195 protein-coding genes, 4 tRNA genes, 1 pseudogene and 2 riboswitches (2 of these 202 running past the window's edge) are annotated in these 229,664 nt (G+C 73.0%); of the genes and pseudogenes, 118 read left to right on the top strand and 82 right to left on the bottom strand.

Annotated features, from left to right (window positions below):
• Together PO879_RS13355 and PO879_RS13350 are read left to right on the top strand one after the other, a co-directional pair.
• Window positions 1-1,232 carry the 3' portion of an MFS transporter gene (locus PO879_RS13355; protein ID WP_278235366.1) on the top strand. It extends 151 nt beyond the left edge of the window, so 1,232 of the gene's 1,383 nt are visible here — the last part of the coding sequence; the start codon falls outside the window, past its left edge; its stop codon occupies window positions 1,230-1,232.
• Window positions 1,229-2,344 carry an NADH:flavin oxidoreductase/NADH oxidase gene (locus PO879_RS13350; RefSeq protein ID WP_278235365.1) on the top strand — a complete coding sequence of 372 codons (1,116 nt, stop codon included), beginning with the start codon at window positions 1,229-1,231 and terminating at the stop codon, window positions 2,342-2,344. Before PO879_RS13355 ends, PO879_RS13350 begins: the two co-directional genes overlap by 4 nt.
• Before the next feature lie 58 nt (window positions 2,345-2,402).
• Here the strand turns inward: PO879_RS13350 and PO879_RS13345 are convergent, their stop codons facing one another.
• Both PO879_RS13345 and PO879_RS13340 read right to left on the bottom strand, forming a co-directional pair.
• The gene (locus PO879_RS13345) at window positions 2,403-4,712 is read right to left on the bottom strand and encodes a helicase-associated domain-containing protein (RefSeq protein ID WP_278235364.1); all 2,310 of its coding nucleotides are present in this window, start codon (window positions 4,710-4,712) and stop codon (window positions 2,403-2,405) included.
• Between the two features lie 124 nt (window positions 4,713-4,836).
• Window positions 4,837-5,754: an NAD-dependent epimerase/dehydratase family protein gene (locus PO879_RS13340; protein WP_278235363.1), complete on the bottom strand. Its 918-nt coding sequence runs from the start codon at window positions 5,752-5,754 to the stop codon at window positions 4,837-4,839.
• 281 nt (window positions 5,755-6,035) lie between these two features.
• Here PO879_RS13340 and PO879_RS13335 point away from each other — a divergent pair, with 281 nt between their 5' ends.
• From PO879_RS13335 to PO879_RS13310, 6 genes are all read left to right on the top strand, one after another.
• Window positions 6,036-7,598 (top strand): exopolysaccharide biosynthesis polyprenyl glycosylphosphotransferase, encoded by a 1,563-nt coding sequence (locus PO879_RS13335; protein ID WP_278235362.1) that lies wholly within the window; start codon window positions 6,036-6,038, stop codon window positions 7,596-7,598.
• 102 nt (window positions 7,599-7,700) lie between these two features.
• Window positions 7,701-8,381 carry a TetR/AcrR family transcriptional regulator gene (locus PO879_RS13330; RefSeq protein ID WP_278235361.1) on the top strand — a complete coding sequence of 227 codons (681 nt, stop codon included), beginning with the start codon at window positions 7,701-7,703 and terminating at the stop codon, window positions 8,379-8,381.
• 114 nt (window positions 8,382-8,495) lie between these two features.
• Complete coding sequence (locus tag PO879_RS13325; RefSeq protein ID WP_278235360.1) at window positions 8,496-8,879, top strand: cold shock domain-containing protein; 384 nt, start codon at window positions 8,496-8,498, stop codon at window positions 8,877-8,879.
• Window positions 8,880-8,893: 14 nt separating this feature from the next.
• Window positions 8,894-9,745, top strand: coding sequence for a DUF3027 domain-containing protein (locus tag PO879_RS13320; protein WP_278235359.1), 852 nt, complete (start codon window positions 8,894-8,896; stop codon window positions 9,743-9,745).
• Entirely contained in the window at window positions 9,742-12,885 is a 3,144-nt protein-coding gene (locus PO879_RS13315; protein WP_278235358.1) for an ATP-binding protein, read from the top strand. Before PO879_RS13320 ends, PO879_RS13315 begins: the two co-directional genes overlap by 4 nt.
• 276 nt (window positions 12,886-13,161) lie before the next feature.
• Window positions 13,162-14,043, top strand: a complete 882-nt coding sequence (locus PO879_RS13310; RefSeq protein ID WP_278235357.1) for a hypothetical protein — start codon at window positions 13,162-13,164, stop codon at window positions 14,041-14,043.
• Window positions 14,044-14,840: 797 nt separating this feature from the next.
• On the opposite strand, the gene PO879_RS13305 is transcribed toward PO879_RS13310, so the two are convergent.
• A complete protein-coding gene (locus PO879_RS13305) occupies window positions 14,841-15,083 on the bottom strand; it encodes a DUF2530 domain-containing protein (RefSeq protein ID WP_278235356.1) in 243 nt (80 codons plus the stop codon).
• 134 nt (window positions 15,084-15,217) lie between these two features.
• Between PO879_RS13305 and PO879_RS13300 the strand changes: the two genes are divergently transcribed.
• From PO879_RS13300 to PO879_RS13285, 4 genes are all read left to right on the top strand, one after another.
• The gene (locus PO879_RS13300; protein WP_278235355.1) at window positions 15,218-16,672 is read left to right on the top strand and encodes an NCS2 family permease; all 1,455 of its coding nucleotides are present in this window, start codon (window positions 15,218-15,220) and stop codon (window positions 16,670-16,672) included.
• A 96-nt stretch (window positions 16,673-16,768) separates the two neighbouring features.
• Window positions 16,769-18,655 (top strand): glycosyltransferase, encoded by a 1,887-nt coding sequence (locus tag PO879_RS13295; protein ID WP_278235354.1) that lies wholly within the window; start codon window positions 16,769-16,771, stop codon window positions 18,653-18,655.
• Between the two features lie 14 nt (window positions 18,656-18,669).
• Window positions 18,670-19,920, top strand: a complete 1,251-nt coding sequence (gene wecC / locus PO879_RS13290) for a UDP-N-acetyl-D-mannosamine dehydrogenase (RefSeq protein WP_278235353.1) — start codon at window positions 18,670-18,672, stop codon at window positions 19,918-19,920.
• Window positions 19,917-22,052: a glycosyltransferase gene (locus tag PO879_RS13285; RefSeq protein ID WP_278235352.1), complete on the top strand. Its 2,136-nt coding sequence runs from the start codon at window positions 19,917-19,919 to the stop codon at window positions 22,050-22,052. The genes wecC and PO879_RS13285 overlap by 4 nt, the downstream gene beginning before the upstream one ends.
• Before the next feature lie 270 nt (window positions 22,053-22,322).
• Here the strand turns inward: PO879_RS13285 and PO879_RS13280 are convergent, their stop codons facing one another.
• The 5 genes from PO879_RS13280 to PO879_RS13260 form a co-directional block, all read right to left on the bottom strand.
• Entirely contained in the window at window positions 22,323-23,264 is a 942-nt protein-coding gene (locus PO879_RS13280) for a hypothetical protein (RefSeq protein ID WP_278235351.1), read from the bottom strand.
• Window positions 23,265-23,620: 356 nt separating this feature from the next.
• Window positions 23,621-25,144, bottom strand: coding sequence for a DUF6270 domain-containing protein (locus tag PO879_RS13275; protein WP_278235350.1), 1,524 nt, complete (start codon window positions 25,142-25,144; stop codon window positions 23,621-23,623).
• Window positions 25,141-26,283, bottom strand: a complete 1,143-nt coding sequence (gene wecB / locus PO879_RS13270) for a UDP-N-acetylglucosamine 2-epimerase (non-hydrolyzing) (protein WP_278237543.1) — start codon at window positions 26,281-26,283, stop codon at window positions 25,141-25,143. Before wecB ends, PO879_RS13275 begins: the two co-directional genes overlap by 4 nt.
• Window positions 26,284-26,309: 26 nt before the next feature.
• On the bottom strand, window positions 26,310-27,251 hold the full coding sequence (locus PO879_RS13265; RefSeq protein WP_278235349.1) for an ABC transporter ATP-binding protein: 942 nt from the start codon (window positions 27,249-27,251) through the stop codon (window positions 26,310-26,312).
• A complete protein-coding gene (locus tag PO879_RS13260) occupies window positions 27,238-28,179 on the bottom strand; it encodes an ABC transporter permease (protein WP_278235348.1) in 942 nt (313 codons plus the stop codon). Before PO879_RS13260 ends, PO879_RS13265 begins: the two co-directional genes overlap by 14 nt.
• A 131-nt stretch (window positions 28,180-28,310) precedes the next feature.
• Here PO879_RS13260 and rfbB point away from each other — a divergent pair, with 131 nt between their 5' ends.
• Window positions 28,311-29,306: a dTDP-glucose 4,6-dehydratase gene (gene rfbB, locus PO879_RS13255; protein ID WP_278235347.1), complete on the top strand. Its 996-nt coding sequence runs from the start codon at window positions 28,311-28,313 to the stop codon at window positions 29,304-29,306.
• A 47-nt stretch (window positions 29,307-29,353) separates the two neighbouring features.
• On the opposite strand, the gene PO879_RS13250 is transcribed toward rfbB, so the two are convergent.
• On the bottom strand, window positions 29,354-29,971 hold the full coding sequence (locus PO879_RS13250) for a dTDP-4-dehydrorhamnose 3,5-epimerase family protein (RefSeq protein ID WP_278237542.1): 618 nt from the start codon (window positions 29,969-29,971) through the stop codon (window positions 29,354-29,356).
• 38 nt (window positions 29,972-30,009) lie between these two features.
• Between PO879_RS13250 and rfbD the strand changes: the two genes are divergently transcribed.
• Window positions 30,010-30,894: a dTDP-4-dehydrorhamnose reductase gene (rfbD, locus tag PO879_RS13245; RefSeq protein WP_278237541.1), complete on the top strand. Its 885-nt coding sequence runs from the start codon at window positions 30,010-30,012 to the stop codon at window positions 30,892-30,894.
• A gap of 38 nt (window positions 30,895-30,932) precedes the next feature.
• On the opposite strand, the gene rfbA is transcribed toward rfbD, so the two are convergent.
• The 3 genes from rfbA to PO879_RS13230 form a co-directional block, all read right to left on the bottom strand.
• On the bottom strand, window positions 30,933-31,796 hold the full coding sequence (gene rfbA / locus PO879_RS13240; RefSeq protein ID WP_278235346.1) for a glucose-1-phosphate thymidylyltransferase RfbA: 864 nt from the start codon (window positions 31,794-31,796) through the stop codon (window positions 30,933-30,935).
• Window positions 31,797-31,909: 113 nt separating this feature from the next.
• Window positions 31,910-33,226, bottom strand: coding sequence for a glycoside hydrolase family 27 protein (locus PO879_RS13235; protein ID WP_278235345.1), 1,317 nt, complete (start codon window positions 33,224-33,226; stop codon window positions 31,910-31,912).
• A 22-nt stretch (window positions 33,227-33,248) separates the two neighbouring features.
• On the bottom strand, window positions 33,249-34,562 hold the full coding sequence (locus PO879_RS13230; protein ID WP_278235344.1) for a DUF4143 domain-containing protein: 1,314 nt from the start codon (window positions 34,560-34,562) through the stop codon (window positions 33,249-33,251).
• A gap of 106 nt (window positions 34,563-34,668) precedes the next feature.
• Between PO879_RS13230 and PO879_RS13225 the strand changes: the two genes are divergently transcribed.
• From PO879_RS13225 to PO879_RS13205, 5 genes are read left to right on the top strand one after another with little or no spacing between them, the layout of a single operon-like run.
• Window positions 34,669-36,267 carry a DUF2142 domain-containing protein gene (locus PO879_RS13225; RefSeq protein ID WP_278235343.1) on the top strand — a complete coding sequence of 533 codons (1,599 nt, stop codon included), beginning with the start codon at window positions 34,669-34,671 and terminating at the stop codon, window positions 36,265-36,267.
• 60 nt (window positions 36,268-36,327) lie between these two features.
• Window positions 36,328-37,275, top strand: coding sequence for a glycosyltransferase family 2 protein (locus PO879_RS13220; protein ID WP_278235342.1), 948 nt, complete (start codon window positions 36,328-36,330; stop codon window positions 37,273-37,275).
• Window positions 37,272-38,465, top strand: coding sequence for a glycosyltransferase (locus PO879_RS13215; RefSeq protein WP_278235341.1), 1,194 nt, complete (start codon window positions 37,272-37,274; stop codon window positions 38,463-38,465). The genes PO879_RS13220 and PO879_RS13215 overlap by 4 nt, the downstream gene beginning before the upstream one ends.
• A complete protein-coding gene (locus PO879_RS13210) occupies window positions 38,462-40,306 on the top strand; it encodes a class I SAM-dependent methyltransferase (protein ID WP_278235340.1) in 1,845 nt (614 codons plus the stop codon). The genes PO879_RS13215 and PO879_RS13210 overlap by 4 nt, the downstream gene beginning before the upstream one ends.
• Window position 40,307: 1 nt before the next feature.
• Complete coding sequence (locus tag PO879_RS13205; RefSeq protein ID WP_278235339.1) at window positions 40,308-41,051, top strand: methyltransferase domain-containing protein; 744 nt, start codon at window positions 40,308-40,310, stop codon at window positions 41,049-41,051.
• Between the two features lie 131 nt (window positions 41,052-41,182).
• On the opposite strand, the gene PO879_RS13200 is transcribed toward PO879_RS13205, so the two are convergent.
• Genes PO879_RS13200 through PO879_RS13190 form a run of 3 tightly spaced genes read right to left on the bottom strand, consistent with a single transcriptional unit; the run spans window position 41,183 to window position 45,347 of the window.
• Entirely contained in the window at window positions 41,183-42,178 is a 996-nt protein-coding gene (locus tag PO879_RS13200) for an LCP family protein (protein WP_278235338.1), read from the bottom strand.
• Window positions 42,175-43,830 (bottom strand): glycosyltransferase family 4 protein, encoded by a 1,656-nt coding sequence (locus PO879_RS13195; protein WP_278235337.1) that lies wholly within the window; start codon window positions 43,828-43,830, stop codon window positions 42,175-42,177. Before PO879_RS13195 ends, PO879_RS13200 begins: the two co-directional genes overlap by 4 nt.
• The gene (locus PO879_RS13190) at window positions 43,827-45,347 is read right to left on the bottom strand and encodes a glycosyltransferase family 4 protein (protein WP_278235336.1); all 1,521 of its coding nucleotides are present in this window, start codon (window positions 45,345-45,347) and stop codon (window positions 43,827-43,829) included. The genes PO879_RS13195 and PO879_RS13190 overlap by 4 nt, the downstream gene beginning before the upstream one ends.
• Before the next feature lie 234 nt (window positions 45,348-45,581).
• Here PO879_RS13190 and PO879_RS13185 point away from each other — a divergent pair, with 234 nt between their 5' ends.
• Complete coding sequence (locus PO879_RS13185) at window positions 45,582-46,601, top strand: LCP family protein (protein WP_278235335.1); 1,020 nt, start codon at window positions 45,582-45,584, stop codon at window positions 46,599-46,601.
• 167 nt (window positions 46,602-46,768) lie between these two features.
• Here the strand turns inward: PO879_RS13185 and PO879_RS13180 are convergent, their stop codons facing one another.
• Window positions 46,769-47,224: a hypothetical protein gene (locus tag PO879_RS13180; RefSeq protein WP_278235334.1), complete on the bottom strand. Its 456-nt coding sequence runs from the start codon at window positions 47,222-47,224 to the stop codon at window positions 46,769-46,771.
• A gap of 97 nt (window positions 47,225-47,321) precedes the next feature.
• On the opposite strand from PO879_RS13180, the gene PO879_RS13175 reads away from it, so the two are divergent.
• Window positions 47,322-48,659, top strand: coding sequence for an MFS transporter (locus PO879_RS13175; protein ID WP_278235333.1), 1,338 nt, complete (start codon window positions 47,322-47,324; stop codon window positions 48,657-48,659).
• Window positions 48,660-48,713: 54 nt separating this feature from the next.
• Here the strand turns inward: PO879_RS13175 and serC are convergent, their stop codons facing one another.
• Window positions 48,714-49,838, bottom strand: a complete 1,125-nt coding sequence (gene serC / locus PO879_RS13170; RefSeq protein ID WP_278235332.1) for a phosphoserine transaminase — start codon at window positions 49,836-49,838, stop codon at window positions 48,714-48,716.
• Window positions 49,839-49,877: 39 nt separating this feature from the next.
• Between serC and PO879_RS13165 the strand changes: the two genes are divergently transcribed.
• From PO879_RS13165 to PO879_RS13140, 6 genes are all read left to right on the top strand, one after another.
• Window positions 49,878-50,579 (top strand): metal-dependent transcriptional regulator, encoded by a 702-nt coding sequence (locus tag PO879_RS13165; protein WP_278235331.1) that lies wholly within the window; start codon window positions 49,878-49,880, stop codon window positions 50,577-50,579.
• Between the two features lie 82 nt (window positions 50,580-50,661).
• Window positions 50,662-50,853, top strand: a riboswitch (cyclic di-AMP (ydaO/yuaA leader).
• A 2-nt stretch (window positions 50,854-50,855) separates the two neighbouring features.
• Entirely contained in the window at window positions 50,856-51,668 is an 813-nt protein-coding gene (locus PO879_RS13160; protein ID WP_278235330.1) for a C40 family peptidase, read from the top strand.
• Between the two features lie 262 nt (window positions 51,669-51,930).
• A riboswitch (cyclic di-AMP (ydaO/yuaA leader) is annotated at window positions 51,931-52,092 on the top strand.
• A gap of 2 nt (window positions 52,093-52,094) precedes the next feature.
• Window positions 52,095-52,925, top strand: a complete 831-nt coding sequence (locus PO879_RS13155) for a C40 family peptidase (protein ID WP_278235329.1) — start codon at window positions 52,095-52,097, stop codon at window positions 52,923-52,925.
• Between the two features lie 206 nt (window positions 52,926-53,131).
• The gene (locus tag PO879_RS13150; protein ID WP_278235328.1) at window positions 53,132-54,082 is read left to right on the top strand and encodes a universal stress protein; all 951 of its coding nucleotides are present in this window, start codon (window positions 53,132-53,134) and stop codon (window positions 54,080-54,082) included.
• A gap of 202 nt (window positions 54,083-54,284) precedes the next feature.
• Window positions 54,285-54,734, top strand: a complete 450-nt coding sequence (locus PO879_RS13145) for a hypothetical protein (RefSeq protein ID WP_278235327.1) — start codon at window positions 54,285-54,287, stop codon at window positions 54,732-54,734.
• Entirely contained in the window at window positions 54,676-55,269 is a 594-nt protein-coding gene (locus PO879_RS13140) for a DUF559 domain-containing protein (RefSeq protein WP_278235326.1), read from the top strand. The genes PO879_RS13145 and PO879_RS13140 overlap by 59 nt, the downstream gene beginning before the upstream one ends.
• Before the next feature lie 163 nt (window positions 55,270-55,432).
• On the opposite strand, the gene PO879_RS13135 is transcribed toward PO879_RS13140, so the two are convergent.
• The gene (locus PO879_RS13135; protein ID WP_278235325.1) at window positions 55,433-56,257 is read right to left on the bottom strand and encodes an ABC transporter permease; all 825 of its coding nucleotides are present in this window, start codon (window positions 56,255-56,257) and stop codon (window positions 55,433-55,435) included.
• Window positions 56,254-57,273: an ATP-binding cassette domain-containing protein gene (locus PO879_RS13130; RefSeq protein WP_278235324.1), complete on the bottom strand. Its 1,020-nt coding sequence runs from the start codon at window positions 57,271-57,273 to the stop codon at window positions 56,254-56,256. Before PO879_RS13130 ends, PO879_RS13135 begins: the two co-directional genes overlap by 4 nt.
• A 109-nt stretch (window positions 57,274-57,382) precedes the next feature.
• Here PO879_RS13130 and PO879_RS13125 point away from each other — a divergent pair, with 109 nt between their 5' ends.
• Window positions 57,383-58,936 (top strand): serine hydrolase domain-containing protein, encoded by a 1,554-nt coding sequence (locus tag PO879_RS13125; RefSeq protein WP_278235323.1) that lies wholly within the window; start codon window positions 57,383-57,385, stop codon window positions 58,934-58,936.
• Between the two features lie 137 nt (window positions 58,937-59,073).
• On the opposite strand, the gene PO879_RS13120 is transcribed toward PO879_RS13125, so the two are convergent.
• A complete protein-coding gene (locus PO879_RS13120) occupies window positions 59,074-59,829 on the bottom strand; it encodes a GntR family transcriptional regulator (RefSeq protein WP_278235322.1) in 756 nt (251 codons plus the stop codon).
• Between the two features lie 240 nt (window positions 59,830-60,069).
• On the opposite strand from PO879_RS13120, the gene PO879_RS13115 reads away from it, so the two are divergent.
• From PO879_RS13115 to PO879_RS13100, 4 genes are read left to right on the top strand one after another with little or no spacing between them, the layout of a single operon-like run.
• Window positions 60,070-61,032: a transporter substrate-binding domain-containing protein gene (locus PO879_RS13115; RefSeq protein WP_278235321.1), complete on the top strand. Its 963-nt coding sequence runs from the start codon at window positions 60,070-60,072 to the stop codon at window positions 61,030-61,032.
• Between the two features lie 4 nt (window positions 61,033-61,036).
• Entirely contained in the window at window positions 61,037-61,798 is a 762-nt protein-coding gene (locus PO879_RS13110; RefSeq protein ID WP_278235320.1) for an amino acid ABC transporter permease, read from the top strand.
• Window positions 61,795-62,442, top strand: coding sequence for an ectoine/hydroxyectoine ABC transporter permease subunit EhuD (ehuD, locus tag PO879_RS13105; RefSeq protein ID WP_278235319.1), 648 nt, complete (start codon window positions 61,795-61,797; stop codon window positions 62,440-62,442). The genes PO879_RS13110 and ehuD overlap by 4 nt, the downstream gene beginning before the upstream one ends.
• Before the next feature lie 28 nt (window positions 62,443-62,470).
• Window positions 62,471-63,259 carry an amino acid ABC transporter ATP-binding protein gene (locus PO879_RS13100; RefSeq protein ID WP_278235318.1) on the top strand — a complete coding sequence of 263 codons (789 nt, stop codon included), beginning with the start codon at window positions 62,471-62,473 and terminating at the stop codon, window positions 63,257-63,259.
• A 128-nt stretch (window positions 63,260-63,387) separates the two neighbouring features.
• Here the strand turns inward: PO879_RS13100 and PO879_RS13095 are convergent, their stop codons facing one another.
• The 6 genes from PO879_RS13095 to PO879_RS13070 all read right to left on the bottom strand — a co-directional run bounded on the left by PO879_RS13095 (window position 63,388) and on the right by PO879_RS13070 (window position 68,239).
• On the bottom strand, window positions 63,388-64,362 hold the full coding sequence (locus PO879_RS13095; RefSeq protein WP_278235317.1) for a hypothetical protein: 975 nt from the start codon (window positions 64,360-64,362) through the stop codon (window positions 63,388-63,390).
• A gap of 156 nt (window positions 64,363-64,518) precedes the next feature.
• Window positions 64,519-65,805: an aminotransferase class I/II-fold pyridoxal phosphate-dependent enzyme gene (locus PO879_RS13090; protein ID WP_278235316.1), complete on the bottom strand. Its 1,287-nt coding sequence runs from the start codon at window positions 65,803-65,805 to the stop codon at window positions 64,519-64,521.
• A 10-nt stretch (window positions 65,806-65,815) separates the two neighbouring features.
• Window positions 65,816-66,643: a hypothetical protein gene (locus PO879_RS13085; protein ID WP_278235315.1), complete on the bottom strand. Its 828-nt coding sequence runs from the start codon at window positions 66,641-66,643 to the stop codon at window positions 65,816-65,818.
• Window positions 66,644-66,653: 10 nt separating this feature from the next.
• Window positions 66,654-67,139, bottom strand: coding sequence for an SRPBCC family protein (locus PO879_RS13080; RefSeq protein WP_278235314.1), 486 nt, complete (start codon window positions 67,137-67,139; stop codon window positions 66,654-66,656).
• Window positions 67,136-67,618 (bottom strand): osmotically inducible protein OsmC, encoded by a 483-nt coding sequence (locus PO879_RS13075; RefSeq protein ID WP_278235313.1) that lies wholly within the window; start codon window positions 67,616-67,618, stop codon window positions 67,136-67,138. Before PO879_RS13075 ends, PO879_RS13080 begins: the two co-directional genes overlap by 4 nt.
• An 18-nt stretch (window positions 67,619-67,636) precedes the next feature.
• The gene (locus PO879_RS13070; RefSeq protein WP_278235312.1) at window positions 67,637-68,239 is read right to left on the bottom strand and encodes a hypothetical protein; all 603 of its coding nucleotides are present in this window, start codon (window positions 68,237-68,239) and stop codon (window positions 67,637-67,639) included.
• 45 nt (window positions 68,240-68,284) lie between these two features.
• Between PO879_RS13070 and PO879_RS13065 the strand changes: the two genes are divergently transcribed.
• Complete coding sequence (locus tag PO879_RS13065; RefSeq protein WP_278235311.1) at window positions 68,285-69,100, top strand: thymidylate synthase; 816 nt, start codon at window positions 68,285-68,287, stop codon at window positions 69,098-69,100.
• 11 nt (window positions 69,101-69,111) lie between these two features.
• Window positions 69,112-69,663, top strand: coding sequence for a dihydrofolate reductase (locus PO879_RS13060; protein ID WP_278235310.1), 552 nt, complete (start codon window positions 69,112-69,114; stop codon window positions 69,661-69,663).
• Here the strand turns inward: PO879_RS13060 and PO879_RS13055 are convergent.
• The gene (locus tag PO879_RS13055; protein WP_278235309.1) at window positions 69,645-71,006 is read right to left on the bottom strand and encodes a serine hydrolase domain-containing protein; all 1,362 of its coding nucleotides are present in this window, start codon (window positions 71,004-71,006) and stop codon (window positions 69,645-69,647) included. The two genes, PO879_RS13060 and PO879_RS13055, sit on opposite strands and share 19 nt — an antisense overlap.
• 140 nt (window positions 71,007-71,146) lie before the next feature.
• Here PO879_RS13055 and PO879_RS13050 point away from each other — a divergent pair, with 140 nt between their 5' ends.
• A complete protein-coding gene (locus PO879_RS13050) occupies window positions 71,147-73,552 on the top strand; it encodes a family 43 glycosylhydrolase (protein ID WP_278235308.1) in 2,406 nt (801 codons plus the stop codon).
• 14 nt (window positions 73,553-73,566) lie between these two features.
• On the opposite strand, the gene PO879_RS13045 is transcribed toward PO879_RS13050, so the two are convergent.
• Both PO879_RS13045 and xylA read right to left on the bottom strand, forming a co-directional pair.
• Entirely contained in the window at window positions 73,567-75,063 is a 1,497-nt protein-coding gene (locus tag PO879_RS13045; protein ID WP_278235307.1) for an FGGY family carbohydrate kinase, read from the bottom strand.
• Between the two features lie 99 nt (window positions 75,064-75,162).
• Entirely contained in the window at window positions 75,163-76,326 is a 1,164-nt protein-coding gene (gene xylA, locus PO879_RS13040) for a xylose isomerase (protein WP_278235306.1), read from the bottom strand.
• A gap of 92 nt (window positions 76,327-76,418) precedes the next feature.
• Between xylA and PO879_RS13035 the strand changes: the two genes are divergently transcribed.
• The 3 genes from PO879_RS13035 to PO879_RS13025 all read left to right on the top strand — a co-directional run bounded on the left by PO879_RS13035 (window position 76,419) and on the right by PO879_RS13025 (window position 78,403).
• Window positions 76,419-77,675 (top strand): ROK family protein, encoded by a 1,257-nt coding sequence (locus tag PO879_RS13035; protein ID WP_278235305.1) that lies wholly within the window; start codon window positions 76,419-76,421, stop codon window positions 77,673-77,675.
• An 85-nt stretch (window positions 77,676-77,760) separates the two neighbouring features.
• Window positions 77,761-77,833 (top strand) — tRNA-Arg (locus tag PO879_RS13030).
• Window positions 77,834-77,884: 51 nt separating this feature from the next.
• Window positions 77,885-78,403 (top strand): DinB family protein, encoded by a 519-nt coding sequence (locus PO879_RS13025; protein ID WP_278235304.1) that lies wholly within the window; start codon window positions 77,885-77,887, stop codon window positions 78,401-78,403.
• Window positions 78,404-78,532: 129 nt separating this feature from the next.
• On the opposite strand, the gene PO879_RS13020 is transcribed toward PO879_RS13025, so the two are convergent.
• On the bottom strand, window positions 78,533-79,747 hold the full coding sequence (locus tag PO879_RS13020) for an MFS transporter (protein ID WP_278237540.1): 1,215 nt from the start codon (window positions 79,745-79,747) through the stop codon (window positions 78,533-78,535).
• Between the two features lie 323 nt (window positions 79,748-80,070).
• Here PO879_RS13020 and PO879_RS13015 point away from each other — a divergent pair, with 323 nt between their 5' ends.
• A complete protein-coding gene (locus tag PO879_RS13015; protein ID WP_278235303.1) occupies window positions 80,071-84,237 on the top strand; it encodes a hypothetical protein in 4,167 nt (1,388 codons plus the stop codon).
• Between the two features lie 20 nt (window positions 84,238-84,257).
• Window positions 84,258-84,479 (top strand): hypothetical protein, encoded by a 222-nt coding sequence (locus PO879_RS13010; RefSeq protein ID WP_278235302.1) that lies wholly within the window; start codon window positions 84,258-84,260, stop codon window positions 84,477-84,479.
• A 45-nt stretch (window positions 84,480-84,524) separates the two neighbouring features.
• On the opposite strand, the gene mscL is transcribed toward PO879_RS13010, so the two are convergent.
• The 3 genes from mscL to PO879_RS12995 all read right to left on the bottom strand — a co-directional run bounded on the left by mscL (window position 84,525) and on the right by PO879_RS12995 (window position 86,071).
• Window positions 84,525-84,917, bottom strand: a complete 393-nt coding sequence (mscL, locus tag PO879_RS13005) for a large conductance mechanosensitive channel protein MscL (RefSeq protein ID WP_278235301.1) — start codon at window positions 84,915-84,917, stop codon at window positions 84,525-84,527.
• An 80-nt stretch (window positions 84,918-84,997) separates the two neighbouring features.
• Window positions 84,998-85,651 carry an SAF domain-containing protein gene (locus PO879_RS13000; RefSeq protein ID WP_278235300.1) on the bottom strand — a complete coding sequence of 218 codons (654 nt, stop codon included), beginning with the start codon at window positions 85,649-85,651 and terminating at the stop codon, window positions 84,998-85,000.
• Between the two features lie 105 nt (window positions 85,652-85,756).
• Window positions 85,757-86,071, bottom strand: coding sequence for an FmdB family zinc ribbon protein (locus tag PO879_RS12995; RefSeq protein WP_278235299.1), 315 nt, complete (start codon window positions 86,069-86,071; stop codon window positions 85,757-85,759).
• A 71-nt stretch (window positions 86,072-86,142) separates the two neighbouring features.
• On the opposite strand from PO879_RS12995, the gene PO879_RS12990 reads away from it, so the two are divergent.
• Window positions 86,143-88,800, top strand: a complete 2,658-nt coding sequence (locus PO879_RS12990) for a penicillin acylase family protein (protein ID WP_347568601.1) — start codon at window positions 86,143-86,145, stop codon at window positions 88,798-88,800.
• 46 nt (window positions 88,801-88,846) lie between these two features.
• On the opposite strand, the gene PO879_RS12985 is transcribed toward PO879_RS12990, so the two are convergent.
• Window positions 88,847-89,503: a 5-formyltetrahydrofolate cyclo-ligase gene (locus tag PO879_RS12985; RefSeq protein ID WP_278235298.1), complete on the bottom strand. Its 657-nt coding sequence runs from the start codon at window positions 89,501-89,503 to the stop codon at window positions 88,847-88,849.
• Window positions 89,504-89,567: 64 nt separating this feature from the next.
• On the opposite strand from PO879_RS12985, the gene PO879_RS12980 reads away from it, so the two are divergent.
• The 11 genes from PO879_RS12980 (at window position 89,568) to PO879_RS12930 (ending at window position 100,737) form a co-directional block, all read left to right on the top strand.
• On the top strand, window positions 89,568-90,203 hold the full coding sequence (locus PO879_RS12980) for a GNAT family protein (protein ID WP_278235297.1): 636 nt from the start codon (window positions 89,568-89,570) through the stop codon (window positions 90,201-90,203).
• A 79-nt stretch (window positions 90,204-90,282) separates the two neighbouring features.
• On the top strand, window positions 90,283-91,464 hold the full coding sequence (locus tag PO879_RS12975; protein ID WP_278235296.1) for a hypothetical protein: 1,182 nt from the start codon (window positions 90,283-90,285) through the stop codon (window positions 91,462-91,464).
• Between the two features lie 109 nt (window positions 91,465-91,573).
• Window positions 91,574-91,646 (top strand) — tRNA-Ala (locus PO879_RS12970).
• A gap of 227 nt (window positions 91,647-91,873) precedes the next feature.
• Entirely contained in the window at window positions 91,874-92,728 is an 855-nt protein-coding gene (locus PO879_RS12965) for an aldo/keto reductase (RefSeq protein ID WP_278235295.1), read from the top strand.
• 256 nt (window positions 92,729-92,984) lie between these two features.
• Complete coding sequence (locus PO879_RS12960; protein WP_278235294.1) at window positions 92,985-94,394, top strand: MBL fold metallo-hydrolase; 1,410 nt, start codon at window positions 92,985-92,987, stop codon at window positions 94,392-94,394.
• A gap of 41 nt (window positions 94,395-94,435) precedes the next feature.
• Window positions 94,436-95,044: a rhodanese-like domain-containing protein gene (locus PO879_RS12955; RefSeq protein ID WP_278235293.1), complete on the top strand. Its 609-nt coding sequence runs from the start codon at window positions 94,436-94,438 to the stop codon at window positions 95,042-95,044.
• A gap of 16 nt (window positions 95,045-95,060) precedes the next feature.
• The gene (locus PO879_RS12950; RefSeq protein WP_278235292.1) at window positions 95,061-95,927 is read left to right on the top strand and encodes a sulfite exporter TauE/SafE family protein; all 867 of its coding nucleotides are present in this window, start codon (window positions 95,061-95,063) and stop codon (window positions 95,925-95,927) included.
• Between the two features lie 127 nt (window positions 95,928-96,054).
• Window positions 96,055-96,333 (top strand): metal-sensitive transcriptional regulator, encoded by a 279-nt coding sequence (locus tag PO879_RS12945; RefSeq protein ID WP_278235291.1) that lies wholly within the window; start codon window positions 96,055-96,057, stop codon window positions 96,331-96,333.
• A 152-nt stretch (window positions 96,334-96,485) separates the two neighbouring features.
• Window positions 96,486-97,607: a GGDEF domain-containing protein gene (locus tag PO879_RS12940; RefSeq protein ID WP_278235290.1), complete on the top strand. Its 1,122-nt coding sequence runs from the start codon at window positions 96,486-96,488 to the stop codon at window positions 97,605-97,607.
• Between the two features lie 160 nt (window positions 97,608-97,767).
• Window positions 97,768-99,261, top strand: a complete 1,494-nt coding sequence (locus PO879_RS12935) for a hypothetical protein (RefSeq protein WP_278235289.1) — start codon at window positions 97,768-97,770, stop codon at window positions 99,259-99,261.
• A 24-nt stretch (window positions 99,262-99,285) separates the two neighbouring features.
• Window positions 99,286-100,737: a family 20 glycosylhydrolase gene (locus tag PO879_RS12930; RefSeq protein ID WP_278235288.1), complete on the top strand. Its 1,452-nt coding sequence runs from the start codon at window positions 99,286-99,288 to the stop codon at window positions 100,735-100,737.
• Between the two features lie 124 nt (window positions 100,738-100,861).
• Here PO879_RS12930 and PO879_RS12925 read toward each other — a convergent pair whose 3' ends face one another.
• Window positions 100,862-102,886 carry a phospholipid carrier-dependent glycosyltransferase gene (locus PO879_RS12925; RefSeq protein WP_278235287.1) on the bottom strand — a complete coding sequence of 675 codons (2,025 nt, stop codon included), beginning with the start codon at window positions 102,884-102,886 and terminating at the stop codon, window positions 100,862-100,864.
• A 48-nt stretch (window positions 102,887-102,934) separates the two neighbouring features.
• On the opposite strand from PO879_RS12925, the gene rsmI reads away from it, so the two are divergent.
• Complete coding sequence (rsmI, locus tag PO879_RS12920) at window positions 102,935-103,816, top strand: 16S rRNA (cytidine(1402)-2'-O)-methyltransferase (RefSeq protein WP_278235286.1); 882 nt, start codon at window positions 102,935-102,937, stop codon at window positions 103,814-103,816.
• An 87-nt stretch (window positions 103,817-103,903) separates the two neighbouring features.
• On the opposite strand, the gene PO879_RS12915 is transcribed toward rsmI, so the two are convergent.
• Both PO879_RS12915 and PO879_RS12910 read right to left on the bottom strand, forming a co-directional pair.
• The gene (locus tag PO879_RS12915; RefSeq protein ID WP_278235285.1) at window positions 103,904-104,413 is read right to left on the bottom strand and encodes an LURP-one-related family protein; all 510 of its coding nucleotides are present in this window, start codon (window positions 104,411-104,413) and stop codon (window positions 103,904-103,906) included.
• 171 nt (window positions 104,414-104,584) lie between these two features.
• A complete protein-coding gene (locus PO879_RS12910) occupies window positions 104,585-105,157 on the bottom strand; it encodes an isochorismatase family protein (RefSeq protein WP_278235284.1) in 573 nt (190 codons plus the stop codon).
• A gap of 112 nt (window positions 105,158-105,269) precedes the next feature.
• Here PO879_RS12910 and metG point away from each other — a divergent pair, with 112 nt between their 5' ends.
• From metG to PO879_RS12875, 7 genes are all read left to right on the top strand, one after another.
• On the top strand, window positions 105,270-107,066 hold the full coding sequence (gene metG / locus PO879_RS12905) for a methionine--tRNA ligase (protein WP_278235283.1): 1,797 nt from the start codon (window positions 105,270-105,272) through the stop codon (window positions 107,064-107,066).
• On the top strand, window positions 107,066-108,001 hold the full coding sequence (locus PO879_RS12900) for a TatD family hydrolase (protein ID WP_278235282.1): 936 nt from the start codon (window positions 107,066-107,068) through the stop codon (window positions 107,999-108,001). The genes metG and PO879_RS12900 overlap by 1 nt, the downstream gene beginning before the upstream one ends.
• Window positions 108,002-108,146: 145 nt before the next feature.
• The gene (locus tag PO879_RS12895; RefSeq protein WP_278235281.1) at window positions 108,147-109,271 is read left to right on the top strand and encodes a ubiquitin-like domain-containing protein; all 1,125 of its coding nucleotides are present in this window, start codon (window positions 108,147-108,149) and stop codon (window positions 109,269-109,271) included.
• 196 nt (window positions 109,272-109,467) lie between these two features.
• Window positions 109,468-110,820, top strand: coding sequence for a resuscitation-promoting factor (locus PO879_RS12890; protein WP_278235280.1), 1,353 nt, complete (start codon window positions 109,468-109,470; stop codon window positions 110,818-110,820).
• A gap of 359 nt (window positions 110,821-111,179) precedes the next feature.
• A complete protein-coding gene (locus PO879_RS12885; protein ID WP_278235279.1) occupies window positions 111,180-112,520 on the top strand; it encodes a ubiquitin-like domain-containing protein in 1,341 nt (446 codons plus the stop codon).
• Between the two features lie 43 nt (window positions 112,521-112,563).
• Complete coding sequence (gene rsmA, locus PO879_RS12880; protein WP_278235278.1) at window positions 112,564-113,436, top strand: 16S rRNA (adenine(1518)-N(6)/adenine(1519)-N(6))-dimethyltransferase RsmA; 873 nt, start codon at window positions 112,564-112,566, stop codon at window positions 113,434-113,436.
• Window positions 113,433-114,365 carry a 4-(cytidine 5'-diphospho)-2-C-methyl-D-erythritol kinase gene (locus PO879_RS12875; RefSeq protein WP_278235277.1) on the top strand — a complete coding sequence of 311 codons (933 nt, stop codon included), beginning with the start codon at window positions 113,433-113,435 and terminating at the stop codon, window positions 114,363-114,365. The genes rsmA and PO879_RS12875 overlap by 4 nt, the downstream gene beginning before the upstream one ends.
• A 61-nt stretch (window positions 114,366-114,426) precedes the next feature.
• Here the strand turns inward: PO879_RS12875 and PO879_RS12870 are convergent, their stop codons facing one another.
• Complete coding sequence (locus tag PO879_RS12870) at window positions 114,427-115,398, bottom strand: acetylxylan esterase (RefSeq protein ID WP_278235276.1); 972 nt, start codon at window positions 115,396-115,398, stop codon at window positions 114,427-114,429.
• Window positions 115,399-115,562: 164 nt separating this feature from the next.
• Between PO879_RS12870 and PO879_RS12865 the strand changes: the two genes are divergently transcribed.
• The gene (locus PO879_RS12865; RefSeq protein ID WP_278235275.1) at window positions 115,563-117,401 is read left to right on the top strand and encodes an ABC-F family ATP-binding cassette domain-containing protein; all 1,839 of its coding nucleotides are present in this window, start codon (window positions 115,563-115,565) and stop codon (window positions 117,399-117,401) included.
• A 95-nt stretch (window positions 117,402-117,496) separates the two neighbouring features.
• On the opposite strand, the gene PO879_RS12860 is transcribed toward PO879_RS12865, so the two are convergent.
• Together PO879_RS12860 and PO879_RS12855 are read right to left on the bottom strand one after the other, a co-directional pair.
• Window positions 117,497-118,429 carry an aldo/keto reductase gene (locus tag PO879_RS12860; RefSeq protein ID WP_278235274.1) on the bottom strand — a complete coding sequence of 311 codons (933 nt, stop codon included), beginning with the start codon at window positions 118,427-118,429 and terminating at the stop codon, window positions 117,497-117,499.
• A 19-nt stretch (window positions 118,430-118,448) separates the two neighbouring features.
• Window positions 118,449-119,309 (bottom strand): aldo/keto reductase, encoded by an 861-nt coding sequence (locus PO879_RS12855; RefSeq protein ID WP_278235273.1) that lies wholly within the window; start codon window positions 119,307-119,309, stop codon window positions 118,449-118,451.
• A gap of 96 nt (window positions 119,310-119,405) precedes the next feature.
• Between PO879_RS12855 and PO879_RS12850 the strand changes: the two genes are divergently transcribed.
• Window positions 119,406-120,302: a LysR family transcriptional regulator gene (locus PO879_RS12850; protein ID WP_278235272.1), complete on the top strand. Its 897-nt coding sequence runs from the start codon at window positions 119,406-119,408 to the stop codon at window positions 120,300-120,302.
• Here the strand turns inward: PO879_RS12850 and PO879_RS12845 are convergent, their stop codons facing one another.
• The 4 genes from PO879_RS12845 to PO879_RS12830 form a co-directional block, all read right to left on the bottom strand.
• Window positions 120,303-121,580 (bottom strand): MFS transporter, encoded by a 1,278-nt coding sequence (locus tag PO879_RS12845; protein WP_278235271.1) that lies wholly within the window; start codon window positions 121,578-121,580, stop codon window positions 120,303-120,305.
• Window positions 121,573-122,076, bottom strand: coding sequence for a MarR family transcriptional regulator (locus tag PO879_RS12840; protein WP_278235270.1), 504 nt, complete (start codon window positions 122,074-122,076; stop codon window positions 121,573-121,575). Before PO879_RS12840 ends, PO879_RS12845 begins: the two co-directional genes overlap by 8 nt.
• Window positions 122,077-122,132: 56 nt before the next feature.
• A complete protein-coding gene (locus PO879_RS12835) occupies window positions 122,133-123,656 on the bottom strand; it encodes a M6 family metalloprotease domain-containing protein (RefSeq protein WP_278235269.1) in 1,524 nt (507 codons plus the stop codon).
• A gap of 169 nt (window positions 123,657-123,825) precedes the next feature.
• On the bottom strand, window positions 123,826-124,422 hold the full coding sequence (locus PO879_RS12830; RefSeq protein ID WP_278237538.1) for a TetR/AcrR family transcriptional regulator: 597 nt from the start codon (window positions 124,420-124,422) through the stop codon (window positions 123,826-123,828).
• 285 nt (window positions 124,423-124,707) lie between these two features.
• Here PO879_RS12830 and PO879_RS12825 point away from each other — a divergent pair.
• From PO879_RS12825 to PO879_RS12790, 8 genes are all read left to right on the top strand, one after another.
• Window positions 124,708-124,779 (top strand) — tRNA-Gln (locus tag PO879_RS12825).
• Window positions 124,780-124,900: 121 nt separating this feature from the next.
• Window positions 124,901-126,523: a bifunctional UDP-N-acetylglucosamine diphosphorylase/glucosamine-1-phosphate N-acetyltransferase GlmU gene (gene glmU / locus PO879_RS12820; RefSeq protein WP_278237537.1), complete on the top strand. Its 1,623-nt coding sequence runs from the start codon at window positions 124,901-124,903 to the stop codon at window positions 126,521-126,523.
• Between the two features lie 35 nt (window positions 126,524-126,558).
• Window positions 126,559-127,542 (top strand): ribose-phosphate diphosphokinase, encoded by a 984-nt coding sequence (locus PO879_RS12815; RefSeq protein ID WP_278235268.1) that lies wholly within the window; start codon window positions 126,559-126,561, stop codon window positions 127,540-127,542.
• A gap of 345 nt (window positions 127,543-127,887) precedes the next feature.
• Complete coding sequence (locus PO879_RS12810) at window positions 127,888-128,502, top strand: 50S ribosomal protein L25/general stress protein Ctc (protein WP_278235267.1); 615 nt, start codon at window positions 127,888-127,890, stop codon at window positions 128,500-128,502.
• A gap of 127 nt (window positions 128,503-128,629) precedes the next feature.
• Window positions 128,630-129,232, top strand: a complete 603-nt coding sequence (gene pth / locus PO879_RS12805; protein ID WP_278235266.1) for an aminoacyl-tRNA hydrolase — start codon at window positions 128,630-128,632, stop codon at window positions 129,230-129,232.
• Window positions 129,233-129,346: 114 nt separating this feature from the next.
• On the top strand, window positions 129,347-130,495 hold the full coding sequence (locus PO879_RS12800; protein ID WP_278235265.1) for a glycosyltransferase: 1,149 nt from the start codon (window positions 129,347-129,349) through the stop codon (window positions 130,493-130,495).
• Window positions 130,492-132,132, top strand: a complete 1,641-nt coding sequence (locus tag PO879_RS12795) for a Wzz/FepE/Etk N-terminal domain-containing protein (RefSeq protein WP_278235264.1) — start codon at window positions 130,492-130,494, stop codon at window positions 132,130-132,132. Before PO879_RS12800 ends, PO879_RS12795 begins: the two co-directional genes overlap by 4 nt.
• On the top strand, window positions 132,129-133,322 hold the full coding sequence (locus PO879_RS12790; protein WP_278235263.1) for a glycosyltransferase family 4 protein: 1,194 nt from the start codon (window positions 132,129-132,131) through the stop codon (window positions 133,320-133,322). Before PO879_RS12795 ends, PO879_RS12790 begins: the two co-directional genes overlap by 4 nt.
• Here the strand turns inward: PO879_RS12790 and PO879_RS12785 are convergent.
• Genes PO879_RS12785 through PO879_RS12770 form a run of 4 tightly spaced genes read right to left on the bottom strand, consistent with a single transcriptional unit; the run spans window position 133,258 to window position 138,897 of the window.
• Window positions 133,258-134,481, bottom strand: coding sequence for a glycosyltransferase (locus PO879_RS12785; RefSeq protein ID WP_278235262.1), 1,224 nt, complete (start codon window positions 134,479-134,481; stop codon window positions 133,258-133,260). The genes PO879_RS12790 and PO879_RS12785 overlap by 65 nt on opposite strands.
• Window positions 134,472-135,536 carry a glycosyltransferase family 4 protein gene (locus PO879_RS12780; RefSeq protein WP_278235261.1) on the bottom strand — a complete coding sequence of 355 codons (1,065 nt, stop codon included), beginning with the start codon at window positions 135,534-135,536 and terminating at the stop codon, window positions 134,472-134,474. The genes PO879_RS12785 and PO879_RS12780 overlap by 10 nt, the downstream gene beginning before the upstream one ends.
• Window positions 135,533-136,876: an O-antigen ligase family protein gene (locus PO879_RS12775; protein ID WP_278235260.1), complete on the bottom strand. Its 1,344-nt coding sequence runs from the start codon at window positions 136,874-136,876 to the stop codon at window positions 135,533-135,535. The genes PO879_RS12780 and PO879_RS12775 overlap by 4 nt, the downstream gene beginning before the upstream one ends.
• Window positions 136,873-138,897: a glycosyltransferase gene (locus tag PO879_RS12770; protein ID WP_278235259.1), complete on the bottom strand. Its 2,025-nt coding sequence runs from the start codon at window positions 138,895-138,897 to the stop codon at window positions 136,873-136,875. The genes PO879_RS12775 and PO879_RS12770 overlap by 4 nt, the downstream gene beginning before the upstream one ends.
• A 199-nt stretch (window positions 138,898-139,096) precedes the next feature.
• Between PO879_RS12770 and PO879_RS12765 the strand changes: the two genes are divergently transcribed.
• The gene (locus PO879_RS12765; RefSeq protein ID WP_278235258.1) at window positions 139,097-140,119 is read left to right on the top strand and encodes an SDR family oxidoreductase; all 1,023 of its coding nucleotides are present in this window, start codon (window positions 139,097-139,099) and stop codon (window positions 140,117-140,119) included.
• A gap of 49 nt (window positions 140,120-140,168) precedes the next feature.
• Entirely contained in the window at window positions 140,169-141,353 is a 1,185-nt protein-coding gene (locus PO879_RS12760) for a class I SAM-dependent methyltransferase (protein WP_278235257.1), read from the top strand.
• 73 nt (window positions 141,354-141,426) lie between these two features.
• On the opposite strand, the gene rfbC is transcribed toward PO879_RS12760, so the two are convergent.
• The gene (rfbC, locus tag PO879_RS12755) at window positions 141,427-141,975 is read right to left on the bottom strand and encodes a dTDP-4-dehydrorhamnose 3,5-epimerase (RefSeq protein WP_278235256.1); all 549 of its coding nucleotides are present in this window, start codon (window positions 141,973-141,975) and stop codon (window positions 141,427-141,429) included.
• 167 nt (window positions 141,976-142,142) lie between these two features.
• Here rfbC and PO879_RS12750 point away from each other — a divergent pair, with 167 nt between their 5' ends.
• The 7 genes from PO879_RS12750 to PO879_RS12720 are packed head-to-tail and all read left to right on the top strand — an operon-like array spanning window position 142,143 to window position 149,816.
• Entirely contained in the window at window positions 142,143-143,579 is a 1,437-nt protein-coding gene (locus PO879_RS12750) for a glutamate-1-semialdehyde 2,1-aminomutase (protein WP_278235255.1), read from the top strand.
• The gene (locus PO879_RS12745) at window positions 143,576-144,454 is read left to right on the top strand and encodes a glucose-1-phosphate cytidylyltransferase (protein WP_278235254.1); all 879 of its coding nucleotides are present in this window, start codon (window positions 143,576-143,578) and stop codon (window positions 144,452-144,454) included. Before PO879_RS12750 ends, PO879_RS12745 begins: the two co-directional genes overlap by 4 nt.
• Before the next feature lie 41 nt (window positions 144,455-144,495).
• Window positions 144,496-145,107, top strand: a complete 612-nt coding sequence (locus PO879_RS12740) for a PIG-L family deacetylase (protein ID WP_278235253.1) — start codon at window positions 144,496-144,498, stop codon at window positions 145,105-145,107.
• On the top strand, window positions 145,104-146,303 hold the full coding sequence (locus tag PO879_RS12735) for a polysaccharide pyruvyl transferase family protein (RefSeq protein ID WP_278235252.1): 1,200 nt from the start codon (window positions 145,104-145,106) through the stop codon (window positions 146,301-146,303). The genes PO879_RS12740 and PO879_RS12735 overlap by 4 nt, the downstream gene beginning before the upstream one ends.
• The gene (locus PO879_RS12730) at window positions 146,300-147,217 is read left to right on the top strand and encodes a glycosyltransferase family A protein (RefSeq protein ID WP_278235251.1); all 918 of its coding nucleotides are present in this window, start codon (window positions 146,300-146,302) and stop codon (window positions 147,215-147,217) included. The genes PO879_RS12735 and PO879_RS12730 overlap by 4 nt, the downstream gene beginning before the upstream one ends.
• On the top strand, window positions 147,214-148,395 hold the full coding sequence (locus PO879_RS12725) for a polysaccharide pyruvyl transferase family protein (RefSeq protein ID WP_278235250.1): 1,182 nt from the start codon (window positions 147,214-147,216) through the stop codon (window positions 148,393-148,395). The genes PO879_RS12730 and PO879_RS12725 overlap by 4 nt, the downstream gene beginning before the upstream one ends.
• On the top strand, window positions 148,392-149,816 hold the full coding sequence (locus tag PO879_RS12720) for a DUF4038 domain-containing protein (protein ID WP_278235249.1): 1,425 nt from the start codon (window positions 148,392-148,394) through the stop codon (window positions 149,814-149,816). Before PO879_RS12725 ends, PO879_RS12720 begins: the two co-directional genes overlap by 4 nt.
• A gap of 23 nt (window positions 149,817-149,839) precedes the next feature.
• Here PO879_RS12720 and PO879_RS12715 read toward each other — a convergent pair whose 3' ends face one another.
• From PO879_RS12715 to PO879_RS12695, 5 genes are read right to left on the bottom strand one after another with little or no spacing between them, the layout of a single operon-like run.
• The gene (locus PO879_RS12715) at window positions 149,840-150,763 is read right to left on the bottom strand and encodes a glycosyltransferase (RefSeq protein WP_278235248.1); all 924 of its coding nucleotides are present in this window, start codon (window positions 150,761-150,763) and stop codon (window positions 149,840-149,842) included.
• The gene (locus tag PO879_RS12710) at window positions 150,763-151,569 is read right to left on the bottom strand and encodes an ABC transporter permease (protein WP_278235247.1); all 807 of its coding nucleotides are present in this window, start codon (window positions 151,567-151,569) and stop codon (window positions 150,763-150,765) included. The genes PO879_RS12715 and PO879_RS12710 overlap by 1 nt, the downstream gene beginning before the upstream one ends.
• Before the next feature lie 25 nt (window positions 151,570-151,594).
• The gene (locus PO879_RS12705) at window positions 151,595-152,806 is read right to left on the bottom strand and encodes an ABC transporter ATP-binding protein (RefSeq protein WP_278235246.1); all 1,212 of its coding nucleotides are present in this window, start codon (window positions 152,804-152,806) and stop codon (window positions 151,595-151,597) included.
• A gap of 60 nt (window positions 152,807-152,866) precedes the next feature.
• Window positions 152,867-153,883: a glycosyltransferase family 2 protein gene (locus tag PO879_RS12700; RefSeq protein ID WP_278235245.1), complete on the bottom strand. Its 1,017-nt coding sequence runs from the start codon at window positions 153,881-153,883 to the stop codon at window positions 152,867-152,869.
• Window positions 153,870-154,691, bottom strand: coding sequence for a hypothetical protein (locus PO879_RS12695; RefSeq protein ID WP_278235244.1), 822 nt, complete (start codon window positions 154,689-154,691; stop codon window positions 153,870-153,872). The genes PO879_RS12700 and PO879_RS12695 overlap by 14 nt, the downstream gene beginning before the upstream one ends.
• Before the next feature lie 239 nt (window positions 154,692-154,930).
• Here PO879_RS12695 and PO879_RS12690 point away from each other — a divergent pair, with 239 nt between their 5' ends.
• From PO879_RS12690 to PO879_RS12680, 3 genes are all read left to right on the top strand, one after another.
• Window positions 154,931-158,179, top strand: a complete 3,249-nt coding sequence (locus PO879_RS12690; protein ID WP_278235243.1) for a hypothetical protein — start codon at window positions 154,931-154,933, stop codon at window positions 158,177-158,179.
• Between the two features lie 148 nt (window positions 158,180-158,327).
• Window positions 158,328-159,398, top strand: a complete 1,071-nt coding sequence (locus PO879_RS12685) for a glycoside hydrolase family 99-like domain-containing protein (protein WP_278235242.1) — start codon at window positions 158,328-158,330, stop codon at window positions 159,396-159,398.
• Window positions 159,395-160,516, top strand: coding sequence for a glycosyltransferase family 4 protein (locus PO879_RS12680; RefSeq protein WP_278235241.1), 1,122 nt, complete (start codon window positions 159,395-159,397; stop codon window positions 160,514-160,516). Before PO879_RS12685 ends, PO879_RS12680 begins: the two co-directional genes overlap by 4 nt.
• On the opposite strand, the gene PO879_RS12675 is transcribed toward PO879_RS12680, so the two are convergent.
• Window positions 160,484-161,173 (bottom strand): phosphatase PAP2 family protein, encoded by a 690-nt coding sequence (locus PO879_RS12675; protein ID WP_278235240.1) that lies wholly within the window; start codon window positions 161,171-161,173, stop codon window positions 160,484-160,486. The two genes, PO879_RS12680 and PO879_RS12675, sit on opposite strands and share 33 nt — an antisense overlap.
• A 175-nt stretch (window positions 161,174-161,348) precedes the next feature.
• Here PO879_RS12675 and mfd point away from each other — a divergent pair, with 175 nt between their 5' ends.
• From mfd to PO879_RS12660, 3 genes are all read left to right on the top strand, one after another.
• Window positions 161,349-164,954, top strand: a complete 3,606-nt coding sequence (gene mfd / locus PO879_RS12670) for a transcription-repair coupling factor (protein ID WP_278235239.1) — start codon at window positions 161,349-161,351, stop codon at window positions 164,952-164,954.
• Window positions 164,955-165,045: 91 nt separating this feature from the next.
• Entirely contained in the window at window positions 165,046-166,221 is a 1,176-nt protein-coding gene (locus PO879_RS12665; RefSeq protein ID WP_278235238.1) for a nucleotidyltransferase family protein, read from the top strand.
• The gene (locus PO879_RS12660; protein ID WP_278235237.1) at window positions 166,218-168,074 is read left to right on the top strand and encodes an ABC transporter ATP-binding protein; all 1,857 of its coding nucleotides are present in this window, start codon (window positions 166,218-166,220) and stop codon (window positions 168,072-168,074) included. The genes PO879_RS12665 and PO879_RS12660 overlap by 4 nt, the downstream gene beginning before the upstream one ends.
• Here PO879_RS12660 and PO879_RS12655 read toward each other — a convergent pair.
• From PO879_RS12655 to PO879_RS12640, 4 genes are all read right to left on the bottom strand, one after another.
• Window positions 168,026-169,006: a hypothetical protein gene (locus tag PO879_RS12655; RefSeq protein WP_278235236.1), complete on the bottom strand. Its 981-nt coding sequence runs from the start codon at window positions 169,004-169,006 to the stop codon at window positions 168,026-168,028. The genes PO879_RS12660 and PO879_RS12655 overlap by 49 nt on opposite strands.
• Window positions 169,003-169,443, bottom strand: a complete 441-nt coding sequence (locus tag PO879_RS12650; protein ID WP_278235235.1) for a lasso peptide biosynthesis B2 protein — start codon at window positions 169,441-169,443, stop codon at window positions 169,003-169,005. Before PO879_RS12650 ends, PO879_RS12655 begins: the two co-directional genes overlap by 4 nt.
• Window positions 169,440-170,591 (bottom strand): asparagine synthase-related protein, encoded by a 1,152-nt coding sequence (locus tag PO879_RS12645; protein WP_278235234.1) that lies wholly within the window; start codon window positions 170,589-170,591, stop codon window positions 169,440-169,442. Before PO879_RS12645 ends, PO879_RS12650 begins: the two co-directional genes overlap by 4 nt.
• A 67-nt stretch (window positions 170,592-170,658) precedes the next feature.
• A complete protein-coding gene (locus PO879_RS12640; RefSeq protein ID WP_278235233.1) occupies window positions 170,659-170,784 on the bottom strand; it encodes a lasso RiPP family leader peptide-containing protein in 126 nt (41 codons plus the stop codon).
• A 194-nt stretch (window positions 170,785-170,978) separates the two neighbouring features.
• Here PO879_RS12640 and PO879_RS12635 point away from each other — a divergent pair, with 194 nt between their 5' ends.
• Genes PO879_RS12635 through ppdK form a run of 3 tightly spaced genes read left to right on the top strand, consistent with a single transcriptional unit; the run spans window position 170,979 to window position 174,887 of the window.
• Window positions 170,979-171,233, top strand: coding sequence for a PqqD family protein (locus PO879_RS12635; RefSeq protein WP_278235232.1), 255 nt, complete (start codon window positions 170,979-170,981; stop codon window positions 171,231-171,233).
• Window positions 171,234-171,285: 52 nt separating this feature from the next.
• A complete protein-coding gene (locus PO879_RS12630) occupies window positions 171,286-172,206 on the top strand; it encodes a pyruvate, water dikinase regulatory protein (protein ID WP_278235231.1) in 921 nt (306 codons plus the stop codon).
• Window positions 172,203-174,887, top strand: a complete 2,685-nt coding sequence (ppdK, locus tag PO879_RS12625) for a pyruvate, phosphate dikinase (RefSeq protein WP_278235230.1) — start codon at window positions 172,203-172,205, stop codon at window positions 174,885-174,887. Before PO879_RS12630 ends, ppdK begins: the two co-directional genes overlap by 4 nt.
• A 261-nt stretch (window positions 174,888-175,148) precedes the next feature.
• On the opposite strand, the gene PO879_RS12620 is transcribed toward ppdK, so the two are convergent.
• Window positions 175,149-175,850, bottom strand: a complete 702-nt coding sequence (locus PO879_RS12620; protein WP_278235229.1) for a hypothetical protein — start codon at window positions 175,848-175,850, stop codon at window positions 175,149-175,151.
• A 209-nt stretch (window positions 175,851-176,059) separates the two neighbouring features.
• Between PO879_RS12620 and eno the strand changes: the two genes are divergently transcribed.
• The 6 genes from eno to PO879_RS12590 all read left to right on the top strand — a co-directional run bounded on the left by eno (window position 176,060) and on the right by PO879_RS12590 (window position 181,580).
• Window positions 176,060-177,340 (top strand): phosphopyruvate hydratase, encoded by a 1,281-nt coding sequence (gene eno, locus PO879_RS12615; protein WP_278235228.1) that lies wholly within the window; start codon window positions 176,060-176,062, stop codon window positions 177,338-177,340.
• 196 nt (window positions 177,341-177,536) lie between these two features.
• On the top strand, window positions 177,537-178,211 hold the full coding sequence (locus tag PO879_RS12610; RefSeq protein ID WP_278235227.1) for a septum formation initiator family protein: 675 nt from the start codon (window positions 177,537-177,539) through the stop codon (window positions 178,209-178,211).
• Between the two features lie 91 nt (window positions 178,212-178,302).
• Complete coding sequence (locus PO879_RS12605) at window positions 178,303-178,758, top strand: DUF501 domain-containing protein (protein ID WP_278237536.1); 456 nt, start codon at window positions 178,303-178,305, stop codon at window positions 178,756-178,758.
• Window positions 178,759-178,807: 49 nt separating this feature from the next.
• Window positions 178,808-179,758 (top strand): exopolyphosphatase, encoded by a 951-nt coding sequence (locus PO879_RS12600; protein ID WP_278235226.1) that lies wholly within the window; start codon window positions 178,808-178,810, stop codon window positions 179,756-179,758.
• A 161-nt stretch (window positions 179,759-179,919) separates the two neighbouring features.
• Window positions 179,920-181,386: an NAD(P)/FAD-dependent oxidoreductase gene (locus PO879_RS12595; protein ID WP_278235225.1), complete on the top strand. Its 1,467-nt coding sequence runs from the start codon at window positions 179,920-179,922 to the stop codon at window positions 181,384-181,386.
• A gap of 120 nt (window positions 181,387-181,506) precedes the next feature.
• A tRNA-Leu gene (locus tag PO879_RS12590) sits at window positions 181,507-181,580 on the top strand.
• 16 nt (window positions 181,581-181,596) lie between these two features.
• Here the strand turns inward: PO879_RS12590 and PO879_RS12585 are convergent.
• Together PO879_RS12585 and PO879_RS12580 are read right to left on the bottom strand one after the other, a co-directional pair.
• Entirely contained in the window at window positions 181,597-181,977 is a 381-nt protein-coding gene (locus PO879_RS12585) for a DUF6221 family protein (RefSeq protein WP_278235224.1), read from the bottom strand.
• Window positions 181,978-182,069: 92 nt separating this feature from the next.
• Complete coding sequence (locus tag PO879_RS12580; protein WP_278235223.1) at window positions 182,070-182,984, bottom strand: LysR family transcriptional regulator; 915 nt, start codon at window positions 182,982-182,984, stop codon at window positions 182,070-182,072.
• A 72-nt stretch (window positions 182,985-183,056) separates the two neighbouring features.
• On the opposite strand from PO879_RS12580, the gene PO879_RS12575 reads away from it, so the two are divergent.
• On the top strand, window positions 183,057-184,010 hold the full coding sequence (locus PO879_RS12575; RefSeq protein ID WP_278235222.1) for an EamA family transporter: 954 nt from the start codon (window positions 183,057-183,059) through the stop codon (window positions 184,008-184,010).
• Here the strand turns inward: PO879_RS12575 and PO879_RS12570 are convergent.
• Together PO879_RS12570 and PO879_RS12565 are read right to left on the bottom strand one after the other, a co-directional pair.
• Window positions 184,003-184,677, bottom strand: a complete 675-nt coding sequence (locus PO879_RS12570) for a helix-turn-helix domain-containing protein (protein WP_278235221.1) — start codon at window positions 184,675-184,677, stop codon at window positions 184,003-184,005. The genes PO879_RS12575 and PO879_RS12570 overlap by 8 nt on opposite strands.
• 25 nt (window positions 184,678-184,702) lie before the next feature.
• Window positions 184,703-184,936 carry a hypothetical protein gene (locus tag PO879_RS12565; protein WP_278235220.1) on the bottom strand — a complete coding sequence of 78 codons (234 nt, stop codon included), beginning with the start codon at window positions 184,934-184,936 and terminating at the stop codon, window positions 184,703-184,705.
• Window positions 184,937-185,179: 243 nt separating this feature from the next.
• Here PO879_RS12565 and PO879_RS12560 point away from each other — a divergent pair, with 243 nt between their 5' ends.
• Entirely contained in the window at window positions 185,180-188,533 is a 3,354-nt protein-coding gene (locus tag PO879_RS12560; protein WP_278235219.1) for an efflux RND transporter permease subunit, read from the top strand.
• 205 nt (window positions 188,534-188,738) lie between these two features.
• On the top strand, window positions 188,739-189,572 hold the full coding sequence (locus PO879_RS12555) for a Bax inhibitor-1/YccA family protein (protein WP_278235218.1): 834 nt from the start codon (window positions 188,739-188,741) through the stop codon (window positions 189,570-189,572).
• Between the two features lie 329 nt (window positions 189,573-189,901).
• On the opposite strand, the gene PO879_RS12550 is transcribed toward PO879_RS12555, so the two are convergent.
• Complete coding sequence (locus PO879_RS12550; RefSeq protein ID WP_278235217.1) at window positions 189,902-191,818, bottom strand: glycoside hydrolase family 15 protein; 1,917 nt, start codon at window positions 191,816-191,818, stop codon at window positions 189,902-189,904.
• 272 nt (window positions 191,819-192,090) lie between these two features.
• Here PO879_RS12550 and PO879_RS12545 point away from each other — a divergent pair, with 272 nt between their 5' ends.
• The 3 genes from PO879_RS12545 to PO879_RS12535 all read left to right on the top strand — a co-directional run bounded on the left by PO879_RS12545 (window position 192,091) and on the right by PO879_RS12535 (window position 194,333).
• A complete protein-coding gene (locus tag PO879_RS12545; RefSeq protein WP_278235216.1) occupies window positions 192,091-192,513 on the top strand; it encodes a YciI family protein in 423 nt (140 codons plus the stop codon).
• An 89-nt stretch (window positions 192,514-192,602) separates the two neighbouring features.
• Window positions 192,603-193,865, top strand: a complete 1,263-nt coding sequence (locus PO879_RS12540; RefSeq protein ID WP_278237535.1) for a sigma-70 family RNA polymerase sigma factor — start codon at window positions 192,603-192,605, stop codon at window positions 193,863-193,865.
• 66 nt (window positions 193,866-193,931) lie between these two features.
• A complete protein-coding gene (locus PO879_RS12535; protein WP_278235215.1) occupies window positions 193,932-194,333 on the top strand; it encodes an FKBP-type peptidyl-prolyl cis-trans isomerase in 402 nt (133 codons plus the stop codon).
• A gap of 130 nt (window positions 194,334-194,463) precedes the next feature.
• Here the strand turns inward: PO879_RS12535 and PO879_RS12530 are convergent, their stop codons facing one another.
• Window positions 194,464-195,684, bottom strand: coding sequence for a methyltransferase (locus PO879_RS12530; protein ID WP_278235214.1), 1,221 nt, complete (start codon window positions 195,682-195,684; stop codon window positions 194,464-194,466).
• A gap of 22 nt (window positions 195,685-195,706) precedes the next feature.
• Here PO879_RS12530 and PO879_RS12525 point away from each other — a divergent pair, with 22 nt between their 5' ends.
• Window positions 195,707-196,030, top strand: coding sequence for a SelT/SelW/SelH family protein (locus PO879_RS12525; protein WP_278235213.1), 324 nt, complete (start codon window positions 195,707-195,709; stop codon window positions 196,028-196,030).
• Between the two features lie 68 nt (window positions 196,031-196,098).
• Here the strand turns inward: PO879_RS12525 and PO879_RS12520 are convergent, their stop codons facing one another.
• On the bottom strand, window positions 196,099-196,482 hold the full coding sequence (locus PO879_RS12520) for a DUF5997 family protein (protein WP_278235212.1): 384 nt from the start codon (window positions 196,480-196,482) through the stop codon (window positions 196,099-196,101).
• Between the two features lie 52 nt (window positions 196,483-196,534).
• On the opposite strand from PO879_RS12520, the gene PO879_RS12515 reads away from it, so the two are divergent.
• A complete protein-coding gene (locus tag PO879_RS12515) occupies window positions 196,535-197,425 on the top strand; it encodes a LysR substrate-binding domain-containing protein (RefSeq protein WP_278235211.1) in 891 nt (296 codons plus the stop codon).
• Window positions 197,426-197,428: 3 nt separating this feature from the next.
• Here the strand turns inward: PO879_RS12515 and PO879_RS12510 are convergent, their stop codons facing one another.
• Window positions 197,429-199,006 carry an ATP-dependent DNA ligase gene (locus tag PO879_RS12510; RefSeq protein WP_278235210.1) on the bottom strand — a complete coding sequence of 526 codons (1,578 nt, stop codon included), beginning with the start codon at window positions 199,004-199,006 and terminating at the stop codon, window positions 197,429-197,431.
• Between the two features lie 38 nt (window positions 199,007-199,044).
• Entirely contained in the window at window positions 199,045-199,422 is a 378-nt protein-coding gene (locus tag PO879_RS12505) for a helix-turn-helix domain-containing protein (protein ID WP_278235209.1), read from the bottom strand.
• Between the two features lie 100 nt (window positions 199,423-199,522).
• Here PO879_RS12505 and PO879_RS12500 point away from each other — a divergent pair, with 100 nt between their 5' ends.
• Window positions 199,523-200,167 carry an NAD(P)H-binding protein gene (locus PO879_RS12500; RefSeq protein ID WP_278235208.1) on the top strand — a complete coding sequence of 215 codons (645 nt, stop codon included), beginning with the start codon at window positions 199,523-199,525 and terminating at the stop codon, window positions 200,165-200,167.
• 94 nt (window positions 200,168-200,261) lie between these two features.
• On the opposite strand, the gene msrA is transcribed toward PO879_RS12500, so the two are convergent.
• Together msrA and PO879_RS12490 are read right to left on the bottom strand one after the other, a co-directional pair.
• On the bottom strand, window positions 200,262-200,933 hold the full coding sequence (gene msrA / locus PO879_RS12495; protein ID WP_278235207.1) for a peptide-methionine (S)-S-oxide reductase MsrA: 672 nt from the start codon (window positions 200,931-200,933) through the stop codon (window positions 200,262-200,264).
• Window positions 200,934-201,023: 90 nt separating this feature from the next.
• Window positions 201,024-202,613, bottom strand: coding sequence for a Na+/H+ antiporter (locus PO879_RS12490; RefSeq protein WP_278235206.1), 1,590 nt, complete (start codon window positions 202,611-202,613; stop codon window positions 201,024-201,026).
• Window positions 202,614-202,724: 111 nt separating this feature from the next.
• Between PO879_RS12490 and PO879_RS12485 the strand changes: the two genes are divergently transcribed.
• The 3 genes from PO879_RS12485 to ilvA are packed head-to-tail and all read left to right on the top strand — an operon-like array spanning window position 202,725 to window position 205,911.
• The gene (locus PO879_RS12485) at window positions 202,725-203,336 is read left to right on the top strand and encodes a YdeI/OmpD-associated family protein (RefSeq protein WP_278235205.1); all 612 of its coding nucleotides are present in this window, start codon (window positions 202,725-202,727) and stop codon (window positions 203,334-203,336) included.
• A 57-nt stretch (window positions 203,337-203,393) separates the two neighbouring features.
• Window positions 203,394-204,644 carry an AI-2E family transporter gene (locus PO879_RS12480; RefSeq protein ID WP_278235204.1) on the top strand — a complete coding sequence of 417 codons (1,251 nt, stop codon included), beginning with the start codon at window positions 203,394-203,396 and terminating at the stop codon, window positions 204,642-204,644.
• Window positions 204,645-204,690: 46 nt separating this feature from the next.
• Window positions 204,691-205,911, top strand: coding sequence for a threonine ammonia-lyase (gene ilvA, locus PO879_RS12475; RefSeq protein WP_278235203.1), 1,221 nt, complete (start codon window positions 204,691-204,693; stop codon window positions 205,909-205,911).
• A gap of 210 nt (window positions 205,912-206,121) precedes the next feature.
• On the opposite strand, the gene PO879_RS12470 is transcribed toward ilvA, so the two are convergent.
• The 5 genes from PO879_RS12470 to PO879_RS12450 all read right to left on the bottom strand — a co-directional run bounded on the left by PO879_RS12470 (window position 206,122) and on the right by PO879_RS12450 (window position 209,813).
• Window positions 206,122-206,532: an ectoine synthase gene (locus PO879_RS12470; RefSeq protein WP_278235202.1), complete on the bottom strand. Its 411-nt coding sequence runs from the start codon at window positions 206,530-206,532 to the stop codon at window positions 206,122-206,124.
• A gap of 53 nt (window positions 206,533-206,585) precedes the next feature.
• On the bottom strand, window positions 206,586-207,878 hold the full coding sequence (ectB, locus tag PO879_RS12465) for a diaminobutyrate--2-oxoglutarate transaminase (protein ID WP_278237534.1): 1,293 nt from the start codon (window positions 207,876-207,878) through the stop codon (window positions 206,586-206,588).
• Between the two features lie 110 nt (window positions 207,879-207,988).
• The gene (gene ectA, locus PO879_RS12460; RefSeq protein ID WP_278235201.1) at window positions 207,989-208,528 is read right to left on the bottom strand and encodes a diaminobutyrate acetyltransferase; all 540 of its coding nucleotides are present in this window, start codon (window positions 208,526-208,528) and stop codon (window positions 207,989-207,991) included.
• A gap of 199 nt (window positions 208,529-208,727) precedes the next feature.
• Window positions 208,728-209,210 (bottom strand): transcription elongation factor GreA, encoded by a 483-nt coding sequence (gene greA, locus PO879_RS12455; protein ID WP_278235200.1) that lies wholly within the window; start codon window positions 209,208-209,210, stop codon window positions 208,728-208,730.
• Window positions 209,211-209,375: 165 nt separating this feature from the next.
• Complete coding sequence (locus tag PO879_RS12450) at window positions 209,376-209,813, bottom strand: DUF4307 domain-containing protein (protein WP_278235199.1); 438 nt, start codon at window positions 209,811-209,813, stop codon at window positions 209,376-209,378.
• A 77-nt stretch (window positions 209,814-209,890) separates the two neighbouring features.
• On the opposite strand from PO879_RS12450, the gene mca reads away from it, so the two are divergent.
• From mca to PO879_RS12435, 3 genes and pseudogenes are all read left to right on the top strand, one after another.
• On the top strand, window positions 209,891-210,763 hold the full coding sequence (mca, locus tag PO879_RS12445; RefSeq protein WP_278235198.1) for a mycothiol conjugate amidase Mca: 873 nt from the start codon (window positions 209,891-209,893) through the stop codon (window positions 210,761-210,763).
• Window positions 210,763-211,164 carry a hypothetical protein gene (locus tag PO879_RS12440; protein WP_278235197.1) on the top strand — a complete coding sequence of 134 codons (402 nt, stop codon included), beginning with the start codon at window positions 210,763-210,765 and terminating at the stop codon, window positions 211,162-211,164. The genes mca and PO879_RS12440 overlap by 1 nt, the downstream gene beginning before the upstream one ends.
• Window positions 211,164-211,982, top strand: a pseudogene (locus PO879_RS12435) (carbon-nitrogen hydrolase family protein); the annotation flags it as partial. The gene PO879_RS12440 and the pseudogene PO879_RS12435, both read left to right, overlap by 1 nt.
• A gap of 162 nt (window positions 211,983-212,144) precedes the next feature.
• On the opposite strand, the gene PO879_RS12430 reads toward PO879_RS12435, so the two are convergent.
• Window positions 212,145-212,816 carry a hemolysin III family protein gene (locus PO879_RS12430; RefSeq protein ID WP_278237533.1) on the bottom strand — a complete coding sequence of 224 codons (672 nt, stop codon included), beginning with the start codon at window positions 212,814-212,816 and terminating at the stop codon, window positions 212,145-212,147.
• A gap of 332 nt (window positions 212,817-213,148) precedes the next feature.
• On the opposite strand from PO879_RS12430, the gene PO879_RS12425 reads away from it, so the two are divergent.
• From PO879_RS12425 to PO879_RS12415, 3 genes are read left to right on the top strand one after another with little or no spacing between them, the layout of a single operon-like run.
• Window positions 213,149-213,910: an isoprenyl transferase gene (locus tag PO879_RS12425; RefSeq protein ID WP_278235196.1), complete on the top strand. Its 762-nt coding sequence runs from the start codon at window positions 213,149-213,151 to the stop codon at window positions 213,908-213,910.
• Between the two features lie 43 nt (window positions 213,911-213,953).
• A complete protein-coding gene (locus PO879_RS12420) occupies window positions 213,954-214,436 on the top strand; it encodes a MarR family winged helix-turn-helix transcriptional regulator (protein ID WP_278235195.1) in 483 nt (160 codons plus the stop codon).
• A gap of 22 nt (window positions 214,437-214,458) precedes the next feature.
• On the top strand, window positions 214,459-215,652 hold the full coding sequence (locus PO879_RS12415) for a glycerate kinase (protein WP_278235194.1): 1,194 nt from the start codon (window positions 214,459-214,461) through the stop codon (window positions 215,650-215,652).
• Between the two features lie 81 nt (window positions 215,653-215,733).
• Here the strand turns inward: PO879_RS12415 and PO879_RS12410 are convergent, their stop codons facing one another.
• Both PO879_RS12410 and PO879_RS12405 read right to left on the bottom strand, forming a co-directional pair.
• Window positions 215,734-216,159, bottom strand: coding sequence for an Hsp20/alpha crystallin family protein (locus PO879_RS12410; protein ID WP_278235193.1), 426 nt, complete (start codon window positions 216,157-216,159; stop codon window positions 215,734-215,736).
• 153 nt (window positions 216,160-216,312) lie between these two features.
• Window positions 216,313-218,265, bottom strand: coding sequence for a hypothetical protein (locus PO879_RS12405; RefSeq protein ID WP_278235192.1), 1,953 nt, complete (start codon window positions 218,263-218,265; stop codon window positions 216,313-216,315).
• Window positions 218,266-218,424: 159 nt separating this feature from the next.
• Between PO879_RS12405 and PO879_RS12400 the strand changes: the two genes are divergently transcribed.
• The 3 genes from PO879_RS12400 to PO879_RS12390 all read left to right on the top strand — a co-directional run bounded on the left by PO879_RS12400 (window position 218,425) and on the right by PO879_RS12390 (window position 221,266).
• A complete protein-coding gene (locus PO879_RS12400) occupies window positions 218,425-219,573 on the top strand; it encodes a ferrochelatase (protein WP_278235191.1) in 1,149 nt (382 codons plus the stop codon).
• A gap of 28 nt (window positions 219,574-219,601) precedes the next feature.
• Window positions 219,602-220,369, top strand: a complete 768-nt coding sequence (gene hemQ, locus PO879_RS12395) for a hydrogen peroxide-dependent heme synthase (RefSeq protein ID WP_278235190.1) — start codon at window positions 219,602-219,604, stop codon at window positions 220,367-220,369.
• A gap of 69 nt (window positions 220,370-220,438) precedes the next feature.
• A complete protein-coding gene (locus tag PO879_RS12390; RefSeq protein WP_278235189.1) occupies window positions 220,439-221,266 on the top strand; it encodes a tryptophan-rich sensory protein in 828 nt (275 codons plus the stop codon).
• Here the strand turns inward: PO879_RS12390 and PO879_RS12385 are convergent.
• Together PO879_RS12385 and PO879_RS12380 are read right to left on the bottom strand one after the other, a co-directional pair.
• Window positions 221,263-222,021 (bottom strand): putative protein N(5)-glutamine methyltransferase, encoded by a 759-nt coding sequence (locus tag PO879_RS12385; protein WP_347568627.1) that lies wholly within the window; start codon window positions 222,019-222,021, stop codon window positions 221,263-221,265. The genes PO879_RS12390 and PO879_RS12385 overlap by 4 nt on opposite strands.
• 41 nt (window positions 222,022-222,062) lie before the next feature.
• On the bottom strand, window positions 222,063-223,331 hold the full coding sequence (locus PO879_RS12380; protein ID WP_278237531.1) for a Glu/Leu/Phe/Val dehydrogenase: 1,269 nt from the start codon (window positions 223,329-223,331) through the stop codon (window positions 222,063-222,065).
• A gap of 220 nt (window positions 223,332-223,551) precedes the next feature.
• Between PO879_RS12380 and PO879_RS12375 the strand changes: the two genes are divergently transcribed.
• From PO879_RS12375 to PO879_RS12365, 3 genes are read left to right on the top strand one after another with little or no spacing between them, the layout of a single operon-like run.
• Window positions 223,552-227,097 carry a bifunctional proline dehydrogenase/L-glutamate gamma-semialdehyde dehydrogenase gene (locus PO879_RS12375; RefSeq protein WP_278235188.1) on the top strand — a complete coding sequence of 1,182 codons (3,546 nt, stop codon included), beginning with the start codon at window positions 223,552-223,554 and terminating at the stop codon, window positions 227,095-227,097.
• Between the two features lie 51 nt (window positions 227,098-227,148).
• Complete coding sequence (locus tag PO879_RS12370) at window positions 227,149-227,970, top strand: patatin-like phospholipase family protein (protein ID WP_278235187.1); 822 nt, start codon at window positions 227,149-227,151, stop codon at window positions 227,968-227,970.
• A 1-nt stretch (window position 227,971) separates the two neighbouring features.
• Window positions 227,972-228,991, top strand: a complete 1,020-nt coding sequence (locus PO879_RS12365; RefSeq protein ID WP_278235186.1) for a 1-acyl-sn-glycerol-3-phosphate acyltransferase — start codon at window positions 227,972-227,974, stop codon at window positions 228,989-228,991.
• Between the two features lie 254 nt (window positions 228,992-229,245).
• Here the strand turns inward: PO879_RS12365 and PO879_RS12360 are convergent, their stop codons facing one another.
• Window positions 229,246-229,664: the 3' end of a LacI family DNA-binding transcriptional regulator gene (locus PO879_RS12360; RefSeq protein ID WP_278235185.1), read on the bottom strand. The gene runs 592 nt beyond the window's last position; only the last 419 of its 1,011 coding nucleotides appear in the window; its start codon lies beyond the right edge, outside the window — the gene reads right to left on this strand; it ends in the stop codon at window positions 229,246-229,248.

Raw genomic sequence — 229,664 nt, 5'->3', positions numbered from 1 at the left:
TCGTGTCGGCGCTGTACCTGTCCGCGGCGGTCTGCTCGCCGACCGGCGGCCGGCTCGCCGACCTGTTCGGCCCGCGCCGCGTCTACCTCGTCGGCCTGGCGATCACGCTGGTGGCCTCGGTGGCGGGGCCGTTCGTGCCCAGCCTGGAGTGGCTGGTCGCCGACCGGTTCCTGCTCGGGGTGGGCACGGCGCTGCAGTTCCCGACGGCGATGGCGATCATCCGCCGCGAGGCGCAGCGTCGACGCACCTCCCCGGCGTCGGCGCTGGGCGTCATAGCCCTGTGCGGCCAGACCACCGCGGCCCTGGGCCCCGCCGTCGGCGGGCCGATCGTGGCGGTCTGGGGCTGGGAGGGCATCTTCTGGGTCAACGTCCCGATGGTGGCCAACGCGGCCTTCTGGGTGCTGCGCACGGTGCCCGCCGACCCGCCCCGCGCCTCCGTCGGTTTCGTCGGGACGCTGCGCGCCATCGACCCGGTCGGGCTGGTCGCGTTCGTGGCGACGCTGGCCACGCTCATGCTCGGCCTGCTGTCCCTGGAGACCGGTGCCCGGTGGTGGTGGTTCGTCGCGGCCGCCGTCGGCGTGGTCGTCCTGGTCCTGTGGTCCGCACGGTCGCCCCAGCCGTTCCTGGACGTGCGGCTGCTCACCCGGAACCCGGCGCTGTGGCGCACCTGCGTGCGCGCCATGGTCACCTTCGTCTCCTTCTACACGATCTTCTACGGCCTGCCGCAGTGGCTCGAGGCCTCGCGCGGGCTCGGGCCCGTCGGTGCCGGGCTGCTCATGGTCCCGGTGTTCGGCGTCGGCGTCGTGTCGACCGTGGTCGCCACCCGGCTCGGCTCCCGCGTCCCGGCCCACCTGCTGCTGGTGGTCGGCGGGGCGGCGATGGTGGCGGCCGGGGCGCTCGCCGTCTGGGCCGTGACCGTCGACTCGCCGGTGTGGCTGTTCGTCCTGCTGGGCGGGCTGCTCGGGCTGCCCAACGGTTTCAACAACATCGGCAACCAGCTCCAGCTGCACTCCGCGGTGGAGCAGCAGCAGGCCGGCGTGGCCAGCGGGCTGTACCGCACGTCCCAGTACGTCGGCGCCGCGCTGGCCGCCGTCGTCGTCGCCGCCGGCGTCACCCCCGCCGGCGCCGACGGCATCCACGCCCTCGGCGCCTGGGTCGGCGGGATCGGGCTCCTGCTCCTCCTGCTCTCCCTCGCCGCGCTCCTCGTCTCCCGGAGGTCCACCGCACGATGACTGCCCTGTTCACCCCCCTCACGCTGCGCGGCACCACGTTCGCCAACCGCGCCTGGACGTCGCCGATGTGCATGTACGCCTGCGAGGACCGCACGGGCCGCGTCACGGCCTGGCACCGCGCGCACTACGCCCAGTTCGCCCTCGGCGGGGCCGGTCTCGTCGTCACCGAGGCCACGGCCGTGCTGCCCGAGGGTCGCGTGACCCCGCAGGACGCCGGGCTGTGGAACGACAGCCAGACGGCGGCGTGGGCCACCGTCACCGAGGCCGTGCACGCCGTGGGCGGGAAGATCGCGGTCCAGCTCGCCCACGCCGGCCGCAAGGGCGGCAAGTACCGCGGTCTGCCCGGCGACGCCCACCGCAACCGGTCCGTGCCGGTCGAGGAGGGCGGCTGGTCGACGCTCGGCGCCTCGGACGAGCCGTTCGGCGACTACGCGCCGCCGCGGCCGGCGACCGGCGACGAGCTCGACCAGGTCGTCCAGGCGTTCGCCGTCTCGGCTCGCCGCGCCGTGGAGGCCGGGTTCGACGCGGTCGAGCTCCACGGCGCGCACGGTTACCTGCTGCACGAGCTCCTGTCACCCGTGACCAACCGCCGCGACGACGACTGGGGCGGCGGCGGGCGGGAGCGGCTGCTCGTGGCCGCCGCCGCGGCCGTGCGCGTCGCGATCGGCGACGAGGTGCCCCTGCTCGTGCGGGTCAGCGCCGAGGACGTGGCCCCGGGCGGGCTGGACGCGTACGACACCGCCCGCCTCGCCCGTCGGCTGCGCGAGGTGGGGGTCGACCTCGTGGACTGCTCCTCGGGCGGGCTCGTGGCGGGCGCCGACTACTTCGAGGAGCCCGGCTACCAGGTGCCCGGCGCCGCGGTCGTCCGGACGGAGGGCGGTGTGCCGACGGCCGCCGTCGGACGCATCACCGACGCGTGGCAGGCCGAGCAGGTCCTGCGCGACGGCAGCGCCGACGCGGTGATGATCGGGCGCGCCATGCTGCGCGACCCGCACTGGGCCCGGCACGCCGCCGCGGAGCTCGACGCGCCGGGTGCGCCGGTCGAGCCGCGCTACTACCGGGCGTGGCGCGGGACCGTCCTCGACGGGCTCACCGTGCCGACCCCGGTCTGAGGTCCGGCGCGGCCCCGGGTGCTGAGGTCCGGGGCCGGCGCCGGCGCGGTCCGCCCGCTCAGTCGGTCGGCTGCACCGAGGCGATGCGGTGCACGGCGATCGTCAGCTCGGCCTCCCGCACGGCGTCCAGCGCCCGCAGCCGGCCGCCCTCGAGCCGCATCGGCCGCAGCTCGCGCCGCTCCAGCCCGCCGGACGCCCCGACCAGCTCGACCCACACGGAGCGCCCGTCGCGCAGCGCCTCGCTCAGCTCGGCCTGCACGTCCCCGGGCTCGCGCACGGGCTCCCCGACGACCGCACCCGGTCCGACGGCGGCACCCGGGCCGGGCGAGGCGCCGTCGACGGCCGGCGGCAGCTCCTGGCCGACGCCGTCCGGCGGTGTCCCGGTGCCACGGCTCGTGCCGGTGCCGCGCATCCGGTCGACCAGCTCGCGCCGTGCGGCGTCGGTGACGCCGCGGACCGCCCCGGTCCCGCGGCGCCGGGACCAGACGTCGCGGTCCAGCCGGTCGGGACGGCGGACCCGGCCGAGCGGCCGGCCGTCCGGACCCTCGAGCGCCGAGAGCAGGCCCCGGTCGCGCAGCACCTCGTGCAGCTCGGCGGCCGGGACCGACGCCGCGAGCACCGTCGGGGCGAGCCGGACCAGTCCGAGGGCGGACAGCCGCGGATCGTCGGCCAGGCCGGCGAGCATCGCGGGGTCGGCGGCCCGCACGTAGGACTGCGCCGAACCGACCCGCAGCGCCTCGTGGCGGCGTGCGGTGTCCTTGACCAGGTACTCCAGCGGCTGCGGCACCGGGACGGCGGACCGCTGGGCGATCTCGGCCAGCAGGTCCTCCCCGCTGCGGCCGTGGTCCAGCGCCCGGGTCACGGACCCGGTCGTGAACCGCACCGTGGTGGCGGCGCCCCGGGACTCGACCTCGGCGGACTGGTCGATGAGCCGCGCGAGGTCGGGCGAGGGACGCCCGGGCACGATCCCGGTCAGGTCGCCCTGCAGGAGGAACTCGTGCACCTCCTCGGGGAACACCGAGCGCATGACCGTGCCCAGGTCCGTGGCCGGGGCGTCCTCCCCGGGCTCGCGCACCGCGCGCCCGGGGGTGGACAGCACCCCGGCGCCGGTGACGCCCAGCATCGCGGCCTCGCGCAGCAGCCCCGCCACCGCGGCCTCCGGGGGCACCGCCCGCGGCGACCGCCACCGCAGCACGGCGAGCACGTCGTCGACCCCGAGCGCCACGCCCGGCTGGGCGTCGAGCACCTCGAGCACCTGCTGGCGCAGCCGCGGCACCCAGGGCCGCTGCAGGTCCGCGGACAACGGCGCGCGCACCGTGCCCTTCTCGTCGCGGGTACCGACCTGCCACGCTGTGCGGCGGGAGCGTCGCCAGGCCTCGGCCAGCGTGGCCCACCGGTCGGCGTCGTCGGCCTCCTCCCAGCCGTCGGCGCGCGTGGTCGGCCGGAACGACGCGGGAGCGTCGCCGTCGTCCGCGACCAGCCCGGCGCTCGCGGCCAGCTCGACGACGGTCGCGGCGGTGGCCTCGTCGGTCTCGAGCAGCCGCGCCGTGCGGCGCAGGTCGCGGACGCCGAGCCCGCCGGCGCGCAGCACGACGGGTGGGGTGTCGTCCCAGGCGACGAGGACGTGCGCGACCTGACGCACGATCTCCAGCGCGGCGCCGGCGGCCTCGGCGTCCACGGTCGGATCCGGGACGGTGCGTCCGTCCGGACGGGGCGGGTCGAGGTCGGGTGCCCGGTGGGTGCGACCGCCCCGCAGGGCCAGACCGACGTCGCGGGGCAGCACCACGTGCCGGGCGTCGGAGCGTTGCAGCAGCCCGTCGCCGACGAGCTGGTCGACGGCGGCGCGGGGCGCGGAGCCGGCGGGCGGGACGACGCCGACGGGCGGCCCCCAGGCGAGCGCGTCGAGGACCTGCCGGGCGGCGGGGGACAGGGCCCCGACGTCGACGGTCGGGGCGTCGTCCTCCCGGACGGGGCCGAGGCCGGCGGGGTAGGGGCCGAGCACCTCGTCGAGGCCGGGTGCGGGCCGCACCCCGCCGTCGTCGTCCCACACCAGGGCCGCGTCGCGGGCGGCGGCCAGGACGCGACCGACGGCGTCGGCGGACCCCGGTGCGCCGAGCGCGTCGGTGACCGCTCCCGCCCCGACGGGGGTGTCGCCGTCGGACAGCGCGAGCAGCGACTCCAGGACCTGCAGCGTGCCGGCGTCCAGGTGGGCGACGGCCCGCTCGGTGCTGGTGCGGCTGGCGGCGCGCGCGGCGAGGGAGCGCAGCGTGGAGGGGGAGGGTGTGCCGAGGTCGGGGCGCACGCGGAGCAACGTCACGAGCTCGTCGTCCGTGCGCGAGCGCACCCACTCGGTGAACGTACCGGCCATCTGATCGATGTTACGCCCGCTCCCCCCGAAGTTGTGGGCATGAAATCTGCAGGCCGACAGCGGTGGGTCCTGCAGATTTCATGCCCACAGCGGGGACGCCACGGGGAACGGGGGCCGACGGGGATCAGTCCGCCGCGGTCGCCCGGCACACCTCGGGCCACGGGGTCGGGGCGATCCCGAACCGCTCCCGGGCGGCGGTGGAGTCCAGCACGTACGGCCGCTCCCACTGGTACATCAGCTGGCGCAGCTCTCGTACCAGCGGGGAGAACCACGAGACGACGGCGACGGTGGCGCCGCGCAGCTCACGCACCTTCACGGGCGGCTTGCCGACGGCGGCGAGCGCGTCCGTGACCGCCTGGCGCTGGGTGACCGGCGGGTTGGACGGCACGTGCCAGACGCGGCCGTGCGCGTCGTGGTCCGCGGCGGCGGCCACCAGGGTGCGGGCGACGTCGCGGACGTCGGTGAAGGTGTGCGGCTGGTCGGTGCGGCCGAGCATGCTGACGGCGCGGCCCTGCCGGGCGGCGGGCAGCACGCGCGTGACGTGGCCGTTCCCGCCGACGCCCGGCCCGACGTAGTCGGAGCCGCGGACCTCGACGGCCCGCAGGCGCCCGGCCCGGTGGGCGGCGAGCGCGTCGGCCCACATTCGTGCCCGCAGCCGGCCCTTGTGGTCGGTGGCGGCGTCGGGGAGCCCCTCGGACATCGGGCCGTCGACGGGGCCGTAGGGGTAGAGGTTCCCGGTGATCGCGTAGACGGCGCCGAGCCGCTCGGCGCTGGTCAGCAGCGAGGCGGCCAGCGGCGGCCAGAGCTCCTCCCAGCGGGTGTAGTCGGCCGGGTTGGCGCAGTTGTAGAGCACGTCGGCGTCCGGGTCGACGGCGCAGAGCGCGTCCGGGTCGGCCGCGTCGACGGCGACGTGGCGCACGCCCTCCAGGCCGGTGTCCCGGCCCGAGCGGGTGGCGACGGTGACCTCCTCGCCGGTGGCGGCGAGGAGGGTGGCGACCTGTCGGCCGACGGGGCCGGCGCCCACGACGAGATGACGAGACATGACCCGTGCTCCAATCCGAGAGCGGTGCTCTCACTCTGTGTCGTCAGCGTGGCACGGCGGCGGGCCGGGCGCAAGAGCGCTGCTCTCGCACCGATGACCTGGGGCGCTGTCGACCGATCACAGACCGCTCCCGGTAGCAACCGCTGGGAGCCCTTTCCTCGGATGAAACCCAGCGTTTTCACCTGGGTGAAAGAGCGGGTGAAAGGCGCGACGAACCGCAGAAATCCGCGGGGTGCGCCTCCTAGCATCAGGAAGGACCAGCGCATGTCGGGAGCGAGACGATGACGATCGCGGAGTCGCAGAAGAGACTGCCCCGCACCTGGGCGTGGGTGCGGCGCAGCAGGAGCCCGTCGTGGCGCGCCCGCGCTCGGGTCGACGTCTGGCAGACCGGCTACCGACGCCGACTGATGGCCACGGACGTGCTGCTGGTGTCCGCCGCCTGCGTCGTGGCGCTGGTGGTGCGGGACGCCGTGGTCGCCGCGCCGCCCTCCGGTGCCGCGACGGCCGTGCTGCTCGCGCTGGTGGCCGTGGGCGTCGTCGGGTGGCCCGTCGCGATCGCGTTGAGCGGTGGCTACGACCCTCGCGTCCTCGGCGAGGGAGGCCAGGAGCTCCACCGCATCGCCGATGCCGCCCTGCGGACGTTCGTCGCGGCCGCGGTGCTGGCACTCCTGGTCCCCGCTCCCGGTGTCCAGGCCTTCGCCCTCACCGCGTTCCCCCTCGGGCTGGCCTTGCTGATCGCGGGACGGTCGGCGTGGCGAGCGCGCCTTCTGCGTGCCCGCGCTCGCGGCGCGTGCACGACGGAGGTCGTGGCCGTGGGATCCCGCCGACAGGTCGAGCGGCTCGTCGACGAGCTGCACGACCGGCCGTCCGGGTACCGGGTCGTGGCCGCCTGCGTGCCGGACGGCGCGGCCGCGGGGCCGTACGGCGATGTCGACAGGCCCCGTCCCGCGGCCGACGGGCCGGGAGAGGGAGCCTCCGCGCCACCCGAGGTGGCCGGCGTCCCCGTGCTCGGCGGGCTGTCCGACGTGCCGGCGGTGGCCGCCGGCACCGCTGCGCGGGCGGTCGTGGTGTGCGGCTCCGAGGCGGTCGACGCCGACGAGGTGCACCGTCTGGGGTGGGAGCTGGAGCCGCTGGGCGTGAGCCTGATGCTGACCGCCGCGCTGGAGGGTGTCACCCGGCCCCGGATCACGGTGGTCCCCGAGCGTTCGGTGTCTCTGCTGCACGTGACCGCTCCGCGGTTCGCCGGCCCGAAGTACGTCGCGAAGTCGCTCATCGACAGGGTCGGCGCGATCCTGCTGATCCTGCTGGTCCTGCCGGTGCTCGTGGTGGTCGCGGTCGTCGTCGCGACCACGAGCAAGGGCCCGATCCTGTACCCGCAGGAGCGGGTGGGGCGCGACGGCACGATGTTCCGGATGCTGAAGTTCCGCACCATGCGGGTGGGGGCCGATGCCGAGGACTACCTGCAGGGCCGCAACGACGCCGACGGTCTGCTCTTCAAGCAGCGCGACGACCCGCGGGTCACCCGGCCGGGTCGCATGCTGCGCCGGTACTCGCTCGACGAGCTGCCTCAGCTGTTCAACGTACTGCGGGGCCAGATGTCCCTGGTCGGCCCCCGGCCGCCGCTGCCGCACGAGGCGGCGAAGTACGAGGCGCACGTCCGCCGCCGTCTCCTGGTCAAGCCGGGCATGACCGGGCTCTGGCAGGTCAGCGGGCGGTGCGACCTGCCGTGGGACGAGGCGGTGCGGCTGGACATCTTCTACGCGGAGAACTGGACCCCGCTGGACGACCTGCTGGTCCTCGCGCGCACGGTGCGGGCGGTGCTCTCGGGCCGGGGCGCGTACTGATCGTCGCGCGCTGCGTCGTGAGCCCCGTCGCAAGCTCTGGCGCGCGTTCCGGAGCGGTGCTCTGCTTCGCGAACGCTGCTCCGCCGTGGCAGGGTGTCCGACATGTCCGCCCGCGAGATCGCCCGCACCGAGATCACCCGGCGGATCCACGCTGCGGCCCGGGAACGCCTCGGCGCCGAGGGACCCGCCGCGCTGTCCCTGCGCGCCGTCGCCCGCGACGTGGGGATGGTGTCCTCGGCGGTGTACCGGTACGTCGAGTCCCGCGACGCCCTGCTGACCGCGCTGCTGGTGGAGTGCTACGACGAGCTCGGTGCCGCCGTCGAGCAGGCGGAGAGCGACGCGCCCCGCACCGACCACGCGGCCCGTTGGCTGGCCGCCTGCCGTGCGGCGCGCACCTGGTGCGTCGAGCACCCGGGGGAGTTCGCCCTGCTCTACGGCACCCCCGTGCCCGGGTACGCGGCACCGCAGGACACCGTGGAGCCCGCGATCCGGGTGGTCCTCGTGCTGGCCGGCATCGCCGCGGAGGCGGGCGGGGACCCGGGGCCGCCGGTGTCCGACGTCGCCGCCGTCGTCGCGCCGGCGCGTGCCGCCGTCGTGCAGCGCGGCTTCCCCGCGCCGGCCCCGGAGGTCGTGGCCCGCACCCTGATGGCCTGGTCGGGGCTGTTCGGCTCGATCTCCTTCGAGCTGTTCGGCCACCTGCACAACGCGGTGTCCGACCCGGCGGACTGGTTCGACGCCGTCGCCGCCCGGCTCGGCGCCGACGCCGGCATCGTGCCCGCCTGACGTCCCGGCGGACAGCCGTGGCCGGATGCGACGCGTCCGCCCCCGCCCCGGTACCCTGGGACACTGCCCGGCACCCGCCGGGTCCAGAGCAACGACGAGCACGAAGAGGTTCAGGTGCCCACCGGCAAGGTCAAGTGGTACGACGCGGATCGCGGTTTCGGTTTCATCGCCCACGCCGACGGCGGCGAAGTGTTCCTGCACGCCTCCGCGCTGCCGGCCGACGTGCCGAACCCGAAGCCGGGCACCCGCGTGGAGTTCGGCGTCGCGGACGGGCGCCGTGGCCCGTCGGCGCTCGCCGTGCGGGTCGTCGACCCCCAGCCGTCGGTGGCGAAGGCGAAGCGCAAGCCGCCGTCGGAGATGGCCGGCATCGTCGAGGACCTCATCCGCGTGCTCGACCGCACGGGCGACCAGCTCAAGCGTGGCAAGTACCCCGAGGGCGAGGCGGGCAAGCGCGTCGCCACCATGCTGCGCGCCGTCGCCGACAACCTCGATTCCTGAGAGCGAGACGAATCATGGCATCCGCCGAGGCGCCCGCGAAGGCACGCCGCGTGAGCTCGCGCGCCCGCAACGACGCCGTCCTGCTCGGCGCCGCCGAGCTGGCGCGCGCCGCGGCGCTGGAGGTCGCGTCCGGCCCGGACGACGTCGGCGAGCACCTCGGGACCGTCGCCGAGGGCGAACGCCTGATGTCGCACCGGTTCGCGGCCGGGATGCGCGGCTACCACGGCTGGCACTGGACCGTGACGGTGGCGCGCGTGCCGCGCGGCCGCACGGCCACGGTCTGCGAGGTCGAGCTGCTGCCGGGCGACGAGGCGATCCTGGCCCCGGCCTGGGTGCCGTGGTCGGAGCGGCTGCGTCCGGGGGACGTCCGCCCGGGCGACAAGCTGCCCTTCCGCGCGGACGACCCGCGCCTCGAGCCCGGCTGGACGCCGACCGGCGACGAGGAGCAGGACGAGGTCGCCATCGAGGAGCTGGCGCTGGCCCGCCAGCGGGTGCTCTCCCCGCACGGTCGCGACGAGGCCGCCGAGCGCTGGTACCGCGGGTCGCAGGGGCCGACGTCGCGAGGCGCGGTCGCCTCGGACGCCGAGTGCACGACCTGCGGCTTCCTCGTGCCGCTGCAGGGCCCGCTGGGCCAGCTGTTCGGCGTGTGCGCCAACGCGTGGTCGCCCGACGACGGCAAGGTGGTCTCCCTCGACCACGGCTGCGGGGCGCACTCCGAGACGGACGTGAGCCGCCGCCGCAGCGACTGGCCGGACCCGGACCCGATCATCGACGAGTCCACGGTCGAGCAGGTGGACCTGGGCCCCCGGGAGCCGGAGCAGCCGGCAGCCCCGTCCGACGAGCCGGAAGGTGACGAGAACGCGTGACGACCGACGTCTTCGGGACCGCCGCGCTGCGGCACGCGGTCACGGAGGCGTGGCTCGGGTCCGCCACACGCTTCCGTGAGGACGCGAACTCGGAGGAGGACCACGCGCGCGGGCACTACCGCGACCGCGTCGTGGTCGAGCTCCTGCAGAACGCCGCCGACGCCGCGGCCCGCGCGGGTGCCGCCGGCCGGGTCGAGGTCGTCCTCGACCCCGAGCGCCGCGTGCTGCGTGTGGCGAACACCGGTCACGCCCTGGACGCCGACGGGGTCGCCTCGCTGGCGTCGCTGCGCGCCTCCGCGAAGGACGACGCGGCCGGGCAGGTGGGCCGGTTCGGCGTCGGGTTCGCGGCGGTGCGGGCGGTGTCCGACGACGTCTCGGTCGCCTCGCGCGACGGCGGCGTGCGCTTCGCCCTGGACGAGACCCGCGCGGCGCTCGCGTCGCTGACCAGCGAGGGCACGGCCGACGCGGCGGCGCAGCGGCTGGCGGCCGACATCGCGGGCCGCGGTGACGACCTGCCGGTGCTCCGCCTGCCCTTCCCGGCGCCGGGCCTGGACGCCGACGCGGCGTTCGACACCGTCGTGGAGGTGCGGCTGCGCGACGCCGCCGCCGCGGAGGCGGTGCGCGACCAGCTCGACGCGATCGACGACGTGCTGCTGCTCGCGTTCCCCGGGATCGCCACCCTGCACGTCGTGGTGACCACGGACGCCGGTGCGCGGCGCCAGGTCACCTGGGACGGCTCGGCCCAGAAGGCCGCCCCGCAGGTGCACCGCAGCGGGCGGTTCACCGAGGTGGACGTCGCCGAGCTGCCGCGCGAGCATCGCCGGACGGACTGGTCGCTGGTCTGGACGGTGCCGGACGGCGGCACCGTGCACAGCGGCACGGCGGACGACGGCGGCACCCCGGAGCAGCCGGCCGCCCGCCGCCGCGTGCTGCACGCCCCGACGCCCACCGACGTCGTCGTCGACCTGCCCGCCGTTCTGCTGGCGACGTTCCCGGTGGACGCCGGCCGCCGCCGCGTGCTGCCCGGGGCGGCCACCGACCACCTGGCCGCCGAGGCGGGCGTCGCCTACGCCGAGCTGCTCGGCACCCTGGCCGCGGACCGCGCGCGGTCCGCCGACCCGACCGCCGGGCCGGACCCCCTGGACCTGGTGCCGACAGGTCTGCCCGGCTCGGACCTGGACGCCGCGGTCCGCGAGGCCGCCACCGCGGCGCTGACCCGCACGCCGCTGCTCGCGGCGCCCGGCGGCGAGGACGGCGACCACCCGGGCGACAGCGACCCGGGCCAAGCTGGCCGCTCCGCGCTCGAGACCCCGCAGGACGCGCTCGTCGTCGCGGGCGACCCGGGCGGCGACGCGGACCTCGTCGCGGCGCTCGCGCCGGTGCTGCCGGGTCTGGTGCTCGTCCCGGCCCGCCACCAGGCCACCGTGCGCAGCCTGGGGGCGACGGTCGCGTCGCTGGCGGACCTGGTCGACGACCTGCCCGGCGGGTTGCCGGCCGAGCGCTGGCACGCCCTGCTGGACGCCCTGGCCCCGTACGCGAACGAGCCGGGGGTGCTGGAGTCGCTGGCCGGTGCTCGCGTCCCGCTGGCCGACGGCCGGGTGGCCGGCGTGCGCAGCGCCGTCGTGCTGCCCGAGGGGTCGGTGGACGACGGCGACGAGGCCTCCCTGGCGGCCACGGCGCGGGTGCTCGGGCTGCGGGTGGTGCACCCGGACGTCGCCCACCCGCTGCTCGTCCGTGCTGGGGCCGTGGCCACGGACGCCTACCGGATGCTGCAGGACCCGGAGGTCCGCCGCGCCGCCCTGGACGCCGCCGAGACGGTCCTGGACGGCGACGAGGACGACGGCGCCCGGGAGATCGTCGCCTCGGCGCTGGCCCTGGTGCGACTCACCGGGGGAGCGGACGCCCCGTTCTGGACGGGTGAGCTGCCCGTGCCGACGGCGGACGGCGACCTGGTGGCGCTGCGCGAGGCGACGCTACCCGGCACGTGGGCGGCGGAGGTGCTGGACGGGCTGGCCCCGGTCAGCGCCGAGTACGTGGCCCGCTACGGCGCCCCGGTGCTGACGGCGGCCGGTGCGCGCACCGACCCGGACGTCTACATCGTGCCGGACGTCGTCACCCCGGAGGCGGACGACGAGGACGACGACGGCGGCCCGGACGACGCCGCGGGCTGGCTCGGCGGGTGGTCGGACTACCTGCGCCTGCTCGGCGCGCGGTTCGGACCCGGCGTCGCGGTCGGCGACCTGGTGGCCGTGGCGGACCTCGACGCCGTGGCGGACGACGCCTGGCCGCGGGTGCTGGCCCGTCTGGCCGGCGAGCCGGACACCCGCCGCGCCCTGCTGACGCCGGTGCGGCGCGGGCGGGTCTCGGCGCCGTCGTACTCGGCGTGGTGGCTGCGCGAGCGCTTCGGCGCGCCCTTCGCCCTGCACGACGGCGTCCCGCTGCTGCCCGCCGAGCCGCGGGCGGTGGCCGGGCTCGACGTCGCGGTGCGGCGCGCCCTGGGCGGTGCCGACGCGCTCGGCGACCTGGACGCGACGGACTGGCCGGCCGCGCTCGAGCGGCTCCCCACCGTCGGCTCGGCGCTGCCGCTGCGCGACGCGCTGGTGGTGTGGCGGGGGCTGGCGAGCCTGGCCGCGCGCCTGGACGCCGACGACCGGTCGACGGCCCTGGACCCCCTGCCGGACCGGCTGCCCGTGCTGGACGCGAGCGACGTCGTCGTGCACCGCGCCGAGGACGTCGTGGTGGCCGGGACGGCCCGCTGGGCGGCGCTCGGTGCCGTGGTCCCCGCCCCGGCGGCGGAGGCCGAGGGGCTGGCCGAGCTGCTCGACCTGCCGCTGGCCGGGCAGGACGGGCTGCCGTCGCCCGACTCGCTGGGCACCGAGCGCGAGCTGGACCCGCGGGTGACCGCGCTGGACCACCGGATGCCGGCGGTGTGGTTCCACCACGAGCGGCTGTCCGTGGCCGGAGGGCCGGTGCCCTGGTGGGTGGACGCCCGGTCCCGCGTGCACGCGACCTCCGAGGCCGGGCTGGCCGCGGGGCTGGCGGACGTGCTGGGCCGGCCGGACCGCGTCGCGCTGCTCACCGCGGTGCTGCGGGAGCCGGAGCGTGCGGTGGCGCTCTGGGCGACGACCGCCTGGGGCTGATCCGCCGCATGGCGAGGATGTTCGGTTAATTCATGTGTTCCGTTGGTGACGGAACCGAGGTATTGTCTGAACGTGCAGCGTGGACAAGAGGCACGGCGACCTGGCGGCGACGAGGTAGCCCGCCGTGCACGAGAACTCCTTCGCGCTCGACTGCCGTCGAGGTGGGCGCTCACCGAGGCTCCCCTCGAGGGCCTCTCGGCCGACACCTCATGGGATATTGAATCCCCTGATGGTCGCCGGGCCGGGATCGGTGTCGTCCTGAAACCTGCTCTCGGTGTGCGCGACCTGGTCGACGTCGCAAACCGCGCCACCAGGATCAGGGACCGCTACGACGTCGATGCGGTCGTGGTCGCGGCACGCTATGTCGCGACGCAAGTCGGCGAGGGGCTCGAACGTCAAGGCATCGGATATGTCGACGCGACGGGCAATATGCGTGTCAGTCTGACGCTGCCCGGCTTGTTCGTCTCTGACAAGGGGGCGACCGCCGACCCGTGGCGCGGTCCAGGGCGTCGGCGCGACACCCTCAAGGGAGAGCCGGCAGCACGAGTCGTCCGAACACTTGCTGATCGCGTTGGGCCGTGGCGCATCAGTCGGCTCATCAAGGAGTCGGGAGCCTCAACCGGGTCCGTCTATCGAGTCGTCGAGCTCCTCGAGGCCGAGGAGCTCGTCCAGCGCACTTCGGATGGCGAGATCGCGGTCGAAGACTGGCCGACCATGCTTCGGCGCTGGGCCTCCGACTACCAGTTTCTTGAGACCAATGCGATCACGCGGTGGATTGCTCCGCGCGGAGTGGAAAGTGTGCTCCAGAAGCTCAGCCAAGGGACAACGGGCGACTACGCCGTGACGGGTTCCTTTGCTGCGTCTGCGTGGGAGAGCTATGCGCCGGCGCGTTCGTTGTGGGTCTATGCAGAGGATCCCGACGGACTGGCCAGAAGCGTAGGTCTTCGGGAGTCGGAGACGGGTGTCAACGTGCTCGTCGCCAGGCCCGCCTATCCGGTCGTCATGGCTGCGGGTTCCCGAACACTCGACGGGGTGCGTTTGTCGTGTCCGACGCAGGTCGCCGTCGACCTCATGAACGGACCGGGTCGAGCGCCGTCAGAAGCAGAGGCACTCATGACGTGGTTGGAGAGGAACGTAGATGAATGGCGAGTCCCCTGATCTCTTGATCCGTTCGAGGTCGGCGTTGCTCGACGCCGCGGAGGCGTTGGGAACCCAGCGCAAATCTGTCATCGTCATCGGGGCTCAGGCGGTCTACCTGCACACAGGGTCTCTCCGCGTGGCGCTGGCTGAGGCGACGAAGGACAGCGATGTCGTTCTCGATCCTCGGCTCCTTCACGACAACCCGCTGATCGACGACGCCATGGAGGCGGCGGGGTTCATGCCGGCCGATCAGCCTGGCTCGTGGGTCACGCCGGACGGGGTCCTTGTCGACCTCATGGTTCCCGAAGCGCTGGCCGGAAGCGGAGGTCGGCGCGGCGCACGGATTCCACCCCACGGGAACCGGGCAGCTCGTCGGGCAGTCGGCCTCGAGGCAGCGCTCGTCGACAATCACCTCATGTCCGTGAGCGCGCTTGCGGCCGATGACCCGCGTGAGGTCACCTTGAAGGTGGCTGGTCCCGCGGCGCTGATTGTCGCGAAGATGCACAAGATCGCGGAGCGTCTCGGAGGCCCACGGTCGAACGACAAGGACGCCCACGACGTCTACCGACTCTTCCGTCAGTTCGAGACGGACGAACTCACGGACCCGTTCACACGGCTCTTGAGGGACGCCGTCAGCGCCGACGTGACAGAACTGGCACTGCAGCACGTGGGGAACCTTCTGGCCACAGGGCCAGAAGCTGAGGTATCCGTGATGGCGGGGACGGGCGGAGGCCGGTGTCGGCAACCCGGAGGAGGTGTCGGCCTCCGTCGCCTTCCTCGCTGCCGATCTCATCGAGGCGCTAGGGCGCTGACGGTCAGTCGCCGCGGTGGCGGCGCGCCCAGGGCAGACCGAGCAGCCCGAGCAGGATGCCGGCCCCGCAGATGGCCACGGCCTCGACGGGCACGACGCCGGTGGCCGCGAGGACGCCCACGACGACCAGCGCGACGGTCCAGACGGCGACGCCGACGAGTACCACGCGTACCAGGTCGGTGGACGGCGGCGCGGGCGTGGGACGGCGGCGCTCGGGGTGGAGCAGCAGCGTCATCACGGAGGGCACGGGCCGATCGTACGTCGCGGGCCACGCGCCGGCCCCGGGACGCGGCGGTACCGGGCCGGAAGAGGTCCGTGTCACGTCCGATCTGTCCCGAAGGTCTGCCGTGAGCGGTCACACCTCTGGCACCATGGTTGCCCATGGCGAACCAGACCAGCGCGCCCTCGGAGGGGCTCAGCGCGATCGACCGCTTCTTCCAGATCACCCAGCGGGGGTCGACCGTCGGCGCCGAGATCCGCGGTGGCCTGGTCACGTTCTTCGCGATGAGCTACATCATCGTGCTGAACCCGCTGATCATCGGCACGGTCCCGGACGGCACCGGGGAGTTCCTCGGCGGCGGTGACGCCCCGAACCTCGGCATGGTGGCGGCGGCGACGGCGCTGATCGCCGGCATCGTCACGATCGCGATGGGCGTGTTCGCCAACTTCCCGATCGGTCTGGCCGCGGGGCTGGGGCTCAACGCGGTGGTCGCCTACTCGATCGCGGGCCTGCCCGACATGACCTGGGCGGACGCCATGGGTCTGGTGGTCATCGAGGGCCTGATCATCCTCGTGCTGGTGCTGACCGGGTTCCGGGAGGCCGTGTTCAACGCGGTCCCCGTCGAGCTGAAGACGGCGATCAGCGTCGGCATCGGCCTGTTCATCGCGTTGATCGGCCTGGTCAACGCCGGGTTCGTCGTGCCGGGCGACGGCACGATCGTGGCGTTGGGCAACCTGGCCACCTGGCCGATGCTCGTGTTCGTGGTCGGGCTGATCCTGACCATCGTGCTGTGGGTCCGCCGCATCCGCGGTGCGCTGCTCATCGCGATCCTCACGGCGACCGCGCTGGCCGTCGTCCTGGAGAACACGCTGAACATCGGCGCGAAGGCGCCGGACGGCTCGAACCCCACGGGCTTCAACCTGAACGCCCCGACGTTCTCCGGCGTCGTCGAGGTGCCGGACTTCGGGCTGCTCGGCCAGTTCTCGCTGCTGGGCTCGTTCGAGAACATCGCCGTGGTCTCGGTCCTGCTGCTGATCTTCTCGCTGCTGCTCGCGGACTTCTTCGACACGATGGGCACGATGGTCGCCGTCGGCGCCGAGGCGAAGCTGCTCGACGAGAAGGGCAACCCGCCGCGCACCCGCGCGATCCTGGTCGTCGACTCGTTCGGCGCGATCGCCGGTGGTGCCGGCTCGGTGTCGTCCAACACCGCGTACGTCGAGTCGACGACGGGTGTCGGCGAGGGCGCCAAGACCGGGTTCGCCTCGGTGGTGACCGGCGTGGCCTTCCTGCTCGCGACGTTCCTGTCCCCGCTGGTGGCGCTGGTGCCCTACGAGGCGGCCGCGCCGGCGCTGGTGCTGGTCGGGTTCCTCATGATGGCGCAGGTGGCAGGCATCAACTGGCGCAACATGGAGATCGCCATCCCGGCGTTCCTGACGATGATCATCATGCCGTTCACGTACTCCATCGCGGACGGCATCGGCGCGGGCTTCATCGCGTTCGTGGTGATCAAGCTGGCGCTGGGCAAGATCCGCCAGATCCACCCGCTGATGTGGGTGTCCTCGTTGCTGTTCGTCGTGTACTTCCTGCTCGAACCGTTGCAGGCCGCCATCGGCTGACCCACCCCTGACCAAGATCCGGTCGAGGTGGTTTCCCGGACTCGTGTGTCCGGCTACGATTTGCCCCGGCCAACCATCGGAGAACTGGAGAACATCGTGCGCACGCGACGGGCCGGGTGGCTCCAGACCACCCGCAAAGGCCTGTGGCACCTGCGTCACGGTGGTCTCGGGCAGGTCCGGGTCTTCCTGCGCCGCCGGCGGCTGCTGGGCGACCACGCCCCCCGCGGAGCGCGCCTGACGAAGCAGGGTCTCGTCTACGAGCCGTGGACGACGGCGGAGCGAGCACCCGCGCGTCGGCTGCGGGTCGGGGTGGTCCTGGACGACTTCTCCCGGATGGCGTTCGGCGACGAGTGGGAGCAGGTGCTGCTCAAGCCGTCCACGTGGGCCGAGCAGCTCGAGGGCCTGGACCTCGTCTTCCTCGAGTCGGCCTGGGCCGGCAACGGCGGTGCGTGGAAGTACCACCTCACGGGTCCGACGGCGCCGCGCCCGGCGGTGACCGCGATGCTCGCCGCCGCGCGGGACCGGGGCATTCCGACCGTCTTCTGGAACAAGGAGGACCCGGTCCACTTCGAGGACTTCCTCGACACCGCCCGGCTCGTCGACCGCGTCTACACCACCGACGTCAACCGGCTGCCGGCGTATCGCGAGGCCCTCGGGCACGACCGCGTCGGAGTGCTGGCGTTCGGCGCGCAGCCGGCGATCCACAACCCGGTCCGCACGCACGGTGCCGGTCCGGAACGGGACGTCGCCTTCGCGGGGACCTGGTTCGCGCACAAGTACCCCGAGCGCCGCGAGCAGATGCACACGCTGCTCGGCGGCGCTCTCGACGTCTCGCCGACGATGGACCTCGGGCTGGAGATCTACTCCCGGTTCACCGGCCAGGACGAGCGGTACGAGTTCCCCGCGCCGTACGCCGCCCGGGTGGTGGGATCGCTGCCGTACGAGCAGATGCTCACCGCCTACCGGGACTACAAGGTCTTCCTCAACGTGAACTCGGTGGTGGACTCGCCGAGCATGTGCGCGCGGCGGATCTTCGAGATCACCGCCTGCGGCACGCCGGTGGTGACGACGCCGAGCGCCGCGACGGGGGAGTTCTTCCCCGGCGACGAGGTCTTCGACGTCGCCACGCGGGACGAGGCCGCCGCGACCGTGCGGGCGCTGGTTCGGTCGCCGGAGCTGCGGGACCGCGCCGTGCACCTCGGGCAGCGGCGCATCTGGCGCGAGCACACCTACGGGGCGCGGGCTCAGCGCGTGCTGCACGACGTCGGTCTGGCGGACTCCGCCGTCGTGCCCCGGTCGCGGGTGACCGCGCTGGTCTCCACGAACCGGCCGCACCAGCTCGACCACGTGCTGCGCTCGGTCGGTTCGCAGGAGGGCGTCGACGTCCAGCTCGCGCTGCTCACGCACGGATTCACCGAGCCGGAGGCCGACCTGCGGCTGCGGGCCAAGGAGGCGGGCATCCAGGACCTGGTGCTGCTGCAGGCCGAGCAGGAGGTGCCGCTGGGCGCCTGCCTGAACCGGCTGGCCGGCGTCGCGGACGGGGACGTGGTCGCCAAGATGGACGACGACGACCTCTACGGCCCGCAGTACCTGTCGGACCAGCTCTACGCGCTCGACTACTCCGCCGCGGACGTGGTCGGCAAGCAGGCCCACTACATGTACCTGGAGTCCCAGGACGCGACGCTGCTGCGGTTCGCGGACCGGGAGCACCGGTACACGGACTTCGTCATGGGGCCGACGATCGTGGCGCGCCGCGACCTGGCGGACTCCGTGCGGTTCGCGGAGACCTCCACCGGGGAGGACACCGGGTTCCTGCGTGGCGTCGCGGACGCCGGCGCGCGGATCTACTCCGCCGACCGATTCAACTTCGTCCAGATGCGGTCCGGGGCGGGACAGCACACGTGGACGGTGACCGATGCCGAGCTGCTCGCGAGCGGTGACGTGGCGTTCTACGGGCGTGCCGAGCAGCACGCGATGATCTGAGAAGGAATCTGGGAATGGAAATCAACACTGTCGGTGTGATCGGGCTCGGCTACATCGGCCTGCCGACTGCCGCGATCCTGGCGTCCAAGGACGTGAAGGTCGTCGGCGTGGACGTGAACCCGTCCACCGTCGAGGCCATCAATCGCGGAGACGTCCCGTTCGTCGAGCCGGACCTGGCGACCTTCGTAGGTGGTGCGGTTCAGCACGGCACCTTGCGCGCCACGGACCGGCCCGAGCCGGCGGACGCCTTCATCATCGCGGTGCCGACACCGTTCCAAGGCGACCATGAGCCGGACCTGTCCTACATCCAGGCGGCGGCTGAGGCCGTGGCCCCGGTCCTCGACGGCGGTGAGCTGCTCATTCTCGAGTCCACCTCGCCTCCCGGAGCGACGCAGAAGATGGCGGACTGGATCATCGCCGCGCGGCCAGACCTCTCGCTGGACGGCACGGACAGCCGCCCTGCGATTCATGTGGCGCACTGCCCGGAGCGGGTACTCCCGGGTCGCGTCATGATCGAACTCGTCACGAACGACCGCATCGTGGGTGGTCTGACGCCTGCGGCGGCCCAGTTCGCGAAGGACCTCTACGCGGTGTTCTGCCAGGGCGAGATCCTGCTGACCGACGCGGTGACGGCCGAGATGGCCAAGCTGGTCGAGAACTCGTTCCGTGACGTCAACATCGCTTTCGCCAACGAGCTCTCCCTGATCGCGGACAAGCTCGACATCGACGTGTGGGAACTGATCCAACTCGCAAACCACCACCCGCGGGTCAACATCCTGCAGCCGGGTCCTGGCGTGGGTGGTCACTGCATCGCCGTCGACCCTTGGTTCATCGTCAACGCGGACCCCGAGCAGGCGAACCTGATCCGCACGGCGCGCGAGGTGAACGACAGCAAGCCGCAGTGGGTGATTGAGCAGATCGAAAGCGCCGTCGAAGCCCACGATGCACCGACGATTGCTGCCCTTGGTCTCGCGTTCAAGGCGGACATCGACGACCTCCGCGAGTCGCCGGCACGCAAGATCGTCGCCGAACTCGCTGACCAGAACCCGACGGCTCGGATTCGTGTGGTCGAGCCCCACGTCGACGCCTTGCCGCCGGAGCTTGCCAACCGCCGCAACATCGAGCTGACCTCACTGGTTGAGGCGACGGATTCTGCGGACGCCACCGTCGTCCTGGTCGATCACGCAGCGTTCAAGGATGTTGAGCCGGACGACCTCGGTCTCGACCCCTCCCGCGTCGTGGACACGCGGGGAGTCTGGCGGTGACGACCCGATTCCAGCGCATCGCGCGGCACAAGACACAGCTGACCGTGATCGTTGCGGTCACTCTTGGCGTAGCAGCCATCCTGGTGCGCGCGGTCTACCCGCCGATCGCTATCGTCCTCGGACTGTCCGCGGTCGTACTTGGCCTCATCGCCATGCGGCGTGTCGCCAGGCTGGCCGCCCACCGTCTCCGCGCCTTCGAGCGAAAGCTCGACCTCATCGTGCGGAATCAGCGCGATATTGCCGGTACCGTCGGCCGCAGCGCGCCGATCATTCGGTCGATCGCAACCCGCGGGCCGCAGCTGGCGACGTCGTCAGGTGACAAGTCCGCGACCAAAACGAGCACTCCGACCAAGTTCGCTTCCATTCTCGAGGAGGCGACGGCCCTGGCGCCGGTGACGCGTGAGCGTCCTCGGTGGAAGGAGCTTCGCGTCGCGACGATCCTCGATGAGTTCTCGTCCTCGGCCTTCGCGGCGGAATGGACTCAGCGAGCGATCGGCAGGGAAAGCTGGAGCCAGGACTTGGACGAGTTCGGGCCTGATCTGCTGTTCGTCGAATCCGCCTGGCACGGCAACGGACGCGACTGGTCCTTTCAGCTCGTCGGTCCCACGGCGCCGCGACGGGAGATCGTGGACCTGGTTGCCGAGTGTCGCCGGCGCGGAATCCCGACGGTGTTCTGGAACAAGGAAGACCCGGTCCACTTCGAGGAGTTCCTCGACGCGGCCCGCCTGTTCGACGTCGTTCTGACCTCCGACGGCAACATGGTCGATGCGTACCGGAGGGAGCTCGGGCATGACCGAGTCCACCTGCTCCAGTTCGCAGCGCAGACCGCGATTCACAACCCGTTCCGTGATCCCAAGTTGCGGCACAAGCGAGACATCGCTTTTGGCGGCATGTACTTCGCGCACACGCACGAAGCGCGCCGAGAGCAGCTCGATCTACTTCTTCGGGCAGCCGAAAAGGCCAGCGCGAAGGTGGCGGCGGGGGGCCTCGACATCTTCTCCCGGCAGCACGGCGGAAACGAGCGCTATCAGTTCCCGAAGCCGTTCGACGCGAGAGTCGTCGGTGGGCTCCCGTACGAGAAGATGCTCGGCGCCTACCGGCTCTACAAGGTGTTCCTGAACGTGAACACCATCGTCAACTCACCGACCATGTGTGCACGTCGGGTCTTCGAGATTACCGCGAGCGGCACGCCGGTAGTGAGCACACCCAGCCCCGCTCTCGAAGCGACCTTTGCCGACGACGAGATCGCTCAGGTTCACACGGAGGAGGAAGCGACGTGGACCTTGCGCCACCTGGTGCGCAACAAGACGGAGCGGGACCGGATGGTCCACCGGGGTCAGCGGCGCATCTGGGCCCACCACACCTACTCTCACAGGGCTTCAGAGATCGCAGATCACGCCGGCGTCTATAACGTGCCCGGTCGACCTGCGCTGCCGCGCGAACGCGCGGTCTCCGTGCTGGCACCCACGATTCGACAGACCCAGCTTGACCACATCCTGTCGACGTTTGCTCGCCAGAAGAACGTCGATGCTGAACTGCTCGTCATGACGCACGGTTTCGAGGTGGGTGAGCGCGAATTCAAGGAGGCCTGCAACCGGCACGGTGTCGACAACGCCAGGCTCTTCTCGGCAGCTGCCTCCAAGACGCTCGGGTCGTGCCTCAACACTCTGATCGATGGTGCCGAGGGCCAGGTTCTCGCCAAGATGGACGACGACGACTTCTACGGTGATCACTACCTCGCCGATCAAGTCGCGGCGATGTTCTACTCAGGTGCCGAACTGGTCGGCAAGGAGGCCGTATACCTCTATCTAGAGGCGCAGAACGTCACGCTGCTCCGATCCCCGGAGCGTGAGCATCGGTTCACCGAGTTCGTCGCTGGTCCGACCCTTGTGGCGGACGCCGACCTCTTGCGGCGCTATCGGTTCGCCGACGTGACGCGGGGCGAGGACTCCAGCCTGCTCCGCGCACTGAAGGCCGACGGCGTCCAGGTCTACTCGTCTGATCGGTTCAACTTCGCCCAGATCCGAAGCATGAACGGCGACGGACACACGTGGAATGTCGGAGACCTTGAACTATTGGCTGGTTCGAACATCGCCGGACATGGCTGGCTCGTCGACGAGGTGAGTTGTTAGCCGCCACGCTCCACGCGCGGAATGCGGCAGGCAAGGAAATCGCTGCTCTCACTGATTTGCTGCCGTAAGTGCGGACCATGCGGTTCTGCTGTTCGTCGGCGCGTGTGCGACGACACCAACGACCATAGCCGGGGTTCCGCACCAATCTGCAGAACGGCGAGCCCCTAGGGCGACCCCTGTCGGCGCGACACATCGGATGGCAAGCGCACTCAGACGAAGATGCTATTGCTCCCGGGGTGCGCAAGGAGGTCGGTCATGTGTCCCATCGATTCATCGCCCGGGGAGCATCACCTCGTCGGTCAAGTGGCCGACACCAGGTCGCGGGTAAGCGCCGTTGTACTCAGCCACCGTGATGAACCCTTCCGTATCCAGCATCAGTTGCCAATCGCCTTCGACCTCAGCAGCGCGGCGCATCAGGTGACGCACCAGATCACGGGGAGGTGGCTGATGCCGCTCACCCCATGGCCGCCTCAAGAGGCCGACCATGGCGTCGGGCGGCAAGGAGTCGATGAATGGATTCAGGTGGTTTCGGATATGAAACTCGTCATCATCGTTCTGCAGGTAGGCAACCGTGTTTGGAGTGCCCTGCGCATATAGAGCGGGAAGACTCGTCACGATATTGCGAGGTAGATCCACGAATGCCGCACCATTCCAGCAGTGCTGTGCATATTTGCCGAGCGTCGTAGGGTGATGCCGCTCCAGCAGAGTTTGCGGATTCATTGGTACGGCCAGGGAACCCGGAAATGCGTGACTGAGCTTCAGTGCTGCAAATCCGCCGCCGGAACCACCGAGAAACACGAGGTAATCGGCGCCAGCAGCCTGCGCGACACGGGATACAATTTGCACCAGTTTGTGCTGCAGATCCGGCTGGGCGTGGTTGCCGGCGAACCAAGAAAGCTTGACCTCGGGCGTCAGGTACAGGCTGGGGTCCGAGATGAATAGTCTACTGACGCCGATGTCCTTGGTGACACCCTGGCCGATGAGCCAGGGGAGACGTACGTTCTCCGCAGCAGCGCCGTGGAAGACGACGACCAACGTCCTGGAACTGGCGGACGTGTAGTGCATATCGATCGGAAGGCCGCCGTCGTTGATGCACTGAATGCCTGTGGAGATCTTCTCGGCTGATAGGAAGGAGTCGAGGCTCGGGAAGTCGTAGACAGCGAACTTCGAGCGGTCGATGAACCTATCAGTCTTCACAAGCTCTAGAGACATGTGTCATAGACTACCTGACCCGCCACTGTGCGTACGGCGTCATCCCAATTCGAGATGTAGTTGTGACGTCACAATCGTAGGTGGCATCCAAGCTGGTGTCTACCGCCAGGTCGAACGGCGCTCTGCACTGAGATCGAACTCAGGAGCGAGGGCCGCGTGGGCTTTTTCGTGACGCCGAGATGAATCCATTCTTGGCCCCTTGTACGATCGAGGTGCCGGTCAAGGTCTCGGCGCCAGGCATGATGAACGAACCGCGCCTTGCCCGCCTCGACTGGGATGCGTTCGCTCCCCTGTGCGGAGGTGTCATGCCGCGCAATCGGACCCTACATCGATCGAGACAGGTCTCGAGCGGCGATCTAGTCCATCATGACAGCGCGAATCTGCTCGGCGAGGAAGTCTGCCTCCCACGGCGCGTAGGGCTTGTCGGGGTCACTGAATATTCTCGCGGCCGAGTCCTTCGACGCGATTCGTCGCTGATCATTGAGTAGGGTCAGCAGACCAGGGATGACGCGAGTGCCAGCGGTCGAACCTGATGCGTTGGCGGAGGCCAGGAGTCTGACAGGATTGCTCGGAACGGGAAGCTGGTCGAGCGACGGGTGCTCGTCAGCCAGTCCGTGCTTCTCAGCAAGGGCGAGGAGGACGTTGACTGGCTCGCTGCCGTTCCTGGTGTTCCAGAGCAGGTCCGGGTTGTGTACCAGAATCGGGCTGCCTGTCTCGAGGCCGCACCTTATCGCGGCGTACCCCATGGGGCCGGTTCCCGCGAAGATCAAGGGTGTGTTGCCGACGACTTCTCGAACCGTGTCGACGATACGTTGAACTCCGGCGCCCCGATATCCGCCTACGCCCCAGCCGAACGACAGATCGTCGTGGTCGGTCAATGTGGGATCAGCAATTCGGACATGGTTTGCCACAACTGTGTTGATTGCTCTCCTAAGGGGCCACCCCCTATTTAGTTGGCGTGAGTTCTCAAGATAGACCAGAGTCGGCTCGCCAGCGGTAGCTACATGCGCTTCATATAGCGTGTTCGTCGAGCTCAGCGTAGGTTGTGGCGGCGGGGGGTCGGCCGTGCGTGCGGCGACTGCAGTATCGCCCTGCGGCGCATCGTCAGTGAAGTCCCGGGCCAGTTCGTCTTGCTGTGGCCAGGGATCGCGTCCGTGCTGGCCCGTGAGGCTTCTTACCGCGTCGAGATATACGTTCTTCGAGAAATGGAACGGCGCCTCGCCCCAGGGGTGTCGCGGATTAGACCGGACTATGCTGGTGTCGACGTCGATGATGCGAGCTCCGAGTGTTCGTGCTGCAAAGTCCACGTAAGCGCGAAGGAGGGGATTGATCTGCTGAGCAGAGATTCCGAAGCTGGACGGGGTTTGGCTACCGTCTTCTGAGCGGCTTGCCCAAGGTATTCCTAGGAGGGCGATTGCACTGCGTGGCATGTGCTCCTGGAACAACTTGGACATCTCCATGATTCCTGTGGACCAGTACTGGAGATGCAAATCGGAGCCAAAGGCGATGTGGTGTGATCCCTCGGGTAACTCCTCCTCAGCACCCGACTCGATAAGTTCGATCGAGCGTGTGACAACGGATCCGTCGGGCAGAATGTAGACACCGAGCCGCTCGTCCGTGAGATCCATGAGCACAAGGTCGATGTCGTCAAGCGTTGGGATGGTCGTCCGGAGAGTGGATGCAAAATCTCCGGATATTGCACGCTGTTTGAATGATGATTCGAGGGTGGGCGGCTCGATCAGGTCGACTGGCTTCGTGTACGCGCTGATAGCGGAATGCCTAGCGACGTACTGCACCAATTCAAATTCGTCGGGGTTGAGGAACTCAAATGTATCACGTGCGACACAAGACCCGTAGATGAAGACGCGGGTTTTCCTCATGCTACGTCTCCGGTCGCCCAGTCCGCGTGTCTTGTCCCTGTGCCGGTCAGTTGGGCGATGGCGGCGACGGATCGTTCTGCGGCCCTACCATCGCCGTAAGGGTTCATTGCCCGTGACATGGTGTCGTAGGCCGTTTGATCGGTGAAGAGCTCGAGGGTCTCGTTGACGATTCTTTCTTCGTCGGTTCCGATGAGCTTGACCGTGCCCGCGCCGACTGCTTCAGGACGTTCGGTGTTGTCGCGCATGACGAGGACCGGCTTGGCGAGGCCGGGCGCTTCCTCCTGAACTCCACCCGAGTCGGTGAGTACGACGGTGGAGATGGAGAGAAGGCGGGTGAACTCTCCATAGGGCAACGGCTCCGTCACGGTGACGTTGCTTAGGCCCGCCAAGTGTGGGAGGACGGCTTCGCGAACGATGGGGTTGCGGTGTGCTGGTAGGACGATTCGTACGTGCGGAAGTGCACGTGCGAGGCGTGATAGAGCGCGCCCGACTCCTTCCATCGCACCACCCCAGTTCTCCCGACGATGCGTCGTCACCAGAAGTACGTCCTCCCCTGACTCGGCCAGTTCTTCCAACGCATCGTCGCTGAACGGCTTCTGCTTGGCGACCGTCATCAAGAGAGCGTCGATCACTGTGTTGCCAGTGACGACGATGTCGTGCGGGGGAACGGTTTCACGTTCGAGATTTGCGCGATTGCTTGATGTCGGAGCGAGGTGCAGTCTTGCGATCTGCGAGGTGATCTTGCGGTTCGCCTCCTCTGGGAACGGTGAGAGAATGTTCCCGGACCTGAGGCCGGCTTCGACGTGGACGACGGGGATTTGGCGGTGGAACGCCGCGAGCGCGGCGGCGGTCGACGTGGACGTGTCGCCCTGGACCACGACGGCAGCCGGCTGCTCGGCTTCGAGAACCGGGTCCAGTCGCTCCAGGACGCGAGCCACGATCGTCGACAGCGTGGAACCGTGCTGGAAGATGTCCAGGTCATAGTCGGGCGTGATGTCGAAGATCTCGTTGACCTGATCGAGCATCTCGCGGTGCTGGCCGGTCACCACGGTCACGGAGTCGAGCACGTCGCTCGCCTCGAGCGCCTTGATGACAGGGGCGACCTTGATCGCTTCCGGCCGGGTGCCGTAGACGGTCATGATGCGGGGGCGCGGTTCCACTTCGACTACTTTCGCTGTGCGGTTGGTCGGGCGTTCTTGGGGGCTCGGACGTGTCTCGCGGTGTACTGCCGCGGTTGTTTGGTGTCCTCGACGTGGACGTGGGTCTGTTCTCGCTCGGAGAAGGCTTTCTCGATGATCTGCTTTGCCTCGTCAGGCTTATCTTTGGCTACGGCCCACGCCCACTTGCGGTAGCGCAGTGCGACGTCCTGGGCGGGGCCGTCGAGCACGAGACGCCCCTTGTTCAACCAGATCGCCCGAGTGCAGCTCTCCTCGATCGTCTGTGCCGCGTGGCTGACGAGGAAGACGGTGCCGGCGCCCTGTCGGAGACGTTGCATGCGCGCCTCGCTGCGCTCTCGGAACGCGGCGTCACCGGTGGCCAGAGCTTCATCGATGAGCAGGATGTGCGGATTCGCGGCCGTAGCGATCGCAAAGCGCAGGCGCGCGCCCATGCCGGAGGAGTACGTCTTCATCGGCAGATAGATGGACTTACCAAGGCCCGCGAGCTGTTTGACGTCTGGCACGGCCTCCTCGGCCTGTTCCGGGGAAAGCCCCATGGCGAGGCAGCCGAGACGGATGTTCTGCTCCCCGGAGAGGTCGGGCACGAGTGCGGCATTGACTCCGATGAGCACCGGCGTGCTCTCTGCCAGGACACGGCCGCGCGCGGGATTCTCCAGCCCGGCGATGATCCGAAGGAGCGTGCTCTTGCCCGACCCGTTCTGCCCCACCAAACCGATCTGTTCGCCGGACTTGGCGACGAAGGAGATGCCGGACAGTGCCCGGACGAGCACCTTGGGGTCGTTGCCGAGCACCGTGCGGGCAGCCCGCTTGACGAAGTTCGCACCGCGGCGACGCTCCGCAGCGTCGGTGGAGGGGACCCGATAGCGGACGTGTACGTTCTGCACGGCCACGGTCGCTTGTGCGAAGGGGTTCGACTCAGGCTCGGCCATAGGATTCCTCCCCCTGCCAGAAGAAGAGGAACCCGACGACCAGCGCACCGACGGACCATGCGCTCAACCCGATCCACGTCCCAGCGTCAGGAACCGTGGCGTACAGCAGGCAGTCGCGGGCCGCGTCGAGCACCATGAACATGGGGTTCGCTTCCATGATCCCGACGATCGACGGGTACTCGGCGAAGCGGTCGATGGAGAAGAACACGGCCGAGGCGTACAACCAGATGCGCATGGCGACGCCGAGGAGCTGACTGAGGTCCGGGATCACGGTGGTCATCCGGGCGAAGAGGAGCGCGAGACCCGTCGCCAGCATGACCTGCAAGACGAGAACGATGGGGAAGAGCAGCGACGCTGTTGTCCATGCCTCGGCCGGCGGCAGCAGCACAATGATGAGGAGCATCGCTGCCAACGTCGGCACGAGGTTGAGCATGCTCCGCAGTACCACAGAGATCGGCAGCGACGCCCGGGGAAAGGAGAACGCCCGGATCAGGTTGCGCCCGCTCTGGATCGACTTGGCTCCGTTGGTCACGCACTGGGTCGTGAACTGGAAGAGGAAGACACCGATCACCAGGTAGCCGAGGAAGTTCTCGATACCCCGGCTGGTGTTCAGGATCAGCCCGAAGATCAGGTAGTAGGCCAGCCCATTGAGAATGGGGCTGATGACGAGCCACGCCTGCCCCAGCAAGGTCTCGCGGGTACCGCTGGTGACCTTGGCCCGCGCCTCTGCCCAGAGGAAGTGTCGACGGCCCCAGAGTTGCTTGAGGTAGGTGCCGATGGGCGGGCGCGCTCCGACCTGCGACAGCCGCCCGGTCGAGACCACCTCGAGCGCCGCCTGCTGTCCCGTGAAGATCTCCTTGTAGAGATCCGCGACGTCGGCCGACGTCGCGGACGACGACGGCTGCGGTGGGGGGACCGGGGCACTCATCGCGTGCATCCTAGAGGGTATGGGTCCTAGGGATCTTCGCGGATGCCGCATAGCGGGTACCGAGTAGGTCACGGCTGTCCGGTTGCTGGACCGCTACCCTGACCGCACGACGTCAGGCAGGAGTCAGTTCCATGCGGGTACTCATCACCGGCGGCGCCGGCTTCATCGGCGCCAACTTCACCCATCAGACCGTCCGAGAGCGTCCCGACGTTCAGGTCACGGTGCTGGACGCGCTCACCTACGCCGGTGACCTCAAGAGCTTGGTTCCCGTCGCGGACCACATCACCCTGGTGCGCGGCTCGATCACCGACAGTGACCTCGTCGAACGTCTCGTCGCGGAGTCGGACGTCGTCGTGCACTTCGCGGCGGAGTCGCACAACGACAACTCGCTGAACGACCCGTCACCCTTCGTGCAGACCAACCTGGTGGGCACCTTCACGCTGCTCGAGGCGGTGCGCAAGCACGGTGTGAGGTTCCACCACATCTCGACCGACGAGGTCTACGGCGACCTGGAGCTCGACGACCCGGCGAAGTTCACGCCGGAGACGCCCTACAACCCGTCGAGCCCGTATTCCTCGACGAAGGCCGGCTCGGACCTGCTGGTGCGTGCCTGGGTCCGGTCGTTCGGCGTCGAGGCCACGATCTCCAACTGCTCGAACAACTACGGGCCGTACCAGCACATCGAGAAGTTCATCCCGCGCCAGATCACCAACCTGATCGACGGGGTGCGGCCCAAGTTGTATGGCGCCGGCCTCAACGTCCGTGACTGGATCCACGTCGAGGACCACAACAGCGCGGTCTGGGCCATCATCGACAAGGGCCGCATCGGTGAGACCTACTTGATCGGGGCCGACGGGGAGAAGAACAACCTCGAGGTCGTGCAGAACCTGCTCGAGATCTTCGGCCATGACAAGAACGACTTCGACCACGTCGCTGACCGGCCGGGGCACGACATGCGCTACGCCATCGATGCCTCACGGCTCCGCGACGAGCTCGGCTGGGAGCCGCGGTTCACGGACTTCCGCAGTGGGCTCGAAGCGACAGTCGACTGGTACCGCGAGCACGAGGTGTGGTGGCGCCCCCGCAAGGAGGCCGTCGAGGCCAAGTACGCCCAGACCGGCCAGTGACAGTTCGAGGGCCGGGACCCTCCAGCGGTCCCGGCCCTCGCTGTCGATCAGCGCTGCAGCGAAGCCACGTACGCCTCGACGGTGTCGAGGGTCGGGAGCAGGCCCTGCTCCTGCGCGTCGGCCATCGTCGACGCCGCGGCGTCCTTTTCGGAGAGCTGCGGGGCCAACGGGGACCCGTCACGCGCCGTCGTCGGCCACTCGATCCCGATCGCCGGGTCGAGCGGGTGGATGCCGTGCTCCGCAGTGGGGTTGTATCCCGTGGAGCACAGGTACATCACGACGGAGTCGTCCTCCAGCGACAGGAAGGCATGCCCGAGCCCCTCGCCGAGGTAGATCGCCCGGCGGTCGACATCGTCCAGCATCACCGAGTCCCACCGGCCGAACGTCGGCGACCCGACGCGGATGTCGACCACGACGTCCAGCACCGCGCCCTTCGGGCAGGTCACGTACTTCGCCTGCCCGGGCGGGACGTCCGCGAAGTGGATGCCGCGCAGCACGCCGGCCGCCGAGACCGAAAGGTTGGCCTGCTGCAGATCCAGCACGTGACCGAGGTGTTCGGAGAAGGCCGACGCCTTGAACCACTCGAGGAACACCCCGCGCGGGTCGCCGTGCTGCTTCGGGGTGATCTCGTAGGCGCCAGGGACGGCGAGCTCGCGGAACTGCACGGGGTCTCCCTCGGGGTCGGTCGACATCGGCCTCTAGGATCCTACGGGTGACGACTTCGACGCCTCCGGATGCCACCGCCTCCCGCTGGCTCGTCGTGGGAGCCCACGGCATGCTGGGCCGCGATCTCCTCGACGTGCTCAGGACGGCAGGTCGCGACGTCGTCGGTCTGGGCCGGGCCGAGCTCGACCTCACTGCTGCGGAGGCGGCCCGCGCGGCCGTGGTCGGCTTCGACGTGGTCGTCAACGCTGCCGCCTGGACTGCCGTCGACGACGCCGAGACACACGAGGCCGAGGCCTTCGACGTCAACGCCACGGGTGCGGCGAACCTCGCACGTGCCGCCGCGGCGGCACGTGCGAGGCTGGTCCATGTCTCGACGGACTACGTGTTCGACGGCACGGGGACCGAGCCGTATGCCGAGGACGCCCCGATCGCGCCGCGCTCGGCGTACGGGCGCACCAAGGGCGCGGGGGAGTGGGCCGTGCGCGCCGAGGCCCCCGATCACCTGATCGTCCGGACGGCCTGGCTGTACGGCGCGCATGGCGGGTGCTTCCCGAAGACGATGGCGCGGCTCGGTGCCGAGAAGGACCGGCTTGCCGTCGTCGACGATCAGGTCGGCCAGCCCACCTGGACCCGCGACCTGGCGGACCTGATCGTGCGGCTGGTCGACGCCGAGGCGCCTGCCGGGACCTACCACGGGACGTCGTCGGGCCAGACGTCCTGGTTCGGTTTCACCCAGCGGATCCTCGCGGAGGCGGGACTGCCGACGCCGGTGGAGCCGACCACCAGCGACAGGTTCCCTCGCCCGGCGCCCCGACCGGCCTACTCCGTGCTGGGGCACGAGGCACTGCGTCGTGCAGGCGTGGAGCCCATCAGCGACTGGGCGGACCGTTGGTCCGTCGCGGCGCCGTCGGTGCTGGCGTGACGTGAGGCTGGGGCACGGCCGCGTGCCCCAGCCCGAGCTCACTCATCGAGGAGACCGAGCAGGTAGGTGCCGTAGCCGGACTTGGTCAACTTCTCCGCCCGGACCCGCAGCTCGTCGGCGCTGAGGAAACCGCGTCGCCAGGCGACCTCTTCCGGAGCGCCGACCTTCAGGCCCTGCCGGTGCTCTACGGTCCGGACGAAGTCGCTCGCCTCGAGCAGGGAGTCGAAGGTGCCCGTGTCGAGCCAGGCGGTACCGCGGGGCAGCACCTCGACCTGGAGGCGTCCCTGGCGCAGGTACTCTGCGTTGACGTCCGTGATCTCGTACTCGCCGCGCGCCGAGGGCCGGATGCTCTTGGCGATCTCGACCACGTCGTTGTCGTAGAAGTACAGGCCGGGGATCGCGTACTTCGACTTCGGTCGTGCGGGCTTCTCCTCCAGGGAGATGGCCTTGCCGGACTCGTCGAACTCCACCACGCCGTACGCCGTCGGGTCGGCGACCCGGTACGCGAACACCGCCCCGCCGTCGATCGAGTCGAAGCGTTGGAGCTGGTCGCCTAGGCCGGGGCCGTAGAAGACGTTGTCGCCGAGGACGAGTGCCGTCGCGTCGTCGCCGACGAAGTCCTCGCCCAGGACGAAAGCCTGCGCCAGCCCGTTCGGCTCCTGCTGCACCGTGTACTCGATGGAGATGCCGAATTGCGAGCCGTCGCCCAGCAGTCGCTGGAACTGCTCGGCGTCGTGCGGGGTGGTGATGACGAGGATGTCCCGGATGCCCGCCAGCATCAGCGTCGACAGCGGGTAGTAGATCATCGGCTTGTCGTACACCGGCACGAGCTGCTTGCTCACACCCTGAGTGATCGGGTGGAGCCGGGTGCCGGATCCGCCGGCCAGGATGATTCCGCGCATGGGCGGATGATCTCACGACCGCATCTGCTGGTTCAGATGCGCCGACCTGCGTGACCGACCGCCACGCGCCGCGACGATCGCGGCCGCGCGGGCGGCGCTCGTCCCGCGCTGAGCTACGCCGCCGGCCCGGCCAGCAGCGCCGCCCCGTGCGGCGCCAGCACAAGGTCGAGCGCCGCGCTGCCCGGCGCCACCCCGCGGGCGGCGTCGCTCTGCACCGTGACCTCCCGGCGCGGCACCGTCGTCCCCGTCCACAGCTCGCGGACCTCGGGGCCGCCCCGGGCGGCGAACCCGATCCGCGCCACGTCCTGGGCGAGGGGCAGCGGCTCGTCGCCCAGGTTGAACAGCGCCGCGTACGCCGTGCCTTCCGGGCCGTCGGCGGCCCACATCACCAGCGGACCCTCGCGGAACACCTCGCGCTGGTTGCGTCCGTCCCGGTGGACGGCCAGCACGTCGGCGTGGCGGAACAGTTCCACGGTGGCCGGGTCCGACGACGGCAGGTCGCCGCCGATCATCAGCGGTGAGCGCGCGATCACCCACAGCGTCAGCAGGCTGACCCGCTCGGCCGGCGTCAGACCGTCGTCGCGCGGCTCGCCGCGTTCGGCGCGCAGGCCGATGCGCCCCAGCGGCAGCATGTCGGCGTCGGCCCACCCGCCGTCGCCCGAGAACGGCGCCCACCGGGCCAGCCGTGCGAAGTTCGCCTCGACGTCCTCCCACCGGTCCCACAGGTCGTCGCTGATGCGCCACATCGTGGCGTGCTCGCGCAGGTGGGCGACGTGCGTCGTCGACAGGTCGCGGCCGGGGGAGAGGCTGAGCTCGATCGGCCGGCCGGTGCGTGCGATCGCCCGGGCGTAGGCCTCGATGTCCGCCGCCTGGTAGGGCCAGAGCATGTCGTCGGTCTTGAGGAAGTCGACGCCCCACGACGCGTACAGCGCGAGCGTGGAGTCGTAGTAGGCCTGCGCGCCCGGGTGGGTGTGGTCCAGGCCGACCATGTCCGGGTTCCACTCGCAGGCGTTGCCCGGATCCGCGACGTCGGCCGCAGTGGCGTCGCTGCCCAGGATCGGCGTCGCGCGGTCCACGGCTCGGCGCGGGATGCCGCGCATCGTGTGGATACCGAACCGCAGGCCCAGCGCGTGGACCTGCTCGGCCAGCGGGGCGAAACCGCGGCCGCCCGCAGCGCTGGGGAACCGGCCCGGGTCGGGCAGCAGGCGGCCGTGGTCGTCCATCGCCAGCGGCGCGTCGGCGTTGTACCCGTGGGAGCGGGCCGTCGGGTCGGACCAGTCGATGTCGATCACCACCGTGTCCCACCCGAACGGCAGCAGGTGCTCGGCCAGGAACCGCGCGTTCGCCAGCACCTCCGCCTCGGTGACGGTGGTGCCGTAGCAGTCCCAGGAGTTCCAGCCCATCGGGGGACGGGCGATCGGTCCGCGCATCAGGCTCCTTCAGTGGTACGGGTCAGGGGCCGAGCATCTTGACGGGGACCACGTGCACCCCGTCCTCACGGCGACGGTAGGCGATGCCGCCGTTCGTGATGACGGCGACGAAGGCCGGCTCACCGCTGCGGGAGGTGTCGACCTTGCTGCGCAACGTCGTGAGGCCGTGAGCGGCTCGGTCGATCGTCTCCGGGCGGGAACCGAGCTTGACCTCGAGGGCCGCCCACCGACCGTCCGGGAGCTCGATGACGACGTCGGCCTCGAGGCCGCGCTCGTCGCGATAGTGCAGCACGCGTCCACCGAGCCGCTGTGCGTAGACACGCAGGTCCCGAGTGACCAGAGACTCGAAGAGGAACCCCAGGGTCCGCAGGTCTTCCGTCAGCGGCCCGGCATGGATACCCAGGGCGGCTGCTGCCAGGGCGGGGTCGACGAAGTGCCGCTTTGGCCGCGAGGCGACGCGTGTGCGCGACCGGAGGTGCGGGGACCATGCGGGCTGGTCCTCGACGATCCTGAGCCGCCGCATGGCGTCGAGGTGCTCGGTGGCGGTCGCTCGGTTGGTCGCGTCGGCACCAGAGTCCGGGTCACCTTCGCGGACGTCTCTGGCGATCGTGGCGTCCCCGGCCAGTGTGGCCACGTTCCGAGCGAGGGATCGCATGACACGCCATGCCTTGTCCGGGTCACGGCGGGCGTGCGACACCTGCGGGATGTCGTAGTGGCGGATGATGTCCAGGTAGTCGCGATTCGCGCGTGCTGCGGCACGAACAGGCTTGTCGACGTTGGTGGGCCATCCGCCGACCACGACCCGCTCGGCAATCTGGTGGACGGCGTCGGTCGGGTTCCAGGTGGTGTCGAAACCGTCGGCATCCGTACCGTCGAACAGGCTCGCCAGCGACACCTCGCCGGTGGAGTGGCCACTCTCGGCGAGCGCCATCGGCCGCATCTCGATGATCGTGAAGCGTCCGGCGCCGCTGTGGCGTCGGACGTCGTCGTCGGGCGTCGAGGACCCGGTGAGGATGAACTGCCCCGGGTGCTCCCGCTGGTCGACCTCACGGCGGACCAGGTTCCACAGGTCGGGCGCCAGCTGCCACTCGTCGAGGAGGACGGGGGCCTCGCCCCGCAGCAGCAGCGACGGATCCACCTCGAGGGCGGCGGCGATCCGCGGATCGGCCACGTCGTCGAGGTGGACGCGCGTTCCGGAGACCTGGTGGGCCGACGACGTCTTGCCGCAGGCCTTCGGCCCCTCGACGAGCACGGCTCCGGCGGTCTGCAGGCCGTCGGAGATCTCCTCGTCGACGACGCGCGGTCGGTACATGGTGCGCCTCCCACCAGTGGTCATGCCGCGCACTATACACTTGCCGCATTCATTCGGTAAGCACTCTACGCAGAGTTTCGGTAGGCAGCCGTCGCAGGCAACACTGCCGTCCACCTGCCACAATGACCATGTGACGCGAGACACGCCCTCGGCCGAGCGTGCCTACCGCCGCACCCTCGCCCTGCTGACCCTCGTCGTCGCGCTGTGGTCCGTGGCGTGGGCGGTGCTCACCCCCGGCTTCCGGTCGCCCGACGAGCAGAACCACCTCAACAGCGTCGTCCGGATCGCCTACGGCGGCGGATGGCCGGCCCCCGGTGACGCCCACTTCGCCCCGGTCACCGACCAGGCCGTCGCCGAGGCCGCCTACCCGGCCGACCTGCCCGGCCGCTGGCGCCACCGCCCCGACGAGACCCAGTTCGTCGACCTCACGCCCGTCCCCGCCACCGAGCGCGTCGCCATCGGCCCCGTCAACGCGCTGCCCGCGCCGGGCACCAGCGCCACCGTCGACCAGATGACCCAGCACCCGCCCGCCTACTACGCGCTCGGCGCCGCCGTCCTGCACGCCACCGGCACCGCCGACGCGCGGTGGGACGTCGCCCTGCTGACCCTGCGGCTGCTCGACGTCGCCCTGTTCGCCGCCACGGTGCCGCTCGCCGCCGCGACCACCCGCCGGCTGACCGGCTCGCGCGCCGCCGCCCTCGTCGCCGCCCCGTTCCCGCTGTTGATCCCGCAGGTCGGGCACATCATGGGCGCCGCCAACAACGACGCGCTGGTGGTGCTGACCGGCGCCGGCGTCACCTACCTGGCCGCCCGGGTGGTCACCGGGGACCTGCGTTGGCGGGTGGTCGCCGCCGTCGGCCTCGTGCTCGGGGTGGGCCTGCTGACCAAGGTCATGCTCGCGTTCGCGATCCCGACCGTCGTCGCCGCCTACCTGCTCGCTCCCGGACCACGCTCGAGACCCCGGGCCGGTCCGACGGCGGTCTCCCGGATCTGGCGCGGGTTCGTCGCCCTGGCGCTCGCCTTCGTCGTCGGGGGCTGGTGGTGGGCCCGCAACTGGATCGTCGACGGCGCCGTGCAGCCCGTCGGTCTGCCGCGCGACTACTCCGGCATGACGCAGGTGCCGGCCGACCAGGTGCTCTCCGAGGCGGTCGGCCGCACCGCCCAGGCGTTCTTCGGCAACCTGTCCTGGTTGGAGATCCGCCTGCCCGGCACGTTCGTCGTGGTCGGCTCGACGATCCTCCTCGCCGCCGTCCTGACCGCCGTCGTGCTGCCCGGCGCCCGACGCGGGTCGCTCGCCCTCGCCCTGCTGCCCGTCGGTCTCGCCGCCGCCGTGGTCGTCAACGCGGCCCGGAGCTGGACCGACACCGGCGTCCTCGTCGCCCTGCAGGGCCGCTACGTCTTCGGCGGGCTGACGGCGCTCGCGGCCCTGCTGGCGATCGCGCTGTGGCACGCGTGCCACCGGCGCGAACGGTGGGCCGCCGTCGTCGTCCCGGTGTTCACCACGCTCGCCGTGGTGGCCGGCGTCGCGGGACTCGGCTGGGCGTTCGTCGCGATGTACCGCGGGCCGGGGGAGTCGGCGGCGCAGGCCTGGGAGCGCTGGGCCGCGTGGAGCCCGCTGAGCGGGACCGCCGTCGCCGCGGTGCTGGTGGTCGTGGCGCTCGGGTTCGTCGCCGGGCTGGTCGCCGCCTGGCGGTGGCCCCACCGGTCCCGGAACGCGGCGCGTGGCTAGACTCGCGCCGGGCGGCCACACGCCGCTCAGCAGCACTGTCGTCGGACCGGAGAGGGCTCGATGAAGCTCGTCGTGCAGATCCCGTGCCTCAACGAGGCCGAGACCCTTCCGCTCGTCCTGGCCACCCTGCCGCGTCAGGTCGACGGGTTCGACGAGGTCGAGTGGCTCGTCATCGACGACGGCTCCACCGACGGCACCGCCGACGTCGCCCGCAACCTCGGCGTCGACCACGTGCTGCGGCACACCGCCACCATGGGGCTGGCGCGCTCCTTCCGCGACGGCGTCGACCTCGCCCTCGCGCTCGGAGCGGACGTGGTGGTCAACACCGACGGCGACAACCAGTACCCCTCCGAGCGGGTCGGGGACCTGTGCGCACCCGTGCTCGCCGGCGAGGCCGACGTCGTCGTCGCCGACCGCCAGACCGCCACCATCGAGCACTTCAGCCCGTTCAAGAAGCGGATGCAGCGCCTCGGGTCCCGCGTCGTCAGCGCCGCCGCGAACACGCCCCTGCCCGACGCCGCCAGCGGGTTCCGCGCCTACTCCCGCGCCGCGCTGCTGCGCCTCAACGTCATCACGCAGTTCAGCTACACCATGGAGACGATCATCCAGGCGGGCAACAAGCACCTGCGGATCGTCTCCGTGCCCGTGGTCACCAACCCCAAGACCCGCGAGTCGCGGCTGTTCCGCAACATCTGGCAGCACATGGGGCGCTCCGGTCGGGCGATCGTGCGCTCGTGGATCATGTTCCGCCCGCACCTGGTGTTCCTGTCCCTGGCGGCGCTGTTCTTCCTCGCCTCGGCGGTGCCAGCCGTGCGTTTCCTCGTGTTCTTCGTCCAGGGCGAGGGCGGCGGGCACGTGCAGTCCCTCATCTTCGCCGCCGCGATGCTCGTGGGGTCGCTGCTGTGCCTGGCGCTGCTGGTCATCGCCGACCTGCAGCGCACCAACCGGACGTTGATCGAGGACACCCTGGAACGGGTCAAGCACCTGCAGTACGGGCGCGACACGTGATCGTCGCGTTCGGTACCTACGACGCCGCCCGGCACCCGCGCGTCGGCGTCCTGGTCGCCGGGCTGCGCGCCCACGGCTACCGCGTCGACGAGCTGAACCGGCCCCTCGGGTTCTCCACCGCTTCCCGGGTGCGGATGCTGCGTCAGCCCTGGCGGCTGCCGCTACTGGTGCTGCGCCTGCTGACCTGCTGGCTCGCCCTGGTGCGCGACGACGTCGGACACCGCCGCGCGCACGGCGCCCCGGACGCGGTGCTGGTCGGCTACCTCGGACACTTCGACGTCGTCCTGGCCCGGCTGCTGCACCCGCGCACGCCCGTGGTGCTCGACCACCTCGTCTTCGCCGCCGACACCGCCACCGACCGGGGCGCCCGCGGACTGCGCGTCCGGCTGCTGCACGGGCTGGACCGCCTCGCGCTGGCGTGCGCCGACGTCGTCGTGCTCGACACGGACGAACACCGGGCGCTGCTGCCAGCCTCCCCCCGTCGTCGAGCGTCTCTGTTCCTCAGGAGTCGGCCCCTGAATCCTGAGGAACAGAGACGCTCGACCGGCCAGGGGGCCGTGGTCGTGCCCGTCGGCGCACCGGAGGCATGGTTCGCAGCGGCCCGGGACGACGGCGGCACCCCGGCAGGCGCCGACCCGCTGCGGGTCGTGTTCTTCGGCCTGTTCACCCCGCTCCAGGGCGCGGTCACCCTCGCCGAGGCGCTCGCCGACGCGCTGCCCCGAGCGGCCACGGCCGGTCGGCCGATCGTCGCGACCCTCGCCGGTCACGGCCAGGACCACGACGCCGCCCGGGCCGCGCTCGCCGGGACCCCCGGCGTCACCTGGCTCGACTGGGTCGAACCCGCCGAGCTGCCCGCGCTCGTCGCCGACCACGACGTCTGCCTCGGCATCCACGGCACCACCCCCAAGGCCCTCCGCGTGGTCCCCAACAAGGTGTTCCAGGGGCTGGCAGCCGGCTGCGTCGTCGTCACCTCCGACACCCCGCCGCAGCGTCGCCTGCTCGGCGACCACCTCGAGCTCGTCCCTCCCGGGGACGCCGCGGCGCTCGCCGACCGGCTCGTCGCGCTCACCGACCCGGCCGAGCTGGCCGCCGCCCGGAGGCGTGCGCACGCCGGACGCGACGCCGTCCGGCCCGCCGCCGTCGTCGGCCCGCTGGTGGACGCCCTCGCCGCCCGCGGGGTGCGGCCGTGACCGGCACCCGGAGCGATCCCGCCACCCCTCCCGGTGCCGTGGCCCGCCTGCTCGCCGTGCTGCGCTCGCCCTGGGTGCGCTGGGGATTCCTCGTCCTGGCCCTCGCGCTGGCGGTCTACGCCGTCGTCGCCGTGCGCGAGGACCTCGCCGACGCGGCCGAGGCGCTGCCCGCCGGCCGTCTCGCCCTCGCCGCCGTCCTCGCCGTGCTGTTCGTCGGCTGCACCTGGCTGTCCTGGCGGGCCGTGCTGACCGACCTCGGCTCCCGGCTCGGGCCGCGGGCCGCCGTCGCCGTGTTCGGCATCAGCCAGCTCGGCAAGTACGTGCCCGGCGGCGTGTGGAACGTGGTGGCCGCCGCCGAGGTCGGGGCCGACCACGGCGTCCCGCGCCGCCGCACCATGACCGCCACCGCCGTCGCCACCGGGGTCGGCGTCGTCTCCGGGGCCGTCGTCGGGCTCGTCGCGCTGCCGTTCGTCGCGCTCGACTCGCTGCAGAGCTGGAGCTGGGTGCTCTGGCTGCTGCCCGCCGTCGTCGTCCTGCTGCTGCCGCCCGTGCTCAACCGGCTGCTCGCCGCCGCGCTGCGGTGGGCGCGACGACCCGCCCTCGAGCACCCGCTGTCCTGGCGCGGCCTCGGTGCGGCCGCCGGGTGGGCCGTCGCCGGCTGGCTGCTCGCCGGCCTGCAGGTGTGGCTGCTCGCCACCGGTCTCGGCATGACGAGCGACGTGCGCACGCTGGCGCTCGCCGTCGGCGGGTACGCGCTGGCCTGGATGGTCGGGTTCCTCGTCGTCGTCGTGCCGGCCGGCGCCGGCGCGCGCGAGCTCGTGCTGCTCGCCGTGCTGACCGGGGCGCTGCCGCACGCCGAGGTGCTGCTCGTCGTGCTGGTCAGCAGGGTCCTCATCACCCTCGCCGACCTGCTGTTCGCGGGGATCGGCGCGCTGTGCCGCCGGCCCGCCGGGGTGCGGTTCGCCCCGCTGGCCCCGCGGGCCTGGCTGCGCTGGGACGTCGTGCACCGGATGCTGCCGACCCGGCGCTCGGCGGTGCTGGAGATCGGCTGCGGCCAGGGCGGGTTCGGGATGCGCATCGCCGCCCGGCACGACTACACCGCCGTCGAGCTCGACGCCGGCTCGTGGCAGGTGGCGGCCGCGCGCGTCGGCCCCGTCGACCCCGCGGCCCGCGTGCTGCACGGCGACCTGACGGTTCTTCCGGCGCAGGAGCGGTTCGACGTCGTGTGCGCCTTCGAGGTCGTCGAGCACATCGAGGACGACGCCGCGGCGCTGGTCGAGTGGGCCGCCCGCGTCCGCCCCGGGGGGACGCTGCTGCTGTCCACCCCGGCCGACCCCGACCGGTACGGGCCGTGGGACGCCATGGCCGGGCACTACCGCCGCTACGAGCCGTCCCACCTCGCGCGGCTGCTCGCGGACGCCGGGCTGACCGACGTCGTGGTGCGGCACTACGACGCCCCGCTCGGCTTCGTGCTGGAACCGATCCGCGACCGGGTCGCCCGGCGCAGGCCCGAGCACGCGGAGGTGTCCGCCGGCGGTGCGGCGCGTGCCGGTGCCGTGCCGTCGGCGGGTGCGGCGGCCCCGGACGGCGCGCCGTCGTCGGACCCGGACCTGGCCGCCCGCACCGCCGACTCCGGCCGCCGCCTCCAGCCGCGCCGCCGCCTCACCGGTGTGCTGACGGCGGTCGGCACCTGGCCGTTCCGGCTGCTGCAGCAGGCCCTGCCGCACGCCGGGACCGGGCTCGTCGCCGTCGGGACGCGCCCGCAGACCGACGACCCGCCCGACGAGCCGCCCGGCGGACGACCCGCCGCGCACCCGGACACCCGTCCCCCGGAGGACTGACGTGAGCACGAGCATCCCGCCCCTGACCCTGTTCGGCGCCCTGCGCTGGGACGTCGTGCGGCGACACCTGCCCGGGCCCGGTGCCCGCGTCCTCGAGATCGGGTGCGGGCAGGGCGCCGTCGCCGTCCGTCTGGCCGCCGCGGGCTACTACTACACCGGCGTGGAGCTCGACCGCGCCAGCGCCGAGGTCGCCGACGCCCGACTCGCCGCGGCCGGGCTGCCCGGCCGGGTCGTGCACGGGGCGGTGGAGTCCGCCGACCTCGACGGCGGGTTCGACGTGCTGTGCGCCTTCGAGGTGCTCGAGCACCTCGAGGACGACGCCGGGACGCTGGCCGGTTGGGTGCGGCTGCTGCGCCCGGGTGGGCTCGTGCTCGTCTCGACCCCCGCGTGGCAGGACCGGTTCGGGCCCATGGACACCGCCGTCGGCCACCACCGGCGCTACGACCCGCCGCACATGCGCGAGCTCCTGCGCGGCGCCGGACTGGCCGACGTCGGCGGGCAGCTCTACGGGATGCCGCTCGCGTACGCCCTGGAGACCGTGCGCAACCGGGTCGCGCAGCGCCGGCTGACCGGTGACGGCACCACGACCGCGGAGCGGACGGCGCGCTCCGGGCGGCTGTACCAGCCGTCCTCGGGTGCCACGGGCGCCGCGATCACGGCCGCCACCTGGCCGTTCCGCCTCGCCCAGCGAGCGTTCCCGCGGACGGGCCCCGCGCTGGTCGCCTGGGGGACCGTCCCGGCCTAGGACCCCGGAGCCGGGGTCCCACGCTGGCCGCGAGATACCGATCCGTCGCCGAGATACGGGATCATCGCGCTCCAGGACGTCGATCGCTCGGTATCTGGGCGACGAGACGGTATCTCGACGACACGCGGGGATCACGGCGCGTAGTCGGTGCCGTACTCCGCGACGTAGTCGTCCATCGTGTCGGTACGGATCGCCTCGCCGAGGGCCGCCGTCTGCGCCTCGTCGACGAGGTTCACCGACGCGCCGTTCACCGTCCCGAACCCGGTGATCGGCACCATGAGGCTCACGACGTCGTCCCGGGTCAGCTCCCCGGCCAGCGGCACGAGGTCGACGAAGTCCTCGACGCCCAGGTCTCCGGTCACCTTGACGTTGTTGAACATCAGGGCCACCAGCTCGGCCAGGAACGCCGGGTCGTCCGCCTGCTTGGCGATGCGGTCCATCATCCCGATCACGGCCGCGCGCTGCCGCTCCGTGCGGTCCAGGTCGCCCAGCGGGAGCCGCTTGCGCTCGCGCACGTAGATGAGGCCGTCGGTGTTCTCCAGCGTGATCCGGCCCTCGGGGAAGTCCACGACCCGCCCCGTCGAGATCACCTCGACCGTCGAGTGGTGCTTGTTGTCGACCTCGAACCCCTCCAGGGCCCGCGTGAGGTTGATGAACCCGTTGAAGTTGGTCTGCATCGCGTAGTCGAACTCGACCCCGCCGAGCAGCTCGGACGCCGTGTCCATCAGCGTCTGGGTGCCGCCGCGGGCGAAGGCCGCGTTCATCTTGCCCTCGCCGATCCCCGGGATGTCCACCCACATGTCCCGGGTGAACGACACCAGGTACAGCGCCGACCGGTCGGCCGGCACGTGCATCAGCATCATCGTGTCCGCGTTGCCCGACAGCGAGGACTCGTCCCGCGAGTCCGTGCCGATGAGCATCACGTTCTGCGCGCCCCCGCCCAGCGGGTCGTCCGCGCCCGCCGGCGGTGCCGGTACCGACTGCTTGGTCGCCGGGGTCGGCTCCGCGCTGACCGTCGCCGTGGGTGCCGCCGCGGGCGTCGACGCCGGGTCGGTGCAGCCCGCCAGCGCGAGCACCCCCGCGGTCACCAGGGCGGTCAGACGCGCCAGGCGCGGTCGGGGAGTCATCGAGGATCCTTCCGTGTCGAGGTCGCGGCACCGGTCGCCGCCGCGTAGGCCAGGTCGTACCGTGCCACGAGCCGGGTCCAGGTGCGCTGGGCGGCCACCGCGCGACCGGCCGCGACCTGGGCGGACCGGGCGGCGTCGTCGGTCAGCAGGTGCTCCACGGCGTCCGCCCACGCCGCCTCGTCGTCCGGCGCGACCAGCAGGGCCGCCGGGTCGCCGCCGTCCACCGGGGAGCAGACCTCCCGCAGCGCGGGCAGGTCACTGGCCACCACCGGACGTCCTAGGGCCATCGCCTCCACCGGCTTGAGCGGGGTGACCAGGCGGGTGACCCGGTCCGGCCGTCGCGGCACCAGCACCGCGTCCAGTGCCGCCAGATAGGTGTGCGCGACGTCCCGCGGCACGCGACCCGGCATCGTGGTGTGCTCGGCGATCCCCAGCTCCGTGGCCAGCCGCAGCAGGCCCGGCCGGGCCACCCCGTCACCGACCACGAGGGCGCCGACGTCGAGACCGGCGGCCCGCAGCCGGGCCACCGTGCGCAGGATCGTGTCGAGGCCCTCGTAGCCCACCACCGAGGTCACCGTGCCCAGCAGGTACCGCGGCCCCGACAGCCCGAGGCGCTCGCGGGCGGCGGCCGGGTCGGGCGTGTCCGCGTCGAGCAGCGCCGCGTCGACGGCGTTCGGCACCACGGTGATCCGGTCGGCCGGGACGCCGCGGGCGGCCAGCTCGTCGCGCATCGTGGCGCTGAGCGTGACGACGTGGTCCGCGGTGCGGGCCAGCTCGGTCTCCTTGGCCCGGATCAACGCGTAGCGCTCGGACGCCGTCGCGGCCTCGCGCGCCTCCGCCGTCGGGTGGGACGCGGCCCACGTCTCCTCCGGCAGACCCCGCACCTCGTACACCCACGGCAGACCGAGCCGGCGGGCGGCCGCGCGTGCCGCCGCCCCGGTGGTCCACGGCGTCGTGGCGTGCACGACGTCGGGGCCCGACGTCCGCACGGCCTCGACGAGCAGGGCGGTCGCGTCCGCGGTACGTCGCGCCGGGTCGGACGGCAGCGAGCGGGGGATCAGCCGGGTGTAGGGCACGCCGTCGACGACGTCGGTCGCGCGGGCTCCCAGGGCGCCGATCGTCAGCGGGTAGCCGGCGCGGGTGGTCGCGGTGACGTCGAGGCCGGCCGCACGCTGGGTGGTGAGGATCGCGTGCGTGCGCAGCGTGTAGCCGCTCTGCGTGTGCGGCAGCGAGTTCGTCAGGTGGTGGTGCACGGCGACGGCCCGCTCCGGCGACCCGGACGCGGCGGTCGCGGTGGCCCCGCTGGCTCCGGCGGGCCCGGGCGCCGGTAGCTCGGCGTCCTCCTCGAGGTCGAGCGCGGCGACCTGCCCGAGCAGCGACCGCCGCACCCGACGCTCGGTGCTCCCGCGGGGCTCGGCGTCCCGGAGCGCGGCGACGTCGCCGGCCGCCCACGCCGCGCGCAGTCGCCCGGCCGGACCGGAGGTGCCGTCGCCCACGACCTTCTCCACCCGGGGGACGACGACGGCGCTGACGCGGGCGGGCAGCCGACGGCTCGCCTGCAGCACCAGCCATGCCGGGTCGGTCACCAGGGCGCCGCACGCGAAGGAGGCCGTGAACCGCAGGTTGCGCGCGAGCTCGGCCGCGCGGCTCACCGGGCCGTCCTCGGCCGGAGCTCCCCCTCGGGGGCCTGCGCGGGGGAGGAGACCGTGGCGACCCGCGGGGAGACCGACCGGGTCGAGAGCACGTCGCGCGGGTCGGGCAGCGTGTCGAGCCGGGCGCAGGTCGGGCACGTGCCGGCCGGGGCGGCTCCGGCCGCGGCCCCGGCGGTCGCGTCGGCGGCCGGGGTGCTCCTGCGCGCGGTGGCATGGCCGCGGGAGTTCATGAGGTGGTCGACGAGCTGGACGTAGTGCTCGCCCAGCACGTCGTCGTCGGCGTTCGCCCGGACCCAGCGGGCCGCGGCGGCCGACGCCGTCGGTGCCGCGCCGTCGTCGACCCAGGTGGACCACAGGTCGGCGAGTCCCTCGACGTCACCGGGCATCACCACCGCGCCGGCACCGGTGGTGGCGACGAGGTCGGCGGCCTCCCCGGCGACGCACGCCGTGGCGAGGCGTCCCGAGGCCATCACCTCGTAGAGCTTCGACGGGACCGTCCACTCCAGGGGCTCCCAGTCGCGCAGGGAGACCAGCACCGTGTCGGCCCACGCGTACAGGTCGCGGACCTCGTCGTGCGGGACGGGCTCGCCGAGGGAGACGGGGGCGTCGAGCTCGCGGATCAGTCGACGCAGGCTCTCGACCTCGGCGCCCGTGCCGATGATCCGCACCTCGACCGCCCGACCGCGGTCCCGCAGGCGGGCGGCGGCACGCACGACGGTCGCGAGGTCCTGGGCGCGGCCGATCGTCCCCGCGTAGGCGGCGCGCAGCGGGCGGTGGTGCAGCGGGTGGCCGTCGGCCGGGGCGTCGGTGCCGGCGTCGGCGTCGTCGGCGATGCGCTCGAACGAGGTGCCGTTGCGGACCACGGCGACGCGTCGGACCCCGCGTGACCGGAGGACGTCGGCGAAGGTCTCGGTGGTCGTCACGACGGCGTCGGCGTGGCTCTGCAGACGGCTGACGGTGCGGTGCACGAGCGTGCGGAGCGCTCCCAGCACCCGGGCCTTGAGCGACCGGCGTGAGCGGAACAGCCCGGCGGGCTCGATGAGGTCCGGCCAGGCGTCGCGCATCTCGACCACGAACTTGGCCCGCAGGCCACGCGCCACGATCCAGGCCGCGAACATCGACGGGATGCCCGGCACCGTGCCGACCACGACGTCGGGGCGCAGGTCCGGGTGGCGGAAGATGCGCAGGCCGAGCACGATCGTGCTCCACGCCGCGACGGCCTGGTCCACCGAGCGGGACCGCAGGCGGCTGGTGTGCTCGCGGAAGCGGGTGCGCACGATGCGCTCGCCGTGCCGGCCCCGGCTGATCCGGCCGGGTGCGTACTCGGGCAGGTCGGCGAAGAGACGGCCGCTGGGGTAGTGCGGGGGTGGCGTCAGCACCGACACGTCGACGCCGGCCCCGATGAGGCGCGGGGCCAAGGAGCCCCAGCGGCGCTGCGGGGCTCCGTGCTCCGGCGCGTAGTGATGGGTGATGAGCAGCAGATGCCGCCGCGCCGACCGTCGCGTCGTGGAGCGCATCTGTCTCTTCCGTCTCGAGGTTGAGGACGAGCGGTGCGTCGAACGGGCGACCGCCCCCGTAGATGATAGGGGCAACTGGACACAGATTCATCACCCGGTCTTTGCATGCCGGGCCGGAGGTCCGTTGCCCGGGGCCTTAAGATCTGCGCTGTGACCCACACCCCTCGCGAGCCGCTGGTGCCCGGAGTTCCCGACGACCCGCCGCCGCAGCGGCACGCGAGGCGACGACGGGGGATGAGCACCACGTCGCGGGCGCTGGTCGTCGTCGGCGTGCTGGTCGCCGTCCTGGCCGGGACGGCGTTCGGCGGGATGTGGTGGTTCCAGCAGCGTCTGGACGAGAACGTCGAGAGGCTCGGCGACCCGTTCGCCGAGATCAGCGAGCGGCCGGAGCCGGCCCAGCCCTCGCCGACGGCCGAGGACGAGCTCACCGACGTCAACTTCCTGGTGCTCGGGTCGGACTCGCGGATCTCGGCCGGCGACCCGTCGCAGTGGGAGGCCGGCGCCCAGCGCACCGACGCCATCATGCTCGTGCACCTCCCGGCGGACCGGGAGAACGCCGTGGTGATCTCCATCCCCCGCGACTCGTGGGTCGAGATCCCCGGGCACGGTCACGCGAAGGTCAACGCCGCGTTCTCGTACGGTGGTCCGTCGTTGATGATCCAGACGGTCGAGCAGCTCACCGACGTCCGGATCGACCACTTCGTGGTGACGGACTTCGACTCGTTCGTGAACATGACCGACGCCCTGGACGGCGTCCGGATCCGTGTGCCCGAGGACATCGGCGACGGCGACGACGTGTTCTTCTCCGCGGGCGTGCACATGATGAGCGGCGAGGAGGCCCTCGCCTACACCCGCCAGCGGTACGGCCTGTCGAACGGGGACTTCGGCCGTGTGCAGCGTCAGCAGAACTGGATGCGCGCGATCCTGGGCAAGGTCAACAACAACCGGCGCGACCCGGTGAAGATGACCCGGTTCTTCGAGACGGTGAGCGAGTCGGTCGCGGCGGACGACGAGCTGACGATCGACCGCATGCAGGAGCTGTTCGACCAGGCCTCGGAGGTCTCCACCAACGACGTGGTGTTCATGACCGCGCCGTACGAGGGGACGGGCCGCTCCGCCGACGGCCAGTCCATCGTGGTGCTGGACGAGGACCCGCTGACGAGGCTGATGACGGCGATCGGCGACGGCGAGGCGATCTCCTTCATCGAGGAGCACGGCGAGGAGCTCGAGCTGCTGCCCGCGACCGTCAGCTAGCGCCGGAGGCCTGCCGCCGTCGTCCCCGCCGCCGTCGTCCCTGCTGCCCGCCCCGCCACGCTGTGGGCATGAAATATGCAGCCTCGCATCGATGCGAGGCTGCATATTTCATGCCCACAGCGACGAGGCGCAGCGAGGCGTGGGTCGGGTGACCGAGTCGGCGGGTGTCAGGCCGCCGTGTCGAAGGCCACCCGGCCGTCCGTGAAGGCCAGGTTGGTGACCGTGGTGCCCGGGTGCCGGTTCTCGACGAGCCGCTGCACGTCCAGCGCGATCCGGGCGTCGGGGCGGATCTCGACCGAGCCGGCCGGGAGACCCTTGGCGGCCAGGACCGACTCGATCCGGCTCTTGGCCAGACCCAGCAGCTTGTGGGCCGGCAGGCCGCCCGCGGAGGCGTCGACGCTCAGCAGTGCGACGCCTCCGTCGAACTCCTCGACGCGGAGCGTGGACCGCACCGCCGGGACGAGGCGGGTCGCCATCTTCAGGGGGCCGGGGAGGCCGTTGACGGCACGGGCGTCGGCGACGACCTCGAGGACGTCACCCTGCCCGGTGACGTCGGTGACGAAGCGGGGCAGCGTCGCGCCGCCGAGCAGGCCGAGGGTGTGAAGGGTGTCTGCAAGAGTCATTTCGGTGCGCACGCCCGACAGGGTAGTGGAACGGACGAACCGGACCGAACCCCCCTCGGGAATACCTGACGTGCCCGGATGGTTGACCGGGGCGCTGATGAGTGCCACCTTCACCTCCCTCCGCTATCCGAACTACCGCCTGTGGTTCGGCGCTGCGCTCGTCGCCAACGTCGGCACGTGGATGCAGCGCATCGCCCAGGACTGGCTCGTGCTGACCGTGCTGACGGACGAGTCCGGCGTCGCCGTCGGCATCACCACCGCCCTGCAGTTCCTGCCGTTCCTGCTCATCGGGCCCTGGACCGGGCTCCTCGCGGACCGGCTGCCCCGCCGCGGTCTCCTCATGGCCACGCAGGGCTCGATGGGGGTGCTGGCCCTCGGCCTCGGCGTGCTCGTGCTGTCCGGCTCCGCCGAGCTCTGGCACGTCTACGCGTTCGCCCTCGGCCTCGGTGTCGCCACCGCCTTCGACAACCCCGCGCGCCAGACGTTCGTCGCCGAGCTCGTGCCCCCCGAGCGGCTGTCCAACGCGGTGGGTCTCAACAGCGCCTCCTTCAACGCCGCCCGGCTGATCGGGCCCGGAGCCGCCGGGCTGCTCATCGCCGCCGTCGGCCCCGGGTGGGTGTTCGTCGTCAACGGACTCACCTTCGCCGCCACGATCGCGGCCGTCGCGCTGATGCGCCCCGCCGCGATGTGGGTCCGGGACCGCGCACCGCGGGGCAAGGGGCAGATCGTGGAGGGCCTGCGCTACGTGCGCGGACGCTCGGACATCATGGTGATCATGGTCGTCATGGCCGTCGTGTCCACCTTCGGCCTCAACTTCCAGCTGACGAGCGCGATGATGGCGCGGGTCGAGTTCGACCGGGGCGCCGGCGAGTTCGGGCTGCTCGGCTCCGTGCTGGCGATCGGGTCCCTGGCCGGAGCGCTGCTGGCGGCCCGCCGCGAGCGACCGCGGGTCCGCCTCGTGATCGGTGCGGCCTTCGCCTTCGCGATCGCCACGGCCGTCAACGCCCTCATGCCGACCTACTGGCTGTTCGCCGTGACGACCATCCCGGTCGGCCTGTCCGCGCTGACGATGATGACCGCCGCGAACTCCACCATCCAGACCTCCATCGACCCGGTGATGCGCGGACGCGTCATGGCGCTCTACATGATGGTGTTCCTCGGCTCGACGCCGATCGGCTCGCCGATCGTCGGCTGGATCGGCGAGGCCTTCGGTCCCCGCTGGTCGATCCTCGTCGGGTCGATCACGACGTTCGCGGTGGCGCTGGCGGCGACCGTCTGGGCCCGCCGGTCGTGGCGGGTCAGCGTGCGGTACCGGCTGCGCCGTCGTCCGCACCTGGAGGTCGTCTACCTCGACGCGCCGTCGGGCACGACGCCGGAGTCCCCGCCGACGGACGCCCCGCCGACACCGACGCCGGAGCGCGCCCGCGCCGCCTGACCGCCGTCGCCGCGAGGCGAGCGGGCGGTCCGGGTGGGTCTCCGGAGGGACTCGTCAGGTGAGACGGGCGACGACGTGGTCGACGCACGCCGTCAGTGCCGCGACGTCGTCGGGGTCGACCGCGGGGAACATGCCGACGCGCAGCTGGTTGCGCCCCAGCTTGCGGTACGGGAAGACGTCGTAGACCCCGTTCGCGCGCAGGTGGTCGACGACGGCCGAGGCGTCGATCGTCTCGTCCAGGTCGATCGTGCCCACCACCGTGGAGCGCTCCGCGGGGTCGGCCACGAACGGTGTCGCCCAGTCACGGTCGGCGGCCCAGTCGTAGAGGTGCTCGGCCGAGCGCTCGCAGCGACGCACCGACCAGTCCAGGCCGCCGTGCTCCAGCAGCCACTCGACCTGGTCGGCGAGCATCACGAGCGTGCCGACCGCCGGCGTGTTCAGCGTCTGGTCCTTGCGCGAGTTGTCCAGCGCCGTCGTCAGCGACAGGAACTCCGGCACCCACCGGCCGTCGCCGGCCGTCTCGACCTCGGCGGCGCGTGCGACCGCCGCCGGGGAGAGCAGCGCGAGCCACAGGCCGCCGTCGGCCGCGAACGCCTTCTGCGGCCCGAAGTAGTAGACGTCGGTCTCGTGCAGGTCGACCGGCAGGGCGCCGGCGCCCGAGGTGGCGTCGGTGAGGACGAGCGCGTCGCCCGCCGGGCGCCGCACCGGCGCCATCGCGCCCGTCGACGTCTCGTTGTGCGGGGTGGCGTAGACGTCCACGGCGTCCGACGGCGTGAGGTACGCGACGCCGCCCGGCGCGGCCTCGACGACCTCGGGGTCGGCGAGGAACGGTGCCCGCGCCGTGGCCGCGGCGAACTTGCCGCCGAACTCGCCGAACACCGCGTGCTGGGCCCGGTGCCGCACCAGCGAGGCCGTCGCGACCTCCCAGAAGGCGGTCGACCCGCCGTTGCCGAGGGCAACCTCGTAACCGTCGGGCAGGGCGAAGAGCTCGGTCAGGCCCGTGCGCACCCGTCGCACGAGGTCCTTGACCGGGGCCTGGCGGTGCGAGGTGCCCAGCACCGGCCGTGCGGGGTCGCCGGCCGCGACGAGGGCGTCGACCTGGCCGGTGCGGACCTTGGACGGGCCGGCTCCGAAGCGGCCGTCCGCGGGCAGCATCGACGCAGGGATCTGGAGGGTCATGCGAATAGACTAGGCCCGGGCCTCAAGACGGGAGTGGACGTGACGGACCTGATCGACACCACCGAGATGTATCTCAAGACGATCTACGAGCTGGGTGAGGAAGGCATCACGCCGCTGCGCGCCCGGATCGCGGAGCGCCTGGGCCACTCGGGACCGACCGTCTCCCAGACGGTCGCGCGGATGGAGCGGGACGGTCTCGTCGTCGTCACGGGCGACCGCCACCTCGAGCTCACCGCGGACGGTCAGGAGAAGGCGGTACGGGTCATGCGCAAGCACCGGCTCGCCGAGCGTCTGCTGACGGACGTGATCAAGCTCGACTGGCCGCAGGTGCACAACGAGGCCTGCCGCTGGGAGCACGTCATGAGCGACCTGGTCGAGCGTCGTCTCGTGACGCTGCTCGACCACCCGCACCACGACCCGTACGGGAACCCGATCCCCGGCCTGTCCGAGCTCGGGGAGCAGTACGAGGAGATGCCGTTCCTCGAGGGCGTGCAGTCCCTGCCGCTCTTCCTGCAGACGGTCCCCGACGACGGCGCCGCGGTCGTGCTGCAGCGCATCGCCGAGCCGGTGCAGGTCGACGACGAGTTCCTCGAGCGGCTCTCCGACGCGGGCCTGCTGCCCGGGGTGAGCATCGAGGTCGAGCGGGCGGGGGACGACTACGTCGTGCGCACCGCCGACGGCGACGGTGCGCTCGAGCTGCCCGAGGACCTGGCCAAGCACCTGTTCGTCGCGGCGCGCTGACCGCGATCCGTGATCGGAACGTGACATCCCTAGGGGGTTCCGGTACGGTCGGACACGCTCACGCAAGTGTCTTGCGCGAGTGCCGGGACGGACGCCGAACCCTGTCACCGCCCCGGCTCCCACGGATGACCGCACGGCAGGGGCGGGGGACCCACTTCCGGGCACCGGAGACGGTGTCCTCGGGGTGAAGTCCCACGGTCCTCGGACCGTGGGGCCGGGTGATTTCTCCCACCCGAACCCGACAGCTGACCTCGTAGGCGAACGGAGAGGTTGAACGTGACTGCTCGCAGCATGCGCGGTAAGCACCGCGCCGCCCGCCGCCCGATGATGGCGGCCCCCTCCGCGGCCGCCGGCCGTCGGGCTGCTGTGGTGGCGACCGCTGGTGGTCTGCTCGTGTCGACGATCGGCGGGGCGACCGCCGCGCACGCGGCACCGGTGGACTCGGACGCGGCCAAGAAGCTGAGCACCGTGGACCTGGGTGCGCTGACCGACCAGGCCAAGCAGGCCCTGGAGGCGGCGCCGGTGGTCACGGTCGACGCCGAGGCCAAGGTCACCGTCGAGCGCGTGACTCCGAAGATCGCCGAGAAGGCCGACATCAAGGCCGCGCCGGAGCCCGAGCCGGAGCCCGTGCGCGAGACCACCCCGTCGCGTTCCGGCGAGCGGGAGTCGGTCTCGACGTCCTCCTCGTCGTCCTCGACCTCCTCGTCGAGCACGACCGAGTCCTCGAGCTCCGCCTCCTCTGTCCCGGCCTCCGCCGTCGGCTCCTCGGTCATCTCCGTCGCCTCGCGCTACGTCGGCGTCCCGTACGTCTCCGGCGGCACGACCCCCTCCGGCTTCGACTGCTCCGGGTTCACCCAGTACGTCTTCGCGCAGGTCGGCATCTCGCTGCCGCGCTCGTCCTCGGACCAGCGCTACGCCGGCACCGTCGTCTCCCGGGCCGCCGCGCAGCCGGGCGACCTCATCTGGTCCCCGGGCCACATCGCGATCTACGCGGGCGGCAACACCCAGATCGACGCCCCGCGTCCGGGCAAGACCGTCCAGTTCCGCAACATCTGGCAGTCCAACCCGACCTTCATCCGGGTCGGCTGAGGCAGCCGGACTCCACGACAGAGGGCCCTGTCGCGCCGAAGCGCGACAGGGCCCTCTGTCGTCCGTCCAGGGGTCTCGCGGAGACAGGGGCGCGAGCGCTCCCTGAAGCGCTCAGCGGGCCGTCCAGACGCCGATTCGGGGCCCGCGGAACGCGCTCGGCCCGGGATCGTGATCGAAACGTGACATGGCGCCGCGTATCAGATACGGTTCAGGCGTTCGGTGGAGCATTCTGCCGGACCTCGACCGGACGCCGAGCCCTGCCGCCGGTCGTGAACCGAGACCCAGGCAGGGGCGGGGGACCCACTTCTGGGCACCGGAGACGGTGTCCTCGGGGTGAAGTCCCACGGTTCTCGGACCGTGGGGCCGGGTGATTTCTCCCACCCGAACCCGACAGCTGACTTCGTAGGCGGACAGGAGAGGGAAGACGTGAACGCACGCAACACCACGCGCGGTCGGCACCGGGCCGCCCGCCGCCCCATCACCGCACCGTCGGCCGCAGCCAGCCGTCGCGCCGCCGTGATGGCCACGGCCGGTGGTCTGCTCGTGTCGACGATCGGCGGCGCGACCGCCGCGCACGCGGCACCGGTGGACTCGGACGCGGCCAAGAAGCTGAGCACCGTGGACCTGGGTGCGCTGACCGACCAGGCCAAGCAGGCCCTCGAGAGCGCGCCGGTGGTCACCGTCGACGCCGGGGCCAAGGTCACCGTCGAGCGCGTGACCCCCAAGATCGCCAAGAAGGCCGACATCAAGGCCGCGCCGGAGCCCGAGCCGGAGCCCGTGCGTGAGACCACGCCGTCCCGCTCCGCCGAGCGCGAGCCGGTCTCCACCTCGTCCTCTTCCTCGTCGTCCTCTTCCTCGTCGTCGAGCACGAGCGAGTCCACGACCTCCTCGGCCCCCGCGGCCAGCAGCTCGCGCGGTTCGCAGGTCGTGTCCATCGCGGCCCGCTACCTCGGCACCCCGTACGTCGTCGGCGGCGCCTCGCCGTCCGGCTTCGACTGCTCCGGCCTGGTGACCTACGTCTACGCCCAGGTCGGCGTCTCGCTGCCGCACTCCTCGAGCGCGATCCTCAGCGCCTCGAACACGACGCAGATCTCCTCCTCCGAGGCGCAGCCGGGCGACCTCATCTGGTCCCCGGGGCACATCTCGATCTACATCGGCAACGGCCAGCAGATCGAGGCCACCCGCCCCGGTGGCTGGACCGTCCGTCAGTCCAGCCTCTGGCAGTCCAGCCCGACCTTCCTGCGGGTCACCGGCTGATCGTCCCGCGACGGCTCCCGACGCCCCGGCACTCCGCGTGAGTGCCGGGGCGTCGTGCTCTGCGCAGGACGTGGCGGCGCGGATGCTGTCTTCGGCGCTGTCCCCGCCCGACGGCCCGGCTTTGCTGCGTCTTGCGGCCTGCTTTCGCTAGGCTTGAACCACGGTTCGCCGGACGCCGAGGTCCGGACGTACGAGGGAGGCGCGAGATGACACGTCCTGAGGTCGTCCTGGTGGGGGTCGACGGCTCCGAGCCGAGCCTGCACGCCCTGGACTGGGCAGCGGCATATGCCGAACGGGTCGGCTGGCGCCTGCACGTGGTGTGCACCTACTCGCTGCCGTCGTTCACGGCCGCGTCGCTGGACGGCGGGTACGCGGCGCTGGACGACACGGCGATCGCCGAGGGCGCGAAGGCGGTGCTCGCCGAAGCCACGGCCCGTGTCGAGGGCATCGGCGTCCCGGTCCAGGGGACCGTCGCCACCGGTGACGCCGCCGGGGTGCTGGTCGAGATGTCGTCCGACGCGTGCCTGGCGGTCGTCGGGACGCGCGGCAGGGGCGGCTTCACCGAGCGTCTGCTCGGCACCGTCTCGTCGGCGCTGCCCGCGCACGCCCACTGCCCGACCGTCGTCGTGCCGTACCGCTCGGACCCGGAGGAGGGCGACGGTCCGGACCGCCGGGACGGTGCCGCCGTGCACGCCGTGCGGCGCATCGTCGTCGGCGTCGACGGGTCGCCGACCGCCGAGGTCGCGCTGCGGCACGCCGTCGAGCAGGCCGAGACCTGGGGCGCCGAGCTCGTGGCCGTGGCCGGGGTCCCGCTGGGCAGCGGCGCGGGGGTCCTCGCCTGGTTGCCGTCGCAGATCGACCACGAGCAGATCCTCGACGACGTCCGCGCGGGGCTGGACGTCATCGTCGACCGGGTCGCGTCGGAGCATCTCGGGCTGACCATCAAGCGGCACGTGCTGGACGGGTCCGGGGCCGAGCTGCTCACGGAGTTCTCCGGCGCCGCGGACCTCGTCGTCGTGGGGTCGCGCGGCCGCGGAGGATTCCGTGGCCTGCTGCTCGGGTCGACGAGCCAGGCGGTTCTGCACCACTCGAAGTGCCCGGTCCTCGTGGTGACGCGCAAGTGCGACGAGGAGCTGCAGGCCGACTCCGCCGCCTGACGGCGCGTACCGCGGCCCGCCGGTCCGCTCGCCGGCACCCTGCCCCCCTGCCCCGTTTCCTGTTGTGGGCATGAAATCTGCAGTCGACACCCCGGTGTCGACTGCAGATTTCATGCCCACAACAGAGGGGGGGGTGGGTGGGTGACCCGGGGGCTGTGGATAACGTCGGCGCGGGTGCTGACGGCTCTGGCACGGTCATGTCGTGCCGCGATCACTGCCTGAGGACGACGACCTTCCGGACCGGCCCTTTCGCGTCGCCGAGGCCCAGGCGCAGGGCGTGGAGCCGACGACGCTGCGTCAGGGCCGGTTCGACAGCCCCTTCCACGGCGTGCGCGTCGCGTCCGGGGCGACGGTCGGGCTCGAGGCGCGATGTCGCGCCTTGCTCCCCGTCCTGGGCGACGGCGTGGTCTTCAGTCACGTCACGGCCCTGCGGCTGTTCGGCGTCGACGTCCCGTGGACGCTGGAAGACCTGGCGGCCGACGGCGCCGCACCGCACGTGGTCACCGCCGCCGCGGCCGACCGTCCCCAGCGTCAGGACGTGATCGCGCACCCGGCAGGAGCTCCTCGACACGACGACGATTCGCGGGTTGCCCGTGACGACGCCTGCCCAGACCTTCGTCCACGTCGCCGCGGGTCTGCGGTCGCCGGATGACGTCGTGGTGCTGGGTGACGCGATGATGCGGCACGCCCGCGAGCTCACGAGCCCCACGGAACTGGCACGGCTCGCCGCACGCACCCGGAAGGTCAAGGGGATCGCGCAGGTCCGTGCCCAGATCCCGCGCCTGCGTCCCGGCACCGACTCGGTGACGGAGACCCGGACACGACTGCAGCTGACGGACGCCAACCTGCCGTGCCCGCTGGTCAACGCGACCATCCGGCTGGCCGACGGCACCTACGTCAAGCGGTGCGACCTGCTCTACCCGGAGCATCGGGTCGTCATCGAGTACGACGGCGACCAGCACCGCACCGACCGCGGGCAGTGGCGGGAGGACGTGCGTCGACGCCGATGGGTCCAGGAGCTCGGGTACGAGGTGGTCGTCGCGGTCGGCGACGACCTGACGCGGAACGGTGGTGTGCGTCCTGGCGGCGTCGTGGGACGGGTCCGTCCGCTGCTCGATCGCGCTCCGACACCGGTGCCGGACGGCACGCCGGAGACCGTCGTCGTGCCGTACCGCGCCACGATCTGATCGGCGACCTCCGCGACTTCCGGGGGCACCCGCCGTTGTGGGCGTGAAATCTGTAGCCGGCTTCGGCGTGTCGACTGCAGATTTCACACCCACAACGATGGGGCGGCCGGGTCGGCCGGGTCGGCCCGGGCGGGTGGGGTGGCGCACGGAGGGACGTGCCGGGTCAGTGGCGGTTGCGGTAGAGGTACATCGTGATCGGCGCGAACACCGCGGTCATCACCACCGCCGAGACGAGCACGGTGACGATGTCGCCGGCGTCGACGACCCCGCCCATCAGGCCGCGGACCGCCGTGACCAGGTGCGTGACCGGGTTGACGTCCACGAACGCCTGCAGCCCGGACGGCATCGTCGAGGGGTCGACGAAAATGTTCGACGCGAACGTCAACGGCATGAGCACCATCATCGACACGCCCATCACGGCGTTCGGGGTCCGCAGCAGCAGGCCGAGGATGGTGAAGATCCAGCTCAGCGCGAAGGCGAAGACCAGCAGCAGCGCGACGCCCGCGACCACCCCGAGGACACCGCCGTCCGGCCGGAAGCCGATGACGAGCCCGAGCCCGATGCACATGACCGACGCGATCGTGTACCGCACCTGGTCCCCGAGCAGCGCGCCCACGATCGGTGCCGGCCGCCAGACCGGCAGGGAGCGGAAGCGGTCGAAGACACCCTTGGTGATGTCGGAGTTCAGCGTGTAGCCGGTGTAGACGGTGACGATGATGATCGTCTGCACCAGGATCCCGGGCAGCAGGAACTGGATGTACGCCGTCGTCGACCCGGCCAGGGCCCCGCCGAACAGGTACGTGAACATCAGGGTGAAGACGACGGGGGAGACCAGCACGTCGAAGAGCTGTTCCGGCACGTGCTTGATCTTGAGCAGCGCTCGCCACCCGAACGTCAGCGACGTCGAGACGGCCGACGGGCGCGACGGCCGTTCCTCCAGCGCGACGGCCTCGCGCAGCGTGGTGGTGCTGATGTCGACGGCGGTCATCGGGACACCTCCTGCTCGAGGGCGGGCTCGTCCGAGCCCTGCTCGTCCTCCGGCAGCGGCTCGCCGGTCAGCGTCAGGAACACCTCGTCCAGGCTGGGCTGGCCGAGGGAGAACTCCGGGACCGCGATCCCGGCCTCCTCGAGCGCGGGGAGGACCTGCGCCACCCGGTGCGTGCCGTCGTCGGGCACCCGGGCGGTCAGGCCGTACGGGTCGGTGGGCAGCGTCGGCTCGGTCCCGAGCACCCGCTGCACGACGGCGGCCGCCTCGGCCCGTCGCCCGGCGTCGGCGAGCCGCAGCGTCACCGCGCCCTGGCCGACGGAGTGCTTGAGCTCGCTGGGCGAGCCCTCGGCGATGAGCCGGCCGTGGTTGATCACGCCGATGCGGTCGGCGAGCTGGTCGGCCTCCTCGAGGTACTGCGTGGTCAGCAGCACCGTCGCGCCGTCCTGGACCAGCACGCGCACGATGTCCCACACCTGGTTGCGCGATCGCGGGTCCAGCCCGGTCGTGGGCTCGTCGAGGAACAGCACGCGCGGGGACAGCACCAAGGAGGCGGCGAGGTCGATGCGCCGCCGCATGCCGCCGGAGTAGGTCTTGACCTGTCGTCCACCGGCGTCGGTGAGGCTGAACGCCGCGAGCAGGTCGGCGACCCGCTGCCGTGCCGCAGGCCCGCGGAACCCGTACAGCCGGGCCAGCATCAGCAGGTTCTCGGTCCCCGTGAGGTCCTCGTCCACCGAGGCGTACTGGCCGGTGAGCCCGACGGCGGCACGGACGGCGTCGGCATCGGACACGACGTCGTGGCCGAGGACCTTCGCGGTCCCGGTGTCCGGGCGCAGCAGCGTGGCGAGCATCCGCACGACCGTCGTCTTGCCGGCACCGTTGGGCCCCAGCAGGCCGTACACGCTGCCGGTGGGGATGGCCAGGTCGACGCCGTCGACGGCCTTCGTCGTCTTCTTGCCGGAGGTGAAGTGCTTGACGAGGCCGGTGGCCTCGACCGCGTGCTGTGGCCCGTCGCGCATGAGGGTCTCCTCGGTGGGTGTGCTGCCAATGTAGAACGTAGGACGCGGCACCGACAGAGAATTCATCGTTCGGCGGACGGGCGCCCGCTGGGTCGTTAGGGTTTCGCCCATGACCCCCCGCACCGCGCAGCCCGTGCACCACCCGGGCGCCACCGCCGACCGCCTGAACACCGCCTACCTGGCCGACTGGGTGGCCACGCAGGCCGGTCTGGCCCGTCTGCCCGGGGTGCAGTACGCGGTGAGCATCGACGGCGAGCTCGTCCTCGACGGCGCGTGGGGCGTCACGGATCTGACCTCCGGGACGCCGCTGCGCCCGGACCACGTCTTCCGGGTCGCCTCGCACTCCAAGACGTTCACCGCGACGGCGGTCGCCCGGCTCATCGATGCCGGCCGGTTGCGTCTCGACGACCCGCTGTCCCGGCACGTCGCCGAGCTCGACGGCTCCGACGTCGGGCGCGTGACGGTGCGCGAGGCGCTCGGGCACACCGGCGGCGTGCTGCGCGACGGCCACGACGCCGACTACTGGCAGCTCGCGACCCCGTTCCCGGACCGTGCCACGCTGCTCGACGAGGTCCTCAGCCACGGGGAGGTCTTCGGTCGCGGGGAGCACTTCAAGTACTCCAACCTCGCCTACGGCCTGCTCGGGATGGTCATCGAGGAGATCACCGGCACCCGGTACAGCGAGCACGTGCGCACCGAGCTGATCGAGCCGCTGGGCCTGGCCGACACCACGCCGGAGCTGGACGACGACGTCGCCCGCCGCGCCGTCGTCGGGCACAGCGCGCGAGCGCTCGCCGCTCCGGGGCTGGCGACGATGTTCGCGGACGGCCGGCTGCCGGTGGCGGCGGTGACCACGGGTGCGTTGTCGGCCGCGACCGGCTTCTGCTCGACGGCGCGCGACCTGGTGCGCTGGGCGGACGCGCACGCGGACGGCTCGACCCTGGTGCGACCAGCGACGCGTCGCCTGCTGCAGCGCGACGAGTCGGTGATCGACCGTCCGCACAGCCCGCGGCGGGGCTACGGGCTCGGGTTCGAGACCCGCGAGGTCGGCGGCCGCCGGCTGGTCGGGCACTCGGGCGGGTTCCCGGGGCAGATCACGCGGACGTGGTTCGACCCGTCCGAGCGCATCGCCGTCGCCGTCCTGACGAACGCGATCGACGGGCCGGCGGACGCCCTCGCGCTCGGGATGTTCGGGCTGGTCACGGCGGCTCTGGAGGGTCTCGAGGCCCATGCCGGGGCCGGTTCTCAGCACGACGGCGGTGGCCTCGTCGCGCCGGCCACCCCGGACGGCGAGTCGCCGGACGACGGCGAGAATGCGGCCGAGCGGTCGCCGGACGACGGCGGCACCGTGGCCCCGCACCCGCTGGACCGCTGGACGGGCCGGTTCGCCAACCTGTGGGGCATGACGGACGTGGCGCGACTGGGGGACCGGTTGTGGGCGGTCGACCCGCGGCGGGCGGACCCGCTGGACGGCGCCGAGCGCCTCGAGGTCGACGGCGACGTGCTGCGGCCGGAGCCGCACGCCGGGTTCGGTCCGGTCGGTGAGCCGATCCAGGTCCTGCGGGAGGCCGACGGCCGGCCGACCGCCGCCGTCGTCGGCGGGATGACCTCGTGGCGCGCGGACGACTTCGAACGTCAGCGCCGGGCGCACGCTTCCCGCTAGACGATCGCCGGCTCCCTGTGCGCGGCGTCCGATCCCTGGCGACCGGCATCCGTGTGCTGTGGGCATGAAATCTGCAGCTCAGCCTGGGGGCAGAGCTGCAGATTTCATGCCCACAGCTTCATGGCCGCTGCGGGGTGTCAGAGGTGGAGGGGGTCGAGCCGCGGCGGCGGCAGCGGCCGCGGCTCCTCCAGGGACTCCGAGCCGAACCGCTCCGGGGAGAGCAGGCGCATCACCGCGTCGTCCAGGTTCGCGCGGATCGCGGCCTCCAGGCCGTCGGCGTCCCGCGCCTCGAGCCGTTCGACGATGTCGGCGTGCGCCTCGGCGGCGTCCTTGCGCACGACGTACTCCTCGCTGACCGTGAAGCTGGCGATGCGCACCTCGACGATCAGCGTGCTCATCCAGTGCAGGAGCCACGGGTTGCTGCTCGCGGCCACGAGCTGCCAGTGCACGTTGAGGTCCGCGGCGCCGACACGCAGGGCGTCGTGGGCCGCGTCGGCGCGCACCAGCTCGTCGTGGGCCGAGCGCACGGCGGCCACCTGGTCCGCCGTCGCCGTGTCGACCGCGACGCGCGCCGCGGTGGTCTCCACCATCGTCCGCGCGGCGTACAGCGGACGGATCCGGTCCTTGCCGATGGTGCGCACGGACAGGCCCCGTCCCGGGGTCGCGACGACGAGGCCCTCGGCGACGAGTCGTTGCGCCGCCTCGCGGAAGGGGCCGCGGCTGACGCCGAGCTGCCGGGCCACCTCGATCTCACGGATCGGCGCGCCGACACGCAGGGCGCCGGTGTAGATCGCGTTGCGCAGCTCCACGGTGATGAGGTCCACCGTGGAGGGTCGGGTGACGCGGGAGAGGGCCGGGGCGGCACCGGGTGCGGGCCGGTGGGGCGGGTGCATGGGGCTCCTTCCGAGGTCACGACACGACAACGATCCCGGCCGGCGGATGTTGCAGACAGATGTCACCGGGTGAAGTCTGCCGCGCCGAAGGGCGTGATCACGCCGATCTTGTGATTGTAGGACAATCAGACGCGACGACACGCCCATTGTCGGAACGTTCGGAACGGGGCTACCGTAACGAATCGTCCGCACATCCAGCCCCGCGGCGTGCGTGCTCCGGGGCGACGGAAGGAGTCTCACGTGCGATCCATCAGGACCACGAACCGCCGCCGGGCACTCGCCGCGGCCGGATCCGCCCTTGCCCTGACCGCGCTGGCCGCCTGCTCGAGCACCGACGGCGGCTCGGAGAGCACCGACAGCGGTGACAGCGGTGACAGCGGCGACGGCGAGTCCATGTCGACCCTCGCCGACCTGCAGGAGGCCGGCTCGATCAACGTCGGCTTCTTCGGCGAGGTGCCGTACAGCTACGAGGAGGACGGCGAGCTCACCGGTGCCACCATCGAGCTCGGCCGCCAGATCTACGGCGAGCTCGGCATCGACGAGGTCACCGGCACGCAGGTCGAGTGGGGGGCGCTCATCCCGGGCGTCAACGCCGACCGGTTCGACGCCGTCAGCGCCGGCATGTCGATCCTCCCGGAGCGTTGCGAGCAGGTCGCCTTCGCCGAGCCCACGATCATGTACACCACGGCCTTCCTCGTCCCCGAGGGCAACCCGGAGGGGCTGACCGACTGGCAGTCGATCGAGGGCAGCGGGCTGACGCTGGCCGTTACCTCGGGTGCCATCGAGGCCGGCTACGCCGACGAGACCGACGTCGAGGCCATGGAGGTCCCGGACCGTCAGGCCGGTCTGGACGCCGTGGTGTCCGGCCGTGCCGACGCCTACGCGCTCACCGGCATCTCGCTGCGCGCGCTGGCCGAGGAGACCGACCAGCCCGTCGAGGCGACCGAGGCGTTCACCGCCACGATCAACGGCGTGTCCCAGATCGGTGCCGGCGCCGAGGTCTTCCGCCAGGGGGACACCGAGCTGCTCGACGCCTACAACGAGGGCCTCGCCCCGATCCTCGCGGACGAGGCCGCCTGGCTCGAGATCATGGAGCCGTTCGGCTTCAGCGCGGCGGAGTTCCCGCCGGAGGGTCTGACGGCTGAGATGCTGTGCGAGGGCGACCTCGAGGCCATCACCGAAGAGCTGGGGATGGGCTCCTGACCGCATGTCCGATGACATCCAGGACCTCGTCGAGAGGCTCCCGCTCCTCGGGGACGCGGTTCTTGTCACGCTGCTGATGACCGTGGGCGGGGCTCTCCTCGCCGTCGTCATCGCTGTGCTGCTCGGGTTCGGCTCGCGCACCCAGACTCTCTGGGTGCGCGGGCCGTCCCGCGTCGTCGTCGAGTTCTTCCGCGGCACGTCGCTCGTGGTCCAGCTCTTCTGGCTCTTCTACGTGTTGCCCGTGTTCGGCTTCAAGATGGAAGCGCTCGCCGTGGCGATCGTGGCGCTCGGGCTCAACTACGGCGCCTACGCCTCCGAGGTGGTCCGCGGGTCGATCGCGTCGGTCCCGCAGGGGCAGTGGGAGGCGGCGACCGCGCTGAACATGACGTGGTTCCACAAGGTGCGGCGGGTCATCTTCCCGCAGGCGTGGGCGCTGATGATCCCCATGCTGGCCAACCTGCTGATCCAGCTCCTCAAGGGGTCGGCGCTGGCGTACTACATCACGCTGCAGGACGTGAACTTCTGGACCGTCGAGCTGCGGCGGGCCACGGCCGACACGTTCTTCAGCTACACGGCCGGTCTGATCGTGTACTTCATCATCGCCTACCTGCTGACCTGGGGGATGAACATCCTGGAGGAGCGCGCCAAGCGGCGGCTCGGCCGCGGTACGCGGCCCACCCTGCGTGAGACGTTCGGCCTGAAGCCGGCCTCCAACCCGAGGCTGGCCAACACCGCGGGAGCCCCGGCTGGGGGTGGCGGCGCATGAACAACGACAGCATCTGGGACTGGGAACGTGCCTGGGAGGTGCTTCCCGACCTGCTCCAGGGCCTCTCGGTCACCATCCAGATGACCGTGCTCGGCATGATCATCGCCTCGGTCCTGGGCCTCTTCATCGCGCTGGCGATGCGGACCCCCTCGCGCTGGCTGACCACTCCGCTGAAGTTCGTCGTGGACTTCATCCGCATGACGCCTCTGCTGGTGCAGCTCGTGTTCGTCTACCTGCTGCTGACCTGGGTGCCCGGCTACGTCGTCGGCTTCGTCGTGCTCGGCGTGCACTACGCGACGTACATGTCCGAGGTCTACCGCGCGGGCATCGAGGCGGTGCCGAAGGGGCAGTGGGAAGCAGCCACGGCGCTGAACATGGCCAAGGGGCGCACCTGGCGTGCCGTCATCCTGCCGCAGGCGATCCGCAACACCCTGCCCGGACTGGGCAACTACGCGATCTCCATGTTCAAGGAGACGCCGTTCCTGTTCGCCATCTCCGTCACGGAGATGTACAAGGCGGGGCAGGACTACGGTGCCAACACCTTCTCGTACATCGAGGCGCTGACGATGGTGGGTCTGCTCTTCCTCGCGGTGAGCTACCCGACCTCGCTGCTGGTGCGCAGGATGGAGATCCGCCTTGCCTGACCCGAACAACTCCGCAGAGAGCCAGACCATGACCAACACCTCGGGCGACGTGCCCGCCATCGAGTTCCGGGACGTCGACAAGCGCTTCGGCGACAACGTCGTCCTGGACGGACTCAACTTCTCGGTCCCGCAGGGCCAGCGCGTCACGCTGATCGGTCCGTCGGGCTCCGGCAAGACCACCATCCTGCGGCTGCTGATGACGCTCGAGGAGCTCAGCGGCGGCCTCATCCTCATCGACGGCGACCCGTACACCCACGAGTACAAGGGCGAGAAGTGGGTCGCCGTCCCCGAGAAGCGGCGGCGCGTGGTGCGCAACCGCGTGGGGATGGTCTTCCAGCAGTTCAACCTCTTCCCGAACATGACGGTGCTCGAGAACATCATCGAGTCGCCGGTGCACGTCCTGGGCAAGTCCAAGGCCGACGCGATCGCGGATGCCGAACGGCTGCTCGAGAAGGTCGGAATGTCCGAGAAGCGGGACTTCAACACGAACCAGCTCTCCGGTGGTCAGCAGCAGCGTGTGGCGATCGCCCGCGCGCTGGCGATGGACCCGGAGATCCTGCTGCTCGACGAGGTCACCTCGGCGCTCGACCCCGAGATCGTCGCCGACGTCCTGGACGTCCTGCGCGAGATCGCGGAGACGACGGACATCACGATGCTGCTCGTGACGCACGAGATGCAGTTCGCCCGCGAGGTGTCGGACCGCGTGCTGATGTTCGACAAGGGGCAGATCGTCGAGGAGGCGGACCCCGAGACGATGTTCACGAACCCGACGCACGACCGCACCAAGGAGTTCCTCAAGGCCGTGCTCGGCGGTTGACGAGGCGCTCGCCCGGAGCGGAGTCGCCGGGTCGGACGCACGGCAGGTTCGTGGCTGACCCGCAGGACTCGCACGAACGGCCCGCCCCTCCCGGAATTCCGGGAGGGGCGGGCCGTTCGTCGTGCGTGCTAGTCGGAGGAGCCGGTGTCGTCGGAGCCGGCATCGCTGCTCGTCCCGGAGGAGGTCGTGCCCTCCTCGGGCGTCGTCGGCTCGGTCGGCTCCGTCGGTTCTGTGGGCTCGACAGGATCGGTCGGCTCGGCCGGATCCGAGGGTTCGACCGGAACAGAGGGATCAGGGCTCGGTTCCGGCGTCGTGCCGGTGCTCCCGTCCGTCCCGGTGCTGGACTCCTCGGTCGGCTCGACGGACTCCTCGTCCTCGGTCCCCGCCGACGAGCCGTCGGTACCGGTCGTCGCACCGGAGCCGCCGTGCTCCACGATCCGGTTCCCGGAACCCACGACGTCGGCGGAGTCGCGCTCGACCGTGCGGCTGAGACTCGTCCCGGACCCCTCGACGCCCTGGACCGCATCGGCGAGTGGCTTGCCGAGGACCAGCTCGGCGACGAGCACGACTCCCATGACGAGCACGAACACCACGGCTGCCGAGGCGCCGAGAACACGGACCCGGCCGTGGCGCTCGATCATCCGCAGCCAGGCGTTGCGCGGTGGGGCCGGGGTCTCGGAGGTCCCGTCGGTCTCGTCCTCGTCGGTGCCCGCGTCCGCGCCGACCGCTGCGTCCGTGCCGACCGTCGTCGTGCCCGGGGCGGCGGCGACCTGCGCCGTCGGGGTGCCGCCGTCGGGCACCACGCGGGCGCCGGGCCGTGGCCGCACCATCTGGCCGACGACGGGCTTGAGCTGGGCGTGCGTCTTCTCGATGGAGCGCGTGTAGAGGAAGTTCGCCACGACGGTCAGGACGCTGGCGACGCCTGCGCCGATGATGGTGCCGGCGATGCCGAAGAACGACAGCATGACGGTCGTGCTGACGGCGGCGAGCGCGCTCGCGACGATCTGGGTGACCGAGAGCTTGGTGGGCTCGGGAGCCTTCTCGTCGGCGGGGACGCGCGCGGTCCGCTCGTCGGTCGGGGGAGGGCTGGTCGCGGCGGTCACGCCCGTGATTCTAGGAAGCGACTGTGCGGTCACCGGTGGGGATCCGGGGAGTTTCTGTGCTGTGCCCGACGCCACGCCCCTCGGCGTTGTGGGCATGAAATATGCAGCTGCACCCCGGGCGCAGCTGCATATTTCACGCCCACAACGGGCAGCGGGTCAGGCGGAGGCGGACTCCGCGGCGGCGAGCAGGATGCAGGTCGCCACGCCGTCCATCGCCACGCGGACCTCGTCAAGCGGCGGCATGGACGGCGCCAGCCGGATGTTGGCGTTCTGCGGGTCCTTGCCGTACGGGAACGTCGCCCCGGCCGGGGTCAGCTTGATGCCCGCCTCGCCGGCGAGCTGGACGACGCGCGAGGCGGTCCCCGGCACGACGTCGACCGACACGAAGTAGCCGCCGGCCGGGTCGGTCCAGGTCGCGACCCCGGTGTCGGCGAGCCGGTCGCCGAGGATCTCGACCACGGCGCGGAACTTCGGTGCCAGGATCTCGCGGTGCTTGTCCATGTGGGCCCGCACCCCGGCGGCGTCGCCGAAGAACATCGCGTGCCGGAACTGGTTGACCTTGTCCGGGCCGATGGCGCGGAACGACAGGTGCTGCGTGAACCAGGAGATGTTGGCCGGCGAGGACGCCAGGAACGACACCCCGGCGCCGGCGAACGTGACCTTCGAGGTCGAGGCGAACATCAGCACGCGGTCCGGGTTCCCGGCCTCGGCGGCCAGGTCGATCGCGTTCGCCGACTTCGTCTCGTGCTCGGTGAGGTGGTGCACCGCGTAGGCGTTGTCCCACAGGATGCGGAAGTCCGGGGCGGCGGTCGGCATGGAGACCAGGCGACGGGCCACGGCCTCGGAGATCACCGAGCCGTCCGGGTTGGCGTAGGTCGGCACGCACCACAGGCCCTTGACGGAGGGGTCGTGCGCGACGAGCTCGGCGACGGCCTCGGCGTCCGGGCCGTCCGGCGTCATCGGCACCGTCACCATCCGGATGCCGAGCTCCTCGCAGATCGCGAAGTGGCGGTCGTAGCCGGGCACCGGGCAGATGAAGGTGATCTCGCCCTGCTGCGACCACGGACCCTCGCCTCCCGGGGCGCCGAACAGCATCGCCTGCACGACGCAGTCGTACATGAGGCGCAGCGAGGCGTTGTCCTGGGCGAGCAGCTGGTCCGTGGGGACGCCGAGCAGCTCCGCGAAGATCTCGCGCAGCTCGGGCAGGCCGGCCAGCCCGCCGTAGTTGCGCACGTCCGTGCCGTTGGCCGCGGTGTGGTGGCCCTCACCGGGCAACGACAGCAGCGGCTCGGACAGATCGAGCTGTTCGGCGGAGGGCTTGCCCCGCGTCAGGTCCAGGGAGAGGTCCCGGGCCTGCAGGGCGGCGTACTGCTCGCGCAGCTCCGGCAGTCGGGCGGCGAGCGCAGGGTCGACGGCGGCATGGTCGGCTGGTGAGGTACTCACGGGTCCGAGCCTACGCGGCCGGGCTGCCGCCGTCGTCGTCGGGAACGCCCAGATTCCGATGCCGAAATCTGCGGCGACGCCCACCTGACGCCGGCTCCGGCTCCTCGAGCAGCGGGGCCGGGGGCTGCTCGATCAGATGCGGGAAGTGCCCGGGCGGGACGCCGAAGGCGCTGCGCGACTGTGCCACGACCCCGTGGCCGAGCGCACGGCCGCCGGCGAACCCGACCACCGCCCCGACGCCGAACGGGATCATGCGTCCCAGGGCCAGCGAGCCCTGCTTGGCGACCTGCCGGCGCAGGAACCGGTGCGTCAGGACCCGGTTGACGCGCTTGAGCGTGGACTGCGGCATCGAGGTCAGCAGCACCTTGCCCCAGGCCATCTGGGACCCGGCCGCCGCCTTCTCGACGTCGCGGGCACCGGCCTCGCCGAGCACGCTGGCCAGCAGCAGGGCCCGGCGCCGGGCCACGTCCTCGATCGCGATGCCGTGCACGCTGGCCACGCCCAGGGAGAACGCGGCCGAGGAGGCGAAGAACGTCGCGATGTCGCTGGTGGTCAGGGCCGCGGCCGCCGTCGTGCCGACCGCCGGGGCCGCCGCGGCCGCGCCGACCGCACCGCCCGCCGTCGACACCAGCGCGATGTACTCCTTCTCGAGGATCCGGATCACGCCGGCGGGGTCGGCCTCCGGGTTGCGCCGTCGCACCGAGGCGACGTGCCGGTGGATCGCGGCCGAGGGGAGCGTGACCGCCTTGGTCAGCAGCGCGTCCAGCACCGGCGTCGGCCGGTACCGGGTCCAGGACTCCAGCTCCTGGGCGGGCTGCGCGTCGTGCGGCGTGGTCACCGTTCGGACTCTACCGGCCGTGCCGCGAGAGCTCTCGGGCGAGCCGGTACAGGGAGACGTGCATCATCCCGCGCAGGAAGAGCCCCACCAGCATCTCGTTCGCCCGTCGCGGCCAGGGCCCGGCGAGCCGGGCCTCCTCCCACCAGACGATCCGGGTGCGGTCGGCGTCCACGGGGACGACGTCGAAGCCCGCGTCGCCGTACAGGTACGGCCCCTTCTTCTGTACAGCACTCCGCCCGACGGTGCCGGCGCGCGACGACGGCGGCTCCTCGGCGGTGATGACCATGCGGTCGGGGAAGCCCGGCCGGCCCCGCCCGACGCCGGGGCCGCTGACCATGGTGAACTCGTCGCCGACGCCGAGGGGCGCCGTCGGCTCCGGGCGGAGGTGCGTCAGGGGGATGAACCGCGGGTGCGTGCGCGGGTCGGCGACCCAGGCGAACGCCACGCTCGCCGGCACCGGGACGATGCGGGCGACCTCGACGCGGTACGCGCTCATGAGTCCTCGGACCGGTCCCGGGGCGGGACGAACTCGGCGTCCGGTACCTCGGCGCCGACCTTGAGGGTGCGGCCCACGGTGCAGGCGCGGTCGATGGAGCGCTGGGCGAGCAGCAGCGTCTTGGCGCGGGTCTTCTCGTCGAGCCCGGACAGGTCGATCTCGAAGGTCTCGGACAGCACCGGGTAGCGGTCGTCGTCCATGTCCTTGGGGTCCTCGACCCGGATGGTGGTCTCGTAGTCGTCGCCGAGGACGCGGGCGAACTTGGTGTCGCTCGACATGCCGGCGCAGGCGGCCAGCGCGATCTTCAGCAGCTCGCCCGGGGTGAACACGGCGCCCTCGGACGCCGGGCCGACCTCCACGGTCGCGCCGCGCGCGCTGAACCCGCGGTAGGTGCGGGTGCCGGTGCGCTCGACCCAGAGCGGGTCGGTCGGCGACGGGGTGACGGCGGCGGGGGCGTCCTCGAAAGTCTGATCGGTCATGGGTCGATCCTCGCACCTTCAGCGCGCGAGCAGCTCCTGCGTACGGACGACGGCGGCCTCCCGGTGCGACGCGGTCGCCCACGCCCGCGCCTCGTGCGACGTCGGCACCAGCTGCAGCCGGGCCGCGGCGTCGCGCACGGTCAGGGTGGCCAGCTCGCGCCGCCCGGGCCGGACGGTGCCGGTGGCGACCGGCGCCGGCAGCGTCACCCACCAGCGCGGTGAGTCGTCCCCGCGCACCCACAGCTCGACGCGGTCCGGCAGGAACGCGTAGACGACGTGCTCGCGGTCCGGGCAGTCGGGCGGCAGGCCGCGCGTGCCCGCCCGCAACGACCGCGCCTCGGCCGTCAGTGCCGTCGTCGGACGCCCCACGACCAGCGGTGCACCGGGGCGATGCCGGGCGACGTGCCGCACCTGACCCCGTACGCGGGCCGCGACGAAGCCGAACCAGGCCAGCACGCCCAGCACCGCGACGACGGCGAACACGGCGAGCCACAGCCACACGCGCGGCTCGTCCAGCCGGCGCCCGATCCGCGCCAGGACCAGCAGCACGATCAGCACCGAGACCAGCCCGGCCAGCCCGCCCGTGGCCAGGCCTCGGCCGGGCAGCGTGCGACGCGGCATCTCTGGCTCCCTCGGGCTCGACAGGACGTCCGTAGACTCTCGCACATGAGCGGAGCCCCGGAGTCGATCCCCACCCCCTACGAGGACCTCCTGCGCGACGTCCTCGCGACCGGCACCCCCAAGGGCGACCGCACCGGGACCGGGACCCGCAGCGTGTTCGGGCGTCAGCTCCGCTACGACCTGTCCGCCGGGTTCCCGCTGATCACCACCAAGCGGGTGCACCTGCGCTCGATCGCCTACGAGCTGCTGTGGTTCCTGCGGGGCGACTCCAACGTGCGCTGGCTGCAGGAGCGCGGCGTGACCATCTGGGACGAGTGGGCCGACGCCGACGGCGAGCTCGGTCCCGTCTACGGCGTGCAGTGGCGCTCCTGGCCGACGCCGGACGGGCGCCACCTCGACCAGATCGCGGCCGTCGTCGAGCAGATCCGGAGCAACCCCGACTCCCGCCGGCACGTCGTCACCGCCTGGAACCCGGCCGAGGTCGACCAGATGGCGCTGCCGCCGTGCCACGTGATGTTCCAGTTCTACGTCGCCGACGGACGGCTGAGCTGCCAGCTCTACCAGCGCTCGGCGGACCTGTTCCTCGGTGTCCCGTTCAACATCGCCTCCTACGCGCTGCTGACCCACATGGTCGCCTCGCAGGCCGGTCTCGAGGTCGGCGACTTCGTGTGGACCGGCGGCGACTGCCACATCTACGACAACCACGTCGAGCAGGTCGAGCGCCAGCTCGCCCGGGACCCGTACCCGTACCCGACGCTGCGGCTCGCGCCGCGCGACTCGATCTTCGACTACACCTTCGAGGACATCGAGGTCCTCGGGTACGAGCACCACCCGGGCATCAAGGCGCCCGTCGCGGTCTGACGGGCCGGGCGATGATCGGACTGATCTGGGCCCAGGCGCGCGACGCCGCCGGGCGACCCGTCATCGGGGCCGACGGCGGTATCCCGTGGCACGTGCCCGAGGACTTCGCGCACTTCCAGCGCACGACGGCGGGACATCCCGTCGTCATGGGCCGGCGCACCTGGGAGTCGCTGCCGGAGCGCGTGCGGCCCCTGCCGCGCCGGACCAACGTCGTCGTCACCCGCGGGCCGGCCGACGACGTCTCGGCGCTCGCCGTCCCCGAGCGGCGCGAGACTCTCCGCGTGGCCGGCTCGGTCGCGATGGCGCTCGCTGCGGCGGCCGAGGCTCCCGGCGGGGACGAGGTGTGGGTGATGGGCGGGTCGCGCGTCTACGCCGACGCGCTGCCGCGGGCCGACCGGCTCGTCGTCACCGAGATCGACCTGGAGGTCGCCGGGGACGCGTTCGCGCCCGCCGTCGACCCCGCTGAGTGGCAACCGGCCGGAGCCGACGACGGCGGCTGGGTGCCGTCGTCGGGTCCGGACGGCCTGCGCTTCCGCATCCGCACCTACCGCCGTCGGGGCTGATCCGGTACCGGGCGGCCGGTCGCGACCACGGTCCACGACGGGTCGACCGCCTCGCCGAAGCCCTGGGACTGCACGGTCGGCGTCCCGTCGTCGGCCACGACGACCCGGAGCGCGACGGTCGCCACCTCGTCGCCGACGACGGCGAGGCGGACGTCGAGCGTCCCGGGTGCCGACCAGCCCGCGGTCACCGTGGACAGCCCGGTGCGCGCCGGGTGCTGCGGTCCCGAGGTGACCGGGCCGTCGCAGCGGAGGGACAGCTCGGTGTCCGCGGTGGCGGTCACCCAGCGCAGCCGGCCGCCGGCGGCGTCGACGTCCAGCTCGAGCCGCACGGGAGGCGCCTCCGGCGGCTCGAGCTCCCAGCTGCCGGTGACCGGCCGGGCGTCCGCGTCCTCGTGCCGCGGAGCGGGCCACGACAGCGGGCCGGTCTTGGGCGGCTCGAGGTCGTCGAGGTCGTCGAGGGAGCCCAGCAGCCGGTCGATCAGCCAGCGGTCCCCGCCGGGGCACGCCTGGGAGTCGGCGGTGACCACCATCGCCAGGTCGCGCGCCGGGTCGGCCAGGGCGAGCTGGCCGCCCATGCCGAACATCAGCGCGCCTCCGCCCCGGGGCAACCACAGCTGCAGCCCGTAGCCGCCGCGCAGCCGGTCGCCCCAGGGCTGGACGGTCGTGTCGGTGTGCCAGGTGGTCGCCTGCCGCACGAGCTCCGGGGGCAGGAGCTCCGTCCCGGCGTGCGTGCCGCCGTCGCGCAGCAGCCGCGCCAGGCGCAGCAGGTCCGCCGCGGTGCACACGAGCCCGGACCCGCCCTGGGCGACGCCCTGCGGGTCGGTGAGGAACCGGAACGCACCGCTCACGCCGAGGGGGTCGAGCAGCCGGGGCCGGAGGTACTCGACGAGCGACGTCCCCGCGGTCCGCTCGACGAGGGCGGCCAGGACGTGCGACCCGCTGGTGTCGTAGGTGAACACCGTGCCGGGCCGGTGGGTCGGCGGCACCCGGAAGTACGACTCGACCCAGGGTCCGGCGGACCGCTGGTACGTGGTGGCGCGGTGGGGTCCGCGCATCGCCAGCACGTCGCGCAGCGTCGTCGCCTCCACCCAGGGGTGCACGGGTGCCATCTCCGGGAAGTGCCGCAGCACCGGGTCGTCGAGGTCGACGCGGTCCTCGGCGGCGAGCAGGCCGACGGCCAGGCCCGTGACCGTCTTGGCCACCGAGTACATGCGTCGCGGGGTGTCGACGGTCACGGGGGCGCAGCCGGCGTCGACGACGAGCTCGTCGCCCCGCAGCACCTGGACGGTGTGCAGGGCGATGTCCTGGGCGGCTGTCTCCCGCAGCAGGTCCGCGCCGCTCATCGTGCGTCCTCGGTGGTGGGCGTGCCCGGCATGTCGTCGCGCGCCGGGGAGGTCGTGGGCGGGAGGTCGGCGTCGTTGCCGACGGGCTGGGTGCGGACCATGTGACGAGGCTAGTAACCGGTTTCCTGTATGGTCCAGTCATGGCTCTCAACGTCGAGAACATCACGCCCGGCGGGCAGGACAGCGCTTCCCCGTCCTCGGGAGCGACGTATCGCAACCCCGTGCTGGCGGAGGACTGGCCCGACCCCGACGTGGTCCGGGTCGGCGAGGACTACTACCTGGTCGCCTCGAGCCGCCACCGCAGCCCCGGGCTGCCGGTGCTGCACTCGCGCGACCTGCTCAGCTGGCACCTGCTGACCCACGCGCTTCCTCGCGTCGCACCGGACTCGTACGGCGAGCTGCCGCGACACGGGGCCGGCGTGTGGGCACCGTCGATCCGTCACCACGACGGGCAGTTCCACATCGCCTACGCGGACCCGGACCGGGGCATCTTCGTCACCAGCGCGACCGACCCGGCCGGTCCCTGGTCGCCGCCCCGCCTGCTGCTGGGCGGGCTGGGGCTCATCGACCCGTGCCCGCTGTGGGCGGCCGACGGCCGCACCTGGCTCGTGCACGGCTGGGCGCGCAGCCGCGCCGGCGTGACGAACAGACTGACGATGATCGAGGTCGACGCCGCGCTGACGCGGCCGCTCGGCCCGGGGAGCGTCATCGTCGACGCCGAGGAGATCGACGGCCGGGGGGACCTCGCGGGCCCCACGCTCGACGAGCGCGACGGCTGGTACTGGATCTTCGCCCTGGCCGGGGGCGCCGCCGGCGGGGTCCAGACCGTGCTGCGCGCCCGCGACCCGCTCGGTCCCTACGAGCACCGGGTCGTGCTCGCCCACCGCGACACCCCCGACCACGGTCCGCACCGGGGCTCCTGGGTCGACACCCCGGACGGTGACGACTTCTTCGTGCACGCCGGCGACGCCGACGCCTTCGGCCAGGTCCTGCACGTGCAGCCGATGACCTGGCGCGACGGCTGGCCCGTCCTGGGCGACCCCGTACCGGGCCAGACCTGGGGGCAGCCGGTGGCCGAGCACCCCACCCCGCACGGCACCGCGGCGGGTGCCCGGTCGCTGCTGGCCGCGGACGACTTCCGCGGACCGCTCGACCCCCGCTGGCACTGGCAGGCCGACGCCGGGCAGTGGGCCGAGGCCTCCGGGGGCCGGCTGCGGATGCTGGGTCCGGCGGCCGACGCCGGCAACTTGCGGACCCTGCCCAGCGTCCTCGGCCAGCCGTTGCCCGCGCTGGGCGTGCACCTGTCCACGACGGTGCGCCTCGACGGGCCGACGGCGTCCCGCGCCGGGCTCGGGGTGCTCGGCCTGGACTACGGCTGGATCGGGCTGGTGCGCACCGAGGGCGGGTGCGACCTCGTCGTGGCCACCCGCGGCGAGGGCGATCGCGACGAGCGTCGGGTCGTGCTCGACCGGCTGCCGTCGCAGAGCGAGGTCGCGGTCGGCCTCGACGTGGACACGGCCGCCCGGGTGCGGTTCCGGATCCGCCGCGACGCCGGGTGGGAGCAGGTCGGACCGGAGACGACCGCGACCCGCGGCCGCGGGGTCGGGGCCGAGCTGGTGGTCTTCGCCGGCGCCCCGCTCGGCGCCGTGCCCGCGACCGGTCGCTTCGGCGCGCTCGAGGCCCGCCTCGACCAGGGCGTGCCGATGCTCGCGACCGGCCGGACCCCGGGGACACCGTTGCGGCTGCGCGCGGGAGCCGAGCCCGTCGCGACGCTCGACGACGGACGCTCGATGCGCACCGTGGACGCCCCGCGGCCGTTCCTGCACCCGGTGCGCACCACGGCGGGCGTGCCGGTCACCGAGGTGGCGCCCACCGACCACCTGCACCACCACGGCGTCTCGATGGCGCCCGCCGACGTCGACGGGGTCACCTTCTGGGGCGGTCGCACCTACGTGCGCGACCAGGGGTCGACGATGCTGGCCAACCAGGGCCGCCAGACGGTGCTCGACCAGGTCGCGGACGACGACCGGTGGTCCGGCACGATCGCCTGGACGGATCCCGCGGGCCGGGAGATGGCCCGCGAGCAGCGCTTGGTCGTCGCCGAACCGCTCCCCGGCCGCGACGACGCCTGGCGGCTGCGCTGGCGCTCGACCCTGACACCCACCGAGCGGGTCAGCATCGGGAGCCCGGCCACCAACGGGCGCCCCGGGGCCTTCTACGGGGGCTGGTTCTGGCGCACCCCGTTCGGCGACCCGCAGGTGCTCGTCGCCGACGGCGAGGGCATGGACGCCGCGCACGGGGGCACCTCGCCCTGGCTCGCGCTGTGCGACGACGTGGCGAGCCTGGTGGCCGTCCAGCGCGGTCCGGTGCTGCCGTGGTTCGTGCGCACCGGCAAGTACACCGGGTTCGGCCCGGCGCTCGCGGTGGACCGCCGCCTCGAGATCACCCCGGAGCGGCCCCTGGAGGTCGCCGTCGACGTGCTCGTGCTGGACGGCCCGGCCGACCGCGAGCGCGTGCTCGCCCTGGTCGAGGCGACCGGCGACTGACGCCGGGCCGCCGGTCAGGCCAGGTCGCGGACCGCAGCGTACTGCTCGCGGACGACCGGGCGTGGGTCGGCGTCCAGCGTCCGGGACACGGCGGCGGACCACTCCGGCGCCCCGGCGCCGGGCGCCTCCGCGGCCGCCAGCACCCAGGCGGCCTGGCGCGCCGCGCCGTCGGCCACGTACTCGCCGGGTTCCGGGACCGAGATCGGCAGACCGAAGACCTGCGTGGCGACCTGCTGGACGGCGGGGGACTGGGCGGCCCCGCCGATGAGCAGCACCCGCTCGACCGGCACCTCCTGGGCGCGGAGCGCGTCCAGGCCGTCGGCGAGCCCGCAGAGCATACCCTCGGTGTAGGCGCGGGCGAGGTGCTCGCGCGTGGACGTCGCCAGGCGCAGGCCGTGCAGCGTCCCGGTGGCGTCGGGGCGGTTGGGAGTGCGCTCGCCCTCGAGGTAGGGCACCAGCACGAGGCCCTCCGACCCGGGTGGCGCGGCGAGCGCCAGGTCCGCGAGCTCGTCGAAGCTCGCTCCCAGCACGCTGCGGGCGGCGTCGAGCACGCGCGCCGCGTTGAGCGTCACGGCCAGCATGAGGGCGTTGCCGGTGGCGTCGGCGAAGCCGTTGATCGCGCCGGACCCGTCCGCGGTGCGCCGGGGCGCGACGGCGGAGACGACGCCGGAGGTGCCGAGCGAGATCGCGATGTCGCCCGGCTGCATCCCCAGGCCCAGGGCGGCACCCGCGTTGTCGCCCGTGCCGGGGCCGAGCAGGGCGCCGCCGTCCACGGCGCCCCCGGCGACCGACGGGTGGGCGACGCCGCCCGGCTCCGCCGGGGCGAGGACACGGGGGAGCGTGACGTCGTCGCGGCCGAACCCGAGCCGCAGCAGGTCGCGACGGTAGGCGCCGGTTGTGCCTTCGTCGTCCCCGGGCGCCTCGGCGTCGTAGTACCCGGTGCCCGACGCGTCGGAGCGGTCGGTGAACAGGGCGTCGAGGTCCGGCCCGAGCGGGGACTCGTCGGCGGGGCCGTAGCCGGCGATGCGCCAGCTCAGCCAGTCGTGGGGGAGCGCGACGGCGGCGACGCGGGCGGCGTGGTCGGGCTCGGCGTCGCGCAGCCAGCGCAGCTTGGTGATCGTCAGGGAGGCGACGAGGACGGAACCGGTGGAGTCGGCCCAGCGCTGGGCACCTGTCTCGCGGTCGCCGTCGCCGAGCTCGTGGATCAGATCCTCGGCGGCCTGGGCGGAGCGGGTGTCGTTCCACAGGATCGCGTCCCGGATCACGCGCCCCTCGGCGTCGAGGGCGACCAGACCGTGCTGCTGGCCGCCGACGGCGAGCGCGGCGACGTCGTCGAGCCCGCCGGCCTCGCGAGCGGCAGCGAGGAAGGCGTCCCACCAGTGGTCGGGGTGGATCGCGGTGCCGTCGGGGTGCTTGGCGGACCCGCTGCGCACCAGGGCGCCGGTGTCGGCGTCGCGCACGACGATCTTGCAGGACTGCGTGGAGGTGTCCACGCCGGCCACGAGGGGCATCTTCGCTCCAGGTCAGGGTTGGCAGGGGTTGTGGGCATGATTTCTGCAGCGACACGCCGGAGGCGGGCTGCAGAAATCATGCCCACAACGGGAGGGGTGTCAGCCGATGAGGTGCTTCAGCGCGAGCTGGTGCAGCTTGACCAGCCCGTAGTCCTTCTCGGCGGTGGCGTCGACGTCGATCCCCTCGACCGAGGTGTCGGCCATGAACGCGTCGAACGACTCGCCCTCGGCCAGCGTGGACGCGCCGAGGTCGAAGATCCCGGCGTGCTCGAACGCCGCCTGGACCTCCGGGTCCTCGCGGTAGGCCTTCGCCTTGGCGGCGAGCATGTCGTAGGTCTCCATGTTGGCCTTGGCCGACTCCCACACGCCGTCGAGGTACTCGGTGCGCGACGGCTTGTAGTCGAAGTGGCGCGGGCCCTCGTAGCGCGGACCGCCGTTCGGGAACCCGTTCTCCAGCAGGTCGACGGTGAAGAACGCGTTGAGCAGGTCGCCGTGACCGAACACGAGGTCCTGGTCGTACTTGGGGCCGTGCTGACCGTTGAGGTCGATGTGGAACAGCTTGCCGCAGTACAGCGCCAGCGCCAGGCCGTGCGTGTAGTTGAGGCCCGCCATCTGCTCGTGCCCGGTCTCCGGGTTGAGGCCCACGATGTCGCCGTTGTCGAGCGTGTCGATCAGCGCGATGGCGTGGCCGATGGTCGGCAGGAAGATGTCGCCGCGGGGCTCGTTCGGCTTCGGCTCGAGGCCGATGCGCAGGTCGTAGCCCTTGGCCTTGATGTACGCGGCGACGGTGTCGATGCCCTCGGCGTACCGGGCGTGCGCGGCGTGCAGGTCCTTGGAGTTGTCGTACTCGGTGCCCTCGCGGCCGCCCCACATGACGAACGTGGACGCGCCCATCTCGGCGGCGTTGTCGACGCTGCGCAGCACCTTCTTCAGGCCGAAGCGGCGCACGTCGCGGTTGTTCGAGGTGAACGCGCCGTCCTTGAAGATCGGGTGGCTGAACGTGTTCGTGGTGACCATCTCGCAGACGAGGCCCGACTCCTGGGCGGCCTTCTTCACGGCGTCGATGCCGGCCTGGCGCTCGGACTCCGAGGCGCCGAAGGGGAACACGTCGTTGTCGTGGTAGGTGAAGCCCCAGGCGCCGAGGTCGGCGAGCTTGCGGACCGACTCGGCCGGGTCCAGGTCCGGGCGGGTCGCGCTGCCGAACGGGTCGTTCGCGGGCCAGCCGACGGTCCACAGGCCGAAGGAGTACTTGATGTCGCTCACGGGATTCTCCTCGTCGAGTCGGTCGCCGGGCGACGGCCACGGCGTTTGTTGTACGGCTGAACTATTGCGCGTCGGTGGGCTACAGTCAAGGCGTGACCGCCGAACCGACGACGACGCAGCGCACCACCGGCGTGTCCGCGGGCGCCGGGGGACGAGCGTCGCGCCAGCACACCCTGCGCGAACGCAACCTGCGCCTCGTCGCGCGGGCGGTCTACGACGCCGCGGCCGCCTCCGGGGAGCGTCCCGACGCCGTCCCACCGTCCCGCGCGGACGTCGCCGCCGCCACCGGGCTGACCCGGGCGACGGTGTCCACGCTCGTCGACCGGCTCATCGCCGCACGCCTCGTCGCCGAGCTGCCCCCCGTCCCCGCCCAGCGCGCCGGCCGCCCGGCCGTGCCGCTGGTCCCCGCCCCGCGGACCGTCGTCGGCCTCGGGCTCGAGGTGAACGTCGACTACCTCGGCGTGCGCGGCCTCGATCTCGCGGGCGACGTCGTCGTCGAGCACGTCGAGGCCGGCAGCTTCCACGACTCCGACCCCGTCGCCGTGCTCGGCCGGCTCGGCTCGCTCGCGTCCGACGCCGTCGCCCGCCTCGACGCCGACGGCATGCGGGTCGCCGGCGCCCGGCTCGCCCTGCCCGGACTCGTCGACGCCCGCACCGGTGAGCTGGAGGTCGCGCCCAACCTGGGCTGGTCGTCCCTCGACCCCGTCGCGCTGCTCGGGCTGACCGACGTCGCGGTCCAGGTCGCCAACGAGGCCAAGCTCGCGGCGCTGGCCGAGCTCGCCGGCGACACCCCCGACTCCTTCCTCTACGTCTCCGGGGACGTCGGCATCGGCGCCGGCATCGTCGTCGACCGTGCCCTGTTCCTCGCCGAGCGCGGGTGGAACGGCGAGGTCGGGCACGTCGTCGTCGACCCCGCCGGGCCGCGCTGCACCTGCGGCGCGCACGGCTGCCTCGAGCAGTACGCGGGCAAGGAGGCGATCCTGCGGGCCGCCGGGCTGGCGGGCGACGCGCCACTGGAGTCGCTGACCGCGCTGCTGCGGTCCGACGACGGTGCCCCGGCCGAGCAGGCATGTGCCGCCGTCGTGCGGGCCGGGCAGGCGCTCGGCTCAGCGCTCGCGGACTTCGTGAACCTCACCGGCGTCTCGACCGTGGTGCTCGGCGGGGTGTACACGGACCTGGAGCCCTGGCTGCGGGAGCCGGTCGAGGCGGGGCTGGCCGAGCGCGTGCTGGCCGCTCCGTTCGCGCCGGTGGCGGTCCGGTCCGCGCGGGCCGGCGTGCACGCGGCGCTCAGCGGGGGAGCGCGCGAGGTGCTGCGCGAGGTGGTCGCCGACCCGGCGGCGTGGGGCTGATTCCTGCTCCGGTGGGCTCGGACGCTAGGCTGTGGGGCGTCGTCGGGGCTTCGGTTGCGGCGACGCGTCGTCCTCGAGACGGCGGGCGCCTGTAGCTCAGTGGATAGAGCAACCCTCTCCTAAAGGGTAGGCCGGAGGTTCGAATCCTCTCAGGCGCACTTTGGTCAACAGGTCGTCAAATCGGTGACGGCGCGTCGTACGCTGCGACGATGCCGCTCTCCGACGTCGAACCCCGCCTCGACTCCACCGACCCGTCCGCCCAGTTCGCGGCCTACCTCGACTACTACCGGGCCGTCGTGGCGCGGAAGCTCGATGGGCTCACCGAAGTCCAGCTCGCCACCAGCACCCTGCCGTCCGGCTGGACGCCCGCCGAGCTGCTGATCCACCTGGTCCACATGGAGCGGCGCTGGTTCGTGTGGGGGTTTCTCGGCGAGCAGGTCGACGACCCGTGGGGCGACCATGCCGACGGCGACCCCGAGGGCCCCTGGCAGGTGCCCGACGGCGTCACCGTGGCCGCGCTGCTCGACGCCCTGCGCGCCGGGGGCCAGCGGACCCGCACCGTGCTGGCCGGGCACGACCTCGCCGAGAGGGCCGCCGTCGGCGGACGCTTCGCCGCGGAACCGCCGACCCCGCTGTGGATCTGCTTCCACGTGCTCCAGGAGTACGCCCGCCATGCCGGGCACCTCGACGTCGCGCGCGAGCTGGCCGACGGCGCCACCGGCGAGTAGTCCGCGGACGGAGCGCCCCGCACCCGATACCGGCCCCCCGCTCGCGAGCCACCCCTCGCTGTGGGCATGAAATCTGCAGGTCCGCAGCGCAGCGAGGCTGCAGATTTCATGCCCACAACGAGAAGGGGGTCAGGCGGCCTCGGTGTGCGCGATGTGCGCGAGCTGGCGCCACACCAGGACCAGCGTCAGCCCGGCGCCGACGAACGCGAACCAGAACGGCGCCGTGATGCCCCACCACTCGGCGAGCAGCCCGCCGATGAAGTTGCCGACGACGATCCCGCCGAAGAGCCCCAGCAGGTACACCGACCCGACGCGGCCCTGGTACTCGGTCGGCACGGCCCGCTGGCGCACCGTGTTCGACACCGTGCCCCAGACGAACGTGTACAGCCCGAACGCGAACAGCGCGAGCATGGCGACCCAGCCGGTCGTGGTCAGGGCGAGCACCAGGTGGAAGGCGACCTCGGCGGACAGGCAGACCTTCATCAGCGTCGCCAGCGCGAACCGGCGTTCCAGGCGTCCGTAGACCAGCGTGGCGAGGATCCCGCCGACCGCGGAGGACGTGATGAGCAGGCCGTAGCCGACCGGGCCCATCTGGACGCGCTCGAGGGAGTACAGCACCAGCACGCCCCACGGCGCGGCCCACGTGAGGTTGAACGTGAAGATCACCAGCGCCAGCGTCCGCACCGGCGGGTGGTGCCACAGCCACCGCAGACCGTCGCGGATCTCGCCGCGGGTGCCCGCCGTCGTCGCGCGCGGTACGGCAGGCAGCGCGATCCGGCTCACCAGCATGATCGCCAGCGCCAGGCAGAGCACCTGCACCAGGAACGGCCAGGCGGCACCCGCGGCGAACAGCGCGGCGCCGACGGGCGGCCCCACGAGCTGGTTGCCGGTGAGGAACCCTGCCTGCAGCCGCGCGTTGCCCGTGCCGAGGTCGCGCGAGGCGACCAGCATCGGCAGCAGGGTCTGCGCGGTGGTGTCGGCGAAGACCTCGGCGACACCCATGAGCAGCATCGCCACCAGCACGACCGTGACGTTCACGTTCCCCGTGACGATGAACGCGCACAGCACGGCCACGACGACGGTCCGCAGCACGTTGGCCACGATGACCAGACGACGGCGGTCGAGGCGGTCGGCCAGGGCGCCGGCCCACAGGCCGAGGACCACCCACGGCAGACGCTGCAGGAGCGCGGCGAGCGCCACCAGGAACGCCGAGTCGGTCTGGGAGGCCACGAGCAGCGGCCCGGCGGCCAGCGCGATGCCGTCGCCGATGTTGCTGGTCCAGCTGGCGGCGATGAGCCAGCGGAAGGAGCGTCCCATCCGGGCGGGGACGATCGCCTCGAGCATCCGGCGCACCTCCGGATGGTAGGTCGTCGCGCCGGCCGTGCGCCAGGTGGTTTTCGTCCCCTCACCTGCACCCGGGGGTCGGGCTGCTGACCTGCGCGAATCGTTTCGACGTGCGCGAGGTGTATTGACGTGTTAGCGCACCACCGGCAAACTCTCCGATGGCAGCGCGCACCGCCCGCCCCCTGCGCGGTGCGCGCTGTCCTTCCCCGGCTCCCGAGCCGGGCGGCGCCTCCTCGGACCCCCACCGAGGGGGCGTTCGTGATTCCCCGTCGGTTCGGCGTGCCCGCCACGGGCGAGAGCCGACGGCGGACTACCGTGCTGGCGTGAGAGTGTTGCGCCGATCCACCGCCGCGACCGTGGCCCAGTCCGCGGCCGCGCCGCAGGACGCCACCGGACCGACGGACCGATCGGCGGACGCCGGCTCCCCCCGGGAGCCCGTCGCCGACGAGCAGGCCGAGGACCGGCCGGTCGACCACGAGCAGGACGACGGCGCGAGCTCCCGCAGCGCGCCATCGGCCGGTCCCACCACCACGACGCCGCTCGTCGACGCCGTGCGCCGCTGGCGCGCAGGCCTCGTGGAGACCGCCGGCGGTGCCGGGGTCGCCGACGTCGGGCTGCTCGGCGAGGCCGTCGTCGACCTCTCCGCCGCCCACCCCTCCGGCGTCGCCCAGCTCTTCGCCGGCCGGGCCACACGCCTGTCCAACCTCGTGCGCGAGGGCGCCGCGTTCCCCACCGCCCGTCGTCGGGCCCGGGCCGTGATGGTCCGGTCGGCCGAGCACGCCGCCCGGTACGGCATGGCGCCCACCTATCTGGCGATCGGCGTGGCCACCTGGACCGAGGCGGTCGACGCCGACGGCGAGCCCACCGCCGAGCGCCGCGGGAAGCTGACGGCGCTCGCGGACGTCGCGGCGTCGGGCGCCAGCGCGGCGTCCGCAGCGAGCGTCTCCTCGCCCCCGGAGGCCGTGACGACCTCCATCCCCGTGGTCAGCGTCGCGGCGCGCGAGGCCGACGCCCGGCGCGCCCCGGACGAGGCGGGCGGAGGCAGCCGCACCGTGCACGCCCCGGTGCTGCTGCGCCCGGTCATGCTCGCCCCGCGCGGCGAGGGCGAGACCGACTACGAGCTGACCCTGGAACCGACGGTCGAGGTGAACCCGCAGCTCGTGCGCACCCTGCGGGCACGCGGGGCCCGGCTCGACGCGGCCGCGCTGGCGGACGCGACGTTCACGGCGGCGGGGTTCGACCCCGACGACGTCCTGGACCGGATCGCGACGGTCGCCGCGGAGCACCTCGACGACTTCTCCTGGGAGCACCGCGTGCTCGCGGGCACGTTCGTCCACCCGGCGCAGGCGCTCGTGGACGACCTGGACGAGCTCGCCCCGGGCCTGGGCCGCCACGAGCTGGTGGCCGCCCTGGCCGGCGCCGACCCGGCCCGCCGTCGGGTGGCGGGCGTCGAGCTGCCCGCACCGCGGCGCACGGACGCCGACCCGGTGCGCGAGCGCGGCGTCGGCGACCTGGACCCCGACCAGCGCCACGTGGTCGAGGCGGCCGCGACGGGTCACCACCTGTTCGTCGACGCACCGGTGGGCTCCGACGTCGCCGGGACCCTGGCCGCGGTCGTCGCCGAGGCGGCCGCCGCCGGACGGTCGGTGCTGTACGTCACGGGACACCGGCGGGCCGCCGACAGCCTCGCCCAGCGGCTCGAGGACCTCGGGCTGGGCAACCTCTCGTTGGACGTCACCCCGCGGCCCACCTGGCGCGACGACATGGCCCAGCGGCTGCTCAGCGCGATGGCCAGCGAGCCCGAGGACGTCGACACCGCCGGCCCCGCCGGGGTCCGCGACGCGCTGATCGGCGCGCGGGCGCAGCTCACCGGCTACATCGACGCGCTGCACGCCCGGCGCGCGCCCTGGGGCGTGTCCGCCTACGACGCGCTGCAGGAGCTGGCCCGCCTGACCTCGGAGCGGCCCTCGCCGTCGACCCGGGTACGCCTCGACGCGCGCACGGCGCTGAGCCTGGACGAGGCCCGACGGCGGCGGCTCGCGGCCGACCTGGAGCGTGCGGCGGCGCTGGGCGCCTTCACGCTGCGGCCGTCCGGGACGCCCTGGTTCGGCGCGGACCTGCTGACCATGGACGCCGCGCGCGACGCCCTGGCGCGGGCCCGGCGGCTGAAGGACGCGACCCTGCCGCAGCTGCGCCGGCAGATCGCCTACACCGGCGAGGTCACCGGGCTGGAGGTGCCGCGCACGATCCGCGCGTGGGGCGACCAGCTGCGAATGCTCGCCGGGATGCGCAGCACGCTGGACGTCTTCCACCCGATGGTGTTCGAGCGCACCGCCACGGACCTGGTGCAGGCCACGGCGCCGCGGGCGTGGCGACGCGAGCACGGCATCGAGATGGGCTGGTTCACCCGGCGCCGGCTGCGCAAGCGCGCCCGCGACATGGTCCGCCCGGGGGTGCGCGTCACCGACCTGCACGCCGCGCTCGAGGAGGTCGCCGCGCAGCGCGAGCTGTGGGCCGAGCACTCGGCCCGCGGCGGCTGGCCGACCCTGCCCGAGGGGCTGGCGACGATCGAGGACACCTACGAGGCGGTGCGCATCGATCTCACCGAGCTCGAGCCGGTGCTCGCGCCGACCACGCAGGGCGGACGCCTGCTCGACCTCGACCTGGACGCCCTCGCCGAGCGCCTGCACCAGCTCGTCGGTGACCCGGAGGCCCTGGAGACCCTGCCGGAGCGCACGGCGCTGCTGCGGCGGGCCCGGGAGGCCGGCGTCGGCGAGCTCGTCGACGACCTGACCACCCGGCGCGTGGCGGGGGAGCGGGTCGCGGCCGAGCTGGACCTGTCCTGGTGGTCGACGGTGTTCGAGCAGATCCTCGTCGAGGACCCGGTGCTGGCCGGGCAGGACGGGGCCGGTCTCGACGCCCTGGCCCGCCGTTTCCGCGACCTGGACGTCCGGCACCTGGCTGCGCTCTCCCAGCCGGCGCGGGTCGCTGCCCGGGCGCACCTCGGCACGGCGATGCGCGAGGACCGCCAGGGTGCCGAGGACCTGTTCGCCGAGCTCATCGGCGGGCGGATGAGCTCGCTGCGGGACCTGGTCGACCGGTACGGCGACCTGGCACGGCGGCTGCGCCCGGTCGTCCTGGCCACCCCCACGCTGGTGCCGCACCTGCTGCCGGCCCACCGCACGGCGGACCTCGTCGTGGTGGACGCCGTCCAGCACGTGCCCACCGAGGTGGTCCTGCCGGCGCTCGCCCGCGGCCGGCAGGTCGTCGTGGTCGGCGACCCGCGCTCGGCCTCGGGCACCAGCGTGGCCGAGCTGTCGGAGCTGCTGCCCACCCTCACCCTGCAGCCGCGGGAGAACCGCCGCGACCCCGCGCTGACCCGGCTGCTCGCGGCCCACGGCTACGACGGCCTGCTGCGCCCCGCCCCCGTGCCGCGCGCGGAGGAGCTGGTCCGCTTCGACCTCGTCGACGGCAGCGGGATGCCCGACCAGTCCACCGGCGCCGTGCAGAGCACCCGCGCCGAGGTCGACCGGGTGATCGAGGCCTCCATCGACCACGCGATGACGAGGCCCGAGGAGACGCTCGGCATCGTGACCGTCACCGCCGCGCACGCCGACCGGATCCGCGAGGCGCTGCTGGCCGAGGTCCGTGCCAACCCGGCGCTGGCGCCGTTCTTCTCCGGTCGTCGGCCCGAACCGGTGGTGGTCGCCGACATCACCGGCGTCGCCGGGCTCTCCCGGGACACCATCCTGCTGTCCGTCGGTTTCGGCCGGACGCCGCACGGCCGGGTGCTGCACCGGTTCGGCGTGCTGGGCGACGACGGCGGCGAGGCGATGCTGCTGGGCGCGCTCGGCGCGACCCGCCGTCGGCTGCACGTGGTGAGCTGCTTCGACGCCACGGCGCTCGATCCCGACCGCCTGCGGGGTGCCGGACCGCGGCTGCTGCGCGAGGTGCTGGAGATGGCCGAGCGGCGCTCGGGGGCGGCCGACCAGGTCGAGCTCGGGAACGGCGTCGACGTGGGGCGCGTCCCGGACCGGCTGGTGACCGACCTCGGCGAGCGGCTGTGGCGGCTCGGCTACCTGGTCGAGACCGACTACGGCACCGTGGACGGCGAGCACGTCCCGCTGGTCGTGGGGCACCCCGACCTGCCCGGGGAGATGCTGGTCGCGGTGCTCACCGACGACGAGGACTACGTCGCCGAGCCGTCGGTGCGCGTGCGCGACCGCCAGCTCGCGCAGCGCCTCGAGCGTCTCGGCTGGACCGTCACGCAGGTCTGGTCCGCGGCGGTGTTCCTCGATCCCGACGGCGAGGCCGACCGGGTGCGGCGACTCGTGCAGCGGGTACGCGACGACCGCGTCGGCACCCCGGGCGGCGTGCCCGTGCCGCCGCGGGTCGTGGTCCCGGTGCTGGGCGAGGACGGCGACCCGGACACCGCGGCGTCCGCGCCGGGCCCGGACGCCGCGGACCAGGACGCGTCGTCGGCGGACTGACCGCCGGGCAGAATGGTGGGGTGACCCCGCACGCCGACACCCCGGCCCCCGACCAGGACGACCCGGACGCCCGGGACCCGCAGCGTCCCGCGCCCGACGCCGCGCCGCGACGTCGCGGTCCCCGTCGGGCCGTGCGCCGCGGGACCGAGCGCGAGACCCACTGGGGGGTCAGCACCGACGAGTCCGGCGGGCACGGCTCCAACGACGAGCGCCTGCGCGGGGACGTCCCCCCGCACTGGTGACCGGCGGCGCCGACGCCGGCCTCGGTGCCTGCGCCGCCGCTGGCCTCAGTGCCGGCGTGCGGAGAGCAGGTCGCGGATCTCGGTGAGCAGCACGATGTCCGGGTCCGGCACCGGCTCGGGCTCCGGCTCCTGCCCGCGGGCCCGGCGCTCGGCGAGCTTGTTCATCGGCATCACGACGAAGAAGTACAGACCGGCCGCCACCACGAGGAAGTTCAGCACGGCGTCGAGGAAGAGGCCGATGCTGAACTGCGCGCCGTTGATCATGAAGGTGCCGACCTGGGTCAGGTCCGGCTCGCCGAAGACCGCGGCGATGAGCGGCAGGAGGAGGCCGTCGTTCAGCCCGGCGATCACCGTGGCGAACGCGCCGCCGATGACGATGCCGACGGCGAGGTCGATGACGTTGCCTCGCATGATGAACTGCTTGAAGCCCGTGAGCATGATGTGACGGCGTCCCTTCGTGGTGCGGGTGTGGTGGCCGGGACGATTCTCGGCAGCGGTCCCCGGGACCGCAACACCGGTCACGGCACCAGGACCGGGGCGACCGCTCCCCATCCGGAGGCGGCCGACACGGCCGCGGCCTCCTGGGGCGAGACGGCGAGCAGCGTGACCGGGTCCGCGGCACCGCCCGTGGCTGAGCCGAGCAGCCCGGCGTCGGCCTCGTCGCCGGCTCCCGCCCCCTCGTCGGGCGGCGGCAGGACCTCGGCGCGACGTGCCAGCCGCGCGCCGTCGTCGTCGGTGGCGACGAGGTCGACCCGGTCGCCGGGGCGCAGCCAGTCGGACTCGGTCAGGCGTACGGCCACCACGACGCTCCCCGGCGGGGCGGCGGCGGCCGGACCGCCGCGGCGGAGCAGCGCGGGGGAGAGCGGCGTGCCGGCCGGCAGGTCCACGGCCGCGGTGCTGCCGGCGACGTCGGCGGCACCGTCCAGCAGGGCACCCGGTGCCAGGCCGGCGTCGACGCGCACCGTGGTGACGTCGTCGGCCCCGAGGGGCTGGCCGCCGTCCAGAGCACGTGCGGTGACCAGGACCTCGCGGGTCACCGGTGGGGCGGGGCGGACGGCGTCGACCGTGGTCCAGGCGGCGAGGCCGCAGCAGACGGCGGCCACGACGAACCGGGACCGCCAGGCGGCGAGGCGGAGCCGGTCGCGGATCCGGCCGTGCACGGAGAGGTCCATGGCCGGCACGCTAGGCCGGGCCGGGAGGGCGCTCCGGACGGTCCGGCACCGGGACGCGCGGGCCTGTGGACGGCGCTCTCGGTGGGTGGGGAACTACCCCGGTGCTCAGGCCGAGGCGGCCTGGGAAGATCCCGTCGACGAGCTCGAGCCGCCCGACGACGAACCGCTCGACGACGAGCCGCTGGACGACGAGCCGCTGGACGACGAGCCGCTCGACGAGGAGCCGCTGGACGAGCCGGAACCCGCCCGCGAGTCGTTCCGGTAGAAGCCGGACCCCTTGAACGACACACCGACGGAGCCGTACTGCTTGCGCAGCCGTCCGGCGCACTCGGGGCAGACGGTGAGCGCGTCGTCGGTGAACGCCTGACGGATGTCGAAGGCGTGGCCGCAGTCGGCGCACCGGTAGGCGTACGTGGGCACGGTGTCTCCTCAGATGGCTGGCACTCGAATCATGCGAGTGCCAATCATACTCGGGCGGTAGTCTCGCCTGCGTGTCAGCGAGCACCGACCCCGTCACGCACGAGCCCGACCAGCCCCGCGAGGGCGACGAACCCCCCGAGGAGGACGCCGCTCCGCCGGCGCGGTCCCGCCTGCGCCGGACCGCCGTCGGGATCGCCGTGCTCGTCGTGCTGGCGCTCGTCGCGACGATCACGTTCACCGTGGTCACCGCGCGCCGGCCGCTGCCCGACCACTCCTCGACCGAGCAGGTGCCCGGCCTGAGCGGCGAGGTCACGGTCCAGCGCGACGCCCAGGGCGTGCCCCACGTCTACGCCGGCACGGCCGAGGACCTCTTCGCCGCCCAGGGGTACCTGCACGCCCAGGACCGGTTCTTCGAGATGGACTACCGCCGCCACGTCACCGCCGGTCGGCTCGCCGAGCTCGTCGGGGACGTCCCGGCCGCGATCGACGCCGACAAGGTGATCCGCACCTTCGGCTGGCGCGACGTCGCCGAGGAGGAGTGGAACCTCGTCTCCCCGGAGTCGCGCTCCTACCTGCAGGCCTACGCCCAGGGCGTCAACGCCTACCTGGCCGACCGCGCCCCGGAGGACCTCGCCGTCGAGTACACCGTGCTCGGGGCGACCGTCGACGTCGCCGATCCCGACCCGTGGGACCCGGTCGACTCGCTGGCCTGGCTCAAGGCGATGGCCTGGGACCTGCGCGGCAACTACGACACCGAGCTCGACCGTGCCAAGGCCTACAGCACGCTGGAGGACGTCGACCTGGTCGACGAGATCTTCCCCACCTTCGCCGACGGCGGGAACACGCCGATCCTCACCGAGGAGGACCTCGAGCCGGTCGACGCCCGCACCGTCGCCCGCACGTCGACCGAGCTGCCGTGGGGCACCTCGGCGCTGGACGCGGCCATCGAGTCGGCCACCACGGCCCTGGAGTCGGTGCCGGTCCTCGTCGGGCGCGGCGACGGCGCCGGGTCGAACTCCTGGGCCGTCTCCGGCGACCTGACGGCCACGGGGGCGCCGATCCTCGCCAACGACCCGCACCTCTCCCTGGCGGCCCCCGGGCTGTGGTCCCAGGTGTCCCTGCACTGCGACCAGGTCGACGACTCCTGCCCGTTCGACGTCAGCGGGTTCTCGTTCGCGGGCTTCCCCGGCGTGATCATCGGTCACAACGCCGACCTGGCGTGGGGGCTGACGAACATGAACGCCGACGTCACCGACTTCTTCGTCGAGCGTGTCCGCAACGACACGTGGCTGCGCGACGCCGACGCCGAGGAGTGGGTCGACATGGAGACCCGCACCGAGACGATCCGCGTCAACGGCGGCACCCCGGTCGAGCTGCGGGTGCGGTCCACCGACCACGGGCCGGTGGTCTCCGACGTGCTCGACGTCGGTGCCGTCGTCGGGGCCCCCACGGAGACCGGCACCGTGTTCGGCGAGTACGCGGTCTCGCTGGCCTGGACCGCTCTCGAGCCGGGCCGCACCGCCGACGCCGTGTTCGCGATGGCGTCCGCGAGCGACGCCGACGAGATCGCCGCGGCGGCCGAGCTGTTCGACGTCCCGGCGCAGAACATCGTGTTCGCCACGACGGACGGGCACATCGGCTACCAGGCACCGGGCAAGGTCCCCCAGCGCCGGGACGTCGAGGGCCCCGTCCCCTCGGACGGCACCTGGCCGCGACCCGGCTGGGACCCGCGGTTCGACTGGCAGGGGTATGTCGACCCCGCCGAGATGCCGCGCGCCCTCGACCCCGAGGAGGGGTTCGTCGTCGCGGCGAACCAGGCCGTGCTGCCCGACGGCGTCGGACCCGAGCTGTCCCAGGACTGGGACCAGGGGTTCCGTTCCGAACGGATCCGCACGCTGCTGACCGAGCAGGTCAGCGCGGGCCGGCCGTTCACCGTCGCCGACATGAACGACCTGCAGGTCGACGACTGGTCGCCGTTCGCGGCCGTCCTGGTCCCGGTGCTGCTGGAGATGGAGATCGAGGACTCCTACGACGCCGCCGGCCAGGAGCTCCTGGCCGGGTGGGACTACCGGACCGGCGCGGACTCCGCAGCCGCCGCCTACTTCAACGCGGTGTGGCGCAACCTGCTCTCGGCGACCTTCTGGGACGACCTGCCCGCCGACGCCCTGCCCTCGGGCGGCTCGCGCTGGCTGGTGGTCGTCCGCGACATGCTGGAGCGTCCCGACGACCCGTTCTGGGACGACCGGTCCACGCTGAACGTCGTCGAGACGCGGGACGAGATCCTCACGCGTGCCCTGGTCACGGCCCGCCACGACCTGACGGTCGAGCTGTCCAAGGACCCGGGCGACTGGAGCTGGGGCGCCTTGCACGAGCTGTCGCTGCAGCACCCCGTGCTGGGTGGTCCCGACGTGCCGGGCCTCGTGCGCGACTACGTGAACCCGCACCCCGTGCCGATGCCCGGCGGCAGCTCGATCGTCAACGCCACCGGCTGGGACGCCTCCACGGGCAGCTTCGCGGTGACGACGGGACCGTCGATGCGGATGGTCGTCGACCTCGGCGACCTGGACGCCTCGACCTGGGTGACGGTCACCGGCACGTCCGGGCACCCGGCCTCGTCCCACTACGACGACCAGCTGCACTCCTGGGCGGCGGGGGACACGTTCACGTGGCCGTTCACGCGCGACGCCGTCGAGGAGAACGCGGAGGACACCGCCACGCTCGTGCCCTGAGCCCGGGTGGTCGGGTCCGGTCCGCCGCGGCGGCGGGCCCGGCCGCTCAGGCCACCGGCAGCGGCTGCCAGCCGTCCGGGGTCGCCACCGCGTGCACCGGCACGTCGTGGTCCTCCACGGGCAGCGGCCGCTCGGAGGCGTCGTAGAACTCCTCCGGGAACACCATGGCGACCACCTGGACGCCGGGGCGGGCCTGCTTCAGCGAGCGGTCGTACCAGCCGCCGCCCTGCCCGAGGCGGACGCCGTGGCTGTCGACGGCGAGCGCGGGGGCGATGACGACGTCGGCCTCGGCGATGGCCTGCCCGCCCAGCGTGCGGCCGCCCGGTTCCGGCGGCCGGCCGGGGGCGCGCTCGAGCAGGTCGCCCGGGCCGGTGTACTCGGCCCAGTCCCGGGCCAGCCCGGCGCCGAGCACCGGCAGCAGGACGCGGGCGCCCCGTGCGGCGAGCTGGTCCAGCAGGGCGCCCGTGCCGGGTTCGGTCGGCCGGGCGGCGTAGGTCGCCACGGTGACCGCGGCGGACACGGCCGGCACCGTGGCCAGCACCTCGGCGAAGGCCGCGGCGGCCCGCTCGCGAAGGCGCGCGGACCGGTCCTGGCGCTGGTGGCGGATCGCCCGGCGCAGCTCGTCCTTGGCGTCCCCCGTCTCCATCCCGGCGACGACCGGGTACGGCTGGGGGGCGGTCGAGGGCCTGCGGTCGCCGTGCATGCCCTCATTGTGGCAGGGTCCGGGAGTCGAGGGGCCCGGCGTGCCGGGCGTGGACGGGGGTCGGATGAGCGACACGAAGAGGTGGGCGGTGACCAAGCCGTGGCCGGTGACGCTGCGTGAGGACACGTCGTCGGGCGCTGTCGTGCTGCGCCCGTTGCGTCGGCGGGACGGGACCGCCTGGATGGAGCTGCGCCGCTCGAACGCGGACTGGCTGGACCGCTGGGAGGCGACGACGCCGGGCGAACGGCCTAGCGCGTCCTCGTTCGGCGAGTACGTCCGTGCGCTGAGCGCGCAGGCGCGGGCGGGCACGTCGTTGCCGTTCGTCGTCGACCTGGACGACGCTCTGGCCGGCCAGCTCACGGTCTCCTCGATCCAGTACGGCTCGCTGTGCTCGGGGAGCATCGGCTACTGGATCGCGCGCGAGCACGCCGGGCGGGGCGTCATCCCCACGGCGGTGGCGATGGCGACCGACTACTGCTTCCAGGTGGTCGGGCTGCACCGCGTGGAGATCAACATCCGGCCCGAGAACACCGCGAGCCTGCGGGTGGTGGAGAAGCTCGGGTTCCGGGACGAAGGGGTCCGCGAGCGGTACCTGCACATCCAGGGCGACTGGCGTGACCACCGGACGTTCGCGCTGACGACCGAGGACGTCCCGGGCGGGTTGCTCGCGCGCTGGCAGCGGGCCCGCGACGACGCCTGAGGCTCCGACGGTGTCCAGGTAGCGGACACGCCGCCCGGTGGTGCGGCCCGCTCCGGCCCGGCTCGCCTACCGTCGGGGAATGGACACGTCGCCGGCAGGACTCGCAGCCCTCGCGCTGTTCGTGCTGTGGCTCGGCTACTGGGTCCCGCTGCAGCTGCGGCGACGCACGGAGCTCGCGGCGGCCCGGGTGGACGACCGGTTCTCCGGCGGCCTGCGCATGCTGACGGTGGCGGACGGAGCAGGGAAGGGGCGACCGATGCCCACGAACCGTGCGGCGGGTCACTCGCCGCCGACCGGCAGCACGCCGCGGGTGACCGCGTCGGCCGCCGGGCCGGCGTCGGGCATGACGCCGCAGGTGCGCGCCTCGCGGCTGGCGGTGCTCGAGCGCCGCGCCGCCCGTGCACGTCGCCGGCTCACGCTGACGGTCCTGCTGACCCTGCTGACCGCCGCCGCGTGGACGGCCGTCGGCCTGGGGTACGTGCCGTGGCCCGTGGCGGCCGTGCCGTCCGGGCTGCTGCTCGTGGTGCTGGTGCTCGGCCGGCTGGCCGTGCTGACGGCGCGCCGGTCCGACGCCCGGTGGCGGTCGGAGCGTCGCGCCGAGCAGCAGCGGGCCACGCAGCGTCGCACGCTCGCGCACGGTGGTCCGTACGCCCCGCGTAACCGGGCGCGCGTCACCGGCTACGCCGTGCACCCCTCCGACACGCACACGCAGATGATCCCGCGCGTGCAGCAGGGGACCGCCGCGGCGACGGGGGAGCGGCGTGAGCCGACGACCGCGCCGTCCGACCGGGCCACCGGGCGTGCCGAGGACCGGGCCGACGACGGCGAGCCCGAACGCCGGGCGCCGGCATCGCCGTCCGAGCACTCCTCCGCGCCGTCGGACGATCACGACCGGTCCGGTCAGCATGGCGACGGCGGGTCGCCCGAGCAGGCGGCCGAGTTCGCGCCGGGCTACTCCCGGCACGTCGGTGGGGAGCCGTGGGACCCGGTCCCGGTGCCCCTGCCGACCTACGTGACCAAGCCGGAAGCCCCGCGCGCCGGGGCCGACGCCGACCCGACGACGCCCCGCACGGGCGGTACGTCGGCACCCCGGGAGGGCGGTCGGTGGACGGTCGAGGACCGGGCCGAGCCGCAGGACTCCGCGTACGCGGCGCCGAGCGGGGCGCCGGAGCCCGCGGCCGGTGACGAGCCGCGACCCCGGTCGGAGACGCTGGGGCTCCCGCTGGAGCAGATCCTGGCCCGGCGTCGCGCGGCGGGCTGAGCCCGTCCCGTGCGTGCCGCGGGAGCAGGTGCGACGCACGTCACGTCGTCGGAGCCGACCCGATTTGGCCGGAAGCGGTGGCCGGGTGCTAATCTGACTACCGCTTCACGGGGCTATGGCGCAGTTGGTAGCGCGTCTCGTTCGCAATGAGAAGGTCGGGGGTTCGAATCCCCCTAGCTCCACCCGGTACGAAGGCCCGGAACCGTTCGCGGTTCCGGGCCTTCGTCGTGTCCCGACCCTGTTCCCGCACGACGGCGTGCGCGGACGCTCGCGGGTCGTGCGTCGGCGTGCGCGGGTCCGGTCGTCGTCCTGGGGTGTGCGCCCGAGGGGTGTACCAGTGGTGCCTCGCAGCTTCTCCCGGCCCGATCTAGCGTGGACTGCGTCGCACGAACTGAAGGAGCGATCCACCATGATGCTGAACGAGAACTACACCCTGTCGAACGACGTGGCCGTCCCCCGCATGGGCCTGGGCACCTGGTTCATCGACGACGACTCGGTGGCCGAGGCCGTCCGCGCCGCCGTCGAGATCGGCTACCGCAACATCGACACCGCGCAGGCCTACGGCAACGAGCGTGGCGTCGGCGAGGGCATCCGGACCTCCGGCGTCGCCCGCGAGGACCTCTTCGTGTCGACCAAGCTGGCCGCCGAGGTCAAGTCCTACGACGAGGCGACCGCGTCGATCGACGAGTCGCTGGCGACCATGGGTCTGGACTACATCGACCTGATGCTGATCCACAGCCCGCAGCCCTGGGACGACTTCCGCGGCGGCGACTACGCCGACGGCAACCGCGAGGCCTGGCGGGCCCTCGAGGACGCCTACAAGGCCGGCAAGCTGCGCTCGATCGGCGTGTCGAACTTCGAGCAGAAGGACCTCGAGAACCTGCTGGAGGGCAGCACGGTCACGCCGCACGTGAACCAGCTGCTCGTGCACGTGGGCAACACCCCGTTCGAGCTGCTCGACTTCTGCGAGAGCCACGGCATCCTCGTCGAGGCCTACTCGCCCATCGCGCACGGCGAGATCCTCAAGGACTCGAACGTCGCGGCGATGGCGGAGAAGTACGGCGTGACGGTCCCGCAGCTGTGCATCCGCTACACGCTGCAGCTCGGCACGGTCCCCGTGCCGAAGACGGCCAACCCCGCGCACATGCGCAGCAACGCCGAGGTCGACTTCGAGATCTCGGACGAGGACATGGACACGCTGCGCGGTGTGCACTTCCGCGACTACGGCGAGAACAGCGTCTTCCCGGTCTACGCCGGCAACTGATCCGGCCGACCGGCCGGCCCGCGCGGCAGCGCGAGCCGGCCGGCAGCACGGTCCCGCAGGGGCCCCTCCGAGCTCTCGGAGGGGCCCCTGCGTGCGTTCGGGGGGCGATCCCGGCAGCAGCGCCCTGACCTGCATGTCACCGGGTGCTCGGGGGCGTTCCGTGCATACCCTGGGGGGTGTGACTTGAATACCCTGGGGGGTATGCGTCAGACTGGGGTCACCGCATCGCGGAACCGACCTCAAGGAGAGACTCCCCATGCTGCTCGAACGGATCTACGACGAAGACCTCGCCCAGGCGAGCTACTTCATCGGCTGCCAGGCCAAGGGTGAGGCCGTCGTCGTCGACGCCCGGCGCGACGTCGCCGAGTACCTCGACCTCGCCCAGCGGCACGGCATGCGCATCGTGGCCGTCACCGAGACCCACATCCACGCCGACTACCTCTCCGGGACGCGCGAGCTCGCCGCGACCACCGGCGCCGACGTCTACGTCTCCGGCGAGGGCGGCCAGGACTGGCAGTACGGCTTCGAGGCGAACCGTCTGTACCACGGCGACACCATCACGATCGGCAACATCACCATCGAGGCCCGCCACACCCCGGGGCACACCCCCGAGCACCTCGCGATGCTCGTGACGGACGGCGCGTTCAGCGACGCTCCCGGCTACGCGCTCACCGGCGACTTCGTCTTCGCCGGCGACCTGGGCCGCCCCGACCTGCTCGACGAGGCCGCCGGCGGCGTGGACACCCGTTTCGAGGGTGCCCGCCAGCTCTTCGCCTCCCTGCGCGACGAGTTCCTCACCCTGGGCGACCACGTCCAGGTCTTCCCGGCCCACGGTGCCGGCAGCGCCTGCGGCAAGGCGCTCGGTGCGCTGCCCTCCACCACGGTCGGCTACGAGCGCCTGAACGCCTGGTGGGCCCCGTACCTGCGCGACGGCGACGAGCAGGGCTTCATCGACGAGCTGCTGGACGGGCAGCCGGACGCCCACGCCTACTTCGCGCGGATGAAGCGCGAGAACAAGGACGGCCCGGCGCTGCTCGGCCCCCTGTCCCCGCTCGGCCGGATGGCGAACGACGACCTGGCCCGCCGCCTCGAGGCGGACGAGGTGATCTTCGTCGACACCCGCGACCAGCACGCCGTGCACGCCGGGACCGTGGCCCGCAGCCTGAACGTCCCCGGGATCGCCAAGGCGGCCAGCTACGGCGCCTGGGTCTACGACCCGGAGACGGAGAACCGGCCGCTGATCCTGCTGGCCGAGGACCAGGCGTACGCCGAGGAGATGCGTGACCACCTGGTCCGTGTCGGCATCGACACCGTGGCCGGGTTCACCCCCGAGCTCGACGGACTGCCGCTGACGAAGCCCGCCGTCGTCTCCCCGGCCGACCTGGACTCCGTCGACGCGGCGATGCTGCTCGACGTCCGCAACAAGACCGAGCACGCCGACGGCCACATCCCGGGCTCGACGCAGCTCAGCGGCGGCCGCGTGCTGTGGAACCTCGACCAGCTGCCCGACGACGGCACCATCGTCACGTACTGCCAGTCCGGCGTGCGCAACGCGGTGGCCGCCAGCGCCCTGCGCCGTGCCGGCTACGACGTCGTCGAGCTCGACGGCAGCTACGCCGGCTGGACCGCCTGGACCCGGTCCCGGCCCGTCGCCGTCCCCGCGTGACCGCCCGCCCCACCCGCCCGACGAAAGGCACCCCCTCACCCATGGCCCACACCGCCACCGTCACGACCATCGAGCCCGGCGAGCTGAAGCAGCGCCTGGCCGACGACGAGCTGACGATCATCGACGTCCGCACGCCCGCCGAGTTCGAGTCCGTCCACATCCGCGGCTCGTACAACGTGCCCCTGCCGCTGCTGTCCGAGCACACCCACGACCTCGCCGACCGGCTCGGAGGCCGCGTCGTGCTGGTGTGCCAGTCCGGCGTCCGCGCGGGGCAGGCGCAGGACCGGCTGTCGTCCGTCGGCGTCTCCAGCGCCGAGGTGCTCGCCGGCGGGATCTCCGCCTTCGAGTCCGCGGGCGGGACCGTCGTGCGCGGCGCGCAGCGCTGGGCCATGGACCGGCAGGTCCGGATGGTCGCCGGCTCGCTCGTGCTCGCCGGGTTCGTCGGCAGCAAGGTGATCCACCCGCGCGTGGGGATCCTCGCCGGGGCGATCGGCGCCGGGCTGACCTACTCGGCCCTGTCCAACTCGTGCGCCATGGCGGCGGCGCTGTCCAGGATGCCGTGGAACCGCACGGAGGTCAGCCCGACCTACGAGAACACCATCCGGTCCATCCCGGTGGCGCCGCAGGCCGTCACGGCGCAGGCCGCCTGAGCGGCGGGGGGCGACCGTGGACATCACGACGATCGCGGTGCTGCTGCTCGCGGTGGTGGTGGGCATCTCCCTCGGCCTGCTGGGCGGGGGAGGGTCCATCCTCACCGTGCCGCTGCTCACGTACGTGGCCGGCTTCGCACCCAAGGAGGCGATCGCGGCCTCGCTGCTGGTGGTCGGCGTGACGTCGGTGACGAGCATGCTGGCCCACGCCCGCCGCGGCAACGTGCAGTGGCGGACGGGGCTGGTCTTCGGGGCGGCCGGCATGGCCGGCGCCTTCGCGGGCGGTCTCGTCGGCGGGCACATCCCCGGCACGATCCTCATGATCGCCTTCGCGGCCATGATGATCGCGACGGCGGCCGCCATGATCCGCGGTCGCCGCGGCGGCCGGACGGCCGCGCACGACGGCACGCTGAAGGTGGGCCGGACCGTCCTGGACGGGCTGGTCGTGGGCCTCGTGACCGGCCTGGTGGGTGCCGGGGGAGGCTTCCTGGTCGTCCCCGCGCTCGTCCTGCTCGGCGGTCTGCCGATGTCGGTGGCGGTGGGTACGTCCCTGCTGGTCATCGGGATGAAGTCGTTCGCCGGCCTGGCGGGCTACCTCACCTCGGTGTCCCTGGACTGGGGACTCGTCGCCGCGGTCACGGCGGCGGCCGTCGTCGGGTCCCTCATCGGGGCCCGGCTGACGACCCGCGTCCCCGAGGCGGCGCTGCGCCGCGGGTTCGGCTGGTTCGTCCTGGTCATGGGCGTGGTCGTCCTGGTGCAGGAGCTGCCGGGCGTCGGCGGCCTCGTGGTCGCCGTCGTCGCCGCCCTGGTGGCGGTCGCCGCCGTCACCTGCCGTCTGGTCGGCGCGGCCTGCCCGCTGCGGGGGCGCCTCGCCGCCCGCTGACGACGACGCCGTCCCGGACCCGCCCCGGGACGGCGCCCCCGGCACGCCCCGGGGCGGACGTATCCTGACGTCCGCCCCGGGGCGTGCGTCGTCCCGCGGCTCCCCGTCGACCAGGAGCGAACCCCCGATGAGAAATGCCGACCCCGAGACCCAGCGCCGCATCCTCAACCGGCTCAAGCGTGCCCGCGGGCAGCTCGACGGCGTCATCTCCGCCGTCGAGTCCGGCGGCAGCTGCCGCGACGTGGTCACCCAGCTCTCGGCCGTGTCCACGGCCCTCGACCGGGCCGGGTACGTCATCGTCTCCACGGCGATGCGGGAGTGCCTGACGGACCCGGACGGCACCGCGGAGGCGGAGGACGGGCTCACCGCCGAGGAGCTCGAGAAGCTCTTCCTCACGCTGGCCTGACAGCCGGGACGGGCCGGTGCGATCGGTGCTCCGGTCCGTCCCGACATCGCTCGGCGTCCGTCCGGTGAACGAGGTGAACGTTGCCGGAACACTCGGCGACGGCGTCCGAATGGTCCGACATGTCGGGTCGGTCCACCGCGATACTCACCACCGTGCATGACGAGATCTCCGAGGTTGCCCGACACCGACAGGTCCGGGGCGGTGCCCGGCTGGCCGGCACCGTCGCCGACCTCGCCCGCCCCATCACCGTGGTCGGGTCCTCGATGCCCGTCGGGCAGCTCGAGGTCATGTTCCGCAGTCCCGAGGTGACGTGCGTCGCCGTGCAGGACGACGAGGGCGGGGCCCGCACCGGCATGGTGATGCGTGCCGGGCTGACCGCCGCGCTGACGGGACGCCTGGGCTACGGCCGTGCTGTGCTGGAGCGCAAGCCCGTCTCGTCCGTCACGGACTGGGCGCCCATGACGGTCTCGCCGGACGACGCCGTCTCCACCGTCGCCACTCGCGCCATGGAGCGCACCGAGGCGCACCGCTACGACGACGTCCTGGTGGCCGGGAGCCACTGGGGCACGGCCGCGACGGCCGACCTCATGCGGGCCCTCGTGGCCGCGCTGGCGGAGCGGACGACGCAGGACCCGCACACGCGTCTGCCCACCCGCGCGACGACCTACCACTCGTTGTCGCGGCGCTGCGGGCTCGTGCGCGGATCGGCGACGCGGGCCGTCCTGGTGCTCCTCGACGTGCGCGGGATGTCCGCTCTCAACGCCCGGCACGGACTGGAGACCGGGGACGTCGTGCTCGTCGAGATCGCCCACCGGCTGCGCACCGGGCTGCCGCGCGGGTGCGAGCCCGGCCGGGTCGGCGGGGACCGGTTCGCCGTGCTGGCCACCCTGCCGGCCATGGACGACATCCATGCCGCGGCCTCCGCGGACCAGCTCCGGCGGCACGTCCTGGGGCGGTTGGCCGAGCCCTCGGGCGGCCTGGACGAGCTGGTCTGGCCCGACCTGCGCTCGTCGGTGGTGTGGTCCGTCGCCGGAGCGGCGTCGCCCGACGAGCTCGTCGCCGAGGCCGAGGCGCGGCTCGCCCGGGACGCCGGGGCGCCCCTCGAGGTGGCCACGACGACGTCGGCGACGGGCCCGGCCCCCGCCGAGTCGTCGCCTGCCGCCCCGGTGCCCGGGGTGCCGCCGACGTCGGCCGCCTCGGCGGCGTCCCCCGCGCTGCCGCGACGCGGCGGCCGGGGTGGGGTGGCGAACCTGCCGGCCCGCCGGCTCGACTGAGACGGTCGGTCGGGCGCTGTCGACCCGACCGCCCTGGATGGGCCAAGATGTCGGGGTGCCTGCACGGAACGTCCCATTCGTCCTGTCGACCCTGCTCGTCGTCCTCCTCGTCGGAGGCTGCGGAGACCAGGGAGGTCCGCAGCCGACCCATGGCCCGGCGGTGCACCCGGTCGTCCGTGCACCGGCGTCCACCGTGCTGCTCGGGTCGCCGGACCCGGCCGAGCTGGCGCTGACGGCGAGCCAGCAGGTCTTCGAGCGCACGCCCGTCGCCGTGCTGGCGGGGACCACCGTCGAGCTGCCGGACGGGGTCGTGCGAGCCCTGCACGCAGCGGCGGCCGAGAGCCTGGGGGCGCCGGCGCTGCTCGTCGGCGGCGGGGTGTCGCCCGGGGGGATCGGGGACGAGCTCGAGCGCCTGGGCGCGCGCGTCGCCGTCGTCGTCCGAGCCGCCGGTTTGCCGGACGAGCAGGCCTCGGACCCCGCCGCGGGTGCCGTGGAGGCCGCGGCCGCGGCGGGCGTCGCCGTCGTCGATCTCGAGGCTCCGGCCCCGCTGCCCGGCAGCGACCCGGACGTCGACCTGTTGCCCGAGGACGACGCACGGCGGCTGCAGGACCGCGTCGACGTCGCCCTGGGCGCGGGAGCCTCGTCGCCGTCGTCGGCGCCCTCGCACCTGCGTGAGGTCCTGGCGCTGACCGACCCGCGACCCGGGCAGGAGGCGGCGATCGCGACGCTGCGGGCCGCGGGTGCGGTCGACCTCGAGGTGCCGGGCGGGGACATCGCGGGCGCTCCGGAGGTCGTCGAGCACGTGGACACCGCGCAGGCGCTGGCCGTGATCGGCGTCGGGCCGAGCTTCGGCAGCGCCGAGGAGCTCGCGTGGCGCGTGGCCGCCGCCGAGCGCGGCGACCTGCTGCCCACGGGTACCCAGCAGCTGGTGCCGGCGCGGTACGTCACGGTGACCGGCGGTCGGCGCGACGACCCCGCCGTCGTGGTCGAGCGGGCACGGGCCGCGGCCGACTCCTACGACGGGCTCGCCGGCGGGCCGGTGGTGCCCACGGTCGTCGTGCAGGCCAGCGCCGCGGCCGGGCACCCGGGCGAGGACGGCGACTGGGTCGCCGAGGAGCCGCCGGCCGAGCTGGGGCCGCTGGTGCGGGCGGCCCGCGAGGCCGGGCAGTACGTGCTGCTGGACGTCGGGGCCGGGATGTCGACCCTGCGGGAGGAGGTCGAGGCGCTGGAGGACCTGCTCGCGCAGCCCGGGGTGGGGGTGGCGCTGCACCCGGAGGACCGGCGGTCGGACGGGGAGATGCCCCCGGGGCAGGTGTCGGCGGCCGAGGTGCGGGACGTGATCACCTATATTGAAGGGGTGGTAACTAATCACGGTCTGCCCCCGACGATGGTGGTCCTGCACCAGACGCGACCGGAGTCCGTCGTCGACCGTGACCAGCTCGGCCGGACGGCCGCCCGGACCGACGCCGTCGAGCTCGTGCTCGTCGCCGACCGGACCGGCGGACTGACCACGACCGAGTGGGTGTGGGGGCGAGTGACCGACGAACTGCCCGACGGAGTGCACGCCGGCTGGGCGGGGCCGGAACCGGAGTACTACCGGTCCACCGACCTCGTGCCGACGGACCCCGCGCCGTTGCTCGTGACCGGGTCCTGACCGGCCGGGCCTGACAGGAGACTCATGCTGCCCCTCATCCCGTGGCCCACCGAGGTCACCGCGACCGACGCCCCCGCCGTCGTCGTGCCCGCGGTCCGCGTCGACGCGCCGGACCCGGCCCTCGCCCGGCTCGTCGCCGCGCAGGTCGAGGCCGCCGGCGTCCCGGTGTCCGACGACGTCACCGACGCTCGTGCCGTGACGGTCACGCTGCGCCTCGACCCCGCCGCCGGGCCCGCGGGCGCGGAGACCGACGAGCGGTACACCTTGCGGGTGGCCGACGGCGAGATCCTCGCCACCGCCGCGGCACCCGTCGGGCTGCTGCACGCCGCCCGTACGCTGCGCCAGCTCGTGGTGCCCGGCACCGATGGCGCCGCGGCCGCCGTGCCGGCCGTCGTCGTGCACGACGCGCCCCGCTACGCCTGGCGCGGCCTGAGCCTCGACGTCGTGCGGCACTGGTTCGGTCCCGAGGACCTGCGGGCCGTGGTCGACCTGGCCGCGTCGTTCAAGCTGCGCGTGCTGCACCTGCACCTGACCGACGACCAGGGCTGGCGCATCGAGATCCCGTCCCGTCCCGAGCTGGAGAAGGCGTCCGACAACCAGGTCGGCGGCGGCTCGGCCGGCTATCTCACCGTCGAGGACTACACGGCGCTGCAGGACTACGCCGCGCAGCGGTACGTCACGATCGTGCCCGAGTTCGACATGCCCGGGCACGTCAACGCCGCCACCCACGTCTACGGCGCGCTGACGTCCGACGGCGTCGCCACCGACGCCTACGACGGCATCGAGGTCGGGTTCTCGCGGCTCTGGTTCGACAACCCGGCCACCGAGCCGTTCCTGCGCGACGTCATCGGCGACCTGGCCCGCACGACCCGCGGGCCGTGGGTGCACGTCGGGGGTGACGAGGTGCTGACGATGGAGCGCGAGGAGTTCGCGCGGTTCGTCGAGCTGGCCCAGCGGATCGTGCGCGAGCACGGCAAGACGCCGATCTTCTGGCAGGAAGGCTCACGCGGGCCCGTCGAGCCGGGCACGCTACTGCAGTACTGGGAGCCCAAGGGCGAGGAGTTCGACCGGTTCGTCGCCGCGGCCGACGCCGGCGCGCGGTTCATCATGTCGCCCGGCAACCACGCCTACCTCGACATGAAGTACACCCCTGAGCACCCGCTGGGGCTGGAGTGGGCCGGCCACGTCGAGCTGCGCGACTCCTACGACTGGGAGCCGACCATCGTGATCGACGGCCTGCCGACGTCCTCGGTCGAGGGTGTCTCCGCCGCGATCTGGACCGAGACCCTCACGACGCGTGACGAGCTGTTCTCGATGCTGCTGCCGCGGCTCGGGGCCGTCGCCGAGGTGGCCTGGACGGCGGCCGAGCGCAAGGACTGGGAGTCCTTCGCCGCCCGCACCGCCGCGTCGGCACCCGCCTGGCGCGCCAGCGGCTGGGCGTTCCACCCCACGCCGCAGGTCGCCTGGCCGGAGTGAGCTGACAGGAGCCGAGGGACGCCGACGACGCACGGCCCCGTGGACGGCCGTCCACCCCGAAGTGGAGGGCGCGCAGCGCCCGTGAACGCGGTCGTCCACGGGGCCGCGCGTCCTCGGCCGGGTCTCAGATCCAGTTCTGGAAGCGGATGACCTCGCGCCAGTAGTCGTACGGCACCGCCATCGCCGACCAGAACGGGTAGAACGCCGCCGACACCAGCGCGACGAGCACCACGACGACGGCGATCACCGCGGCGGTGCCGCCCTTGCCCTGGCGCCATCGCGTGCGTTCCAGCGCCACGACCATGGGGTAGACCAGCGTCATGATGACGAACGGCGTGAACGCGATCGTGTAGAAGGTGAAGATCGTGCGGTCCGTGTACAGGAACCAGGGCAGCCAGCCGGCGGCCGTGCCGGAGACGACGGCCAGCGCCCGCCAGTCCCGCAGCCAGATCCCGAGGAGCACGGTGACGACCAGGGCGATCGCCGCCAGGTACCACAGCAGCGGGTTGCCCAGGGCCGTGACGGCGACGGCGCAGCCGCCCTCGGTGTCCGCGGGGCAGGCGCCGTCGCCGGCATCCAGGCGCTCCCAGAAGAACGACGTCGGCCGCCACTGCACCATCCAGCCGAGCGGGCCCGCCGCGTAGGCGTGCTCCGCCTCGAGGCCGGTGTGGAACTGGTACACCTGCTGGTGGTAGTGCCACAGGCTGGCCAGCCAGTCGGGCAGCCAGGACACCGCCTGCTCCGGGTTCTGCGACGCCCAGTCCCGGTAGTAGCCCTCCGACCCCGCGATCCAGCGCCACCACGAGGCGACGTAGGTGAGCAGCGCGACCGGGACGATCTGCAGGAACGCCGGCACGCCGTCGGCCAGCACGGCGTCCTCGAACCAGCGGCCGATCCCGGCGCGGCGCCGCGCGGTGACGTCCCACAGCACGGTGAGCAGGCCGAACGCGGCGACGAACCAGAGCGCCGACCACTTGACGCCGCACGCCAGGCCCAGGGAGACGCCCGCGGCGAGACGCCACCACCGCATCCCGAGCCGGGGCCCGTACTTGTCCACGGTGCCACCCGCGTCCAGGACGGCCGCGACCCGCGTGGCGAGCCGTCGTCGTGCCCACTCCCGGTCCAGGAGCAGGCAGCCGAACGCGACCAGCACCCAGAACATGAGGAACTGGTCCAGCAGCGCGGTGCGCGAGTGCACGATCGCCTGCCCGTCGATCGCCAGCAGGAAGCCGGCGACCAGCCCCATCGTCGTGGAGGCGAACAGCCGTCGCGCGATCCGGACCAGCAGCAGGACGGCGAGGATGCCGACGACGGCGGAGGCCAGCCGCCACGCGAACGGGTTCGTCGCGCCGCCCCCGGCCTCCATGCCGAGCCACATCATCCACTTGCCCACCGGGGGATGGACGACGTACGCCGCCTGGTCCAGGTAGGTGTCGACGTCGCCGGCCTCGAAGGCGGGGTTCGGGTCCTCGGGCCACTGGCGCTCGGCGCCGGTGCTGCCGAGCGTGTACGCGTCCTTGACGTAGTACGTCTCGTCGAAGACCAGCGACCCGGGGCGGCCGAGCTCCCACAGCCGGGCCACGGCGGCGATCAGGGTGACGACGGCGGCGCCGACCCACCCGAGCGTGCGGGCCTGCCACGTCGCCCCCAGCGCCAGGCGCCGTTCGCCCAGCAGGCGCACCAGCAGCGACCGCTCGGTGCCGACCCCCTCGTCCGGCGCGGTGTCCGACGGCGAGTCGTGCGAGCCGTCGTCGTCCCGCGCGGGTGGACGCTCGGCGGTCGCCGTCGCGGTGCCGCCCGCCGCGACCGGGACCGGCGCGCTCTCCAGGGCGCCCGGCGTCGGGCCGGTCCCGGGGTGCGCGGTCGGCGTGGTCCCGGTGGTCGGTCGTGGGTCCGGGGCGTCGGCCGGCGACGCCGTCGGGGCGCCCTCCGCCGGGGCCGCGTCGTTGCTCGCGGGACCCGTGCCGACCGTCGGGGTCGACCCGGTCAGCGCGCGGATCGCCCCGGTCACCACGGGGATGCCGCGGGTGTTCGTGCGGCGCTCGTGACCGTGGATCTCGCGGCGGGACGGGTACTGCCGACTCGGCGGTGCGGTGTCGACCTCGGACTGCTCTCCGGTGTCGGGGGCGTCGGGATCGTGGGCGCTCACCTCGGTCACTCTAGGGGGTCGACGGGGCCGCGTGGGACAGTTGTCCCCATGAGTCGTGTCCCCGAGGCCGGGTCCGTCGTGCTGGCCGCCACCCCGATCGGCAACGTCGAGGACGCCTCTCCACGACTCCTGCGCCTGCTCGCCGACGCCGACGTCGTGGCGGCCGAGGACACCCGCCGGCTGCACGCGCTCGCGTCCCGGCTCGGCGTGGAGGTCGGCGGGCGGATCGTGTCGTACCACGAGCACAACGAGCGCGACCGGGCGGACGACCTGCTCGACGTCGTCGACGGCGGCGGCACGGTTCTCGTCGTCACCGACGCCGGGATGCCGGCGGTGTCCGACCCCGGGTTCCGGCTCGTCGCCCGTGCTGTCGAGCGCGGGCTGCCCGTGACCTCGGCGCCCGGCGCCTCCGCCGTCCTGACCGCGCTGGCGCTGTCCGGTCTGCCGACCGACCGCTTCACCTTCGACGGGTTCGTGCCCCGCAAGGCCGGGGACCGGTCGCGGTGGCTCGGTGGCCTCGCCGACGAGCCCCGCACCATGGTGTTCTTCGAGGCGCCGCACCGGATCGTCGACACCCTGGCCGCCATGGCCGAGGCGTTCGGTCCCGAACGGCCCGCCGCCGTCTGCCGCGAGCTGACGAAGGTGTACGAGGAGGTCCTGCGCGGGTCGCTCGGGGAGCTGGCGGCGCTCGCGGGCGAGCGGGCAGAGACCGGCCAGGCGCTGCGCGGCGAGATCTGCGTCGTCGTCGGCGGGGCACCGGCACCGGAGGCGCCGAGCGTCGAGGCGCTCGTGCCGCAGGTCGCCGCCCGCGTCGAGGCGGGCGAGCGGCTCAAGGTGGTCGCGGGGGAGGTCGCGGCGGCGTCGGGTGTGTCGAAGCGCGAGCTGTACGAGGCGGTGCTGGCCGCGCGCCAGGCCCCCTCCGCGAGGTAGGCAACCCCTCGGCGAGGTAGGCAACTCTTCCGCGAGGTAGGCAACCCCTCGGCGAGGTAGGCGACTCTGCCGTGAGGTAGGCCGGCGTCAGTCGCGCTCGACCCAGCGGTCGATCGCCCACACGACCGCCAGCGCCAGACCCACGTCCACCCCGTCGGCGACGTCGAGCGTGTACGCGTCTCGGATGGTCACCCACTTCTGGGTGATCTGGACGACGTGCCGTCCACCGACCGTGACCGCGTAGTCCTTCTCGATGAACGACCCCTCCAGACTCCACGGCTCACCGCCGGGAACCTGCATGGACATGCGGTCCTTGACGGGGGAGAACATCTTGGCGCGCAGCGCGGCGATCTCCGTGCCGTCGGCGTCGGCGATCGTCATCTGCTTCGGGATCCCGAACATCTTGCCGGTGACCGTGTAGACGACCTCGCCGTCCCGGTCCTTGACGTCCGCCTTGGGGCGCATGCCGACCTTGCCGTCCACGAACCACGACTGGTCGCCCGTGTCCGGGTGGAGGACGGCGAAGTCGCGGCCCATGCCGAACGTGCTCTTGAGGACGTACCGGGACCAGCCGGCGGGGGGCGGGGGGAGCGGCATCGGGACCTCCGGGTCGACCTGCCTGCAACGTAGCGCGGGGCGCGGGCCGCTGCACGGGGACCGTCCGCGGTCGCCCCGCGAGGGGAGTTGCCTACCTCGCGGGGCAGTTGCCTACCTCACCGAGAACTTGCCTACCTCGCCGAGGGGTTGCCTACCTCGCCGGAGGGTTGCCTACCTCGCGGAGGTCGCCAGCTCGACGCCGGCCCGGGTCAGCTCGCGGTGGGCCTGCTCGCCCTGCTCCGCCGAGACGGGGGCGGTGAGGTCCGTCAGCACCCGGGTCTCGAACCCGTGCCGCTCGGCGTCCAGCGCCGTGAACTTCACGCAGTGCGACTCGGCGAGGCCGACCACGTCCACGGCGCGGACGTCGGCCTCGCGCAAGACCTGGTCGAGCGATCGCCCGACGGCGTCGGCCCCGTCGAACCCGGAGTACCCGTGGTCGTACTGGCCCTTGGTGACCGCCACGTCGGCGTCCAGGTCGGCCAGGGCCGGGTGGAGCCGGGCGTTCGGGGACTCGGCCACGCCGTGCACCGGCCAGGAGTTGACGAAGTCCGGGTCGTCGCTGAAGTGCTCGCCCGGGTCGATGTGCCAGTCCTGGGTCGTGACGACCAGGCCGTAGCGCTCGCGGTGGGCGGCGACGTAGTCGGCCACGTCCTGCGCGACGCGGTGGCCCCCCTCCACGGGGAGCTCGCCACCCTCGCAGAACGTCGGTTGGACGTCGACGACGAGGAGTGCTCGCGTACTCATGTCTCCACTGTGCCACCATCCGCCCCCCGCATGTCGAGATCGATCTCGGCGGGAGGGAGCGCGGGTGAGACGCCCCGGCGTCCCGGTAGCCCGGACCAGTAGGATTCGGGCCATGACCCACATCCTCTCGGCCGTGGCATGGCCTTATGCCAACGGCCCGCGGCACATCGGCCACGTCGCCGGCTTCGGCGTTCCCTCCGACGTCTTCAGCCGTCACATGCGGATGGCGGGTCACGACGTGCTGATGGTCTCGGGCACCGACGAGCACGGCACGCCCATCCTGGTCCAGGCCGAGCAGGAGGGCGTGACGCCCCAGGAGCTCGCCGACCGCTACAACCGCGTGATCGTCGAGGACCTCACCTCCCTGGGCCTCAGCTACGACCTGTTCACCCGCACCACGACGCGCAACCACTACGCCGTCGTGCAAGAGATGTTCCGCACCGTCCACCAGAACGGCTACATGGTGGAGAAGTCGACGATGGGCGCCATCTCGCCGTCGACCGGTCGCACGCTGCCGGACCGCTTCATCGAGGGCACCTGCCCGATCTGCTCCTACGACGGCGCGCGCGGCGACCAGTGCGACAACTGCGGCAACCAGCTCGACCCGATCGACCTGAAGAACCCGCGCAGCCGCATCAACGGCGAGACGCCGAAGTTCGTCGAGTCGAACCACTTCTTCCTCGACCTGCCGGCCTTCGTCGACGCGCTCGCCTCCTGGCTCGAGACGCGCACCGGCTGGCGCCAGAACGTGCTGAACTTCAGCCGCAACCTGCTCGACGACGTCCGCCCGCGCGCCATGACGCGCGACATCGACTGGGGCATCCCGGTGCCCCTGGACGGCTGGTCCGAGAACCCGAACAAGCGCCTGTACGTCTGGTTCGACGCCGTGATCGGCTACCTGTCCAGCTCCATCGAGTGGGCCCGCCGCCGCGGCACCCCCGAGGCCTGGCGAGACTGGTGGACCAACCCTGATGCCCGCTCGTTCTACTTCATGGGCAAGGACAACATCACCTTCCACTCCCAGATCTGGCCGGCCGAGCTGCTGGCCTACGACGGCGGCGGCGCGCACGGCGGGCAGCCCGGCCCGTACGGGTCGCTCCAGCTCCCGACGGAGGTCGTCTCCAGCGAGTTCCTCAACGTCGAGGGTCAGAAGTTCTCCTCCTCGCGTGGCGTGGTCATCTACGTGCGCGACATGCTGGCCCGCTACCAGCCGGACGCGTTCCGCTACTACGTGGCCGCGGCCGGGCCGGAGAACCAGGACGTGGACTTCACGTGGGACAGCTTCCTGCGGCGCACCAACGACGAGCTCGTCGCCGGCTGGGGCAACCTGGTCAACCGCACGGCCTCGATGGTGCACAAGAACTTCGGCGAGATCCCCACCGCGGGCGAGCAGGCCGACGTCGACCGCGAGGTGCTCGCGACCACCGGCGAGGCGTTCGGCAAGATCGGCTCGCTCATCGAGTCCAACCGGCAGCGGGCCGCGGTCGCCGAGGCGATGCGGGTGGTCGGCGAGGTCAACCGGTACGTCTCCGAGACCCAGCCGTGGAAGCTCAAGACCGACCCGGACCGGCTCGCCACCGTGCTGCACACCACCACCCAGGCGGTCAGCGACTGCAACACGCTGCTCGCCCCGTTCCTGCCGCACTCGGCCCAGTCGGTGCACGAGGTGCTCGGCGGGACCGGCGAGTTCGCGCCGCAGCCGGTGATCGAGGAGGTCACCGACCTCGACGACGACTCGCGCCACTACCCGGTCATCACCGGCAACCGCGACGGCGGCTACGAGTTCCCGTCGTGGGAGTCGCGGCCGGTGACCCCCGGCACCCCGATCGCCAAGCCGACACCGGTGTTCACCAAGCTCGACGACTCGATCGTCGAGGAGGAGCTGGAACGCCTGCGCGAGAAGGCCTGATGGGACGCTCGAAGCGCGAGCGGGGATTCCCTCCGGACCCGGAGGCCCTGCCGGTCCCGGTCGTGGACAACCACACCCACCTGGACGCCATCGCCGACGTGCTCGACGAGCGGGCGCTGCGCGGCGCCCCGGTCCCGACCGTCGCCGACCACCTCGACCGGGCCGCCGCCGTCGGGGTGGACCGGTTGGTCCAGGTGGGCTGCGAGCTGCCGTCGATCGCGTGGACCGACGCCCTGCTGCGCGACCCCGCGAACGACGGGCGCCTCCTGGGCGCCGTGGCGATCCACCCGAACGAGGCGGTGCTGCACGCGGGCGTCCGCGAGGTGGGGCCGGACGGGCTGGAGCCGTCGCCGCAGGCGCACCACGCGACCTCGCTCGACGACGCGATCGCCCGGGTGGCCGACGTCGCCCGGGACAACCCGCGCGTCCGGGCGATCGGCGAGACGGGGATGGACCTGTTCCGCACCGGCCCGCAGGGTGAGGTCGCCCAGCGCGAGTCCTTCCGGGCGCACGTGGCGCTGGCCAAGGAGCTCGGGCTGGCGCTGCAGATCCACGACCGCGACGCGCACGAGCAGGTGATCGAGGTCCTGCTCGCCGACGGCGCACCGGAGCGCACGGTCTTCCACTGCTACTCGGGCGACGAGCAGATGGCGGCACTGGCGGCCGAGCACGGCTGGTACCTGTCGTTCGCCGGGCCGGTCACCTACCCGAAGAACGACCACCTGCGCGGCGCGCTGCGCACCGTGCCGCTCGAGCTGGTCCTGGTCGAGACCGACGCCCCCTACCTGCCCCCGCATCCCTACCGGGGCCGGCCCAACGCGCCCTACGTCGCCGGGCACACCGTCCGGGCGATGGCGGAGGTGCTCGAGCTCCCGCTGACGGACCTGTGCACCGCGGTGTCGACGACCTCCGAGACGGTCTACGGAACGTGGTGACGGCTTCCGCGGTGCGGGGACACTCCACTACTCTGCGGTGGCAGTGACGACGACCAGGGCGAACCGACGGGCCGTACCCCGTCGTCGGCGTGCCCCGGCACCCTTCGTGGGCCGGCGAGGCCCCCTCCCGGCCGCGACCCGGTTCGTGGCCCGCACCGCCGTGGTGGCAGCGGTCGCCGTCGGCGCCGCCGGTGTCGTGGACGCTCACGCCGAGATCACCCTCGACGTCGACGGCGCGGTGCGCACCGTCGACGGCTACGGCGACACGGTCGCCGACGTGCTGGCCTTCAACGGCGTCAGGCCGGGACCGGACGACCTGGTCCAGCCCGCGCTGACGGCGTCGGCCCCGGACGACGGCGAGGTCGTGGTCCGCACCAGCAAGGACGTCACGATGGAGATCGACGGCGAGACCGTCACGTTCCCGACGACGGCGCACACCGTGGGCGAGCTGCTCGCGGCGCTCGGGCCGCGGGGCGAGGGCGCGGTCACGACGGCGTCGCGCAGCGATCCGCTGGGACGGTCGCCGGTCCGGGTCTCGACGCTCAAGACCGTCCACGTCTCGGTGGACGGGTCCGTCCTCCCGCTGCGCACCACGCAGGCCACGGTGCGCGAGGTGCTCGCCGAGGTCGGGATCACCCTCGCGGCGCAGGACGGCACCTCGGTCCCGCTGGGGGCGGCGGCGGTCGACGGCATGGTCGTCGTGGTCCACCGCGGGCAGACGGGTTCCGACCTGGTCACCGAGGTGGTGCCGTTCGAGACCGAGACGGTGGAGTCCGACGACCTGCCGCGCGGGCACGAGGTGGTGCAGACCCGCGGCGTGCCGGGTGAGCGGGTGACGACCTACGAGGTGCGCACCATCGACGGCGCCGAGGTGGAGCGCACCGTGGTCGACCGCACGGTCACGACGGAGCCGGTCACGGAGGTCGTCCTGGTCGGCACGCTGGACGTCTCCGACATCCAGGTCGACCCGGGGTCGGCCAAGGCCGTCGCGCGGTCGCTGGCGGCCGAGCGCGGCTGGGGCAGCGACCAGTTCGTCTGCCTGGACAAGCTGTGGACCAAGGAGTCGAACTGGCGCTGGAACGCCGAGAACCCGTCCAGCGGGGCCTACGGCATCCCGCAGGCGCTGCCGGGGTCGAAGATGGCCACGGCCGGCTCGGACTGGCGGACGAACCCCACCACCCAGATCCGGTGGGGCCTGGACTACATCAGCGGGCGGTACGGCTCGCCCTGCGCGGCCTGGAACCACTCGATGTCGGTCGGTTGGTACTGATCGGTGTGACGTCCGCGACATCGGCGGGTGGAACTTTTCGGGCATAGGCTCCCGCAACCGCGCATTCTTACCACAGTCGCGCTTGGTTGAACATCACGATGCGGTTACGGTCGACGGGATCGCCGGACCGACCCGGACCCGACCGTGCGCCGGGGCCTCCGCCGTCGAACCCGGACCGCACGACGTCTGGACCGCCATGAAGGACTGGCCTTTCGACAACGTGGCTCCCTCGACCGAGCCGGTTCCCGTCTTCGCCCACGTGAGCGACGACCCCACCGTCGGCGCCTCCGCCGGCACCGCCGCCGGTGGTGCCGGGACGCCGGGCGACGCGCCGGGCGACAGCACCCCGACGCGCCGGCGCCGACGCCGCTGGCCGCTCGTGACCGCCGTGGCCGTGCTCAGCCTCGTCGTGGCGGGTGGCGTCTCCGCCGCCGTCGTGGAGCAGCTGCGCAAGGACGTCACCCTCGACGTCGACGGCCGCCTCACCACCGTGACCACGTACGCCGCCACCGTCGACGACGTGCTCGCCGAGGAGGGGGTGCGCGTCGGCGACAACGACGAGGTCACCCCCGCGGCCGACGACCAGCTGCGTGACGGCGCCGTCGTCCAGGTCCGGTACGGCCGCCAGCTCACCGTCGAGACCGACGGCGAGCAGCGGGACGTGTGGGTCGCGGCGCTCGACGCCGACGAGGCCCTCGCCGACTTCGCCGAGCGCGCCGACCAGGTGCGGCTGCTGCCGTCGCGGTCCGCCGAGCGGGCCACGCTGCCGATCCGCCTCGACGCCGACCAGCCGGTCACGCTCGTCGTGGGCGGCGAGGAGACGGTCGTCGACGACGGCGCCGTCACCCTCGAGGAGCTGCTCGCCGCCGAGGGCGTCGAGCTCGACGCGGACGACCGCGTCCACGTCGAGCAGGTCGAGCCCGCCGACGGGTCCGAGCCCTCGGTGCGGGTCGTCGTCCAGGTCGTCGACGTGAAGAAGGTCGACAAGACCAAGAAGGTCGACTTCGACACCGTGACGAAGACCGACCCGGACCGCTACGTCGACGAGGGCTCCTACGTCGCCACGGAGGGCAGCAAGGGTGAGCGGACCATCACCTGGGAGGTCACCCGGGTCGACGGCGAGGTGACGAACCGCGAGAAGCTCTCCAGCAAGGTCACGACGAAGCCGGTCGACAAGGTCGTGGTCGAGGGCACCAAGGAGCGTCCCGAGCCGGAGCCCGAGCCCGCGCCGCAGCCCGCCGACACCGGCAGCTCGTCGTCCTCCTCCGGATCGTCCGGCTCGAGCTCCTCGTCCGGCGGCTCCGCGCCGTCCGGCTCGGTCTGGGCCGCGCTGGCGCAGTGCGAGTCCGGCGGCGACCCCACCACCAACACCGGCAACGGGTACTACGGCATGTACCAGTTCTCGCTGTCGACCTGGCAGTCGGTCGGCGGGACCGGGCTGCCGTCCGACGCCTCGGCCGCCGAGCAGACGAAGCGTGCGCAGATCCTGCAGTCGCGGGCGGGGTGGGGCCAGTGGCCGCACTGCGCCGCGAAGCTCGGGCTGCTCTGATCCGATCCTTCCGAGGGTCGAACCGGCCCGGACACCGTCGCGTTCACGCGCCCCTGGGGGCGCTCCACTCCGGGGATGACGACGGCGTCCGGGCCGGTTCGACCCTCGTGGTCCGTCCCAGGCCGCCCCGGCGCTCCGGCGTCACCCGAGAGGGGGCGGGGCGGTAGATCTGACGGAGGCGGAACCGGGGTGTGCAGGGCCTGTGAAAGAGCGGTGACCCCGGCCCCGGATGTGACGTAGACCCTCTTGCCACGGATCACGGAATGGTTACGGTCGAGCGTCGTTGCATGACGAACGATGAGTCCTGCTGTACAGCGCGGCCCGCAGGGGGCCGGCCCCACGCACGAACTTGGAGCTGTATGACCTCCGTGCCCGAGAACCTCGAGCCGCAGCCGACCACGGACGAGACCCGAGCCGTCACCCGCACGCGCCGGGTCCGTCGTCGGCGGACCCTCATCGCCTCCTTCACCGTCGGCGCCCTCGCCCTCGGTGTCGGGTCCGCGGTGGGTGTCTCCCAGGCCCACAAGACCGTGACGCTCGACGTCGACGGCGAGACCCGGTCGGTCGGCACCTTCGCCGGCGACATCGAGGGCCTGCTCGCCGAGCAGGGCGTCGAGGTCGGGGACCGCGACGTCGTCGCCCCGGCCGCCGCGACCTCCCTGCACGACGGGAGCGACGTCGTCGTGCGCACCGGCAAGCAGGTGGCCATCCAGGTCGACGGCGAGGAGTCGTCCACCTGGATCAACGCCGCCGACGCCAACGAGGCGCTGAACCTGCTCAGCCAGCGCGGCAGCGAGGTCCACCTCGTCGCGTCGCGCTCCGAGGACCGTGCGGCGCTGCCGCTGGACGTCCACGACGGCCAGGACGTCGCCGTCGTCGCCGACGACGAGATCGAGGTCGTCGACGGCTCCGAGGACCTGAACGCCGTGCTCGGTGCCGCGGACGTCGAGATCGACGCCGACGACATCGTCACCGTCACCGACGCCGCGACCGCCGACGTCACGGCCAAGGAGCTCCCCGAGGACGCCGAGATGCCGGCCGTCGCCGCCGTCGTCCAGCGCGTCGACGTCGAGCGGGTCACCAAGACCAAGACGATCGAGCGTGAGGTCAAGGTCAAGCAGAGCGACGACCGCTACGAGGACCTCGACCCGAAGGTCAAGAAGAAGGGCCGTGACGGCTCCCGCACCGTCGTGCGCGAGATCACCACGATCGACGGCGAGGAGGTCTCGAACGAGAAGATCACCTCGATGGTCACCAAGGAGCCGAGGACCCGCGTGCTGGTCGAGGGCACCAAGCCGCGCCCCGAGCCGGAGCCGGAGCCGGAGCCCGAGCCCGCGACGTCGTCCAGCTCCTCCAGCTCCTCGAGCTCGGGGTCGTCCGGGTCGAGCACGTCCTACTCGGGCTCCAACCGCCAGATCGGTCAGCAGATGGCCGCCGCCCGCGGCTGGACCGGCTCGCAGTGGTCCTGCCTCGAGTCGCTGTGGACCAAGGAGTCCAACTGGTCGCACACCGTCGCCAACCCGTCCTCGGGCGCCTACGGCATCCCGCAGTCGCTCCCGGGGTCGAAGATGGCCTCCCACGGCTCGGACTGGCAGACCAACCCGGCCACCCAGATCGCCTGGGGCCTGGACTACATCGCCGGCCGCTACGGCACGCCGTGCGGTGCCTGGAGCCACTCGCAGGCGAACAACTGGTACTGAGCCGACTGGTACCCACCCCCCTGGTCGGGCGATACTGCCGCCCATGACCAACACCCCTGGCGCCCTGCTCGGCCCTGCGGAGATCCGCGAGCTGGCAGGGCGCCTCGGTGTCCGCCCCACGAAGACGCTCGGGCAGAACTTCGTGCACGACGGCGGCACGGTGCGCAAGATCGTCCGTGCCGCCGGCGTGCAGCCCGGCGACCGGGTCGTCGAGATCGGGCCCGGGCTGGGGTCGCTGACGCTCGGACTGCTCGAGGCGGGCGCCTCGGTCGTCGCCGTCGAGATCGACCCGGTGCTCGCCGGCCAGATCGCCGAGACGGTGCACCGCCACGCCCCCGACGCGGACTTCGAGGTGGTCACCGCCGACGCGATGGACGTCACCGACCTGCCGGGCGCACCGCCGTCGGCCCTCGTGGCGAACCTGCCCTACAACGTGGCCGTGCCGGTGCTGCTGACCTTCCTCCAGCGCTTCGCGTCGCTGCGGTCGGTGCTCGTGATGGTGCAGGCCGAGGTCGCCGACCGGCTCGCCGCGCCCCCCGGGTCGCGCACCTACGGGGTGCCGTCGGCCAAGGCCGCCTGGTACGGCGCCGCCCGGCGGTCGCTGAACGTCTCGCGCCACGTCTTCTGGCCCGAGCCGAACGTCGACTCGGCCCTCGTGGCGATCGAGCGCCACGACCCGCCGGTCACGACGGCGACGCGCGAGCAGGTCTTCGCCGTCGTCGACGCCGCCTTCGCCCAGCGCCGCAAGACGCTGCGTGCCGCACTGTCCGGGACCTTCGGGTCCGGTGCTGCCGCGGAGGAGGCGTTGCGCGCCGCCGACGTCGACCCGCGCCTGCGTGGGGAACGTCTCTCGATCGCCGATTTCGCCCGGATCGCCGAGCACCTTCCGGCCCCTGCTGGCACGGTGGACGGGTGACCAGTCTCGCTGCCGCCCCGTCGCCGTCCGTCCGCGTCCGAGCGCCGGGGAAGATCAACCTGTCCCTGCGGGTCGGTCCGGTCGAGGAGGACGGCTACCACCCGCTGGTCACGGTGTTCCAGGCGGTGGCCCTGCACGAGGAGGTCACGGCCACCGAGGTCGCCGACGGCGTGGGTCTGTCGCTGACGGTCGACGGGCCGCAGGCCGACCGGGTCCCCCTGGACGCGTCGAACCTCGCCTGGCGGGCGGCCGAGGTGCTGGCCGAGCACGTCGGCACGTCGCCGGACGTCGCCCTGCACCTGTCCAAGGGGGTCCCCGTCGCGGGCGGCATGGCGGGCGGGTCCGCCGACGCCGCCGCCACCCTCGTCGCGTGCGACGCGCTGTGGGGGGCCGGGCTGTCCCGGGCCGAGCTGTCCGGGCTGGCGGCCCGGCTCGGCTCCGACGTGCCCTTCGCGCTGCTGGGGCACACCGCCGTCGGCACGGGCCGCGGGCACCTGCTGACCCCGGCGATGTCCCGCGGCGAGTTCCACTGGGCGTTCGCCACGCGGGACGAGGGGCTGTCGACCCCGGCGGTGTACGGCCGGTTCGACGAGATGTACGGGACGACCGCCCCGCCGGTCGACGTCGCCGACGACAACGGCCTCATGCAGGCCCTGCGCGCCGGGGACCCGACTGCGCTCGGGGCGGCGCTGCACAACGACCTCGAGCCGGCTGCGCTCGAGCTCCGCCCCGAGCTGGAGCGCACCCTGGAGATCGCCCGCAACGGCGGTGCGCTCGGGGCGATGGTGTCCGGTTCCGGGCCGACCGTTGCCGCGCTGGCCCGGTCCCGCCAGCACGCGCTGGCGATCGCCGCGACCTGGACCGCCGAGGACGCCGCCGACGCGGTCTGGTGCACGACGGCGCCGGCCGCGGGGGCCCGCGTCCTCTGACACCGCCCCGCGAGGTAGGCAACCGTCCGCCGAGGTAGGCAACCTCCCCGCGAGGTAGTGCTCAGTCCAGGTGCTTGCGCAGGAATGCCAGGGTCGGCGCGAACCGGTAGTGCTGACCGCCCTCGTGCCCGTTGTACGGGTAGACGTCGATCTCCCGGTCGGTGCCGCCCCACGCGTTGAACGCCGCGTACACCGTCGACGGCGGGCAGATCGTGTCCATCAGCGCGACGGAGAACAGGCCGGCGGCCCGGGCGCGCCGCGCGAACGAGACCCCGTCGAGGTACGACAGCGTGCGCCAGGCGGCGTCCTCGTGCTCCCGGTGCACCGCGAGGTACCGCGTGATCTCGGCGTAGGGATCGGCGTCGGTGATCTGGACGGCGCGCCGGAAGTGGCACAGGAACGGCACGTTCGGCGCCGCGGCCACGACGTCGGGCAGTAGGCCTGCCACGGCGATCGCGATGCCGCCACCCTGGCTGGTCCCGGCCACGGCCACTCGCGCCGGGTCGATCCCGTCGATCTGCCGCACGGCGTCCACGGCCCGCACGCCGTCGGTGAAGACACGCCGGTAGTAGTGCTCGGCCGGGTCGAGGATGCCGCGGGTCATGAACCCGGGGGAGGCGGGGCCGTGTCCCACCGGGTCGGGGGTGTCGCCGCCGGAGCCCCAGCCGGAACCCTGTCCGCGGGTGTCGACGACCAGGTGCGCGTACCCGGCCGCGGCGTACCCGAGCTGTTCGTGCGGCAGCCCGCGGCCCCCGCCGTAGCCGATGAACTCCACGACGGCGGGCAGGGGACCGTCGACCCGGGCCGGTCGGACGAGCCATGCCTTGATCGGGTGCCCGCCGAACCCGGGGAAGGTGACGTCGTCGACCGTGAGCTCGGTCAGCCCGGCGTCCACCCGCTCGATGCGCACGTCGTCACCGAACCCGCGCGCCTCGGCGATCGTGCCGGACCAGAAGGCGTCGAAGTCGCCGGGCTCCTCGACCGTGGGACGGTACTGCTCAAGCTCGGTCACGGGCAGGTCGAACTGGGCCATGAGGGGGACTCTCCTGGGTGCGGACGGCGACGTCGTCCCCGAGGCTAGCGGCTTGCGGCCCCCCTCTTGCCCATCGTGCGTGCCTCCTTCTCCCTGACCGCGCCGCGATGAGGGAGAAGGAAGCACGCACGATGTCCGGGAGCGGCGGCGACTACCCTGTTCCGGTGGCACATCTCCTCGGCGCGGACAGCATCTCGCTGACCATCGGCATCCGCACCCTGCTCGACGACGTCTCCCTCGGGCTCGACGACGGCGACCGGATCGGCGTCGTCGGACCCAACGGCGCCGGCAAGTCCACGCTGCTGCGGATGCTCGCCGGTGCGGCCGTGCCCGACGACGGCCGCATCACCCGCGTGGGCGGCTCCCGGATCGGGATGCTCGACCAGCGCGACGACGTCCCCGAGGGCGCGACCGTCCTCGACCTCGTGCACGGCGACGACGAGACCCACGAGTGGGCCTCCGACCCGCGCGTGCGCGCCGTGCACGCCGGTCTTCTGGCCGACCTCGACCTGGACAAGCCGGCCACCACGCTCTCCGGCGGCCAGCGCCGTCGTGTGGCCCTGGCGCACCTGCTCGTCGAGGACCCCGACGTCCTGCTGCTCGACGAGCCCACCAACCACCTCGACGTCGAGGGTGTGGCCTGGCTCGCCGAGCACCTGCGCAACCGCTACGGCCGCCCCGGTGCGGCGGGCGCGCTGGTGGTCGTCACCCACGACCGCTGGTTCCTCGACGCCGTCTGCTCGCGCATGTGGGAGGTCCGCGGCGACGGGACCGGTGCCGTCGACGGCTACGAGGGCGGCTACGCCGCCTACATCCTGGCCCGCGCCGAGCGGTCCCGGCAGGCCGCCGCGGCCGCCGAGAAGCGCAACAACCTGCTGCGCAAGGAGCTCGCCTGGCTCAAGCGCGGCGCCCCGGCGCGCACCTCCAAGCCGAAGTTCCGGGTGGAGGCGGCCCAGAGCCTCATCGCCGACGAGCCGCCGCCGCGCGACCAGCTCGAGCTGACGCAGATGGCCACCAAGCGGCTCGGCAAGGACGTCCTCGACCTCGAGGACGTCACCGTGCGCGTCCCGCTGCCCGACGGCGGGGAGCGCACCCTGCTCGACGACGTCACGTGGCGGCTCGGGCCCGGCGACCGGTACGGCGTCGTCGGGGTCAACGGTGCCGGCAAGACGACGCTGCTCGCCCTGCTGGCCGGACGCCGCGACCCCGAGGGCGGCCGGGTGCGGCGCGGCAAGACGGTCGAGGTCGCCGAGCTGACCCAGGAGGTCACCGAGCTCGACCAGGTCGGGGACCTGACCGCGGTGCAAGTGGTGGACCGGGAGAAGCGCACCGTCGTCGTGGACGGCAAGGAGCTCACGGCCGGGCAGCTCACCGAACGTCTCGGATTCACGCGCGAGCGCGCCCACACCGTGGTGCGCAACCTCTCCGGCGGGGAACGCCGACGGCTGCAGCTCCTGCGCCTGCTGGTCTCCGAGCCGAACGTGCTGCTGCTCGACGAGCCCACCAACGACCTGGACACCGACACCCTCGCCGCCGTCGAGGACCTGCTGGACGGCTGGCCCGGCACCCTGATCGTCGTCTCCCACGACCGCTACCTGCTGGAGCGGGTGTGCGACCGGCAGTGGGCGCTGCTCGGCGACGGCGCGCTGCGCGACCTGCCGGGCGGGGTCGAGCAGTACCTGGAGCTGCGACGTGCCGGTGCTGGGGTGTCGGGCGACGTCTCGTCGCCGAGCGCTCCCTCCGCAGCCGACACGTCCGGCGGGCCGGACGGTGGTGCAGCGCCGTCGGCCGCGGAGCAGCGGCAGGCCAAGAAGGCCGTGCAGCGCCTGGAGAAGCAGCTCGCCCGGCTGACGCAGGAGGAGGCGCGCCTGCACGAGCAGATGGCCGCGGACCCCACGGACTTCGAGGCCACAGCCCGGCTCGACGCACGGCTGCGCGAGCTCACCGCCGAGAAGGACGACCTCGAGATGCAGTGGCTGGAGGCCGCCGAGCTCGTCGAGTGAGCCTCCCCGACGCCTGTCCCGGTCGTGCGGGAATCGGGCAGGTGAAACCCGCACGACCGGGACGCGCGAGCGTCAGACCGCTGTCCGGCCGCGGATCACGGCACGGTGTAGCCCGCGGCGCGGAACAGCTCGTACCACTCGGCGCGGGTGAGCGGGACGTCCGAGCCCTGCGCCGCACCGGCGACGCGCTCCGGCGTCGTGGTGCCCAGCACGACCTGCATCCCGGCCGGGTGGCGGGTGATCCAGGCCGTCGCGATCGCGATGGCCGGTACGTCGTACTTCGCGGCCAACCGGTCGATGACGGCGTTCAGCTCGGGGTAGTTCTCCGAGCCGAGGAACACGCCGGTGAAGAACCCGGCCTGGAACGGCGACCAGGCCTGCACGGTGATGTCGTGCAGGCGGCAGTAGTCGAGGAGCCCGCCGTCGCGCCCGGCGGACTGGTCCAGTCCGGCCATGTTGGCGGCCACGCCCTGCGCGACCAGCGGTGCGTGGGTGATCGAGAGCTGGAGCTGGTTCGCGACGAGCGGCTGGCGAACCGACTTCTTGAGCAGCTCGATCTGGCCCGGCGTGTGGTTGGAGACGCCGAAGGAGCGCACCTTGCCGGTCGACTCCAGGTGGTCGAAGGCGCGGGCGACCTCGTCGGGCTCCACGAGGGCGTCCGGGCGGTGCAGCAGCAGCACGTCCAGGTAGTCGGTGTCGAGGGCCTTCAGCGACTCCTCGACGGACGACACCAGGTGGTCGAAGGAGAAGTCGAAGTACGGGCCCTCGCGGACGATGCCGGCCTTGGACTGGATGGTCAGCTCCTCTCGCTGCGAGGGCGTGAGCTGCATGGCCTCGGCGAACCGGCGTTCGCAGCCGTGCAGCGCGTCGCCGTAGACGTCGGCGTGGTCGACGAAGTCGATGCCGGCGTCGCGGGCGGTGCGCACGAGCTCGCGGACGGCGTCGTCGTCCATCTGCTGGATGCGCATCAGGCCGAGGACGACGTTGGGGACCTGGCGGCCGCTGGTGCCGAGGGGGACGGTCTTCATGGGGGATCCTCCGGGTGGTTCAGTGGTCGGAGAGCTCGGCGAGCTCGTCGGTGGTGAGCTCGAGACCGACGGCCTCGGCCGAGTCCTGGATGCTGGTCGGTCGCGAGGCGCCGGGGATCGGCACCACGACCGGGGCGAGGGACAGCTCCCAGGCGAGCGTCACCTGCTGCGGGCTGACGCCGTGCTGCTCGGCCACGCGGCCGAACGCGGCGTGCGTCGAGCCGACCTCGGCGGCCCGCGCGATGCCGCCGAGCGGCGACCAGGGCAGGAAGGCGACCCCGAGCTCGGCGCAGTGCTCCAGCTCGCCCAGGCTGGAGCGGAACGCGGGGGAGAACTGGTTCTGCACGGACGCGAGCCGTCCGCCGAGGATCTCGTTCGCCTCGTCGATCTGGGCGACGTTCGCGTTGGAGATGCCGGCCTGCTGGATCACGCCCTCGTCGAGGAGATCGACCAGCGCGCCGATCGACTCGGCGTAGGGCACCGACGGGTCGGGCCGATGGAACTGGTACAGGCCGATCGCCTCGACACCGAGGCGCTGCGCGGAGGCCTTCGCCGCGGCCTTGAGGTACTCGGGCCGGCCGTCCTGGGTCCAGGTGCCGTCGCCCGGGCGCAGGTGCCCGCCCTTGGTCGCGACGAGCACGTCGGAGGTGTCGCCGCCCCAGGTGCGCAGCGCCTCGGCGATCAGCTCCTCGTTGTGCCCGACCTCCCCGGCGTCGCGGTGGTAGGCGTCGGCGGTGTCGACGAGCGTGACGCCGGCGTCGAGCGCCGCATGGACGGTGGCGATCGCCCGGTCCCGGTCGGGGCGTCCCTCGATGGACAGGGGCATGCCGCCGAGCCCGATCGCGCTGACGGAGCGGTGTCCGATGGTGCGTGATTCCACGGTTCTCCTTGTCTCGACTGTGCTGACGACGATAGGAAGTGAGCGATGATGAGTCCAACGACTTGAACTCATACCGTTCAGAACCAGGAGTGATCAATGGAGCTGCGGCAGATGGAGTACCTGGTGGCGGTGGCCGAGGAGGGCCACTTCACGCGCGCCGCCGCGCTGTGCGGGGTGAGCCAGTCCGGGCTGTCCGCCGCGATCCGGAACCTCGAGAAGGAGCTCGGCGCGTCCCTGTTCGACCGCACGACCCGCCAGGTCGCCCTCACCGACGCCGGCCGGGCCCTGCTGCCGTTCGCCCGGCAGATGCTCGCCCAGGCGTCGGCCGGCCGCGACGCCGTCGTGCGCGCCAGCCGGCAGATCTCCGGCCGGCTGCGGATCGGGTCCGAGCAGTGCCTCGGTGTTCTCGACGTCGGGCCGCTCCTGGAACGCTTCCGGCTGCGCTACCCGCTGGTGGACGTGCAGTTCACGCAGGCGGGTTCGCGCGAGCTCGCGACCCAGGTGCGCGCCGGTGACCTCGACGTGGCGTTCCTCGCCACGACCCAGCACCTCGGCCCCCTGCGCCGCCTCGAGCTCGGCCGCCGTCCCGTCGTCGGTCTCGTGCACCCCACCGACGACCTGGCCCGGTCGGCGCGGGTCTCGTGGGAGGACCTCGCCGTGCGGGACTTCGTCGACTTCCGCGAGCCGTGGGCCATCCGACAGCTCGTGGACGCCGCCTTCGCCGACCGGCACCTCGAGCGTCGCGTCCGCATGAGCGTCGACGACGTCCACACGCTGCTCGACTTCGTCCAGCGTGGGCTGGGGGTCGCCGTCGTGCCCCAGCACGTGGCCGCGAAGCCGCAGGCCGCGGGTCTCGCCGTCCTCGACCTGCCGGACGGCGGGGCCCCGGAATGGGTGGTCTCGGCGGTCTCGGCACCCACGGCCGAGCCGGCCGCGCTCCGGCTGCTGGAGCTGCTCGGCGAGGCGAACCTCGCCGTCGCGCGGGCGGCCTGACTACCGGCTCGGTGCGGTGGCGACGCGCGGCGGTCCCGCAGCCAGCCACAGCGCCACGGTCATCGCCACCAGCAGCGCGGTGAGCAGGGCGAGGGGCGCCGTCCACCCTCCGGTCGCCTCGTACACGGCCCCGAGCGCGATGGGAGCGGTCGCGCCGCACGCGTAGCCGCCGGTCTGGACGACGGCGGAGGTGCGGCGGGCGGTGGCCACCGAGGGCGACCGCCGGGCGACGAGCGTGAAGATCACCGCGAAGATGCCGCCCTGGGCCGCGCCGGCCAGGCCGACCCCGACCCACCACAGCTGCGGGACGAGCAGCAGCGCCACCGGCAGGGTGAGCCAGAGGACGCACTGGACGGTCGCCACGGTCCGCTCGGACAGGCGCCCGGTCAGGCCGAGCGGCACCAGGAACGCCCCGACGACGGCGGCGAGCTGGAACGGGGCGGCTCCGCTGCCCGCGGTGGCGGCGTCGAAGCCGAGCCGGTCGGCGAGGATCGTCGGCAGCCAGGTCGACATCGCGTAGTACCCGGCGGTGTGCCCGGCGAAGGCGATCGCGAGCAGCACGGCGAGCCCGCGCTGCGCCGTCGCCCGCTGACGCTCCTGCGCACGGGTGTCCGACGTCGGCACCCCGTCGTGGCGGCGCGCCAGCGACCGGCCGGCCGGGACCCAGGCGACCAGGGCGACCGCCGCGAGCACGCCCCATCCGGCCAGCGCCCACTGCCAGCCGAACGCGACGGCCAGCGGGACGGTGAACACCGTCGTCAGGGTGGACCCGGCGTTCATGGTGGCGGTGTACGCACCGGTCACGCCGGCCGCGCGGCGCCGGAAGTCCCGGGTGATGATCACCGGCACGGAGACGTTGCCGAGCGTGATGCCGATGCCCAGGACGGCGGTGCCGACCAGGGCCGCCCCGACGGAGCCGCTCGAGCGCAGCAGGGTGCCGACCAGGATCGCCAGCAGCCCGACGACGAGCGCACGTTCCGGGCCCCAGCGGCCCACCAGCACCGCGGACGCCGGGGTGCACACCGCGAACGTCAGCACCGGGATCGACGTCAGGAGCGCGACGCCGGCCGAGGACATCCCCAGGCCGGCCGCGACCTGGTCGATCACCGGGGCCAGTGCGGTCAACGGTGCGCGCAGGTTGAGCGCCACGAGCAGCAGCGCGGCCAGGACGAGCCCGCCGGCGCCCGCGGCGAACGCTGTCGCCCGGTTCGCGCCGCCGTCGCCGGTGCCGCCGTCGCCGGTGCCGCCGTCGCCGGTGCCGCCGGTGGGGCTACTCATCGAACTGGGCGCCGAGGGTGCGCAGCAGAGCGGCCAGCCGGGGGCGTTCCTCCGCCGGCAGGGCGTCGAGGACCTGGGCCTCGACGCCGAGCAGGTCGCTCATGGCCGCGTCCACGCGTGAGCGGCCGGCGCCGGTCAGCCGCACGAGCACGCCGCGACGGTCCTCGGGGGAGCGGTGCCGCTCGACGAGGCCGCGCTCGGCGAGCCGGTCGATCCGGTTGGTCATGGTGCCGCTGGTGACCAGGGTCTGGGCGACCAGACGGCCCGGCGACAGCCGGTACGGCTCGCCGGCGCGCCGCAGCGCGGACAGCACGTCGAACTCCCAGGTCTCGAGGTCGTGCCGGGCGAACGCGCCGCGCCGTGCCCGGTCGAGGTGACGGGCCAGCCGACTGATGCGTGAGAAGACGGTCAGGGGTTCGACGTCGAGGTCGGGGCGCTCGCGCTGCCAGGCGGCGACGATGCGGTCGACCTCGTCACCGGGGTGCGTGCTCTCCATGCCCCGAGACTAACGCTGGTCTCTCGATGTCAAGAATCTTGACGCGGGCGGAGCGGTCAGTCGCAGGTGAACGCCTCGAACGGGACGTCCTCGGTCGAGGTCACGTCCTCGCCGCCGACCACGGCGTGCCCCGTCACCGACACCGTACCGGCGGGCACCGCCGCGGACCGCGTACCGAACGTCCGGTGGACGTACCGGTCGGGTGCGACGTCCTCGACCGTCCGGGACCCGTACGGCGTGTCCACCGTGACGGACACCGGGACGTCCATGCCGTTCTGCACCCGCACGGCCAGGTAGCCGCGGCCCCCCAGGCACCGTGGCTGGACGACGGTGTCCAGCTCGAGCGGCGGCGTCGCGGAGGTGTCCGGCTCGACCGTCACGGTCAGGACCGGCGCCCCGTCGGCGGACCCCTGGTCCTCCGCGGTCGCGAAGGTCAGCGTCGCGCCCGTGGTGGGTTCCGTCCAGCGGTCGCCCGGGCCGAACGGCGCGTCGTCGAGCCCGGCCGCCGACCCGGGGGTCGCGTCGACGACGCGGAGCGGCCCCTCCCCGCTGCGCACCGAGGTGTCGACCGTGTAGACGAGCGCCCCGGTCGCGAGCGCGCCGTCGTCGTAGCCGGCCCGCTGCCGGTTCTCCACCACGACGGCCGTGGTCGGCCCGGTCGGCAGCACGAGCATCGCGTCCTGCGACGCGTCCGCCGACGCGGCGGCCGGGACCGGGACGAGGTCCGCCGACGACGGCGTCGTGCCGTCGGCGCAGACGACCTGCTCGTCGTCGATCCAGCCGAGCTGCCAGCGGCTCCACGTGAACAGCTCCGGTGCGTGCCCGGAGATCAGACCCATGAGGTCCCAGCCGCCCACGGCCGCGTGGTGGTTCCCCGGGTCGTCCGCGGGGGCCTCGGCCAGGTAGAGGTCCGGCAGTCCGAAGGTGTGACCGGACTCGTGCGCCAGGACGAGACCGCCCCAGGACCACTGGTCGGCACCGATGGTGACGGCGTGCGTGAGGCGGTTGCCGTCGACCGTGACGTCGAGGAAGTTCGTGGTGGGCGAGTAGCTGATGGCCTCGGCCTCCGCGGTCGCCACGACCCAGACGACGTCGGTGTCCGCGAAGTCGACGGACGGGTCGGCGGCCGCGACCGCGTCCTCGATGTACCGCACGTGCTCGGCGTAGGTCAGGCCCCGCTCGAACGGGTACGCGGTCGAGGGCTCCGGCATCCGCACCCACGAGTCCGACGCCGCCACCTCCAGCGCGAGCCGGCCGCCGGACACGTCCTCGAGGTACTCCACGCCGGAGCGCAGGTTGTCCCCGGCCGCGCCCAGGGTGTCCGCACCGGCGGGTGCGTCCGAGAAGTCGACGAAGACCGTCGTGGCGTGCACGGTGCCCGTCGCCGGGATCGCCTGGTCGTCCACGGGGAACCCGGCCCCCAGCCCGTCGACGGCCGCTGCCGGCCGACAGGCGTCGACACCACCGGCCCCGTGGTCCGTGCCGTCCGTCGGCGCCCCGGAGGCCGCCCGCGGAGCGGTGAGGAGCGTGGCGGCTGCGAGCAGCGCGCCGAGACCGGTCGTGATGCGTCGTCGGATCATGCAGCGTCCCTTCGCCGGGGACGTCGTCCTCGTCCGCTCGGCCCTGAGGGTGCGACGGCGTCCTGGTGGTGTCCTGCAGCGCGCCGTCGGTCCCGCGACGGTCCGCTCCCGTGCGGACGGTCGCGGCGGCGCCGCGGTCGGTCGGGTGCGAGTGTACTGAGTTCGCTGCTCAGCGCCCGATGAGCCCGGGCTTGCGCTCCATGCCGGACAGCCCGTTCCAGGCCAGGTTGACCAGGTGCGCGGCGACGTCGGACTTCTTCGGGCGGCGGGCGTCGAGCCAGTACTGCCCGGTCAGCGCCACCATCCCGACCAGCATCTGCGCGTACAGCGGGGCCACCTTGGGGTCCAGCCCGTTGCTGCGGAACTCCTCGGCCAGGATGTGCTCGACCTGGGAGGCGACGTCGCCGATCAAGGACGAGAACGTGCCCGTGGCCTGCGCGACGGGGGAGTCGCGGACCAGGATGCGGAAGCCGTCCTCGGAGGACTCGATGTACCCCAGCAGCGCCAGCGCCGTGCGCTCGACCATCACCTTGGGGTGGCCGCCCTCGGCGAGGGCCCCGGTGAGGGCGCCGGTCAGCGCCTGCACCTCGCGGTCGACGATGACGGCGTAGATGCCCTCCTTGCCGCCGAAGTGCTCGTAGACCACCGGCTTGGACACCTCGGCCGTGCTGGCGATCTCCTCGACGCTCGTGCCCTCGAAGCCCTTGGCGGCGAACAGCCCGCGACTGACCGCCACCAGCTGCTCCCGGCGTTGGCTCGCGGTCATCCGCGCACGCGGAGCACGCTTCGTCTCCCGGGGTTCAGCAGCCATGACGTCCATTCTGCCCGGTACCGGTCGCCGACGGCGCGGACGTCCACGGGCGGCGGCCGCTCCGGACCGGCCGGAGCGGGTGTGGTGCGCCCCACGTCCGCGGAGGGTGCGGCGGCACGGGATGTGTGCGAGCCACCCGTGGCGACCTGGCAGACTGAGGTCTGGATGTGCGACGCCCGACCCCGGTCGTCGTCGGCCCGACGGCGGAGCCGGGCGTGGTCCGGCACGCGTCGCGCACGATCCGCCTTGGTGTAATCGGCAGCACAAGGGTTTTTGGTGCCCTTGGTCCAGGTTCGAATCCTGGGGGCGGAGCTTGCGCCAGACCCCCGACAGAGACGGAGCAGCGGTGGTTTCCACGGCCCCCCAGGGCGACCAGCAGGCGGCGGACGGCTCGACGTCCGCAGCGCACGCCGACCCGCGACCGGCCGCGGTCGTGGTCCTGGCCGCCGGCCAGGGCACCCGGATGAAGTCCGCGGTCCCCAAGGTCCTGCACGGCATCGGCGGCCGCACCATGCTGGGCCACGCCATGACCGCCGCCCGCGAGCTGGCGCCGGAGCACGTCGCCGTCGTGGTGCGGCACGAGCGCGAGCAGGTCGCCGCCGCGGCGCGCGAGCTCGACGAGGCCGCGCTCGTCGTCGACCAGGACGAGATCCCCGGGACGGGGCGGGCCGTGCAGTGCGCTCTCGACGCGCTGGACGTGCGCACGCACGCCACCCGTGCCGCCGACCTGGTGCACAGCGCCGACGAGGTCCACGACACCGACGGCGCGCACCCGCTGGGCGACGGGCTCGACGGTGCCGTCGTGGTGCTGGCCGGCGACATCCCGCTGCTCGACGGCGCCACGCTGGCCGAGCTGCTCGCCGCCCACCACGCGGACGGCAACGCCGTCACCGTGCTGACCACCGAGCTCGCCGACGCCACCGGCTACGGCCGGATCGTGCGCGAACCCGGTACCGGCGACGTCACCGCCATCGTCGAGCACAAGGACGCCACGGCCGAGCAGCGCGCGATCCGCGAGATCAACTCCTCGGTCTACGTGTTCGACGCGGCCGTGCTGCGCCGCGGCCTCGACGGGCTCGGCAGCGACAACGCGCAGGGCGAGGTGTACCTCACCGACGTGATCGCCTCGGCGCGGGCCGGCGGCGGTGCGGTGCGCGCCGTGCTCTCCGACGACCCGATGCTCGTCGAGGGCGTGAACGACCGGCAGGCCCTGGCGACGCTCGGCGCCGAGCTGAACCGTCGCACCCTGGAGCGCTGGATGCGCGAGGGCGTGACCGTCGTCGACCCGGCCACCACCTGGGTGGACGTCGACGTCGAGCTCGCCCGCGACGTCACCCTGCTGCCCGGCACCCAGCTGCACGGCGCGACGACCGTCGCCGAGGGCGCGACGGTCGGCCCGGACACCACGCTGACCGACGTCGAGGTGGGCGAGCGGGCGAGCGTGGTGCGCACGCACGGCTCCCTGGCGGTGATCGGCGCGGACGCGACCGTCGGCCCCTTCGCCTACCTGCGGCCGAACACCGTGCTCGGCGCTCGCGGGAAGATCGGCACGTTCGTCGAGACGAAGAACACCGAGATCGGCGAGGGGTCGAAGATCCCGCACCTGTCGTACGTCGGCGACGCCACCATCGGCGCCGAGAGCAACATCGGCGCCGCCTCGGTGACCGTCAACTACGACGGCGTCCACAAGCACCGCACGGTCATCGGCTCCCACGCGCGCACCGGGGCGGACAACATGTTCGTCGCCCCGGTGACGATCGGCGACGGCGCCTACACGGCCGCCGGCAGCGTCGTCACGCGGGACGTCCCCGCCGGCGCGCTCGGCGTGAGCCGCCCGCAGCAGAAGAACATCGACGGCTGGGTGGAGCGGCGTCGCGCCGGCACGCCCGCCGCGGAGGCCGCCGCCCGCTCCCGCGACGAGGGCGACGAGGGCGCCGGCGGCCTCGGCCCGCAGGCGAAACGCGAGCTGGCCGAGCACAATGCCCTCACAGGAGCGATCCCGAAGGTGTCGCGCACCGGCGACGCCGCCGACCCGGAGTCCTCCGAGTCCGCCTGAGACCGAGCCGCACCCAGCGAAGGAACCTCCCACTGATGAACACCTCCATCCCCGGTACCGGAGAGCGCACCCTCGTCCTCGCGGCCGGTCGTGCTCACCCCGCCCTCGCCGAGGACGTCGCCGAGGAACTGGGCATCAGCCTGCTGCCGACCTCGGCCTACGACTTCGCCAACAGCGAGACGTACGTCCGCTTCGGCGAGTCGGTCCGCGGGGCGGACATCTTCCTGCTGCAGAGCCACACGGCGCCGGTCAACCAGTGGCTCATGGAGCACCTGCTCATGGTCGACGCCGCCAAGCGCGCCTCGGCCCGCACGATCACGGTGGTGGCGCCGTTCTACGCCTACGCGCGCCAGGACAAGAAGTCCCGCGGCCGCGAGCCGATCTCGGCCCGTCTGGTCGCGGACATGCTGCACACCGCCGGTGCCGACCGGATCATGAGCGTGGACCTGCACACCGCCCAGATCCAGGGCTTCTTCGACGGGCCGGTCGACCACCTGTGGGCGATGCCGGTACTGACCGACTACGTGCGCACGCGGGTGGACACCTCCAACGTGACCGTGGTCTCCCCGGACGCCGGGCGCATCCGCGTGGCCGAGCAGTGGGCGGCCAAGCTCGGCGGCGGCCCGCTGGCGTTCGTGCACAAGACTCGTGACGTCACGCGGCCCAACCAGGCCGTGGCCAACCGGGTCGTGGGCGACGTCGAGGGCCGCGACTGCGTGCTCGTCGACGACCTGATCGACACGGGCGGCACGATCTCCGAGGCGGCCAAGGTCTGCATGCAGGCGGGCGCGAAGTCCGTCATCGTGGCCGCGACGCACGGCGTGCTCTCGGACCCCGCCGCCCAGCGGCTCTCGGAGTCCGGCGCCGTCGAGGTCGTGGTGACCGACACGCTCCCGATCCCCGCCGAGAAGCGCTTCGACGGGCTGACCGTGCTGTCCATCGCGCCGCTGGTCGCCCGGGCGATCCGCGAGGTGTTCGACGACGGCTCGGTGACGTCGCTGTTCGACGGCAACCCCTGATCGACGCGGTGCGTCGCGACGCCGGGCGGTGAGTCAGGGCACGGCGCCGAGGGTTTCGCCGGGGCGGCCGGACCGGGTACAGTAGACCGGTTGCCTCGGCGAGGGACGTCTGACGGGCAGCGGATCCGATCGGGTCGTGCTGCACGACGCAGGACTGCGTCGGACCTCCGTGATCGACTGGGCGGCTGCCGGAGCGGTGCTGATGCCCGCCCGTGCGGCGTCCGCGGTCGTGTCCGTCACGTGCCCCACGCCGACGCAGCCGCCCGCCCGTGCCGGCTTCGGTCGCGGGCAGCCGACGGTTCTGTCCGTCCGTCGGCACGCACAGCCTTCCCAGGAGTGATCCCCATGGCCGAGATCAAGCTCGCCTCCGAGGTCCGTACCGAGTTCGGCAAGGGCGCCGCCCGCCGCATCCGCCGCGCGAACAACATCCCCGCCGTCCTGTACGGCCACGGCACCGACCCGGTCCACATCACGCTGCCGGGCCACGCCACCATGCTGGCGGTGCGCCACACCAACGCCCTGATCGAGCTCACCTTCGACAACGGCACCGAGCTCGCCGTGGTCAAGGACATCCAGCGCCACCCGGTGCGCTGGGACATCGAGCACATCGACCTGCTGCTGGTGAAGAAGGGCGAGAAGATCGCCGTCGACGTCTGGGTCCAGGTCGAGGGCGAGTCCGCTCCCGGCACGATCCACTTCGTCGAGTCGCAGACGCTGTCCGTCGAGGCCGACGCCACCCAGATCCCCGAGTACATCCACGTGTCCATCGAGGGCCGTGAGTCGGGCGACAACATCCACGCCGGCGACATCGAGATGCCCGCGGGCGTCACGCTGCTGACCGACGAGGAGCACGCGGTCGTCACGATCACCGAGCCGCGCGGCGAGGAGTCCGCCGAGGAGGCCGACGAGGAGGCCGCCGGTTCCGCCGACGCCACCGAGGGCGAGTCCTCCGCCGAGTGATCCCGGCTCCTGCGGGAGCTGCCTCCCGCGGGAAGCCCCGCACGCAGATGCGCCCGGCGGCGGCCACGTGCCGTCGTCGGGCGTTCTGCGTGCCCGGTAGGTTGCACCTGGCGAAAGGACGGAACGCATGTCTGACACCCCGTGGCTGGTGGTGGGTCTCGGCAACCCCGGACCGCGCTACGCCGGCAACCGCCACAACGTCGGGCACATGGTGCTCGACCTGCTCGCGGAGCGGACCGGCAGCCGCTTCGCGAAGCACGCCCGCGCCCAGGCGGCCGTCGCCGAGACCCGTCTCGGCGTGCTGCCCGGCGGGGCCCCCGGCCCGCGCGTGGTGCTCGCCAAGCCCACGACGTACATGAACACCTCCGGGGGACCGACGTCGGCACTGGCGCAGTACTACGGGATCGACCCCGAGCGCGTGCTCGTCGTGCACGACGAGGTGGACGTCCCGTTCGACTCCCTCAAGCTGAAGACCGGCGGGGGAGAGGGCGGTCACAACGGGCTGCGGGACATCTCCAAGGCCCTCGGCACCCGCGACTACACGCGCGTGCGCGTCGGTGTCGGGCGTCCGCCGGGCCGGATGGACACGGCCGACTACGTGCTCAAGGACTTCTCGGGCAGCGAGCGCAAGGACCTGCCGATGGTGCTCGAGGACGCCGCCGACGCCGTCGAGATGGTCGCGACCGAGGGTCTGCTGGCGGCGCAGGGGAAGTACCACCAGCGGGTCTGACGATGACCAGCGGATTCACCCGGGTGAGGTCTGCCGTAGACCTCCCCGGACGTCTCCCGCGCGGCCTACCGTGGTGGGGGATCCCGCTGCCCGGCGGGCCCGCAGGAGGCTCGAATGACGGATGGCGTCGTCCTCGCCCACGACTACGCGACGCAGCCGGGGGGTGCGGAGCGTGTCGCGCTCCTCATGGAGCGAGCGTTCCCCGGATCGCCCCTGTACACGACGCTCTACGACCCGGCGCGCACGCTCCCCGGGTTCGCCGGCGTCGATCTGCGTCCCGGACCTCTCAACAAGGTCCCGCTCCTGCGCCGGCACCACCGGTCGGCGCTACCGGTGCTCGCACCGGCCGTGGACGCCCAGCGGGTGGACGGAGAGGTCCTGCTCGCCAGCTCCAGCGGATGGGCGCACGGATACCAGGGCGCCCGGCGGACGGTCGTCTACTGCCATGCGCCGGCACGCTGGCTCTACCAGTCCCGGCGCTACCTGGGTGGCGTCGACGGACAGGTGCACGGGGCCCGCGACCGGGTGACGGCCGCCCTGCTCGCCACGATGAGCCCTGCTCTGCGTCAGTGGGACCGGCGGGCCGCCGGTCGGGCGGATCGTTACCTGACCAACTCCACGGAGGTCCAGCGTGCCGTCCGGCGCGTGTACGGCATCGAGGCCGAGGTGCTCCCGCCCCCGGGCGCCGTGCGTCCCGACGGCCCCGAGCGACCCCTCGACGACGTCGAACCGGGGTACCTCCTGTGCGTCGCCCGTCTCCTGCCGTACAAGAACGTCGACGTCGTCATCGACGCCGCGGGTCTGCTCGGTGCACGTCTCGTGATCGTCGGGACGGGGCCGGACCGAGCTCGGTTGGAGGCCCGCGCGGACAGGACGGCTCGGGGGCTGGTCCGCTTCGCAGGTCGCGTCGACGACGCCCAGATGCGCTGGACGTACCGGAACGCCGCCGTCCTGGTCGCGGCATCCTTCGAGGACTACGGGCTGACACCGCTCGAGGCGGGTGCGTTCGGGGTCCCGACGGTGGCACTGCACGCGGGGGGATTCCTCGACACCGTCGCGGACGGGGTCAGCGGACGCTTCTTCGAGGCACCCGAGCCGCGGCTCGTGGCGGAGGCCGTGACCGACACCGTGCAGGGAGCGTGGTCGCCGGAGTCGGTGAGGGCCCACTACGACTCCTTCAGCGAGGAGCGCTTCATCGGTCGCCTCCGAGAAGTAGTCTCTGAGGAGATGCACGGGTCCTCAGCGGTGGGAGGTGACCGATGACCCTGCGGGAGTTCTTCCACGTCCTCTGGCAGGGCAAGTGGTACGTCCTGGTCGCGATCGTGGCCGTCGTGGCCACCGGCTTCGTCTATGCGGAGCGCCAGGAGGTCCAGTACGAGGCGTCGGCCACGGTCGCGCTGAACTCGGCCGGGACAGGATCGGGTGAGAACGCCGGGGCCGTGATGGCTGACCCCGACCCGCTCGTCGTGACCAGCCCCGAGGTCGAGCAGGCGGCGGCCGACGAGCTCGGCACCACCGTGGCTGAGCTGGGGTCGGTCGCGACAGAGGCGGCGTTCGACCCCGAGACGCAGATCATGACGATCACGTCGAGGGCCGACTCCGCACGATTGGCCGCGTCCGCTGCCGACGCCTACGCGGCGGCCTACGTCGACCACCTGCCGATGGTCGTGCAGGAACAGGTCGACGAGCTCGACGTGCAGATCGAGGCCCTGAGCGAGCAGATCCGCGACGCCCGCGCGACGCTCAAGGTGCGGCAGAACGACCCGGAGGCCGTCGCGCTGCAGGACACCGGAGAGGTGTCCCTCAACCTGTTGACGGCCCAACGGACCGGCTACCGCACCCTCGTCTCGCCGGGACAGGTGGTGACCTCTGCGACGGCCGGCCCGGTCGGACTCGGCGCGGTGACGATCCTCGGCATCGCCGTGCTGGCCGGCATCGCGGCGGGGATTGGCATCGCGTTCCTGCGCCGAGGTCTCGACGTTCGTGTCCGGACGATCGAGCAGGCGGCCGAGGTCGCGGACGCCCCGATGCTCGCCGAGGTCACGGGGCTGCGGAAGAGTCTGAAGGTCTTCGCCGACCACGACGTGCTGCCGGTCGCCAGTCGCCGGGCCACACCGTTCACCGAGTCCGTCCGTGAGTTGCGCACGGCTGTCCAGGTCAGCATCCAGCACCACGCCCACCCCGCCATCGTGGTCACAGCGGCCGATCCGGCGGTTCCGCGCGCGTTCGTCACGGCCAACCTGGCGGTGTCGCTGGCCCTGTCCGGTCGTCGGACGATTGTGCTCTCGGGCGACATGCGCCGCCCCGAGATCGACGAGCTCCTGCCTCCTCCGCCGACGTGGCGAGGCAGCACGCGGGAGCTGCGGCCCACGACGATCATGAACCTGCGGCTCTACCCGGTACCGGACCAGCCCCTCGACCCCGCCGACTTCCTGGCCACCTCGGTGGCCAGCGGACTGGTCGACTCGCTCCGCGCGGACGCGGACGTCGTGGTGATAGACGTGCCTCCCGTGCTCGCGGCCGCCGACGCCACGATCCTCGGCAGCTACGCGGACGGCACCCTCCTGCTGGCCGCGGCCGGCAAGACCAGTCTCGGCGTCCTGGGCCGGGCCGCCGACCGGCTGCGCACGAGCGGCGTGCGGCTCCTGGGGGTCGCTCTCGTCGGTGTCGCCGGCAACCACCGGATCGCGTACGCCACGACCTACGGACAGGGCGGAGACATGGTGTCTTCGGCGTCGAGCCCCCAGGAGCCGGACGCCGTGGTGACCGGGCAGGCGGCGGGGTCGCCTCCCAGCATGTCCGGTGGCATGCCCATCGACGTCCGTGGCGAGCACGACGTCCCGTCCCCACCCCGCTCGACGGACAGCGCCTCCGGGGCCCGGAAGCGTGCCACCCGGTGACGCTCCGCGTCAGTGTGCTCGACCATACGGCTGCGGTCGGGGGCGCTGAGCTGGCGCTGCTCCGCCTGCTCGCGGTGTCGGACCGGGAACGGGTGGTCGCGCACCTGGTCCTGTTCTCCGACGGGGAACTCGTCGCACGGGCCGGTGCGGCACACGTCCCTGTGGACGTCCTCCCGCTCGCGCCGGACATCGCCACGGTCGACCGGCACCGGGCGGGCGCGCTCGCCGGGCTGCTCAGCATCCCTCGTGGGGTGGCGTTCGTCGCCCGGCTGGCCCGTCGCCTGCGCGCGGACGGGCCCGACGTCGTGCACGCCAACTCGCTCAAGGCCTACGTCCTGGGCCTGCCTGCGGCACGTCTGGCGCGCGTCCCGCTCGTGTGGTGGGTGCACGACCGGATCGCCGTGGACTACCTTCCGGCAACCCTCGTCGAGTTCCTGCGATGGACGGCCCGCCGGTTCCCGGCCGTGGTGATCGCCAACTCGCGGGCGACGGCTCGGACGCTCCCAGGTGCGCGGGGGATGGTCGTCGCGTATCCCGGGTACGCGCCGGAGCAGGAGCTCGCGCCGGGCCGCCGTCCGGAGCGATCGGCCGATCCGGTCGTGCTGCTGCTGGGCCGGATCAGCCCGACCAAGGGCCAGCTCGACCTGGTGCGGGCTGCCGCGACGGTGCACGCCGCGTGGCCCGCCGCTCGGTTCCGCCTGGTCGGGGACCCGCTGTTCGGTGCAGAGGACTACGCGCGCCGTGTGGACCACGAGATCGAGCACCTCGGTCTCGGCGACGTCGTCCACCGGGTACCGGCCGTTGAGGACCCGACGGCGGAGATCGACCGCGCCACCGTGGTCGTGCACGCGTCCCCGACGCCGGAGCCGTTCGGCCAGGTGGTCGTCGAGGCGATGATCCGGGCTGTGCCCGTCGTCGCCACCGACGCCGGGGGGATACCGGAGATCCTGGCACCGTCGGGAGAGGAGCCGCTCGGTCTGCTCGTCCCCCCGGGCGACCCCGAGGCGCTCGCCGGCGCGATCGAGACGGTGCTGCGTGATCCGGTCCGAGCACGTGAGCGCGCGGACCGCGCCCGGGTGCGCGCCTCCGAACGGTTCGCGGTCGGACGGACCGCCGAGGTGGTCTTCAGCGCCTGGGAGGCGGCGTGCGCGCGCCGGCGACCGCGCCGGCTGCGCGCCGCGTCGACGTGAGGATCTCGGCCATCGCGGTCGCCTGCTGCGCCCAGGTCGGCAACGTGCGCGGCAGCTCCGTCGGGGACCCGTCGGGCGGCGGCACCGTGCCTCGGAGGACGTCGCGGACGAGCGTGCTGACCGCCGACGGGAACTCCTCGGCGACCGCGCACGTGACCGTCGGGTGTCCCTCGTCGCGGAAGCCCGCCACGGGGGTGGAGATCACCGGGCGCCCGGCGGCGCGGTACTCGTAGAGCTTGATCGGGTTGAGGCTGTCCGTGAACGCGTCCACGACGTGCGGGACGACCAGGACGTCGGCGTGCCGCAGGTAGGCCGGGACGGTCCCGAAGGGCCGCGGGCCGAGCAGGACGACCCCGGTCGACTCCAGCCGCACGCGGTCGAGCTGGTCCAGCGCGACAGGGCCGACCAGCACGAGCCGGCCACCGACGTCAGCCAGGGCGCGTTGGGTGCGCACGGCGAGGCCGACGTCGAGCCGGTCCCGGTGCAGCGTGCCGACGTACAGCGCGACCGGCGACGCCGGCAGGTCGGCGGGCCGGGGGACGGCGTCGGAGTAGGCGATCTCGTCGACGCCGTTGGTGACGAGGACGGGTGGGCGTCCGTGCCCGCCCTTGGTGCGGACCAGCGCCGGTGCGCACACGACGACGGTGTCCGCCTCACGGAGCAGACGGCTCTCGGCCGCGACGAGCCGGTCGTGCGCCGCAGCGGGGCGGTCGGCGGCGATCCAGTCGTCGGTGATGTCGTAGAGCACCGCAGGACCGGCGTCCAGTGCGGACACCGCGGCGAGGTCGTTGACCCACAGGACGGTCGTCTCCGGGGACGTGCGGCCGGCCAGGCTCTGCGCGCGTCGGGTGCGACGGGCGTCGCCGTGCGGGTCGATGCGTCGCGGAAGCCACTTGGTGGGCTGGTACAACCGTAGCCGCCCGCTCCAGCGGTCGTCGCCCGGAACCGGGTGCAGCCCCGCTCCGGGCCGGGGCGGGTGACCGCTGCGCGCCGCGTGCAGCGGGTCCGCGGGCGGTTCCACGAACAGCACGTGCAGCTCCGGGTCGGCGTCCAGCAGCCGGGAGACGAGGTGCTGGTTGCGCCGCCAGACCTCGTCCCACGGCTCTAGGGAGAACACCACGAGGTCGTGGCGTCCGGGGTGCGGCTCGGTCAGGCCCATCGGCGCTCCGCCGGGACGGGCGCGCGCAGCACGCTGCGGTAGACGGCGTCGGTGCCCTCGACCTGGCGGTCCAGCGTCCGTCCCGCCGCGACCGTGCGGCCCTCGCGGCCGAGCCGACGTCGGGCCTCGAGGTCACCGGCCAGGTCGGCCAGCAGAGTGGCCGCACCGCGGTGGTCGCCCGGGTCGAACAACGGCGCGCGGTCCAGCACCCCGGAGGTGTCCAGGTGACCACCGGCACCGACCGCCACGACCGGCAGCCCCGACCTCATCGCCTCAAGCACGCTGAGACCCAGCCCTTCGACCGGGCAGGTCGCCAGGAACAGCGCGGCGTCTCGCATGAGGTCGTCGACGTCGCCGCGATGCCCGAGGAGCTCCACCAAGGACCTGACCCCGAGGTCGTCGGCGAGCCGGGCGATCTCGTCGCGTTGCGCGCCGTCGCCCGCCACGCGCAACGTCCACCCGTCGGCGGCGAGACCGGACCCGGCGAACGCCCGCACGGCGGTGGCCGTGTCCTTCTCGGCCTCGAGCCGCTGGGCGACGAGCACCACGGCGGAGCGTGCCGCGGCGTCCGGGGGCTCGGGTGCCGGGTCCAGGCCGGGCGGGACGACGATGCACGGCCCATCGGCGGCACCGTCGACGCGGTCGGCCACGTACCGTGAGATGGCCAGCTGGGCGCGGAGCCGGTGCGTGGCCGCACGCGCGACGACAGGGCCGAGGCGTCCTGACCCGCGCCGTCGGGCGAAGTGCCGCGTCGCCACGACGGGTGGGGCGTCGCCGAGGCCGGCCAGGCCCAGCGTCGTGGCAAGCTCGGCCGCGGTCATGTGGGCGTGCACGACGTCCGTGCGGGCGGCCGCACGTCGGACCGCCGCGGCGGCGGCCGGGACGGTCGCGGCGGCGACGCGGCGGACGTCCGGTGCCGCGACCGCCATCGCGCCGGGGTCGCCCCCGGCGACGGTGACGGTGTGACCCCGCGCCGACTGGGCTTGCGCCAGTCGCGCGACGTGCCGCTCCACCCCGGCGAACGCGTCCGTGACCACGACGTGCAGGACTCTCATGCGCGGACCACCGCCCGCCCGCGCGGCGTCCGGCCCGCCCGGGCCTCCGTGAGATCGGCGGCCGCGGCGAGATCCGGAGCGACGTGGGTCCGTTCCCGCTCGCGGGCGCCGAGGATGACGCCCACGAGCACGAACGGCACCGACACCTGCACCGAGACCCAGAACAGGTCGAACTGCGCCTGCACCAGACGGTTGAGCACCAGCGTGGCCGCGAGCACACCGAACCGTCGGTCGACGCGCCACAGCACGATCACCGAGCCGAGCATGAGGACGAGGAAACCGACCAGCCCGACGACGCCTCCGGACGTCAGCACCTCGAGCTCGGCGTTCGGCGGCTGGAACTCGTAGTCCGTGCGGCCGGCCGTCCACCAGCGCAGGCCCTCCCCGACCACGGGACTGTCGCGCCACACGTCCAGAGCCTGGTCGTACCAGCTCAGGCGCTGGTACACGGAGTTGAACTGGTTGCCGGACTCGAGCTGGTCGCGCACCATCCCGGCGACGAGCGCCATCGCCGGCACGACGGCCAGGACGACGAACCACCGTGGCCGCCGGCCCGGTTCGCGCCACAGCGTCAGCACGAGCACGGCCACCCCGAGGCCGACCAGGGCCTGCCGGGACTGCGAGGCGAGGATCCCGGCCGTGCAGAGCCAGAACAGTCCGGAGGTGATCCACCGCGACCAGCCCAGCCACGACGGGCGCGCGAAGGCGATCGTGGCGACGAACGCGAGCACGCAGCCGATGAAGTTCTTGTGCATACCCCACGGCCACTCCAGGTAGACCTCGTCCAGCTGCCCCGTGGAGAGGAAGCCGAGCGCCGCCGTGCCGACGGTCAGCACGGCGATCCCGGCGGCTCCCGCCGCGACGAGGCCGAGCCCCACGGATGCTCGACCCGACCGGCCGACCGCCCACCCCACGACCAGCGCCCCGCCGGTGAGCAACCACGCGTGGAACCACTCGACGGTGTTGGCGACGTAGGGGTTCACGACCACGGTGAACAGGGTCGCGGCCTGGTAGAAGACCGTCAGCCACAGCAGGGTGCGCAGGGGCCGGGAGAAGGGTCGCGGCGCGAGCACCACGGCGACCCAGAACGCCACGAAGAGCACGGCGTCGCTCGCCGAGAGGTTCACGGCGTCGCCGCCCACCCGTTCGATGACCAGCAGGGTGGCCATGCTCGCCAGCGGCAGCGCCTCGGGGTACATCGCCGTCAGACCGACCAGGAGCACGGCCGCCGCGGCGGCCAGCCCCGCCATCGGTTCGACCACGACCAGCACGCCCACGAGGACCAGCACGGCACCGGCGCCGAGCCACCACGCCGTGCTGCGGAACGGTGCGGGGCTCATCCGGAGCGCTCCGTGGCGACGTCCGCCGCCCGGGCGCGCACCGGACCACGGAGGTACAGGCGCAGGCGCCGGCGGGCCTCGGCGCGCCGGCCGGGCGGCAGCGCCACTGCGCGCACGGCGGAGCCGGCCAGCACGGCCGACCGAGTCACCGCCCAGCCCGTCGCGCCGAAGTGCTTGCGGTGGTAGAGCTCCTGCGAGGCGTGGAAGTGGTGTTCCCGGACCGTCGGGTCGCTGCTCGTGCCTGCGCCGACGTGGGTGGCCACGACGTCGTCGACGACCTCGTGGTGCCAGCCGGCACGCGCCGCACGGTAGGCCCAGTCGGTCTCCTCGGCGTAGAGGAAGAACCGTTCGTCCAGCCCGCCCAGGGCCGCCACCGCGTCGGCGTGCAGCAGGAGCACGGAGCCGATCACAAACGAGCGATCCGGACGCGTGCGCCGCAGCCGACGCAGCCCCACGGCCTCGGCCCAGGCACCGGCCGGGGACGGGAACGGCCACGTCACACGGGCCGGAGTGCCGCCGGCGTCGACCTGCCGCGGCCCGACGGACGCCGTGCGGGGCCGGGTGTGCAGGGCGCGCTGCAGCGCGAGGACGTCGTCGGCACCGACGACGGCGTCCGGGTTGAGCAGCAGCACGTCCGCGCCCGGGAACTGCCGGTGCACCAGGCCGTGGTTGACCCCCGCGCCGAATCCGCCGTTGCGTCCCGGGTCGAGATAGCGGCCCCCCGCCAGCTCCGTGGCCTCGCGGATCTCGGGCAGCGAGGAGTTGTCGACGACCGTCAGCGGGAACTTGCCCGCCAGCGGTTCCAGCGCCTGGCGCAGGAGGTCCGGCCGACCGTAGGCGACGACGAGCACCTCGGGCAGCGGACGGTCCCCGAGGTCCTGTGGACCGTCGACGACGCGGCTGTACAGGCGGTCGTAGCGTGCAGCGACCCGCGGCCACGAGCAGGAGCGGGCCCGTTCGAGGGCCCCGGCGCGCAGCCGGTCCGCGAGGCCGGGCTCCGTGCCGACCCGTAGCAGCGCTGCCCGCAGCGCGTCGGTGTCGCCCGGGGGGACGAGCAGGCCACCGGCAGGATCGGCGTCGGGGTCATCGTCGTCGCCGACGACGTCGGGCAGAGCTCCCGAGCGTGACGCGACCACGGGGACGCCGGACGCCATCGCCTCCACCGCGACCCGCCCGAACTGCTCGACCCAGCCCGGGGTGTCGACGGACGGCACAGCCAGCAGGTCGAGGCCGCGGTAGAACTCCGCGAGGGCCGGCCCTGACAGCGGCCCGTGCCACTGCACGCGGGCGCTACGGTCCGCGGCCTCGGTGACCTGGTCGCGCAGCGGGCCGTCCCCGGCGATCTCCAGGTGCAGCCGCTCGTCCGCGTCCACGGCCTCGAGCAGCGTGGGCACGCCCTTGTGCGGTGCGAGCCGACCTGCGTACCCGACGCGCACCAGCTCCGGGGCGGAGGCCTCCTGCGCGGCTCGGCCCGTGCCGGACGCACGGCCGGGCAGCTCGACACCGAGCGGGATCGTCGCCACGACGCCGCGGGCACCCTTCTCCCGCAGGATCCGGCCTGCACGGTCGTTGCAGACCGAGATCCCCGCCGCGCTGCGCAGAGCGGCACGCTCGAGGGTTCGGAACGGCCACGGGTAGCGCTTGGCGATGTTCTGCGCCGAGTACAGCACCAGTGGGGGCGGGGGACGTCGGGACAGCGCGGCCCGCAGGCGCACCAGCGCGAGCACCTCGGCCGTGGCCAGCGCGAACGGCTCCTCGTGCACGTCGACCACGTCCCACTGTTCGCCCAGCGCACGCCACAGGGGCCCGGGGGCGTACAGGAACAGCGCGGGGTGCCGACCGAGCGTGGCCACGCCGCGCACGGGCTCCCCGGGTCGGGGCCGGAGCGGGACCCGGCGACCGCCCTCGTCCCACGCCCGTGCCGAGAGCAGCCGCACGTCGTGGCCGAGCCTGCGCAGCTCACGTTCGCGCTCGCGCCAGGCGTCGACCACGGCGCTGTGCGAGACGCGCAGGATCCTCATGTCCCGATACTCACGCGCCGACGCCCCTGACGGAACGTCGATGCGGCGCAATCACCCGGTGGCCGGCCGTTTTCACCCGGCCAGGACCTGACGGTCGCCGCGAGCACTGGCTAGCGTCGAGGACGCGGGCGTGATGTTCGCCCCCACGTGGCCCGACGACGGGTGCACGTCACAGCGAGCCGCAGGTCGGGAGAGTGTCATGAGAGTGCTCGTCGATGGGGACCGGGGGTACGTGGGAGCCGTGCTCGTTCCCTTCTTGCAGGAGGCGGGTCACGACGTGGTCGGGCTCGACGTCGGCTGGTACGACGGGTGCGACTTCGGGTCCCCGGTGACCGGCTACGAGCAGCGCACCGGTGACGTCAGGGACGCACGGCCCGAGGACCTCGAGGGGTTCGACGCGGTGATCCACCTCGCGGCCATCTCCAACGACCCGTTGGGGCACCTCAACCCGGAGGCCACGTACTCGGTCAACACCGAGGGGACCGTGCACATGGCCAGGGTGGCCAAGGCCGCGGGCGTCCCTCGCTTCCTGTTCTCCTCGTCCTGCTCCCTGTACGGCGCGGCGGGCGAGGCGCCGGTGGACGAGAACGCCGAGTTCCACCCCGTGACGCCCTACGGCGAGTCGAAGATCAGGGCGGAGCAGGGCCTCGCGGCGCTGGCCGACGACGACTTCTCGCCGACGTACCTGCGCAACGCCACCGCGTACGGCTCCTCGCCTCGGCTGCGTGCCGACATCGTCGTCAACAACCTCACCGGCACCGCGTTCACGCGCGGCGAGGTCCGGCTGGCGTCCGACGGGTCGCCGTGGCGTCCGCTCGTGCACGTGGAGGACATCTCGCGGGCCTTCCTCGCCGCTCTCGAGGCGCCGCGCGCGGTCGTCCACGACCAGGCGTTCAACGTCGGACGCGACGAGGACGTGGTGCAGATCCGAACCGTGGCCGAGCAGGTCAGCGACATCACCGGGGCTCCCGTGACGTTCGCCGCGGGGGCCGGGGCCGACTCGCGCAACTACCGGGTGGACTTCACGAGGATCCGGGAGCAGCTGCCTGCCGCCGCGCCCGCATGGACCGTCCCGGACGGCATCCGGGAGATCTGGAAGGACGCCGCGGACCGCGGCCTGGCGGCGGAGGACTTCGAGGGCGAGCGGTTCGTCCGCCTCGAACGCATCCGTCGCCTGGCGAGCTCAGGTCGGCTCGACCTGGCCACGCTGCGCCTGAGCTGAGCGAGCGTCGACGGAGCACCGAATCCGGAACCACGAACGGGAGCACCTCATGACCGACATCGCGACACCCGGCTCGACCCCGCAGAGCGCGGCGGACGGGTCCCTGCCCGACCCCGCCTGGCGTGACCGGTGGAACGGTTCCGGCGAGGGCGTGGTCGTCCTCGACCTCGGGATGCAGCCGCCGGCCGACCTCTTTCCCGCGCCGTCCGACGCCGCACCGGACCCGGAGCACCCCCTGCGTATGGTGTTCGGCACGTCGTCGGGTCTCGCGCAGCTGGAGACCGACCCGACGACGCCCGAGGAGCCGCGCGGGGTCGAACCCGCCGCGCTCGTCGCGCAGGCCGAGGCCGCCGTCGACCAGGCGGAGGCGGCCGGCTTCGTCCGTCGGGGCACCCGAGTCCTCGAGTACCCGAGCCCGCACGGTGGCAGCTGGGTCGACCAGCTCGCCCGCCGCGACATGATCGAGGTCACCGAGGGACCGGCCGAGCTCATGGTCGACATCTTCGGGATGATGCACGACGCCGACCAGCGGGCCGCGCTGGTCGAGCGTCGTGATCGGCTCGCGGACGACGGCGTCCTCCTCATGCAGTACCACACGCTCGCGGCGATCATGCGGGGCGGCATCTGGAACGCGCTGCGGCACGGGCACTTCGCCTACTACTCGACTCCTGCCCTGGTCCGCATGGCCGAGGAGGTGGGGCTCACCGCCGTCGGGGTGTGGGAGTACCCGCTGTACGGGGGCACCATCATGCTCGCCCTCGCCAAGGACGGTTCCCGCTGGGGCGAGCAGTCGCCGGAGGTCACGGCCATGGTCGAGCGCGAGACGGCGGAGGGCGTGCTCGACCCCTCGTCGGTCGCCGGGCTCGGAGTCGCGCTGCGCGAGTCGGTCGCGGCGATCGGCGAGTACCTGGCGGACACCACGGCGCGTGGGCTCCGGGTGGCGGGCTACGGCGCGGCCTCGCGGACGTCGGCGCTGCTGCGGGCGTCGGGGATCGAGGCGACGGACGTCGTGGCCGTCGCGGACGCCTCCACGGCCAAGCACGGCCGGACGATGCCGGGCAACCGCATCCCCATCGTCTCGCCCGACGACCTCGTCGAGCTGCGCCCGGAGCGGGTGCTGCTGTTCGTCCCCGACCTCCTCGACGAGGTGCGTCGAGCGCTGCCGCAGATCGAGGCGAACGGTGGGCGGTGGGTCGTCCTCGACCCGATGCCGCGCGAGGTGGAACCCGTCTGACCCGCACGTCGAGGGGCCGGGACGCCGCGCGGCGTCCCGGCCCCTCGACGTGGTCCGGCCGTCGTCGGGTGCGTCACCGACCGAGGGACGCCCGGTAGTCGACCCAGGACATGGCGTGTCGGTCACGCTGGCTCACGATCGTCACGGGGGCCGGCCACGGCACGGCAAGATCGGGGTCGTCGAAGCTCACGGTGACGTCCTCGTCCGGTCCGTAGAAGTCGTCGATGCGGTAGACGAAGTCCGTGACCGACGTCAGCGCCTGGTAGCCGTGCAGGAACCCCCGGGGGATGTACACCTGGCGACAGAGCTGGTCGTCGAGGAGGAACGTCTCCATCTGCCCGAACGTGGGCGAGTCGGGACGGGCGTCGATCGCGACGTCGAGCACCGCGCCGTGTGCGCACCGCACCAGCTTGGCCTCGCCCTTGTTCGACCGGCCGTGCAGCCCACGGACCACGCCCTGGTAGGAACGCGACTGGTTCTCCTGCTTGAAGCCTGCCGGGTCGATGCCGGCCTCGGCCATGACGTTCACGTCGAAGGTGCGCGAGAAGTACCCGCGCTCGTCGCGGTGCGGAGTCGGCTCGAAGACCGTGAGCCCGGGGATGGACGTCTCGATGATCCTCATGTCCCACACGCTAGGACGGCAGGCGGACGCACGGGCGGGGCCGAGCGGATGAAATTCGTCCGGGGGAGCCAGCAGGCCGGGTGAACTCGCGGATCCTGCCTTCCGCCGATCGTCGGCGGGTGCGCAGACTGGGAACGTCCACGGCTTCCATGGCGAGGAGCGACGAGATGACCCAGGTCGAGGCCACGCACACACCAGACCTCCTGTCGGCGTCGGAACGGACGCCGAGAGCCTTCAGCGCATCGGCCGCGGCGCAGCGGCGGCTGCACGAGCTCGTGCCGGGCGGCGCGCACACCTACGCGCGAGGCTCCGACCAGTACCCCGAGCACATGGCGCCCGTGCTGGTGCGGGGGGACGGCGCGCGGGTGCAGGACCTCGACGGCAACTGGTTCGTCGAGTACGGCATGGGCTTGCGGGCGGTCACGCTCGGGCACGGCTACCGGCCCGTGGTCGACGCGGTCGCGCGGGCGGCCGCGGACGGCGTGAACTTCTCCCGGCCGACCGTGTGGGAGCTGCGGGCCGCGGAACGGTTCGTCGACCAGGTGCCGGGCGCCGAGATGGTGAAGTTCGCCAAGAACGGCTCCGACGTCACCACGGCCGCGGTCAAGCTCGCCCGTGTCGCGACCGGGCGCGACCTCGTCGCGATCTGCAGCACGCAGCCCTTCTTCTCCACCGACGACTGGTTCGTCTCGACGACGGCGATGTCCGCCGGCATCCCGCAGGCGCACCGCGACCTGACGGTCGGCTTCCGGTACAACGACCTGGACTCGGTGCGGGCGATGCTCGACGCCCATCCCGGTCGGGTGGCGGCCCTGATCCTGGAGCAGGCCACGGCGACGGCGGAACCCGCGCCCGGTTTCCTCGAGGGCCTGCGCGAGCTGGCCGACCGCGAGGGCTTCGTGCTGATCTTCGACGAGATGATCACCGGGATGCGCTGGGCCGCCGGCGGCGCGCAGTCCGTGTACGGCGTCGTCCCGGACCTGTCGACCTGGGGCAAGGCGCTCGGCAACGGGTTCTCCGTCTCGGCGCTCGCGGGCCGCGCCGACCTGATGGAGGTGGGCGGGCTCAACACGGACGCGTCCCGAGCGTTCCTGCTCTCGACCACGCACGGTGCGGAGACGACCGGGCTGGCCGCCTACCTGGCCGTGGCGGACGTCTACGCCGAGCGCGACGTGGTCGCGCAGATGGAGGCGCAGGGCGCCAAGCTGCGTACCGGCGTCGAGCAGGTCGTGGCCGCGGCCGGACTCTCGGCGCACGTGACCGTCATGGGGCGCGACTCGTGCCTCGTCTTCGGCACGCGGGACCACGAGGGCAACCCGTCGCAGGCGTTCCGCACCCTGATGCTCCAGGGGCTGCTCGAGCGGGGGGTGCTGGCCCAGTCGTTCGTCATCTCGGCCGCGCACACGGACGCCGACGTCGAGCACACCGTCGCGGCGGTGCGTGGAGCCCTGGAGGACTACCGCCGCGCGGTCGACGCGGGCACCACGGACGGGCTGCTGCGCGGCCGGCCCGTGGCCCCCGCCATGCGGGAGCGCGCCGCGCCCCGCCGCCTGCCGGACGCACCGGCGAAGGACACCACCGCGCCCGAGGAGGTCGCGTCATGAAGGTCGTACTGTTCTGCGGCGGTCTCGGCATGAGGATGCGCTCCGGCCCTGACTCGTTGCCGAAGCCGATGATGTCGATCGGGTCGCGGCCCGTCCTGTGGCACATCATGAAGTACTACGCGCACTTCGGGCACACGGAGTTCGTGCTGTGCCTGGGGTACGGCGCGAACGCGGTCAAGGACTACTTCCTCGACTACCGGGAGACTCACTCCAACGACTTCGTGCTCACCAAGGGGGGCGAGCACGTCGAGCTGCTGTCGAGCGACATCAGCGACTGGCGCATCACGTTCGTCGACACCGGCATGGACACCGCCATCGGGGAGCGGCTGCGCCGCGTGCGACCGTACCTCGAGGACGACGACGTCTTCCTCGCGAACTACGGCGACGTCCTCACGGACGCCCCGATGAACACGATCATCGACGACTTCCTCGCGACCGACGCCGTCGGGAGCCTCATGGCGGTCCCGCCCCAGGACTCGTTCCACGTGGTGCAGTACGACGGTGACGGCACCATGCACGGACTCGAGCCCGTGGCCGGCATGACCATGTGCATCAACGGCGGCTACTTCGTGCTGCGCCAGGGCATCTTCGACTACCTGGGCGAGGGCGAGGACCTCGTGATGGACGCGTGCGTGCGGGCCGCGCGGGCCGGCCGATTCCGGGTGCACCCGCACAGCGGGTTCTGGGCGCCGATGGACACGCTCAAGGAGCGGACGGCGTTGGACGAGATGAACCGTTCGGGGCACCGGCCGTGGGCGGTGTGGGACCAGGACGTCCAGCACCGCGGGCTCCCGGTTCCCGACATCGAGGCCGGTAAGGCCGTCAGGAGCATGGATGCTGCGGCAAGCCCTGTCGTGGCGGGGGGCAATCCGTGATCGGACTGGCTCTCCCTGTGGGCCCGTTGCGGGTCCTGTGCGTGGCGGCTCATCCTGACGACATCGAGATCGCGTGCGGAGGCACGCTGCTGGGACTCGCAGCGAGGGGCGGGGTCGCGGCCACGTTCGCCACGCTCACGGGAACGCCGGAACGCCGCGCGGAGGCGGAGGCCGCGGCGCAGTCGTTCCTGCCGGGGGCGACCAGCCGGTTCTGGTCGTTGCCGGACGGTCACCTGCCGGCGCACTGGGGTGCCGTCAAGGGTGCGCTGGAGGAGCTCGCCCGGGATCTCGGTCCCGGGGCGATAGACCTCGTCCTGGCGCCCGGCCGTGACGACGCCCACCAGGACCACCGGCTCGTCGCAGAGCTCGTCCCGACGGTCTGGCGTGACGCCCTCGTGCTGGAGTACGAGATCCCCAAGTGGGACGGCGACCTGCGCCGCGTCTCCACCTACGTACCGGTCGACGCGGCCGACGCACGCCGCAAGGTCGAGCTGCTCGCCAAGCACTACCCGTCCCAGGTGGGGCGTGACTGGTGGGACGACGAGACGTTCCTGGGGCTGATGCGCTTGCGGGGGATGGAATGTCGGTCGACCTACGCCGAGGGGTTCACCGTCCGTAAGCAGCGCCTGGACCTGAGGGCGGGCGCATCATGACCACCCGGGTCGCGTTGCTCGCGGAGCTGGGTGTCAGCAGCATCGGCAACGACGCGTCGGCGGCCCAGGTGATCGCCATGCTCGAAGCCGGTCCGGGAGACGTCGACGTCACGATCCTCAGCCGCGAGCCCGCCGCCGCCCAGGAGGAGCTCGGCCGGCCCGCGTGGGACGCCCGCGCCCGGTGGGCCTATCGCGGTCCGATGCATGCCTCCGGCGCGGCCAAGGTCGTCCGGCTCGTCCTCGACCTGATCCACCTGCTGCGGATCGCGGGCCGTTTCGACGTGATCGTCGTCCCCGGCACGGGTGCGCTCGAGGTCGGCCAGGGAGGGCTACCCCGTGGGACGCTCCTGTCGCTGCTCCTCGCCGGCGTCGCGGCCCGGTGCCGCCGCACCCCCTACCTCTGGCTCGCCGTCGGTGGGAGCCGGTACTCGCGCAGGCTCACCCGGTGGACGGTGCGTGCAGCGGCGGCGACGGCGTGCATCCGCTCGTACCGTGACGTGGTCACGCTCGAGGCCGTCCGGTCTGCGGGTGTGGACACCTCACGCGACGTGCTGATGGACGACGTCGTGATCGGGCGGACGGCCCTCCCCCCACGTCGGCCCGAGGTCCAGGACGGCCCCGTCGTGGTGAGCGTCATCGACGTGCCCTCCGCCGCCGGTGCGCCCGAGGCGACGGACGAGGAGCGTCGGCGCTACAGCGGCGAGATATGCCGCTTCGTCGCGGCGCTGCTCGACCGAGGCGAGCGCGTGCGCGTCGTCGTGTCCGACGCAGCGGACGTCGCGGTGGCACGTCAGGTGGTCGAGGAGGCCACGAGGGACAGGACCTCGGGAACGCTCACGCTCCGGGTGCCCCGCAACTTCGACGAGGTGCTGCGTGAGCTCGCCGGTGCCCGGGTGGTCATCGGCAGCCGGTTCCACATCCTGATCGCCGCGGCGTTGGACGCGGTCCCCTTCGTGGCGGTCGAGCACGCGGACAAGGTCGGGATCCTGTCGGAGGACCTGGGGTTGGGAGCCTACCGGGTCGGCGCCCACACCTTCCGGTCCGAGGAGCTCGTCGGGTCGCTCGACGCGGTGACGGACAAGCGCGACGCGCTGTCGCGCGACATCAGCGCATGGGTCGACGTCGCCCGGGAACGGACGCTGCACGGGTACGACGAGGTGCTGGCCAGGCTCGAGCGCAGAGGAGTGACCACATGAGCGCCGCACCCCGCGTGACGATCGGCGTGCCCGTGCACGACGGCGAGCGCTACCTGCCTCGTGCCCTGGCGGCGCTGGAGCGGCAGGACGTCGACGACTTCGCCGTGGTCGTGGCGGACAACGCCTCCACGGACGGTACCCAGGAGATCGCTCGTGCGGTCGCCGCTCGCGACCCCCGGTTCTCGTACGTGCGGCACGAGGCGAACATCGGCGGCGGGCGCAACGCGGCGTGGTTGCTCGACCACGCGCGCTCACCGCTGTTCGCGTGGGCCTACCACGACGACGTGCGTGAGGCGTCGTGGTTGCGCCGTAGCGTCGAGGTTCTCGACGACGCCGGTACGGCAGCGGTGTGCGCGGTCCCCCGCGTGGTGCTCGTCGACTCGCAGGACCGCGAGGTCGGCCATCATAAGGACGGTGACGCCGACCTCGCCGACGGCATGGCGGCAGCCGCCCCGCACCGGCGGCTGGCCACCGTGCTGCGCCGCATGGTCGGGCAGGTCGGGTTCGGCCTGATGCGTACGGCCGCGGCGCGTGGGGCGGGGGGTGTGTCCGTGTCCACGGCGGGAGAGATGGTGCTGCCCGCGGCGCTTTCGCTGGCCGGGCGCCTCGAGGTGGTGCCCGAGCGGGGGCTGCTGCAGATCCGCGTCCACGAGGGGCGGCACGGTGGGGACCGCGCCTCGGAGGCCGCGTGGGTGGACCCGAGCCGCCCGCGGACGGTGTTCCCGTACTCGAGGTCGACAGCGCTGCTGCTGCAGGCGGTGGCGTCCGCACCGCTCGACCGTGCGGAGCGCGCCCGGTGCGCGGCCACCGTGCTCGGTCGCTGGACCGTTCCCGGATGGCGCAGCGTCGCCGGGGACCTGGTCCGTCTGCCCTGGGACGCCGGGCTCGTGGGGGACCGCCGGAGGGCCGCATGAGGCCGGTGCGACGGATCGCGTTCTTCGGCGAGACCGGCACCGGCAACTACGGGAACGAGGCCTCGCTGGACAGCGGGCTGCGCATCCTCGACGGCACGGACGCGAGGCCGGTCGCGGTGGCGCAGCTCCCGGCCGTGGTCGCTGCCGAGCACGGGGTCGAGGCGGTGGAGATCCGACGGCCCGGACCGCCCCGGCGCGGGATCACCAGCCTGCTCGGTCGCGTGGGCGACGTCGCGCACCTCGCCGGTACGGTGCGGTCGGTGGATGCCGTCGTGGTCCCCGGCACGGGCATCTTCGAGGGACAGGGAGTGCGCCCTCGTGGCATCCCGTTCTCGCTGTTCTGGCTGGCGGTCTGGTCCCGCCTGTGGCGTCGCCCTCTGCTGCTGCTCAGTGTCGGGGTCGACGACCGCGGGACGCGCGGGGTGCGCTGGTTCTTCGCGCGGACCCTCGCATGGTCCGACGTGCTGACCGTGCGCGACCAGGAGTCGGCCAGGGCGGTCGCGGCGTTGGGGGTGCACCGGGAGGTCGAGGTCGTGCCGGACCTCGTGCTCGGCCGTGAGCCCGTGACCGAGCACGATACCGGGGGCGCTGCACGGTCTGATCCCCTCGTCGCCGTCGGCGTGATGGACTGGGGTGGCTCGGAGCGTGACGCCGACCGCGAGGTGACCACGGATCGCAGCACCCACCTGGTCCGTGCCCTGCTCGACGAGGGGATGAGGGTCCGGGTGGTGACCGGCGAGCAGCTGGACCTCCGCGTCGCTGTGCCGGTGGTGCATCGTGCCAGGGTCGCCGACCCGGATGCGCCCGTCGAGCTCAGCGAGGCGCGCACGGTGGAAGAGGTCGCGCGTGCCCTGGACGGTTGCCACGTTCTCGTGGCCGCCCGATACCACAATCTCGTCGCGGCCGTGAGCGAGGGGGTCCCGGTGGTCGCCACCGGATACGGTCACAAGCAGAAGTCGCTGGTGACGGCGTACGGCCCGTCCGACCGGGCGCACGACCGTGACGCGTACGACGTCGCCGCGATCGTCGCTCAGGTCCGCGAGATACTCGCCGACCACCCGGCGGAGGCGGCTCGGGTGCGGGCCGTGGCCGCACGCGACCGGGCGGCCGTGCGGGACCAGGATGCCCGGGTTCGCGCCCTGCTCGGGCTCCGCGTCACCGAGAGGATGCCGTCATGAGGCGCCTGCTCGTCGTGCTGGCCGTCGTCGCCGTGGTCCTCGCCGGGGCCGCCGTCGCCTACCGGGAGCTGCGCACGGGCACGCCGACCCAGGACGGCTGGTACGAGCGGCCGCCGGCCGCCGATGCACCGGTGCGGTCCGTCGACCCCTCCACGGCCCGCAGCACGGCCGCCGGGAACCCACGCCTCGTCTCGACGGTCTCGGAGGACGGACGCTACTTCGTCGACCAGGACGGCGAGCCGATCCTCGTGGCCGGGGACTCGCCGTGGTCGTTGCTCGTGGACCTCCTACCCGACGAGTCGGAGACGTACCTGGCGACCCGGTCGGAGCAAGGGTTCAACACGCTCGTCGTCTCGCTCCTGGGCAACCCGGCGAACGGTGGGCCGTCGGCCGACGGTGCGACCGTGGACGGACTGCTGCCCTTCACCGACGGTGACGTGACCCGATGGAACGCGCCGTACTGGGACCGGGCGCACGCGACCCTGGAGCGCGCGGCCGAGCTGGGCCTTACGGTGTTGCTCTACCCTCTGGACAGCTGGGTCCTCGACGAACCGTTCGGGTTGCCGTCGACCGACGTGTGCCGGCAGTACGGCGCGATGGTCGGTGAGTGGGCCGCTGACCTGCCGAACGTCCTGTGGATGACCGGAGGTGACTACACCCCTGAACCCGGCACCGACGAATGTCTCGAGGCCGTGCAGGACGGGATCCGGTCCACGGGCGACGACCGGCCGTTCTCGGCCCAGCTCATCTCCGTGCGGTTCCCGGGGCAGGACGCGCACTGGGGTCCGCTCGTGGACTGGGACTTCGTCTACACGTATCAGCCGGTGTACGAGGCCGTCAGGGAGGCGTACGACAGCCGACCCGTCCGTCCTGCGCTGCTCGGGGAGTCGAACTACGAGGGCGAGAACAACACCGGGGGGCCGCCCACGACGACGGAGACACTGCGACGGCAGGTCCTGTGGGCGATCACCTCCGGGTCACCCGGCGACGTCTACGGCACCGACGACTGGGAGTTCCTGCCCGGGTGGCAGGGACGGTTGAGCTCGGAGGGCGCGGAGCAGGTCGCCCGGATCCGTGGCGTCGTGGCGTCGTTGCCGTGGTGGACGCTCGTGCCGGACACCGGCGAGCTGCTGACCGGTGGCGTCGGTGGCGACCCCGAGGCCTTCGACCAGCTCGAGACCGACCTCGCGACGGCCTCCGTCAGCCCGGGCGGTGACCTGGCCCTCGTCTACGTCCCCACCGAGCGGACCATCACCCTGGACGTCGGGCGCCTGGTGGACGGGGCCCGTGCGTGGTGGGTCGACCCGACCACGGGTGAGGCGACGGAGACGGTGCCCGACGGGTCGATCACGACGCCGGGCGCCAACTCCGCTGGCGACCACGACTGGCTGCTCGTGCTCGGTACGCACGACCCGGGCTGAGCGTCGGCGACGATCGGCCGGTGTCAACCCTCGCTCGTCCGTCGGGTGCGGTTCCGTACGCGACGGACGGCCTCATGCGCCGAAGCCCGCGCGTCGAGGCGCACCGCGCGGGCGAGGATTCGGGTGGCACCCGATATGCGTCCGTGCCGCAGTCTGTAGAGTCCTTCCCCGACCGAGTCCGCGGCGTCGCGCGCGTCGAGGGCCGCCAGGTTGGCGCGGACGTCGGTGAGCACGTCCGGGTCCGGGTGCTGCTCCGCCCCCCACAGCTGCATGCCGATCATGCGCCGAGCCCAGTCGTGCACGACGGTGGGATCACCGTGGGTGGTGTTGGTCTGGTGGCGCCGGTACAACGTCAGCACCTCTGGCAGACCCACCACGTTCGAGTACTGGAGCAGGCGGAACGTCAGGTCCGTGTCCTCGGCGTAGTGAAGAGCAGGGTTGAAACCGCCGACGCGCAGGAACTCCACCCGACGGTAGAGGAACCCGACGAGGTTGGGGAAGGGAGTGCGTCCGGACAGCAGCTCCCGGTGCGTCTCCCCGTTCGCCACGAAGTGGGGACCGTGCCGTTGCCCGTGCTCGTCGATGGCATCGATGGACGAGTAGGCTGCGCCCGCTGTCGGGTCGCCGTCGAGGGCGGCGACCAGTCTCGTGAGACGGTCCGGTAGCCAGACGTCGTCGTCGTCCAAGAACGTGACGAACTCTCCACGGGCGAGCGCTGCGCCGTGGTTGAGCGGGATCGAGACCCCGTGGCCCGACTCCTGGACCACCGTGGCGCCCGGCACGGCGGCCGCGGCGTCCCGCACGCCGGCGGGGTCGGGCGAGCCGTTGTCCAGGATGATCAGCTCCCAGTCGGCGAACGACTGGTCCTTGACGCTCTGCAGCGCCTCAGGGAGGTAGGGCGAGACGCGGTTGGTCGACATCACCACCGTGACCCGTGGATCGCCCATCAGATCACGTCCGCGAACTCGCGCTCACGCTGCTGGAACACGAGCAGACCGCCTGCCAGGGCCACCACGGACGCAACGACCAGAGCGACCACCTGCCATGCCGGCGGAGCGGACGTGCCGAGCAGGGACCATCGGAAGCACTCCATGAGCCAGGTCAGCGGGTTCGCCTCGAACCACCATTCCAGGCCGGCCGGAACCGCGTCCAGCGAGTAGGCCACCGGGGTGGCGTACATCAGCACCTGCACGAGCCAGGGCATCACGTACTGGACGTCGCGGTACTTCACCATGACGGCGGAGGCGGCCAGGCCCGCACCCGAGCCGAGCGCCAGGGCGCAGAGCGTCCATACCGGCACCAGGAGTGCCGCCCAGCCGGGATTCACACCGTTCACCACGAGCAGCACGGCGAAGAGAAGGAGGGAGACGACGAAGTCGAGGAGTACGGACAGCGTCGTCGAGAGCGGGACGACGACGCGAGGGAAGAACACCTTGGACACGAGCGCCTGGTTCGCCACCAGCGAGGGTGCGGCCCGTGTCAAGATGCCGGAGAACACGGTCCATGCGATGGTGCCGGCGAAAGCGAACAGGAAGTACGGCACGCCCCCCGTGGGGAGGCCGGCGACACGTCCGAACACGACGGCGAAGATGCCCGCCGTGACCAGCGGCTGCAGCACGACCCAGGTCACGCCGACGGCCGTCTGGCGGTAGCGCAGCACGACGTCCCGGACACCGAAGCGGTAGAGGATCTCGCGCGCTTCCCACAGCTCGCGCCAATGGGGCAGGTTGAGGCGCCCGGGTGGAGTGATCACTGTCCTGGGAGAAGGCATTCCGGCGTCACCAGGCTTCGTAGTCGAAGTCGCACAGGACGGCACCGAAGATGCCGTCCTCGATCACGATCTCGGGGTAGGGCAGATGGGGCAGGACCTCGAACGCCGCGGCAGCACTCCACGCGTCGAAGACGCCGGCCTGGCACAGGAACATGTCGACCGTGTACGGTCCTGGTCGCAGCCACAGGTCCTTGATCCGCAGCTCGCCCCGGTGCGGTTCGGACGGGTCGAGCCAGAGGCTGACGAGGCGAGAGTCGCACTGCGCCACGATCAGCCCCTGGTGGTCCCGGATGTTGCACGTGACGAAGTACTTGCCGACGATCTCCGGGTTGGCGCCGACCTCGAAGCTGACGACCGTGTCGCCCACGGGCTCACGGATCTCCGGCGTGCTGACGTCCCGCAGTCGGATCTGCCCGTTGCCCGGGCGTCGCTCGGCGTCCCGCTGTCGCACCCGGTGTCCCTCGAAGCTCTCCCGGTAGGCCTCCATGACGTCGTCCACCGTGCCGTGCAGCCTGAGCTCACCGCGGTCCAGGAACATCGCCGAGGTGCACAGCGAGGTGACGGTCTGCAGCTGGTGACTCACGTACAGCACGGTGCGACCGTCCTTGGCGACGTCGCGCATCTTGTCCAGCGACTTGCGCTGGAACTCCGCGTCCCCGACGGCGAGGACCTCGTCGATGGCGAGGATCTCCGTCTCCAGGTGGGCCGCCACGGAGAACGCGAGCCGGACGTACATCCCGGACGAGTAGCGCTTGACGGGTGTCTCGAGGAACCTCTCGATACCGGAGAAGCGCACGATGTCGTCGAAGCGGCGCCGGATCTCGCGTCGACCCATGCCGAGCAGCGAGCCGTTCAGGTAGATGTTCTCGCGCCCCGTGAGCTCCGGGTGGAAGCCGGTGCCGACCTCGAGGAGGCTGCCCACGCGTCCGCCGAGCTCGACCCGCCCCTGGCTCGGCGCCGTGATCCGGGTGAGGATCTTGAGCAACGTGCTCTTGCCGGCACCGTTGTGTCCGACGATCCCCACGGCCTCACCCCACGGAAGGTCGAAGGAGACGTCGGACAGGGCGTCGAAGGTCTCGAACTCCCGTCGCCGCAGGGGCGCCTTGAAGCGCTCGACGACGGCCTCCGACAGGCGGTCGTGGGCGCGCCCGGAGGTCGCGATGCGGTACGACTTGCCCAGGCCGCGCGCCTGGATCGCCGACTCGGGCTCGGGACTCACCTCTGCACCGTAGGCACCAGGGGTGGTCATCCGGAACGGCGGCAACGGGTGAATCTCTGCTCATGCGCGGCCATCGGGGGTGAAACCGGTCGGTTCCCCGGCCACCACCGGCAGGTCGCGGCGTGACCATCGTTGCGCCCGGCGTTCGATGCGGTCGGGCGCCTTGCCGTAGCGGCCCAGGAGCCTCGCGATCGCCACGTCCGCCAGGAGTCGTCCGGTGCGGATCCCCGCGCGTGACCCGTGTTCCCTCGCGTCGCGGACGGGGGCGGGCAGCACGCGGGTCCGCAGCAGCCGTCGTCGCTGCCGGGCGGGCAGCCAGGTCGCGGCGAAGAGCAGCAGGTTGCGCAGGTAGTAGTAGGTCCCGAGATAGGCGTAGGCGCCGGTGAACGACCGCGAGACCCCGTGGCGGACCACCGCTCGGGGCGCGACCTGGAGCGCGACCCCCAGCGAGCGCGCCCGCATGCTCCAGTCCGAGTCCTCGAAGTTGAGGAAGTAGCGGTCGTCGAAGGGGCCGACGAGCCGCCAGGTCGCGGCGGACGCCGTCACGCTGCACCCGGCCAGGATGTCGACGGCGTACGGTTCGCCGCCCTCCTCGGCGCCTGCCGCGGCGGCCTCCGCAGGTGTCATGTGCCGCGGCAGTCCGTCGTCCGGGTCCAGGAGACCGCCGGCGAACCAGGCACGTTCCGGGGCGTCGCGGTAGAGCACGCGCGGACTGGCGGCCACGCGGCTCCCCGCCGTGGTCCGGAGGAGCTCGTCGAGCGCACCGGGGTCGACCACCGTGTCGTTGTTCAGCACGGTGACCACGTCGTATCCGTCGCGCAGACCGCGGGCGAGACCGGCGTTCATCCCCCCGGAGAACCCCCGGTTCCTGCCCGTCTGCATCGTCGCCACGTGGGGCCAGGCGGCCGCCACCGTCTCGAGCACGCCGTCGAACGACCCGTTGTCCACGACGAGCACGTCGTGCCCGGAGGAGCCCTCCATGATCGAGCGGACGCACGCGAGCGTGTCGTCGGCACCGTGGAACGACAGCACCACGACGAGGCTGCGGCAGGTCGGCGACACGTCAGTCGGCCACACGTCGCAGGCGAGGCCACAGCTCGCCCGCCAGCGGGTGGAAGTCCCGCAGCAGGCGCCAGGTGACGGGGGCCGGGAGCCATACCGCGCCGTAGAACCGGTAGCGGTGGATGTCGTTCGCGTGGCCCCACGAGCGGATCTTCGCGAGGATCTCCGCCGGCGTCCGGCCCCAGGAGTTGTGCACCAGGGAGTCGAACTCGTCCGGCAGACTCTCCCTGACCTCGCCGTCCTCCGGTGCGCGGGCGGACTGCAGCGACGTGTCGCCGGGGACGACGAGGCGGAGGAACGGTCCGTCCGTCCGGCGCGTGGAGGTGAGCCGCGCCAGGGGGCGCACCAGGACCGGACCGGGGTACTCGAGGTGCGGCGCGCCGCCCGGCTGCACCACCTCGTACCGTGCACGCCGGGTCCGGCGGAAGATCACGCGCATCGGCAGCTCGACGGCGTCGACGCCGAGGGCATCGGCGCGGTCCATCGCGTGAACCAGGAGCCCTGGTGCGGGAAGCAGCTCGTCACCGTCGAGCTGGACGACCCAGTCCGTCCCGGCGAGGGCGTCGACGGCGGCCTGTCGCTGCCGCGTCTCGGCACCGAGCGGGTCACGCGGATCGACCCAGCTCCCCGGGACCACCTGTGCGATGCCGCGGGTGTCGACGGTCCGCACGATGTCGAGGCACTCCTGGACGGGCAACGGCCGGCCCGTCCAGCCTCGTCCGTCGTGCGGCAGCGGGACCACGAGCTCGTCGAGCAGCGGGTAGTACACCGACAGCGTGCGATCGAGCCAGGTGGGATCCCCGGGAAGGACGTACGCGCCCACGCGACGAGGGTCCATCGTGCCCTGGCCTCCTCTCGCGTCCACGGCGCCGCGGCTGGTCGGCACCCGGGTTCATCATCGCTGTTCGGCCCTCGGGTACGACAGCACTTCGCCATCTCCGGCGGGGTGAAGTGTGGGTGAAGCCGCCCCGGATCCCGTCCGGGTGAACTCTGCGCCTGACCTCGTCGTACCGCCGGGCGGGTGCCTAGCGTGGGGACATCGGGCCGGACCGAGGAGGCGTGATGACACGACGCGCGGCGGTGGTGGCGGTGTCCGTGCTGGTGGCCGTGCTCGTCGTCGGGGCGCTACTGGTCGGTCGTCCTCCCGGCGGCGGCCCCGCGTCCGAGGTGCCGTCGCAGGCGCCCACCGCCGCGGTGCTGACCGAGGACGTGCCCGTGTGCGGGATACCGGACCTCGCGCCGGTGGTCGCGGACGGTGTCGACGGGTCGTCGCTGCCGGGTGTGCGCACCGTCGTGGAGGACGTGCTCCCGGAGCCCGGTGAGCTCGCCACGGCCCGGGTGCGCGACGGCACCGCGTTCGTGATGTCGCGGGACGAGGCCACCTACACGGTGGCCCGCTTCGACCTCGCCGACGGCAGCGCCCAGGGCGAGACCTCCGTGACCCTGGAGTGGGACCCCACCTACGAGCTGTTCGGCCTCGACTCCTTCGAGGTCGACGACGACGGGAACGTGTACCTCCTGGACACGCTCATGGGCCGTCGCGACCTGCTGAAGATCGCCCCCGACGGCACCGAGCAGTGGCGCGTCGAGCTCCCCACCGGCCCGCAGACCACCGGTGCGGTGCTCGACCTGTCCGGCACGGTGGTCTGGGACATCGAGGAACGCGGACCGGTCGTCGGGGTCAACGACGCCGGCGCCGTCATGCACCGCGTCACCGGCGACGGCGAGACCCTGGACCCGCTGGCCGTGGACGGCCGGGTCCTGGGCGCCCTGGACGAGGGCGCGGTGGCTTACGGCGGCGAGGACGACGGGCCGACGCTCACCGTCACCGGCGCGGACGGTGCGGTGCAGGCACGTCTCGGAGCGCCCGCCGAGCGGGACGGGCCGATCGGTCTGCCGGACCTGCCGTGGACCGACGCGACCGGCGCCGCGACCGCACCGGAGGGAGGGCTGCTGCTGGCCGAGCCGGGCACGGGACTGCGTTGGTACGGCTCCGACGGCGTCCGGCGGGGGGTCTGGCCCGACGTCGGCTTCGATCTCGCCCAGCCGTTCTCCCTGTGGGACCGCACGCCGGTGCTGCGCGACGGGGAGGACTACTACCTGCTCACCGACGGCCCCGACGCCACCGTCGAGCTCACGCAGATCGGCTCCGCGCGGATGTCGTCAGGGCTGCGCGAGCCGATCCAGGTCGACGCGGCCGACGAGTCCCTCGTGGCCGTCCTCGGTCTGGGTGCCGGGCTGCTCGTCGACCGGCCCTACGGGGTGTTCGCCGCGGACGAGACGCCACGGGTGACCGCGGAGTTCGACCCTGCCTGGGGCGCGCACGCCGACCGGTACCGGCTGCGCTACCAGGTGCGCGGGGACCCGCGGGTGCCGGACCCGGTCGTCGGGGACGTCCGGGTGGTCGGCCTCCCCGCCCAGGGTGGCTCGGTCGACCTGGAGCTCCCGAGCCCGCGACCCGGTGTGTACGAGGTGGACGCCGCCCTGCTCGACGGGGACGACGTCCCCGTGTCGGGGACGTGCCTGCGGTACACGGTCACCCCGCCGGGCAGCGCGCTCGACCCGTCGGCCCTCGCCGAGGGAGCCGACTGGGGCGGGGCGGCGCCGTTGCGTGGTGTGCAGCTCGCCGACCAGCTCGGTGTGGGTTCCCACCGGGTGCAGCTCGACTTCGGTGCGCTGGTCCCGGACCCGGCAGGGCCCCCGGACCCGGCCGCGATCGTCTGGGACTCCCTGCCCGGTGCGGAGCGGCACGCCGTCGACGGGGAGATCACGGATCCCTTCGCCGACCTCACGGCTGCTGCCCGGCTGGCGTCCCGCACCGGCGTGCGACTCGCGGTCCAGGTCGGGCAGGGAGGCGAGGCGGAGACCTCGGCCGCCGAGGCCGGCACCTGGGAGGGCTGGGTGCGGGTGATCGTCGCCGAGCTGCGCGAGCAGGCACCCGGCATCTCGGCCTGGGAGCCGTGGAACGAGCCGAACAACACCGGATACGACGACGCGCCCCGCTACGAGCGAGAGGTGGGTGCGCCGTTCGCGCGAGCCGTGCGCGCCGCCGACCCGGACGCCGTCGTCGTCGGGGGCAACACCCTCGGGTTCGCCCTGGACTGGTGGCGCTCCCTGGTGGACGCGGGCGGCTGCGCGTCGATGGACGCCGTCGGGATCCACCCCTACACCGGGTACAACCGCTCGTGGGAGGAGGAGGGGTTCTCCCGCGACGGTGCCGAGATGGACGCGCTGCGTGAGATCCTCGCCGACTGCGACGGTCTGCCCTGGTGGGACACCGAGTCCGGGTGGTGGTCGGACGGCGTCGTGAACTTCTGGGCGTCCGGGTGGGACGTGGCCCGCAAGCTGTGGTGGTACGCGACCGAGGACGTCGCCGAGTGGACCTACTTCTTCAGCGAGGGCGGCTTCGGTGAGAACGGTGTCTCGTGGTCGCTCGTGCAGTACGACGGTTACGTCAAGCCGGCGGGAGCGGCGATGGCGGCCACCGCGCCGCTGCTGGACCGGTACGACGACGCGACGACGGTCTCCACGGGCGTTCCCGGGGTGCACGCCGTGCGGGCGGCCGCGGACGACGGGTCGTCGCTCCTGGTGCTGTGGTCGGAGGGACTGAGCACGCCGGTCCTCGTCGACCCCGGCGGTGACGACGTCGAGGTCGTGCGCCGCGACGTCTACGGTGCCGAGTCATCGCTGAACCTCGGGGCGGGCGGCACTGAGGTGCTGGTGACCGGCAGCCCGGTGGCGTTGCGCACGCCCGCCGGGGAGGGGCTCTCGGTGCGGGCCGTCGAGCCGTTCGGCGAGGACGTGCTGGCCGGGGCGTCCGTGACGGCGTCGTCCACCCATCCGGACGCCGGGGACCCGGCAACGATCACGTCGGGCACGTTCGCCGTCCGCGACCCGTGGCGCTCCGGTCGGCTCGAGGACGGGTCGGTGGACCCCGCCCCGTCGGTGACGGTCGAGCTCGAGGTGCCCGTGGAGGTCGACCGCCTCGCGGTCGCGACCGCCGGGATCCGCTGCTGCACCGCTGGCCTGCGCCACTACACCGTCGAGGTCCGGACGCCCGCCGGGGAGTGGCGCGAGATCGCCGTGCGGACGGATCAGCTGTGGGACCGCGTGGCGTTGCTGCGCACCGAGCCGGTGGAGATCGACGCCGTGCGGGTGACCGTGCCGTGGACGCAGGTGCGTGGCACCCGGGTGCTCGACGTCAACTACACCGGCGTGCTCGGCGGGCCGCCGCCGGTCTCCATGGGGCTGGCCACCGAGAGCGACTGGCTCGTCGCCGTCAGCGCCGTGCAGGCGTGGTCCCCGTCCTGAGACAGGACGACGTCGGCGTTCTCCGAGGCCGCGGGGGTGAACTTGGCTGCGGGACGTGGGTGACCGGGGTGAAAAGACGCCCGGGACGTTGAGCGGTCCCCGACCGGGGCCGAGACTGGGGATGGCCCGGCTGCACGAGGAGGACGCCATGACGACGACCCGCGCTGTGGCGTTCTACCTGCCCCAATTCCATCCCGTCCCCGAGAACGACGAGTGGTGGGGACCCGGCTTCACCGAGTGGACCAACGTCGCCCGGGCGCGGCGTCTCTACCCCGGGCACGTGCAGCCCCACCTCCCGGCCGACCTCGGGTTCTACGACCTGCGCCTCCCCGAGGCCAGGGCCGCGCAGGCCGATCTCGCCCAGCAGTATGGCGTCGAGGCCTTCGCCTACTGGCACTACTGGTTCGGCAACGGGCGACGCATCCTCGAGCGCCCCTTCGCCGAGGTGCTCGACTCGGGTCGTCCGGGCCTGCCGTTCTGCCTGGCGTGGGCCAACCAGACGTGGAGCGGCATCTGGCACGGCGACCCGGGCCGGGTGCTGATGCGTCAGGAGTACCCGGGCGACGAGGACCACGTGGCCCACTTCGAGGCCGTGCTGCCCGCGTTCCGTGATCCGCGCTACCTGCGCGTGGGGGGACGTCCCGTGTTCTACCTCTTCCGCCCCGAGGAGCTGCCCGACGCCGGGCGCTTCGTGGACCTGTGGCAGTCACTGGCCCGTCGTGCCGGTCTGGAGGGCCTCTACCTGGTCGCCGAGATGAGCGACATCGACGGTGGTGGCGTGCGCTACGACCGCGTCAAGGAGGACGGCTTCGACGCCGGGGTGTACATGCGGATGCCGGCAGGCCGGTCGCGGCTCGACATGCTGCGTATGCGGGCGTACCGCAAGCTCGCCGGTGGCCCGGAGATCCACCCGTACTCGACGTCCTGGGCGGAGCAGAACCGCACCGGAGACCTCGTGCAGCCGTGCGTGTACCCGAACTGGGACAACACCCCGCGTTCGGGACGCCGAGGCGTGGTGCTGCACGGCGCGACGCCGGACGGGTTCCGCGAGAACGTGCGCCAGGCCGCGGCGTCGATCGCCCACCGGCCGGCCGACGAACGTCTGCTGTGGGTCAAGTCGTGGAACGAGTGGGCCGAGGGCAACCACCTCGAACCGGACCTCCGGTTCGGGCACGGTTGGCTGGAGGCTCTGCGCGACGGGCTGCGGGAGGACGGATGACCTCGACACCACCGACGACGGCGCCGACCCGGGACCGGGTGCCGAGCCGCCCGCTGCGCATCGCGATGATCTCCTACTACCTGCCGAGCGCCAGCAAGCAGGGTGTCGGCTATCAGGTGCACGAGCTCGCCACCGAGCTCGTGCGCCGGGGCCACCACGTGGACGTGATCAGCGAGTGCCCACCCGTGGCAGGCGCGACCTACGGGCACCGGCACGTCGAGCTGAACGGCTCCCTGCGCACGTTCCGGTTCGCGACGGCGGTGCGTCGCCTGGACCTGTCGGGGTACGCCGTCGTGCACGCCCACGGCGACGACTACTGGATGTGGCGGCACCGGACCGACCGGCACGTGCGGACCCTGCACGGGTCCTGCTTCGAGGAGGCCCGCCGCATCCGCGGTCTCAAGGAGCGCACCCGGATGGTGCTGCTGGGGCTCTCGGAGGTGCTGGCCAGCGTCGTGGCCGACCACACCGTGGTCGTCTCACCGGGCACGCGGCGCTGGTACCCCTGGGTGCACGACGTCGTGCCCAACGGTGTCGACCTGCACCGCTTCCGGCCGGCCCCGGACGAGCGCTCCCCGTACCCCGTCGTGCTGTTCGTCGGGACGTGGCGCGGGCGCAAGAACGGCGCCGAGCTCGCCCGCCAGTTCGTGGAGCACGTCCGCCCGCGACACCCTGACGCCGAGCTGTGGATGGTCTCCCGTGACGTCCCCGACGACGCCGGACCGGGGATCCGGGTGCTCGGCGCGGTCGACGACGACGAGCTCGCCGAGGCCTACCGGCGGGCGTGGGTCTTCTGCCTGCCGTCCGACTACGAGGGGTTCGGCCTCCCGTACGTGGAAGCGATGGCGAGCGGGCTCCCGGTGGTCGCCACGCCGAACGTCGGTGCGCGGTATGTCAGCGACGAGGGCCGTGCGGCTCTGCTGACACCGCTCGACGACGTCGGGCCGGCGCTCACCGATCTCCTGACCGACGGTGGCCGTCGGGCGGTGCTCGCGAGCGCGGGAGCCGTCCGGGCGCAGGAGTTCTCGCTCTCCCACGTCGTCGACACCTACGAGGACCTCTACCGCCGCACCCGCCGTTCTTCGTCACGCTCGACGACGGCGGGGCGAACGCGCTGATCCGACCGCGCCGACGGACGCCGGGGCCAACCCACGGACGACCAGGAGCACCCCGGCGGCGACGGCACCGACGAGCAGCAGGGAACCGAGGACATCGCCTGGTCGGTGGGCGTGGGTCACCACGGAGCCGAAGGCCGAGGCGAGCAGGATGATCGCCGCGAGAATCCGGACGGTCCGTGGCACGCGGCGACGGGGCCAGAGGACGAGGACCGCGACCAGCAGGCTCGCGGCTGCGGCGACATGGCCGCTCGGGAAGGTGTTGACGACCGCTTCCCCGTTGAGGCCCTGTCCGACCGGCGGCCGCGGGAGGTGGTCGCGCAGGAGGCGCGCGAGGAGGACCGAGACGACCACGACCGACCCGGCAGCGACGACCGGCGCGACGCGGCGTCGACCCAGAGCGATCACGGCCAGCACGGCCGCCAGTGCCGCGAGCGCCAGGGGGAGGGTCGTGCGGACGACGTCCCCGAACGGTTGCAGCGGGGCCAGCTCATGAACGGTCCAGGCCCGCACGTCGCCGTCGATCCCGCGTCCGCCGGTGGTGTGGACGGAGACCAGAAACAGGACCACGAAAGCCGCAGCGCTCACCAGGGCCAGACCGGCCAGGCGGAGCTGCTCGGTCGTGACCTCGTCGAGAGGTGTGGTGCGCGTCGGTGACATCGGTCTCCGTCCCTCGTAGGTCGATCATGCCCCGGCCCGGGGCCCCGGCGGTCGGTGTCGGGAGGGTGAAACCCGGCGGGACCCGGTCCGTGGCCCGGCGTAACCTAGGACGGTCAGCCCGCACGCCCCGTCCCGGGGCGAGGTGGGCCCGTCGCCGTGCGCCCGAAGGATCTCCATGAATCTCACCGGCATCGTCCCCGCCCTCCTCGCCGACCCCGGCGCCGCCGCCGCGCTCGAGGCCGTCGGGAGCGGTGGCGAGGTCAACGTCGTCGGGCCGAAGGGTGTCCGGGCCCCGCTGCTCGCCGCGGCGGCCGAGCAGCGCCCCCTGGTCGTGGTCACCGCGACCGGCCGCGACGCGGACGAGACGGCAGCGGCGCTGCGTGCCTACCTGCCGGACGAGCGGTCCGACAGCGTCGCGGTGCTGCCCGCCTGGGAGACGCTGCCGCACGAGCGGCTCTCGCCCCGGGCCGACACCGTGGCCCGGCGCCTCGCCGTGTTCCGTCGGCTCGCGCACCCGGACGAGACCGGGCCGACCGGTCCGGTCGACGTGCTGGTGATGCCGGTCCGCGCGCTGCTGCAGCCCGTCGTGGAGGGGCTCGGCGAGCTGGTGCCCGTCGAGCTGCACACGGGGCAGGAGGCGGACCTCACCGCGGTGGGCGACGCCCTGGTCGCCGCCGCCTACACGCGGGTCGACATGGTGGAGCGCCGGGGCGAGTTCGCGGTGCGCGGCGGCATCCTCGACGTCTTCCCGCCGACGGAGGACCACCCGCTGCGCATCGAGTTCTGGGGCGACGAGATCAGCGAGATCCGGTGGTTCGCCGTGGCCGACCAGCGCTCCCTGGAGATCGCCGAGCACGGGCTCTGGGCGCCGCCGTGCCGGGAGATCCTGCTCACCGACGCCGTGCGGGAGCGCGCGGCCGGGCTCGTCGAGCAGCTCCCCGGCGCCACCGACATGCTGGACAAGCTCGCCGCCGGCGTGGCCGTCGAGGGCATGGAGTCCCTCGCTCCGGTGCTCGTCGACCGGATGGTGCCGGTGCTGGACCTGGTCCGTGACGACGCGCTGCTGGTCCTCGACGAGCCCGAGCGGGTCCGACGTCGTGCCCACGACCTGGTCGCCACGACCGAGGAGTTCCTCGCCGCGGCGTGGACGGGGGCCGTGGCGGGTGCCGACGCCCCGATCGACCTGTCCGCCGCGTCGTTCGCCACCTTCGCCGAGACCCGCGAGGTCGCCGCGCGGCGCGGGCTCGGCTGGTGGACGCTCTCGGCGTTCTCCCTCGACGCGGCCGAGGCGTCCGACGACGAGGCGCCGGCGGTCACCACGGACGACGGCGGCACCACGGTGACGATCGCGGCCCGCGACGTCGAGTCCTACCGCGGCGACGTCGCCCGGGCGCTCGACGACGTCCAGGGCCTGCAGAAGGCCGGGTGGCGCCTCGTGCTCACCACCGAGGGCCCTGGCCCGGCCAAGCGCATGGTCGAGCAGCTCGGCGCCGTCGACACCGCGGCCCGGCTGTCCACGGACCTGGCGGCCGAGCCGGAGGGCGGCGTCGTGCACGTGGTGCCGGCGCTGGTCGGCAAGGGCTTCGTGGTCCCCGAGCTGCGGCTCGCGGTGTTCAGCGAGGCCGACCTCACCGGTCGGCAGGGTTCCTCGACCCGCGACATGCGCAAGATGCCCTCGCGTCGGCGGAACGTCGTCGACCCCCTGCAGCTGCAGGCCGGCGACTTCGTCGTCCACGAGCAGCACGGTGTGGGGCGCTTCGTCGAGATGGTGCAGCGCACGCTCGGCGCCGGGGCGAACCGCGCCACCCGCGAGTACCTCGTCATCGAGTACGCCTCGTCCAAGCGCGGCCACCCCGGCGACCGGCTGTTCGTGCCGATGGACCAGCTCGACCAGGTCACGAAGTACACCGGCGGCGAGTCGCCGAGCCTGAACAAGATGGGCGGTGCCGACTGGAAGAACACCAAGGCGCGCGCCCGCAAGCACGTCCGCGAGATCGCCAGTGAGCTCATCCGGCTGTACTCCGCGCGTCAGGCCACCGCCGGGCACGCCTTCGGTCCGGACACGCCGTGGCAGCGCGAGCTGGAGGACGCCTTCGCCTACGTCGAGACGCCGGACCAGCTCGTCACGATCGACGAGGTCAAGGCCGACATGGAGAAGACCGTCCCTATGGACCGGCTGATCTGCGGCGACGTCGGCTACGGCAAGACGGAGATCGCGATCCGCGCGGCGTTCAAGGCGGTGCAGGACGGCAAGCAGGTCGCCGTGCTGGTGCCCACGACGCTGCTCGTCCAGCAGCACTTCGACACCTTCTCCGAGCGGTACGCGGGCTTCCCGGTGAACGTGCGGGCGCTGTCGCGGTTCCAGAGCACCAAGGAGTCCGAGGAGACGGTCCAGGGGCTCAAGGACGGGTCCGTCGACATCGTCATCGGCACCCACCGGCTCCTCACCGGCTCGGTCACCTTCAAGAGCCTGGGCCTGGTGATCGTCGACGAGGAGCAGCGGTTCGGCGTCGAGCACAAGGAGACGCTCAAGCAGCTGCGCACCAACGTCGACGTGCTGGCGATGTCGGCGACGCCGATCCCGCGCACCCTCGAGATGGCCGTCACCGGGATCCGGGAGATGTCCACGCTCGCCACACCCCCGGAGGAGCGCCACCCGGTGCTCACCTACGTCGGGGCGTACGAGGAGCGGCAGATCGCCGCCGCCGTGCGCCGCGAGCTCCTGCGCGAGGGCCAGGTCTTCTACATCCACAACAAGGTCGAGTCGATCGATCGCACCGCGGCCAAGATCCGCGAGCTCGTGCCGGAGGCCCGCGTCGGCGTCGCGCACGGCAAGATGAGCGAGAACCAGCTCGACCAGATCATCCGCGCCTTCTGGGAGCGCGAGGTCGACGTGCTCGTGTGCACGACGATCGTCGAGACCGGCCTGGACATCTCCAACGCCAACACCCTGGTCCTGGAGCGTGCCGACACCTTCGGGCTCTCCCAGCTCCACCAGCTGCGCGGCCGCGTGGGTCGCGGTCGCGAGCGCGCCTACGCCTACTTCCTGTACCCCCCGGAGCGCCCGCTGACCGAGACGGCGCACGACCGGCTGGCGACCATGGCGGCGAACACCGACCTCGGGGCCGGCATGCAGATCGCGATGAAGGACCTGGAGATCCGCGGGGCCGGCAACCTGCTCGGCGGCGAGCAGTCCGGGCACATCGCCGGCGTCGGGTTCGACCTGTACGTGCGCATGGTCGGCGAGGCCGTGCGGGCCTTCAAGGGCGAGGGGGACGCCGAGGAGCCGGAGATCACCATCGAGCTGCCGGTGGACGCGCACCTGCCCGAGACCTACATCGCGACCGAGCGGCTGCGCCTCGAGGCGTACAAGAAGATCGCCGCCGCCCAGGACTCGGCGGCCCTGGCCGAGGTGCGGGCCGAGCTGACGGACCGATACGGGGCGCTGCCCGAGCCGACCGAGTCGCTGTTCTGGGTGGCCGAGTTCCGCAACCACGCCCGTCGCGCCGGGCTCACGGACGTCACCGCCCAGGGCAAGTACATCCGTTTCGCGCCGCTGGACCTCGCCGAGTCGGCCCAGATGAGGCTCAAGCGGCTCTACCCGGGCACCGTCCTCAAGCCCGGCATCCGCGCCGCTCTGGTGCCCTTCCCGACGACGGCGCGCATCGGCGGCAAGCCGCTGCGCGGTGCGGCGCTGCTGGACTGGGCCCGCCAGCTGATCGACGCCGTCGTGCTCGGGGAGGTGTCCGCCGCGGCGGCGGCCGGGACCGCGTCACGCTGACGGCTCGGGGTCGTCGCGAACCCGGCCCACCACCCGGGTGAAATCCGCCCGCGCGGTGTCCTGACCGCCCCCGCCGCGTCATGCTCGGCTCGTGGCACTTGCGAGACGACGCTCGGCGGCCGGTCCGGCCCAGTCTCTGCGCCCGGTGGCACGGCTGCTGCTCGATGCGGCCTTCGACCGTCCGGCGCAGCGCTCCGCCGCACTCGACCGTGCGACGGGGAGCGAGATCTGGGAGGCCGGTCGGCTGCACCGGGTCACGCCGGCGATCGCCCGTGCCGTGCGCGGTTGGGACGAGCTGCCCGACGGATGGGCTCCGGCGCTCCGGTCGGCACGGGAGCGGCAGCTGCTCCGGCACCTCCAGGCCCTGGAGGACCTGAAGGGCATCGGCGCGGCCCTGGACCGGGCGGGCATCGCGTGGGCCGCGGTCAAGGGGGCGACCCTCGCCTCGGTCGTCTGGCCGCACGCCGACATGCGCGAGTACTTCGACCTCGACCTCCTCGTCCAGCCGGCGGCGTTCCGTGACGCGGTCCGGATCGTCGAGGACGTCGGTGGTCGGCTGCTCGACCGGAACTGGCCGGCCCTGCGCTCCTCCCGACGTGGCGAGCTGGCCATGGTCGGCCGCCACGGCACGCACGTCGACGTGCACTGGCACCTGGCCGTCGCGCCGTCGGTCCGCCGTGCTTTCCCCCTCGACGTCGACGCGATGCTGGCGCGGCGGCGACGGCGCGAGCTGTCCGGGATCTCCGTCCCGATGCTCGACGCCGAGGACCAGGCGCTGCACGTCGCCGTGCACGCCGCACAGGCGGGGGCGAACCGGCTGATGTGGCTCGCCGACGCCTACTACGTCACGGCCGACGTCGCGTGGGACGAGCTCGCACGGCGCAGCAGAGCGGCGCGCGCATCCGTGCCGGTCGCGCTGGTCCTGGACCGCGCCTACCGTGTCGCCGGGCACGACGGCGTCGGCTCCGAAGAGCTGGCCGGCGTCGCCTCGAACGCCTGGGGACGGCTGGCCCGCTCCCGCGACGCCAGGCACCCGTTCCCGGGGCTGCCCGGCGACGCCCGGCTCGGCGGCGGTGTGTACGCGGCCGCGAGGCCGTCCGCCGCCGTGAGCGCGGGCCAGCTGGCCGCCAAGCACGTGCAGGCTCGACTCATCGAATGGCGGCACCGGGCCGGACGGGACGCGGTCCGGCCGCTCCAGGAGGACGTGCCCGATGTCGCGGCCCGCGAGGCCTACTTCGCCACGGCCGTGAGCGGAGGCCGACGATGAGCAGGACCGGACCGACCCGGTCGAAGCGCCCGGGGCGCCGTGTCGCCGAGCTCGTGCGCCGCTCGACCCGGCTCGTCTGGTCCTGCGGCCCGCGGCTGTTCGTCGCCATGGTGGGCCTGCAGATCCTGGCCGCCGCCGCACTCGGCCTGCAGGTCCTCGTCGTGGCGCAGGTGCTGGAGCGCATCCTCGATCTCCCCGACGCCGGTGTGACCACGGCGCTGGTGTGGTCCGTCGTGGCGCTCGCGGTCCTCATGGCGCTGGGCTCCGTCGTCGGGGTGGCGCAGGGCAGCGTGCGACGACTGCTCGGCGAGCTCGTCGCCCGGTCGATGAACGAACGCGTACAGGACGTGGCGACCACGGTGCCGCTGCGAAACTTCGAGTCGCCGGAGTTCTTCGAGACTCTCCAACGGGTCCGGCAGAGCGCCGCGACCCGACCTTTCCAGGTCACCCAGGGTCTCTTCACCGTCATCGGGACGCTCGTGTCGTCGATCGGTGTCGGCGCCGCGCTCGTCGCGCTGTACCCGTGGTTGCTGCCGCTGCTCGCCGTCGGAGCCGTGCCGGTGCTCCTGACCAGCCGGCGCGAGAGCGCGCTGGAGTTCCGCTTCACGGTGGCGCAGACCACCAACCAGCGCGAACGCATGTACGTCAACTTCGTGCAGACGAACCGCGACGAGGCCAAGGAGATCCGCGCGTTCCAGGTGTCCACCTGGCTGCGCGACCGGTACCGCACCCTGTACGACACCTACCTCGAGGCGCTGCGCAAGCACCTCGTGCGCCGCCTGCGGCTGTCGACCCTCGGCCAGGTGCTCTCGGGCGTCGTGCTCGCCGGGACGCTGCTCGTGCTGGTGGTCCTCATCGCGAACGGGGAGGTCGGGATCGCGGACGCCGGTGCGGCGATCGTCGGCATCCGGGTCCTGCAGGGGCAGTTCCAGGGACTGGTCGGCGGTGTCCAGCAGGTCCACGAGTCCGGCCTCTACCTCGACGACCTGCAGTCGTTCCTCCGCCACCACGCGCGGCAGGAGGCGACCGCGCCGGACCGCCGCGACAATGCGCCCCCGTTCGCCGGGGCGCGCATCCAGGACGTGTCCTTCCGATATCCGGGGGCGACGACCGACGCGCTGACGGACGTGTCGATCGCGGTCGGTCCCGGTGAGGTCGTCGCCGTCGTGGGGGAGAACGGCTCCGGCAAGACCACGGCGGCGAAGGTCCTCGCCGGCCTCTACGACCCGGACACCGGTCACGCGATGTGGGGGGACCGACCGTACGGCACGCTGGTCGACGCCGACCTGCGGAGCCGGATCGCCGTGATCTTCCAGGACTTCGTCCGGTACGCCTTCTCCGCATCCGAGAACATCGCGCTCGACGACGCCGGCGCGGACGCCCGCCGCGACGAGCTCGGGCGGGACGACGTCCGTGCCGCGGCTCGTGCCGCCGGGGTGGACGGCGCGCTGGCACGCCTGCCGCACGGGTACGCGACGCGCCTGTCACGGATGTTCGACGACAGCGCCGACCTCTCGGGCGGGCAGTGGCAGCGGCTCGCCATCGCCCGGGCGTTCTACCGGGACGCCGACCTGGTGATCCTCGACGAGCCGTCGGCGGCCCTGGACCCGCGGGCCGAGCACGACCTCTTCTCCTCGCTCCGCCGGACCTTGCACGGTCGGTCCGCCCTGTTCGTCTCGCACCGGTTCGCGACCGTGCGGGGGGCCGACCGGATCTATGTCATGTCCTCCGGCCGGGTCGTCGAGTCCGGCACCCACGAGCAGCTCATGGCCCACCGCGGGCTCTACGCCGAGCTGTTCGACCTTCAGGCGGGCGCGTACTTCCCCGACGAGTGGTCCAGCTCGACCCCCTGAGACCCCAGCGCCGCGATCAGCTCGGCTCCCAGGTCGTCGCGGAAGGGCGGGCCCCACGGCACGCGAGCGGTGACGACCGGGACGCGGGCCACGAGCGCGGACACCCGGGCGAGCTGCCGGGCGGCGACGACGGTGTCCTGCCAGCCCAGGAGACGGGGGTAGCTGAGCACGAGGAGCGCTGCGGCGGCGCCGCGCACCGGGACGACCTCCAGCTCGTCCCGGTCGCGCTCGGGCAGCGGGACGACGAGAGCGCGGACCGGTACGTCGTCCCTCGCGGTCCGTCCGGGGGCGAGGAGGTCTCGGTCGTCGGCGCTGCGCCCTCGTCCGGGCGAGCCGGTGCCGAACCGTCGTGCCAACGTGTCGGCGCCCTTGCGGAGCCGGAGCTGGGTGGCGCCGAGCCGGGCGAGGTGGTCGTCTCCCGCCGGGTCGATCCGGAGCACGTCGTCGGTGACGAGGGCGCCGCCCTCGGCGCAGAGCAGCGCCGCCATCGTGCTCTTGCCCATGCCGGACCGCCCCACGAAGCCGACGACACCGTCGCCGACCTGGACGGCGCTGGCGTGCAGGACGGCGTGGCCGCGCAGGTAGAGCTGGAAGGCAAGGAGAGCGCCGGAGGCGAGCACGTGCGCGACGCCGGGATCCGCGCCGTCGGTCACGTGCAGGACCACGTCCTCCAGGTCGTGGCCGAGCACGAACTCGCAGGTTCCGTAGAACCGCAGGTGGTAGCCGTCGCCGGTGCGCGTCGCGGTGTACCAGGGTCGGTCGGGGCTCGCGTGGTGGAGCAGGACGTCACCGGGCGGTGCGTCCGTCGTCGCGGGGACGTCGGCGCCACGACGGATGCGGACGTGCCCGTCGGTCGTGAGGCGGCCGGACCGCGTCGGCATCGGGACGTCGCTGTCCACGGCGAGCCCGTACAGGGCGGCGGACGAGGTCATGCGGCGTTCCCGCTCGGTCGGCCGAGCTCGAGGTACCGGTCGGCGAGGCCCTCCGGGTCGAGGTCGGCCCCGTCGACCCGCAACCAGGCGTGCGCAGCGATCCGGTCGCCCACCCGGCGTACTCCCAGCACGATCTCGGGGTCGCGGGCGCGCAGCGTGCGGCCCAGGACCAGCGCCGAGCGCAGGCAGGTGCCGTTCACCGCGCGCAGCCGCAGGACGCGGCGTGCGACACGCAGCGCCCGCAGCTCGCGACCGGTGAGCCGGCTGGTGTCGAGCGTGGTCCGGGCCGCGGTGCTCGACGGTCCACTCAGCCGGACACCCAGGACGAAGCAGGTGCGACGGAGGCCGAGCGTCCGCAGCCCGGTCTCGGCGACGACGTAGACGGCGGCCGACCGTGCCGCGAGCACGCTGCCGCTGACGGTGCGTCGGAGGTTCATGCCGCCTCCTCGGCCGGGAGACACGCCTGGCCGGCGAGCCACGCCGACTGGAGCAGCAGGCTCGTCGGCCCCGGGACCCGGGCGCTCAGCCAGGCGCGCCGCAGCGCGTCGGCGTCGACGAGGTCGTGCGGGACGCCGCTCCCGTCCCACCTCCGGGCGAACTCCCGGGTCGCCTCGCCGAGGAAGGCGTGGGTGAACGTGGCCTTCGACGTCCGGGCGAGCAGGGCGTCGGGCAGGGCGCCGGCAAAGACGGCTCGCATCCCCTCGGTGCGGGAGGAGAAGCCGGTCGGGTGGTGCCGCGCGAGGGCGTCGAGGAACTCGGGGTCGAGCAACGGGTGTGACACGGTGGCCTCGTGCTCGGCCGCGAGCGCGGAGTAGTTCCGGCGGAACTCGGTGACGCTCCGTCGCCGCGCGACCCAGCGGAGCGAGGCGCCGAACGCCAAGGGTTCTGCGACGTCGTCCGTGCACACACGCTCGACCAGGTCGTCGTAGACGGCGGGGCGCAGCCAGGGCATCGCGATCGTCATCCGCAGGTGCCGACGTCGGCTGCGCGCGGGCGACACGGCAGCCAGTGCGGCGCGGCGCGGGCTGCCGGCGGCCAGGGGGTGGCGGGCAGTCCGGCGGACGGGACGCAGGCGGCGGTCGCCGAAGACCTCGTCGCCGCCTTCGCCGGTGAGGATCGCGCCGCCGGCGCACCGCTCCAGGAGCGGCTCGTGGGTGTGGAGCGTGGCCGGCCAGAGCAGGCCGTGGCGCCGGAGGCTCGCCTGCGCGACGGGTCCGAGCAGGTCGTGCTCGACGGTGATCGGTAACCGCCACCACTCCTGCAGGCCCAGGTGATCGACGACCGAGCGTTGCCACGCCGACTCGTCGGTCTCCGGGACGCCCGGGTAGACGAACGTCACGGGGATCGGGGCCCTCGTGCCCGCCAGGTGCGCGGCGTGCGTCGCTGCCGCCAGGACCGCGGAGGAGTCGCGGCCGCCCGAGAACGCCACGAAGACCTGGCGTTCGCCGGCCGTGCGCGCGATGACGTGGGCCAGGGCCCCGACCGGGCGCGCCGTGGCCTGTCGGTGAGCCGGCGGGTCGACCAGGCCCGGCAGCCACCCCCACGCGATCTCGTGGGTGGTCGGGCGGTAGGTGTCACGGCTCATGGTGTCGTGCGACGCGTCGGCGGCACCCACGGGGACCGCGGGTGCCGCCGACGGATCTTTCGACGCCTCAGGAGAGGCCGCCGTCTTCCTTGTCGCCACGGAACAGGTGGCCGTCGTAGTCGAGGGCGAACTGGCCCTCGAGGGTGAGCCCGGCGACCGTGCCGACCTCGCGGATGCTGGGTGCCTCGTACATGGGTGTGCCTCTCCGTTGTGGTGCGCGACGGTTTCAGTATTCGACCGGGCCGACCCGCCCGCAGCGAGACCCAGGGGTGAAATCTCCCCGCGACCGGGTGAAGAGCGTCCGGTGGGGATGAAATCTCCGCTCTGCACAGTGGACCGCCGGCGTCGATGATTGGATGCCCGAGGACCACCAGGAGGGGGAGAGGCATGCGGCTTCGCACCGACGGCGTCACGTGGCAAGAGATCGACGGTGAGCTCGTCCTGCTCGACCTCGCCTCGTCGGCCTACCTGACGACGAACCGTGCCGGGACGCTGCTCGCGCAGGCGCTCGTCGACGGCGCCGACACCGGCGAGCTCGCGACGGCGCTCGTGGAGGAGTTCGACATCGACGAAGAGCGGGCGCGGCACGACGCGGCCGCGTTCGTGGACGAGCTCCGCCGTCGGAGTCTCCTGGTCGAGTAATCCACCGGCTCGTCGGTCGAGCGGGGCGCGGCGTGCGTCCTAGGCTGTCGCCATGCCCACGACGGAGCGGGTCGTCATCCACGTCGTCGCGGACTCCACCGGTGACACCGGTGCCCGCGTCGGTCGTGCCGTGCAGGCGCAGTACCCCGACCTCGACGTCGTGGTGGTGCGCCATCCCCGCCTGCACAGCCAGGAGGGGCTCGACGACGTCGTCGAGCAGCTGCGCGCGGACCCGGACCCTGCCGTCGTCTTCTGCACCGTGGTGGACGAGGTGCTGCACGGGCAGGTGATCGACCGGTGCGCCGAGCTCGAGATCCCGTGCGCCGACCTGCTCACCCCGGCGCTGGACGCCGTCACCGCGCGCACGGCCGCCGAGCCGGCGCGCCTGGTGCAGCCCGTCGGGCTCGCGGCGGACTATTTCGAGCGCATCCACGCGATGGAGTTCGCGATCGCCAACGACGACGGCCACGCCACGCCCGAGGGCCTCGCCGAGGCGCAGATCGTGCTGGTCGGGGCCTCGCGCACCGGCAAGACGCCGCTGTCGATGTACCTCGGCTACCTCGGGTACCGCACCGCGAACATCCCGCTGGTCGCCGGCGTCCCGCCGCCTCCGGAGCTGTTCCGGATCGACCCCTGGAAGGTCGTGGGTCTGACGATCGACCCGGAGCGGCTGGTGACCATCCGTCGTCGGCGGGTGGACCTCATGGGAGCGGGCCGGCAGGACGCCGGGCGCCTGGGCGGGTACGCCGACCTGGCCCGCATCGTCGACGAGCTCGACGACATCACCCAGGTCCAGCGCCGGCTCGGCTGCCCGGTGCTCGACACCACCACGCTGGCCCTCGAGGAGGCGGCCGGACGGATCATCGACCTCGTGACAGCACGGCGCCGCGCCCGTACAGTCCTGTCCGAGCACGTCGACGGGCGGAGCGACCCCCTTCCGCCCGGAGCCGAGACGGAGGCGAGGGAGCCATGACCGCACAGGTACGCACCGACGAGCGATCCACCACGCACGAGGACCACCGTCTCGTGTACGACCTGTCCGAAGGCACCGCGGCGATGAGACCGCTGCTCGGCGGCAAGGGCGCCGGGGTGGCCGAGATGATCCGCATCGGTGTCCCGGTGCCCGACGGTTTCACCGTCACCACCGAGGCCTGCGTCGCCACGATGGAGGCCGGCGGCACCTGGCCCGAGCGGCTGTGGGACGAGATCCTCGCCCACCTGGACGCGCTGGAGCAGCGCACCGGCCGGCGTCTGGGGGCCGCGGAGCGCCCGCTGCTGGTCTCGGTCCGCTCGGGCGCGGTGATGTCGATGCCCGGCATGATGGACACGATCCTCAACCTCGGGATCTCCGACGAGTCCGTCGTCGGGCTGGCCGAGGAGTCCGGCAACCCGCGGTTCGCCTGGGACTGCTACCGGCGCTTCCTGCAGATGTACGGCGAGGTCGTCGAGGGGGTGCCGGGCCACGCCTTCGAGGACGAGATCTCGGCGCTCAAGACGCGCCGCGGGATCGAGCTGGACACCGACCTGACGGTCTCCGACCTCCAGGAGCTCGTCGAGACCTTCCGCACCGTCGCGCTGCGGCACACCGGGCAGGGCCTGCCCACGGACCCGCGCGAGCAGCTGCGCCGGTCCGTGCAGGCCGTGTTCTCCTCCTGGGACACGCCGCGGGCGCGGGTCTACCGCCGGGCGCACGACATCTCCGACGACCTCGGCACCGCGGTCAACGTCATGCAGATGGTGTTCGGCAACCGCGGGGACGGCTCGGCCACGGGGGTGTGCTTCACCCGCAACCCCTCCACCGGGGCCAAGGAGCTCTACGGGGAGTTCCTCGTGAACGCCCAGGGCGAGGACGTCGTCGCCGGCATCCGCACGCCCCTGCCGCTGGCGGAGATGGAGCACGTGCTCCCGGACGCCTACCGCGAGCTGCTCGACACGATGCATCGGCTCGAGCAGCACTACGGCGACATGCAGGACATCGAGTTCACCGTCGACGACGGCACGCTGTACCTGCTGCAGACCCGCACCGGCAAGCGCACCGCCGCGGCGGCGCTCAAGGTCGCCCGGGACCTCGTGGCCGAGGACGTCATCGACACCGCGACCGCGCTGCGCCGTATCGAGCCCGCCCAGCTCGACCAGCTCCTGCACCCTGGTCTCGACCCCGAGCACGGGCAGGAGCCGCTCACCCGTGGGCTCAACGCGTCGCCCGGTGCCGGCGTCGGCGCGGTCGTGTTCGACGCCGACACCGCGGCCGAGCGCGGCGAGGCCGGCGAGTCCGTGGTGCTCGTCCGCTGGGAGACGACGCCGGACGACATCCACGGCGTCATCGCGGCCCAGGGGGTGCTCACGGCGCACGGCGGCATGACGTCGCACGCCGCCGTCGTCGCACGCGGCATGGGCAAACCGTGCGTCGCCGGGGCGGGCGACCTGCAGATCGACGTCGAGGCCCGCACCCTGACCGTCGGGGACACCGTGCTCGCCGAGGGGGACACCGTCACCATCGACGGCACCACGGGCGAGGTGTATGCCGGCGCGCTGACGCTCGTGCCCCCGCAGATCACCGACGACTTCAGCGCCGTGCTCGCCTGGGCCGACGACGCGCGCCGGCTCGGTGTGCGGGCGAACGCCGACACCGGCCCGGACGCCGCCAAGGCCCGGGAGCTGGGTGCCGAGGGGATCGGGCTGTGCCGCACCGAGCACATGTTCATGGCGGCCGAGCGGCTGCCCGTCGTGCAGTCGATGATCCTCGCCGAGACGCCGGAGGACCGTGGCCACGCGCTGGAGCGGCTGCTGCCGATGCAGCAGGCCGACTTCGAGGAGATCTTCACCGCGATGAGCGGGCTGCCGGTCACGATCCGGCTCATCGACCCGCCGCTGCACGAGTTCCTGCCCGACCTCGTCGAGCAGTCCGTGCACGTCCAGCGGCTGGAGGACGCCGGCACCACCGGCCCCGAGCTCGACGACGCCCGCGAGCTGCTGGCGCACGTCAAGCGGCTCAGCGAGATGAACCCCATGCTGGGCACCCGGGGCGTGCGGCTCGCGCTGCTGTACCCGGAGATCGCCCGGATGCAGGTGCGCGCCGTCGCCCGGGCCGCGCTCGCGGTCCGCGAGCGCGGGCTGGACCCGCACGTCGAGATCATGGTGCCGCTGGTCGGGTTCGACGAGGAGCTGCGGCGCATGCGCGAGGTCGTCGAGACGACGTGGGCCGAGGAGGTCCCGGACGGCGGCGTGCCGCACACCGTCGGCACGATGATCGAGCTGCCGCGGGCGGCGCTGGTCGCCGACGCGATCGCCGAGCACGCCGACTTCTTCTCGTTCGGCACCAACGACCTGACCCAGACGACGGTCGGCATCTCGCGCGACGACGCCGAGGGCTCGTTCCTGGGCGCCTACGTCGACGCCGGGATCCTGGCGGCCAACCCGTTCGCGAGCATCGACGCCGACGGCGTCGGGGAGCTGGTCCGGATCGGGGTGCGCAAGGGGCGGTCGACGGAGCCCGGGCTCAAGACGGGTGTGTGCGGCGAGCACGGGGGAGACCCGGCGTCGATCGCGCTGTTCGACGAGATCGGGCTGGACTACGTCTCCTGCTCGCCGTACCGCGTGCCGATCGCGAGGCTCGCCGCCGCGCAGGTCGCCCTCGACCAACCCGCGAGGTAGGCAATGTCCTCGCCAGGTAGGCGAATCTCCGGCGAGGTAGGCAACCGAGCCGCGAGGTAGGCAACCGAGCCGCGAGGTAGGCAACCGAGCCGCGAGGTAGGCAACCGAGCCGCGAGGTAGGCGATGTTGCCTACCTCGCCACAGAGTTGCCTACCTCGGCCGGATGTTGCCTACCTCGGCCGGATGTTGCCTACCTCGACGGAACGTTGCCTACCTCGGCCGGCCCATGCTCCCCGCGCGGGGCTCGCGGGAGGACCGGTCTCAGCCGGAGGGGCGCTCGCGGTCGGGGCGGTGCCCGGTCCCCAGCTCTCCCGCGATGCGCTGCTCGATCGCCGCGGTGGCGGCGTCGGGCAGGACGAGGATGCCCTCGAGCTCCTTCATGGCCCGGCGGTACGCGGACTGCCGTTCCGACGTCGTGGCCCCGGCGTCGTCGGCGATCGCGAGGAGCTTCTTCGCCCGGTCCACGGCGCGACGCTCCTCGGCCGAGAGGTCCGAGGCGCGTCGGCGCTTCGCCTCTCGTTCGGCGACGTCGAAGGTGAGCTGGTACTCGCGCACCGCCTCCCGGTACCGGTCGAGCAGGCGGCGGTCGCGCAGCTCGGCGGGGTCGTCCGGACGCAGGTTCTCGGCGTCCCGGCGCGCGCGGTGGAAGTCGATCGTCACCTGCTCGCGCATGTCGGTCATGACGGGGAACTCGAGGACCTTGACCGCGTCGAGCTCGTAGTCGAGCCAGCGCCGCTCGGTCTCGGTGTGCGCGGACAGGGTGCGCTCGATCTCGCCGGTCAGGGCCTCCTCGGACTCCGCAGCGGTCTTCTCGGCGCCGTACCGGAGGCGGTACATCTCGATCTTGTCCCGGCGTCGTCGCTCGTCCCAGCGGCGGACGCCGCCGGCCCAGCCGCCGACGATGCCGCTGAGCGGGAACACCAGCCACCAGTAGGAGCCGACGAAGTCCCAGAAGCCGTCCACCGTCCCCACGATAGTGCGACCGACCCTGCTGTGGACTGACCACATCACGGAGCATCGGTGACCGTCAGGCGGGCAGGGCGGCGCCGGGCCCGCCGGAGGGCTACGCTGGGGGCGTCAACCCTCCAACGTCGTGGGCGTCGGCTGCCACGGGACGTGACGCGTCCGGGCCTGGCCCCGACCGCCCACGAGCCCTGTCAGAAGGAGCATCCGTGGCAAGCATCGAAGCCGTTGGCGCACGCGAGATCCTGGATTCCCGCGGCAACCCCACCGTGGAGGTCGAGATCGCCCTCGACGACGGCACGTTCGCCCGTGCCGCCGTCCCGTCGGGCGCCTCCACGGGTGCCTTCGAGGCCGTCGAGCGCCGTGACGGCGACAAGGGCCGCTACCTGGGTAAGGGTGTCGAGGGTGCGGTCAACGCCGTCATCGACGACATCGCGCCCGAGCTCGTCGGCTACGACGCCGAGGAGCAGCGCCTCATCGACCAGACCCTCATCGAGCTCGACGGCACCCCCAACAAGGGCAAGCTCGGCGCGAACGCCATCCTCGGCGTCTCGCTGGCCGTGGCCAAGGCGGCCGCCAAGAGCGCCGGCCTGGACCTGTTCCGCTACGTGGGCGGACCGAACGCGCACGTCCTGCCCGTGCCGATGATGAACATCCTCAACGGTGGGTCCCACGCGGACTCCAACGTGGACATCCAGGAGTTCATGATCGCCCCGATCGGCGCGTCCTCCTTCAAGGAGGCGCTGCGCACGGGTGCCGAGGTCTACCACGCGCTCAAGAGCGTGCTGAAGGCCGAGGGCCTGGCCACCGGCCTGGGCGACGAGGGCGGCTTCGCGCCGAACCTGTCGAGCAACCGTGCCGCGCTGGACCTCATCATCACGGCCATCGAGAAGGCCGGCTACACGCCCGGCGAGGACGTGGCGCTCGCGCTCGACGTCGCCGCGACGGAGTTCTTCTCCGACGGCTCCTACCAGTGGGAGGGTGGCGCCAAGACGCCCGAGGAGATGATCTCCTTCTACGCGGAGCTCGTGCGCGACTACCCGCTGGTCTCCATCGAGGACCCGCTGTCCGAGGACGAGTGGGACTCCTGGTCGGCCCTGGTGGAGCAGGTCGGCGACAAGGTGCAGATCGTCGGCGACGACCTGTTCGTCACCAACCCGGAGCGCCTGACCAAGGGCATCGAGACCAAGGCGGCCAACTCGCTGCTGGTCAAGCTGAACCAGATCGGTTCGCTCACCGAGACCCTCGACGCGGTCACCCTGGCCCAGCGCAACGGCTTCACCACGATGACCTCGCACCGCTCCGGCGAGACCGAGGACACCACCATCGCGGACCTGTCCGTGGCCACCAACGCCGGCCAGATCAAGACCGGTGCCCCGGCTCGCGGCGAGCGCATCAACAAGTACAACCAGCTCCTGCGCATCGAGGAGGTGCTGGACGACGCGGGCCGTTACGCCGGTCGCAGCGCCTTCCCGCGCTTCCAGGGCTGAGCCAGCCCCACCCGTCCCCGGTGCGCCGGGGTCCACGGCCGGTCGTCCTCTCGCGGAGAGGGCGACCGGCCGTCGTCGTCCCCCGGGGCGACCACGGGCCGACGGCGGTCTCCCGCCGGGGCCGACGACGGGCCGAGGCCGGGCGCGCCGGGCCGGGCTGAGCCGCCCGGGCCCGTTGGTTCGGCACAATCGGGACGTGTCCTCCCGTCGTCCCGCCACGCCGCGACCCCGCAAGGGTCCCGCGCGCCCGAACGACCGCCCCGGCGCGCGGACGACGTCGCGCACGGGCGGGCGCGGCCGGCCGACCGCCGCGTCCGCGTCGTCGGCGTCGTCGTCGGCCGCGGGAGGCGGTACCCGCCGTCCGGCCGGCCCCGCGCGGGAGGAACGCCGTCGCAGCCGCCTCGGCCTCGTCCTGCCCGAGGTGCTCACCGTCCGGCTCATGGTGCTGGCGGTCGTGGTCCTGCTCGCCTTCGTCCTGCTGCTGCCGACGGTGCGTGGAGCGGTGCAGCAGCAGGCGGAGATCGACCGGCTGCAGGCCGAGCTGACGGCGAACCAGGCCGACCGGGACCGGCTGGAGAACGAGCTGGCCCGCTGGGACGACCGCACCTACGTCGTCCAGCAGGCCCGCAGCCGGCTGAACTACGTGCTGCCCGGCGACACCGCCTGGCGGGTGGTGGACGCCGACGAGATCGAGGCCGACGGCGAGCCCGCGGCGGGCGAGGATCCGACGCCAGAGGTCGGGCCCGCCACGACCGGCGCGCCCTGGTACCAGTCGATGTGGGAGTCGCTGCAGTCCACGGACCACGCGACCGTCGATCCCGGAGGTGACCCGGACGACGTCGAGACCTCGGCGCCGGACGGGGGACAATGATCCGGTGAGCTCCGAACCCTCGATCCCGTCCGCCGACGCGACCTCGTCCGGCGACGACCCCACGGTCGCGACCGCCCACGACCTCGAGGTGATGGCCGAACAGCTGGGCCGCACCCCGCGCGGCGTCGTCGGCGTCGCCGCGCGCTGCGTGTGCGGGCGCCCCCTGGTGGCGCGCACCGCTCCGCGGTTGCCGGACGGCACACCGTTCCCCACGACGTACTACCTGACCCACCCCGGTGCGGTGGCCGCCGCGTCGCGCCTCGAGGCCGACGGGGTGATGAAGGAGATGACCGACCGCCTGGCCGAGGACCCCGAGCTGGCCGCCGCCTACCGCGCCGCGCACGAGCACTACCTCGCGCGGCGGGCCGAGCTGGGCCGGGTCGAGGAGATCGAGGGCATCTCGGCCGGGGGCATGCCGACCCGCGTGAAGTGCCTGCACGTGCTGTTCGCGCACAGCCTCGCCGCCGGTCCCGGGGTGAACCCGCTGGGTGACGAGGCCCTGGCCATGGTCCGCGACCAGTGGCGTCCGGACCGGTGCTCGTGCTGACGGTGCCGGGCGGGCAGATGTCGGCCCGGGGTGAGAGGGTGCCTGCGTGATGAGCAGCACCCGTGTGGCCGCCGTGGACTGCGGCACGAACTCCATCCGCCTCCTCGTGGCCGACGTGGCCGCCGACGGCACCCTGAGCGAGCTCGACCGGCGCATGCAGATCGTGCGGCTGGGCCAGGGCGTCGACCGCACCGGCGAGCTCGCGCCCGAGGCGCTGGAACGCACCCTGGCGGCGTCGCGCGAGTACGCGAAGGTCGCCGCGGAGCTGGGGGCGACGCGCACCCGGTTCGTGGCGACGTCGGCCACCCGCGACGCCCGCAACCGCGACGAGTTCGCCGCGGGCGTCCAGGCGGCCCTGGGCGTGGAGCCCGAGGTCGTCACCGGCGACGAGGAGGCCGAGCTGTCCTTCCGCGGGGCGACCAGCGGCGAGGCCGCGACGCACCCCGGCCCGTACCTGGTCGTGGACCTCGGTGGCGGCTCGACCGAGCTCGTCCTGGGCACGACGACGCCGGACGCGGCCGTGTCGATGGACGTCGGCTCCGTGCGCCTCACCGAGCGCCACCTGGCGGGCGACCCGCCCACCGCGACCGAGATCGCCGCGGCCCGGGCGGACGTCGACGCCGCGCTCGACGCGGCCTCCGCCGTCGTGCCCCTGGCCCGCACCGCCACGCTGGTGGGGCTCGCCGGGTCCGTCACCTCGGTGACGGCGCACGCCCTGGAGCTGCCGAGCTATCAGCGAGAAGCGATCAACGGTACCGTGCTCGAGGTCCCGCGCGTGCTGTCCGCCTGCGAGGACCTGCTGCGCCGGACCCGCGACGAGCGCCTGGCGCTTGGGTTCATGCACCCGGGACGCGCCGACGTCATCGGCGCCGGTGCGCTGATCTGGTCGCAGATCGTGGCGCGGGTGCGCGACGAGGTGGCGGCCGCCGGCGGCGAGCTCACCGAGGTCGTCACCAGCGAGAGCGACATCCTGGACGGCATCGCGCTGTCGCTCGCCTGAGGAATCGATCACATCGTGGGACGCGCGGCAGGTCCGTTCTGCCGCGGATGTGGAGCGATGTCGCCCGGAACGCCTGCTCGCGGTGCTGCGCGGCGGTGACGGCGGGCACAGTTCGTGACCGCGCGACACATCCGCGGCCGGGCAGTCGTAGACTGGCGGCCATGCCTCAGAACGTTCTGTCGACGGACAACCCTGCCCAGGATGCGCCCGCGCCCGCCGCACGCCCCCGCAAGGTGCCGCGCATCGTCGTGCTCGGCGGTGGCTCCGTCGGGCTGTACGTGGCGCGCCGGCTGCGCAAGAAGCTCGGCAAGCGCGAGGCGGCGATCGTCGTCGTCGACCCGCGTCCCTACATGACGTACGCGCCGTTCCTGCCGGAGGCCGGCGCCGGCTCGATCGACGCCCGCGACGTGGTCGCCCCGCACCGCATCGCCCTCAAGGGCATCGACGTGCTCCAGGGCAAGGTCGTGAAGATCGCCCACGGCGACAAGAAGGTGACGATCTCGCCGGAGGAGGGCCTGGACTACGAGGTCTCCTACGACCACCTGGTCGTCGGCCTGGGCTCGGTCTCGCGCACGCTGCCCATCCCCGGGCTCGCCGAGAACGCCATCGGCTTCAAGAACGTCGAGGAAGCCATCGCGGTCCGCAACCACGTGCTCAACCGCATGGACGTCGCCTCCTCCACGTGGGACGCCGACCTGCGCAAGCGGATGCTGACCTTCACGTTCGTCGGCGGCGGCTTCGCCGGGATCGAGGCGCTCGCCGAGATCGAGGACATGGCGCGCTACGCGACCCGCAACTACCCGACGATCGAGGAGTCGGACCTCCGGTTCGTCATGATCGAGGGTGCCGGCCGGATCCTGCCGGAGGTCTCCGAGCCCATGGGCGAGTGGGCGCTCGAGGAGATGAAGAAGCGCGGCATCGAGTTCCACCTCAACACGTTCCTGTCCTCCTGCGAGGACGGCCACGTCGTGACGTCGACGGGTGTCGAGTTCGACACCGAGACGATCGTGTGGACGGCCGGCGTCAAGGCGAACCCGGTCATCAAGGACGACTCCGACCTGCCCAGCGACAGGATGGGCCGCGTCACCGTGCTCCCGACGCTGCAGGTCGCCGCGACGACCGACGACGGCACCGAGGGCGAGGTCGTCCCGGACGCCTGGGCCGCCGGTGACTGCGCCGCGGTGCCGGACCTGCTCAACCCCGGGTCGTTCTGCCCCCCGAACGCGCAGCACGCGATCCGCGAGGCCACCCAGCTGGCCGACAACATCATCGCCTCGCTCAAGGGCGAGCCGCTGGTGGAGTACAAGCACAAGAGCGTCGGCGTGGTCGCCTCCCTCGGCCTGTACAAGGGCGTGGCGGAGCTGTTCGGCTTCCTCAAGCTCAAGGGCCCCCTCGCGTGGCTCGCCCACCGCAGCTACCACGTCATGGCGATGCCCACCGGCAACCGGAAGTCCCGCATCCTCATCGGCTGGATGGGCCAGTTCCTCATGGGCCGCGAGATCGTCTCGCTCGGTTCGCTGCACGACCCGCGCGACGAGTTCCGCAAGGCCTCGGTCCCGCCGAAGCCGCAGGGCGACAAGGTCGAGCAGAAGGCCGAGGCCTCCGCGGAGAAGGCCACGCACGGCTGACGCTTCCCGCGACGTCGATCGGGCGGTCCCGACCGGCACACCGCGCACCGTTCGGTATCGTGAGCTGCCGATCGGGGCCCGAGGTGCCGATCGGGGCCGCCCGATCGCGTGTCCGGGAACGCCCCCGTAGCCCAACTGGCAGAGGCAGCCGGCTTAAACCCGGTCCAGTCCCGGTTCGAACCCGGGCGGGGGCACGACGCCGCGTGCGGCTCAGGGGTGCCACTCGGGCCGGTAGTGCGGGTGTCCGGCGTAGGGCAGGCTGAGCAGCCGCAGGACCTGGGTCCGCCGGAGCCCGAGGTCCTCGGGGACCGCCGGCTCGTCGAGGCAGACCCGGATGATGCGGCGCTTCGCCTCGACCTCAGCCAGCACGCGCGGCGGTGCCCAGTTGACGATGTGCCAGACGTTGGCCCTGTTCAGCGCGGCGAGGCGGGACTGCGCGACACCGTCCTGGAGAGGGGCGGACCGGATCTGGAACTCCACGGCGTTCCCGGCCGGTGACCACCGCGCGGCGTTCGCCTCCGACGCTGCGTCCGCGTCGTCGTCCAGCCGTCGGTAGAGGAAAGCCGCAAGCTCTGACGGATCGACGGCCATGGTCGTCCCTCCAGACCAACCCGGGGGCATCTCTGCCCCTCTCCTCCACGCCTATCGCCGATCGTCGGGACTCGCAAGGACGGTCCCGCGCCTCAGACGACGACGTCGTGACGGCGGGCCGTCGAACGGGCCGCCTCGACCAGGGCGTCGAGCACGTGCCGGACGGCCCGGCGCCGGGCGCGGTCGGGGCGCATCACCGCCGCGAGGTGACGCACGGCCGGCACCCCGGTGAGCGGGCGGAGCACGAGCCCCTCGCCGACGGGCGTGGTGAACCGGGGCAGGGCCGCCAGTCGCAGGCTGGACGCGACGAGCGCCTCGACGAGGCGGTTGTCGAGCAGGCGCTGGCGCACGTCGAGCCGGACCCCGGTGGCCTGCTCGACGTTCTGCAGCACGGTGTCGAACGGGAACCCGCGGGGGACGCCCACCCAGGCCGCGTCGACGACGTCGGCCGGGCTCACCGTGGACCGGGCGGCGAGCGGGTGGTGCGCGGCCATGGCGACGTCGAGGGGTTCGTCGACGACGGGGACGACGACGAGACCGTCGGTCCCGGGCGGCCGCACGCTGGTCATGCTGTGTGCGACGACGACGTCGTGGTCGGCGGTCATCGCGCCGTACTGCGCCTCGGCCAGGTCGAGGTCGGTCAGACGGAGCTCGACGCCGCTCCCGGCCAGGTCCCGCTCCAGGGCGGGGAAGAGGTAGGAGGCGGCGCTCGGCAGAGCGGCCACGGACACGGTGCCCGCGGGCACGTCGCGGAACGCCTCCCAGCGTGCCTGGACGTCGGCCAGCGCGGTGGCGACCTCCACCGCACCCTCGGCGAGCAGCCGGCCGGCGTCGGTCAGCCGCACCCCTCGCCCGTGGGGTTCGACGAGGGCGGTACCGAGCTCGCGCTGCGCGGTCCGCAGCTGCTGCGACACCGCCGACGGAGTGCGGTGGGTGGCCGCGGCGACGGCGGAGATGCTGCCGCGGTCCGCCAGCTCGCGCAGCAGGTCGAGGTGCCGGACGTCCATGAAGGCAGCCTAAAACACAGGTGCTGAAGAAGTCGCTTGTGCTTCACTGTCGGCACCGTCGAGCATGGGGCCATGCCGACCCGTCACCGCCTCCTCGCCGCCGTCGTCGCGCTGCTGTGGGGTCTGAACTTCCTGGCCATCGACGCCTCGCTGCAGCACTACCCGCCGATGTTCCTCGTGGCGCTGCGGTTCGCCGTGCTCGCGGTGCCGACCGTCCTGCTCGTGCCGTGGCCCGGGGTGCCGGTGCGCTGGCTGATCGGGTACGGGCTCGGGTTCGGGGTCCTGCAGTTCACGTTCCTGTACTGGGGGATGTCGGCCGGGATGCCGGCCGGGCTCGCCTCGCTCGTCCTGCAGGCCTCCGGTCCGTTCACCGTGGTGCTCGGCGCGACGTTCCTGCGCGAGCGGGTCAGCGGGCGGCAGCTCGTGGGCATCCTCGTCGCCGTGGCGGGACTCGCCGTCGTCGGGTGGCAGCGCGCCGAGCACGCTGCCGTGCTGCCCTTCCTGCTCACCCTGGCCGGCGCCTTCGGCTGGGCGATCGGGAACGTGTGCAACCGGCAGGCCCGGCCGCGCAACCCCCTGCACCTGGCCCTGTGGATGTCGGTCGTCCCGCCCCTGCCCATGCTGGCGGTCTCGCTGGTCGTCGAGGGGCCGGACCGCATCTGGACCTCGCTGGTCTCCTACGACGACCCAGCCGCCGTCGCCGCCGTGGTCGGGCTCGCCTACACGGTGGTGCTCGGCACCGTCGTGGGCTCGGGGCTGTGGACGTGGCTGATGGCGCGGCACCCGGCGGGCGTGGTCGCACCGTTCTCGATGCTGGTGCCGGTCGTCGGCATGACGGCAGCCTGGCTCGTGCTGGGGGAGACGGCGACCCCGGGTGAGCTCGCCGGCGGCGTGCTGGTGGTCGTCGGCGTGCTGCTGGGCAGCCGGCCGCCGCGGCGCGGCCCGACGACGGTGCCGGGCACGGAGAGGTCGCCGGAGCGCACGCTGGGGGTCGCTGCTTCCACGGGTCCGGCTCCGACTAGGTGACCGGACCGCCCCCGGTGCCGGCGTCGTCCTGGACGGTCGGCGCCGGCTCGGGGTCGACGACCGGGAAGGCGTTGAAGTGGATCTGGACGGGTCGGGCGTCCGGGCCGGGCTCCTGGGCCTTGAGCTTGTGGAGCTCGGTGTCGATGACCGACTGCACGGTCTCGATGAGGTCGTGGAGCTGCTGGGGAGTCGCGACGGTGTTCGCCGTTCCGAGCCTGACCGAGTCGGACCAGTCGGCGTAGCGGGACTCCTGCGGACCGTCCCGCAGCGCGTCCAGCAGTCGCCAGATCTTCGCCTGGCGGGCGCGTTCGAACTCGGCGCTCGCCAGGGACAGTGCCGTGCGGGTGCCGGCGTCGTCGACGTCGTTCTCGGACGGAGCGAGGACGAACCCCCCCGGCGTCGCTTCCCACCAGCGTTCGCGCGCGGTGCCCTTGCCCTCGACCTCGCGGACGAAGTCGTGCTTGGCGAGCTGGCGCAGGTGGTAGCTCGTGGACCCGCTGGACTCGCCGACGAGCTCGGCGAGCCGGCTGGCGGTCAGCGACCCGTGCACCTGGAGCAGGTCGAGGATCGTGACCCGCAGCGGGTGCGACAGCCCCCGCAGCCGTGCCGCGCCCACGGGCGCGGGCTTCCGGGTGGAGCTCGAGGTCGCGGCGGAGGGGTCGGTCATGTCTCGACCGTACTGTCCCGACGCCTCAGCGCAGCCCCAACGGGTTGATCTGCGCGGCGTTGTCGCGGACCTGCTCCGCGGCGAGGTATCGGCGGTGGTCCCGCTCCCGGCGGGCGAGCGCTCCGGCGGCGCGCCGGGCGACGTGGGTGGCCAGGGCGTCGTGCAGGTGCTCCCCGGTCCGGACCAGCGCGTCGGCCAGGTGGTCCATGACGCGGTCGGCGAGGGTGCGGCGGTGGTAGGTGGGGGCGGCGAGCAACATGACGACTCCAAGGGGCGAGGATGTCCGCTGACGTTTCCAACATAGCGTTGCAAAGATCTCTTTGCCAAGAGAGTTTTGGAAGTTGCTGCCCGGCAGGCTTTCATCGTACATACGTTCGAACAGGTCGTCCAGAGGATGGCCTTCTTCACCCGATCACGTCGCCCTCACGGGAACTTCGCATGCTGAGGAACCGTTGGGCAGCCGTACGATGAGTCGTCGACCCGTCCTCGCGCTGGAGTTTCCGTGTTCCGTCTTGCCCGCCTGTCCCTGGCGAACCGAGCCGTGGTCGCCCTGGCCACGGTCGCGATCTTCGTCTTCGGCACCCTGAGCCTGACCTCGCTGAAGCAGGAGCTGATCCCGTCGCTCCAGTTCCCGGCCGGCGTGGTCCTGGCGACGTACCCCGGCGCCTCGCCGGAGGTGGTCGAGGAGAACGTCACCGAGCAGATCGAGGCGGCGGTGCAGGGCGTCGACGGCATCGAGTCCGTCAGCTCGAGCGCGTCGACCGGGATCTCGACCACCACGGTCGAGTTCGCCTACGGGACCGACATGGACTCCGCTACGCAGCGGCTCACCACCGTCATGACGCAGATCCAGTCCTCCCTCCCCGAGGACGTCGACCCGCAGGTCATCACCGGGTCCCTCGACGACCTGCCGGTCATCCAGCTCGCCGCGTCCGGTGCGGGCGCCGACCTCGCCGGGCTGGCCGACGAGATCGAGGCCGTCCTCGTGCCGGACCTCGAGGACGTCGACGACGTGCGGTCCGTGACTGTCAGCGGGGCCGTCGACGACCAGGTGCTCATCGAGGTCGACCCGGCCGACCTCGCCGAGCAGGGCCTCGACGTCGCCCAGGTGACCGACGTGCTCGCCGACTACGGCGTCGTCGTCCCGGCCGGCACCGTCACCGAGGACGGCGACACGTACTCCCTGCAGGCCGGGACCCGGATCGGCAGCCTCGAGGAGATCGAGGAGATCCCCCTCGTGCCGAGCGTGACCAGCACCGCCGGGGCCGACGGCGGCACGTCGGGCGTCACGGACGACGCCGCGGCCGCCGCACCGGGAGCCGAGGGCACCGTGCCGCCGTCGGGCACCGACAGCGCCGCCGGGGCGCCCGCCGAGGGCGGGACGGGGACCGACCCCGAGCAGCTCCCGGACGCCAACGCGCCCCCCGCTCCGCCGGAGCCCGTCCTGCTCGGCGACGTCGCGGACGTCTCGGTCGCGGAGTCCGAGGCCACGTCCTTCTCCCGCCTCGACGGCGAGCCGTCGCTGGGCATCGGCATCATCAAGACCCCGCAGGGCAACACCGTCGACGTCTCGCACGCCGTGCAGGAGGTCATCGACGACAACGCCGCCGAGCTCGACGAGGCCGGCATCACCACCGCCGTCGTGTTCGACCAGGCCCCCTTCATCGAGGAGTCCATCGAGGGGCTCGCCACCGAGGGCGGCCTCGGCCTGGTCTTCGCGATCCTCGTCATCCTGGTCTTCCTGCTCTCGCTGCGCGCCACGCTCGTCTCGGCGGTGTCCATCCCGCTGTCGCTGGCCACCGCGTTCCTGGTCATGGACGTGACCGGGTACACCCTGAACATCCTCACGCTGGCCGCCCTGACGATCTCCATCGGCCGCGTGGTCGACGACGCCATCGTCGTCATCGAGAACATCAAGAGACACCTGTCCTACGGCGAGGACAAGAAGGACGCGATCCTCACCGCCACGGGCGAGGTCGCCGGGGCCATCGCCGCCTCGACCATCTGCACCGTCGCCGTGTTCCTGCCGCTGGGCCTCGTGTCCGGCATGACGGGCGAGCTGTTCCGGCCGTTCGCGTTCACCGTCGCCATCGCGATGCTCGCCTCCCTGCTGGTGGCGCTCACCATCGTGCCGGTGCTGGCCTACTGGTTCGTCAAGCCGCCGAAGGGCGCCGAGGAGGCCACCGACGGCGGCCGGGCGATCCGCGAGGCTGCCGAGGCCCAGGAGCGTCGCGGTCTCTGGCAGCGCGCGTACGTGCCCAGCCTCGCCGCGTCCCTGCGGCACCCCTGGGTCTCCCTGCTCGTCGCCGTCGGCATCCTCGCCGGCACTCTGGCGCTCGTGCCGCGCCTGGAGACCAACTTCATCGGCGACTCGGGCCAGGACACCGTCACGGTGACCCAGACCTTCGAGAACACCACCTCGCTGCAGGCGCAGGACGACGCCGCCCGCGCGATGGAGCAGGCCATCGCCGACGTCGACGGCGTCGAGACGGTGCAGACGTCGGTCGGATCCGGGGACTCGCCCGAGGCCGCGTTCTTCGGGGGCGGGGCCGCGCCCACCGCGAGCTTCTCCGTGACGCTCGACGAGGACGCCGACGGCGTCGCCGCGCAGGACGACGTCCGTGCCGCCGTCGAGGACCTCGCCGGCCAGGGGCCGACCACCGAGGTCAGCGTCTCCACCGGGGACTCCGGTTTCGGGTCCAGCACCATCGACCTGGTGGTCCAGGCGACCGAGCTCGACGACCTCACCGAGGCCGCCGAGACCGTCCAGGACGCCGTGGCCGAGCTGGACGGCGTCGCCGAGGTCACCAACGACCTCTCGACCGCCCAGACGGTCCTGCAGGTGGACGTCGACCGGGAGGCCGCGGCCGACGCCGGGCTCACCGAGACGCAGGTCGCCGGCATCGTGTCCGGGGCGATGAATCCCGAGCAGACCGTCGGGGAGGTGGACCTGGGCGACGGGCCGCTGGAGACCCTGGTGGTTACCGGAGAGGCTCCGGACACCGTCGGTGCCGTCGAGGAGATCGAGATCCCGACCGCCGCGGGCGCGGTGCCGCTCACGGACGTCGCGTCGGTCGAGGAGGTCGAGACGCCGGCCTCGATCAGCCGCGCCGCGGGGCAGCGGTCCGCGACGGTCGCCGTGACCCCCGGCGCCCAGGACCTCGGCACGCTGAGCGCCGAGGTGACCACCACCATCGACGGGCTGGAGCTGCCGGCCGGTGCCTCCGTCTCCATCGGCGGTGTCGCGGCCGACCAGGAGGAGGCCTTCGCGGACCTCGGTCTGGCGCTCCTGGCCGCGATCGCGCTCGTCTACCTGATCATGGTCGCGACTTTCAAGTCGCTGATCCAGCCGCTGATCCTGCTGGTCTCCGTGCCGCTGTCCGCGACGGGTGCGCTCGTCGCGCTGCTGGTCACCGACACCCCGCTCGGTGTCGCGGCGCTCATCGGTGTGCTGATGCTGGTCGGCATCGTGGTGTCCAACGCCATCGTGCTCATCGACCTCATCAACCAGTACCGGCGCCGGGGCCGCGACCTCGACGACGCGGTGCGCGAGGGTGCTCGCAAGCGTCTGCGACCCATCGTCATGACGGCCCTGGCGACGATCTTCGCGCTGACCCCGATGGCGTTCGGGCTCACCGGGGGCGGCGCGTTCATCTCCCAGCCGCTGGCCCTGGTGGTGATCGGCGGGCTCATCTCCTCGACGCTCCTGACGTTGCTCATCGTGCCGGTGCTCTACGTGCTGGTCGAGGGCCGCAAGGACCGCCGGGCCGCGCGTCGTCGGCGCCGGGCGGAGAAGCGGGAGCGCAAGGCCGTCGAGCGCAGGGACCGCGAGGCGACCGCCGCCGCTGCCGGCTGAGGCGGTCGGGTCGGCACTCCGTGGCCGGTTCGGCAGTCCGCACTGCCGAACCGGCCACGGAGTGCCGACGCGATCCTCGGCAGATCGGCGGGAACGTGTCGGACCGGCCGTGCGTTGCATAGGATGAACCGCGACGGCCAGCGACCCGGCCCTGCCCGCGACAACCCGTCGTCGGGCACCCGGCAGCCGCGACCAGGAGGAGTGCATGAGCAACCCCGTCTTCTCGAACAGCGACGTCTTCGGCGAGCCGCGCCGCACCGCGCGCGGCGGCACCGCGACGTCGGCGCGTCCCGCGCAGTACGGCGCGTACGGGGCCCAGGCCGCCGACGCCGCCTCGCTGCAGAACATGTACGAGGCGCCGTCGGCCACCCCGGTCGACACCAAGCGCCTCACCTACACCGACGTCATCATGAAGACCGGCGGGCTGCTCGCGCTGCTCGTCGTCGTCGGCGCGGTGAGCTGGCAGCTGACCGACACGATGCCCTACCTGTGGATCGGCGGCATGATCGTCGGCCTCGTGCTGGGCCTGGTCAACGCCTTCAAGAAGAACCCCAGCCCGGTGCTCATCACGCTGTACACGGTGGCGCAGGGTCTGTTCCTGGGTGGGATCTCCGCCTTCTACGAGTCGGCCTACGACGGCATCGTGGGGCAGGCCGTCCTGCTGACCCTGTGCGTGTTCGCCGCGGCGCTGGGGCTGTACAGCTCCGGCAAGGTCCGCGTCACCCCGAAGTTCACGCGCTTCCTGCTGATCGGCATGGTCGGCTACCTGCTGTTCTCGCTGGTCAACGTCGTCCTGGTCTGGACCGGCGTGCTCGACGGATGGGGCATGCGCGGCGGCACGCTGGGCATCGTCATCGGCCTGTTCGCCGTGGTTCTGGCGGCGATGTCGCTGATCATGGACTTCGACTTCATCAAGCGCGGCGTCGAGGGCGGCGTGCCGGCCAAGTTCGCCTGGTCGGCGGCCTTCGGCCTCATCGTCACCCTGATCTGGCTCTACCTCGAGCTGCTGCGCCTGCTGGCGATCATGCGCGGCGACTGACCCCCGTATCCGCGAGGTAGGCAACCTCCTCGCGAGGTAGAACAGCACACCGGCGGCGGCCGGGCACCTCTCGCGAGGTGCCCGGCCGTCGTCGTCTCCGTCGTCTCCCGCGAGGTCGGCAATCTTCCGTCCAGGTAGGCAGCTCTCCGCCCAGGTAGGCAACCTTCGGCCGACGTAGGCAAGTCCTCGGCGAGGTAGGCAAGTCTTCGCTCAGGTAGGCGAGAACTCCGACTGGACGTTGCCTACCTCGCGGGCAGGTTGCCTACCTCGCCGGAAACTCGCCTACCTCGGCAGGGGGTTGCCTACCTCGGAGGGGACGACGGCGGGGCTCAGGCGCGGCTCGGGGTACGGAACGCCCGGTGGTCGCCCGGGTCGTCCTCGGCGCGGATCACGTGCATGACGGCGTTGATGAGCGCCAGGTGCGTGAAAGCCTGCGGGAAGTTGCCCAGGTGCCGCCCGGTGCGCGGGTCGATCTCCTCGGCGTACAGGTTCAGCGACGACCCGAAGGACAGCAGCCGCTCGCACAGCGTCCGGGCCCGCTCTACCTCTCCGATCTCGCACAGCGCCGAGACGAGCCAGAACGAGCAGATCGTGAACGTGCCCTCCTCGCCGGCCAGCCCGTCGTCGGTCTCCTCGGTGCGGTAGCGCAGCACCAGACCGTCCTCGGTGAGCTCCTCGGCGATGGCGAGCACCGTGGCCCGCACCCGCTCGTCGTCCGGCGGCAGGAACCGCAGCAGCGGTACCAGCAGCAGCGAGGCGTCCAGGGAGTCGTCGCCGTACCGCTGGGTGAACACCCCGCGCTCGTCGACGCCCTTGGAGCAGATGTCGGCGTGGATCTCGTCGGCGAGCTTCTGCCACTGCTCGGCGAAGTCCGGCTCGTCGTACAGCCGCGCCAGCCGGGCGCCCCGGTCGAGCGCCACCCAGCACATGAGCTTGGACGAGGTGAAGTGCTGCGGGTCGCCGCGCACCTCCCAGATCCCGCGGTCGGGCAGGTGCCAGTGCTTGGCGGCCTCCTCGACCTGACGCTTCAGGACAGGCCACAGCGCCTCGGGAAGCTGCTCCCGGTTGCGGGTGTGCAGGTAGACCGAGTCGAGGACCGCGCCCCAGACGTCGTGCTGGCTCTGGTTGTAGGCGGCGTTGCCGACGCGGACCGGCTGGGCACCCTCGTAGCCCGTGAGGTGGCTCAGCTCGGACTCGTGCAGCTCCTCCTCGCCGTCGACGCCGTACATGATCTGCAGCTGCTTGTTGTCCTGGCAGGCGTCCTGGATGAACGCGAAGAAGTCGTTCGCCTCGCGGTCCAGCCCGAGGGTGTACAAGCCCCACAGCGCGAACGTGGAGTCGCGGATCCAGGCGTACCGGTAGTCCCAGTTGCGCTCCCCGCCGGGCGTCTCCGGCAGCGACGTCGTCGCCGCGGCGAGCAGCGCGCCGGACGGGGCGTACGTCAGGCCCTTGAGGGTCAGGGCGGACCGCTGCAGGTAGATGCGCCACGGGTGGTCGGGGAAGAAGCCTTGCGTGATCCAGTCGCGCCAGAACTGCTCGGTGCGCCACATCTTCTCGGCGGCCTCGGCGAAGGAACCGGGAGTCGGCAGCGGGGACCAGGCCATGGCGACGAAGTGGGTGTCGCCCTCCTCCATGCGGGTGCGGGCCTGGGCGCGCCGGCCCTCGAGACCGAAGCGCAGCGAGGAGCTGAGCCGCAGGTCGGGGTTGGCGTCCCCGGTGCGGGCGATCACCGACGAGTACCCCTCGTCGAGGTACTCCCAGTCGGGCTCGTACCGGGCGTAGTCGGACATCGGCGAGCACACGACCTCGAGGTCGACCTTCCCGGAGACGCACTTCACGGTGCGCAGCAGGACGTGCTCGGCGTCGTGGTCCGTCGGCGTGCGCCGGTGCGTCTGCGACCGCTCGTCCAGGTTGTGCCAGGGCCCCATGACCATCGCGTCGCGGACCACGAGCCATCCGGTCGAGGTCTGCCAGGTGGTCTCGAGGATGAGGGTGCCGGGGATGTACCGCCGTGCGACGGGAACGCGGACCCCGTGGGGGCCGATGCGGAAGTGGCCCGCTCCGCGGTCCAGGAGCGAGGAGAAGACGCTCGGGGAGTCCGGACGTGGGACGCACATCCACTCGATCGCGCCGCTCGGGGCGACGAGGGCGTTCGTCTCGCAGTCGGACAGGAACGCGTACTCCGCGATCGCGGGGAACGTGCTGCGTCCGTCCGTGCGCGGTGGTGCCTGTGCATCGAGCGTCATGGACCCAGAGTGCGTTGCGGGCGGGTCCGCGCGCCACTTCCCGCCACGGTGGGGCGAGAAGATTCACACAGTTGTGACGTGGCGTCACCTGGTCCGCGCCCCGTCACCCGGGGGCCGTCCGCGTCCGTGCGGCGCCACGACCTGCGACGGCATCACATCTGGCAGATCCGGCGTGCCGATCTCGCGGCTCGTGTCGATCCCCGGCTGTCCCGTTCGACCTGAGGGTGAGAAGGTCTCACACGGAGGCCCGGACATCACAGGAGATGAGGGACATGACCAAGTACATGCTGATCATGCGGGGTACCGACGAGGGCCAGGCGCAGTACGAGGAGACGGACTTCTCCGAGGTGATCGCCGCCATGGGCCGCTACAACGAGTCGATGATGGACGCGGGGGTCCTGACCGCCGGCGAGGGCCTCGCGGACGCCTCGGAGGGCGCCGTCGTCGACTTCTCCTCCGACACCCCGGTCGTGACGGACGGGCCGTACGGGGAGACGAAGGAGCTGTTCAACGGCTTCTGGATCCTCGACGTCGCCTCCCGGGCGGAGGCGATCGAGTGGGCCAAGCGAGCGCCGCTCAGCGGTCCGGGCACCAAGCTCGAGGTCCGTCGCGTGCACGGCGAGGAGGACTTCCCGGCCGACGACGAGTGGATCCAGAAGGAGAAGGAGTGGCGCAAGCAGCTCGGGACGGAGTGACCGGCCCGGCCGGGGTGCCCGACGGCGGCACCCCGACCGCGGGCGGCGGCGCCCGGGGCACGGACGGCCCTGATGCCGCCCGCCGCGCCGTGGAGGCCACCTGGCGCATCGACGCCGCGCGGATCGTCGGTGCGCTCGCCCGGTACACCGGGGACGTCGCCCTGGCCGAGGACGTCGCCCAGGAGGCGCTGGCCGAGGCCCTCGTGGCCTGGCCGCGCGACGGGCAGCCCCGCGACCCGACCGCCTGGTTGCTCACCACCGCGCGGCGGCGGGCCATCGACGCGTTCCGGCGTCGTGCGGGACGCGACGAGCGGTACGCCGCCCTGGGCCACGACCTCGGCGAGGGCGAGGCGCACGCCGGGGCGCCGCCGTCGGACACCGTTGAACCTGACCTGCTGTGGGACCCGGACCGGATCGAGGACGACCGGCTCGCCCTGATCTTCACCGCCTGCCACCCGGTGCTGTCCACGGAGGCGCGGGTGGCGCTCACGCTGCGGGTGGTCGGTGGGCTGACCAGCGACGAGATCGCGCGGGCCTTCCTGCTCCCGCGCACGACGGTCCAGGCGCGCATCACCCGGGCCAAGAAGACGCTCGCCGCGGCCCGGGTCCCGTTCGAGGTGCCGCCCGCTGCCGACCGGCCCGAGCGGCTGGGGTCCGTGCTCACCGTGGTGTACCTGATCTTCACCGAGGGGTCGACGGCGTCGGGCGGCACGGACTGGATCCGCGCCGACCTCGCCCGGGAGGCCGTCCGGCTGGCCCGGGTGCTGGACCGGCTCGTGCCCGGAGAGCCCGAGGTCGCCGGTCTGCTCGCGCTGCTGGAGCTGACCGCGGCCCGGTTCCCGGCCCGCACCGGCCCGGACGGAGAGCCCGTGCTGCTCGCCGACCAGGACCGCCGCCGCTGGGACGTCGGGGCGATCCGGCGTGGACGCGCCGCGCTGGCGCGGGCCACCGCCGTCGGACGCGGGTTGGGGCCGTACGGTCTGCAGGCCGCGATCGCCGAGCAGCACGACGTCGCGCGGTCGGTCGACGACACCGACTGGGAGCAGATCGTCGTGCTGTACGAGGCGCTCGGCCGCGTCGCACCGTCGCCCGTCGTGGAGCTGAACCGGGCCGTCGCGGTGTCGATGGCGTCCGGTCCGGCCGCCGCGCTGGAGATCGTCGACGACCTCGCCGCCCGCGAGGTGCTCACCGGGACCTACCTGCTGCCCAGCGTCCGGGGCGAGCTGCTGTCCCGCCTCGGACGCCGGGACGAGGCCCGCACCGAGCTGGAGCTCGCGGCGCGGCTGTGCGGCAACGACCGCGAGCGCGGGGTGCTGGAGGCCAAGGCCGCGGCCCTGGGCGGGTCGTCGTAGGCTGACGAGGTATCGCCGACCGGCGCACCGCCGTCGGCCCCCCGTCCCCGACCGTGAGGTACCACCATGACCACGCTGCCCACCGCCACCGGCTCCTTCGGCGACAAGCCCGAGATCACCTTCCCCGAGGGCGACGCCCCGTCGGGCCTGCAGGTCCAGGTGCTCGAGGAGGGCTCCGGCCCCATCGTGGACGCCGGCCGCACCATCGTCGTCAACTACTACGGCCAGACCTGGGGCGGCCAGATGTTCGACAACTCCTGGGACCGCGGCCAGACCATCGACTTCCCGATCGGCGTCGGCGCCGTCATCGGCGGCTGGGACAAGGGGCTCGTCGGCCGCAACGTCGGCGACCGCGTGCTGCTGTCCATCCCGTCCGAGCACGGCTACGGCCAGCGCGGCGTGCCGCAGGCCGGTATCCCCGGCGGGGCGACCCTGGTGTTCGTCGTGGACGTCGTCGACGTGAAGTGAGCATCGCGGACGCGGGGAGGGCTGCACCGCAGGGTCGCGTTCACGGTCGCTGCGCGACCTCCACTCCGGGGGTGACGACCCCGCCGTGCAGCCCTCCGCGCGTCCGCCGCATTCAGCGTCCGGGGGAGCACTACCCCTTGCGAGAGCGGGTGACCGTGAAGCGGGGGTCCTGGGCGACGTGGTCCGTGGGTCCGACGGCACGGGCGAGCGACCCGCGGTAGCGCAGCCGCGTGTTGTACACGCACCACAGCTCCCCGCCGGGACGCAGGATCCGCCCGGCCGCGGCGAACATGCGGTGCGCGGCGTCCGTGCTGACGGCGGCACGGTCGTGGAAGGGCGGGTTGAGCAGCACGACGTCGGCGCTCTCGTCGGCCAGGCCGGCCCCGGCGTCGTCGCGCTGCACGACGGCGGAGACGCCGTTCGCCGCCAGCGTCGCCCGGGTGGACGCCACCGCCGCCGCCGAGCGGTCGGTGGCCACCACGCTCGCCAGCGGGTAGCGGCGGGCCAGCACCACGGACAGCAGCCCGGTGCCGCACCCGAGGTCGACGGCGTCGTGCACCCGCTCGGCGGCGGGCCAGCGACCGGCGGTGCTCAGCAGGAACCGGGTGCCGTGGTCGAGGGCCGCTCCGGCGAACGCTCCGCCGTGCGCGACGACGTCGAGACGGGGCGGGGGAGCGCCGCCGTCGGTCGGGGTCGCCGCCGCCAGCAGCTCCGGGTCGGTCAGGAGCTCGCGGACCGGGTACAGGGGCGCGGCGTCGCGGATCTCGGGGCGGGGACCGGACGCCACCAGGGCCCGGGACTTGCTGCGCGCCAGCGTGGCGCGGACCGCGGTGAAGCGGTCGGCGAGCACGTCGTTCATGGCACGGGTCATGTGCTTGATGCGGCCACCGGCCAGGAGCGTGACGTCGTCGGCCGCGTGCCGGGCGACGGCCTCGGCGATCTCGGTGAGCTCGGCCAGCGACTTGGGCAGCTGCAGCAGCACCAGCCGGGCGCCGTCGAGCAGTGCCGGCTCGAGCGCGTCGACGATCGTCGCGCGCCGTCGCAGGTCGTCGGGGTCCTCGTCGAGGTGGTGGCGCAGCGCGAGCTCGGCGCCGAGGGCGTCGGTGTGGGTGCGCACGTCCGGCGCGCCGAGGGCGAGCGCGCCGAGCGTGAGCGCCCCGAAACGGTCGCCGAGGACGACGACGTCGCCCGGACCCGTCGCGGCGAGGCGATCGGCGGCCTCGGCCAGCAGCAGCCGGTCGGTGGCGTCGACGGCGACCGGACCGTCGGCGCGGGTGCCGTCGTCGGGCCAGGGCACGAGCCGGTCGAGCACGGCGGTCACGGTGGGCGGCAGGGCGGCAGGGGGTGTCACGGCACGACCGTAGTCTGGGCGCATGACCGAAGCCACGTCGTCCGAGGCCCGTGTGTCCATCACCTACTGCACCCAGTGCCGCTGGCTGATGCGGGCGGCGTGGGTCGCCCAGGAGCTGTTGCAGACGTTCCGCACGCGGCTCGGCGAGGTCGCGCTCGTGCCGGGGACGGGCGGGGTGTTCCGCGTGGAGCTGGTGCGGTCGCCCGGCGAGGAGCCGGTGCTGCTGTGGGACCGCAAGGCCGAGGGCGGGTTCCCCGAGATCCCGCCGCTCAAGAAGGCCGTACGGGACGCCGTCGCGCCGGACATGGCCCTCGGGCACACCGACAGGGTCGCCTCCGGCGAGTGATCACGTCGGCAGTCCGTCGTCGGTGCGGCAGTCCGAAGCGCCGATCCGACGAGGATCTGCCGCGCTGATCAGTCCTCGGCCTTCCGCTCGGCCGCGATCCGCTCCTCCTCGGCGCGCACCGCGGCGGCCGTCTCGCGCTCGCGGACCAGCCACGCCGGGGGGTCCTCGCGCAGCTCGTCGATCTGCTCCGTGGTCAGCGGCTCGGTGATGCCGCCGCGCGCCAGCCCGCCGATCGAGATGCCGAGCCGGCCGGCCACGACCGGACGCGGGTGCGGACCGTTGCGGCGCAGCTCGTCGAGCCACTCCGGCGGGTTCTGCTCGAGCTGCTCCAGCTCGGCGCGGCTGATGCCTTTCTCCTGGAACTCCGCCGGCGTGGCGGGCAGGTAGACACCGAGCCGCTTCGCGGCGTTCGTCGGCTTGAGGACCTGCTGGGAGAAGGGTGTTCCGGCCATGCACCCAGCCTAGACGCGCGGGCAGGGTGGCGCCGCACCGTAACCTGGCCACGTGAGCGAGGACACCCGGCCCGTGGGGCCCGACGACGGCGATCTGCCCGCGGACGAAGCCCCCCGGTTCCGCCTGGGGTTCGTCCCGGGCGCGACGCCCGGCAAGTGGGCCCGCACGTGGGAGCAGCGTCTGCCCCGGGTGCCGCTGGATCTCGTGCCGGTCGAGGCGGCCGAGGTCGTCGGCGCGGTGCGTGCCGGGGACGTCGACGCGGCGATCGGACGGCTGCCCGTCGACAAGGACGTGTTCCACGCGATCGAGCTCTATGCCGAGCTGCCGATGGTCGTGGTCTCGCGCGACCACCTGCTGGCGGCGACCGAGGAGTCCGAGCACGTCACGACTGCCGACCTGGCCGAGGACGTCCTGTGGGTGCCGGCCGACGACGTGCTCTTCACCGGTGACCGACCCCGGCCCGGAAGGTCCCCCGAGGCGTACGACGACGGCACCGGGACCCTGGTGATCCCGGCCCCGGCCACGACGGCGGAGGCGATCGCCTGGGCCGCCACGGGCAGCGGCGTCGTGGTCGTCCCGATGTCCCTGGCGCGGCTGCACCGGCGCAAGGACGTCGTCCACCGCGTGCTCGACGACGGCCCCGAGGCGCCGGTCGGGCTGGTCTGGCTCCGCGACGGGCTGACCGCGGAGACGGGTGAGCTCGTCGAGGAGATGGTCGGGATCGTGCGCGGCCGGACCGCGAACAGCTCCCGCGGACGGGCGGGGGAGTCGGCGAGGGCCTCCACCAAGGCGGCGGGCGCCAAGAAGGCGTTCGGCGCTGCCGCGAAGAAGGCCGGGACCGCGGGCGGACGCGGGGGAGCGGCGGGCGCCCGCCGCGGCGTGTCCCCGGGCGCCCGCCGCGGCCGACCAGGAGGCGGCAAGGGGCGCGGCAAGCGGCGCTGAGCCTCAGCCCTGCGATGTCTCCGAGCGGGCCAGCAGCCCGCGCACCGCGTCGATCGTGTCGGCCTCGGCGGCGGTCTTGTCGTCGCGGTAGCGCAGCACGCGGGCGAAGCGCAGGGCGACGCCGCCGGGGTAGCGGGTGGAGCGCTGCACGCCGTCGAACGCGATCTCGACGACCTGCTCCGGGCGCACCTTCACCACGTAGCCGTCGGTCGGGCCCTCGGCGAGCTCGGTGAACCGCTGCGTCTGCCAGGCGAGCATCTCGTCGGTCATGCCCTTGAAGGTCTTGCCGAGCATGACGAACCCGTCGCCGGCGGGGTCTCGCGCGCCGAGGTGGATGTTCGACAGCCACCCGCGCCGCCGCCCGGACCCCTGCTCGACGGCGAGCACCACCAGGTCGAGGGTGTGCCGCGGCTTGACCTTGACCCAGGCGGCCCCGCGCTTGCCGGCGGCGTACGGGGCCTCGAGGTCCTTCACGACCAGCCCCTCGTGGCCGGCGCCCACGACCTCGTCGAAGAACTCCTGCAGCGCCGCGGCGTCGGCGTCGACGAGCCGAGGGACGACGGCGTCCGGCGGCGCCGCCCGGTCGAGCGCGGCCAGGCGCTCGCGGGCCGGCGCGTCGATCAGGTCGGTGCCGTCGAGGTGCAGCAGGTCGAAGAACTTCACGGTCAGCGGCAGGCTCGTACCCGGGTCCGCCTCGTGGGTGCCGGTGCGCGACGCCGTCTCCTGGAACGGCCGCGGCCGTCCGGCGTCGTCGAGGGCGAGGGCCTCGCCGTCGAGCACGGCGGCGTCCACCTCCAGGGAGCGGGCCAGCGCCACGACCTCGGGGAGGCGGTCGGTGATGTCGTCGAGCGACCGGGTGAACACGGCGACGTCGTCACCGGCCACGTGCACCTGGACACGGATGCCGTCGAGCTTCACGTCTGCCGCGACGGACGTGTCGGCGAACCGTTCGACGGCGGCGTCGACGTCGGGTGCGGACGAGGCCAGCATGGGGCGCACCGGGCGGCCGACACGCAGGGTGAAGGCCTCCAGCGCCGGCGTCCCGCCGGTCAACGCGGCCCGCGCGATCGGGCCGGACAGCGCGCTGAACATGGCCGCGCGGCGCACGGCCTTCGTCGGGACGTCGGCCGCCGCGGCGATGGCGTCGAGCAGGAGCGAGTCCAGGGCGCCCTGACGCAGCTCGCCGCGCAGCAGGCCGGCCAGGAACCGTTGTTCGTCGGCCGTGGCCCGGGAGAACAGCTCGGTGAAGGCCTGCGTGCGCGCCGTGTGGGAGCCCGTGCCCTCGAGCGCCTGCATCGCGGACAGGGCGGCGTCGACCGCGACCGGGGTCAGCGTGGCGGCGTCCGCCGCAGGCGGCAGGTCGGACAGCGTGCGCCACCCGAGGCCGGTGCGGCGCTGCCGGGGGCGACCGGACAGGAAGGCGGCGACGATCTCGATCTCGTCGCCGTCGTCGCCCTCGGGCGGGCGCGCCGACGGCGGAGCGGCCTCTCGCAGCGCCTCGGCCAGCAGCTCGCGCTTGCTCAGGCGGGACCGCGTCGCGGCGACCGCGGCGTGCGTCCGGACCAGCTCGGTGAGCAGCACAGGTCGATCGTCGCAGCCGGGACCGACATGCGCAGGGCTCAGGCGGTCACCGGGTGGACGGCGTCGTAGGCCTCGCGGGCGGCGAGCACGTCGGCGGAGTGGTCCAGGGTCCAGCGTTCGAGGGCCTGCAGGGGGCCGAGCACGTCGTGACCGGCGGCGGTGAGCGCGTACTCGACGCGCGGCGGGACCTCGGCGTGCACGGTGCGCTGCACGAGGCCGTCCCGCTCGAGGCCGCGCAGCGTCTGGGTGAGCATCTTCTGCGAGACGCCGTCGACGCGCTGCGCCAACGCGGAGAAGCGCTGCGGGCCGTCGGCCAGCGCGCCGACGACGAGGACGGTCCACCGGTCGGCGACACGGTCGAGGACCGTGCGGCTCGGGCAGGCCTTGAGGTACGGGTCGAACGGGATCTCGGTCACGGTGCATCCTCCTTGCGAACCACGATCCTACGTCCTAGAGTTTCCGATGGAAACCTACTCTCCGTTAGAGAGTGACATGCCAGCAGAGAGCGAGAGAGTCATGGCACGCATCACCGTCATCGGGGGCACCGGCTACGCCGGGGAGCACATCGTCCGCGAGGCCGCCCAGCGCGGTCACGAGGTCACCTCGCTGAGCCGGTCCGAGCCCACCGAGCCCGTCGACGGCGTGCGGTACACCACCGGCTCCGTCCTGGACGAGGCGACCGTGGACAGCGCCGCGCAGGGGGCCGACGTCGTCGTCGCGACCGTCTCCCCGCGCGGCGACATGGCCGGCCAGGTCCGCCCCGCCTACGCCCGGCTCGCGGACCGCGCCGCGGCGCACGGGGTGCGCCTCGCCGTCGTCGGCGGCGCCGGGTCCCTGAAGGTCAGCGAGGACGGCCCGCGCGTCGTCGACGGCCCCGACTTCCCGGACGCGTTCAAGGCCGAGGCGCTGGAGTTCACCGACATCCTCGCCGACCTGCAGGACGCCCCCGAGGGCCTCGACTGGTTCTACCTCAGCCCGCCGGCCGTCTTCGGCTCCTACGCCCCCGGCGAGAAGACCGGCACGTACCGCACCGGCGGTGACGTGCTCCTGGCCGACGACGAGGGCAGCTCGTTCATCTCGGGCGCCGACTTCGCGACCGCGCTGGTCGACGAGCTGGAGAACCCGACGCACCGCCGTCGGCGGTTCACCGTCGCGAGCTGACACCTGGCACGACGCGGCCCGCCCCTCGCCGAACGGTCGAGGGACGGGCCGTCGTCGTCCCGGCGCGGTCGCTCGGGCGGCCTGCCAGGGTCGCTCAGGCGGCCGCGGGGAACGGCACGCCGGTCGTGGCGTGGCAGCGGTAGCCGTGCGGGTTCTTCGCGTCGGACAGGTACTGCTGGTGGTAGTCCTCGGCGTAGAAGAACGGGCCTGCCTCGGCGGCCGGGCGAAGCTCGGTGGTGATCGGGTCGTAGCCCTTCGCGGCCAGCACCTCGCCGTAGCGCTCGGCCGTGGACCGCGCGGCCTCGGCCTGCTCCGGCGTCGTCCAGTAGATGCCGGAGCGGTACTGGGTGCCGACGTCGTTGCCCTGGCGGAAGCCCTGGGTCGGGTCGTGGCGCTCCCAGAAGATCCGCAGCAGCTCCTCCTCGGACACCTGCTCCGGGTCGTAGGCGACCATCGCGGTCTCGGTGTGCCCGGTCCGCGCGGTGCAGACCTCCTCGTAGGTGGGGTTCGGCGTCGTGCCACCCATGTAGCCGACGGCGGTGCTCACGACCCCGGGGACCTGCCAGTAGATCTCCTCGGCGCCCCAGAAGCAGCCCATGGCGAGGTACAGCACGCGGGTGCCGGGCTCCCAGGGGCCGACGATCGAGGTGCCGAGCACGGTGTGCGGACGGGGAGCGGGCAGCACCGGCCCCTCCCGGCCCGGCAGGGCGTCCTCCGGCGCGACCATCGTCGTCTTGCCGCCGCCGAACAGGTTCTCGAAGATCATCGTTCCTCCTGACTGGGACGGGTCTCTCCGTCCGAGGGTGCCAACGCGGCGCGGGCCGGTGGTGTTCCTCGGCCGGACCGAGCGCCCGGGTCAGTCGAGGTCGCGTACCGCGCGGGCCTCGACGTCGGCGAGCACCTCGTCGGCGACCTCGGGACTGACGAGCCCCTCGTTGCGCGCCCGGACGCACACGTCCCGCTCGATCTCGACGGCGTCGCGCAGCAGTGCGTCGACCTGCTCGTCGTAGCGGTCGTCGCCGTCCCCCTGGGCGCGGGCCCGGGACAACGCCCGCTGGGCGGTCAGGTACCCCTCGTACTGCTGGGCGACGGCCTCGCGCACCGGGTCCGGAACGTCCGTCCGGACGCGCACGGCCTCCAGCGCCGCCACCGTCGCCTCCTCGCGCAGCCGGGCGATCTCGGCGGTCCCGTCGCCGGCCCGCCCGACGCCCAGCCACCGCACCACCGGTGCGAGCGTCAGCCCCTGCAGCACCAGGGTCGCCAGGACCACCATCAGTCCGACGAACACGACGGTGTCGCGCAGCGGGAAGTCGTCCCCGGAGGCGACCACGTGCGGCAGGGCGAGCGCCGAGGCGACGGAGACGACGCCGCGCATCCCGGCCCACGAGACGACGGTCGTCTCCCGCCGGGTGAACGCCCCGATGCCCGCCACCTCGGGCGGAGCACCCTGCTTGCGGGCGCGCGAGGCCATCCCGCGTTCCAGCCACCACAGCGCCGGGAACATCCAGACGAACCGGAGCACCACGAGCACCGCGACGACGGCGAGCGCCAGGGGGAGCGCGGTCCGCTCCACCGGGCTGCCGTCCAGCACCGACGTCAGCTCGAAGCCGATGAGCACGAACACGACCCCGGTGATCAGGTAGTCCGCGTACTCCCACACCGCCCGGCCGAGCAGCCAGCCGCCGGACGTCACCGACGCGTGGGACACCGACCGCAGCACGAGGCCGAGGGTGAGCACCGCCAGCACGCCGGAGCCGAGCCACTCCTCGGCCAGCAGGTAGGCGGCGAACGGCAGGGCGATCGTCACGGTGGTCTCCGCGGCGGGCACGTGCAGCCGCCCGAGCACCACGTGGCCCAGCCAGCCCGCGGCCAGGCCCACGGCCACCCCGACGACGACGGCGAGCAGCAGGTCGAGCCCGACCTCCCCGGCCGTGACCGACCCGGCCACCACCGCCGCGACGGCCACGTGGTAGATCACCAGCGCGGTGGCGTCGTTGAACATCCCCTCGCCCTCGAGCACGGTGACGACCCGGCCGGGCAGCCGCAGCCGGCGGGCCACGGCCGTCGCCGCCACCGGGTCGGGCGGGGCCACGATCGCCCCGAGCACCCAGGCGACCGCCCATGGTGCGCCCGCGGCGTGCGCGACGACGGCGACCAGTCCCGCCGAGGCGATGGTCAGCCCGACGGCGGTCAGCAGGATGGGCCGCGACTGGCTGCGGAACTCCCGCACCGTCGAGCGCTGCGTGGCGGCGAACAGCAGCGGTGGCAGCACCACCGGCAGGATGATCTCGGGGGAGAGGCGCAGGGCGGGCACGGCCGGGAACAGCGGCAGTGCGATGCCGAACAGCGTCAGCAGCACCGGCAGCGGGACGCGGACGCGGTCCGCGAGCGGGGTCAGCACCACCACCCCGGCGACGATGACTCCCCACAGGGCGACCGACGACATGTGACGTCTCCCGGGGACGGCGGTGAGGGACGAGGCAAGTCTGCCCGTGACGGGCCCTCGGCGCACCCGCCGGACGCCCGGTACGCCGGGCGCCCCGATAGCCTGCTGACCATGGCGACGGAGCCCACCGACCCCTTGATCCTGCCGGACGCGTCCGCGTGGCGCGCCTGGTTGGACGACCACGAGGACACGGCGACCGACGGCGTCTGGGTCGTGCTCGCCCGCAAGGGCCGGCCGGGGCCCACCGGCCTGACCCGCGACCTGGCGCTCGAGGAGGCCCTGTGCAGCGGCTGGATCGACGCCCAGAGCCGCCGTCGCGACGAGGACACCTCCCTGCAGCGCTACTGCCCGCGCCGACGGCGCAGCGCCTGGTCAGTGCGCAACCGCGAGATCGCCGACCGGCTCGTCGCCGAGGGCCGCATGCGCCCCCGCGGGCAGGCCGAGATCGACCGCGCGCACCAGGACGGCCGGTGGGACGCCGCCTACGGGGGAGCCGTCACGATCGAGGTCCCCGCCGTGCTGGCCGACGCGCTGGCCGCCAGCCCGCGGGCCGCCGTGGCGTGGGAGCGGCTGAGCGCGCAGAACCGATCGACCATCCTGCACCGCCTGTCCACGGCGCGGCGCGAGGAGACCCGGGCACGCCACGCCGCACGCTTCGTGGCGATGCTCGAACGGGGCGAGACGCCCCACCCGCAACGGCGCAGCGTGCTCCCGGACGACTGACCGTTCCCCGCGCGCGATCGTCGGGCATTCCGGTCATGACCGGCCTAGGGTGGGGCCGTGACCAGCCCGGCAGGACCCGAGAGCCGAGACGGCGACGCCGTCCCCGCCAGCGTGCGTGCCGCGGCCGCGTGGTCCTGGAGGCTGCTGCTGATCGCCGCGGGGGTCGCCGGGGTCGTCTGGTTGCTCGGCCAGCTGAAGACGATCGCCGTGCCGGTCGCCGTGGCCCTGCTCGTGACGATCCTGCTCCGGCCGATGCGGCGGATGCTCGAGAACGCCGGTGTACCGCGTGGTGCGGCGACGGCGCTGTCGCTGGTCGCCCTGATCGTCTTCGTCGCGGGCCTGGTCACGCTGGCCGGCTCCCAGATCGTCGCCGGGTTCCAGGACCTGTGGGACCAGGCGGTCCAGGGGTTCCAGGAGTTCGTCGACTGGTTGTCGGAGGGCCCGCTCGGCCTCGACGCCCAGCAGCTCTCGAACTACACGAACCAGCTGCAGGACCTGGTGGCCAGCCAGAGCTCGAACCTCATCACCGGGGCGCTCGGCGCCGCGAGCACCGTGGGCCACGTCCTGGTGGGCATCATCATCGCGATCTTCTGCACGATCTTCTTCCTCCAGGACGGCCGGAACATCTGGACCTGGGTGGTCAACCTGCTCCCGCTGCCCGCGCGCGAGAAGGTGCACCAGGCCGGACGCCGCGGCATGGTCACTCTCTCCTCCTACGTGCGCACCCAGATCCTCGTCGCCCTGGTCGACGGCGTCGGCATCGGGATCGGCGCGGCGTTCTTCGTGCCGTCCCTCGCGCTGCCGATCGGCATCCTGGTCTTCGTGGGCTCGTTCGTGCCCATCCTCGGAGCCATCGTCACCGGGGCGATCGCCACCGCCGTCGTGCTCGTGGCCCAGGGCTGGGTGGCCGCGCTGATCATGCTGGGCATCGTGCTGCTCGTGCAGCAGCTCGAGAGCCACATCCTGCAGCCCCTGCTCATGGGTCACGCGGTCTCCCTGCACCCGGTCGCGGTCGTGCTCGTCGTCGCCGCCGGCAGCCTCGCGGCCGGGCTCATCGGTGCGCTGTTCGCGGTGCCGCTCGCCGCCGTGCTCAACACGGTCGTGCAGTACCTGCACGGCCACGACAAGTTCCCCGAGCTCGGCACCGCCGACCACGTCCCGCTGCTGCGCAAGCAGGCCTTCGCCGACCTGCCCGGGACGCTGCTGTGGTCGAACCGCGGAGGCCGCGAGGACGACGCGCCGCAGGACGGCCCCGTCGACCCCGGTAGCGGTTCCGGCGCCACGGGTCGCCGCGGCCCGTCGACGTGACGGAGGACATCGTGGACCCGGGCCTCCGCGTCGCATACTGGGGCACGTGAACTCACCGACACCCCTGGACCGAGTGACCCTCGCCGACGTCGAGGCAGCCGCCGAGCTGCTCGACGGGGTGGTGACCCGTACCCCGGTGCACCCCTTCCGGGCGCTGACCCAGCTCGCCGGCGCCGACGTCGTCCTCAAGTGCGAGAACCTGCAACGCGCCGGATCGTTCAAGATCCGCGGCGCCTACACCCGACTCAGCCGGCTCACACCCGAGGAGCAGCGTGCCGGCGTGGTGGCGGCCTCGGCCGGCAACCACGCCCAGGGCGTCGCGCTCGCGGCCGAGAAGCTGGGCATCCCGGCCGTCGTCTACATGCCCGTCGGCGCGTCCGTCCCCAAGCTCGAGGCGACCCGCGGCTACGGCGCCGAGGTGCGCCAGCTCGGCAACAGCGTCGACGAGGCGCTGTCCGCCGCCCGCGCGGAGGCCGCCCGCACCGGCAAGGTGCTCATCCACCCGTTCGACCACCCCGACGTCGTGGCCGGCCAGGGCACCGTGGCCCTGGAGATCCTGGAGCAGGTGCCCGACGTCGGCACCGTCGTCGTGCCGCTCGGCGGTGGCGGCCTCGTGGCCGGGATCGCCACGGTGCTGGCCGAGGTCGCGCCCCACGTGAAGGTCGTCGGCGTGCAGGCCGCCTCGGCGGCGGCCTACCCGGCCTCCCTGGCGGCCGGGCGTCCGATCGCCGGCGACCTGGAGTCGACGATGGCCGACGGCATCGCCGTCGGCATGCCGGGCGACGTGCCCTTCGAGGTGCTGCACCGCCTGGGGGTCGAGGTCCGGACGGTCACCGAGGCGGAGATGTCGCGGGCGCTCCTGCTCGTGGCCGAGCGCGGCAAGCTCGTCGTCGAGCCGGCCGCCGCGGCCGCCGTCGCGGCGGTGTCCGCGTCCCCGGGCGCCTTCACCGGCACCGTGGTGCCGGTGCTCTCCGGCGGGAACATCGACCCGCTGCTGCTGCAGCGCGTGGTCCAGCACGGTCTCGTGGCGGCCGGCCGCTACCTGCAGATCTCGGTGCGGCTGTCGGACGAGCCGGGGGCGCTGGCCTCGCTGCTGGACACGGTGGCCGCCGCCGAGGGGAACATCGTGCGCGTCGACCACCGGCGCACCGACACCACGCTGGAGGTCTCCGAGGTGCTGGTGACCCTGCAGCTCGAGACCACCGGTCCCGAGCACTGCGCGGCGGTGCTGGACCGGCTGCGGCGGGACGGCTACCAGGTCACCTGACGGCGTCGGGCACCCCGCGACGAGATCGACCCTCGTGGTTCGAGATCGACTCACCATGAGTCGATCTCGAACCACGAGGGTCGATCTCGTCGTGCGGAGCGGGGCTCGGCCGGTTCCGTCTCAGCCGGTGCTGTCGGCCGGCGGAGCCTGCGGTTCCGCCGGGTGCGAGTGCCTCGTTCCTCGGCCCTCACACCCGGCTGCACCTCCGTCTCAGCCGGCGGCGGGCTGGGACTCCGGCTCGGTGATCAGCGGGTACACGCCGTTCTCGTCGTGGACCTCGCGGCCGGTGACCGGCGGGTTGAACACGCACACGCACGTGATGTCGGTCTTCGGCCGCACCTTGTGCTTGTCGTGGTCGTTGAGCAGGTACAGCGTGCCCGGCTTGAGCTCGTGCACCTCACCCGTGGCGAGGTCCTCGATCTCCCCCTCGCCCGAGGTGATGAACACGGCCTCGTAGTGGTTCGCGTACCAGAAGTAGTTGTCGGTCCCCGCGTACAGCGTGGTCTCGTGGACGGAGAACCCGACACCCTCCTTGGCCAGGATGATGCGCTTGGAACGCCAGTTCTCGGTCTTGATGTCGGCGTCGGTGTCGGTGATCTCGTCGAGCGTGCGAACGAGCATGGAGCCTCCTCGAAGTATGGGTCGGTGGTCGGGTCAGCGTGCCGTCGAGCGGCTCAGGAACCCAGAGCGGCCGTGATGGCCTCGTCCAGGATCGCCAGACCCTGACGCAGCTCGTCCTCGGTGATGGTCAGCGGCGGCAGCAGCTTGACGACCTCGTCCTCGGGACCGGAGGTCTCCACGAGCATGTGACGCTCGAACGCGCCGGTGGTCACCTTGTCGGCCGTCTCGCCGTCGGGGAACTGCAGGCCGCGGGCCAGGCCGCGACCCTTGCTGACCAGGTCGAGCTTCGGGTAGCGCGCCACGATCTCGTTGAAGAAGCCCTCGATGATGGCGCCCTTGGCCAGGGTCTCCTTCTCGAGGGTGTCGTCCGACCAGTAGGTGCGGATGGCCTCGGACGCCGTGGCGAAGGCCGGGGCGAAGCCGCGGAACGTGCCGTTGTGCTCGCCGGGCTCGAAGATGTCGAGCTCGGGGCGCACCAGCGTGATGGCCAGCGGCAGGCCGTAGCCGGAGATCGACTTCGACAGGCAGATCATGTCCGGGTAGATCCCGGCCTCCTCGAAGGAGAAGAACCCGCCGGTGCGGCCGCAGCCCATCTGGATGTCGTCCAGGATGAGCAGGATCTCGTGGCGCTTGCACAGGTCGGACAGCGCGCGCAGCCACTCGGCGCGGGCCGCGTTGATGCCGCCCTCGCCCTGCACCGACTCGACGATGATCGCCGCCGGCTCGTTCAGACCGCTGCCCGCGTCCTGGAGCAGACGCTCCAGGTAGGCGAAGTCGTCCTCGGCACCGGCGAGGTAGTCGTCGTAGGGCATCGGCGTCGCGTGGACCAGCGGGATGCCCGCGCCGCCGCGCTTCATGGAGTTGCCCGTCACCGACAGCGCGCCCAGCGTCATGCCGTGGAACGCGTTGGTGAAGTTGATGATGGACTCGCGGCCGGTCACCTTGCGGGCCAGCTTCAGGGCCGCCTCGACGGAGTTGGCGCCACCCGGGCCGGGGAAGATGACCTTGTGGTCCAGGCCGCGCGGCTCGAGGATGTGCGAGCGGAAGGTCTCGAGGAACTCGCGACGTGCGGTCGTGAACATGTCCAGCGAGTGGACCATGCGGTCGTCGGCGAGGTAGTCGATCAGGACCTTCTTCAGCACGGGGTTGTTGTGCCCGTAGTTCAGCGAGCCGGCGCCCGCGAAGAAGTCCAGGTAGGCCGTGCCGTCTTCGGCAAAGACCGTCGCGCCGGTCGCGCGGTCGAACACCACAGGCCAGGCACGGGAGTAGCTGCGGACCTCGGACTCGAGGGCAGAGAAACCCGTGGGGTCGTCGTGGGAGGACGCGTCGGGGGTCGGTGCGGACAGGGTTGTCACGGAGGACACTCCTTCGATGGTGCGCGCCGGTGCGGAGAAAGAAAGGGAAGGACTGCGTCGTCACCTGCGCGCCGAACCGGCGCAGTCCGAGGTCTTGCGTCTTAGCGGATGCCGTCGATCACCAGCAGGGGCTCGGCCTCGTGGCCGTCCGGGAAGTGGTGCGCCTCGAACCCGGTGACCTCGTCGAGGGTCGCTCCGCGCTGCTCGGCCCACCGCTGGAAGACGCGGCGGGAGGACGTGTTGTCCTCGGTCACGGTGGTCACCAGGGAGCTCACCTCCGGCTGGTCGTCGATCACGGCGTCGATGAGTCGGCCGGCGAGGCGGTGGCCCCGGGCGCGCTCGTCGACGGCGACCTGCCACAGGAAGTAGCGGGTCGGGTCCGCCGGCAGCCGGTAGCCGGTCACGAAACCGACGACGTCGCCGCCCATGAGGGCGATCCGGCACGTGTCGGCGAAGTGGTCGGCCAGCAGCAGATAGGCGTACGAGGAGTTGAGATCGAGCGAGCCGGAGTCGCGGGCGACGCGCCACATGGCGGCGCCGTCGGAGACATCCGGTCGACGGATCGTGAGGGTTGCATCGGGCGCCCCTGACACCGAGTCGGCGGTCGTGGGGGCGTTCGGACCTGTCTCTGGGATCGTCATACCGTACTCAACCATAGACACATCACCGGCAAAATCTCACGCCCGTCCGTCGGGACCACGGCGGTCGAACCGGAGGTCAGCGCGCGACTGCGCTGGTCCGGGCTGCGCCGGGCGGACATGTGTGGATACGGTGAGAGGTTCCGCGGGCGGTGGCGACGGGGCCCTGCGGCGCCGTCGCCACCCGCCGTTCGCGGGCGCCTCAGCCGGAGAACGGCTTGGCGGACGTGACCTTGACCGGGATGTCCCGCCCGTTGGGGGCGGTGTAGCTCACCTCGTCACCGACCTTCTTGCCGTCGATCGCGGCGCCGAGGGGCGAGGTGGGGGAGTACACGTCCAGGTCGGTGGTGCCGGCGATCTCGCGGGAGCCGAGCAGGAACGTCATCTCGTCCCCGGCGACCTCCGCGGTCACGACCATGCCGGCCTCGACGGTGCCGTCGTCGGCGGGCCGGCCGACGGCGACGTGCCGCAGCTTCTCGGTGAGCTCGCGGATCCGGGCCTCGTTCTTCGCCTGCTCCTCGCGCGCGGCGTGGTACCCGCCGTTCTCCTTGAGGTCGCCCTCGTCACGGGCGGCGGCGATACGCTCGGCGATAGCGGTCCGGGCAGGTCCGGAGAGGTGTTCCAGCTCCGCCGTCAACCGGTCGTGAGCTTCCTGGGTGAGCCAGGTGACGTTGCTCTCGGTCACGTGGACTCTCCTTTCTGGTGCTCGTCGGTGCCCGGCGCGCGCCGCGCGTTCGTCCGGCCGACGGGCGTCGGCACGCGCGTCGGCTCGTGCTGGACTACGTGTGAATAGGTCAGGATACCGGACGCCGGCGTCCGCGCGGCAGTCCCCCCGGGGGCGTCAGGGGCGTCACGGCGCGGTCGCGGTGCACCCGGCGACGACGGCCGACGTCGCCTCCTGGGAGGTGCCGACCGTGACCTCGTAGGCGCTGGTCCGGGTCTGCGCCGGGCCGACCGGGACGTCCAGCGTGCCGACCTGGGCATAACTGGGCGCCAGCGCCTCGATCGTGCACGTCGCCGTCGTCCCGACCGGCATGTGCACCTGGAACGTGACCTCGATCTCCTCGGGGCCGAGCACGTCGAACGACACCATGTCGTGGGCGACCGGGTCGTCGGCCTGCCGCAGCGTCGCGAACCAGGCCGTGCCGGCGACCGCCGCCGTCAGTGCCGCCGCGATCGCCGCCTTCGCGCCCCGTCCCAACGGCCCGCCCCGGCGGGCCGAGCCGCCGGCGGGTCCGGCGGTGCCGTACCGGTCGGCGGGGGCGGCGGGATGCTGCGTCTGGCTCATGACACCATTGTCCCTGACGACTGCGGACGTCCCGCACCACCCTGGGAGGACTCTTGACCGGCGAGCCACTGCGCCTGATGGCCGTGCACGCACACCCCGACGACGAGTCGAGCAAGGGGGCCGCCACCACGGCCCGCTACGCCGCCGAGGGCGTGGAGGTGCTGATCGTCACGTGCACCGGCGGCGAGCGCGGCGACGTGCTCAACCCGTCGTTCGAGGTGCCGGCGGGGCACGAGTTCGAGACGGTCGAGGGCCGACTGGCCGTGCGACGCCTGGAGATGGCGGCCGCCGCCGAGGCGCTGGGCGTGCGTCAGCACTGGCTGGGGTTCGTCGACTCCGGCCTGCCCGAGGGCGACCCGAAGCCGCCGCTCCCGGAGGGCTGCTTCGCCCTCGTGCCGCTGGAGGAGGCCTCGGCGCCGCTGGTGGAGCTCGTCCGCGAGTTCCGCCCGCACGTCATGACGACCTACGACCCCACGGGCGGCTATCCCCACCCGGACCACATCAAGTGCCACGAGGTGGCGTTCGAGGCATACCACGCGGCCGGTGACGCGAGCCGGTACGTCGTCGACGGCGGCGCGGACGCCTGGACGCCCTCGAAGCTCTACTACAACCACGGCTTCTCCCTGGACCGGCTGCGCGCCGTGCACGAGGCGATGGAGGGCGCCGGGCTGGAGTCGCCGTTCGGCGACTGGATCGAGTCCCGGGCCGCGCGCGAGATCCCGGAGCGGGAGGTGACCACGCACATCGAGGTGGCCCCGTACTTCGCCCGTCGCGACGCCGCGCTGACCGCGCACGCCTCGCAGATCGACCCCGACGGGTTCTTCTTCGCCGTCCCCCGCGACATCGAGGCGGACGTGTGGTCCACCGAGGAGTTCGAGCTCGCGGACTCCCGCGTGCCGGTCAGCACGCCGGAGGACGACCTCTTCGCCGGCGTGCGGACGGGGTCCTGATGCCGACGGCGCTGCTCGCGCGGGTCGCGGCGGACGTCGTACCGGCCCCGTCGCCCAGCCCGACGGCGCGGGTGCTGGAGGACTGGGAGGTCACCCCGGGTCTGGAGGGCTTCCTCGCGACCTTCGCGATCGCCGTCGCCGCCGTCCTGCTGTTCCTGTCGCTCAGCCGCCACCTGCGCAAGGCCGACAACTACGCGCGCGAGCACGGCATCGAGATCCCGGAGCGGCGCAGCATCGGCGTCCGGCGCGACGCGACCGGCGACGGCGGGCCCTCCGAGGCCACGCCGACCTCGCCCGACGTCGCTCCCGGCCCGGCGGCCGACGGGCCCGCCGAGGAGGGGCAGCAGGACGTCGGCACGCCGGACGCCGGGTCTCCCGACGACGGTCGGGAGCCGCGATGACGGCGCGCGTCACGGTCGCCCAGGTCACGATCGCCGACGACCACGAGGCCAACCGGTATCTCGTCGTCGACGCGTTCGCCCAGGCCGCGAAGCTCTCGGCGGACCTGCTGGTCCTGCCGGAGTACGCCTCCGGCTACCACCGCTCGGGCGTGGGGATCGAGCACGCCGAGGACCTCGACGGCCCGTTCGTGAGCCTGCTGCGCGAGCAGGCGGCGGCCACCGGCGTCGCCGTGATCGCCGGGGTCACGCTGCCCGGGGACGAGCCCGGGCCCGACGGCGGGCCCCGCAAGGGCGTCAACGCCGTCGTGGCGGTCGACGGTGCCGGCGAGCTGGTCGGCGTCTACCGCAAGGTGCACCTGTACGACGCCTTCGGCACCCGGGAGTCGGACCGGCTGCAGGCAGGGCCCGTGGACGCCGAGCCCCTCACGATCCGCGTCGGCGACCTGACGTTCGGCGTCATCACCTGCTACGACCTGCGGTTCCCGGAGTCGGCGCGGCGCGTGGTCGACGCCGGGGCGGACGTGCTCGTGGTGCCCGCCGCCTGGGTGGCCGGCCCGCTGAAGGCCGAGCACTGGCGCACCCTGCTCACCGCCCGCGCGATCGAGAACACGGTCGTGACCATCGGCGTCGGCATGGCGGGCAAGGGCGTCACGGGCCGCTCCACGCTCGTGGGGCCGGACGGCGTCGTCGGCCTCGAGATGGACGACAAGCCGCAGTACCGCACGGTCGACCTCGACGCCGAGGAGCTGACGAAGGCCCGTGAGGCCAACCCCTCCCTGGTGAACCGGCGCTACACCGTCGTCCCCCGCGAGGCCTGAGCGCTCGGTCGCGGACGCACCGCGGGGAGACGGGCCCTCGGCAGGGTCGCGTTCACGGTCGCTGCGCGACCTGCACTTCGCGATCGACGACCCCGCCGAGGGCCCGTCTCCCCACCGTCCAGCACGGCCGCCCGGGCGTCCCGACGTGGCCGCCACCCGGGATCAGACGGCGAGCGAGGCCAGGTAGATCGCCACGGTGTGGCAGGCGAACCCGATCACCGTCAGCACGTGGAAGATCTCGTGGAAGCCGAACCAGCGCGGCGAGGGGTCGGGGTACTTGGTGCCGTAGACGACCGCGCCGAGGGTGTAGGCCAGGCCGCCGCCGGCGACGAGCCAGACGACGGCGGGTCCGCCCGTGGCGCCGAACTGGCCGAGATAGGCCACCGCGACCCATCCGAGGGCGACGTAGACCGGCACGTACAGCCAGCGCGGCGCGTTCATCCACAGCACGCGCGCGAGGAGGCCGGCGACGGCGCCGCTCCACACGATGGTGAGCAGGATCGTCGCCGACCGCTGGTCCAAGAGCGCGACGGCCAGCGGGGTGTAGGTGCCGGCGATGATGAGGAAGATGTTGGCGTGGTCCATCCGGCGCAGCACGGCCTCGACCCGCGGCGACCAGGTGCCGCGGTGGTACACGGCGCTGGTGCCGAACAGCATCAGGGCGCTGAGGCCGAAGATCGCGGCCGCGACCTTGCCGGCCACGGGTTCGGCCAGGACGACGAGCACGATGCTGGCGGCCAGGGCGAGCGGCGTGGTCACGGCGTGGATCCACCCGCGCAGCTTCGGCTTGAGTCGTCGGGCCTGCGCGGTGGCGCCCACCGCGACGGTCTGCACGACGCCGGAGACGGTCTCGCGCGCGCCGTGGGCGGCGTCGCGGGCGGCGTCCTTGGCCGCCGAGCCGACGTCGGCAGCGTCGGGGACGGCGACGTGCCGCCGTTCGTGCGGCGCGGTTCCGGTCACGTGTCCTCCTTGCTGAGCCGACAACCTACGGTTCCGTAGGTTACGCCAGCGTAAGGTACTGGCGCCAGGATCCGGCCGGGAGTCTGTGAAGATCGTGCGACAACTCCGCGCCCCCTGCCCGTCGGGGCCGGTCCGGGGCGTTCGTCGACGTCGGGCGGCGGTACCGTTGACCCGATTCGTCCGCCCGAGCACCCGTGAGGACCTGCGTGCGCCTGCCCCATCCGCTGTACAGCCTGTACGAGCGTCGGCTCGCGGCGTCGCTGCCGTCCGCGCAGATGCCTCGGCACGTCGGGGTCATCCTCGACGGCAACCGCCGCTGGGCCAAGTCGTTCGGCGAGACCGCCGCCACCGGGCACCGTCGCGGCGCGGACAAGATCACCGAGTTCCTGGGCTGGGCCGAGGAGCTCGGCATCGAGGTCGTCACCCTGTGGATGCTGTCCACGGACAACCTCGCCCGCTCCGACGACGAGCTGGCCGACCTGCTCGACATCATCTCCGACGCCGTGCGCGACCTGGCCGAGTCGGGGCGGTGGCGCCTGCGGATCGTGGGCCGGCTGGACCTGCTCCCCGAGCGTCTCGTGGGCACGCTGCGCGAGGCCGCGGCCGCCACCGCCGACGTCGAGGGGCTGCACGTCAACGTCGCCGTCGGGTACGGGGGACGGCACGAGATCGCCGACGCCGTGCGGTCCTACCTGCGCGCCGAGGAGGCGCGCGGCACCACGCTGACCGAGCTGGCGGAGCGGCTCGACGTCGAGGACATCGCCGCCCACCTGTACACCAAGGGCCAGCCCGATCCCGAGCTGGTGATCCGCACCTCCGGCGAGCTGCGGGTGGGTGGGTTCCTCATGTGGCAGAGCGCGCACAGCGAGCTGTCGTTCTGCGAGGCGTACTGGCCCGACTTCCGCCGGGTGGATTTCCTGCGTGCGCTGCGCGACTTCTCGCGTCGTGAGCGCAGACTGGGTCGGTGACGAGAGACCCCGGCGCCGGTGCCGGGACAGGAAGGCGGACACGATGACCACGCAGCCGGTTCCCGGGTCGGCGCGACGCGCCGCGACGACCTGGGAGGCGTTGTTCCGCGCCCAGGTCACGCTGATGCGCCGGTTCCAGGCCGACGACGTCTGGGTCGAGCTGTCCATCCGTGAGTACGACGTGCTGTTCACGCTGTCCCGCGCGGAAGACGGCAGGATGCGCCTGCGCGACCTCAACGAGAACGTGCTGCTGGCCCAGTCGTCGCTGTCGCGGATGGTCGAGCGGCTGGAGGGCCGGGGTCTGGTGACCCGGGCGCCGGCACCGGACGACGCCCGCGGCACGCTGGTGGGGCTGACCGACGCCGGGAGCCGGCTGCAGCGACAGGTCGGACGCCGGCACGTGCGCGCGATGGGCCAGTACGTGGGCCGTGCTCTCGACGACGACGAGCAGGCCGAGCTCGTGCGCCTGCTGACCAAGCTGCGCGCGGCCCAGGCCGGGATCCCGGACTGGACCCCGCACGATTGACCGGGGCCGATATCCTCGGCGCGTGACATCGACGCCGACCGCCGCCCCGCCCCCGACCGCCGAGCCGCCGCACGTCGTCCTCGTCCCCGACTCGTTCAAGGGCAGCCTGGACGCCACCGAGGTCGCCGCCGCCCTGCGGGAGGGCGTCCTGGCGGCCGCACCGGACGCCCGCGTCACGTCGCTGGCGATGGCCGACGGCGGGGAGGGCACGCTGGACGCCCTCGTCGCGTCCTGGCAGTCGGCCGTGCACACCGTCGAGACCGTCGACGCCATCGGCCGTCCGACCACCGCCCGCTGGACCGTGTCGCCCGACGGCGGCGTCGGGGTCGTCGAGCTGGCGGAGGCCAGCGGCCTGCCGGGCGTGAGCGACGAGCCGTTGCAGCCCCTGCACGCGGGCACGCGCGGGACCGGTGACGTCGCCGCGGCCGTCCTGGACGCCGGGGTGAGCGAGGTGCTCGTCTGCCTCGGCGGATCGGCCTCGACGGACGGCGGTGCGGGCATCCTCTCCGGGCTCGGCGCCCGGATGCTCGACGCCGACGGCCAGGTGGTCCCCGACGGCGGCGAGGGCTTGGCCCGCGTCACCTCCGTCGACCTGTCCGGGTTGCACCCCCGAGCGCGCGAGGTGCGCTGGCGCCTGGCCGTGGACGTCACCAACCCCTTGCTCGGCGAGCTCGGTGCGGCGGCGGTCTTCTCCCCGCAGAAGGGCGCCGGTCCGGGAGAGGTCGCGTTCCTCGACGAGGCGCTGACCCGGTGGGCCAACCTGCTCGAGCGCGAGACCAGCGTCCGCGTGCACGAGCTGCCCGGCGCCGGGGCCGCCGGGGGAGTGCCCGCCGGTCTCGCCGCCGTCCTCGGCGCCGAGCTGGAGCCGGGGGCGCTGCTCGTGGCCGAGGCGGTCGGGCTGCCCGCCGTGCTCGCGGACGCCGCCCTCGTCCTCACCGGCGAGGGCTCGTTCGACTCCCAGTCCGTGCGCGGCAAGGTGGCCGACGGCGTGGCGCGCCTGGCCGCCGCGTCCCCGGCCCGGCCGCCCGTGGTCGTCGTGGCCGGGCAGGTGCTGCTGCCGGTGGAGCAGACCCGTGCGGCCGGCATCACCGCGGCCTTCTCGATCGCCCCGGGACCGATCGGCCTCGACGAGCTGATCCCCCGGACGGCGACGCGTCTGGCGGAGGTCGCGGCGTCGGCGACGAACCTGCTGTTCGCGGGGCGCCGGCGGGGCTGACGCCGCGGCGGCGCCGCACGGCACGGCCGGTGCCGGGGCATGCTCCCCGGCACCGGCCGTGCCGTGCTCGCGGACGGGGGATCAGCCGCCGGCCTCGATCGTGTGGGGGTGCGAGCTGTGCTCCACCTCGATCCGGCGCGGCTTGGCCTCCTCGGCCACGGGGATCGTCAGCGTGAGCACGCCGTCGGCGTAGGCCGCCGTGATGTGGTCGAGCGCCAGCCCGCGCCCGAGGGTGATCTGCCGTGCGACGGTGCCCGCCGGGCGCTCGCGCAGCAGCCACTGACCCTCGGCGGAGCGTGCGGTCCGCTCGGCCCGGACGGTCAGGGTGCGATCCTCGACCGAGACGTCGATGCTCCCGGGGTCGATCCCGGGCAGGTCGGCGGCCAGGACGAAGTGGTCGTCCTCGCGGAACAGGTCCATCGGCATCGCCGAGGCGTTCCGCGTGGTGAGGGGGATCGAACCGAAGAGTCGGTCCATCTCCTGGAACGGGTCCCAGTACGTAGCCATCGCGCATCACCTCCTCGACGAGGCCGCGCCCGCGGCCTCGGCCCGCGACGGGTGCGCCGGTCCGTCCGGCGTCACCTGGCTACACACCCAGAATTAGCACTCTCGGTCCACGAGTGCCAGGTCTGCCGCGTTCGCTCTCGGTGAACGGCCGGGTCACGGCTCGACGTCGTCGTGCAGCACGACGCGGGACAGCTCGACGCCGCCCCCGGGCAGCACCCAGTAGTGCAGCCGTCGCGCCTGCGGCGCGCTGACCTGCAGCGACAGGCGCATGGCCTGGGCGCCGTCCGACTCGCGCACCCGGTACGGGTCGCCGCCGCCGTCGCCCTGGCGCAGGCGGTGCAGCTCGTAGCCGGCGATGTCCTGGGCCCGGCCGGTGAGCACCATGACGATCGCGCGGTGCACCCTCTCCTCGAGGCCGCGGCCGGTCGTGGCCAGCGAGTCGCAGAACTGCGGGCCCACCGCGAAGTCGGGCAGTGGGTAGTCGGTCTTCTCGGTGGCGCCGACCACCTGGGCCCACGTGCAGTAGACGTCGTGGCGGAGCTGGTCGACCGGGTCCGCGAACAGCCGGTCGGAGGTCGGTGCCGGGGCCGGGTCGGCGCCACGCTGCTTGCGCGCCGACCGGATCCTGGCCTTGTACCGCTCGACGTCCCGGTAGAGCCGGTCCAGGTGGTCGCGCTGCTCGCGGGCCAGGTCGCGCAGCCCGGCCACCTCCACCTCCAGGGCCTTGACGGAGGCGCGCAGCTCGATCGACTCCCGTTCGGCGAGGTCCGCCCGGGCACGCTGCTCGTGGACGGACAGCTCGAGCTGGTTGACCAGCGTCTTGCGGTCCGGCGACGGGTCCGGCGCGGCGTCCGGCGGGTCCGACGCCTCGGGCGCCGGGGCCGGGGCTCGCCCCGGGGGCGGCACCGCCCGGCGCGGTCCGGGGCCCGGCTTGGGGCCCGGCCTCGTCCTCTGCGCCGGTGCCGGCCGCTGCGGGGCGGGCGTGGGGGCGGACGACGGATGGTGCCGGTCGAGCAGGGCCGGGGTGGGTGCCGGGCCCGACGGCGCCGAGTCGGCCGAGAGCTCGTCGTCGGGGACGACGGCGGGGGCCGGGAGCCAGGGCGGGCCGCCGTCGAGCAGGCTGATCGCGGGCCGCACGCCGCCGGCGTCGTCCACGTCGTCGAGCCGCAGGGACGGGTGCCGGTGGCCGCCCTCGGGGCCCGGGACCGGGCGGGCGGCCTGCATCCGGGCCGCGACCACCTCGCCCACGGTGAACAGGTCGCGCAGGTCGTCGTCGCCCCGGCTCGCGTGCTCGCGCCGCACGCGCACGGTGACCGCCGGGGCGAGGGCGACCGTGACCTCGTCGGCGTCCACGCGGTGCACCTGGGCCGGCACGACCGCCCCTGCCGGGTAGCCCGACAGCACCCGGGACGTCTGCTCGAGGGCGTCGGGCAGCATGTCCCGGACGTCCAGGCGGCGCGTGTCGACGTCCAGCACGCCGCGGACGCGCATCCCCGGGGCCAGGAGGCGGTCGATCGGCACGATCGGCAGCGTCAGCTCCTGGGCGACCTGCGCCGTCGTGCCGTCGGCGGTCTGCACCAGCGCCCGGGTGCCCACCAGGCCCAGCACCGTGCCCGTCGTCGTGGCCGGCGTCGGGGGCAGCAGGTCCAGGCCGACCAGCCCCGCGCGGGTGGCGGCGGCCAGGGCGTCCTGCACGAGCCGGTCGTGCACCCGCGTGCCCTCGGCGTCGTCGTAGGCGATCCACAGCGGCGACCGGGCGACGTCGTGCACCCACCCGACGCCGACGGGGTAGACCCGCGAAGCGCCGCCGTAGACCTGGGTGGCGTCCGGCATCCCGTGGGAGAAGGCCCACGACGGGTCGCCGGTGTGGATCACGACGACCTCGGCCAGGCCGCGCACGTCGTCCAGCACGCGGTCCGGGTCGACGTACGGACGGCCGCGGTCGCGCGGGGTGGAGACGACCACGACGGGCCAGGCGCGGTCGGGGTGCTGCAGGCGGGCGGCGAGCTCCTCGGCCTGCGCCGTCGTGCGCACCTGGCCGACCTCGGCGGGCGGCCGGGGCCGCGCCGTCCGGCCCGGTGCGGGAGCGGTGCGCGTGCTCGTCACAGGGCCTCCTCGCTCGCGGTCCGGACCGGGTCCGTCGAGAGTACCCGCGCCACCGCACTTCGGCGCGGCGTCGAAGGTGACGCCGTGTCGGTTCCATCTCACGCGGTCCCCGGGCCCGATCCGGTGCCCGCACACCGGTGGTCGGTGGATGATGGGTCCATGTCGACGACCCACCGGCCGACCTCTGACGTCACCCCGTACGACGCGCTGCTGCTCTTCTCCTTCGGCGGTCCGAACAAGCCGGAGGATGTGGTCCCGTTCCTCCGCAACGTGACCGCCGGCAAGGGCATCCCCGACTCCCGCCTCGAGGAGGTCGGCGAGCACTACTACGCGTTCGGCGGCAAGAGCCCGATCAACGGCCAGAACCTCGCCCTCAAGGCCGCGATCGAGGCCGAGCTCGCCCAGCGCGGCATCGAGCTGCCGGTCGTGTGGGGCAACCGCAACTGGGAGCCGTACACCGACGACGCCGTCACCGAGCTCGAGAACCTGGGGGCCGAGCGCGCCGTCGCGCTCGTGACCTCCGCCTACTCCAGCTACTCCGGCTGCCGCCAGTACCGCGAGGACCTGGCCGTGACGCTGCAGGAGCGCGGCCAGCTCGACGAGCACGGCTCGACGGGCGTCCAGTTCGACAAGGTGCGTTCGTACTTCAACCACCCGGGGTTCGTCCAGGCCAACGTCGAGGCGGTGCTCGACGGCTACGCCGCGCTGGAGGAGAAGGGCGGGTCGCCCGCGGACGCGACGCTGGTGTTCGTCACGCACTCCATCCCCGACACGATGGAGGCCGCCTCGCGCATCTCGCAGGCCACCTACTCCGCCCAGCACCTCGACGTCGCGGCGGTCATCGCCGAGCGGGTCGCCGAGGCGCGCGGGCACGAGGTGCCGTGGGAGCTGTCGTACTGCTCGCGCTCCGGCCCGCCGACCCAGCCCTGGCTGGAGCCCGACGTCAACGACCTGCTCACGGAGCGGGCCGGCGAGGGGCTGCGGAACGTCGTCATGGCGCCGATCGGCTTCATCTCCGACCACATGGAGGTCGCCTACGACCTCGACACCGAGGCCATGGAGACCGCGACCGAGCTCGGGATGACGGCGGTGCGTGCCGGGACCGTGGGCACCCGGCCCGCCTTCGTGGCCGGGCTGGTGGACCTGCTGCTGGAGCGGGCGGCCATCGCCCGCGGCGAGGACGTCGACCAGGCGACCGTCGGGACCCTGCCCCCGTTCCGGTCCGTGTGCGAGGTCGACTGCTGCCTGCGTCGAGACGGCGAGCCGAGCGGCGTCCCGGCGCTGTGCTCCCGCGACGTCACCCGCTGAGCGACCGAAGGACCCTGGAGGAACACCTGTGAGCGACCAGCACATCCACGCCGACACGGGCGAGGCCGTCGACACCGCCGCGATCAACTCCTCGATCCGCTACGCGATGATCTCGGTGTTCTCGCTGTCCGGCGAGGTCCCCGCCGACGCCGACGCGCGGTCGGCGCTCGCCGCCGAGGCCGCGGACGCCCTGTGGGACGGCGCTGCCGACGCGGACCGCGACCCGGCCCGCCCCGACGGTGACGTGGTGGTGCGCGGCGTGTACGACGTCGCCGGTCTGCGCGCCGACGCCGACCTCATGGTCTGGGTGCACGGCCCCTCGGTGGAGGCGGTGCAGGGCGCCTACCAGCGGCTGCGGGCCTCGCGGCTCGGCCGGGTCCTGACCCCGGTGTGGTCGGTCGTGGCCCTGCACCGGGCGGCGGAGTTCAACAAGGGGCACGTGCCGGCCTTCCTCGCCGGCGAGGCGCCGCGCGACTACCTGTGCGTGTACCCGTTCGTGCGGTCCTACGAGTGGTACCTGCTGCCCGACGACGAGCGCCGCACCATGCTGCGCGACCACGGCATCGCGGCCGCCGGGTACAAGGACGTGCGGGCCAACACGATGAGCACGTTCGCGCTGAGCGACTACGAGTGGCTGCTGCCGTTCGAGGCGGACGCGCTCGACCGCATCGTCGACCTGATGCGGGACCTGCGGGCGACCGAGGCGCGGCTCCACGTGCGCGAGGAGGTGCCGTTCTTCACCGGCCCGCGCGTGGAGCTGGCCGAGTGGGTGGAGCGCCTGCCGCGCTCGGCGTGACCGCGCGCCGGGCGCGACGCTCGGCCCGCTCAAGATGCTCAGCATGCTGAGGTTTGGCATGCTGGGGGCATGACGACCTACGACACGACACCCCAGCAGGCCACCGCCCGCGACCGCGTCCGGCAGGTCGTGGTCGCCGTCGGCGCCCTCCTGGCGATCCTCGGTGCCGCCGTCGGCTCCGGGGCGTTCGGAGGCCAGCCGATCCAGGATGCCGCCGGCGGCGCCCTGTCCGCCGAGGCGACCGTGGTGGCCCCCGACAACCCGGCGTTCTCCATCTGGTCGGTCATCTACACCGGGCTCGTCCTCTTCGCTGTCGTCCAGGCGCTGCCCGGGCGCGGGGCCGACGCCCGGCTGCGGTCCGTGTCCTGGTGGATCCTCGCCTCGATGCTCCTCAACGCCGCGTGGATCGGCGTCGTGCAGGCCGGCTGGCTGTGGGCCAGCGTCGCTGTGATCGCCGTCCTCGTCGCGGTGCTGTCCCTCGTGCTCGTCCGCCTGGTCCGCACCCCCGCACCGCGCGTGCTCGACGCCGTCGTCACCGACGTCACGGTCGGCCTCTACCTGGGCTGGGTGTCCGTGGCGACGCTCGCCAACACCACCGCCGCCCTCACCGCCGCCGACGTCGGCGAGCTGGGCCTGGGTGCCAGCGGGTGGGGCGCGGTCCTGGCCGCCGTCGCCGCCGTGCTCGCCCTGGCCATGGCGAGGTACGGCGCCGCCCGCCCCGCCGTCGTGGTCCCGGTCGGTCTGGCCATGGGCTGGGGTCTCGCCTGGATCGCGGTCGGCCGCACCGAGGGCCCGCTGACGGACTCCGTCGTGGCGGTCGCCGCCGGGGTCGCCGCCGCCGTGGCCGCCGTCGGCCCGGTCGTGATCAGCCTGCTGCGGCGCCGGACCCGGTCCTAGCGGCTCGTCACCACGACCGTCGCGTCGAGGGCCTCGTCCCGGACCCTCCGGGCGGCGAGGCCGGCCTGCTCGACCGCACGGCGCGCCCCGGCCCACTGGTGCTCGGCGATCTCGAACAGCAGCGCACCGTCCGGAGCCAGCCACGCCGGAGCGTCCGCGAGCACCCGGCGCAGCACGTCGAGGCCGTCGTCGCCGCCGTCGAGCGCGCGTCGCGGCTCGTGCTCGCGGGCCTCCGGCGGCATCGTGGCGACCGCGTCCGTCGGGACGTAGGGCGCGTGGCACAGCAGCAGGTCGACCCGGCCGTGCAGGTCGTGGGGGAGCGGGGCGAACAGGTCGCCGACCAGGGCGACCCCGCCCAGCGGCTCCAGGTTGCGGCGCGCGTACGCGGCCGCCACCGGGTCGACGTCCACGGCGTGCAGCGTCGCCGACGTCCCGGCCGCCGACCGGCCCGCCAGCACCGCCCCGCCGACGACGCCGCAGCCGCAGCACAGGTCGACGACGGTCGCGTCGGGCCGCGGCGCGACGCGGTCCAGCGCGAGGCGCACCAGCGCCTCGCTGCGACGGCGCGGCACGAACACCCCGGGACCCACCGCCCAGGACCGCCCGGCCAGCTCGACCCGGCCGAGCACGTGCTCGAGCGGCTCACCGGCGGTGCGGCGGGCGACGAGCTCCTCCAGACGCGCCGAGCCGGCCGGGGCGGCCCGCAGCAGCGCCGTGGCCTCGTCCTCGGCGAACACGCACCCCGCCCGCCGCAGCCGGGTGGCGAGCGCCGTCGTCGGGTCCGGGTCCGGCGAGGTCAGGGGTAGAGCCCGCGGATCTCGTGCGCCTCGGCCGTCCGCCGGACGCCGATGATCGTCGCGGCGTCCCGGAGCGAGACGCCGTCGCGCCGGGCCAGCGCGGAGACGTCCGCGTAGGCCGAGGCCATGCGCCGCGCGAGCTTCTCGGCGATCTCCTGCGCCGACCACCAGTACGTCTGGTTCGCCTGCACCCACTCGAAGTAGGAGACGACGACGCCGCCGGCGTTGGCCAGCACGTCGGGCACCACCGTGACCCCGCGCTCGGCCAGCACGGCGTCGCCCGCCGTGGTGGTCGGCCCGTTCGCGCCCTCGACCACCCACCGTGCCCGCACCGTGCGCGACGACTCGGCGGTGAGCACGCCCTCGACGGCGGCGGGCACCAGCACGTCCACGTCCAGGGCGATCAGCTCGGCGTTCGAGATCGGGTCGGCGTCGGCGAACCCGGCCACGCTGCCCGTCTCGGCGACGTGGTCGGCCAGCCGGTCCAGGTCGAGTCCGTCGTCCGCCCGGATCCCGCCGTACTGGTCGCTGACGGCGACCACCCGCGCCCCGCGCTCGGCGAAGATCGTCGCGGCGTTGCCACCGACCTTGCCGAAGCCCTGGATCGCGACGGACACGTCGCTCATCTGCGCGTCCGCCTCCTTGAGCGCGGCGGCGGTGACGTGCACGATCCCGGCGCTCGTGGCCGTGCCGCGGCCCAGCGACCCGCCCACGGCGAGCGGCTTGCCCGTGACCACCGCCGGGATCGTGTAGCCGCGGTTGACCGAGTAGGTGTCCATGACCCACGCCATCGTGCGGTCGTCGGTGCCCATGTCGGGCGCCATGATGTCGGTGTCCGGGCCGATCAGCGGCATGATCTCGGAGGTGTACCGACGCGTCACCCGCTCCAGCTCGCCCGGGGTGTAGTCGGCGGGGTCGATGCCGACGCCGCCCTTCGCGCCCCCGAACGGCAGGTCGACGATGCCGCACTTCCAGGTCATCCACATCGCCAGCGCCCGCACCTCGTCGACGTGCACGCTGGGGTGGAACCGCAGCCCGCCCTTGCCGGGACCCCGCGAGACGTTGTGCTGGACCCGATAGCCCTGGAAGAGCACCCGGGACCCGTCGTCGCGGTGCAGCGGGACCGCGACCTGGATCTCGCGGCGCGGCGTGGCCAGCATCTGGTGCAGGCCGTCGTCGTAGCCCAGGTGCGCGACGGCGGTCGCGAGCTGGGACTGCGCCGTCTCCAGGGCCGAGGCCTCGCCCGCCGGGGCCGGGCGGGTCGACATCGTCGTCACAGGGGTTCCTCCTCGGAGGCATCGTCGGCGGGGCTCCGGTCGGTGCCCTTGCGGTGGTCACCGGCCCGGTCGGGGCCGTCCCGGTACCGTACCCCGCGGTCGCCGGGCGGTCCCGACCGTGCCGCGGGTCCTGTCGAGTTGTCGCAAACGGCGTCCCGCACGCCCGGTTCTGTACAAGACGGGACCCCGCCGTCGGGCGCACCCTGGAGACATGAGCACCCATGCCACCGACCGCGGCACCGGCGACCCCGGGACCCGCCGCGACGCGACCGTGAGCCCCGCGGACCTGGTCGAGGACGCCGTCGCCCTCGCCCACTCCTGGATCGAGGCGGCCGGGCGGTCCGACGGCGTCGCCACCCGCTCCGACCGTCGCACCCGCGCCACCGCCGAGCGGCTCGGCGCGCTGGTCGCCGACCCGGCCGGCCTCGACCTCGCCGTCGGCTTCGTCGACGACGTCGCCCGGCCCCAGGACGTCCACGTCGCCGCCAAGGCGCTCGCCGGCCTCGGCCGCGACGCCGGCGCCGCCTCGTTCCTCTCGCCCGTCGACCGGACCCTGTTCCGCGTCGGCGCCGCCGTGGCGCCCGTGCTGCCCTCCGTCGTCGTGCCGGCCGCCCGGGTGCGGCTGCGTCAGCTCGTCGGCCACCTCGTCGCCGACGCCGGGCGCGGCCTGGGCAAGCACCTCGCCCGCACCCGCGCCGAGGGCTACACCCTCAACGTGAACCTGCTGGGCGAGGCCGTCCTCGGCGACGAGGAGGCGGCCGCGCGGCTCGAGCGCACCATCGCGCTGGTGGAGCGCCCCGACGTGGACTACGTCTCGGTCAAGGTCTCCTCCGTGGCCGCCCAGCTGGTCACCTGGGACCTGGAGGGTTCCCGCGACCGCGTGGTCGAGCACCTCCTGCCGCTGTACCGCGCCGCGCGCGACCACGGCGTGTTCGTCAACCTCGACATGGAGGAGTACAAGGACCTCGCGCTGACCACCGCCGTCTTCCGCGACGTCCTCGAGCACCCCGAGCTGCGCGACCTGTCCGCGGGCATCGTGCTGCAGGCCTACCTCCCCGACGCGCTCGGTGCCCTCGACGAGCTCACCGCCTGGGCGCAGCAGCGGGTGGCCGACGGCGGTGCGCCGGTCAAGGTGCGCCTGGTCAAGGGTGCCAACCTCGCCATGGAGCACGTCGAGGCCGAGCTGCACGACTGGGCACCCGCCCCCTACGGCACCAAGGCCGAGGTCGACGCCAACTACGTGCGCATCCTCGACCGTCACCTGACCCCCGCGCGCACCGCCGCCGTCCGCCTCGGTGTGGCCTCGCACAACCTGTTCGACGTGGCGCTCGCGATCCTGCTCGGCCGGGCGCGCGACGTCAGCGCCGGGCTCGACATCGAGATGCTGCAGGGCATGGCACCGATCGAGGCCCGGCTGGTACGCGCCGAGGTCTCCCGCGGCGCACCCGACCAGCACGGCGAGGTCGTCCTCTACACGCCTGCCGTGCGCGACGAGGACTTCGACGTCGCCATCTCCTACCTCGTGCGCCGCCTCGAGGAGAACTCCGCCGAGCAGAACTTCGTGCACGCCGCCTTCGCCCCGCCGTCGGCCGAGCCCGGTGTGCGCGGCACCCCGATGGAGCGCCAGGAGGTCGCGTTCCGTGCCTCCGTCGCCGACGGCCTGCGCGACGACCCGGACGCCGTCGTCCCGCGACGCGTCTCGCGGTTCGACGTCCCTGCGCCCCGCCCGGCGGCGACCGCGCACGACGCCGCCCGGCCCGGGTCGCCGACCGGGTTCCACAACGCCACGGACACCGACCCGGCCGTCGCCGCGCACCGCGAGTGGGCCGCCCGCCTCGTCGGGCCCGACAGCGGGTTCGTGCCCGTGCGGACCCCCGAGACCACCGACACCGGGCAGATCGACGCCGTCGTCGCCCGTGCCGTCGAGGTCCGCGAGCAGTGGGCCGCCGTCCCGGCCGCCGGTCGCGCCCGGGTCCTGCGCGAGGCCGCCCGGCAGCTCGAGCTGCGCCGCGGCGACCTCGTCGCCGCCGCCGTGCACGAGCCCGGCAAGACCGTCGCCGAGACCGACCCCGAGGTCACCGAGGCCATCGACTTCGCCGCCTACTACGCGGCGGCCGCCGAGGCGCTCGACACCGTCGACGGCGCCGACTTCGCCCCCGAGGGCGTCACCCTCGTCACCCCGCCGTGGAACTTCCCGGTGGCCATCCCGATCGGCGGCGTGCTCGCGGCGCTCGCGGCCGGCTCGACCGTGCTCGCCAAGCCGGCACCGCCCACACCCCGCTGCTACGAGCTCGCGGTCGAGGCCGTGCAGGCCGCCCTCGAGGCGGTCGCCCCGGAGATCGGGCTGCCCGTCGACGTCGCCCGCGACGCCGTGCAGCTGCTGCGCGTGCCCGACGGCGAGGCCGGCAAGCACCTGGTCACTCATCCGGCCGTGTCCCGCGTGGTGCTGACCGGCGCGCTGGAGACCGCCCAGATGTTCTCCCGGTGGAACCCGGAGCGTCCCGTCCTCGCCGAGACCTCGGGCAAGAACGCCCTGGTCGTCACGCCATCGGCCGACCTCGACCTCGCGGTGGCCGACGTGGTGCGCAGCGCCTTCGGTCACGCCGGGCAGAAGTGCTCGGCGTCGTCGCTGGTGATCCTCGTCGGCTCGGTCGGCGACGAGACCACCGTGACGGGCGAGCGGTTCCGCCGCCAGCTCGTCGACGCCGTCCGCTCCCTCGCCGTCGGCCCCGCCACGTCGCTGTCGACGGTCATGGGTCCGCTGACCGAACCGGCCACCGGCAAGCTGCACCGGGCGCTGACCTCGCTGGAGCCGGGGGAGAGCTGGCTCGTGGAGCCCCGGCGCCTGGACGACGTGGCGGACGCCGCGGGGATCGACCCGGACCGGCTGTGGTCGCCCGGGCTGCGCGACGGCGTGGCACCCGGGTCGTTCTTCCACCTCACCGAGGTCTTCGGCCCGGTGCTCGGCATCCTGCGCGCCGCCACGCTGGAGGAGGCGATCGAGCTGCAGAACGCCGTCTCCTACGGCCTGACCGGCGGGATCCACTCCCTCGACGCCGACGAGATCGCGACGTGGCTCGACCGCGTCGAGGTCGGCAACGCCTACGTCAACCGGCACATCACCGGTGCCATCGTGCAGCGGCAGTCGTTCGGCGGTTGGAAGGGCTCGGTCGTCGGTCCCGGCGCCAAGGCGGGCGGACCGAACTACGTGGCCCAGCTCGGCCGCTGGAGCGACGGCGCCGACGTGCCGTCGCGCACCGCCGACCCCGAGGGCTGGCTCGCGTGGGCCGAGGACTCCGACGCCGTCGCGTGGGACACCGAGTTCGGCGTCGTGCACGACCCGACCGGCCTGGCCGTCGAGGAGAACAGCTTCCGCTACCGCCCCGTGCCCGAGGTCACGGTCCGCGTCGGTGACGGCGCCCTGCCCGTCGAGGTGCGCCGCGTGCTGGCCGGTGCCCGTCGGGCCGGGGTCCGCACCGTCGTCGTGCCCGAGTCCGACGCCGGCTGGGGCGTGCCGCACGAGGCCCCGATGTCGCACGAGGACTTCGCCGACGCCGTCACCGAGGGCCGGATCACCGGGCGGATCCGTGTGATCGGTCAGGCACCCGGCCTGCGTGCCGCCGCGGTCGAGCGCGTCGGCGAGACGACCGTGCTCGACCAGCCCGTGGTGGCGGCGGGGCGCCGGGAGCTGCTGCCGTTCCTGCGCGAGCAGGCCGTCAGCCGGACGAAGCACCGGTACGGGCACCTGCGCGCCTGAGACGGCGGCGGACGAGCCGCACCGCGCCGGCACCCGTGGCAGCATGGCAGCGTGACGACTGCGTTCGTGCTGGGTGGCGGTGGTGTCCGGGGTGCGGTGCAGGTCGGGATGCTGCAGGCCCTCTTCGAGGCGGACGTCCACCCGGACCTGATCGTCGGGACGTCCGTCGGGGCCATCAACGGCGCGGCGGTCGCCGCCGACCCGACCCTCTCCGTCGTCGACCGGCTGCTGGAGGCCTGGGCGTCACCGACGGCGGCGGCCGTCTACGCCGAGCCCTGGTACCGGCAGGTCCGTCACCTGGCCCGCTCGCGGGTCCACGTGTACGACCCGGCGAAGCTGCGCGCGCTCATCGAGGAGGCCGTGGGGGAGCACCGCACCTTCGCGGACCTCGAGGTGCCGCTCGTCGTGGCCGCCGCCAGCATCGAACGGGCGTCGGAGCACTGGTTCGACACCGGTCCGCTCGTCGAGGCCGTGCTGGCCTCGGCGTCCGTGCCGGGGGCGATGCCGCCCACGGTCGTGGACGGCGAGCACTTCGTCGACGGTGGCCTGGTGAACTCCATCCCCCTGGGGGAGGCGGTCCGTCGCGGAGCCACCACCGTCTACGTGCTGCAGGTGGGACGGATCGAGGAACCGCTGACCGCCCCGCGCAGCCCCTCCGACGTGGCGAAGGTCGCCTTCGAGATCTCCCGGCGGCACCGGTTCCACCGCGAGCTCGCCGACGTGCCCGCGGACGTCACCGTGCACGTGCTGCCCTCGGGCGGATCGCTGCCCGGCGACGAGAAGGTCCGGGCCTACAAGCGGCTGGACGTCACCCGGCACCGGATCGAGCGGTCCTACGACCGGACCCGGACCTACCTCGCCGGCGAGGCGTGACGTGCTGCCACCGCGGTGGGTCCGCCGGGTCGTCCTCGCCCCGCTGGTCGTCGCGCTCGCCGTCCTCATGGTCCCGACCACGCTGATGTTCGCGATCGTCGTCGGCGGCGTGCTGACCTGGGTCGTCCCCGGCGGGCTGCGCGCGCTGCGGTTGCTCTGGATGGCGGCGTTCTACGTCGTGTGGGACGCGACGGCGCTGCTCGCGATGTTCGGCCTCTGGCTCGCCGCGGGGTGCGGTCTGTTCACCGACCGGCCGTGGTACCGCCGTGCGCACGTGCGGCTGGCCCGCGGGATGCTGGCGCTGTTCTTCTGGCAGGTGCGCTGGACCCTGCGACTGCGGATCCAGCTCGACCTGCCGTCGCCGGGGACGCTGCCGGACGCGCCGGTGGTGGTGCTGAGCCGGCACGCGGGGCCGGGCGACTCGTTCATCATCGTCGACCGGTTGCTGGGGTTGTCGGGGCGTGCGCCGGCGATCGTGCTCAAGGACACGATGCAGTGGGACCCGGCGATCGACGTGCTGCTGAACCGGCTGCCCTCGGCCTTCGTGACGCCGGCGTCACGGCGTCCTGCGGGTCGGCCGGGTGCGCGCGAGACGGTGCACCGGATCGCCGCCGGGCTGACCGTCGACGACGCCCTCGTGCTCTTCCCCGAGGGCGGGAACATCACGCCGCGTCGCCGCGCGGAGCGCATCGAGGCGCTGCGCCGGGCCGGGCACGAGACCTTGGCGCGCCAGGCCGAGGAGATGACCGAGGTGATGGCACCGCACGTGGGCGGCTTCGACGCCGCGATGGAGGGATCTCCCGACGCCGCGGTCCTGGTGGTCGCGCACACCGGGCTCGAGCGGCTCGTGACCGTCCGGGACGTGTGGCGCGAGCTGCCCATGGACAAGACCATCACCATGCGTGCCTGGCTGCACCCGGCCGGAGCCGTGCCGACCGCCCAGGACGCGCGTCGGACCTGGTTGTTCGACCAGTGGCGGACGATCGACGACTGGGTCGTCAGGCGGAGCCCGGCGGCCTGAGGCTGCGGTTGTGCTGAGGGCGAGTGCCTTGCTGCGCTGCGGCCCTCACCCTGCGCTGCACCTCCGCCTCAGGCAGAGTCCTCCGGCCTGAGGCTGCGGTTGTGCTGCGGGCGAGTGCCTTGCTGCGCTGCGGCCCTCACCCTGCGCTGCACCTCCGCCTCAGGCGGGTGCAGCCCGTCGGCCTGAGGCTGCGGTTCCGCTGCGGGCGAGTGCCTTGCTGCGCTGCGGCCCTCACCCTGCGCTGCACCTCCGCCTCAGGCCGAGTCACCCTCGACCAGACGCGGGATGAAGATGCGCGGCTCGGGGTGGACGTCCTCGCCGGCCAGCATGTCGAGCAGGGACGACGTCGCCGCCGCGACCATCTCCACCACGGGCTGCAGCACGGTGGTCAGCCGCGGTGTGGTCCGCTCCGCACCGAGAGCGTCGAAACCGACCACGGCGACGTCCTCGGGCACCCGCTTGCCGTGCGCCTGCAGCACCTGCAGCGCGCCGGTGGCCATGAGGTCCGACGCGGCGAAGACGCCGTCGACGTCGGGGTGCTCGGCCAGGATCTGCTCCATCGCGGCGGCCCCGCCCTCGACCGTGAAGTCGCCGTCGGCGACGGCGTCCGTGGGCAGGTCCGCCCGGGTCAGCGTCTGCCGCCACCCGTCGAAACGGTCGAGGGTGGCGGTCA

It is taken from the genome of Isoptericola sp. AK164 (assembly GCF_029643425.1).
GTDB classification, from domain to species: Bacteria; Actinomycetota; Actinomycetes; order Actinomycetales; family Cellulomonadaceae; genus Isoptericola; species Isoptericola haloaureus.
Note: the sequence above shows the minus strand (reverse complement) of the source record. Positions and strands in the feature narration are given on the sequence as shown.

Excerpts from the sequence above, each read along its gene's own strand:
- PO879_RS13350 (WP_278235365.1), top strand. The coding sequence starts at position 1,229 with ATGACTGCCCTGTTCACCCCCCTCACGCTGCGCGGCACCACGTTCGCC.
- PO879_RS13345 (WP_278235364.1), bottom strand. The coding sequence starts at position 4,712 with ATGGCCGGTACGTTCACCGAGTGGGTGCGCTCGCGCACGGACGACGAG.
- PO879_RS13340 (WP_278235363.1), bottom strand. The coding sequence starts at position 5,754 with ATGTCTCGTCATCTCGTCGTGGGCGCCGGCCCCGTCGGCCGACAGGTC.
- PO879_RS13335 (WP_278235362.1), top strand. The coding sequence starts at position 6,036 with ATGACGATCGCGGAGTCGCAGAAGAGACTGCCCCGCACCTGGGCGTGG.
- PO879_RS13330 (WP_278235361.1), top strand. The coding sequence starts at position 7,701 with ATGTCCGCCCGCGAGATCGCCCGCACCGAGATCACCCGGCGGATCCAC.
- PO879_RS13320 (WP_278235359.1), top strand. The coding sequence starts at position 8,894 with ATGGCATCCGCCGAGGCGCCCGCGAAGGCACGCCGCGTGAGCTCGCGC.
- PO879_RS13300 (WP_278235355.1), top strand. The coding sequence starts at position 15,218 with ATGGCGAACCAGACCAGCGCGCCCTCGGAGGGGCTCAGCGCGATCGAC.
- wecC (WP_278235353.1), top strand. The coding sequence starts at position 18,670 with ATGGAAATCAACACTGTCGGTGTGATCGGGCTCGGCTACATCGGCCTG.
- PO879_RS13280 (WP_278235351.1), bottom strand. The coding sequence starts at position 23,264 with ATGTCTCTAGAGCTTGTGAAGACTGATAGGTTCATCGACCGCTCGAAG.
- PO879_RS13275 (WP_278235350.1), bottom strand. The coding sequence starts at position 25,144 with ATGAGGAAAACCCGCGTCTTCATCTACGGGTCTTGTGTCGCACGTGAT.
- wecB (WP_278237543.1), bottom strand. The coding sequence starts at position 26,283 with ATGACCGTCTACGGCACCCGGCCGGAAGCGATCAAGGTCGCCCCTGTC.
- PO879_RS13265 (WP_278235349.1), bottom strand. The coding sequence starts at position 27,251 with ATGGCCGAGCCTGAGTCGAACCCCTTCGCACAAGCGACCGTGGCCGTG.
- PO879_RS13260 (WP_278235348.1), bottom strand. The coding sequence starts at position 28,179 with ATGAGTGCCCCGGTCCCCCCACCGCAGCCGTCGTCGTCCGCGACGTCG.
- rfbB (WP_278235347.1), top strand. The coding sequence starts at position 28,311 with ATGCGGGTACTCATCACCGGCGGCGCCGGCTTCATCGGCGCCAACTTC.
- rfbA (WP_278235346.1), bottom strand. The coding sequence starts at position 31,796 with ATGCGCGGAATCATCCTGGCCGGCGGATCCGGCACCCGGCTCCACCCG.
- PO879_RS13235 (WP_278235345.1), bottom strand. The coding sequence starts at position 33,226 with ATGCGCGGACCGATCGCCCGTCCCCCGATGGGCTGGAACTCCTGGGAC.
- PO879_RS13230 (WP_278235344.1), bottom strand. The coding sequence starts at position 34,562 with ATGACCACTGGTGGGAGGCGCACCATGTACCGACCGCGCGTCGTCGAC.
- PO879_RS13220 (WP_278235342.1), top strand. The coding sequence starts at position 36,328 with ATGAAGCTCGTCGTGCAGATCCCGTGCCTCAACGAGGCCGAGACCCTT.
- PO879_RS13200 (WP_278235338.1), bottom strand. The coding sequence starts at position 42,178 with ATGACTCCCCGACCGCGCCTGGCGCGTCTGACCGCCCTGGTGACCGCG.
- PO879_RS13190 (WP_278235336.1), bottom strand. The coding sequence starts at position 45,347 with ATGCGCTCCACGACGCGACGGTCGGCGCGGCGGCATCTGCTGCTCATC.
- PO879_RS13185 (WP_278235335.1), top strand. The coding sequence starts at position 45,582 with ATGAGCACCACGTCGCGGGCGCTGGTCGTCGTCGGCGTGCTGGTCGCC.
- PO879_RS13180 (WP_278235334.1), bottom strand. The coding sequence starts at position 47,224 with ATGACTCTTGCAGACACCCTTCACACCCTCGGCCTGCTCGGCGGCGCG.
- PO879_RS13175 (WP_278235333.1), top strand. The coding sequence starts at position 47,322 with ATGAGTGCCACCTTCACCTCCCTCCGCTATCCGAACTACCGCCTGTGG.
- serC (WP_278235332.1), bottom strand. The coding sequence starts at position 49,838 with ATGACCCTCCAGATCCCTGCGTCGATGCTGCCCGCGGACGGCCGCTTC.
- PO879_RS13150 (WP_278235328.1), top strand. The coding sequence starts at position 53,132 with ATGACACGTCCTGAGGTCGTCCTGGTGGGGGTCGACGGCTCCGAGCCG.
- PO879_RS13135 (WP_278235325.1), bottom strand. The coding sequence starts at position 56,257 with ATGACCGCCGTCGACATCAGCACCACCACGCTGCGCGAGGCCGTCGCG.
- PO879_RS13130 (WP_278235324.1), bottom strand. The coding sequence starts at position 57,273 with ATGCGCGACGGGCCACAGCACGCGGTCGAGGCCACCGGCCTCGTCAAG.
- PO879_RS13125 (WP_278235323.1), top strand. The coding sequence starts at position 57,383 with ATGACCCCCCGCACCGCGCAGCCCGTGCACCACCCGGGCGCCACCGCC.
- PO879_RS13120 (WP_278235322.1), bottom strand. The coding sequence starts at position 59,829 with ATGCACCCGCCCCACCGGCCCGCACCCGGTGCCGCCCCGGCCCTCTCC.
- PO879_RS13110 (WP_278235320.1), top strand. The coding sequence starts at position 61,037 with ATGTCCGATGACATCCAGGACCTCGTCGAGAGGCTCCCGCTCCTCGGG.
- ehuD (WP_278235319.1), top strand. The coding sequence starts at position 61,795 with ATGAACAACGACAGCATCTGGGACTGGGAACGTGCCTGGGAGGTGCTT.
- PO879_RS13100 (WP_278235318.1), top strand. The coding sequence starts at position 62,471 with ATGACCAACACCTCGGGCGACGTGCCCGCCATCGAGTTCCGGGACGTC.
- PO879_RS13080 (WP_278235314.1), bottom strand. The coding sequence starts at position 67,139 with ATGAGCGCGTACCGCGTCGAGGTCGCCCGCATCGTCCCGGTGCCGGCG.
- PO879_RS13075 (WP_278235313.1), bottom strand. The coding sequence starts at position 67,618 with ATGACCGATCAGACTTTCGAGGACGCCCCCGCCGCCGTCACCCCGTCG.
- PO879_RS13070 (WP_278235312.1), bottom strand. The coding sequence starts at position 68,239 with ATGCCGCGTCGCACGCTGCCCGGCCGAGGCCTGGCCACGGGCGGGCTG.
- PO879_RS13065 (WP_278235311.1), top strand. The coding sequence starts at position 68,285 with ATGAGCGGAGCCCCGGAGTCGATCCCCACCCCCTACGAGGACCTCCTG.
- PO879_RS13060 (WP_278235310.1), top strand. The coding sequence starts at position 69,112 with ATGATCGGACTGATCTGGGCCCAGGCGCGCGACGCCGCCGGGCGACCC.
- PO879_RS13055 (WP_278235309.1), bottom strand. The coding sequence starts at position 71,006 with ATGAGCGGCGCGGACCTGCTGCGGGAGACAGCCGCCCAGGACATCGCC.
- PO879_RS13050 (WP_278235308.1), top strand. The coding sequence starts at position 71,147 with ATGGCTCTCAACGTCGAGAACATCACGCCCGGCGGGCAGGACAGCGCT.
- PO879_RS13045 (WP_278235307.1), bottom strand. The coding sequence starts at position 75,063 with ATGCCCCTCGTGGCCGGCGTGGACACCTCCACGCAGTCCTGCAAGATC.
- PO879_RS13025 (WP_278235304.1), top strand. The coding sequence starts at position 77,885 with ATGCCGCTCTCCGACGTCGAACCCCGCCTCGACTCCACCGACCCGTCC.
- PO879_RS13020 (WP_278237540.1), bottom strand. The coding sequence starts at position 79,747 with ATGCTCGAGGCGATCGTCCCCGCCCGGATGGGACGCTCCTTCCGCTGG.
- mscL (WP_278235301.1), bottom strand. The coding sequence starts at position 84,917 with ATGCTCACGGGCTTCAAGCAGTTCATCATGCGAGGCAACGTCATCGAC.
- PO879_RS13000 (WP_278235300.1), bottom strand. The coding sequence starts at position 85,651 with ATGGACCTCTCCGTGCACGGCCGGATCCGCGACCGGCTCCGCCTCGCC.
- PO879_RS12985 (WP_278235298.1), bottom strand. The coding sequence starts at position 89,503 with ATGCACGGCGACCGCAGGCCCTCGACCGCCCCCCAGCCGTACCCGGTC.
- PO879_RS12980 (WP_278235297.1), top strand. The coding sequence starts at position 89,568 with ATGAGCGACACGAAGAGGTGGGCGGTGACCAAGCCGTGGCCGGTGACG.
- PO879_RS12975 (WP_278235296.1), top strand. The coding sequence starts at position 90,283 with ATGGACACGTCGCCGGCAGGACTCGCAGCCCTCGCGCTGTTCGTGCTG.
- PO879_RS12965 (WP_278235295.1), top strand. The coding sequence starts at position 91,874 with ATGATGCTGAACGAGAACTACACCCTGTCGAACGACGTGGCCGTCCCC.
- PO879_RS12960 (WP_278235294.1), top strand. The coding sequence starts at position 92,985 with ATGCTGCTCGAACGGATCTACGACGAAGACCTCGCCCAGGCGAGCTAC.
- PO879_RS12955 (WP_278235293.1), top strand. The coding sequence starts at position 94,436 with ATGGCCCACACCGCCACCGTCACGACCATCGAGCCCGGCGAGCTGAAG.
- PO879_RS12945 (WP_278235291.1), top strand. The coding sequence starts at position 96,055 with ATGAGAAATGCCGACCCCGAGACCCAGCGCCGCATCCTCAACCGGCTC.
- PO879_RS12930 (WP_278235288.1), top strand. The coding sequence starts at position 99,286 with ATGCTGCCCCTCATCCCGTGGCCCACCGAGGTCACCGCGACCGACGCC.
- rsmI (WP_278235286.1), top strand. The coding sequence starts at position 102,935 with ATGAGTCGTGTCCCCGAGGCCGGGTCCGTCGTGCTGGCCGCCACCCCG.
- PO879_RS12915 (WP_278235285.1), bottom strand. The coding sequence starts at position 104,413 with ATGCCGCTCCCCCCGCCCCCCGCCGGCTGGTCCCGGTACGTCCTCAAG.
- PO879_RS12910 (WP_278235284.1), bottom strand. The coding sequence starts at position 105,157 with ATGAGTACGCGAGCACTCCTCGTCGTCGACGTCCAACCGACGTTCTGC.
- metG (WP_278235283.1), top strand. The coding sequence starts at position 105,270 with ATGACCCACATCCTCTCGGCCGTGGCATGGCCTTATGCCAACGGCCCG.
- PO879_RS12900 (WP_278235282.1), top strand. The coding sequence starts at position 107,066 with ATGGGACGCTCGAAGCGCGAGCGGGGATTCCCTCCGGACCCGGAGGCC.
- PO879_RS12890 (WP_278235280.1), top strand. The coding sequence starts at position 109,468 with ATGAAGGACTGGCCTTTCGACAACGTGGCTCCCTCGACCGAGCCGGTT.
- PO879_RS12885 (WP_278235279.1), top strand. The coding sequence starts at position 111,180 with ATGACCTCCGTGCCCGAGAACCTCGAGCCGCAGCCGACCACGGACGAG.
- rsmA (WP_278235278.1), top strand. The coding sequence starts at position 112,564 with ATGACCAACACCCCTGGCGCCCTGCTCGGCCCTGCGGAGATCCGCGAG.
- PO879_RS12870 (WP_278235276.1), bottom strand. The coding sequence starts at position 115,398 with ATGGCCCAGTTCGACCTGCCCGTGACCGAGCTTGAGCAGTACCGTCCC.
- PO879_RS12860 (WP_278235274.1), bottom strand. The coding sequence starts at position 118,429 with ATGAAGACCGTCCCCCTCGGCACCAGCGGCCGCCAGGTCCCCAACGTC.
- PO879_RS12850 (WP_278235272.1), top strand. The coding sequence starts at position 119,406 with ATGGAGCTGCGGCAGATGGAGTACCTGGTGGCGGTGGCCGAGGAGGGC.
- PO879_RS12845 (WP_278235271.1), bottom strand. The coding sequence starts at position 121,580 with ATGAGTAGCCCCACCGGCGGCACCGGCGACGGCGGCACCGGCGACGGC.
- PO879_RS12840 (WP_278235270.1), bottom strand. The coding sequence starts at position 122,076 with ATGGAGAGCACGCACCCCGGTGACGAGGTCGACCGCATCGTCGCCGCC.
- PO879_RS12835 (WP_278235269.1), bottom strand. The coding sequence starts at position 123,656 with ATGATCCGACGACGCATCACGACCGGTCTCGGCGCGCTGCTCGCAGCC.
- PO879_RS12830 (WP_278237538.1), bottom strand. The coding sequence starts at position 124,422 with ATGACCGCGAGCCAACGCCGGGAGCAGCTGGTGGCGGTCAGTCGCGGG.
- PO879_RS12815 (WP_278235268.1), top strand. The coding sequence starts at position 126,559 with ATGAACACCTCCATCCCCGGTACCGGAGAGCGCACCCTCGTCCTCGCG.
- PO879_RS12810 (WP_278235267.1), top strand. The coding sequence starts at position 127,888 with ATGGCCGAGATCAAGCTCGCCTCCGAGGTCCGTACCGAGTTCGGCAAG.
- pth (WP_278235266.1), top strand. The coding sequence starts at position 128,630 with ATGTCTGACACCCCGTGGCTGGTGGTGGGTCTCGGCAACCCCGGACCG.
- PO879_RS12800 (WP_278235265.1), top strand. The coding sequence starts at position 129,347 with ATGACGGATGGCGTCGTCCTCGCCCACGACTACGCGACGCAGCCGGGG.
- PO879_RS12795 (WP_278235264.1), top strand. The coding sequence starts at position 130,492 with ATGACCCTGCGGGAGTTCTTCCACGTCCTCTGGCAGGGCAAGTGGTAC.
- PO879_RS12785 (WP_278235262.1), bottom strand. The coding sequence starts at position 134,481 with ATGGGCCTGACCGAGCCGCACCCCGGACGCCACGACCTCGTGGTGTTC.
- PO879_RS12780 (WP_278235261.1), bottom strand. The coding sequence starts at position 135,536 with ATGAGAGTCCTGCACGTCGTGGTCACGGACGCGTTCGCCGGGGTGGAG.
- PO879_RS12775 (WP_278235260.1), bottom strand. The coding sequence starts at position 136,876 with ATGAGCCCCGCACCGTTCCGCAGCACGGCGTGGTGGCTCGGCGCCGGT.
- PO879_RS12770 (WP_278235259.1), bottom strand. The coding sequence starts at position 138,897 with ATGAGGATCCTGCGCGTCTCGCACAGCGCCGTGGTCGACGCCTGGCGC.
- PO879_RS12765 (WP_278235258.1), top strand. The coding sequence starts at position 139,097 with ATGAGAGTGCTCGTCGATGGGGACCGGGGGTACGTGGGAGCCGTGCTC.
- PO879_RS12760 (WP_278235257.1), top strand. The coding sequence starts at position 140,169 with ATGACCGACATCGCGACACCCGGCTCGACCCCGCAGAGCGCGGCGGAC.
- rfbC (WP_278235256.1), bottom strand. The coding sequence starts at position 141,975 with ATGAGGATCATCGAGACGTCCATCCCCGGGCTCACGGTCTTCGAGCCG.
- PO879_RS12750 (WP_278235255.1), top strand. The coding sequence starts at position 142,143 with ATGACCCAGGTCGAGGCCACGCACACACCAGACCTCCTGTCGGCGTCG.
- PO879_RS12745 (WP_278235254.1), top strand. The coding sequence starts at position 143,576 with ATGAAGGTCGTACTGTTCTGCGGCGGTCTCGGCATGAGGATGCGCTCC.
- PO879_RS12735 (WP_278235252.1), top strand. The coding sequence starts at position 145,104 with ATGACCACCCGGGTCGCGTTGCTCGCGGAGCTGGGTGTCAGCAGCATC.
- PO879_RS12730 (WP_278235251.1), top strand. The coding sequence starts at position 146,300 with ATGAGCGCCGCACCCCGCGTGACGATCGGCGTGCCCGTGCACGACGGC.
- PO879_RS12725 (WP_278235250.1), top strand. The coding sequence starts at position 147,214 with ATGAGGCCGGTGCGACGGATCGCGTTCTTCGGCGAGACCGGCACCGGC.
- PO879_RS12720 (WP_278235249.1), top strand. The coding sequence starts at position 148,392 with ATGAGGCGCCTGCTCGTCGTGCTGGCCGTCGTCGCCGTGGTCCTCGCC.
- PO879_RS12715 (WP_278235248.1), bottom strand. The coding sequence starts at position 150,763 with ATGGGCGATCCACGGGTCACGGTGGTGATGTCGACCAACCGCGTCTCG.
- PO879_RS12690 (WP_278235243.1), top strand. The coding sequence starts at position 154,931 with ATGACACGACGCGCGGCGGTGGTGGCGGTGTCCGTGCTGGTGGCCGTG.
- PO879_RS12685 (WP_278235242.1), top strand. The coding sequence starts at position 158,328 with ATGACGACGACCCGCGCTGTGGCGTTCTACCTGCCCCAATTCCATCCC.
- PO879_RS12680 (WP_278235241.1), top strand. The coding sequence starts at position 159,395 with ATGACCTCGACACCACCGACGACGGCGCCGACCCGGGACCGGGTGCCG.
- PO879_RS12675 (WP_278235240.1), bottom strand. The coding sequence starts at position 161,173 with ATGTCACCGACGCGCACCACACCTCTCGACGAGGTCACGACCGAGCAG.
- mfd (WP_278235239.1), top strand. The coding sequence starts at position 161,349 with ATGAATCTCACCGGCATCGTCCCCGCCCTCCTCGCCGACCCCGGCGCC.
- PO879_RS12660 (WP_278235237.1), top strand. The coding sequence starts at position 166,218 with ATGAGCAGGACCGGACCGACCCGGTCGAAGCGCCCGGGGCGCCGTGTC.
- PO879_RS12655 (WP_278235236.1), bottom strand. The coding sequence starts at position 169,006 with ATGACCTCGTCCGCCGCCCTGTACGGGCTCGCCGTGGACAGCGACGTC.
- PO879_RS12650 (WP_278235235.1), bottom strand. The coding sequence starts at position 169,443 with ATGAACCTCCGACGCACCGTCAGCGGCAGCGTGCTCGCGGCACGGTCG.
- PO879_RS12645 (WP_278235234.1), bottom strand. The coding sequence starts at position 170,591 with ATGAGCCGTGACACCTACCGCCCGACCACCCACGAGATCGCGTGGGGG.
- PO879_RS12640 (WP_278235233.1), bottom strand. The coding sequence starts at position 170,784 with ATGTACGAGGCACCCAGCATCCGCGAGGTCGGCACGGTCGCCGGGCTC.
- PO879_RS12635 (WP_278235232.1), top strand. The coding sequence starts at position 170,979 with ATGCGGCTTCGCACCGACGGCGTCACGTGGCAAGAGATCGACGGTGAG.
- PO879_RS12630 (WP_278235231.1), top strand. The coding sequence starts at position 171,286 with ATGCCCACGACGGAGCGGGTCGTCATCCACGTCGTCGCGGACTCCACC.
- ppdK (WP_278235230.1), top strand. The coding sequence starts at position 172,203 with ATGACCGCACAGGTACGCACCGACGAGCGATCCACCACGCACGAGGAC.
- PO879_RS12605 (WP_278237536.1), top strand. The coding sequence starts at position 178,303 with ATGGCCGAACAGCTGGGCCGCACCCCGCGCGGCGTCGTCGGCGTCGCC.
- PO879_RS12600 (WP_278235226.1), top strand. The coding sequence starts at position 178,808 with ATGAGCAGCACCCGTGTGGCCGCCGTGGACTGCGGCACGAACTCCATC.
- PO879_RS12595 (WP_278235225.1), top strand. The coding sequence starts at position 179,920 with ATGCCTCAGAACGTTCTGTCGACGGACAACCCTGCCCAGGATGCGCCC.
- PO879_RS12585 (WP_278235224.1), bottom strand. The coding sequence starts at position 181,977 with ATGGCCGTCGATCCGTCAGAGCTTGCGGCTTTCCTCTACCGACGGCTG.
- PO879_RS12580 (WP_278235223.1), bottom strand. The coding sequence starts at position 182,984 with ATGGACGTCCGGCACCTCGACCTGCTGCGCGAGCTGGCGGACCGCGGC.
- PO879_RS12575 (WP_278235222.1), top strand. The coding sequence starts at position 183,057 with ATGCCGACCCGTCACCGCCTCCTCGCCGCCGTCGTCGCGCTGCTGTGG.
- PO879_RS12570 (WP_278235221.1), bottom strand. The coding sequence starts at position 184,677 with ATGACCGACCCCTCCGCCGCGACCTCGAGCTCCACCCGGAAGCCCGCG.
- PO879_RS12565 (WP_278235220.1), bottom strand. The coding sequence starts at position 184,936 with ATGTTGCTCGCCGCCCCCACCTACCACCGCCGCACCCTCGCCGACCGC.
- PO879_RS12555 (WP_278235218.1), top strand. The coding sequence starts at position 188,739 with ATGAGCAACCCCGTCTTCTCGAACAGCGACGTCTTCGGCGAGCCGCGC.
- PO879_RS12550 (WP_278235217.1), bottom strand. The coding sequence starts at position 191,818 with ATGACGCTCGATGCACAGGCACCACCGCGCACGGACGGACGCAGCACG.
- PO879_RS12545 (WP_278235216.1), top strand. The coding sequence starts at position 192,091 with ATGACCAAGTACATGCTGATCATGCGGGGTACCGACGAGGGCCAGGCG.
- PO879_RS12535 (WP_278235215.1), top strand. The coding sequence starts at position 193,932 with ATGACCACGCTGCCCACCGCCACCGGCTCCTTCGGCGACAAGCCCGAG.
- PO879_RS12525 (WP_278235213.1), top strand. The coding sequence starts at position 195,707 with ATGACCGAAGCCACGTCGTCCGAGGCCCGTGTGTCCATCACCTACTGC.
- PO879_RS12520 (WP_278235212.1), bottom strand. The coding sequence starts at position 196,482 with ATGGCCGGAACACCCTTCTCCCAGCAGGTCCTCAAGCCGACGAACGCC.
- PO879_RS12500 (WP_278235208.1), top strand. The coding sequence starts at position 199,523 with ATGGCACGCATCACCGTCATCGGGGGCACCGGCTACGCCGGGGAGCAC.
- msrA (WP_278235207.1), bottom strand. The coding sequence starts at position 200,933 with ATGATCTTCGAGAACCTGTTCGGCGGCGGCAAGACGACGATGGTCGCG.
- PO879_RS12490 (WP_278235206.1), bottom strand. The coding sequence starts at position 202,613 with ATGTCGTCGGTCGCCCTGTGGGGAGTCATCGTCGCCGGGGTGGTGGTG.
- PO879_RS12485 (WP_278235205.1), top strand. The coding sequence starts at position 202,725 with ATGGCGACGGAGCCCACCGACCCCTTGATCCTGCCGGACGCGTCCGCG.
- PO879_RS12470 (WP_278235202.1), bottom strand. The coding sequence starts at position 206,532 with ATGCTCGTTCGCACGCTCGACGAGATCACCGACACCGACGCCGACATC.
- ectA (WP_278235201.1), bottom strand. The coding sequence starts at position 208,528 with ATGACGATCCCAGAGACAGGTCCGAACGCCCCCACGACCGCCGACTCG.
- PO879_RS12450 (WP_278235199.1), bottom strand. The coding sequence starts at position 209,813 with ATGAGCCAGACGCAGCATCCCGCCGCCCCCGCCGACCGGTACGGCACC.
- mca (WP_278235198.1), top strand. The coding sequence starts at position 209,891 with ATGGCCGTGCACGCACACCCCGACGACGAGTCGAGCAAGGGGGCCGCC.
- PO879_RS12440 (WP_278235197.1), top strand. The coding sequence starts at position 210,763 with ATGCCGACGGCGCTGCTCGCGCGGGTCGCGGCGGACGTCGTACCGGCC.
- PO879_RS12420 (WP_278235195.1), top strand. The coding sequence starts at position 213,954 with ATGACCACGCAGCCGGTTCCCGGGTCGGCGCGACGCGCCGCGACGACC.
- PO879_RS12410 (WP_278235193.1), bottom strand. The coding sequence starts at position 216,159 with ATGGCTACGTACTGGGACCCGTTCCAGGAGATGGACCGACTCTTCGGT.
- PO879_RS12400 (WP_278235191.1), top strand. The coding sequence starts at position 218,425 with ATGTCGACGACCCACCGGCCGACCTCTGACGTCACCCCGTACGACGCG.
- PO879_RS12390 (WP_278235189.1), top strand. The coding sequence starts at position 220,439 with ATGACGACCTACGACACGACACCCCAGCAGGCCACCGCCCGCGACCGC.
- PO879_RS12380 (WP_278237531.1), bottom strand. The coding sequence starts at position 223,331 with ATGTCGACCCGCCCGGCCCCGGCGGGCGAGGCCTCGGCCCTGGAGACG.
- PO879_RS12375 (WP_278235188.1), top strand. The coding sequence starts at position 223,552 with ATGAGCACCCATGCCACCGACCGCGGCACCGGCGACCCCGGGACCCGC.